This window comes from Adlercreutzia caecimuris B7 (genome assembly GCF_000403355.2).
Taxonomy (GTDB): Bacteria; Actinomycetota; Coriobacteriia; order Coriobacteriales; family Eggerthellaceae; genus Adlercreutzia; species Adlercreutzia caecimuris.
In genome coordinates, this window is the sequence record NZ_KE159646.1 from 2,024,472 (window position 1) to 2,255,157 (window position 230,686).

Annotated in this window: 184 protein-coding genes, 8 tRNA genes and 1 pseudogene (2 of these 193 only partly in view); 70 read left to right on the plus strand and 123 right to left on the minus strand. The window is 61.2% G+C overall.

What is annotated here, in order from left to right; translation table 11 throughout:
• A protein-coding gene (locus C811_RS12255; RefSeq protein ID WP_016309963.1) for a DUF364 domain-containing protein crosses the window boundary here: on the minus strand, nucleotides 1-755 show its 5' portion. 106 nt of this gene lie to the left of the window's left edge; 755 of the gene's 861 nt are visible here — the first part of the coding sequence; it begins with the start codon at nucleotides 753-755; its stop codon lies beyond the left edge, outside the window.
• Between the two features lie 140 nt (nucleotides 756-895).
• Between C811_RS12255 and C811_RS12260 the strand changes: the two genes are divergently transcribed.
• Genes C811_RS12260 through C811_RS12270 form a run of 3 tightly spaced genes read left to right on the plus strand, consistent with a single transcriptional unit; the run spans nucleotide 896 to nucleotide 3,909 of the window.
• Complete coding sequence (locus C811_RS12260; RefSeq protein ID WP_016309964.1) at nucleotides 896-1,936, plus strand: FecCD family ABC transporter permease; 1,041 nt, start codon at nucleotides 896-898, stop codon at nucleotides 1,934-1,936.
• Entirely contained in the window at nucleotides 1,933-2,718 is a 786-nt protein-coding gene (locus C811_RS12265; RefSeq protein ID WP_016309965.1) for an ABC transporter ATP-binding protein, read from the plus strand. The genes C811_RS12260 and C811_RS12265 overlap by 4 nt, the downstream gene beginning before the upstream one ends.
• A gap of 21 nt (nucleotides 2,719-2,739) precedes the next feature.
• On the plus strand, nucleotides 2,740-3,909 hold the full coding sequence (locus C811_RS12270) for an ABC transporter substrate-binding protein (RefSeq protein WP_016309966.1): 1,170 nt from the start codon (nucleotides 2,740-2,742) through the stop codon (nucleotides 3,907-3,909).
• Nucleotides 3,910-4,060: 151 nt separating this feature from the next.
• On the opposite strand, the gene C811_RS12275 is transcribed toward C811_RS12270, so the two are convergent.
• On the minus strand, nucleotides 4,061-5,635 hold the full coding sequence (locus C811_RS12275) for a helix-turn-helix transcriptional regulator (RefSeq protein ID WP_016309967.1): 1,575 nt from the start codon (nucleotides 5,633-5,635) through the stop codon (nucleotides 4,061-4,063).
• 361 nt (nucleotides 5,636-5,996) lie between these two features.
• Here C811_RS12275 and C811_RS12280 point away from each other — a divergent pair, with 361 nt between their 5' ends.
• A complete protein-coding gene (locus C811_RS12280) occupies nucleotides 5,997-7,859 on the plus strand; it encodes an FAD-binding protein (RefSeq protein ID WP_016309968.1) in 1,863 nt (620 codons plus the stop codon).
• Between the two features lie 247 nt (nucleotides 7,860-8,106).
• Here C811_RS12280 and C811_RS12285 read toward each other — a convergent pair whose 3' ends face one another.
• From C811_RS12285 to C811_RS16700, 6 genes are all read right to left on the minus strand, one after another.
• The gene (locus tag C811_RS12285; RefSeq protein WP_016309969.1) at nucleotides 8,107-9,318 is read right to left on the minus strand and encodes an ATP-binding protein; all 1,212 of its coding nucleotides are present in this window, start codon (nucleotides 9,316-9,318) and stop codon (nucleotides 8,107-8,109) included.
• Nucleotides 9,319-9,597: 279 nt separating this feature from the next.
• Nucleotides 9,598-10,041, minus strand: a complete 444-nt coding sequence (locus tag C811_RS12290; protein WP_016309970.1) for a type II toxin-antitoxin system VapC family toxin — start codon at nucleotides 10,039-10,041, stop codon at nucleotides 9,598-9,600.
• Complete coding sequence (locus tag C811_RS12295; RefSeq protein WP_016309971.1) at nucleotides 10,022-10,306, minus strand: type II toxin-antitoxin system RelB/DinJ family antitoxin; 285 nt, start codon at nucleotides 10,304-10,306, stop codon at nucleotides 10,022-10,024. Before C811_RS12295 ends, C811_RS12290 begins: the two co-directional genes overlap by 20 nt.
• A gap of 112 nt (nucleotides 10,307-10,418) precedes the next feature.
• On the minus strand, nucleotides 10,419-11,294 hold the full coding sequence (locus C811_RS12300; protein ID WP_016309972.1) for a bifunctional hydroxymethylpyrimidine kinase/phosphomethylpyrimidine kinase: 876 nt from the start codon (nucleotides 11,292-11,294) through the stop codon (nucleotides 10,419-10,421).
• Nucleotides 11,295-11,524: 230 nt separating this feature from the next.
• A complete protein-coding gene (locus C811_RS12305; RefSeq protein WP_016309973.1) occupies nucleotides 11,525-12,184 on the minus strand; it encodes a hypothetical protein in 660 nt (219 codons plus the stop codon).
• Entirely contained in the window at nucleotides 12,181-12,726 is a 546-nt protein-coding gene (locus C811_RS16700; RefSeq protein WP_016309974.1) for a hypothetical protein, read from the minus strand. The genes C811_RS12305 and C811_RS16700 overlap by 4 nt, the downstream gene beginning before the upstream one ends.
• A gap of 244 nt (nucleotides 12,727-12,970) precedes the next feature.
• On the opposite strand from C811_RS16700, the gene C811_RS12310 reads away from it, so the two are divergent.
• Nucleotides 12,971-14,140: a helix-turn-helix transcriptional regulator gene (locus C811_RS12310; RefSeq protein WP_016309975.1), complete on the plus strand. Its 1,170-nt coding sequence runs from the start codon at nucleotides 12,971-12,973 to the stop codon at nucleotides 14,138-14,140.
• Nucleotides 14,141-14,225: 85 nt separating this feature from the next.
• On the opposite strand, the gene C811_RS12315 is transcribed toward C811_RS12310, so the two are convergent.
• The 4 genes from C811_RS12315 to C811_RS0103810 all read right to left on the minus strand — a co-directional run bounded on the left by C811_RS12315 (nucleotide 14,226) and on the right by C811_RS0103810 (nucleotide 17,919).
• Complete coding sequence (locus tag C811_RS12315) at nucleotides 14,226-15,287, minus strand: nucleoid-associated protein (protein ID WP_016309976.1); 1,062 nt, start codon at nucleotides 15,285-15,287, stop codon at nucleotides 14,226-14,228.
• A gap of 24 nt (nucleotides 15,288-15,311) precedes the next feature.
• On the minus strand, nucleotides 15,312-16,202 hold the full coding sequence (locus C811_RS0103805) for a GH25 family lysozyme (RefSeq protein WP_016309977.1): 891 nt from the start codon (nucleotides 16,200-16,202) through the stop codon (nucleotides 15,312-15,314).
• A gap of 158 nt (nucleotides 16,203-16,360) precedes the next feature.
• A complete protein-coding gene (locus C811_RS12320; protein WP_016309978.1) occupies nucleotides 16,361-17,182 on the minus strand; it encodes an ABC transporter permease in 822 nt (273 codons plus the stop codon).
• Nucleotides 17,179-17,919, minus strand: a complete 741-nt coding sequence (locus C811_RS0103810; protein WP_016309979.1) for an ABC transporter ATP-binding protein — start codon at nucleotides 17,917-17,919, stop codon at nucleotides 17,179-17,181. The genes C811_RS12320 and C811_RS0103810 overlap by 4 nt, the downstream gene beginning before the upstream one ends.
• 334 nt (nucleotides 17,920-18,253) lie before the next feature.
• Between C811_RS0103810 and C811_RS12325 the strand changes: the two genes are divergently transcribed.
• From C811_RS12325 to C811_RS12340, 4 genes are all read left to right on the plus strand, one after another.
• Entirely contained in the window at nucleotides 18,254-19,906 is a 1,653-nt protein-coding gene (locus C811_RS12325; protein WP_016309980.1) for a hypothetical protein, read from the plus strand.
• Nucleotides 19,907-20,049: 143 nt separating this feature from the next.
• Nucleotides 20,050-20,574, plus strand: coding sequence for a ferredoxin domain-containing protein (locus tag C811_RS12330; RefSeq protein ID WP_016309981.1), 525 nt, complete (start codon nucleotides 20,050-20,052; stop codon nucleotides 20,572-20,574).
• A 144-nt stretch (nucleotides 20,575-20,718) separates the two neighbouring features.
• Nucleotides 20,719-22,179 (plus strand): RNA-binding domain-containing protein, encoded by a 1,461-nt coding sequence (locus C811_RS12335; RefSeq protein WP_016309982.1) that lies wholly within the window; start codon nucleotides 20,719-20,721, stop codon nucleotides 22,177-22,179.
• A 21-nt stretch (nucleotides 22,180-22,200) separates the two neighbouring features.
• Nucleotides 22,201-22,671: a hypothetical protein gene (locus tag C811_RS12340; RefSeq protein ID WP_016309983.1), complete on the plus strand. Its 471-nt coding sequence runs from the start codon at nucleotides 22,201-22,203 to the stop codon at nucleotides 22,669-22,671.
• 726 nt (nucleotides 22,672-23,397) lie between these two features.
• On the opposite strand, the gene C811_RS12345 is transcribed toward C811_RS12340, so the two are convergent.
• Genes C811_RS12345 through C811_RS12355 form a run of 5 tightly spaced genes read right to left on the minus strand, consistent with a single transcriptional unit; the run spans nucleotide 23,398 to nucleotide 28,064 of the window.
• Nucleotides 23,398-24,324 (minus strand): PP2C family serine/threonine-protein phosphatase, encoded by a 927-nt coding sequence (locus C811_RS12345; RefSeq protein ID WP_016309984.1) that lies wholly within the window; start codon nucleotides 24,322-24,324, stop codon nucleotides 23,398-23,400.
• On the minus strand, nucleotides 24,309-24,992 hold the full coding sequence (locus C811_RS12350; protein WP_016309985.1) for a vWA domain-containing protein: 684 nt from the start codon (nucleotides 24,990-24,992) through the stop codon (nucleotides 24,309-24,311). The genes C811_RS12345 and C811_RS12350 overlap by 16 nt, the downstream gene beginning before the upstream one ends.
• Nucleotides 24,993-25,007: 15 nt before the next feature.
• Complete coding sequence (locus tag C811_RS16305; protein WP_016309986.1) at nucleotides 25,008-26,768, minus strand: CFI-box-CTERM domain-containing protein; 1,761 nt, start codon at nucleotides 26,766-26,768, stop codon at nucleotides 25,008-25,010.
• Between the two features lie 2 nt (nucleotides 26,769-26,770).
• Nucleotides 26,771-27,370: a PIN domain-containing protein gene (locus C811_RS16705; RefSeq protein ID WP_156997098.1), complete on the minus strand. Its 600-nt coding sequence runs from the start codon at nucleotides 27,368-27,370 to the stop codon at nucleotides 26,771-26,773.
• 40 nt (nucleotides 27,371-27,410) lie between these two features.
• Nucleotides 27,411-28,064 carry a hypothetical protein gene (locus tag C811_RS12355; RefSeq protein WP_016309987.1) on the minus strand — a complete coding sequence of 218 codons (654 nt, stop codon included), beginning with the start codon at nucleotides 28,062-28,064 and terminating at the stop codon, nucleotides 27,411-27,413.
• Nucleotides 28,065-28,250: 186 nt separating this feature from the next.
• On the opposite strand from C811_RS12355, the gene C811_RS12360 reads away from it, so the two are divergent.
• The 4 genes from C811_RS12360 (at nucleotide 28,251) to C811_RS12375 (ending at nucleotide 33,171) form a co-directional block, all read left to right on the plus strand.
• Nucleotides 28,251-29,621 (plus strand): toll/interleukin-1 receptor domain-containing protein, encoded by a 1,371-nt coding sequence (locus C811_RS12360; protein WP_022926597.1) that lies wholly within the window; start codon nucleotides 28,251-28,253, stop codon nucleotides 29,619-29,621.
• A 92-nt stretch (nucleotides 29,622-29,713) separates the two neighbouring features.
• Nucleotides 29,714-30,685: an IS481 family transposase gene (locus C811_RS12365; protein WP_016308509.1), complete on the plus strand. Its 972-nt coding sequence runs from the start codon at nucleotides 29,714-29,716 to the stop codon at nucleotides 30,683-30,685.
• Between the two features lie 26 nt (nucleotides 30,686-30,711).
• Complete coding sequence (locus C811_RS16710; protein WP_156997099.1) at nucleotides 30,712-31,488, plus strand: hypothetical protein; 777 nt, start codon at nucleotides 30,712-30,714, stop codon at nucleotides 31,486-31,488.
• A 144-nt stretch (nucleotides 31,489-31,632) separates the two neighbouring features.
• A complete protein-coding gene (locus C811_RS12375; RefSeq protein WP_016309990.1) occupies nucleotides 31,633-33,171 on the plus strand; it encodes a RyR domain-containing protein in 1,539 nt (512 codons plus the stop codon).
• Between the two features lie 85 nt (nucleotides 33,172-33,256).
• Here the strand turns inward: C811_RS12375 and C811_RS12380 are convergent, their stop codons facing one another.
• From C811_RS12380 to C811_RS12400, 6 genes are all read right to left on the minus strand, one after another.
• The gene (locus tag C811_RS12380) at nucleotides 33,257-33,976 is read right to left on the minus strand and encodes a nucleotidyl transferase AbiEii/AbiGii toxin family protein (RefSeq protein ID WP_198010033.1); all 720 of its coding nucleotides are present in this window, start codon (nucleotides 33,974-33,976) and stop codon (nucleotides 33,257-33,259) included.
• Nucleotides 33,977-34,103: 127 nt separating this feature from the next.
• On the minus strand, nucleotides 34,104-34,787 hold the full coding sequence (locus C811_RS12385) for a type IV toxin-antitoxin system AbiEi family antitoxin domain-containing protein (RefSeq protein WP_244874339.1): 684 nt from the start codon (nucleotides 34,785-34,787) through the stop codon (nucleotides 34,104-34,106).
• 297 nt (nucleotides 34,788-35,084) lie between these two features.
• Nucleotides 35,085-36,008 carry a hypothetical protein gene (locus C811_RS12390; protein ID WP_016309993.1) on the minus strand — a complete coding sequence of 308 codons (924 nt, stop codon included), beginning with the start codon at nucleotides 36,006-36,008 and terminating at the stop codon, nucleotides 35,085-35,087.
• Nucleotides 35,998-37,185 carry a restriction endonuclease subunit S gene (locus tag C811_RS0103825; protein ID WP_016309994.1) on the minus strand — a complete coding sequence of 396 codons (1,188 nt, stop codon included), beginning with the start codon at nucleotides 37,183-37,185 and terminating at the stop codon, nucleotides 35,998-36,000. Before C811_RS0103825 ends, C811_RS12390 begins: the two co-directional genes overlap by 11 nt.
• A complete protein-coding gene (locus tag C811_RS12395) occupies nucleotides 37,178-38,836 on the minus strand; it encodes an HsdM family class I SAM-dependent methyltransferase (protein ID WP_016309995.1) in 1,659 nt (552 codons plus the stop codon). The genes C811_RS0103825 and C811_RS12395 overlap by 8 nt, the downstream gene beginning before the upstream one ends.
• Nucleotides 38,837-41,512, minus strand: a complete 2,676-nt coding sequence (locus C811_RS12400) for a DEAD/DEAH box helicase family protein (protein WP_016309996.1) — start codon at nucleotides 41,510-41,512, stop codon at nucleotides 38,837-38,839.
• Nucleotides 41,513-41,621: 109 nt separating this feature from the next.
• On the opposite strand from C811_RS12400, the gene C811_RS12405 reads away from it, so the two are divergent.
• The gene (locus tag C811_RS12405) at nucleotides 41,622-42,593 is read left to right on the plus strand and encodes an IS481 family transposase (RefSeq protein WP_016308429.1); all 972 of its coding nucleotides are present in this window, start codon (nucleotides 41,622-41,624) and stop codon (nucleotides 42,591-42,593) included.
• Here C811_RS12405 and C811_RS12410 read toward each other — a convergent pair.
• From C811_RS12410 to C811_RS12415, 3 genes are all read right to left on the minus strand, one after another.
• Nucleotides 42,573-42,998 carry a type I restriction endonuclease gene (locus C811_RS12410; RefSeq protein ID WP_016309997.1) on the minus strand — a complete coding sequence of 142 codons (426 nt, stop codon included), beginning with the start codon at nucleotides 42,996-42,998 and terminating at the stop codon, nucleotides 42,573-42,575. The genes C811_RS12405 and C811_RS12410 overlap by 21 nt on opposite strands.
• Nucleotides 42,999-43,159: 161 nt before the next feature.
• A complete protein-coding gene (locus tag C811_RS0103830; protein WP_031325327.1) occupies nucleotides 43,160-44,146 on the minus strand; it encodes a virulence RhuM family protein in 987 nt (328 codons plus the stop codon).
• An 80-nt stretch (nucleotides 44,147-44,226) separates the two neighbouring features.
• A tRNA-Met gene (locus tag C811_RS12415) sits at nucleotides 44,227-44,304 on the minus strand.
• 358 nt (nucleotides 44,305-44,662) lie between these two features.
• Here C811_RS12415 and C811_RS12420 point away from each other — a divergent pair.
• Entirely contained in the window at nucleotides 44,663-45,682 is a 1,020-nt protein-coding gene (locus tag C811_RS12420) for a DMT family transporter (RefSeq protein WP_244874326.1), read from the plus strand.
• A gap of 219 nt (nucleotides 45,683-45,901) precedes the next feature.
• On the opposite strand, the gene C811_RS12425 is transcribed toward C811_RS12420, so the two are convergent.
• From C811_RS12425 to C811_RS12485, 16 genes are all read right to left on the minus strand, one after another.
• Nucleotides 45,902-47,326, minus strand: a complete 1,425-nt coding sequence (locus C811_RS12425) for an amidophosphoribosyltransferase (RefSeq protein ID WP_016310000.1) — start codon at nucleotides 47,324-47,326, stop codon at nucleotides 45,902-45,904.
• A gap of 118 nt (nucleotides 47,327-47,444) precedes the next feature.
• Entirely contained in the window at nucleotides 47,445-50,168 is a 2,724-nt protein-coding gene (locus C811_RS12430; RefSeq protein ID WP_016310001.1) for an AMP-binding protein, read from the minus strand.
• 15 nt (nucleotides 50,169-50,183) lie between these two features.
• Nucleotides 50,184-51,023, minus strand: coding sequence for a 1,4-dihydroxy-2-naphthoyl-CoA synthase (menB, locus tag C811_RS12435; protein ID WP_016310002.1), 840 nt, complete (start codon nucleotides 51,021-51,023; stop codon nucleotides 50,184-50,186).
• A gap of 306 nt (nucleotides 51,024-51,329) precedes the next feature.
• Nucleotides 51,330-52,403, minus strand: coding sequence for a type IV pilus twitching motility protein PilT (locus C811_RS12440; protein ID WP_016310003.1), 1,074 nt, complete (start codon nucleotides 52,401-52,403; stop codon nucleotides 51,330-51,332).
• Nucleotides 52,404-52,423: 20 nt separating this feature from the next.
• On the minus strand, nucleotides 52,424-53,014 hold the full coding sequence (locus C811_RS15970) for a hypothetical protein (protein WP_016310004.1): 591 nt from the start codon (nucleotides 53,012-53,014) through the stop codon (nucleotides 52,424-52,426).
• The gene (locus C811_RS15975) at nucleotides 53,007-53,648 is read right to left on the minus strand and encodes a hypothetical protein (protein WP_016310005.1); all 642 of its coding nucleotides are present in this window, start codon (nucleotides 53,646-53,648) and stop codon (nucleotides 53,007-53,009) included. Before C811_RS15975 ends, C811_RS15970 begins: the two co-directional genes overlap by 8 nt.
• Nucleotides 53,648-54,283 (minus strand): DUF4860 domain-containing protein, encoded by a 636-nt coding sequence (locus C811_RS12450; protein ID WP_016310006.1) that lies wholly within the window; start codon nucleotides 54,281-54,283, stop codon nucleotides 53,648-53,650. The genes C811_RS15975 and C811_RS12450 overlap by 1 nt, the downstream gene beginning before the upstream one ends.
• Nucleotides 54,280-54,615: a hypothetical protein gene (locus tag C811_RS12455; protein WP_237563797.1), complete on the minus strand. Its 336-nt coding sequence runs from the start codon at nucleotides 54,613-54,615 to the stop codon at nucleotides 54,280-54,282. The genes C811_RS12450 and C811_RS12455 overlap by 4 nt, the downstream gene beginning before the upstream one ends.
• Nucleotides 54,608-55,660, minus strand: coding sequence for a type II secretion system F family protein (locus C811_RS12460; RefSeq protein ID WP_016310008.1), 1,053 nt, complete (start codon nucleotides 55,658-55,660; stop codon nucleotides 54,608-54,610). The genes C811_RS12455 and C811_RS12460 overlap by 8 nt, the downstream gene beginning before the upstream one ends.
• Before the next feature lie 16 nt (nucleotides 55,661-55,676).
• Nucleotides 55,677-56,681, minus strand: coding sequence for a transglutaminase-like domain-containing protein (locus C811_RS12465; protein ID WP_016310009.1), 1,005 nt, complete (start codon nucleotides 56,679-56,681; stop codon nucleotides 55,677-55,679).
• A 54-nt stretch (nucleotides 56,682-56,735) separates the two neighbouring features.
• Entirely contained in the window at nucleotides 56,736-59,729 is a 2,994-nt protein-coding gene (locus tag C811_RS0103840) for a hybrid sensor histidine kinase/response regulator (RefSeq protein WP_016310010.1), read from the minus strand.
• Between the two features lie 102 nt (nucleotides 59,730-59,831).
• Nucleotides 59,832-60,194: an Hpt domain-containing protein gene (locus C811_RS0103845; RefSeq protein ID WP_016310011.1), complete on the minus strand. Its 363-nt coding sequence runs from the start codon at nucleotides 60,192-60,194 to the stop codon at nucleotides 59,832-59,834.
• Between the two features lie 12 nt (nucleotides 60,195-60,206).
• Entirely contained in the window at nucleotides 60,207-62,390 is a 2,184-nt protein-coding gene (locus C811_RS12470; RefSeq protein ID WP_016310012.1) for a bifunctional diguanylate cyclase/phosphohydrolase, read from the minus strand.
• A 100-nt stretch (nucleotides 62,391-62,490) separates the two neighbouring features.
• On the minus strand, nucleotides 62,491-63,726 hold the full coding sequence (locus tag C811_RS12475) for a phenylacetate--CoA ligase family protein (RefSeq protein WP_016310013.1): 1,236 nt from the start codon (nucleotides 63,724-63,726) through the stop codon (nucleotides 62,491-62,493).
• Between the two features lie 311 nt (nucleotides 63,727-64,037).
• Nucleotides 64,038-64,571 (minus strand): hypothetical protein, encoded by a 534-nt coding sequence (locus C811_RS12480; protein ID WP_016310014.1) that lies wholly within the window; start codon nucleotides 64,569-64,571, stop codon nucleotides 64,038-64,040.
• Nucleotides 64,564-65,748, minus strand: a complete 1,185-nt coding sequence (locus C811_RS12485) for an AAA family ATPase (protein ID WP_016310015.1) — start codon at nucleotides 65,746-65,748, stop codon at nucleotides 64,564-64,566. The genes C811_RS12480 and C811_RS12485 overlap by 8 nt, the downstream gene beginning before the upstream one ends.
• Before the next feature lie 223 nt (nucleotides 65,749-65,971).
• On the opposite strand from C811_RS12485, the gene C811_RS0103850 reads away from it, so the two are divergent.
• Both C811_RS0103850 and C811_RS12490 read left to right on the plus strand, forming a co-directional pair.
• Nucleotides 65,972-66,466 carry an NYN domain-containing protein gene (locus C811_RS0103850; RefSeq protein WP_022926602.1) on the plus strand — a complete coding sequence of 165 codons (495 nt, stop codon included), beginning with the start codon at nucleotides 65,972-65,974 and terminating at the stop codon, nucleotides 66,464-66,466.
• 131 nt (nucleotides 66,467-66,597) lie between these two features.
• Complete coding sequence (locus C811_RS12490) at nucleotides 66,598-67,593, plus strand: type II toxin-antitoxin system RelB/DinJ family antitoxin (RefSeq protein WP_016310017.1); 996 nt, start codon at nucleotides 66,598-66,600, stop codon at nucleotides 67,591-67,593.
• 120 nt (nucleotides 67,594-67,713) lie between these two features.
• Here C811_RS12490 and C811_RS12495 read toward each other — a convergent pair whose 3' ends face one another.
• Nucleotides 67,714-67,968 (minus strand): winged helix-turn-helix domain-containing protein, encoded by a 255-nt coding sequence (locus C811_RS12495; RefSeq protein WP_016310018.1) that lies wholly within the window; start codon nucleotides 67,966-67,968, stop codon nucleotides 67,714-67,716.
• 354 nt (nucleotides 67,969-68,322) lie between these two features.
• Here C811_RS12495 and C811_RS0103860 point away from each other — a divergent pair, with 354 nt between their 5' ends.
• Complete coding sequence (locus C811_RS0103860) at nucleotides 68,323-68,811, plus strand: hypothetical protein (RefSeq protein ID WP_016310019.1); 489 nt, start codon at nucleotides 68,323-68,325, stop codon at nucleotides 68,809-68,811.
• Nucleotides 68,775-69,308, plus strand: a complete 534-nt coding sequence (locus tag C811_RS12500; RefSeq protein WP_016310020.1) for a type II toxin-antitoxin system VapC family toxin — start codon at nucleotides 68,775-68,777, stop codon at nucleotides 69,306-69,308. Before C811_RS0103860 ends, C811_RS12500 begins: the two co-directional genes overlap by 37 nt.
• Nucleotides 69,309-69,567: 259 nt before the next feature.
• Here C811_RS12500 and C811_RS12505 read toward each other — a convergent pair whose 3' ends face one another.
• Nucleotides 69,568-70,224, minus strand: a complete 657-nt coding sequence (locus tag C811_RS12505; protein WP_016310021.1) for an antibiotic biosynthesis monooxygenase family protein — start codon at nucleotides 70,222-70,224, stop codon at nucleotides 69,568-69,570.
• Nucleotides 70,217-70,756, minus strand: a complete 540-nt coding sequence (locus C811_RS16940; RefSeq protein ID WP_016310022.1) for a hypothetical protein — start codon at nucleotides 70,754-70,756, stop codon at nucleotides 70,217-70,219. Before C811_RS16940 ends, C811_RS12505 begins: the two co-directional genes overlap by 8 nt.
• Before the next feature lie 217 nt (nucleotides 70,757-70,973).
• Here C811_RS16940 and C811_RS12510 point away from each other — a divergent pair, with 217 nt between their 5' ends.
• Nucleotides 70,974-72,170 (plus strand): helix-turn-helix transcriptional regulator, encoded by a 1,197-nt coding sequence (locus C811_RS12510; protein ID WP_016310023.1) that lies wholly within the window; start codon nucleotides 70,974-70,976, stop codon nucleotides 72,168-72,170.
• A 308-nt stretch (nucleotides 72,171-72,478) separates the two neighbouring features.
• Here the strand turns inward: C811_RS12510 and C811_RS12515 are convergent, their stop codons facing one another.
• The 18 genes from C811_RS12515 to purE all read right to left on the minus strand — a co-directional run bounded on the left by C811_RS12515 (nucleotide 72,479) and on the right by purE (nucleotide 96,194).
• Nucleotides 72,479-74,203 (minus strand): FAD-dependent oxidoreductase, encoded by a 1,725-nt coding sequence (locus C811_RS12515; protein WP_016310024.1) that lies wholly within the window; start codon nucleotides 74,201-74,203, stop codon nucleotides 72,479-72,481.
• Nucleotides 74,204-74,466: 263 nt separating this feature from the next.
• Entirely contained in the window at nucleotides 74,467-75,534 is a 1,068-nt protein-coding gene (locus tag C811_RS12520; RefSeq protein WP_016310025.1) for a 4Fe-4S binding protein, read from the minus strand.
• Between the two features lie 73 nt (nucleotides 75,535-75,607).
• On the minus strand, nucleotides 75,608-76,369 hold the full coding sequence (locus C811_RS12525; RefSeq protein ID WP_016310026.1) for a 4Fe-4S dicluster domain-containing protein: 762 nt from the start codon (nucleotides 76,367-76,369) through the stop codon (nucleotides 75,608-75,610).
• On the minus strand, nucleotides 76,369-77,106 hold the full coding sequence (locus C811_RS12530; protein ID WP_016310027.1) for a TorD/DmsD family molecular chaperone: 738 nt from the start codon (nucleotides 77,104-77,106) through the stop codon (nucleotides 76,369-76,371). The genes C811_RS12525 and C811_RS12530 overlap by 1 nt, the downstream gene beginning before the upstream one ends.
• A 13-nt stretch (nucleotides 77,107-77,119) precedes the next feature.
• Entirely contained in the window at nucleotides 77,120-77,848 is a 729-nt protein-coding gene (locus C811_RS16945; protein WP_016310028.1) for a hypothetical protein, read from the minus strand.
• Nucleotides 77,849-77,958: 110 nt separating this feature from the next.
• Nucleotides 77,959-78,810, minus strand: coding sequence for a DmsC/YnfH family molybdoenzyme membrane anchor subunit (locus C811_RS12535; RefSeq protein ID WP_016310029.1), 852 nt, complete (start codon nucleotides 78,808-78,810; stop codon nucleotides 77,959-77,961).
• A gap of 3 nt (nucleotides 78,811-78,813) precedes the next feature.
• Nucleotides 78,814-79,449, minus strand: a complete 636-nt coding sequence (locus tag C811_RS12540; RefSeq protein ID WP_016310030.1) for a 4Fe-4S dicluster domain-containing protein — start codon at nucleotides 79,447-79,449, stop codon at nucleotides 78,814-78,816.
• A gap of 12 nt (nucleotides 79,450-79,461) precedes the next feature.
• Nucleotides 79,462-82,812: a molybdopterin-containing oxidoreductase family protein gene (locus C811_RS17100; RefSeq protein WP_016310031.1), complete on the minus strand. Its 3,351-nt coding sequence runs from the start codon at nucleotides 82,810-82,812 to the stop codon at nucleotides 79,462-79,464.
• Between the two features lie 201 nt (nucleotides 82,813-83,013).
• Entirely contained in the window at nucleotides 83,014-84,414 is a 1,401-nt protein-coding gene (locus tag C811_RS12545; protein WP_198010034.1) for a helix-turn-helix transcriptional regulator, read from the minus strand.
• A gap of 317 nt (nucleotides 84,415-84,731) precedes the next feature.
• Nucleotides 84,732-85,460, minus strand: coding sequence for a 2-oxoacid:acceptor oxidoreductase family protein (locus C811_RS12550; RefSeq protein WP_016310033.1), 729 nt, complete (start codon nucleotides 85,458-85,460; stop codon nucleotides 84,732-84,734).
• Nucleotides 85,457-87,910, minus strand: coding sequence for a thiamine pyrophosphate-dependent enzyme (locus C811_RS12555; protein WP_016310034.1), 2,454 nt, complete (start codon nucleotides 87,908-87,910; stop codon nucleotides 85,457-85,459). Before C811_RS12555 ends, C811_RS12550 begins: the two co-directional genes overlap by 4 nt.
• Nucleotides 87,911-88,086: 176 nt before the next feature.
• A complete protein-coding gene (locus C811_RS12560; protein WP_016310035.1) occupies nucleotides 88,087-89,601 on the minus strand; it encodes a molecular chaperone TorD family protein in 1,515 nt (504 codons plus the stop codon).
• Nucleotides 89,598-90,971, minus strand: a complete 1,374-nt coding sequence (locus C811_RS12565) for a 4Fe-4S binding protein (protein ID WP_016310036.1) — start codon at nucleotides 90,969-90,971, stop codon at nucleotides 89,598-89,600. Before C811_RS12565 ends, C811_RS12560 begins: the two co-directional genes overlap by 4 nt.
• On the minus strand, nucleotides 90,968-91,597 hold the full coding sequence (locus C811_RS12570) for a TorD/DmsD family molecular chaperone (protein WP_016310037.1): 630 nt from the start codon (nucleotides 91,595-91,597) through the stop codon (nucleotides 90,968-90,970). Before C811_RS12570 ends, C811_RS12565 begins: the two co-directional genes overlap by 4 nt.
• A gap of 82 nt (nucleotides 91,598-91,679) precedes the next feature.
• Nucleotides 91,680-92,318 carry a 4Fe-4S dicluster domain-containing protein gene (locus C811_RS12575; RefSeq protein ID WP_016310038.1) on the minus strand — a complete coding sequence of 213 codons (639 nt, stop codon included), beginning with the start codon at nucleotides 92,316-92,318 and terminating at the stop codon, nucleotides 91,680-91,682.
• A gap of 18 nt (nucleotides 92,319-92,336) precedes the next feature.
• Complete coding sequence (locus tag C811_RS12580) at nucleotides 92,337-94,856, minus strand: molybdopterin-containing oxidoreductase family protein (protein WP_016310039.1); 2,520 nt, start codon at nucleotides 94,854-94,856, stop codon at nucleotides 92,337-92,339.
• Nucleotides 94,857-95,106: 250 nt separating this feature from the next.
• On the minus strand, nucleotides 95,107-95,730 hold the full coding sequence (locus tag C811_RS12585) for a MarR family transcriptional regulator (protein WP_016310040.1): 624 nt from the start codon (nucleotides 95,728-95,730) through the stop codon (nucleotides 95,107-95,109).
• 2 nt (nucleotides 95,731-95,732) lie between these two features.
• The gene (gene purE, locus C811_RS12590) at nucleotides 95,733-96,194 is read right to left on the minus strand and encodes a 5-(carboxyamino)imidazole ribonucleotide mutase (protein WP_016310041.1); all 462 of its coding nucleotides are present in this window, start codon (nucleotides 96,192-96,194) and stop codon (nucleotides 95,733-95,735) included.
• A 681-nt stretch (nucleotides 96,195-96,875) separates the two neighbouring features.
• Between purE and C811_RS12595 the strand changes: the two genes are divergently transcribed.
• Together C811_RS12595 and C811_RS12605 are read left to right on the plus strand one after the other, a co-directional pair.
• A tRNA-Leu gene (locus tag C811_RS12595) sits at nucleotides 96,876-96,962 on the plus strand.
• 457 nt (nucleotides 96,963-97,419) lie between these two features.
• A complete protein-coding gene (locus tag C811_RS12605) occupies nucleotides 97,420-98,892 on the plus strand; it encodes an ICP22 family protein (protein WP_016310042.1) in 1,473 nt (490 codons plus the stop codon).
• 427 nt (nucleotides 98,893-99,319) lie between these two features.
• On the opposite strand, the gene C811_RS12610 is transcribed toward C811_RS12605, so the two are convergent.
• The 6 genes from C811_RS12610 to C811_RS12635 all read right to left on the minus strand — a co-directional run bounded on the left by C811_RS12610 (nucleotide 99,320) and on the right by C811_RS12635 (nucleotide 107,945).
• Nucleotides 99,320-99,895 carry a 4Fe-4S dicluster domain-containing protein gene (locus tag C811_RS12610; RefSeq protein WP_016310043.1) on the minus strand — a complete coding sequence of 192 codons (576 nt, stop codon included), beginning with the start codon at nucleotides 99,893-99,895 and terminating at the stop codon, nucleotides 99,320-99,322.
• Between the two features lie 12 nt (nucleotides 99,896-99,907).
• Nucleotides 99,908-102,331, minus strand: coding sequence for a molybdopterin-containing oxidoreductase family protein (locus C811_RS12615; RefSeq protein ID WP_016310044.1), 2,424 nt, complete (start codon nucleotides 102,329-102,331; stop codon nucleotides 99,908-99,910).
• Between the two features lie 342 nt (nucleotides 102,332-102,673).
• On the minus strand, nucleotides 102,674-103,381 hold the full coding sequence (locus tag C811_RS12620) for a response regulator transcription factor (RefSeq protein WP_016310045.1): 708 nt from the start codon (nucleotides 103,379-103,381) through the stop codon (nucleotides 102,674-102,676).
• Between the two features lie 28 nt (nucleotides 103,382-103,409).
• Nucleotides 103,410-105,080, minus strand: coding sequence for a sensor histidine kinase (locus C811_RS12625; RefSeq protein WP_016310046.1), 1,671 nt, complete (start codon nucleotides 105,078-105,080; stop codon nucleotides 103,410-103,412).
• Nucleotides 105,081-105,230: 150 nt separating this feature from the next.
• Nucleotides 105,231-106,664 (minus strand): UPF0236 family transposase-like protein, encoded by a 1,434-nt coding sequence (locus C811_RS12630; protein WP_016310047.1) that lies wholly within the window; start codon nucleotides 106,662-106,664, stop codon nucleotides 105,231-105,233.
• A 951-nt stretch (nucleotides 106,665-107,615) separates the two neighbouring features.
• The gene (locus tag C811_RS12635) at nucleotides 107,616-107,945 is read right to left on the minus strand and encodes a hypothetical protein (protein WP_016310048.1); all 330 of its coding nucleotides are present in this window, start codon (nucleotides 107,943-107,945) and stop codon (nucleotides 107,616-107,618) included.
• Nucleotides 107,946-108,440: 495 nt separating this feature from the next.
• Here C811_RS12635 and C811_RS12640 point away from each other — a divergent pair, with 495 nt between their 5' ends.
• Genes C811_RS12640 through C811_RS12650 form a run of 3 tightly spaced genes read left to right on the plus strand, consistent with a single transcriptional unit; the run spans nucleotide 108,441 to nucleotide 111,033 of the window.
• Entirely contained in the window at nucleotides 108,441-109,394 is a 954-nt protein-coding gene (locus C811_RS12640) for a transporter substrate-binding domain-containing protein (RefSeq protein WP_016310049.1), read from the plus strand.
• Between the two features lie 6 nt (nucleotides 109,395-109,400).
• Nucleotides 109,401-110,198 carry an amino acid ABC transporter permease gene (locus tag C811_RS12645; protein ID WP_016310050.1) on the plus strand — a complete coding sequence of 266 codons (798 nt, stop codon included), beginning with the start codon at nucleotides 109,401-109,403 and terminating at the stop codon, nucleotides 110,196-110,198.
• Nucleotides 110,188-111,033 carry an amino acid ABC transporter ATP-binding protein gene (locus C811_RS12650; protein WP_016310051.1) on the plus strand — a complete coding sequence of 282 codons (846 nt, stop codon included), beginning with the start codon at nucleotides 110,188-110,190 and terminating at the stop codon, nucleotides 111,031-111,033. Before C811_RS12645 ends, C811_RS12650 begins: the two co-directional genes overlap by 11 nt.
• Nucleotides 111,034-111,316: 283 nt before the next feature.
• Here C811_RS12650 and C811_RS12655 read toward each other — a convergent pair whose 3' ends face one another.
• On the minus strand, nucleotides 111,317-113,065 hold the full coding sequence (locus tag C811_RS12655) for an FAD-dependent oxidoreductase (protein WP_016310052.1): 1,749 nt from the start codon (nucleotides 113,063-113,065) through the stop codon (nucleotides 111,317-111,319).
• 294 nt (nucleotides 113,066-113,359) lie between these two features.
• Between C811_RS12655 and C811_RS12660 the strand changes: the two genes are divergently transcribed.
• Together C811_RS12660 and C811_RS12665 are read left to right on the plus strand one after the other, a co-directional pair.
• Nucleotides 113,360-114,244: a LysR family transcriptional regulator gene (locus C811_RS12660; RefSeq protein WP_016310053.1), complete on the plus strand. Its 885-nt coding sequence runs from the start codon at nucleotides 113,360-113,362 to the stop codon at nucleotides 114,242-114,244.
• A gap of 176 nt (nucleotides 114,245-114,420) precedes the next feature.
• Nucleotides 114,421-115,734 (plus strand): ATP-binding protein, encoded by a 1,314-nt coding sequence (locus tag C811_RS12665; RefSeq protein WP_016310054.1) that lies wholly within the window; start codon nucleotides 114,421-114,423, stop codon nucleotides 115,732-115,734.
• Between the two features lie 74 nt (nucleotides 115,735-115,808).
• On the opposite strand, the gene C811_RS12670 is transcribed toward C811_RS12665, so the two are convergent.
• Nucleotides 115,809-116,243 (minus strand): acetate and sugar kinases/Hsc70/actin family protein, encoded by a 435-nt coding sequence (locus C811_RS12670; RefSeq protein WP_016310055.1) that lies wholly within the window; start codon nucleotides 116,241-116,243, stop codon nucleotides 115,809-115,811.
• Between the two features lie 77 nt (nucleotides 116,244-116,320).
• Here C811_RS12670 and C811_RS12675 point away from each other — a divergent pair, with 77 nt between their 5' ends.
• Nucleotides 116,321-117,376 carry an ATP-binding protein gene (locus C811_RS12675; RefSeq protein WP_016310056.1) on the plus strand — a complete coding sequence of 352 codons (1,056 nt, stop codon included), beginning with the start codon at nucleotides 116,321-116,323 and terminating at the stop codon, nucleotides 117,374-117,376.
• A gap of 219 nt (nucleotides 117,377-117,595) precedes the next feature.
• Here the strand turns inward: C811_RS12675 and C811_RS12680 are convergent, their stop codons facing one another.
• From C811_RS12680 to C811_RS12725, 10 genes are all read right to left on the minus strand, one after another.
• Nucleotides 117,596-118,279: a PspA/IM30 family protein gene (locus C811_RS12680; protein ID WP_016310057.1), complete on the minus strand. Its 684-nt coding sequence runs from the start codon at nucleotides 118,277-118,279 to the stop codon at nucleotides 117,596-117,598.
• A 140-nt stretch (nucleotides 118,280-118,419) separates the two neighbouring features.
• Nucleotides 118,420-119,583 carry a hypothetical protein gene (locus C811_RS0103905; protein WP_016310058.1) on the minus strand — a complete coding sequence of 388 codons (1,164 nt, stop codon included), beginning with the start codon at nucleotides 119,581-119,583 and terminating at the stop codon, nucleotides 118,420-118,422.
• A 183-nt stretch (nucleotides 119,584-119,766) separates the two neighbouring features.
• Nucleotides 119,767-120,237: a universal stress protein gene (locus tag C811_RS12690; RefSeq protein WP_016310059.1), complete on the minus strand. Its 471-nt coding sequence runs from the start codon at nucleotides 120,235-120,237 to the stop codon at nucleotides 119,767-119,769.
• A 283-nt stretch (nucleotides 120,238-120,520) separates the two neighbouring features.
• Complete coding sequence (locus C811_RS12695; protein WP_016310060.1) at nucleotides 120,521-122,173, minus strand: ABC1 kinase family protein; 1,653 nt, start codon at nucleotides 122,171-122,173, stop codon at nucleotides 120,521-120,523.
• 357 nt (nucleotides 122,174-122,530) lie between these two features.
• On the minus strand, nucleotides 122,531-123,331 hold the full coding sequence (locus C811_RS12700) for a mechanosensitive ion channel family protein (protein ID WP_016310061.1): 801 nt from the start codon (nucleotides 123,329-123,331) through the stop codon (nucleotides 122,531-122,533).
• A gap of 118 nt (nucleotides 123,332-123,449) precedes the next feature.
• A complete protein-coding gene (gene pknB, locus C811_RS12705; protein WP_051127447.1) occupies nucleotides 123,450-125,519 on the minus strand; it encodes a Stk1 family PASTA domain-containing Ser/Thr kinase in 2,070 nt (689 codons plus the stop codon).
• Nucleotides 125,520-125,616: 97 nt separating this feature from the next.
• A complete protein-coding gene (locus C811_RS12710) occupies nucleotides 125,617-128,400 on the minus strand; it encodes an FtsW/RodA/SpoVE family cell cycle protein (RefSeq protein ID WP_016310063.1) in 2,784 nt (927 codons plus the stop codon).
• Between the two features lie 7 nt (nucleotides 128,401-128,407).
• On the minus strand, nucleotides 128,408-129,694 hold the full coding sequence (locus C811_RS12715) for a Stp1/IreP family PP2C-type Ser/Thr phosphatase (RefSeq protein WP_016310064.1): 1,287 nt from the start codon (nucleotides 129,692-129,694) through the stop codon (nucleotides 128,408-128,410).
• Nucleotides 129,694-130,107: an FHA domain-containing protein gene (locus C811_RS12720; RefSeq protein ID WP_016310065.1), complete on the minus strand. Its 414-nt coding sequence runs from the start codon at nucleotides 130,105-130,107 to the stop codon at nucleotides 129,694-129,696. The genes C811_RS12715 and C811_RS12720 overlap by 1 nt, the downstream gene beginning before the upstream one ends.
• A 39-nt stretch (nucleotides 130,108-130,146) precedes the next feature.
• Entirely contained in the window at nucleotides 130,147-131,004 is an 858-nt protein-coding gene (locus C811_RS12725; protein ID WP_016310066.1) for an FHA domain-containing protein, read from the minus strand.
• 313 nt (nucleotides 131,005-131,317) lie between these two features.
• Between C811_RS12725 and C811_RS12730 the strand changes: the two genes are divergently transcribed.
• Nucleotides 131,318-131,944, plus strand: coding sequence for a 4Fe-4S cluster-binding domain-containing protein (locus tag C811_RS12730; protein WP_022926611.1), 627 nt, complete (start codon nucleotides 131,318-131,320; stop codon nucleotides 131,942-131,944).
• Between the two features lie 125 nt (nucleotides 131,945-132,069).
• On the opposite strand, the gene C811_RS12735 is transcribed toward C811_RS12730, so the two are convergent.
• The 9 genes from C811_RS12735 to C811_RS16315 all read right to left on the minus strand — a co-directional run bounded on the left by C811_RS12735 (nucleotide 132,070) and on the right by C811_RS16315 (nucleotide 143,007).
• The gene (locus C811_RS12735) at nucleotides 132,070-133,179 is read right to left on the minus strand and encodes a sensor histidine kinase (RefSeq protein ID WP_016310068.1); all 1,110 of its coding nucleotides are present in this window, start codon (nucleotides 133,177-133,179) and stop codon (nucleotides 132,070-132,072) included.
• Nucleotides 133,176-133,907, minus strand: coding sequence for a response regulator transcription factor (locus tag C811_RS12740; RefSeq protein ID WP_016310069.1), 732 nt, complete (start codon nucleotides 133,905-133,907; stop codon nucleotides 133,176-133,178). The genes C811_RS12735 and C811_RS12740 overlap by 4 nt, the downstream gene beginning before the upstream one ends.
• Nucleotides 133,908-134,065: 158 nt before the next feature.
• A complete protein-coding gene (locus C811_RS12745; RefSeq protein WP_022926612.1) occupies nucleotides 134,066-135,106 on the minus strand; it encodes a Na/Pi cotransporter family protein in 1,041 nt (346 codons plus the stop codon).
• Between the two features lie 273 nt (nucleotides 135,107-135,379).
• A complete protein-coding gene (locus C811_RS12750; protein ID WP_016310071.1) occupies nucleotides 135,380-137,320 on the minus strand; it encodes an FAD-dependent oxidoreductase in 1,941 nt (646 codons plus the stop codon).
• Nucleotides 137,321-137,458: 138 nt separating this feature from the next.
• Nucleotides 137,459-138,862, minus strand: a complete 1,404-nt coding sequence (locus C811_RS12755; protein ID WP_016310072.1) for a helix-turn-helix transcriptional regulator — start codon at nucleotides 138,860-138,862, stop codon at nucleotides 137,459-137,461.
• A gap of 285 nt (nucleotides 138,863-139,147) precedes the next feature.
• The gene (nrdD, locus tag C811_RS17105; RefSeq protein ID WP_016310073.1) at nucleotides 139,148-139,840 is read right to left on the minus strand and encodes an anaerobic ribonucleoside-triphosphate reductase; all 693 of its coding nucleotides are present in this window, start codon (nucleotides 139,838-139,840) and stop codon (nucleotides 139,148-139,150) included.
• Between the two features lie 656 nt (nucleotides 139,841-140,496).
• Nucleotides 140,497-142,089: an alkaline phosphatase gene (locus C811_RS12765; protein ID WP_016310074.1), complete on the minus strand. Its 1,593-nt coding sequence runs from the start codon at nucleotides 142,087-142,089 to the stop codon at nucleotides 140,497-140,499.
• A 148-nt stretch (nucleotides 142,090-142,237) separates the two neighbouring features.
• Nucleotides 142,238-142,366 carry a hypothetical protein gene (locus C811_RS17185; RefSeq protein ID WP_016310075.1) on the minus strand — a complete coding sequence of 43 codons (129 nt, stop codon included), beginning with the start codon at nucleotides 142,364-142,366 and terminating at the stop codon, nucleotides 142,238-142,240.
• A gap of 287 nt (nucleotides 142,367-142,653) precedes the next feature.
• On the minus strand, nucleotides 142,654-143,007 hold the full coding sequence (locus tag C811_RS16315; protein WP_016310076.1) for a hypothetical protein: 354 nt from the start codon (nucleotides 143,005-143,007) through the stop codon (nucleotides 142,654-142,656).
• A gap of 114 nt (nucleotides 143,008-143,121) precedes the next feature.
• On the opposite strand from C811_RS16315, the pseudogene C811_RS17290 reads away from it, so the two are divergent.
• From C811_RS17290 to C811_RS12775, 4 genes and pseudogenes are all read left to right on the plus strand, one after another.
• A pseudogene (locus tag C811_RS17290) lies at nucleotides 143,122-143,253 on the plus strand (ATP-binding cassette domain-containing protein); the annotation flags it as partial.
• Between the two features lie 49 nt (nucleotides 143,254-143,302).
• A complete protein-coding gene (locus tag C811_RS17110) occupies nucleotides 143,303-143,479 on the plus strand; it encodes a hypothetical protein (RefSeq protein ID WP_016310077.1) in 177 nt (58 codons plus the stop codon).
• A complete protein-coding gene (locus C811_RS16740) occupies nucleotides 143,472-143,888 on the plus strand; it encodes an ABC transporter permease family protein (RefSeq protein WP_016310078.1) in 417 nt (138 codons plus the stop codon). Before C811_RS17110 ends, C811_RS16740 begins: the two co-directional genes overlap by 8 nt.
• Nucleotides 143,866-144,546, plus strand: coding sequence for an ABC transporter permease (locus tag C811_RS12775; RefSeq protein ID WP_016310079.1), 681 nt, complete (start codon nucleotides 143,866-143,868; stop codon nucleotides 144,544-144,546). Before C811_RS16740 ends, C811_RS12775 begins: the two co-directional genes overlap by 23 nt.
• 397 nt (nucleotides 144,547-144,943) lie before the next feature.
• On the opposite strand, the gene C811_RS12780 is transcribed toward C811_RS12775, so the two are convergent.
• The 3 genes from C811_RS12780 to C811_RS12790 form a co-directional block, all read right to left on the minus strand.
• On the minus strand, nucleotides 144,944-147,286 hold the full coding sequence (locus tag C811_RS12780; protein WP_016310080.1) for an anaerobic ribonucleoside triphosphate reductase: 2,343 nt from the start codon (nucleotides 147,284-147,286) through the stop codon (nucleotides 144,944-144,946).
• A gap of 414 nt (nucleotides 147,287-147,700) precedes the next feature.
• Nucleotides 147,701-148,627 (minus strand): homocysteine S-methyltransferase family protein, encoded by a 927-nt coding sequence (locus C811_RS12785; protein WP_016310081.1) that lies wholly within the window; start codon nucleotides 148,625-148,627, stop codon nucleotides 147,701-147,703.
• Between the two features lie 890 nt (nucleotides 148,628-149,517).
• Nucleotides 149,518-150,108, minus strand: a complete 591-nt coding sequence (locus C811_RS12790) for a hypothetical protein (protein ID WP_016310082.1) — start codon at nucleotides 150,106-150,108, stop codon at nucleotides 149,518-149,520.
• A gap of 203 nt (nucleotides 150,109-150,311) precedes the next feature.
• Here C811_RS12790 and C811_RS12795 point away from each other — a divergent pair, with 203 nt between their 5' ends.
• Both C811_RS12795 and C811_RS12800 read left to right on the plus strand, forming a co-directional pair.
• Nucleotides 150,312-153,062 carry a YhgE/Pip domain-containing protein gene (locus C811_RS12795; RefSeq protein WP_022926617.1) on the plus strand — a complete coding sequence of 917 codons (2,751 nt, stop codon included), beginning with the start codon at nucleotides 150,312-150,314 and terminating at the stop codon, nucleotides 153,060-153,062.
• A complete protein-coding gene (locus C811_RS12800) occupies nucleotides 153,059-155,233 on the plus strand; it encodes a YhgE/Pip domain-containing protein (RefSeq protein WP_016310084.1) in 2,175 nt (724 codons plus the stop codon). The genes C811_RS12795 and C811_RS12800 overlap by 4 nt, the downstream gene beginning before the upstream one ends.
• Before the next feature lie 11 nt (nucleotides 155,234-155,244).
• On the opposite strand, the gene C811_RS16745 is transcribed toward C811_RS12800, so the two are convergent.
• From C811_RS16745 to C811_RS12830, 7 genes are all read right to left on the minus strand, one after another.
• Nucleotides 155,245-155,565 carry a hypothetical protein gene (locus tag C811_RS16745; protein WP_156997102.1) on the minus strand — a complete coding sequence of 107 codons (321 nt, stop codon included), beginning with the start codon at nucleotides 155,563-155,565 and terminating at the stop codon, nucleotides 155,245-155,247.
• 176 nt (nucleotides 155,566-155,741) lie between these two features.
• Nucleotides 155,742-156,107 (minus strand): hypothetical protein, encoded by a 366-nt coding sequence (locus C811_RS15990; protein WP_016310086.1) that lies wholly within the window; start codon nucleotides 156,105-156,107, stop codon nucleotides 155,742-155,744.
• Nucleotides 156,108-156,319: 212 nt separating this feature from the next.
• Nucleotides 156,320-157,891, minus strand: a complete 1,572-nt coding sequence (locus tag C811_RS12810; protein WP_016310087.1) for an FAD-dependent oxidoreductase — start codon at nucleotides 157,889-157,891, stop codon at nucleotides 156,320-156,322.
• Between the two features lie 122 nt (nucleotides 157,892-158,013).
• Nucleotides 158,014-158,463, minus strand: a complete 450-nt coding sequence (locus C811_RS12815) for a hypothetical protein (RefSeq protein ID WP_016310088.1) — start codon at nucleotides 158,461-158,463, stop codon at nucleotides 158,014-158,016.
• Nucleotides 158,464-158,606: 143 nt separating this feature from the next.
• Nucleotides 158,607-160,121 (minus strand): response regulator transcription factor, encoded by a 1,515-nt coding sequence (locus C811_RS12820; RefSeq protein ID WP_016310089.1) that lies wholly within the window; start codon nucleotides 160,119-160,121, stop codon nucleotides 158,607-158,609.
• A gap of 38 nt (nucleotides 160,122-160,159) precedes the next feature.
• Nucleotides 160,160-161,101 (minus strand): serine O-acetyltransferase, encoded by a 942-nt coding sequence (locus C811_RS12825; protein WP_016310090.1) that lies wholly within the window; start codon nucleotides 161,099-161,101, stop codon nucleotides 160,160-160,162.
• 277 nt (nucleotides 161,102-161,378) lie between these two features.
• On the minus strand, nucleotides 161,379-163,358 hold the full coding sequence (locus tag C811_RS12830; protein ID WP_016310091.1) for an MDR family MFS transporter: 1,980 nt from the start codon (nucleotides 163,356-163,358) through the stop codon (nucleotides 161,379-161,381).
• Between the two features lie 366 nt (nucleotides 163,359-163,724).
• On the opposite strand from C811_RS12830, the gene C811_RS12835 reads away from it, so the two are divergent.
• The 3 genes from C811_RS12835 (at nucleotide 163,725) to C811_RS12845 (ending at nucleotide 168,357) form a co-directional block, all read left to right on the plus strand.
• On the plus strand, nucleotides 163,725-165,035 hold the full coding sequence (locus C811_RS12835) for a hemolysin family protein (protein ID WP_016310092.1): 1,311 nt from the start codon (nucleotides 163,725-163,727) through the stop codon (nucleotides 165,033-165,035).
• 393 nt (nucleotides 165,036-165,428) lie between these two features.
• Complete coding sequence (locus C811_RS12840) at nucleotides 165,429-166,511, plus strand: helix-turn-helix transcriptional regulator (RefSeq protein ID WP_198010037.1); 1,083 nt, start codon at nucleotides 165,429-165,431, stop codon at nucleotides 166,509-166,511.
• A gap of 142 nt (nucleotides 166,512-166,653) precedes the next feature.
• Complete coding sequence (locus C811_RS12845; protein ID WP_022926619.1) at nucleotides 166,654-168,357, plus strand: FAD-dependent oxidoreductase; 1,704 nt, start codon at nucleotides 166,654-166,656, stop codon at nucleotides 168,355-168,357.
• A gap of 182 nt (nucleotides 168,358-168,539) precedes the next feature.
• On the opposite strand, the gene C811_RS12850 is transcribed toward C811_RS12845, so the two are convergent.
• The 6 genes from C811_RS12850 to C811_RS12875 form a co-directional block, all read right to left on the minus strand.
• On the minus strand, nucleotides 168,540-169,331 hold the full coding sequence (locus C811_RS12850) for an amidohydrolase family protein (protein ID WP_016310095.1): 792 nt from the start codon (nucleotides 169,329-169,331) through the stop codon (nucleotides 168,540-168,542).
• 289 nt (nucleotides 169,332-169,620) lie between these two features.
• Nucleotides 169,621-169,713 (minus strand) — tRNA-Ser (locus C811_RS12855).
• A 67-nt stretch (nucleotides 169,714-169,780) separates the two neighbouring features.
• Nucleotides 169,781-169,872: transfer RNA gene (locus tag C811_RS12860), tRNA-Ser, on the minus strand.
• A 151-nt stretch (nucleotides 169,873-170,023) separates the two neighbouring features.
• Complete coding sequence (locus tag C811_RS12865) at nucleotides 170,024-171,394, minus strand: peptidylprolyl isomerase (RefSeq protein WP_016310096.1); 1,371 nt, start codon at nucleotides 171,392-171,394, stop codon at nucleotides 170,024-170,026.
• Nucleotides 171,395-171,647: 253 nt separating this feature from the next.
• Nucleotides 171,648-173,459, minus strand: coding sequence for a translational GTPase TypA (gene typA, locus C811_RS12870; protein WP_016310097.1), 1,812 nt, complete (start codon nucleotides 173,457-173,459; stop codon nucleotides 171,648-171,650).
• A 180-nt stretch (nucleotides 173,460-173,639) separates the two neighbouring features.
• Nucleotides 173,640-174,257, minus strand: a complete 618-nt coding sequence (locus C811_RS12875; protein WP_016310098.1) for a J domain-containing protein — start codon at nucleotides 174,255-174,257, stop codon at nucleotides 173,640-173,642.
• A gap of 217 nt (nucleotides 174,258-174,474) precedes the next feature.
• Here C811_RS12875 and C811_RS12880 point away from each other — a divergent pair, with 217 nt between their 5' ends.
• Nucleotides 174,475-175,179, plus strand: a complete 705-nt coding sequence (locus C811_RS12880; RefSeq protein ID WP_016310099.1) for a TraX family protein — start codon at nucleotides 174,475-174,477, stop codon at nucleotides 175,177-175,179.
• A gap of 8 nt (nucleotides 175,180-175,187) precedes the next feature.
• Here the strand turns inward: C811_RS12880 and C811_RS0103930 are convergent, their stop codons facing one another.
• The 8 genes from C811_RS0103930 to C811_RS12905 all read right to left on the minus strand — a co-directional run bounded on the left by C811_RS0103930 (nucleotide 175,188) and on the right by C811_RS12905 (nucleotide 185,889).
• Nucleotides 175,188-176,165 carry an Rpn family recombination-promoting nuclease/putative transposase gene (locus C811_RS0103930; protein WP_016310100.1) on the minus strand — a complete coding sequence of 326 codons (978 nt, stop codon included), beginning with the start codon at nucleotides 176,163-176,165 and terminating at the stop codon, nucleotides 175,188-175,190.
• A gap of 306 nt (nucleotides 176,166-176,471) precedes the next feature.
• Nucleotides 176,472-176,759 (minus strand): hypothetical protein, encoded by a 288-nt coding sequence (locus tag C811_RS12885; RefSeq protein ID WP_016310102.1) that lies wholly within the window; start codon nucleotides 176,757-176,759, stop codon nucleotides 176,472-176,474.
• On the minus strand, nucleotides 176,668-177,000 hold the full coding sequence (locus C811_RS17295; RefSeq protein ID WP_425304019.1) for an MBG domain-containing protein: 333 nt from the start codon (nucleotides 176,998-177,000) through the stop codon (nucleotides 176,668-176,670). The genes C811_RS12885 and C811_RS17295 overlap by 92 nt, the downstream gene beginning before the upstream one ends.
• Before the next feature lie 164 nt (nucleotides 177,001-177,164).
• On the minus strand, nucleotides 177,165-177,755 hold the full coding sequence (locus C811_RS12890) for a signal peptidase I (RefSeq protein ID WP_022926621.1): 591 nt from the start codon (nucleotides 177,753-177,755) through the stop codon (nucleotides 177,165-177,167).
• 139 nt (nucleotides 177,756-177,894) lie between these two features.
• Nucleotides 177,895-182,682: a SpaA isopeptide-forming pilin-related protein gene (locus C811_RS0103935; protein ID WP_016310104.1), complete on the minus strand. Its 4,788-nt coding sequence runs from the start codon at nucleotides 182,680-182,682 to the stop codon at nucleotides 177,895-177,897.
• 15 nt (nucleotides 182,683-182,697) lie between these two features.
• Nucleotides 182,698-185,073 carry a hypothetical protein gene (locus C811_RS12895; protein ID WP_016310105.1) on the minus strand — a complete coding sequence of 792 codons (2,376 nt, stop codon included), beginning with the start codon at nucleotides 185,071-185,073 and terminating at the stop codon, nucleotides 182,698-182,700.
• A gap of 551 nt (nucleotides 185,074-185,624) precedes the next feature.
• Nucleotides 185,625-185,700 (minus strand) — tRNA-Ala (locus tag C811_RS12900).
• A 112-nt stretch (nucleotides 185,701-185,812) separates the two neighbouring features.
• Nucleotides 185,813-185,889 (minus strand) — tRNA-Ile (locus tag C811_RS12905).
• Nucleotides 185,890-186,081: 192 nt separating this feature from the next.
• Between C811_RS12905 and C811_RS12910 the strand changes: the two genes are divergently transcribed.
• Complete coding sequence (locus tag C811_RS12910) at nucleotides 186,082-186,594, plus strand: bifunctional nuclease family protein (RefSeq protein WP_016310106.1); 513 nt, start codon at nucleotides 186,082-186,084, stop codon at nucleotides 186,592-186,594.
• Between the two features lie 115 nt (nucleotides 186,595-186,709).
• Here C811_RS12910 and gyrA read toward each other — a convergent pair whose 3' ends face one another.
• From gyrA to dnaN, 4 genes are all read right to left on the minus strand, one after another.
• Nucleotides 186,710-189,301, minus strand: a complete 2,592-nt coding sequence (gyrA, locus tag C811_RS12915; protein WP_202612093.1) for a DNA gyrase subunit A — start codon at nucleotides 189,299-189,301, stop codon at nucleotides 186,710-186,712.
• Nucleotides 189,302-189,516: 215 nt separating this feature from the next.
• Nucleotides 189,517-191,460 carry a DNA topoisomerase (ATP-hydrolyzing) subunit B gene (gyrB, locus tag C811_RS12920; protein ID WP_016310108.1) on the minus strand — a complete coding sequence of 648 codons (1,944 nt, stop codon included), beginning with the start codon at nucleotides 191,458-191,460 and terminating at the stop codon, nucleotides 189,517-189,519.
• A gap of 167 nt (nucleotides 191,461-191,627) precedes the next feature.
• The gene (gene recF / locus C811_RS12925; protein ID WP_051127449.1) at nucleotides 191,628-192,755 is read right to left on the minus strand and encodes a DNA replication/repair protein RecF; all 1,128 of its coding nucleotides are present in this window, start codon (nucleotides 192,753-192,755) and stop codon (nucleotides 191,628-191,630) included.
• Nucleotides 192,756-192,851: 96 nt separating this feature from the next.
• Nucleotides 192,852-193,952 (minus strand): DNA polymerase III subunit beta, encoded by a 1,101-nt coding sequence (gene dnaN / locus C811_RS12930; RefSeq protein ID WP_016310110.1) that lies wholly within the window; start codon nucleotides 193,950-193,952, stop codon nucleotides 192,852-192,854.
• 779 nt (nucleotides 193,953-194,731) lie between these two features.
• On the opposite strand from dnaN, the gene C811_RS12935 reads away from it, so the two are divergent.
• The 10 genes from C811_RS12935 to C811_RS12965 all read left to right on the plus strand — a co-directional run bounded on the left by C811_RS12935 (nucleotide 194,732) and on the right by C811_RS12965 (nucleotide 203,156).
• Nucleotides 194,732-195,823: an ATP-binding protein gene (locus C811_RS12935; RefSeq protein WP_016310111.1), complete on the plus strand. Its 1,092-nt coding sequence runs from the start codon at nucleotides 194,732-194,734 to the stop codon at nucleotides 195,821-195,823.
• An 84-nt stretch (nucleotides 195,824-195,907) separates the two neighbouring features.
• Nucleotides 195,908-197,572 (plus strand): chromosomal replication initiator protein DnaA, encoded by a 1,665-nt coding sequence (dnaA, locus tag C811_RS12940; protein WP_016310112.1) that lies wholly within the window; start codon nucleotides 195,908-195,910, stop codon nucleotides 197,570-197,572.
• Nucleotides 197,573-197,978: 406 nt separating this feature from the next.
• Entirely contained in the window at nucleotides 197,979-198,113 is a 135-nt protein-coding gene (gene rpmH / locus C811_RS16330) for a 50S ribosomal protein L34 (protein ID WP_016310113.1), read from the plus strand.
• Nucleotides 198,114-198,127: 14 nt separating this feature from the next.
• A complete protein-coding gene (gene rnpA / locus C811_RS16335) occupies nucleotides 198,128-198,511 on the plus strand; it encodes a ribonuclease P protein component (protein ID WP_084811523.1) in 384 nt (127 codons plus the stop codon).
• Nucleotides 198,495-198,737, plus strand: coding sequence for a membrane protein insertion efficiency factor YidD (gene yidD / locus C811_RS0103950; RefSeq protein ID WP_016310114.1), 243 nt, complete (start codon nucleotides 198,495-198,497; stop codon nucleotides 198,735-198,737). Before rnpA ends, yidD begins: the two co-directional genes overlap by 17 nt.
• A 29-nt stretch (nucleotides 198,738-198,766) precedes the next feature.
• On the plus strand, nucleotides 198,767-199,543 hold the full coding sequence (locus C811_RS12945; RefSeq protein ID WP_016310115.1) for a YidC/Oxa1 family membrane protein insertase: 777 nt from the start codon (nucleotides 198,767-198,769) through the stop codon (nucleotides 199,541-199,543).
• Nucleotides 199,544-199,676: 133 nt separating this feature from the next.
• The gene (locus C811_RS12950) at nucleotides 199,677-200,222 is read left to right on the plus strand and encodes a Jag family protein (protein ID WP_031325376.1); all 546 of its coding nucleotides are present in this window, start codon (nucleotides 199,677-199,679) and stop codon (nucleotides 200,220-200,222) included.
• 98 nt (nucleotides 200,223-200,320) lie between these two features.
• Nucleotides 200,321-200,995, plus strand: coding sequence for a 16S rRNA (guanine(527)-N(7))-methyltransferase RsmG (gene rsmG / locus C811_RS12955; protein WP_016310117.1), 675 nt, complete (start codon nucleotides 200,321-200,323; stop codon nucleotides 200,993-200,995).
• A 246-nt stretch (nucleotides 200,996-201,241) separates the two neighbouring features.
• Nucleotides 201,242-202,096 carry a ParA family protein gene (locus tag C811_RS12960; protein ID WP_337248305.1) on the plus strand — a complete coding sequence of 285 codons (855 nt, stop codon included), beginning with the start codon at nucleotides 201,242-201,244 and terminating at the stop codon, nucleotides 202,094-202,096.
• Nucleotides 202,089-203,156: a ParB/RepB/Spo0J family partition protein gene (locus tag C811_RS12965; protein WP_022926625.1), complete on the plus strand. Its 1,068-nt coding sequence runs from the start codon at nucleotides 202,089-202,091 to the stop codon at nucleotides 203,154-203,156. Before C811_RS12960 ends, C811_RS12965 begins: the two co-directional genes overlap by 8 nt.
• A 92-nt stretch (nucleotides 203,157-203,248) precedes the next feature.
• Here the strand turns inward: C811_RS12965 and rlmN are convergent, their stop codons facing one another.
• The gene (gene rlmN, locus C811_RS12970; protein ID WP_016310120.1) at nucleotides 203,249-204,322 is read right to left on the minus strand and encodes a dual-specificity RNA methyltransferase RlmN; all 1,074 of its coding nucleotides are present in this window, start codon (nucleotides 204,320-204,322) and stop codon (nucleotides 203,249-203,251) included.
• Nucleotides 204,323-204,393: 71 nt separating this feature from the next.
• Here rlmN and C811_RS12975 point away from each other — a divergent pair, with 71 nt between their 5' ends.
• On the plus strand, nucleotides 204,394-205,341 hold the full coding sequence (locus C811_RS12975) for a D-alanine--D-alanine ligase family protein (RefSeq protein ID WP_016310121.1): 948 nt from the start codon (nucleotides 204,394-204,396) through the stop codon (nucleotides 205,339-205,341).
• A gap of 62 nt (nucleotides 205,342-205,403) precedes the next feature.
• Here the strand turns inward: C811_RS12975 and C811_RS0103955 are convergent, their stop codons facing one another.
• Nucleotides 205,404-206,042 carry a hypothetical protein gene (locus C811_RS0103955; RefSeq protein ID WP_022926626.1) on the minus strand — a complete coding sequence of 213 codons (639 nt, stop codon included), beginning with the start codon at nucleotides 206,040-206,042 and terminating at the stop codon, nucleotides 205,404-205,406.
• Between the two features lie 141 nt (nucleotides 206,043-206,183).
• On the opposite strand from C811_RS0103955, the gene C811_RS12980 reads away from it, so the two are divergent.
• The 16 genes from C811_RS12980 to C811_RS13050 all read left to right on the plus strand — a co-directional run bounded on the left by C811_RS12980 (nucleotide 206,184) and on the right by C811_RS13050 (nucleotide 225,803).
• On the plus strand, nucleotides 206,184-209,141 hold the full coding sequence (locus C811_RS12980; protein ID WP_016310123.1) for a helicase C-terminal domain-containing protein: 2,958 nt from the start codon (nucleotides 206,184-206,186) through the stop codon (nucleotides 209,139-209,141).
• Nucleotides 209,142-209,234: 93 nt separating this feature from the next.
• Nucleotides 209,235-210,416 carry a hypothetical protein gene (locus C811_RS0103960; RefSeq protein WP_022926628.1) on the plus strand — a complete coding sequence of 394 codons (1,182 nt, stop codon included), beginning with the start codon at nucleotides 209,235-209,237 and terminating at the stop codon, nucleotides 210,414-210,416.
• A gap of 59 nt (nucleotides 210,417-210,475) precedes the next feature.
• On the plus strand, nucleotides 210,476-213,643 hold the full coding sequence (locus C811_RS12985; protein WP_016310125.1) for a hypothetical protein: 3,168 nt from the start codon (nucleotides 210,476-210,478) through the stop codon (nucleotides 213,641-213,643).
• 51 nt (nucleotides 213,644-213,694) lie between these two features.
• Nucleotides 213,695-213,770, plus strand: a tRNA-Arg gene (locus C811_RS12990).
• 343 nt (nucleotides 213,771-214,113) lie between these two features.
• Complete coding sequence (gene rpsF / locus C811_RS12995) at nucleotides 214,114-214,407, plus strand: 30S ribosomal protein S6 (RefSeq protein ID WP_016310126.1); 294 nt, start codon at nucleotides 214,114-214,116, stop codon at nucleotides 214,405-214,407.
• Nucleotides 214,408-214,455: 48 nt separating this feature from the next.
• Entirely contained in the window at nucleotides 214,456-214,941 is a 486-nt protein-coding gene (locus C811_RS13000) for a single-stranded DNA-binding protein (RefSeq protein WP_016310127.1), read from the plus strand.
• Between the two features lie 20 nt (nucleotides 214,942-214,961).
• Nucleotides 214,962-215,222 (plus strand): 30S ribosomal protein S18, encoded by a 261-nt coding sequence (gene rpsR, locus C811_RS13005; RefSeq protein WP_016310128.1) that lies wholly within the window; start codon nucleotides 214,962-214,964, stop codon nucleotides 215,220-215,222.
• 15 nt (nucleotides 215,223-215,237) lie between these two features.
• On the plus strand, nucleotides 215,238-215,831 hold the full coding sequence (rplI, locus tag C811_RS13010) for a 50S ribosomal protein L9 (RefSeq protein WP_016310129.1): 594 nt from the start codon (nucleotides 215,238-215,240) through the stop codon (nucleotides 215,829-215,831).
• 187 nt (nucleotides 215,832-216,018) lie between these two features.
• A complete protein-coding gene (dnaB, locus tag C811_RS13015; RefSeq protein WP_016310130.1) occupies nucleotides 216,019-217,431 on the plus strand; it encodes a replicative DNA helicase in 1,413 nt (470 codons plus the stop codon).
• Between the two features lie 3 nt (nucleotides 217,432-217,434).
• Complete coding sequence (locus C811_RS13020; RefSeq protein ID WP_016310131.1) at nucleotides 217,435-218,715, plus strand: metallophosphoesterase family protein; 1,281 nt, start codon at nucleotides 217,435-217,437, stop codon at nucleotides 218,713-218,715.
• Nucleotides 218,712-220,886: an AAA family ATPase gene (locus tag C811_RS13025; protein WP_016310132.1), complete on the plus strand. Its 2,175-nt coding sequence runs from the start codon at nucleotides 218,712-218,714 to the stop codon at nucleotides 220,884-220,886. Before C811_RS13020 ends, C811_RS13025 begins: the two co-directional genes overlap by 4 nt.
• A gap of 117 nt (nucleotides 220,887-221,003) precedes the next feature.
• Entirely contained in the window at nucleotides 221,004-222,329 is a 1,326-nt protein-coding gene (locus C811_RS13030; protein WP_016310133.1) for an adenylosuccinate synthase, read from the plus strand.
• Nucleotides 222,330-222,364: 35 nt separating this feature from the next.
• A complete protein-coding gene (gene purD, locus C811_RS13035; RefSeq protein WP_016310134.1) occupies nucleotides 222,365-223,654 on the plus strand; it encodes a phosphoribosylamine--glycine ligase in 1,290 nt (429 codons plus the stop codon).
• A gap of 3 nt (nucleotides 223,655-223,657) precedes the next feature.
• Entirely contained in the window at nucleotides 223,658-225,067 is a 1,410-nt protein-coding gene (locus C811_RS13040; protein WP_016310135.1) for a coproporphyrinogen III oxidase family protein, read from the plus strand.
• 9 nt (nucleotides 225,068-225,076) lie between these two features.
• Entirely contained in the window at nucleotides 225,077-225,652 is a 576-nt protein-coding gene (locus C811_RS16000; protein ID WP_016310136.1) for a prepilin peptidase, read from the plus strand.
• Between the two features lie 75 nt (nucleotides 225,653-225,727).
• Nucleotides 225,728-225,803: transfer RNA gene (locus C811_RS13050), tRNA-Phe, on the plus strand.
• A 111-nt stretch (nucleotides 225,804-225,914) separates the two neighbouring features.
• Here C811_RS13050 and C811_RS13055 read toward each other — a convergent pair.
• Entirely contained in the window at nucleotides 225,915-227,039 is a 1,125-nt protein-coding gene (locus C811_RS13055; RefSeq protein ID WP_016308716.1) for an IS1249 family transposase, read from the minus strand.
• 271 nt (nucleotides 227,040-227,310) lie between these two features.
• Nucleotides 227,311-227,853, minus strand: a complete 543-nt coding sequence (gene yfcE, locus C811_RS13060) for a phosphodiesterase (RefSeq protein WP_016310137.1) — start codon at nucleotides 227,851-227,853, stop codon at nucleotides 227,311-227,313.
• 177 nt (nucleotides 227,854-228,030) lie between these two features.
• On the opposite strand from yfcE, the gene C811_RS17190 reads away from it, so the two are divergent.
• From C811_RS17190 to C811_RS13070, 3 genes are all read left to right on the plus strand, one after another.
• Nucleotides 228,031-228,498 carry an aldehyde dehydrogenase family protein gene (locus C811_RS17190; protein WP_198010039.1) on the plus strand — a complete coding sequence of 156 codons (468 nt, stop codon included), beginning with the start codon at nucleotides 228,031-228,033 and terminating at the stop codon, nucleotides 228,496-228,498.
• Nucleotides 228,413-228,655 carry an aldehyde dehydrogenase family protein gene (locus tag C811_RS17195; protein ID WP_280500964.1) on the plus strand — a complete coding sequence of 81 codons (243 nt, stop codon included), beginning with the start codon at nucleotides 228,413-228,415 and terminating at the stop codon, nucleotides 228,653-228,655. The genes C811_RS17190 and C811_RS17195 overlap by 86 nt, the downstream gene beginning before the upstream one ends.
• Before the next feature lie 288 nt (nucleotides 228,656-228,943).
• Nucleotides 228,944-230,434: an ATP-binding protein gene (locus tag C811_RS13070; protein ID WP_016310139.1), complete on the plus strand. Its 1,491-nt coding sequence runs from the start codon at nucleotides 228,944-228,946 to the stop codon at nucleotides 230,432-230,434.
• 171 nt (nucleotides 230,435-230,605) lie between these two features.
• On the opposite strand, the gene C811_RS13075 is transcribed toward C811_RS13070, so the two are convergent.
• Nucleotides 230,606-230,686, minus strand: partial view of a helix-turn-helix transcriptional regulator gene (locus C811_RS13075; protein ID WP_198010040.1) — the 3' portion only. It continues 1,335 nt past the right edge of the window; only the last 81 of its 1,416 coding nucleotides appear in the window; its start codon lies off the right edge, out of view; the stop codon is at nucleotides 230,606-230,608.

Here is a 230,686-nt window from a genome sequence, read left to right on the forward strand (position 1 = left end):
CTGCCGGCCAGCATATCTACGCCCCAGCGGAACAAAAACGGCGCCATGACCACGCTCGGTCCCACGAGCACCGTCGTGGCCTGCGCCGACAAGTCCAGCAGGCGGGGAGCCGTCTTGTTAATGAGGGTGACCCCAGTCATGAACACGTAATCGGCCTCGGGCACCACGTACTCGCACGCCGGATCGGGCACGTCGTTTGCCTGGCTGCACTTCCGCTCCAGCACGGCGAGCTGCGCATACTCCTCGATGCGCTCCACGTGGGGAAAGTGCCCCACCACGACCACGCGCGCGTTGCCGCCAGCAGCAGCAATGCGCGGGCGATACATCTCGAAGGCGTCCATCTTGCGAATAGTTCCGTCGGGGACCTCCACCGCGGCGTCGTAGGTGCACCCGAGGGGATCCAACAGCGCGCGCTGAGCGTACCAGGCGTTCAGGGCGGCCACACCCAGGCTCGCCTCCTCGAAGCACCACGACTTCGCCAATTCCGCCATCTCGCGCAGCGGACGGCCACGGAAGTCATCGGCATACCGGCGCCGGGAGCCGCCGCTCGTCGTGAAGCTCACCCCCATGCCGCTGTCAGCGGTCACATAGGACCAATGGGTGCCCAGGCACCAATCGCGCACGAGCACCTCTTCGGGAATGCCGGCGATCAGATGGTTGTACAGCTTCCACGGCGTGTTCGCGCCGAAGGTGTCGGGGAATCGCGTCCCCGTCATCTCGCCGGCACTGCAGCAATCTCGGTCGGGACATCCCATGGCTCCGCCTTTCCACGTTTTCTCTTCCTCCTACTATAGTACCTTATTATTCTCACTTGTAAATTATACTCAACTAAGTATATAATCACCTCGCTCATCATCGAGACCGGATTCAATAAGAGAGAGGGGGGTACATCGCCGTGGGCCACACTGTCGCGCTGCCTCGGCACTCCCACGCCACCGCGCGGGCGCGCTGCGTTGTCGCCGGGCTCGCGGCGCTCCTCGTGGTGGCGGCCACCGTGTCGCTTCTGCTCGGGCGCTACCCCATCTCCCTCGCCGAGGCGGCGGCCATGCTCGCCAACCTCGTCGTACCCCAGGAGCCCATCTGGTCCGACCAGCAGGCCACGCTCTTCTTCAACGTACGCCTGCCCCGCGTGCTGCTCGCCCTCATGGTGGGCTGCTGCCTGGCCGTGGCCGGCGCCGCCTACCAGGGCACCTTCCAGAACCCGCTGGTGTCCCCCGACATCCTGGGCGCTAGCCAGGGAGCCGCCTTCGGCGCGGCCGTGGCCATTCTCTTGGGCCTCAGCTCCGTTATGACCTCGGTGTTCGCCTTCGGGTTCTCGCTTCTCACCGTGCTTTTAGTGCTGCTCATCAGCGCGCGGGCCCGCGGCAACCACATGATGGTGGTGGTGCTCGCCGGCGTCATGGTGTCGTCGCTGTTCCAGGCCGGCGTCTCCTATGCGAAACTCGTGGCAGACCCCACTGACGAGCTGGCCGATATCACCTACTGGCTCATGGGCAGTCTCACCGGCGCCAGCATGCGCGACATCACCATGGTCTTCCCTATCATGCTCTTAGGCTGCGCCACCCTGTTCGCCCTGCGCTGGCGCATCAACATCCTCACCATGGGCGACGACGAGGCCGCCACCATGGGCGTGAACGCCAAGCGCACCCGCATCGTCGTCATCATCGCCGCCACCCTCGTGACAGCTGCAAGCGTCTGCGTCACCGGCATGATCGGCTGGGTGGGACTCATCATCCCCCATCTGTGCCGCATGCTCGTGGGCGCCGATTACCGCCGGCTCATCCCGGCCTCCATGCTCATGGGCGCGACGTTCCTGCTCATCGTGGACGACATCGCCCGTCTGGCCACGACCGCCGAGATTCCCATCGGCATCCTCACGGCCTTCGTGGGCGCACCCTTCTTCCTGTACCTCATCACCCGGAAGAAGAAGCTATGAGCATTGAAGTGACGAACCTGAGCTTCTCCTACGGAAGCCGCGAGATCTTGCGCGACCTGACCTTCTCCATTCCCGACGGCACGCTCGTGAACGTGCTCGGCCCCAACGGCGTGGGCAAATCCACCCTATTCCGCTGCATCCTGGGGCTGGACCCCGGCTATACGGGGCATATCGCGGTGAACGGGAAGGACCTGAGGCGCCTTTCCATTCGCGAGCGCGCCCGCGAGATCTCCTATATTCCGCAGTCCCATGCGCCGGTGTACGACTACGAGGTGGTGGACGTGGTGCTCATGGCCACCGGCAACGACCTGAAGATGCTCGCCACCCCCGGCCCGGCCCAGCTGGAAAGGGCTCACGAGGCGCTCGCCCGCATCGGCATCGAACACTTGGCCCACCGCACCTACACGCAGATCTCCGGCGGCGAGCAGCAGCTCGTGCTCATCGCCCGGGCGCTCGCCCAGAACGCCCGCACCATCATCATGGACGAGCCCACGAGCGCCCTGGACTACGGCAACACCATGCGGGTGCTTTCCTGCGTGCGCCAACTCGCGCGCGAGGGGCTCTCCATCGTGCAATCGACCCACAACCCCGACCACGCCTTCCTGTACTCCGACGCCACCATGGTGCTCGCCGAGGGGCGGCTTGCGGCTTTCGGCAACCCCCACGAGGTCATCACCTCCAAGCTCATCAGCGAGCTGTACGACCTCGAGGTGGAGGTCAATTCCCTTTACGGCGACAAGGTGCGCGTCTGCGTGCCCGTTCGCGAGATAGAACGTTCCTGACTTGGGAGGAAAGGAAACCACATGTTGAGAACCTTGAGGAACAAGGGCCGCGCGCTGGCCAGCGCCACCGCAACGCTCGCCCTGGCCGGATGCCTGGCATTCGCGCTTGCCGGCTGCTCCAGCAGCGACGGCGCCGACGGCTCCGATGCGCCGGCAACCCCCGCCGTCGAGCAGAAGGTGGACGCCGATGCCGAGGCGGCCGCCGACGCTGCGGGCACCATCACCTTCACCGACGACCTCGGGCGCACCGTGGAGCTGCCGGCCCAGATCGACAAGATCTGCCCGTCGGGCTTCACCGCCCAGCAGGTGCTGCTCACCATGGCCCCCGACAAGATGGTGGGCCTGGCTCAGGAGCTGACCGACGACCAGCTGAAGATCTTCGGCGAGAAGTTCGCCGACTACCCGGTGTTCGGGGCCGTGCTCGGCGCCACCGACAGCCTGAACCGCGAGGCCGTGGCCGCCGCCGCACCGCAGGTCATCATCGACACCGGCGAGGCCAAAGAAGGGGCCGAGGAAGACCTGAACGCCCTGCAGGAGCAGCTGGGCATTCCCGTGGTGTTCATCGAGGCGAAGCTGTCCGACTACGGCGCGGCCTACGCGCGCCTGGGCGAGCTGCTCGGCATGGAAGACCGCGGCAACGAGCTTTCCGCCTACTGCGACGACGCTTACAAAACCGTGGAGACTGCCATGGCGGGCATTCCCGAGGACCAACGCGTGCGCATGGCCTACCTGCTCGGCGACAACGGCCTGAACGCCATCGCCAAGACCTCGTTCCAGGGCGCCGTGATGGACATGGTGGCCGACAACGTGGTCGTGGTGGACGACGTGTCCGGCAAGGGCAACGGCAACGAGGTGAGCCTCGAGCAGATCGCCCTGTGGAACCCCGACCTCATCATCTTCCAGACCGGCAGCATCTACGACACCGTGGGCGACGACCCGGCCTGGGCCGGCATTGCCGCCATCGACAACGACAACTACTACCAGGTGCCCAACGATCCGTGGTGCTGGATGAACAACCCGCCAGCGGTGAACCAGCTCATGGGCCTGCAGTGGCTGCCGCGCCTTTTGTACCCCGACGCCTTCGACGACTCCATCGAGGACGTGACCCGCGCATACTACAGCACCATATACCACTACGCCCTCACTGACGAGGAGCTGAACGACCTCATCAAGGACGCCGTGCGGAAGTAACGCCGCAACCTTGCGCTTCCCCAATCGAGGGGGCGCCTCACCACGTACGCAGGCACCCCCCCCCGACGCAACCCCGCGCTATCGCGCCGCCTTCACCCTGGGGGAGCGATGCTTGTACCGCACCCCTGGTCGGCGAACAGCTCCACGCCCGTCAAGGGCGCGGCTCGCGGGTAAGGCGCAGGATGTCCTCGCGTGAAGAGATGTTGAGCTTCCGGTAGATGTTGTGGATGTGGGTGCGCGCCGTGTTGGGCGATATGAACAGGGCGCTGGCGATGTAGGATCCGTTGTGGCCCTCGGCCAAGTACGTGAGGATCTCCCGTTCGCGGGCCGTCAGGCCGTGGGCGTCGGCGAGCTCGGCGCAACGGCCGGCAAACCCCCGAGGCTCGCATCCTCGTGCTGCATCGGGCAACGAGGCCTCCTCGGCCCCCGCAGCCGGGGCGCCGCTCCCAACCGCAGGAACCGGAGACGTCTCCCCAGAAGCCCCCGCATCGCCGAGGATCCCATCCGCCTCGGAGCGACGACGCACGTGGGATACCAGCACGAGCGCGAAGGCGTAGAGCGTGGTGGTGAGGGTGACCGTGACGGAGATCATCTCGTCGGGAAGCGCGCCGCCCACCTGCTGCCCCAGAAACGAGGCACCGCAGAACGCGCACAGCGCTACCGAGAACACGAGGTCGGCCGAGAACTCCCCCGCATGGGCCACGGCGCAGAGCGTGGCCAAGGTGAGCACGGCCGCCATCGAGTACAACCCGTAGGTGAGCCAGTCGGACGCCCCGCCGCCCCATCCAAGCGTGGCGGTAATGCTGACGCCGGCAAGCACGACCAGGGCGAAGATGGGGAGAAAAGTCTGCTGCAGGCCCCCGGAAAGCAGAAACGGCCCGCGCTTCAGCAACGCAAAGGCCACAACTCCCGCGCCCGACAGCGCCAGGGCCCCCAAGTAGGCGCCCTGCCCCTCGTTGAAGGCCGTGCGCATCACCGCCATGGCGAAGGCGAAGGCCACCAGCCCCAGGCTCGGCATGCCGGCCACATCGAACAGCGACGCCAGGGCGGGCCGGTCGGCAGCGGCGGGCTCTCCTTGCGAAGCAGGCGGCTCGTGCACCGCGAGGGGCACCACCGCCGCTACGGCCGAGCACACGAACAGCAGCCCCAGCATTCCCTCCAACGGGAGCCATCCGTACAGGAAGCACAGGACGGCCGAGAGCGCCGAAGCGGCGCCGACCACCACCAGGGCCAGACGGATGGACAACCGCCGTGCGCACACGCGGCCCCACACGAGCGCCATCCCGCAGTCGGCCACCGCGGCAGCCGCTCCGAGCAGCAGATAGACCGTCGGGATATCGACGGCGAAGTAGCAGGCAAAACCGAAGCCGAGGGCGCAGCAGAGGTACGCCACGGCCGCCACGGCCCCGAGGGCCATGAAGGGCAGCGGACGGGAACGGCGCAGGCTCATCGCCGCCAGCACGGCCGCGATCAGCGTAGCCACCAGAAGCGTCGTCTCGGCGAACATCCCCATGAAACCTGCAGGGCCCAAGGCCAGGCTGAAGACGGGGAAGCGCAGAAAGCTGATGACCGTGCCGGAGTAGATGAGCAGCGACGAGAACAGGCAGCCCAACCCGAGCACGAGAAGAGCCAGCATCCCGCGTGACGGATCGGCGCCATCCCCATCGCCGCGGAAGGGACGAGGGGCCCGCGGCACTGCGTCGGGCATATCGGCGGACTTCGCCATAGCTCGCTCTTTTCTCCTTGTGCGCAGCAGCGCCGGCAACCCTGTCGCCGAGAGCCGTCGCCTGCGCGCTCCCTCCCAAAGCACCGCCAGATCGCGTGGGGCGAGGCGGCGCGACCACTGGAGGGCATTATAGCAGCCCTGCGGCCAATCAACTCTCCCTCGCATTCTCCCACCTGGTGTTTTGCTGATCTCAACCACCAAAATACGTAAAAGCGTTGAGACGGCCATCACCGTCTGCGGGGGAAATATCGACGCTTTTGCGGATAGAGACGATCCGTTGCGCCTGCCATGATGGGGCACGAGGCCCGACCGATACGTCGAGCCGCCGATTCCGATAGTCGATTGATAAGGAGAGGGAATCATGGAACTGTCTCGTAGGAACTTCCTCGCCGGCGCCGGTGCCGCCGGCATGCTGGGCGTGATGGGCCTGGCCGGCTGCGCCCCCGAGACCAAGGAGACCGCCTCTGCCGGAGCCGCCGAGGGAGAGCTGAGCGCTACGGGCGCCGCCGCCACACGCCCCGACTACTACATGTGCGACGAGGACTGGCTGGGAGAGGCCCCCGAAGTGGCGGCCGACGCCATCACCCAGACAAGCGACTTCGATGTCGTGGTGGTCGGCGGCGGCCACGCCGGCACCCAAGCGGCGCTTGCGGCAGCCCAGGCCGGTGCGAAGGTGGCCGTCATCGAAAAGCACAACGACGGCGAGATCGTCTACCGCGGCGATGACATCTGCTCCTACAACTCCCAGCTGCTGCAGAGCTGGGGCTTCGGACCTTACGATCTGGACGAGATCGTGAACGAGTACGTACGCCGCGCAAACGGCCGTTGCAACACCGAGGTCATCCGTTCGTTCGTGTACAACTCCGGCGAGATGATGGACAATCTGGCCTCGCTCATCCCCGACACTTCCAACGTGTTCGATTATGCCGGCAACGAGTGCATCGTGCAGATTGCCTACGACAAGCCGAATGGCTCGGACTATCCCGTGGAAATCTCCGGCTACAAGATGTGGGCCTCCACCGTGCAAACCGTGGGCACCCAGAACGCGCAGCCAGTGGGCAAGGCGGGGCTGACTGAGGTGTCGCGTCTCACCGAGATCGAAACCTACTGCCGCGACGCCGCCGAGGATCTGGGCGCTGAGTGGCATTGCGGCATGACTGCCGTGCGCTGCCTGTCGGACGACTCTGGCGCCGTGACCGGGGTTATCGCCGAGGACGCCGACGGCAACTACGTGCAGTTCAACGCTGCCAAAGGTGTCATTCTGGCCACAGGCGACTTCGGTGCCAACACCGATATGGTATGGGAACTGTGCTCGGAATGCGCCGAGAACGCCATGCGCCACGGCGTGGATCGCGAGATGCTCACAGGCATGACCGACTGCGACGGCTCAGGCCACAAGATGGGCTGCTGGGCCGGCGGTGCCATCGAGAGCCATCCGCGTCCTGTAGCCGGCGATGCACCCTCCATTTCGTTCGGCCCCTGGGGATCCACGCCCTGCCTGTGGCTGAACTGCAAGGGCGAGCGCTTCATGAACGAATCCTTTGCCGGCCTGGTGCTGGCCCAGTCCGTGCGCCAGCCCATCAACCTGGAGGGAGCCATGCAGGGCAACTTTGCCATCATGGACAAGAAGCACATGGACTACATCAAGGCGGGCGGCCTGGATCACGGCGCTCCCAACTGGGGATTCCCCGAGGGTATCGAGGAATATCAGACCCAGATGGATGCCGCCGATCCCGCGGCCGGCACCGTGACGGTGCGCGGTTTGGAAATCGCCAACCGCGGCATGGCCATGACCAACGACGTGTTCGTGGGCTCCACGGTGGAGGAAGTGCTCGCGAACGCGGGCCTGGAAGGCGAGGCGCTGGAGAGCGCCAAGGCCGCCGTCGAGCGCTACAACGAGCTGTGCGCCGCCGGCAAGGACACCGACTTCGGCAAGCCGGCCGACAACCTCATCCCCATCGACGAGGCCCCCTTCTACATCGCCGCCCAGAACACGCCGAACCTGTACGGCCCGGGCCTGAACACGCTGGCCGGCCTGTGCGTGAACGGCAACATGCAGGTGCTGACCGCCTCGAAGAACGATGTGATTCCCGGCCTGTACGCCGTGGGCAACACCATGGGCGAGCGCTATGGCAACGCCTACAACTGCCCCTCGGCCGGCAACAACATGGGCAACGCCATGACCAGTGGCCGCGTAGCCGGCAAGCACGCCGCCGGGAACTAGGCGCCGATCGGACCGAGGCGGCCTGAAAGCCGTCCGTCTCGATCCAAGGTCGACATCCGCCCCCGAACTTCACCCTCCCCTTACGCGCCCCGCATTCCCTCCCGCGGGGCGCGTCCTTTTTTTGCCAGAACCAGGCAGCCTGACCCAAGGGGCGGCCTGAAGAACGTCCCATCATGATGACATGCGGGCGACGCCTTGCCAACGCCTCAGCCCCTCTCGACCAGCGCCCCAGACGGTCTCTAGAAAGCTATGGCAGCTTCTCGCCCAACAAGAAGTCGAAGAGATTCATGTGGCGGACGCCTTCCTGCCCATAGTCCGACCGGTCCTTCGTGATGAGAACCCGCGGATGGGCGTCCCTCAACTTCGCGAAAGGCGCAAGCTCCCGCTGAAGAACTGCAGGGTCGGCCACCGTCTCGCTCACCTGGATGTAGTGGAGCGCTCCTTCCCGCTGCGCCACGAAGTCGATCTCGCAGCCGGGAAGCGTTCCGACACTTACCTCGTAGCCCCGCCTGACGAGCTCAAGGTACACCATATTCTCGGTAACGTGACCATGATTGCTCTGTCGAAACCCGATGACGCGATTTCGCAGCCCCGGATCCACGACATAGTACTTCCCGTTGGTGCGCAAGCGCTCCTTCCCCCGTATGTCGAAGCGATCGCAGCGATAGAGCAGGTGAGCGCTCTGCATAAGGCGCAGGTAACTGTCGACGGTTTCGGCCCCCACCCGGTGGCCGCCCGATTTCAGCGCCCGTTCAATGGCCGAAGCCGATGTCAAGTTCCCGATGTTCTCCAGGACGAAGGACGCAACGCGCACGAATGCGGCCTCGTTGCGAATTCTACCTCGCAGGATAATGTCGCGCGTGAATACCGACTCGTAAATACCGTCGAGAAGGGCCTGCTTGAGCGCCTCGTTGGGAGCAAGGGCCACAGCGGGAAACGACCCCTCCCGCAGCCAAAGTTGATAGGCCCCCTCAACCGCCCGGGGGTCGGACGCCTCGACACTGGTAAATTGACAAAACTCTGCAAGCGACAACGGGAATACGGGCACGCTCACATACCTTCCCGCCAAATACGTCGACTCCTCTCCCGCGAACATGCGAGCGTTCGATCCCGTCACATAGATGTTCAACCCGAACTCAGCCCTAAGCCCGTTGATAGCCTTTTCCCATCCTTCAAGCTCCTGCACCTCGTCAACGAAAAGGTAGGACTGGCTCTGTTGTCGCGCTCGCTCGCCGACAAAGGAAAGAAACGCCGAGGTATCCGTAAGGGGAGCATTTGAGGGCAACTCGAAATCAATATAGATGATGGCCTCGGGAGAAACGCCCTGTTCCACCAAATCATTGCGCAACTGCTTGAGCAAAGTCGATTTGCCGCACCGGCGTACGCCCACGATGACTTTTACTACCTCGGACGAGTGCAGATCGCGAAATTTGTCCATGTAGAACGGTCGTCGAATCATGGTATCGCCCTCCTTGCCCGTTAAAGCGGTCCTTGTAGCCGACGGTGCTATTTTATCTTGCTAGTAATCGGATAAATCCCGAATTTCGAAAATTTTCCGACTAGTAATCGGAAAACCTTCGAAAACGGGGCATTCTACGAATAGAAACCGGAAGCCCATTCTCTGTCCAAAGCGCCCAAGCCATTTCCCCGAACCATACTCACAAGTGCGCGCTTCTGCTCGCCGAGGGCCCTAAGCCGTTCAATGCGCTCCCCAGACGCGATTTCGCTCTCCCCACTCCTACCAGTCAATCTCCTCGTAGATGAAGCCCTGCTGCTCGAGGCGAGCGAACAACTCCTCGGGCGTAACCGCCTCCACCTTCGAGGCGGCGAAATCCTTCACGTTGCGCGTGACGATGTAGTCGGCGCCTATCTTCTCGGCGCAGCGAGCCACCAGACAGTCCTCGAAATCGTTCCATCGTGCGCGAAGGGCCACCTGAGCATCCTCGGGCGTCACGCTCACAAGCTTCAAGAACGACAGGTTGTTCTCCAGCATAGCCTGGGCCCCGTTACTTCCGAAGTCCTTCCGCAGCAGATAGAACAAATCCGTCAGCATGCTCACGCTGATGTAGGTGTTCGCTTCTCCCACAATGCCGAGCAGGCACGCGCGCCGCGACAGCTCGTAGAAGGGCTCGCGTCGCTGGATGTGGTCGAGCACGATGTTGTTATCGAGCATCAGTTCCATAGCGCTCCCCCAATCGCTGGGCACGAACCTCGTCGTCGGAAAGCGCAGGACCTGTCGTATGGCAGGCGTCGAACGCGGCGACGCGACGGCGGATCTCCTCACGAGAGGGCTTTTCCTGAGCCTCGAAAGGCAGCGCGTCGTGGCGCACCGCGTAATCGAACAGACGCCGCACTGCCGCCGAGGGCGTGTAGCCGCACCTTTGCATGACTGCGGTCCCCTGCTCCTTCACCGCGCCGTCCAAACGCACCGTGAGTACCGATTCCATGGCGACCACCTTTCGTATGACATGTCATACATTCTAGATGGCAGAAGAACCGCTGTCAAGAAAGAGGGGCTGCATCGGATCACCGCACAGCCCCTCCTCACCTCCTTGTCGCTCAGCCCAAAAGCGCCGTTACCTTCCCCAGGAGGGGCTCGAAGGAGACGCCGCGGGCCTCGAAGTCGGGTTGTTTGGCGGACACCACCATGGCGTCGGCGGTGAAGTCGGCGGCGAAGGCCGTGGCGCAAGCCAAGTCGCGACCGGCCATGGCAGCGGCCAAAAGCGTGCTGGCGAACACGTCGCCGGTGCCGTGGAGCATATAGGGGAGTTTCGCGTTGGTGGTCTCGGTGAAATCAACCGAATCACCCCACACGTAGTTGTGGATGAGGCCGTCACCGTGCTCGATACCCTTCAGCACCACGTTCTTCGCGCCGCGCTCGCGCAGGGCCCCCATGATAGATCGCACGGTCTCCCCGTCCACGTCGGCGCCTTCCCATTCGCGACCCAGGATAATGGCAGCCTCGGTGAGGTTCGGCGTGAGAATGTCGGCCCCGTCGGCCAGGGTGCCCATGGCGGCCACGAGTTCGGTCGTGTAGGTGGGGTACACCTTGCCGTGGTCGGCCATCACCGGATCCACCACGCGCAGCGCGTCCGGGTAGGTGTCCCACACCTGCTTGATGATGTCCACCTGCTCGGGCGCGCCGAGAAAGCCCGAGTACACCGCATCCAACTCCACGCCGATACCCTGCCAAGCGGCCAGATAGTCGGAAAGAATGTCGGTGGTGTCATGCATGTACCAGCCGGGGAAGGCCGTGTGGCTGGAAAACAGGCCCGTGGGCACCGGGCACACATCGCAGCCGGCCGCTGACAACACGGGAATGGCTACGCCAAGCGAGCACTTGCCGTAGCCGCACAGGTCATGGATGGCCGCCACGCGGGGAATATAGGCCTCGTGTCGCTCGTAGAGGGCCGTTGCCTGGGGCGCATGGGTCATGGGAATGCTCCTTCCACTGGGTAATCGCAACCGATTCTACCCTTTGCGCCGCAGGCACGACCCTAGGTTTTTCCGAACGCCAGCGAACTGTTAGCGACCAGAGGCCAAGGCAGAGCCGCAGTCGCCGCCCCGTCGCGGCGACCGACGGGACCCCAACAGCACATCGGCAGAGCAGACAGCGGAACGGCGGAGCGAACCGCCGCTCCCCTTCCCGCCCCGTTCGCCCTACCTTAGTCGAGGGCCGTCAGAAACGCCCTTTCGGCAGGAATGTAGGGGGTCATCTGCTTATCGGCTACGCATTCCACGCAGTCAGACTGCACGAGCCGCAGATAACCCCAGTGGTAGGGAGAGGTCATGTACTTGCCCAGGAACGTAGCGGCCGTATCGAAATCGCAGTCGTAAACATAGTTCCACGGCACCGCGCCGCTGGAGTCGAAAACCTCGGAGATCTGCGTATTCACCAAGCCGGGGACATACTCCCCCACCTGCAGCACCCGTTGGGTCATGGCCTCGACCATCTTGGGAGCCACGCCTTCCACCAGGTGCATGAGCATGATGCGATGGCACGTGCTGTCGCCACCTTTGAGGTTGGCCTGTCCGGGGCCGTAGGCGAGGAACGTGACGTCGGCGGCCAGGGACGAGTCGGACACGGCTTCCCGCAAACTCTCCCACGACGGCGATCCAGCGGCCTCGTCATAGGCGGTGCGGTCGGCGAAAGCCAACTCGCAGAACAAATCCCCCGCATTGGTCGGAGAATCGTCGGGCACGATGTCGCACAGCCACGCCGGCGCCACAGCCTCACACGCCGCCCGAGCCTCGTCGCGCATCACCGTCTTCTCTTCAGGGGAGACGCCCTCGTTGAACGTCACCAGATACAGGGCATTAATCATCGGTTCAGCACCTCCACATCAGCCTCGCTGGAGAAATAGGAACGGTCGCGCGATTCAAGCTGCTCCTCAAGCTCGCGCCACCAGGCGGTCACGCTGGGATCGCCGTAGGCGATGGCCGCCGCCAAGGAGCCATAGCCCTCGAAGGACCAGATGAACTCGAGCGTGTTATTACTCGCCGGATCCGTGAGCCATAGCGGCGGAGCCACGATGGCGTGCTCAAGGGCCATGCCCTTCTCGGCAGCAATAGCCTGGAAGCGTTCCAGGTAACGATCGTACACCGCCCGGCCCTGACCCGGTTTCGCCACCAAACGGTCGATGAGGTAGATCATCGGCGCGGCGGCCTCTCCGCCAGCAGGGGCCTCGGCCTCCTTCTCGCTCCCCGTTTCCGCAAGCTCCGGCTCTGCTACCGGCTCGGGCCCCGGCTCCGGTGCCGTCGTTGTCCCGGCGCAACCGCCGAGCACGCCCAGAGTAGCCGCTGCGCAACCCGCCGCGGCACCGACCTTGAGAAATCCCCTGCGCGTTACTGTCTGCGTCTTTCCCATGCATCCTCCAATCTTTTCTCCAACCCGATTCGCCGGCGCCGGCCATGGCGGCCTGGCATCGCCTTCGAAAAAGCGCTAGAATCAACGGTCGATGAGGGCTGGGGAGCTTCCCATCACCGGGTCTTCCGCCGACGAATCGGACACCTCGGATGCTACGGCCTGGGCAGTCGCGCGTCGATCTCGCAAAACTGCTTATAGAGCCGCCAGGGGTCATCCGAAACGGACGATTTTGAACGGAGGGGCCATGCAAGTGCATTTGCAATCGAAGAGCGTCGGATTCTCGCACGCGCTCAATATCGCCGCCATCGACGCGGTAATCTGGGTCTGGTTCTACCAGATGTCCCACGCTGCCGGGGCATCCTTTCTCATGCCGGAAGGCAGCGGGCCGTCCCATCGAGAGCTCTTTGGGCTACTCGCCACAACTATTATCCTGTTCTTGAAATGGGATCGCTTTCCGCGCCGCTTCCATATCGCAGCGCCCCTCACCACGAGCGCCCTTTGCGGTCTGCTTGTGGCTATCGGCTTCCTCGATCTCCACAGCGATCCTCTGCGCAGCGCCCTCGTGGGCGCCCTTTCCATCGGATCGTTCTCCTGCCAGCTCCTCCGTTTCGAGAACCTCGAGCGCTCCGACAACATCCACGGGCTCGCCTTGGCGCTAACCGCGTCCCTCGTGCTGTTCTACGGACTCAACCTTCTGTTCACCCAGTCATCGCCGGCCCTCCAAGGCACCTTCATTATCGCGGCACCCTGCGTGCTTCTCGTGAACCTGAGGGACAGCGTTGCCCCCACCACCAACCTGCGCCCGCTCTCGCTGCGCTCCCTCGCCGTCGTGCCCAACATCCTCGTCGGCATCTTCGGCGTGGCCGGCGGCTTCGTGTTCGTAGTCGGCACCCTCAGCACGCCCACGGGACTCGGCGATCTGCTCCAGAACCCCATCCCCACCTACCCGGCTATGCTGCTGCTTTACATGGCCCTGGCCATCATTGCCGCCTCGGGCCTGCGCTTCCCCAAAGCTGCCTACTTTTCCCTGGTCAACCTCTCGTGGTCTCTGGGAACCTTCCTCGGAACCACGACGCTGCGCGCAGGATTCCAAGTGCCCGAGACCCTCTCGCTCGTCCTGGCTGCAGCCAGCATGATGAGCTTCTTTCTCTTCCAAAGTACCTGGATCGACCGGCCGGAGAACAGGTCGACCACGACGGCACAGCGCATCGAGGACGTGGCGGCCCAGCACGGCCTCACCAAGCGGGAGATCGAAGTGGCGGCGCTCCTCCTGGAGGGTCGCAGCCTGCGCCGCATCCAGGCCCAGCTCTTCATTTCCGAGGGCACGGCAAAGACCCACGTCAAGCACATTTACGCGAAGCTGGGGGTTCACACGAAGCAGGAGCTGATCGATCGGCTCGGCGCCCCCCGCTAGCGGCCAGCCGCAACCGCGGCTCGCGGATGCCCACCCCGTGGGATCTCTCGATGCCCCCCTAACGCTCGACCGTGCCCCGGATCCCCTAGCGGTTCTCGATGGCGCCGATGTTCTTCAGCGCGATCTCGATGCGGCCGTCCGGCGTGCTGAAGAATTCGATGAAGTCGGGGTTCTCGCCGTACTCGGCCGGAAAGGTCAGCTCGATGCCCGTGTCGGTGCGTATCTTGTGGTTCTTGGTGACCCGCTTCGCCACGGCCTTCTCCACCACCACGCGCTCGGGAATGGCCCCGGCGTCCACCGCGCGATCGAAGCGCTCCTGGAGCACCGGCTCGTCGGCGAACACCTCGCGTCCCAGCTCATGGGCGTCCACCTCGTCGGAGTCCTCGGCGTTCTCGGCCACGTAGGACTTCGCGCGGGCGAGCGCCCGGGCCGTGTTCGCCCCGTATTCCTCGGCCACTTCCTCCACCACGGTGGTCACGGCCTCGAGCACTTCCTTGCTCGAGGCCTCCATGGAGCACTGCAGCAGGCCGTCGGGAATGAGCCAACGCTTCTCGCCGGCAATCTCGCGCTCCTTGTCCACGAACCACACGGTCATGGCATCGCCGTCGATGAGCGCGAACGACGCCACCTTCTGGGACGGATTCGGCAGAATGGCATGGTGCCGCGCGATGGTAGTGGCCGCATCGCCGAAATCGTTGGAGCCCACCTCGTGCATGTAGGCCTGACGGGCCTCCAGCAATATGATGGCGAAGTACCGCGTGCCGCGGCCCTTGAAGGCGGCCTCGGCCTCCTCGTCGGTCATCTCGCGCACCGTTTGGTCCAGGTCGCCCTCGAAGTCGATGACGAGCAGGTCGCACGAGGGCGTCTTCTCCATACGCGACAACTCGCCCACGAAAAACTCGCCGATCTGCCGGGTAAGCCCCACGAAGTCGCGCTCGCCGCGGAAGTAGGCCCGCAGCTCCTCGGCGAACAGGCTGTTCTCGGCGAAGGTGCCGCGCTTGCTGTCCAGATTGCCCACGGCCCGCTTGGCCTGGCTCGTCACGTAGCGCTTCGCCGTCTTGTTGCCCAAGTCCATCTCCGTCTGGGCGAACACGTTCACACAGGACACGAAGTCAAACACATGGAGAATGGCCTTGTTGATGTTCATGGAGCTCCTTCTGTTGAGTTTCTTCTAGCGGGTCTCGAACCAGATGTTCAGATCGGCGTCGGTGTCGATGCCGGGCACGGTACCCTTGTTGGTGTACTGCCACAGGGCGAACGCGTAGGGTGCCGTCGGCGCCTCCACCCCGTATTCTGCCAGCCACAGGGGCCACGCGCGGCGCTCCTCTACGGTCAGACGGCCCAAATCGCTCTGATTGCCATAGACCATGGGCTCAAACCCCGCTTCGGCCACCGTGTCACAGAAGGCGCGCGCGTTGGCTGCGAACTGCTCCGCCGGCAAGTCGTTGGCCCGGGCCCCCTCGATATCCACGGGTTCGTGGTCGTAGGCAACGAATTGGAAGGAGGCCCCCTGCTCCATGGCGACGCGCAGCTGCTCGATGGCAAAGGCCGCCTCTTCACGAGCCTCGTCTTCATTAACCGACTGGGAGAAGAAATAGGCGCTCAGCGGCACACCGGCCCTCGTCGCTCCATCTACATTCTGGAAAAAGAACTCGTCCACGTCCAGCTTGCCCTCGGTAGCGCCGCGGTTGCCGATGCGCACGAAGGCGAACTGCGCGCCGGCCCCGGCCACCGCCTCCCAATCCATGGCGCGCTGGTGCTCAGACACATCCACACCCCACCGGGAACGCGCCTGATCTCCTTCGTAATAGACCGGCCGCCCCTCTTCCCACCGCAAATTCGCCCAATCATAGGGGCAGGGGATGTCGACCGGAGCCGCCGCGCCCGGCGCTCCGCCCGAGCCGCAGCCCACGAGCAGCGACGCTCCCGCGCACGCCGTCGCCACGGCAACCCCCAGAAACGCCCGGCGCGTGAGCAGGGCCGCGACCGGTGCGATCGCGGGTGCCGTCTCCCCTCGCTGCGCGGGGGCGCAGGAGCGCGGAGTCATGGTTCGTGCCGGCACGGTAGAGCCTTCTTTCCCAAAGAACTTAAAAACTGACGGCGCCTATTGTAAACCACCTCAGCGCTTCGCAGGCCTCTTCATGCGAATCGCGGAAGGAAACGGCCCGCTCATCGCCGCGGCCCGCACGCCCGCCGGGCCTCGGCCGCAGGCAGACCGGCTTAGCGTCCCGAGCCCCGGGAGCCGATATCGTCGCGCAGGGCAGGGTCGAGGAAGTAGCCCTCGGCCGCGAAGCGCTTCTTGTAGGCAAGGAAGCACATCACGACGATGGACAGCGTAGTGGCCGCCGACACCATGAGCAGCACGACGATCTGGTACTTCGCCGCGATGATGGGGTCGGCGCCGGCGAGGATCTGGCCCGACATCATACCGGGAATCTGCACGATGCCCGCAGCCGATAGCTGGGCGAGCGTCGGGGTCATACCCGCACCCACCGCCGCCTTGATGGAGGGAAACGCCGCCTCGCGCGGCGTGGCGCCCAGGGCCACCATGGTGTATATCTCGCTCGCCCGCGAATCCATGGAGGCCAGCAGCCGATCGGTGGCCACGGCCGAGGCGGACAGCGTGTTGCCCAGCATCATGCCCGTTATGGGCACGAGCTGCATGGCGTTGTACCACGGATCGGCGTGGATAACGCCTTCCACTACGATGAACGAGATGGCGAGCGAAGACACCGTGATGGAGGCGAAGGTGTCGGCCCACAGCCCGCCCATGACGTTCTTGGTGCGCCCTGTGGCAATCTGCGCGGCCGCGATGCACATACCCACGAGCACGAGCCCCACGAGCCACCAGGTCTGATAGCGAAAGAGGTACACGAGCAGAAGCCCCATGGCCAGAAGCTGCACGAAGGCTCGCACCGTGGAGACGGCGATGCGCCGAGTCTGACCAAGCCGCAGCCGCCACGACACGATACCGGCCACCAGCATGAGCAGGCTCGCCCCTACGAGCTCCCCGTAGCCGATGTTCACCACGCCGCCAGTCATCGACTCGCCCCCTCTAGGATCCCGACCGCGGCCCCCGTCCCCGCCACTGGGGTGTTGTCGGCAGTCACGGGATGGGCCTCGTAGCTGATCGCGCCATCGGCCAAGGTGAACGTTCCGCAGGCGTAGCCGTCGTCGGCCCGGTGGCGAATGCGCAGGCAGGTGGTGGCGCCGGTCAGCAGCGCCCGGGTCAGGCGGCTCACCGCCACGGCAGATTCCTCATCGAGGGCCGCCTCCACCTCGTCGAGCAGCATCACGGTCGGGCGCGTGGCGAAGGCCCGCAGCAGCGCCACCCGGGCCTGCTGGCCGCCCGAGAGCTGGGCCGCACTGTGGTCGAGGGTCACCCCGTTAAGCTGCGCGAGGGCCAGCAGCTCCTCGAGGAACTCATCGCTCGGCGGCTCCGTGCCGGCATTCACCTTCAGCGTCCAGGGAAACCGCAGATTGTCCCGCACGGTGCCCGGCACCAAAGCCGAAGCCTGGGGCACCAGGCACACACGCCGGCGCCATTCGGTGGGATGAAAGCGATCGAAGGGCACGCCGTTCAAGGCAAGGGATCCGCCCGAGCGCGGCAGCATGAGGGCGCAGGCCGCCAGCAGCGTAGACTTCCCCGACCCCGACGGGCCGGTGAGGTTGTACATCCGGCCGCCCTCCAAGGCAAGGCTCACGTCCGAGAAAGGGGCGAAGGGCTCTCCGTTGCGCTGGTATTGCACGCCGATATGTCGGGCTTCAAACACGGTCATGGCCCCATGCTACCCGACCCCGCCCGCCATGGGGGCCGCGCACCGCCAACCGTGACCTCCCCGGCAACTGGCGGCACCGCGCGAACCCCGCAGCTCAGCCGACCACCCGGCCCCTTCCGCCCTTCCTCCCCGGGCCCCGCGCCACTCCTCACGCGGGGCCCGCTCGCAGGCAGCCCATTCGCTTGATACCGCCGCCGGCCCCCTTCGGCTCTTTCGCAGCCATGCCTGCAAACACCTCTTCGCCCACAATCTCTTGAGGCCCCAGGCCCCGTCCTATTATTATGGAAACCATCATCGTAACTGCTCGACGGAATCGCACCGAGAAGAGGCTTCCATGCATGATCTGAACAAGACCATGTTCTACAAAACGGCGTTCGACATTCGCACGACGGATGAGGGCGACGATGCCCTGTGGAGCCTTCTGTGCAGCCTGCGGGCGTGGGCCACGCGCAAGTACCCGGCCCTTCCCCGGGAAGCAGCCTTCTGGAGCGCCCTCAAGCGAACAGGCCGCGTGCCCTTCCAGGAAGGCTGCCCCGTCCGTTTCCGTTCGGAGCTGTGCCTGGAAGACGGCGGGAACTACTGGGCCCTCACCATCGAGGAGATCGCCGAGGAGCCTGGTGCGGCCCCGCGTCACTGGACGACCGAGATCTCCTTCGCCTGGACGGCCGTAGATGCGGGCTCGGTGGCCGTCGCCCTGTCCTATGGCGACACGCCGGGCTTCCTCGGCCCCTGCCAGCCCGAGCCCTCGCTCACTTTCCCCGGCTTCATCCGGACCATTCTGGAAAACGACCGCCTCATCAGCACCGCCTCGGGCCGGCCTTTGTCCCTTGAGCCCACCTTGCTGCACGTGGGGCAGTTCAAAGATCTGTGGAACTTCATCGCCGATGGCGAGCGGGAGACGCCCCTCGTCTACATCAGCCCCCGTTTCGAGCCCGGCAGCGACGAACCTTTCTTCGCCGTAGACCCGAAACGGGTGGCCGCGGCCTTGGGCCCCTCGGCCTTCGTGTGCTATTCCCAGGACGGGGCATTCACCCAGGAGATGCGCGCGTGCATTCCCGACCTGGCCTTTCGCTGCTGTCATGGCACCGTGCGCGTATACGCCGGCCGTCCGCGCGTGGAAGAGCCCGGCGACGCGGGCCGCCACCGCTTCTTCCCGGCCCGAGACATCGAGGCCATGGGCGAGGAGGCCTTCATCGGCATCCTGCGGCGGGCGCTGGCCCAGGACGTGCACTTCTACGAGACCATGCTGCGGGCCGACGGAGTGAAGCGGCGCCGCGCCTGGCTCATCCACACGAAGCAGGTGAAGGACGAATCCGTCTCGGAAGCCCTGGACATGGTGGAGGCGGCCGAAGAGGAGAAGGCCGTCGCCGTCGATCTTCTGGAGGAGCTGCACCACGAGAACGACCAACTGAAGGCCCGTAACGACGAGCTCGAAAGCGAGCTGTACCTGGCCCAAGCGAAGGCGACGACCCTCGAGGGCCAGCTCAGCCGGGCGGGGCGGCAGACAGAAAGCGCCGACGACCTGCATTGCTGGCCGCTGCCCTATGAAGATATCCTTCGGCTCTTCTGCGCGCACCACGGCGATCGCGTCGATTTCACCGATCGCGCCTATCAGTCGCTGAGCGATTGCATCACGGAGCCGGCGTTGGTCTGGAACGCCCTGCACGACCTGTGCGCCATCGCGTACCCCCTCTTCGCCTCTCACGATGCCGGCGACTACGCCAAGAAGTTCAACAGCCAATCGACCTTCGAATTGAAGCGAAGCGCGGGCAAGATGACCCGCAAGGACAGCCGGCTCATGGCCCAGTACCAGGACACCTACCAGGGCCGCGCCATCAACGCGGAGGCCCACCTGGCGAAGGGAAACGATGACGCCAGCCCCAACAGCCTGCGCCTCTACTTCGCCTTCGACGAAGAGACCGGCCGCATCATCGTCTCGCACATCGGCAAGCACCTCGACAACTATTCCACCCGCTACCTGAAGTAGGCGCAGCCCCAGGCTAACGGCTACGTTGCCTTCGCCACGAGCAAGAAGGGCAAGCTGCGAGCGCGACTAGCCCCCTCCCCCTGCGGCCAACGCTGCGGTATCATGAGGTCCACCACCCCATCGAGAGCGAAGCGAGGCACCCCATGATCTACGACGAGCGCGCCATTCGAGAGGCACAGGCACTGGACATCGCCCAGAAGATGCTGGTGGCGGCGCGCACGGCGCCGAAAGGCAAGGGCGTCGACGTGGTGGAATGCGCCGTCGTGGACGGCGACGAGCGGGAGACGCTGGCCTGCGCCATGGAAGCCATCGGCAAGGAGCGCGGCCACCAGTTCTTCCTGCGCGATGCGGGCTGCGTGCGGCGCAGCCAATGCGTCGTGCTCGTGGGAACGCGCGCCAAGATGCAGGGTCTGAACTGCGGCTACTGCGGCTTTCCCACCTGCGGCCAGAAGCCCGCGGAAGCCCCTTGCGAGATTAACGCCGTGGATGTGGGCATCGCTCTCGGCTCCGCTGTGTCCCGCGCCCAGCTGTACGGGGTGGACACCCGCATCATGTTCTCCGCCGGCACCGCCGCCGCCCGCCTTGGCCTGCTCGGGGAGGAAGTAGGGCAGGTGTACGCTATCCCCGTGAGCATCAGCTCCAAAAGCCCTTTCTTCGACCGAGGCTAAAGCCGAGGCGCCGCTATCGCGCCAGCGCGCCCGCGAGAATCGCGCCAATCGCGCCATAATCGCGCCAATCGCGCCATAATCGCGCCAATCGCGCCATAATCGCGCCATAATCGCGCCATGGCGCAATTCCGAAAGGACGGATTCATGGACGCACAGGAGCTACAGAACATCATTGCGGCTGGCGAGAATGACCGCGTTGAATTCAAGCGATGCGGCAACCAGCCTGAGAAGGATCTTTTCGAATCTATCTGCGCCTTCGCCAACACCTTCGGAGGCAGCATTCTTCTCGGCGTAGAAGACAACGGCGGCCTGCGCGGCATAGCAGCCGACAGCGTGCTGCCCATATCTCGGAACATCCTCAACGTTCTCAACAACCCCAATGCCTTCGACATGCCCATTGCCGTAGAGTTCGAGCACATCGAAGTTGGCGGACGTCAGATTCTCAAAGTAGACGTTCCCAATAGTCCCCAAATGCACAGCTACAAGGGCAAGGTCTTCGAACGTCGCGGGGATGCCGACATCGTCGTACGCGGAAGCGCGCCCTTGGCCGAGCTCTGCATCCGCAAGCAGAGCATTTTCACCGAGCAGCGTATTTTCGAGCATGTCACCTTCGACGACCTCAGGGAAGATCTCATCGACAACGCCCGCCGCATGGCGCTCGCAAAGCGCAAGGACCACCCGTGGGCGCACCTATCGAACGAGCAGCTTGTGGAATCGGCCGGCCTCTACGGCAAAGACTTCATGACGGGAAAAATCGGATACAACCTGGCAGCCATCGTGCTCCTGGGGAAGGACGCGGTCATTCGCTCCCTCTGCCCGACCTACAAAACCGACGCCCTCGTCCGCCTCAGCGATACCGAGCGCTACGACGACCGTCTCACCGCGACAACCAACCTGGTGGATGCCTATCAGGACCTCGCCGCATTCGGCCGCAAGCATCTGCTCGACCGCTTCCTTATGGAGGGCGACTTCGCCGTAAGCGCTCGCGACGTGATTGTGCGAGAGCTGCTCGTCAACTGCCTCATCCACCGCGAGTTCACAAGCCCTTTCCCCGCCAAGATCATCATTGACGCGGAGGGCATCCGTACCGAAAACGCAAGTCGTGCCTCTTTCGAGGGGCCGCTTGAGCCCAACGCTTTCAGCCCACTGCCCAAAAATCCCCTTATCGCGTCGTTTTTCTCGCACATTGGCCTCGCCGAAGAGCTGGGCAGCGGCACCCGCGAGCTGTTCAAGAACTCCCGCCTCTACACCGGGCGCGACCCCGAACTGGAAGAGGGACTGGTGTTCCGGGCCTTCGTGCCGACAGCGCCTTTGAGCTCTTCTGCCGAAAAGCTTCCCGCTGCCCAGCCCCCCGAGACAGCGGAGAAAGCCCTGGACGACGCCGCACTTGCCTTAGAGTTGGCCGCAAGAAGCGAAGGCGTGCGAACCTCCGATTTGGTTGACGCGGGAATCTCCCGCCGTACCGCCCAGCGCATCATGCGAGACCTCGTCGAGCAAGGCGTGCTCTTTGCCCATGGCAACGGCCCGAGCCGCATCTATCGTCGAGAGTCGCAATCAAGCACCACTTCGAAAAACGGAAGCACCGCAAAAAACTCGCGGCGCTAGACACAAACGGACGGGGGCTCTATGACCGGCCAAGCACTCGCATGCTTTCAGGCGAAGGACGGAACAGGCACGTGGGAGGTTTTCACCTGGGGAATTGCGGTTAACGGCAAGTGCTATCACTTCACGAAGCGATCCCACATAGTGTGCGCCGGCCTGCCGGGACGCACCGAGAGACACGTTTATCAAACGGAGGAAAAGGATGACGGGTTCGGCGCCATTGCGGCGTTGGCCGTCTATCAGGAAACAGGCAGCCTTTCAGATGCCGGCCTCGCCGCCTGGGCCCTAGGCGGCTCGAGCACCAGAACCCATATCGACACCCGGGAAATCCCCGGCAACGTGACCCTCTCCATCGGGCACTTACGTGTTGGCCGCAACAGGAATCTTTCCCTGCGCTATCGGGAAGACGGCCGATGGGTTCAAGTGGGCGCCATCCAGCACTTCGCCGATGTGACCCTCGCCGCCATCCGGGCCTACCGCACAGGCGCGCTGTAAGTGTGCTCTCCTTTTCCTCCTGATTCCAAATATTTGTAAAAGTGCATATTTAAAACCTTAAATTTCCGAAGCACTGCGCCTGCCCGACGTCAGCGAACCCGACGCCTTCCGCATGGTGCTTCCTCCGCTGCGTTAACCGATCTCCAGGCTGGCAAGCACACTGGTCCTCCACGCTTTCAACTCGTCGATTTGAGTAGCAAACGTTTTGTGGATCACTTCCTTTGAAGCGGGAATCGTCTTCGAGGCAACATCGTCCTTGCCGCAAAACCCCGAGCAAGTGACGGCTAAGGCTACATATGGAAATTGGCTGCTCACTTGCTATCAATGGGGCAGCCTAGCTGCAACTACACTGTCGGCCGAGACGACGAGGAGCTCGAACCAACTTGAACTTACCTTGAGCGACGCAAAACATAGTACTGGAAAGGCAGGTTAAACTGAGGAGATTGACTCCGGAGGAATTCCAGGGTCAATCCCTATGTGCGGTCTAAGCAGCTAATTGCCCCGTCCAAGAATTGGGATACAACTCATCTTCTGGGGCTTTTATTTTGCTCGAAGCCCACCTCCGTCGTCATTACGGACGCTCCGCTGCAAGCAGCCATCAGCAGGCTTTCTGATCTACAATCAGAATACGGCAACCTGCAGAGGAACCATCTCGAGTGTCATCATTCTTTCCGCTCAAGCTAAGAATTCCACCGCGCAATTAGTCTCATTCGAGGATCAGGTCCCTCATCTAGCAAGAATTGCTATAGAGCAGTCGTCGTTCGTTTTGCGCTGAATGACCGACTCGATTGTGTGATGCAACTTTGCTTCCATAATCTCAGCATCCAGCTCTCTGCACGCCCCAAACAACTTCCCGCAAGCCACAGCCAAAGAATTATCCTTTTTGTCATACAGCGCGACCTCGGGCCCATCCGACATCGCAATGAACCCAGTCACATGGCTATTTTTTCCCATTTCTAATTTCCCCGACCTGATGCGAACCTTGTTAGGGGCCTCGCCAGAAGTCACAAAATGAGTTTCATTCGCAAACTCACCATTCTCGGGTCCGCTTATGACTGAGAGTCTTTTTCTCCCCATAAGCGTATACTCCATTCCGACAACGCCATCACCAAGGTGAATTGAAACAAACCTATCCTCCTTGACTGCGACCGCCAAAATAGTGCACGCAAGATCTCTGGCAGCGCATGGAACCAAAGGGAGCTGCTGCCTGCAGGGAACACCGCCAGCTTCACGTTCCTTCTCGGTCAAGTTGATCCCTATCCTAGACAGCTCAATTAGATCCTTTTGGATATACCTAATAAGCTTGCCCGCAAAACTCTCCTTCTGTTCTTGAGAGCCAAAGGCCTCGCCGAAATGCTCCGACAGTAATCGGAGAGCATCTTTGACAGCCACGAACGCCCCATAATGCGAGTACCGCGCGGAGCCCGCTCCATCGGCCAAGGCTATTACATGAACCCCATTCTGAAATCGCTCCATTCGAACCTGGTCTTGACAAGGAGCACCTGATCCAAGATGGCTTGATCCAACATTACAAGCGCACGCCATCCTCCATGGGCGCATGTGAGAGCGGGTGCGCGCGGCAAAACCGCACTGGCTACGAACCGAAGCAGGCCGCCGCCTTTTAAGCCTCCTGAACTTTAGAGCTCCGCCCATCCCTTTAAGCCTTCCACATCGAGAGGTACCTTGTCACCAGGCGTCGACTGAGAAACCTTCGAAACCGACTTGCTCAGCCAGGCAAAGAACTCTTTGAAGTTCAACCCCTTTAGTTTGAGAGGAGCTCGGCCCGGTGAAAACCGCGCTAGAACGTTCATATCAGCCTCGAATCCGATCCCGATAGGAAATACCGTGAGTTTCCTACATTCAACTAGATTTTGAACTCTACGTATCTGCTCATCAAGCATCGTCTGAGACCCGCCGTATGGAGTGCCGTCTGTCATCAGCACTAGCCACGGCTGATAGTAGTCAACCCCATTTCGCCGATACTCCTCTTTGCGATTTTCGAGTGAGTCTAGGGATATTTTCACAGCCTCGCCCATAGGAGTGGAACCTCCGGCAGTAAGGAAGGGAGGCCGACTGTTTTGATCAAGCGTCTGGAACTCGGTCTCCAGTTGCGCCGGCCCAAAAGTAACAATGCTAATTTCCGCTGAATAGCGGGCGATCTCGTCGGCGTTTAGGGCCTCATAAAACGTTTTAACGCCCTCGTTGAGTTCGGCGATCGGCGCCCCGGACATCGACCCAGAACAGTCTAGACACAGGCTAACTGGCACACGCGGAGTCGGATTGTCCACCAAGTCCTCAAGCTCAAGTAAGTTTTCGTTCATCCCTAGTCCTCTCTCTTATATATCTAGTCCATATTTTGCCCGGATACCCTCAACCATTGCATCCAAGCGTTTTCTCCAAAAATTATTAAACGTGTCATAACTCCCAAGCACTTTGACCAAACAGGGGCTAATGCAGTAATACAGCCTGATGAAGAGTCGACCTATGACTCTTTTGGCGAGAACTTCATCCCTATATCTCCGAAGCAAAATTGTTTGAGGGTGGTCATAAGAACCATAAACGGCAGTCGCTATGTAACAGCCTTCTGAACCTGGCTGTCCCGGTGCTTTCGATTGCTGAATTTTCGACGTACTTGGGGTTGCCCTTGAGACCGTCGTCGCATGCCTGCACGGATCCTCCGTGCAGCCAGCCTCTTTGCACACATCGCACTGCCTGCGTTTTGCTCCCCTGCTTTTCTCCCAAGCGTCCAAGCTCACCGTAACGGGAAAGCTCTTATGGCAGTTTACGCATTCACGCTGCGCGACAACCTTGTCCTTACAGTCATTGCAATAGCGCCAATGTGAAGGAATCCGAACGCTACCACAGTAAGGACAACGTTTACTGTCGGATGCCGAGTTCGCCCTGTGTCGGGATAGCTCCGGATTGTTTCTTCTTGGCCAGTTATGTTTTGAGTCGCACACAGGACAATAGGGGGTATAGTTATCCCTGTTCGGAACATACATCTTATGGCATTCCTTGCATTCTTTCATCTTCTCTCTGGAAGGGAACACTTCGAGTGCCATAGGGTCATTCTGCACCATCCTGTCAATAGCGTACCTATAATCCCTGAAAGCTCCTATCCACTGGTCAACGCTGTATCTCGCTTGCGGCGCAAAATGACTCTCTCCCTTTTTGAAGTTTTCGTAAAAGGCAAGCCTAATTTTGTAAGACATGTGACTCCAAATGTAACCCCACTTCCCGGGCGGGGTTCTATCAGTCTCTGTCTCTTTATGAGGATAGGGAAAAACACCTTCTGCAATATTTTGCTCAGGACTAGCGCCGCCTACCGCAGAATAAGGAGGCTTACCAGGCAGCATTATCATAAACAATAGAGTCGCTATGGCGAAATTCTCCATTTCTTGGCTTCTTAAGAAGGTCTTATAATCGCGCCCCTGAACCTCGGGCGCAGTATAGTTCGCCGTCCCCACTGGGCAAGGGTAGCCTGCAACTTGATAGCTATCGCAGTCGACGAAATAGACCTCTTCGGGAGAGACAACCAGAATATTTGCAGGGTTTATGTCGCCCATGATCACATTCCGATCATTGAGATATTTGATTTTCTCCAAAATCGTAAGAGAGAGGTCTATCAGGTCTCGCTTGTTCCATTTTGGGAACTTCTGCAAAAGGAGTTTTGGCTGGAAAACCGATTTGCCCAATTCATGTCCCTTTGCTTCGCGCATAAGATAGCCCACGAACTCACTCTGAGAATTGAGTATCAAAGCTTCCGGAAAGCACACACCCCGGCACGAAACCGGCTTACTGATCATAATCTCGAGCTTTTCCCTGCGGTCACTTGTCAACCGATCTTGAAAATAAATCTTTGCGACATAACCTTTAACGCTCGTCTTATATACTGCCCCCTCGCCGCCTTCGGCGAGTTTTTGAGTGAGCCATATACTTCGCTCTCGCTGACCGTCTGTCGCCGTCACGGGGATGGACAGCCTCACCCCTTTCCGGGCTCCCTCCCCAGGAAGCTCGCCGGATAGTTTTAAAACGGATCCAGCTGGCTGAATCCTCTTGGACGGCTTAAACGAATCGGCTGCTCTTGATTTTGTCATAGTTATGCATTCCACCAATTCAAACCAGCGACTTGATCAGCTCTATCGTTTGTGCTTTTTTTTCGGGATCCAACATGCCCGCGCATACCCCCAAACGCACGATGAGGCTCTACTGCGCCACTTCTCGCAACACGCCTAATTTTTATGTCATACCCTTTTCGAGGCGAAACCGATCTAAAGCGCCTAATTGATTCAAGATCCTCGGCTAAATTTCTATCTTGCGTAATAAATATCATGTTTCGCTGAGTGCGAAACTTTAACGCCACTGAGAGCAAAATGGCATCTGCAAAAGGATCATTGGGGTCTCCGACCACCTCGACTCTTCCTTCTGCGCTTAGCAACCTTATACGATTCAAAATCACTTTCGCTCGTTGCGACAGATCAAGCTTCTCCAGGTTATTGGCGTGCTTATTAAGCTCGTCGTAATTCCGCTTGGGAATAATTACTTTCCCCGCGGTCTCAAGCGACCGGAACTCTGTTCCCCAAAACCGATCTGCTTTCGCTTGCGAAAACTCAAACCTCTCTGCACCAGAAACCCCATCGGCTTTGTTCCAGCACGATTCGAGAAGACTACACGTATCGATAAAAGTGAAGATCTCCAAAGTCCTTCTTGCGCCCATCAGATCACATGCCCCGCATGAATCAAACAAGCCCTTGAGACTTTTCGTCTATAAAGGTAGTTAGCTCTTGCAAATGCGGTGCCGCACCTCTTTTTGTGCGAGGATACTCGTCATCGTGACTCCGGAAACGTTGCTCGCTGATTTCGAGCAAAGCAAGGGATATTTGAAAGTAGTCGAGATCTTCCACCTTAGCGGCCTGATTTATCAACGATTTGACACCGTCCATTTCGGCATGCGAGATGTCGTAATAGACGTCGCCAAACCTTTCCTTGATCCACGCAAATCGTAGTTTTTCTAGAGCCTGAATAATCTTTGCCTCATACGGCCTGTCGACAACGGCGCCCCCTGAGCGTAAATTGCTAGAAACTGATGCCATATCTTCGCGAGGACGACAGCGCAACTCCAGCATGCAGCCCGAGACAGGCGCCTCCTCCGCTTCGAAAAGACTCGTCTCCTTTAGGGAAGAGGGTGAATTAGAATACGATTGAGCGGGAAGGTCTTCAGATCCGGCCAAACCCCGCAATTCTCTGTCCTCAAAGCCGCTCATCTCCGCTAGAGGAACCTCATACAGCGAGTTGCACTCCTCGCTCGGAATGACCTTGACTGCTTCGTTTGCTTCGACTCTCTTGGGGTCAGAATCCATAACAGAAGCGCCCCACCCAACAATTTTCCTCATACTATCTGCCTTTTCGCTCTCAGCCGAATCTCCTAGCTGAACGAATGCTACGCCTAGACGCTTTTACCGATTGCCCAATGAGAAGCCGTAGCAGCTCAACTGCACTCCAACAGCCGCCACGCTATAATTGTTCGCATGAATCGTCCCCTCCACCATAGCCTCTCTCCCGATGGTGCCGTGCATTGTGTGCGGCGCGGAGAGTCGCTGCCTGAGTATGAGGAGCCGAGTAGTTTCACCTACGCCGCCTTTATCAGCTATCGGCATTTACCCCGAGACACCGAGGTTGCCCAGCAGGTGCAGAAAGCCATCGAGACTTATCGTCTGCCGCGCGGAGTCGTCGCTAAACAGCCCGGCGACGAGGGCAACAGTGCAGCGCGATCCATCCGCTCAAAGACCAGCAGCTCCCTCGGTAAATGCTTCCGTGACGAGGACGAGCTCGCGGCCTCCCCTTCGCTACCTGACAGCATCCAAGAGGCGTTAGCTCAATCACGTTCGCTCATCGTTGTCTGTTCGCCGGAAACGCAAGAAAGCGCCTGGATCCAGAGGGAAATCGAGACATTCATAGCCCTTCACGGCCGCGAGCGCATCATCTGCGTGCTGGCTGCGGGCAGTTCGGAGGAAAGCATCCCTCCCATCCTGAAAACTCGCATGATGCCCGATGCCGCAGGCATCATGCGCGAAATGCCCGCCGAGCCCCTCGCAGCCGACTTACGTCCCGAATCCAAAAACAAGCGCAAGGCCGAGCTTCTGCGTATCATAGCCGCCGTCGCCAACTGCAACTATGACGACCTGCGCCGACGTCACCGCAATCGAAAACGTAGGCTCATCACAGCTGCAGCATTTGCCATCCTAGCCCTCATTGCACTTATAAGTGTACTAGTCCACCAAACTGCACGCTCTTCCGAGGAGGCGCTCATCGCTGAATCGAAATACCTCGCAGCCCGATCGCAGGAACAACTCGCACGCGGCGAGCGCCTGCAAGCCATCCAGTCTGCCTTGGACGCTCTTCCAAGCTCGGAAGCGGATCGTAGCAGGCCCCTTGTTCCCGAAGCTCAAGAGGCGCTTGAAAACGCACTTCTTGTGTATCCAGATCCCGATCAGACTTGGCGCCCTCTCTATGCAATTGACTCCGATTCAGATATTGTCTCAGTCGCCCACGATGTCGATGGCGACTGGTTTGCCACGCTCAACGACTCTGGACTCATTGAATTCCGCAGCTTATCTAAGGGCGCGCTCACAGCTACAGCTCATCTCGGTGACTACGCTGAGCATCCAGAAGAATTAACACCTTCAGAATGGTCCTTAGAAGCAACGGGGGATCGGCATCTTTTGTTGATGAGCCAGCAGGCCAATGGAAGCATGGTCTGCTTCGACGCCTTAACGGGAACCCTGGTATGGGAACACGAACAGGTTTGCGCTGACTCTTTCGCCTCCGCTCAAGATGAAGATACCTTTGGCCTTACAACATTTATGGGAGACGGTAATCTGGATGTTGCCGTTATAGATGCCGCAACAAGTAACGTCAGGGAATGCCAGAGCCTAGACCTAGGTGTTTAGTGCCAAGACGTTGTTTACATCCGGGTGGCGACAAATAGGGAGGCCTCCGCCAAGCTGTGAGTTGTCTAGATTCGCAGCGAAGGGGGCCTCCCATGCCATCGCATCCTAACGCAAAGCTGACCCCGAGGGGGCGGGAAACCCTCGTTTCCCGCATAGAATCCGGCGTCGGCGTGGCCGACGCCGCCCGCCAGATGGGCGTCAGCCGCCAGACCGCGTGCAAGTGGCTGCGCCGCAGCCGGCGCGGCGAGGGGCTGGCGGACCGCAGCAGCCGGCCGCGCAGGCTCGCCAGGCTCACGCCGCCCGACGCCGAGGAGCGCGTCGCCGAGGCCCGCGCGTCCATGCTGCTCGCGCCGCTCGCGCTGGCGGCGGCCACCGGCGTCCCCGCCCGCACCTGCGCCAGGATAGTGGCCCGCCGCGGGATGCCGCGCCTCGCCGACGTCGACCGTGTGACCGGCGAGGTCCGGCGCCGCGGCCCCGCGACGCCGGTGCGCTACGAGCGCGAGGCCCCCGGCGAGCTGCTGCACGTCGACGTCAAGAAGGTGGCCCGCGTCCCCGACGGCGGGGGCTGGCGGGCGCGCGGCCGCGCCGGCCGGCCGAGGCCGGGGGCGGGCACGGCGTGCCTGCACGTCGCCGTCGACGACTTCAGCCGCGTGGCCTACGCCGAGCTGCTGCCCGACGAGCGCAAGGGCACCTGCGCGGCCTTCATGGGCCGCTGCCTGGGCTTCTTCGGGGAGATGGGCGTCTCGGTCGAGCGCGTGATGACCGACAACGGGCCGGGCTACCGCAGCGGCGAGTTCAACGCGCTGCTCGAGGGGCGCGGGGTCCGCCACGTCTACACGAGGCCCTTCAGCCCCTGGCAGAACGGCAAGGTCGAGCGCATGAACCGCACGCTCGCCCAGGAGTGGCAGTACGGCAGGGCGTGGGAGAGCGAGGCGGGGAGGGGCGCCGCCCTCCCCGCCTTCATCGAGCATTATAATTGGGACAGGCCGCACAGCGCCTGCGGGGGCCTGCCGCCCATGTCGCGCATCGTCGGCGTAAACAACCTATTGGCACACAACACCTAGGGTTCGATTCCGTCCCTGAAGTCTCGTTGCCGAGCTGGTTTGCCTCAAAAAGTAACCAGATCTTCCTTGGAATACCAGGCGGAGTTCTTGGCTTTGACCTAAACGCAGAAACCTGCACCGCCTACAAGCTCAATCCCTTGAAAAGCATCACATATTCCGTCCGCGAATTCGGCGGCATTCTATTCTGCGCTTCGGCCTCCCTCCCCGAGGAAGGAAGCGGGGGAACGGTCCCCTATGGATTCACCGCTTGGAATACCCATGAGCATAGCGAGCCACTCTGGCATGACGAGGGGAATTACACGTTTTCCGTTGCGGGCACTTCCTCGAACCTCATTGGCTTCAACGGAACACCAAATTTGCCTTGCTTTGTCTTTTCCGATGGCAATCTGGCCATCGTATGCACTGCGGGAGCAATACTTTCTGTACGTGACCCCCTTTCGGGGGATGAAATCTATCGGGAAGAGCTTCCAGCCTCCATCGTCGCAGCAAGTGAAGCTTACCTAACTGAAAATTCCGACTGTCTTCTCCTCGTCCTCAATGACGGAACACTCGCACTACGATTCCTGGAACTCTCTCCAACAATGAATGGTAACGCGAACGAGCTGCATATCCCCTACCAAATCGACAAAGCCGCCGTCGGCATGAGGAGCAATGGGGAAGCGATCGCTCTCATCCACGCCGCAAACCAACCCGAACGCATGCTTGCCTATCGCTTCGATATCGTATCCGACGATCAAAGAACTGAGTTCACTCTGGATGAATTATTGGAACAAGCATGCTCCACTCTCGCAGACAGCTATTAAGAGAGCTCTGATCATTATCTCTCCGCTTTCCATAGCGCCACCCCTCATTGCCCAACGGAGTGCTCGCCAGCGGGTATCATAGGCAGCATATCGTTTGGGAAACGGCAGATTTGCGCTTTCGAGGAAAGGAGGGATTGGCCAACGATGGCTTGCAAAAGACGCTCGGTGGCCAATCGCCCCGTAGACGCTGTGGCAGCAGCCCTCAAACGCGAGGCGGCGAAGCGCGGCGATGCCCTCAAGCCCATCGAGGTCGTCAAAGTGGCTCTGGCGACCTATCTGTCCCTTACCTTCCGTGAAGAGCGCGACGAGGAGCTAGCCGGCACCCCGCGCCTTGAGTCAGCCGACGCTGCGGGACTGCGTCGCGGCACACAGGCGGCCGTCGATCGGCTGCTGTTCAACGCCAACTACTGGCGCGCCGCTTACGAAACGCGCATCATCGCTGCTTGCACGCATCCGGAAAGCGCCCGGGCCTGCCTCGATGCCGTCTCGGTGTGGACCGCTCACACCCTGAAGCTGAACACGCTCTCGCCCGACGAGACGGTGGCTACTTTCGAGCGCTTCTGTCCGCCTTTCGCCCTCAACCGCCGCCGGGGCTCCCACGAGCGCACGCGCGCGGGCAAAGGGCCGCTGCCTGACTTCCGAACAACCATCGAGCAGCTAGAGCAACACGGGGAAGAACCCTCCGAGAGCATCGCCGACTTGCGCTTCCTCCTGCAAACCATGGAAACCGAAGCGGCTGCCTACGAAACGCTCAGTACGGCAAGCCCCGTCGCGCTTACCGTACTGTTCTCCATTCTGCCCGCCTGGTGCCTGCAGAATCGCATAGACCTCGTCAGCGGCCCTTGGTGGGACGATTGCGACGTCATGAGCGCCATCATCGATGCGCTTCATGATCGCTTCCTTGAGCTTGGTTTCAACGATGCCGTCTGCCAGTACTTTCACGACTCCTGCTACGAGGCGCTCGACGCCTACCACCGCGACCTCTCGAGCGACCCCAGCCCCTTCGCCGATTTCGCCATCCCCCAGCTTATTGCCCTGGTGCAGCAGGCCCGCGAGGATTGTCCCAACTTCGAGACCGACGGCTACGGCGGCACACTGCCACCATGGCTCATCAGCAAGGAGCAGCTCATCTGGAATATCCTCGTCTGCTCCCTCTACGGCCCGGCCAGCGCCCGGCCGCTGCTGGTAGATTCGCCCGATCTGCTGTCGCTGCAAGGCTATGCCGGGAAGACCGACGCCATCACGGAGCTGGCCCAGACCTCGTTCATGCGCTACACCGCCGACCGCATCGCCTCCCAGGCCGACCAGGAGTTCGCCACTTTTGCCAGCCTTCCTGCCGACCTGCGCGATTCATCCATCGCCTACATCAGCAGCATCCACCGCAAGCTGGACACCCTCGGCTACGAGGTGCTCCCCGCCGGCAGCTGCTATCCCGATCGCTGCGTGGCCGCCTTCACGGCCAGCGAAGTGGAATGCCTCGCTATTCTGGAGCATCGCCGTTGGCTGCGCGAGCGGCAGAAGGCCGGCTGGCGCTACGGTTCTTCCAAAGACGTGGAGCATAAGCGCAGCCCCTACCTGGTGCCCTGGGAGGAGCTACCCGACCGCGCCAAGGAATGGAACCGCTCCGCCGTGCGCAGCATCCCCGGCCTGCTCGCCAGCGTGAACCTCGCCGTGGTGAAGTAAGTTCCTTCCCATACCTTGGATCCGCGTTGCATCGCCTCCGTGCCGCGTCACTGCGGTGGGGGTGTCTGCAAATTCGCAAGCGCGCCTACCAGCTGATATCCTCCATGATCGCCACAACTGTCTCGCACGCCTCAGCGAGGGTCATGCTTCCCACATACGGATACCTATGGGCATACGCCGTCCATCGATCCTGCATGACAGCGTCAGAAGTTACCTCAGCCATCACCTCACGGTAGCGACCCATCCCGCCAAATGAGCCGCGCTTCTCAGACGTAGCCGCAAGGGCATCCCGGAGCACACCCAGTTCCACCTCCGCCTTCCTTGTGAGCCAGAGCGTGCGCAGGTCGTAGTAGTCGCGCGGCCGCGTGTTCGCGATACCGCGGCTCACAACCGTCTCCAGCTTTTCCGCCAGCGTAGTAGGGAGCGGGTAGGCCATGAGCGAGAGCGAGCGGTTGTCAAACATGAGTGGGTAGCTGTACTCAACAGCATCGGGCGTGATCTTGTCTCCTGTAGTCACATCGACGGTGACAGGCGAACGCATCTTGTCATAGCTGGCCAATAGGTGCACGCGTATACCTGGGTAGTCGTCGGCCTCGCGAATATCCTCAGTGCGGACGAACTCAAACGAAAAGTCGTCATCAGCCTCTACGGCTGCAATCTCGCGGAATGCCCTCTCTGCGCTCTCGTGGGCAAGCGGGAAGCCGCGAACTGTCGCGTCGAGGTCCTTGGTACTTCGCCTATCAACCCCCACCAGCGAGCTGATGAGCATGCCCCCCCTTTTGACGACGACCTTGTTCCGCCACAATGAGAGAGAGATATCCGCTCGAGCAACCTCTCGAGCAGATAGTTCTGCATCACCAACTGCGGCGGTACCCCGCTCTCCTTGGCGCGATTGCCAATAATAGCCTTGAGCTGCATTGCATTTTTGGTCCTCACAGCAGCACCTCCAAGTAGTTGCGTATCTTTTTCTCTACACCGAGTGCTTGCGCGTAATCCAGCAGCTTCTGAACGTCCTTCCCCCCGCTGCGGGCGTACTGCTTCATCGCCGGATTGACCACCTGCACGTCAACGACACGACGTCCCCGGACGATGTCGCAGAGCGTGCGCTCCAGATCGTAGGCGCTCACCTCGTTACCGTACGGGGTCCTGATCGCCGTGAGTCCCAGACCGAGCACCTCATCCGCACACGTGCGCACCTCGATGCCCGCCTCGCGCGCCTTGGTCGCCCCGTACGAGCGCGGGAAGGTCATCGTGAGTTGAAACGGCACGCGATCGGCGTAACCGTGGAGATAGAGCGCAGTTCCGTCCGAGAGGATGCCTTTGGGGAAGCGGAGTTGGGTGGCAAGGAATTCGTCCTCCCATGCGCCTGCCAAACAGTAGACACCGCGCTGCACACGCTCAAGATCGCCCGTCTTCACCATGTCCGAGATTCGCGCTCGGGGAATCCCAGCGCCCACAACCTGCGCCGTCGTCACCAGACCGCCGTTCGATTCCGCCAAGTCGACGATAGCTTGCACGCCCATCACCCCTTTTGTCCGTTTACGCTGAATATCTTCCCATATTAAGTCGATACGGACAATAGGAGAATCGGAAGAACGCACCTGCCTTCCATCCATCAAGATTCAGTTGAACTCTCCTCGTCAGCACCGTCCAGCCTCTCGCTCAAATTCCAACAGGCAGCTGCCGGCCGTAACGCACGAGAACGGGCAATCCTTGAGGTCGCTGCGAAGCTTGAAATCAGCGAGCTAACACCGCGACGCTTGATCCCTCAATTTGCTGATGACGGGCTGCTCATCGCTGAAGGCTCAGCCACTAATCGTATCCACTGCACACCAAGCAAGCCCTGAGAAGAACGGCTCCCCACGCTCGCAGCTTGGACGAGGCGGGGAAGGCGATCATAAGAATAAGACGAGTTAATCGCTATCCGTATCGTCCTCCACCAAGCACTTAACGATGTCAACACAAGTGAAATTCGAATCGCGGGTCTTAATCTCGCTATCAATAAATCTAAGCTTATCAATGCCATCGCGGTAAAGCGCAAGATTGAATGCATTGCTTGTTATCCCGGCGGTTTCCACCGGCACATAACACGAACTGTAACGAATGCCGCAAGGATTGCTTTTCTTCAGAACATCACACAGCTCATTGGTCAACTCATGCAATTGGTCTCGCTGGTTCATAACGGCAAATTTGAAAGGCAGTTCCAGCCCACCACGCTCGCGAGCGAGGTCGATCCCACACAAATCCTCAAGCCTAATGCGTCCGTAACGACCATCTAAATAGTCAAACAAATCACTGTTTCGTTCGCTGCGCGAGGGCGCTATAAGGAAGGCATTCAGAATCAGGCCAGCCACATCATGAAGAGCGTTGGATTGACTCCCTTTTACAAAACCGCCTACCGTTATGTCTCCGGCGCATTCATAACGCGCAAGCGCGTACTTTGCGCCAGGAGCCGTATGAGTCTCGAGCAAGCAAATAAATTCTTGGCTAGCGACGTAAAGAGACTCTTCACCCTGATGGTTGGCTCTACCGCGATTGCGCATAGGAGGAGCGCTCCACGCCGAGGGATGCGAATAATTCGCGCCTTCCTTATAATCGCGCACACGATAGAGAACGGTCCCCTTCTTTATCGTGCTTGAACCAAAGTCGAAATGGCAACCAGCGCGCTCCAAAGTAAGATAGTTAACAACGACGCCCAAAAGGCTAACACTATCGAGAAGCGCCTTGTACTGAGCCTCTTCGATGCGCTGTGCATCACCGCTCAGCACAGCCTCATTCAGTATATCAATGCTCTTGCGAGTGAAGCCATCAGTCTCACCTTGCATGTCAGTCAACATGAACCTGTCCGTTCACAAGCATAGGCAGTAGCCAATCACGCAAAGCAGATAGCCGATCAACTGCTTTTGCAACCAAAATCAACTGATTGAAAATTGGGGCAACTTTATCGTAATACCGCGCTAAAATCAATTCGGTTGGCATGCTGAAGCAAGTTTCAGAAACGGTCACTTTGTTGATGTGCGGTTGCTGAGCGCCAGTTCTTAGCGTGAGATACCGAGGAACTTGAGATTGTACGAACGGATACAAAAACTCTGTATGCAAAGTCCGGTTCTCAAGAATTGCAACGACCGATTGGTTAAAACACGCATCTATAGCAAGGATGGAAGGACGTATATAACGAGTTATCGAGAGCAAGACCGACCCAGCGGGAGCGAAGGACGTTGCCGAATTCTCTACACCGGCCTTCGTAATGTTTTTCTCGGCCCTGAGAATCGGAGATACCGCAACCTCGGCCGAGTTCAGCCAAGGCATACCCCCGCCCCAAAACTCTCGAACTGAAGTGTCAGGGGTTCCACCCAGTCTAAGCTCGCACTGCTTCCCTATTTTTGTCACTTCCCATCCCTCAGGGATTTCGCGGTTGAGGGTTTCGTCGTAGACCATCTTGCCGCCGCTGGAGCGGTAGGGCTTGCCGTTCTCGTCGGGGAAATCGAACTGTGTGAACCAGTAATCGTAGATGAGACGAGCGGTATCCTCCAACTCCGTCATTATCTTCTTGTTCAGCGCGATCTTGTCGTCGATGGAGCGAAGCACCTCTGCTATCTTTACCTGGGCCTCTCTGCCTGGAAGCTCAAGCTCAAAAGAAGCGAGATTCTCTTGGTTGAGTTTGGGCTGAGCGCTGCCAGTAATCAAGCCTCGTAGGTCAGAGGCCATCAGGTAATAATAAACGTAACGAATATCGGCAGTGCCATTACCCCCGATAATATGCGCATGGTTGTTAACCCAAAACCGGCCTGTAGCCCATGTAACTATGGGTTCACTTAAAGTCTTTAAGTTGTTGCCGTCTTCGGCAACAAGGACATACTCCCCGTCAAAGATATAATCATCAATATAGTCGACTACACCTTGCGCGCCGTAATAGGGGTAAACCTTTTCACGATTAGCTCGTTCAGCGGAAGAAACTGGTATGCGCTTGTAATCGAGGATATCGACCGCTTGACCCAGTTTCACCTTATTCATAGCGCAAGCCCTTAAGCTGCTCCATGATACTTGCTTGCAGCTTCTCACCTTGAGCAAACATATCCTGCAGGTTGGTCATGTGCTCGGAAAGCTTTGCATCAAACTCATCCGGCGTGAGATCGACGTAGTCAATCTTCACCTCGAAGTACTGGCCCGCACTGAAAGAGTAATTTTTCTCCTTGATTGTGTCGTAATCGACGAGAACACTGAAATCCTCCTGCGTCTCTGCGGCATTAAAGGTCTCCACGATGCGCTCGACCTCCGCGTCGGAAAGGAAGGTGCGCTGGTTCTTGCCGTCGACCTTCTTCTTCTCTCCCAGCTTGGAAGCGTCCATGAGGATTGCTTTCTCGTGCTTGCTGGAAGCGTCCAAAAACACGATGCTCACGTTGGTGCCCGTGTTGGCGAAGATGTTCGACGGCATGCTCACCACGCCGCGCAGCATCCCCTCGTCCACCATACGCTTGCGGATGGCCAACGGAATCTTGCCCTTGGCCGTGAGAAAGCCCGTGGGCACGACCATGGCAGCGCAGCCACTCTCCTCCATGCTCGCAACGATGTGTTGTAGGAACATGAGGTAGATTTCCATCTTCTCGGGCTTGCTCGTGATGTTGGGTACGCCCGCCCAGAAGCGCTTCTGGTAAGCGTCACCCGCCAGCTTGTTGCGAGTATCGGAGAAGTCAGCCTTGAAGGGTGGATTGCTCACGACGTAATCGAACTTGCGGATGCTGTTGCCACCAACGGCAAGATGGCGGGGGCTCTCCAACGTGTCGTCGTGCACCACATTGGGCAGGCTGTGCACCAAGTTGTTCAGGATGAGGTTTAGACGCATGAACTCGTTTGCCTTCTGGCTGCGGTCCTGCGTGTAGATGGTGCAGTTCTGCTCGCCAATGCGGTGCGCCGCCGCCAGCACCAGCGTACCCGTGCCTGCGGCAGGATCGTACACCGCCACATCGCGGGTGCCCTCGGGCACCAAGATCCTCGCGATGATGTTGGCGATGGAATGTGGCGTGAAGTACTCGCCGTAGGTGCCGCTGTCCTTGTTGTAGTCACTGATAAGGTATTCGAACACCGCCGCGAAAAAGTCATACTTTTGGGCGAAGGCGCGTTCGAACGAGAACGCCGCCAGCTTGGTCACCAGCTGCGCGCAGAAGCTGTCGCGCTTGCCCTCCTCCACGATAAAGCGCGAAACGCCTCCGAACAGGCGGATGGACTGCCCTTGCCCGGTCTTCACGCTGAACACGTCTACGTTGTCGTCAGCGATACCAGCCAAAGCACTGTCGAGTAGCTCAGCGAAGCCGCCCTTCTCACTACGCTCCATATCCTTGCGCTGGAACAGGCAGGAGATCAGATATTCGGGTTTAAGCAATGCCGTACCCTCAGGGAGCCCCATCAAAGCGAGTTCGCGATCATTCTCGTCCATGACGCTGTAGGCGCGCTCCACGTTCTCCACGCCCTTGAACTCGTCGAGCTGCCTCAGCTCGTGCAGGAACTTGTCGTTTAGAAACTTATACAGAAACGCTTCGGTGATGATCTTGTACTCCGAGCTGTCGTTGGCCAGGCCGGCATTGGCACATACGGTTTTCAGGCCATCGATCATGGCCTTGGTGTCAGCCAAGGTGTCGGTTCCGGGAAGGCGGTTCTCTTCTGCCATTTAAGCGGCACGTCCTCTCTCGTCTACGTATTCCTTTGAGACGCAATCGGCAACGCTCTTTACCTGAACGGCATTGTATTTCACGCCCGCGTCCTTGCAGGCGCCCACCACCAAGCGAAGCACCTGTCTGGCAAAAAAGGCAGCATTGCCCAACACGTTGCGGTTGTTCATAACGGCCTCGTCGGCCTCTCGCTTCACACTGCTCAAAATGCCGAACATCGTGGCAGGGCTCGTGGTTAAGGGCGGCGGTGTTCGCATGGCCTGTTTGTGGACGCGCGCGAACTTCTCGTCGCCGTCGTACTTTTTAGCAAGAGCGGCGTTGCGCCGGTTGAGGTCATTCATCTTCGCACGAAGAGAATCGAGCTCCTTCGTGCTCTCCACCATGTCAGCGCTCGCCATCTCCTCAATGTTCACCTTTTCAAAGCGGCTCCTCAGCTCTTCAAGCAGGTTCACATACTCGGGATCTTTGACATCAAAGTTGTGAGCGAACGACTCATAGGTGCGCTTAAGTTTATCCTGGAATTCGTCGGCCAACTCTAGCTCCTCGCTGCCGATGTTGCGGAAATGGAACTCCATCTTGCTCAGCAGTAGATTCACCGCGCCGGTCGACATATCCTCAAGCGCCAGGGCTTCTTTGTTGTTAATGGTCTGGATGCGCAGGCTCACCTCACCCAGCATCTCACGGGCGCGCTCCACGTCGAACTTGTCGTAAAACTCTTCGCGGCCCTGCTGTTTGACCATGTTTCGCAAGTCCTTGTAACGGGCCAGCGCCGCGCGCAGCTCGTAAAGTATGGCCTTGTCATCGATGGTGCTTATCTCAGTCTTGAACTCCACCATGTTGTCGGTAGTGTAGGAGAACAGCAGGTCTTTGATCTTCGCCAGGTCGGTCTTGATGGTCTCGGGGTCCTCGAACAGACTGCTGTAATCTTTGGCGGCGTCGCCCAACTCCTCGGTGAGCTCGGCCAGGTAGGCCCGGTTAGTCTTGTCGTACTCTTCGGTAATGTCGGCGAAGTCCACCACGTAGCCGAAAGCCATATCCTTGTAGGGACGGTTCACGCGCGTGAGCGCCTGCAAGAGATTGTGCGCCCTGATGGTTCGGCACAGGTAGAGCTTCTTCAGTCGGTGCGCGTCGAAGCCCGTGAGCAACATGTTGAACACCACGAGGATGTTGATAGGGCTGTCGTCTTTCTTGAAGTTGTCGCAGATGGCGCGCCGAGTCTCCTTAGTGCCCTCATCGTGCAGGATCAGCTCGGAGTCAAGCCGGTGGCGCGATTCGGTCTCTCCGTTGATCACCAGCTCGGTGGAAACATCGGGGTCGAGCTCGGCCAAACGTGCGTAGATGGCGCGAGCCTGTGCGGAACTGCGCGCCACCACCATGGCGCCGATGCTCTCGTCGCCCAGGGTGATTTGGCTTTTCAGGTAGTCATCAACTATATAGTCGCACAAGGGATCCACGTAGCTCTTGTGCGCGTACACCCTCTCCATGTCGACAAGCTTCTTCACCTCTTTAAGGTCTTTCAAAACCTCCTGCATCTTTAAACGGAACTCGGTCTTCACGGGCTCGCGCAGTAGCTTCAACGTATGGCCGTCGGCAATGGACTGGTTATAGAAGTACTTGTGTATGTAGGGTCCAAACACTTGCTTAGTGTCATTTCGGCCATCCTTGGTGTTTACCAACGGCGTGCCCGTAAGGGCGATGCGCACGGCCTCGCGGTCGGATGTGACCAGATTGGTCAAAAACGCGCCCCCATGCTTGTAGTCTCGGTGCGCCTCATCGATGAAGTAGACGCGCTGCACGTCCAGGTCGTAGTCGAAGTCGGCGACGACGGCTCCCTCATCGAACTTCTGAATGTTCACCACCGTGATTGCGGGCACGCGCCCAGCGCTCACCACACTCGTGTCTTCACCGATGCCCTTGAGCGAGCGGGCGAACTCCTCCTTGCTGTTTGCAAGGGTCACTACCGCGCCGCGCGCCTCGAACTCACCTTTAGCTTGGTCGGCCAGGTCGAGCCTATCGACGATGAAGAAAAAACGCGCAGCATGATTTTTCGCCTGGTAGTAATCGCGCAGGTAGCGCGTTAGGAAAAACGAGAGTGCCGTCTTGCCGCTGCCCTGCGTGTGCCAAACGACACCTTTAGTGCGCCCCTCTTCCAAGGCGCGGCGCACCGCCATGGTGGCGAAGAGCTGCGGGTAGCGCATGACGTGCTTCTCGGTATGCTTAATGCCCTCGTCGCTCACCTTCTCCACATAGGCGATGCCATAGTGCAGCAGGAACAGGAATCGCGCAGGCGAGAAGACAGATGTGATGATTCGGTTCGCGGGAGTCGTAGGGTTGATGGAGCTCTCAAGCTCCGCCGTACCGTAGATACTCGCCATATTGTTGTCGCGCAGGACGAACTTTTCTATCGCCGAATCGCGATCGGCCACAAGGCGCGCCATCCCCTCAGGATCCTCCTCGCGAAAACGGTTGAACTTCAGGCGCCCATAGGCGCTCGCCGCATAGAAGGAGCCTTGTATGGGCTTACGCTCCTCGTCGTCATATTCCTGGTTGTTGGAGAACACCATGATCTGCACGATGTTCGCGAAGTGATGGTAGGCCTCGTTCTTGAAGCGCACGTGCATCCGATCATGCTCGGCTAGAATGCCGTCCTTGTTGTTTTCGCGCTTCACTTCCATGAAGCCTAGATGTTTAGTGCCAAGACGTTGTTTACATCCGGGTGGCGACAAATAGGGAGGCCTCCGCCAAGCTGTGAGTTGTCTAGATTCGCAGCGAAGGGGGCCTCCCATGCCATCGCATCCTAACGCAAAGCTGACCCCGAGGGGGCGGGAAACCCTCGTTTCCCGCATAGAATCCGGCGTCGGCGTGGCCGACGCCGCCCGCCAGATGGGCGTCAGCCGCCAGACCGCGTGCAAGTGGCTGCGCCGCAGCCGGCGCGGCGAGGGGCTGGCGGACCGCAGCAGCCGGCCGCGCAGGCTCGCCAGGCTCACGCCGCCCGACGCCGAGGAGCGCGTCGCCGAGGCCCGCGCGTCCATGCTGCTCGCGCCGCTCGCGCTGGCGGCGGCCACCGGCGTCCCCGCCCGCACCTGCGCCAGGATAGTGGCCCGCCGCGGGATGCCGCGCCTCGCCGACGTCGACCGTGTGACCGGCGAGGTCCGGCGCCGCGGCCCCGCGACGCCGGTGCGCTACGAGCGCGAGGCCCCCGGCGAGCTGCTGCACGTCGACGTCAAGAAGGTGGCCCGCGTCCCCGACGGCGGGGGCTGGCGGGCGCGCGGCCGCGCCGGCCGGCCGAGGCCGGGGGCGGGCACGGCGTGCCTGCACGTCGCCGTCGACGACTTCAGCCGCGTGGCCTACGCCGAGCTGCTGCCCGACGAGCGCAAGGGCACCTGCGCGGCCTTCATGGGCCGCTGCCTGGGCTTCTTCGGGGAGATGGGCGTCTCGGTCGAGCGCGTGATGACCGACAACGGGCCGGGCTACCGCAGCGGCGAGTTCAACGCGCTGCTCGAGGGGCGCGGGGTCCGCCACGTCTACACGAGGCCCTTCAGCCCCTGGCAGAACGGCAAGGTCGAGCGCATGAACCGCACGCTCGCCCAGGAGTGGCAGTACGGCAGGGCGTGGGAGAGCGAGGCGGGGAGGGCCGCCGCCCTCCCCGCCTTCATCGAGCATTATAATTGGGACAGGCCGCACAGCGCCTGCGGGGGCCTGCCGCCCATGTCGCGCATCGTCGGCGTAAACAACCTATTGGCACACAACACCTAGAGGCATGCCATTCACCAAGAACGTGATGTCGGGCCTGAAGCTATCCTCGCCGTTGGCGTAGGGCAGCTCGGCAACCACGGTAAAATCGTTGTTAGCGGGGTTTTCGAAGTCGATAAGGCGGTAGCCCTCCACACTCGACTGAAGGGAGGCGAAGAACGTGCAGCCCAAGTCGTTGCCCAAGAGCTTGAGCTTCAACTGGCTTACCAGGTGATGGGCTTTGTCGACATCAACAGGCTTGCCGTTGATGCGCTCAAGCGCCGCGCGAAACGGCTCGAAGAAGATATTCGTGTCAGCATCGTAATCGATGCCTGAAACATCGCCCTTGATGGAGCGATAACGGTACCCAATGCGCGTGGCATGAATAATCGCAGGAAGCTTTACATATTTGTCTTCTGGCCTGCCCACAATTTCACCACCTTACCCGCAAATCCTTATTCATAAATTATATAGCTTGTGGTCAATCAGGCCTATATGCAGCAAAGCTCGGTGATCCTGCATCGGGGCAATGGCTAGCCTTCAAGCTCTGGCAGGCTGCCCCTCTCGCTCTGTTCGCTTCGGCTCGTCAACTACTTCTCCCAAAAGGAGAGCTGCTTGATGGCTCTATCAAAATCGCTTTCAAGCTGCTTCATCTCTCGGTCGCGGTATATCTCGAATTCGCGCTGTGCCTTCTCCAACGCCTGCTCGTGCGATATGCTCCCATTTCCTTCTAATAGCTTTCGCCTTAAGCGCACAATCAGATCATCGAGTGCTTGAATCCAGTCTTCCATCTTCATAGGAACTTGTTCAAGCGCTTGGAATTCTGCGTAGTCGAGAAACTGCGACACCAATAGATTAAGACGCTGTAATTCCGCTTCGCTAAGATAGTTCTTCGCTATCTTCACATCGTCCTCGGTAACATAAGAACCCTTGAAGTTAGTCATGCCCACACAGGGTTTCTCATTGTCCACCCTTCGGTATATCACCTCGGCAGCGGTGTTCTCATGAACGGCATAGTGCAGCTTATTTTGCACGGTCGCAAAAAAATTCCTCGTCGTAAGAGATCGCGGATCGTAATCAATGGAGGTGGCGTAAATGTCTGTCACCTGTTGATAGAAATTGCGCTCGCTCGATCGAATATCACGAATGCGCTGAAGAAGTTCTCGGAAGTACCGCGCTCCACCCTGTTTGAGGCGCTCGTCATCAAGCGCAAATCCTTTCTGGATGTACTCGTGCAACCTCGCGGTCGCCCATCGGCGAAAACGGGTGGCGACGGGAGATTGGACGCGATAGCCTACGGCAATGATCATGTCGAGATTATAGTGCTCGATCTCTCTGCGCACCTCGCGCATGCCTTCAGCTCGAACTCGAAAGAATTTCTTTCGAGTTGCCACGGGAAGTTCTTCATCCCGCAAAATACCTTTGATGTGCTGTCCGATATTTTGACGCGTCGTTTGATAAACTTCAGCCAACTGGTTCTGAGTCAGCCAGACATCTTCATCGCTGAACAGCACTGAAACGTTGGTTTCTCCATCTTCGTCACGATAGAGCAGTAACGTATTCTCCGGCTTCGCCACAATACCCCCCCCAACGCCCACAACTTCGCAGGATATAACAAAAAGGCCTCCGAGCTTTCACTCGGAGGCCTATAAGTTCTTGGTCGCGGGGGGCGGATTTGAACCACCGACCTTCGGGTTATGAGCCCGACGAGCTGACCAGACTGCTCCACCCCGCAATGGGTTGCCTCTCAAAGGCAAGGATATATATTACTCTGATCCCAGCCAATTGCAAGAAAAAAATTCCCTACGCCAATGACAGCACAATTCCTGCACACAAAAGCTTCCGCTTGATCTTTGGAGATGAGCAGAATCAGCTTTGCTGGACAAAAAGGCCTCGAGTGAGCTCGTTTTTGCGATATTTTCTCTTGAAATATCTGTTATTCGTTAATTTCAACCGATGCGGCAGCCCATATTCCTTCTTTTACGCCCGAAAATCAGCCCAAAAACAGCGCGCGCCGCTCACTCGAGGCCTTTTTGTCCCAAAATCTGGAAACTGCTCGCCCGTGCTATGATGCAACAGCTATGGTTTCCCTCATGCGACATACTAACGTGCCCCCGTGGGTCTACAAGGCCGCGCTGCTCCTGTCGGCAGCCATTTGGGGCATGGGCACCGTGGTCATCAAGTCCACCGTCGACGCCTTCCCGCCCTCGTGGCTCGTCGGCGTGCGCTTCCTGGGGGCCGGCCTCATCTTAGGAGCCGTCACCCTGCCGCGCATCCGCCAGGCCTACGCCCGCAACAAGCGCGGGCACCTGCGCGACGGCGCCGTGCTCGGCGCGCTCCTGTTCGCCTCCTACTGGTGCAACTCCACCGGGCTTACCGACACCACAGCCTCCAACAGCTCGTTTCTCACCACGCTCTATGTGGTCATCATCCCGTTCCTCGGCTGGATCATCATCGCGAAGCGGCCCACCCGGTTCAACATCGCCGCCGCCCTGCTCTGCGTTGCAGGCGTTGCCTGCGTGGCCTACGGCGGCGACGGCGCCTTCTCGCTGCGCTTCGGCGACCTCATCACCCTGGCCTCGGCGTTCTTCCTCAGCCTGCACGTGCTGTACACGGCGAAGTACGCCCCGGGCCGCTCCATGACGCTGCTCACGGTCATCCAGTTCGTCACCGCCGGCATCCTCGGCCTCATCGTCGGCGCTGTCACCGAGCCCACGCCGCGCTTCGCCGCCCTCGGCGCCGACACGTGGATCAGCCTTGTCTACATCACGGTATTCGCCAGCTGTGTGGCCCTGGGCCTCCAGAACATGGCCGTGGCCCGGGTCGATCCCGCCCAGGCGTCGCTGTTTCTGGCCACCGAATCGATCTTCGGCGTCACGTTCTCCATCCTGCTGCTCGGCGAAGTGCTCACCCTCTCGTCGTTCGCCGGCTTCGCCCTCATCTTCGCCGGCATCGTTATCAGCGAATACCTGCCCCTGCGAGCCGAGAAGAAAGCTGCGGAACGGGATGAAGGCCTCACCGCTCCAGCCAGCCAGGATTATACCCTCCAAGCAAAAGCGGCAGCCGAAGCCGCCGCCCTCGAACTTGACGAAGCCGACACTGCCCTAAGATAGGGCACGCAAGTCAACGAACAAGGGCCGATCACGGCACAGGCGGTGCGATATTCCGGCCGCTCTCGAAATTACTCTCTATTCACTCTCGAAGTCGCACCCTCTATCGAGAGCATTTTCGAGAGTGAATAGAGAGCGGATCGAGAGTGCTGCAAAAAAGGAGCCAACCTGGGTCGGCTCCTTTGAGAACAGCACTACGGTCGTGAATGCAGAAATGAACTTTTACTCCCGGCCGTCCCAGCAGTAGGTGCAGATCTTCTCCGGGTCGATGCCGATGGCCTCGATCATACCCTGGAGGCTCTGGTAGCTCAAAGAGTCGAAGCCCATGTCCTCGCAGATGGTCTTCAGCAGGCACGCTCCGCGCTCGGTGGTGGCGTCGGCGTACTCGTCCAGATGCGCCACGCCCTCTTCGCCTTCCAACTGGTCCACTACACGGCGGGCGATGAGGTCCATGTCCGATTTGCTCGACGAGAAGCTCAGGTATTTGCAGCTGTACATGATGGGCGGGCAGGCGCTGCGCATGTGCACCTCGGCCGCACCCGAATCGTACAGGAAGTTCACCGTCTCGCGCAGCTGGGTACCGCGCACAATGGAATCGTCCACGAACAGCAGCTTCTTGTCGCGGATGAGCTCGGGCACCGGCACCTGCTTCATGTTGGCAATCTTGTTGCGCAGGTCCTGGTTGGCCGGCATGAAGGAGCGCGGCCAGGTGGGCGTGTACTTGATGAAGGGGCGCCCGAAGGGCATGCCGCTTTCCGTGGAGTACCCGATGGCATGGGGCACGCCGGAGTCGGGCACGCCGGCCACGTAATCAACCTGGGGCTGAGTGCCGCGGGCGGCCTCGTCGCGGGCCATGATGGCGCCGTTGCGATAGCGCATAACTTCCACGTTCATGCCCTCGTAGTTGGAATTGGGGTAGCCGTAGTACACCCACATGAAGGCGCACATCTTCATCTCGTCACGGGCTGGGGCGAGCACCTCCACCGCATCGGGCGTCAGCCGCACGATCTCGGCCGGCCCCAGCTCGTACTCATCGTGGTAGCCCAGCTTGTGGTACGCGAAGCTCTCGAAGGCCACGCAATGGCCGTTCTCGTCGCGCCCCACCAGCACGGGCAGGCGCCCCATGAAGTCACGGGCCGCAATGAGATCGCCCGCATCGGTCATGATGAGCAGCGTGAGCGACCCGTCCACCTTCGACTGGGCGTACTGAATACCGCTGACCAGGTCGTCCTTCTGGTTGATGAGGGCCGCCACCAGCTCGGTGGAGTTCACCGCGCCGGAGCTCAAGGCCATAAACTGGGTCGTACGTCCCGAGAAGTACTCCTCTACCAGCTCCTCGGCATTGTTGATGGCGCCGATGGTGGTGATGGCGAAGGTGCCCAAGTGCGAGCGCACCAGCAGCGGCTGGGGGTCGGCATCGGAGATGCAGCCGATGGCGCTCGTGCCGTGGAAGCGCACGATATCGTCCTCGAACTTCGTGCGGAACGGCGTGTTCTCGATGGAATGAATCTGGCGCTGGAACCCATCGGCGTGATCGCGCACGATCATACCCGCCCGTCGCGTACCCAAATGGGAATGGTAGTCCACACCGAAAAACACATCCAGCACCACGTCGCGCTGGGAAACCGCACCGAAGAAGCCGCCCACGAAATCCTCCATCTCAGAAAGATTGCCTAACACAGCCAGTATAAATGGTGCGACTGCGCGAATGTTGCCCGCCTGTTAAACGGACGAAAGAATCTACGAGGACGATGTCGGGGCAATGCTACTCGACGGAGTACCGACGCTGCCGATGGGCCGCCAGCGCCTGCGGCTCCAAATCGCACCCGATGCCATGCTCGTGGCCCGGTGCGTTCAGCGTGATGATGCCCTGGGGCGCTTCGTAGGCCGGAACCGTGAGGTCGGCATCGAAATAGCGGGCCGTAGCGCCCAAATCGCCGGGAATGACCACGCCGGGCAGCGTCTGGAACGCCGCGTGGGCGAATCGCGAGATACCGGTGTCATACATGCCGCTCATGCACACCTCGCGGCCTTCCGACAGCGCGTGATGCACGAACTCAAGAGAGCGCTGAATGCCGCCGAACTTCCCGATCTTCACCATAGCGCAGCGCAGCTCGGGGTAGGCGAACATGCGCTCGGCCTCCTCGGCATTCAGGAAGGACTCGTCCACGCAGATGGGCATGGCCAGCGTATGCTGAAACGACGCGAGCCGCGCTAACCCATGCTCGTGGCGGCTCACCCCGGCCGATGCCAGGTCAAGCGGCTCCTCGATCCACCCGATGTCGAGCGAGTCGTAAGCGCGCAGCTCGGCCATATGATGCAGGCTGAAGCTTTGGTTCGCATCCAGGGTAATGAGCAGCTCAGGGAAGGCCCGGCGCACAGCGCGCACGGCCGGCAATCCCTTGCCAGGTGCCACCTTCAGCTTAATGCGCCGATAGCCTTGGCGCACGCAATCGCGTACCTCGGCCACGGTTCGGGCCGGTGTTCCCATGCCCACCACCGCGCCGCTGTACACCTGACGCGGTCGAGTACGCCGGGCAGGCAGCGCGGCCTGTCCCACTGCCGGCGGCTCTTCCTCGCAGAAGGCGGCCACGCGGGTGAGCCGATCGAATTCCTCGCCGAGCAGCGCCCACAGCGGCTGCTCAACCACCTTCCCGTATAAATCCCAGCAGGCCATCTCGATGGCGCTCATGGCCATAGGGAAGCGCTCCATGCCCTCAATAGAGACTAGGTCAGCTGCCACTTCCCGCGGGTGCAGGTAGGTGCCGGCGATAACCCGGGGCGCCAGCACCTCGCGCATCACCTGGATATCGTCGCCGAGGGTCTCGGGAAGGTACCAGTCGGTATCGAAGGCCGTGCACTCGCCGAGCCCCACACGGCCCTTCTTGTCCACTACCTCCACGATAACCGACTCGCGGTAGGTCAGCGTCTCCTTCGGCGTCTTGAAGGGCTTCGAGAACGGCAGCCGCACCCGGTGCAGCACCACTTTCTTCACATCGATGTGCTGGCGAAAGAGCCCCTCGCAGGCCGTGCGATCGATCTTGCCGATGCCCGTGCGCGGCATATCGTCCACAATGCAGATCTGCTCGGGAATATAGAGCCGCGACAGGCGCCGGGCCAGCGCGTCCTTGATGATGCCCGCCGAAAGCGGGGGTGCGCCGGGTGCCAGTTCCACAACCGCAGCCGGGCGACGGCCCCAGCGCACGTCGGGCACGCCGAACACGTAGGCATCGGCCACGCCCGGAATGCGCACAAGCGCGTCCACGATCTCGGCCGGGTACACGTTCTCGCCGCCCGACACGAACATGTCGGCCGTGCGCTCGCGAATGTAGAGGCACCCCTCGTGGAGGGCCGCCGTGTCGCCGGTGAGGAAGAACCCGTCCACCGTGAAGGCCGCCCGCGCGTTCACATAGCCCCCGAACACACCCGGCCCTCGCAGGGCCAAACGCCCGAACCCTTCCGCGTCGGGCTCTACAATGCGCGCCGAGTAACCGGGCAACAGCCGCAAACCGCCCGTGAACTGCGACGTGATGAGCGTATTGGCCACCTGACTGGACGTCTCGGTCATGCCATAGCTGGCAAACACGCGCGCCTTCGCGGCCAAGGCCTGGGCCACCGTATTCGCGTTCAGAGGGCCGCCTCCGAGCAGGATGCACTGGTAGGCCCCCAAAGCAGCGCCGCCGTGGCGCACCATATCCTGCAGCATCTTATCCACCACGGAAATGTGAGTCGCATGCAGCTCGGCGGCGTCGCGCAGCACCTGGGCCGCGTCGAAGCCCTCGTAGATGCGCAGCGGCCAGCGGCTGCACACGCTGCGCACGAGTACCTGGAAACCACCCACGTGGAAGAACGGAAGCACTGCCTGCCACAGGCCCCGGCTCAAGCTGCGGGGCGAGAGCACGCGGTTGGAAGCCTGAGCCGCTTCCACCAGGTTGGTCCAGGTCAGCTCAGCGCCCTTGGGCTTTCCCGTTGTTCCGGAGGTGAACATGATGAGCGCCCGATGATCGGGATCGAAGGTGTGGGCCGCCCGTTCCGCGAAATGGATGGCATCTTCCACCACCCCGCCAAGGGAATCATCCACGCGCCCCATCCGCGCATCGCCGCGCAGAAGCGAGTTGCACACCTGCTCGAACAGGCGCGGTTCGCTGTCGGCATCAACCCGGTGGGCAATGCGCACGCCGCAACGCTCCAGCTCCAGCAGCCGCGTCAGCTTCTCGGCGTCGGTGAGCCGATGGTTCAGCGCCACCAGCCCGAATCCGCCATAGGCCGCCGCCAGCGCCAGAATAACGTACAGCGGGCAGTTCGGCAGATCGACCGCCACCATGTCACCTGGGAAAACGCCCTTGTCGCGCAGCCGGCGCGCCAGCTGAGCCGCCAAGAGCCGCGTCTGGCGATAGGTAAACGACATCTCCTCCCCCGCGCGATTCACGTAGGAGAAGAACACCGACTCGGGGCGCGCCTGCGCGGTACTTTCGAAAATGTCGATCATCGGGCCGAGGAGATCCTACGGAAACTTCGGGAACTGGGTGAAGTCGGGAGCGCGCTTCTCCTTGAAGGCGTCGCGGCCCTCCTTGGCCTCATCGGTGGTGTAGTACAGAAGCGTGGCGTCGCCGGCCAGCTGCTGAATGCCCGCAAGCCCGTCGGTGGCGGCGTTGAACGAGGCCTTCATGAAGCGCAGGGCGGTCGGCGAGAACTGCATCATCTCGGCAGCCCAATCCATACACTCCCGCTCCAGGTCGTCGAAGGGCACTACCTTGTTCACCAGGCCCATCTCCAGCGCCTCGGCGGCCGTGTACTGGCGGCAGAGGTACCAGATCTCGCGGGCCTTCTTCTGACCCACGATGGCGGCCAGATACCCCGCGCCGTAGCCAGCGTCGAAGGAGCCCACCTTAGGGCCGGTCTGGCCGAACTTCGCCGTATCGGCGGCAATGGTGAGGTCGCACAGGATGGAGAGCACGTGCCCCCCGCCGATGGCGTAGCCATTCACCATGGCGATGACGGGCTTGGGCACCACGCGGATGAGCCGCTGCAAATCGAGCACGTTCAAGCGCGGGATGGAGTCCTCGCCCACATAGCCGCCGTTGCCGCGGATCTTCTGGTCGCCGCCGGAGCAGAACGCCTCGTCCTCGTGGGCACCGCCGTGGTTCACGCCGGTGAGCAGGATAACCCCCACGCTCGCATCGTCGCGCGCCTCGGAGAAGGCGTCGTACATCTCCATAACCGTCAGCGGCGTAAAGGCATTGCGCCGCTCGGGCCGGTTGATGGAGATTTTCGCCACGCCGTCGCACAGCTCGTAGCGAATCTCGCGATACTCCTTGCCGACCTTCCAATCGTAGGTGCTCAAATTCTCATCCTTCCCGCAAGCGCCCGAAAAGAGGCGCATTTATCTAACCAGTCATAATACCGCAGAAACCTGTTACGAGCGGGAGAAGCAACTGCGCTTTAGAGAAAGCGTCCCCATGAAAACCCCGACGGCAACGCCCCGACGAGCGGCCCTTCCCTCAACCAAGCGACCCACATCAAAGAGAATCCCGCTGATCCCGAGAACGAAGAGGGCGCTCAAAGGGGCGCCCTCTTCTCATTGGCTTAAGCGCTCGTCTCGATGGCCACCCCGGGCGAAGTCGGCGGCGCGAAGGGAATATCTTGTCGCCTACAGGCCCTCGGACTCGAAGCGCTTCTTCAGGGCCTCCTGGTGGATGGCGTGCTGCAGGGCCACGTCCTTGGACACCGTACCCTCCTTCACGAGGCGGTGCAGGCTCTGGTCCATGGTGCGCATGCCGGCGCGGGACGAGCTGGCGATAACCGAGTCGATCTGGTGCGTCTTCTCCTCGCGGATGAGGTTGCGGATGGCCGGCGTGGCCGTCATGATCTCGAACACGGGCACAATGCCGCCGGTCACCGTCGGCACGAGCTGCTGGCTCACAACCGCCTGCAGCACGAGGGACAGCTGCATGCGGATCTGGCGCTGCTGGTTGGCCGGGAACGCATCGATGATGCGGTCGATGGTGCTGGCCGCGCCGGTGGTATGCAGCGTGGAGAACAGAAGCTGCGCCATTTCGGCGGCAGTCATGGCCGTGCCGATGGTCTCCTGGTCGCGCATCTCGCCGAGCAGGATCACATCGGGGCTCTCGCGCATGGCGCTTCGCAGCGCCTCGGCGTAGGTGGCCACATCGGAGGGAATCTCACGCTGGGTGACGATGCATCCCTCGTGGCGATGCACGTACTCGATGGGGTCTTCCATGGTGATAATGTGCCCCGTACGGTTCTTGTTCAGCTTGTCGATAATGCAGGCGAGCGTGGTAGACTTGCCGGCGCCGGCCGGGCCCGTCACCAGCACGAGGCCCTTCTGGAAGTCGGCGCAAGCCATCACGTCTTCGGGGATGTGGTAGTCGGCGGGGTTGGGCAGCGTGAAGGGAATGACGCGAATAACAGCGCCCAGGCTGCCGCGCTGGCGGAACACGTTCACGCGGAAACGGCCCATGCCGGCCACGGCGAAGGAGAAGTCGTCGTCGTGGTTGTGGCCGTCCAGGAAGATGGCCACATCGCGACCAGATAAACGGTAGATAGCCTCCACGAGCTCCTTGGTGTTCGCAGGCATGAGCGGTGCCATGTCCAGGCGCACCTGGCGGCCGTCGGCAGTGTAGGTGAGCGGCAGACCGGCCACGATGAACACGTCGGAAGCCTTCTGGTTGATCATTTCCTGCAGCAGTGTCTTCAGTTCCATAGGTTCGCTTTCTCCTCGCTCTACCCGAGCCACAGGTTCTCGCCTGTGCCGTCGTCGGTCCATTGGGTCGTCATCTTCCATTGCTCGATGCGATAGGTGTCGTTGTCGTTGATGCGCAGGGCCACCGCCAAGGAACGGCCGCTTTCCAGCGAGAACGTGGCGGTGATGAGGCTCCCGTCGAAGGAGCCCGTCACGGTAACTGGGTCTCCGGCCGGGCACTCGATCACCATGAGGCTGCCGCCCTCATCGGCGGTCGCGCCCGAAACGCCCTCGTCCTCGATGGTCTCGCCGGCAGCCGGGGCAGCCTCGCTCGCATCGGCAGCCGCTTCCGCATCGGCGGCGGCCTCGGTCACGCCATAGGTGCTCAGCACCTCGTCCAGCGCGGATGACCCGCCCTCGGCCAGGGCCGCATCCACCGCTGCCACGAACTCCTGCCCCGCCGTTTCCAGCGCATAGGTCTCGGTGGTCGTTTGCGCTTGGCGCTCGGTAATGGACAGCTCGGCCCGGGCCGTGGTAAGCGAGAGCACCGCCAGCACCGCCAGACACAAGATAATGATCAGAGTGAACAGGCTGATGGGGCCGATGCGCACCGATCCATGGGGCTTAGCCACGGGACACCACCCCCTCACCGCCGGGCACATAGGCCGCCGTCTCCAAGGTGTACACCGGCGCCTCATCCCACCGCTGGAAGCACAGGCCGCCCGGCCCCTCCACCATGACGCCCTCTTCCATCATCTGGGCAGGATCGGACAGCACGCGCTCCTGCCATACTTCCAGCGTCAGGTAGTGCATCGCGCCGGCACCTGTCTCCTCTTCGATGAAATCGCAGCTGATCCTGAGAACGCTCTCACCATTGGGAACGGCATCGAGCGAAGCCGAGAACCAGCGGTCGGACTCAGGGTCGGAGGCATAGGCCTGCTCGAACGCCACGGGATCGGCGGAGTACTCCTCGGCCGCATTCGAGGCCAGCACGATGGCGTCCAGAAGGTCGGCACTCTGCCGCCCCGCCCGATCGGCGTCGGCGTTCAGCTCCATGAGCACGGCGAGCGAGCCGGTCAGAAACACCAGCAAGAGCAGGGCTTCCACGATGAATGCCGCACCGGGCCATACGCGCCGCTCCGCACGGCGACGGCCCACGTACTGGTGGTAGCGCTCCATGCGCCCATCGGCGGCCGATGTGCCCTGAGCATGGGCGGCCACCGAGTAATCGCTCATGGTGCGGCGCTTCCTGCTTCCCTCGGCCATTACTGCTCACCTCCCGCGCTGCGCAGGGCCACGGATGCCTCGCCGGCATCGGTGACAATGGTCAGAAGGCCGTCTCTATAGGAGAAATCGAACACCGAGGAGCGCACGATGGGCGTGGCCTTTCCCGGCTCGTAGGGCGCGTCGGCCAGCGTGTACTCTTCCATAATGACGCCGTCGTAGCGATACAGACGCGTCTCATACACGCCGGAAGGAAGCGTCTCCCGCAGCACGAGAGCGGGGCCGTCCAGCTTGTTGCCCTCCACCTCGCGCACCTCGGCTGCAAGGGACATCGCACCGCCAGCCCCGGCTACGGCCTCCTCAATCTCGATGGCCTCGTCGGTCACCCAGGCCCGGACCACCGCCCCGACCTGGTCGTTGGCGCGCACATCGTTGGCCAGAAGCGTCAGCGCGAGGCGCTGGTAGTCGGCCACTTCCCCTTCCTGGTGCAGGGCGCGGTACACCCCCGTGCCGACGAGGATGGCAATAAGCAGCGCGATGACGAACAACGCGAAGAGGATGCCCGTGAACACACGCCCGAAATCGCGCTCGGCGCGGCGCCGTGGGTTGCCGCCGTAGGCCTTGGCTCCCCCCTCGGAGACAGCCGCCAGCGCCACGGTCTTTTCCTGCGCGCTCATCGGGGCACCACCACCACGCTGGGCGGCACATTCGACGCGAAGGCCTCGTAGGTCACCGCGTAGTCGCTGTGGTTCACGATAAGCCCGTAATGCTCTTCCAGATATTTCAGCGATGCCGGGTAGGCCCCCTCAACAGCCGCGCACTGCATGGCAGCCTCCATCACCGCGTTGCGCACCGACAGTGCGCTCTGGGCCTCGGCCTGCACGTTCGCCGAATCCCAGGCGAACCACAGCGCGCCGGCCAGCACGCAGGCCACCAGCGCCAGCGCCACACGCCAGCGCCGGCGTCGCTTCATCTGGGCCGTCTTCCCGTGAATCATAATGCTAGCCAATCGATCCCATGATGCCGATGAGGGGCATCATGACCGAGATGAGCGTGGCGCCTACCGCCACGGTGAGGAAGGCCGCCAGAGCTGGCTCGATATTGTCGATAGCGCCATCGATCTGCAGAATAGCGTCGTCGAAGAAGTTGGCCGACAACCGATCGAGGGCCGCATCGAGAGAACCGGAGCGCGTGCCGATGGTGAGCATGCGCGCGTGAATCTGCTCGAACACCTCGGCCTCGCTGATAGCCTGAGCGAGAGAGCGCGGCTCGGAGGAGTCGATCATGAGCGCGTAGGCGCGCGTGGCCTTGGCCCGCAAGCCCGCGTGCTCCACCACCTCCAGCGCCTCCTTCATAGCCGTGTCGGTATTCACGCCCGAAGCCGTGTAGGCGGCCAGGGCCGAGGCAAAGCGCGAGACAGCCAGCTGCTCCATAGCGCCGCGCGTACCCGGGAACTTCTCGAACAGGCGCATTACCGCCATGCGGCCGGTCTCCGAGCGGCAGGCGATAACACCGCCGAGGGCCACCACCGTGCAGATGAGCGTGACGCCCAGAGCCACCCACCCGATGCCGACCGACAGCCCTACAGCCCCGAAGGAGCCCTCAGTGAGCGAGCCGGCGATGGAGGCGTACACGTCGTCGAACACCGGCAGGATAACCATGACCGTGAAGGCCAGGATGAGCGACATCACGCACAGAAGCGCTGCCGGATAGCCCACCGACGAGCGGATCTTCGCGAACAGACGGTCCTCCTCGTCGTAGTAGACGCCGAGAGACCGTAGCACCTCTTCGGTGCGACCGGCCGTTTCGCCCACACGCACCATATCCACCGCATAGCGGGGGAACGCACCGACCGCCTGCATGGCATCAGCCAGCGTAGAGCCGCCGTTAAGGTGCCCATACACCGCAGCGCAGGTGGCCTGCAGACCCGCATCGCCCATATCCTCCGAGAGCATGCCCACTGCCTCGTCGGTTTGAATGCCCGCCGCCAGCATCATGGCGACGCTCTCGCAGAAAAGGCTGATGCCCGCGCTGTCGAGTTTCGGTTTGGCCATGTCCTCTCGCCTCTCCCTAGTACGTGTATCGATCGGTGTAACTGGTTCCGTCGCCGATGGTGCCGGCCGCTCCGCTTGCGGCGAAGGTCAGGTCCACCCGCGTCCAGCTGTTCGGTTTTATGCTAATTTCCACGCTCACCCATTCCCCATCAATATATACCATGTTCCACGCGTGGTATACATCATCGGGGGAAACATAACCCGTCACGACCTTGCATGGTATGCCGAGCGAACGCAGCATGGCCGCGCCGAGCGAGGCGTAGTCGAAGCAGATGCCCGTGCCGGAGGCCAGGGTGGCATCGGGGTCGGGCACGTAGCCGGTAGTCGAGGCGAGCTCGGCGGCCTTGTCGTGATCGTAGGCGATATTGTCTACCACCCACTCGTAAATGTTTCGCACCACGTCGCCCTGGTTGGCCGCACCCTGGGCCAACTCGCGGGCCTTGGCCACCACCGCCGACGACTCGTCGTAATCCGTGAACATATTAGGCACCAAAAACGGCGCCATCTCGCTGGAGAGCTTCACGTTCTCCGTCACACTGAACAGCTCGACGTAGTTGCTGCCGGAGGTGTTCTGCATGACGCGGAAGCTGTAGGGGCCATCCCCCATGTTCACCGGCACCACGATGGGCGTGTTGTCGCCGGGCAGATCGTAGTTGTAGCTCATCTCGCCCTTGCTGACCTGGAACTTCAGGCGGCTGTCGCTCTGGGCCGCCGCACCCACGTAGCCCTCGGCCACCGCCGAGGTATCGATAGCGCAGCCGTTGCCCGTCTGGGCGGCATCGCTGTGGAAAGCCGAAAGAGTCACCGAGTCGGGCACGGTGAACGCCGGACCCGAGGTGGAGCCGCCGTCGTCACCGCCGGCCCCCTCGCCACCGGGTGCGCCGCCTCCGCCCGATCCCCCGGAGGCGCCGGCCGCACCCCCGCAGCTGGCAAGCAAAAGCATGCTGAGAAGCGCGCTTACGAGCACGATCCACCGTCGGGATGGGCGGCCTCGCCGCCGGCACTGCCGCATCACGCGCATCTCACCTCCTTCAGCCAAATGACCCTGCAGCCCGTCGCGCAATGCGCAAACGGCTTACAGCCACTCCTTCAGCGTCTTCACCAACAGCTCGATCTCCATGGGCTTGGACATATGGGCGTTCATGCCCACCGCGCGAGCCCGGGCCACATCGTCGGCGAAGGCATCGGCGGTGAGCGCCACCACCGGAATAGTGCCCAGGTCGGGACGCGGATCGATGGCTTCGCCGTCGGGGCCCTTCCCTTCGGCGGCGGCGCGGATGGCGGCGGCCGCCTCATATCCGTTCATCACCGGCATCTGAATGTCCATGAACACCAGCTCGTAGTAGCCCGGCTCCGCGTTCAGCAGCATGTCCACAGCCACGCGCCCGTTCTCGGCATGATCGACCTCGAGCCCGGTCATACCCATGATATCGAGCGCAATGGCCGCAGCGATGGAGTTGTCTTCGGTGAGCAAGATGCGATGGCCGCTGAAATCGCTTTGCTGAAGCACCTCGTACTCGCTGGCCGGCTCGGGCTCATCGCTGGCGATAAGCCCCTTCATCACGTGCACGAGACGGCTACGGAACAGCGGCTTGGCAATGAAGGCGTCGACGCCCACCGAGCGCGCCTCCTGCTCCACGGCGGTCCAGTCGTAGGCCGACAGAATGATGATGGGCATGTCCTCGGACACGATCTCGCGAATCTCACGGGCCGCCTCGATGCCGCTTTTGCCGGGCATCTTCCAGTCCAGGATGATAGCCACGTAGCTGCGGCCGTTCTTCTCGGAATCGCGCACGGCGGCCACGGCGTCGTCGCCCGACATCACGTAGTCAGGCTCCATGCCGATGGAACGCAGCACCTCGCAGGCGCTCTCGCAGGCCGCTTCCTCGTCGTCGGCCACCAGCACGCGCAAGCCCTCCAGCGGCGTCAGATCGTGCTCGTCGCCCTCGCGCAGCTTCATGTACACCGTTACCGTGAAGGTGGTGCCCTCGCCGAGCTTGCTCTTCACGTCGATGGTGCCGTTCATGAGGTTTACCACCGAGCGCACGATGGACATGCCAAGGCCGGTGCCCTCCACTTTCGTCACGCGCGAGTCGTTGGCGCGGGTGAACGGCTCGAACACCGTCTTCACGAAGTCCTCGGACATGCCGCAGCCCGTATCGGAGAAGGTGAACTCGTAGCAGCCCGAGCCCTTCACACGGCTCTGCAGTTCCTTGATGCGCAGGCTCACGGTACCGCCCTCGGGCGTGAACTTCACCGAGTTGCCCATGATGTTCACGAACACCTGCTGCAGGCGCATGGGGTCGCCCACCACGTGCTCGTGCTTGATGTCGGCAATTTCCACCTTGAGGTTCAGCTTCTTGTCGTTGATCTGCGGCGTCATGATGGACAGCAGGCTCTCCACCGTCTCGGGCAGATCGAAGTCCTCCTCCGACAGGCCCAAGTTGCCGCTCTCGATCTTCGCCATATCGAGCACCTCGTTGATGAGGCCGAGCAGATGCCGGCTCGACGTGGTGATCTTCGTGAGGCAGTCCTTCACCCGCTCCGGGTCGTTCACGTACATAGAGGCGATGGCCGTCAGCCCCATGATGGAGTTCATGGGCGTGCGGATGTCGTGACTCATGGAGTTCAAGAAGTCGGTTTTGGCACGACTGGCCCGCTCGGCTTCGTTGAAAGCGTCCTGCAGCGCGTTGTGCTGGGCAATCTCGCGCTCCTTCACGTCGGTCACATCCTGAACCGACAGAAGCACGCTCGTCACCACCCCGGCGGAATCGCGCTGCAGCGGGATCATGGAGGCCTGGTTCCACTTCACCTCGCCGGTTTCCTGATCGTGCAGGCGGTACTCCAGATGCAGGTAGGGCATCTCGGGCGTCAAGTGCTCGCGAATGTACTCGGGCGTCAGCTCCACCTTCATGCGGTCGCGCTCGCCGTCGTCGCAGAAGCGCGTTTCCCAGTAGTAGCGGAACATATGATACTCGCCGTTACGGGGCAGATCGTCCTTGATGCCCTCGTCCTTCAAGTACTCGTAGGTGTTCTTCTCCAGATCGATCACGGCGAAGCGCTGGAAGAGCGCCAGCGACGAGTTCACAATGCTCGTCACGTGCTCGCTCTCGCTGATGAGCTTCGAGCGCTGACGCATAGTCTGCACGAGCAGAAAGCCCGCCAGCAGGGCCAACGCCCCGCCCACCAGGGCTACCAGTACGAGACCGGCCAGATTGGCGCGGGCCTGCATGGCATCGGTAATGGAGGCGGGGAACGTGCGCATGAGCATCCAGTCGTAGTTGGCCACCTGCATCACATAGGCCGTGCCAGAGCCGGAGTCGCCCTGGTAGATGAAGGTGACCGAGGTGCCGTTGCGGAAGGCCTCCTCCAGCTCAGTGCGCGAAATGTTGCCCGAGCCGTCCTCTTCCAGGTACAGGTCGACGGCGTTGTGCACGTTGTTGCTGTAGGTGGTAGAGGAATGGGCCACCACCGCGCCGTCGCGCTCAACAAGGTAGGTGTTGGTCTGCTCGTCGAAGATATAGGTGCGCAGGAACTCCTCCATGGAGCCCTCGCGGTAGGCGCCGCTGATAACGCCGACCACCTCGCCCTGGAAGTACAGGGGCGTGTAGAAGATCACGGACAGATCGTCGTAGAACAGCGAGTGGTCGGTGGCGCACACTCCCGAGGCGCCCTCCATGCCCTGCAGATAGTACTCGCGGTCGGAGGCGTCCCCCTCCTTGCCTGTGTTGTCGAAGGTGCGACCGCCGGACAGGGAGATGGTCGTGTAGTCGAACTTCGTGTACTCGGCCAGCTGCTTGATGCTGTCGACATCGATATCCTCCACGCTCCCAAGCGTGCTCTCGTACATGGAGGCCAGCAGCTTCACCTCGGTCTGGGAGTCGGTCATCCACTCGTTGATGCGGCGGGCCGACTGCTCGGTGGAGCCTTGGAGATACTTGGCGTTCTGCTCGGAGATACGCTCGTTGTTCATGGTGATGAACAGGAAGAACGCGATGATCACCAAGGCCAGGGCGACCAGGGATATGAGAATGCGTCCGCGTCTCGTTTTGTTATCTGTTTCCATCATGCGTTCGTTCCTTTGTCGAAGTCATCGTGCGGGTGCGGGACATCGGGTCGGCGGTCTCGGGCGCCGTCGCGCAGCCGCGCTCGCTCGTCTCTCGCGCAGCTCCTAGATGATGGCGATGGAGTCGACCACCAGGGTGTAGGCGTCGCGCACCGCGGGCAGAAGCTCGGGCACCGCCGCCAGATTCGCCGGCGTGCCGGCATCGTCCAGACGCAGAGCGTCGGACAGGGCGCAGGCAGCCTCGAACAGCGGGGTGAAGCCCAAATCGCGGCTTACGCCCTTCAAGGTGTGGGCGCCACGGTAGGCTTCGGAGAAGTCGCCCGCCTCAAGGGCATTCTCCAGCGTCTGCATCGAAGTGTCCTGCAGGAATATCTTCGCGAACTTCTCGATGCGCTCGTCGGTCATCAGGCGGCCACGTACCGTTTCCAGATCGCCCCCCATGGCGGCGTAGGCAATTTCCAGTGACATAATCTCGCTCCTTTATCGGTCGGCGGGGGACGCATCCCCCTCTTCATCGGCGTCGATGCCCGAAAGGGCCGTGTGCTCGCATTCCAGCAGAGAGCCGCGCTCCTCGTCGGTCAGATCGCCGTAGAACACAAACCCGCTTCGACCGCCGCGCTTCTTGTGGTACAGCGCCACATCGGCCCGGCGGAACAGCTCGTCGTAATCGCGCACGCCGTCGTCGGTCGTGGCCACGCCCATAGAGACCGACAGCGGGAAACCCTCGAACTCGCCCTCAAGCGAGCCGTGGATACGCTCGATGAGGGGGCGCGGGTCTACGGGGCAATCCATGCATACGAGGAACTCATCGCCGCCCACGCGGGCCACCACGTCTTGGCCACGCACGCTTTCCTGCAGCTGCGAGGCGAAGTGCTGGAGCACCCTGTCTCCGAACTGATGGCCCCGGGTGTCGTTGGCCTGCTTGAAGAAGTCCAGGTCGCACAGCAGAAGTACATGTCGATCGGTATCCCGGTCGCACTCATCTCCTTCGCCTAAACGCTCGGTAATGACCTTGCGGGCGAACGCGCCGTTCACCACCTCGGTCAGCGGGTCGTGGTAAGCCTTGAACTGCAAGTCGCGCAGCTCGGCCTGACGATCGTCGATGTCGATGAACTTGCCGATAGAGCCCAGGTAGACCGGCTCGGCATCCTCCGACCACAGGGCGCGCACAAGCGCGTGCAGCCAACGCGTCTCGCCCTCAACGGTCACCTCCACCTCCATGTCGATGACCGGGTTCTCCGGAGTGGTGGCGCGCAGAAGCCGATTGAGCTTCTCCAGATTCTCCCGACCAAACACAGCGCAGAATCCCTCGTCATGGTAGGGATCCATCACGATCTCGGGTAACCCGAGCTTGCGATCCCCCCAGTCGGAAAGCACGATCATAGGCGGCTCTTCGGTGAACTCGAACTGCACCTCATTGCTCATGGAGGCGAAGAAGTGGTACTTCATGCGCTCGTAATCCAGCAGCTCCAAGGTACGGCTGGAAGCGGTGGCCGAGCCCTCGTCCACATCGGTTCCGCGCGGGCGCAGGGCGTCAACGGAGATCTCGCGCCCCGTGACCCCGCGGTTCAGGCGGCTCTCCAAGTCGCCGGCCACGGCAGTGAGGCACTCCAGAATGAGCGGGTTGAAGGAGCCGCACTCCCCCTCGCGGATCATGCGCAGGGCCTCTTCATGGCTGAAGGGGGGCTTGTACACGCGCGGGCTCGTAAGGGCATCGTACACGTCGGCCAAAGCCACCACCTGGGCGGATATGGGAATCTCCTCGCCGGCCAGACCGTCGGGGTAGCCCCTCCCATCCCAGCGCTCGTGGTGCCAGCGGCAGATGTCGCGAGCCACGCGTACCAGCTTCTCGTCCTTGTACAGTTCCAAGTCGTCCAACATGTCGCTACCCACCGCCGAGTGGGTTTTCATGATGGCGAATTCCTCGTCGGTAAAGCGGCCCGGCTTGTTCAGGATTTCCTCGGGAATGGCAATCTTGCCGATGTCGTGCAGGCTGGACGCCATGGTGATGAGCGATATGTCCTCGGCCGTCAGCGGGTACTGGTCGGTCATGGACACCAGCTGGGTGAGGATCATCTCGGTCATGGCCTGCACGTTCAGCACGTGCATGCCGCTCTCGCCGTTGCGGAACTCCACGATGTGGGACAGGATGTACACCATGAGGTTGTTCGACTTCTCACGCTCGTAGATCTGATCGGCCACCATGCCCATGAGGGTGCGCTGCTTCTGATACAGCATGAGGGTGTTCATAACGCGGCGGCGCACGATGTTCACATCGTAGGGGCGGTTGATGAAGTCGGTCACGCCCAACTCGTAGGCGCGCTCGATATAGGCGGCGTCGGACTCGGCGGACACCATGATGACCGGGATGTCCTTGATCCAGCCGTTCCGGTTCATCACTTCCAGCACGTCGAAGCCGTTCATCTGCGGCATGACGTAGTCCAGCAGCACGAGCGAGATGCCCGTGCCTTCCTTCTGAAGCGCGGCCACGGCCTGCTTGCCGTCCTCGGCTTCCACAATGCGATAGGCGTCGCCGATCATATCAGCCAGAAGCGCCCGATTCAGCATGGAGTCGTCCACGATGAGAATCGTCTGCTTCTCGTTCAAGCTCGTAATGATGGCTTTCTCCTTCCATCCCGGGCTCGCCGGCGGCTCCGTCCCCACGAACCCGCCGGCCTTTCCTTCTCAGGCGCCCCCGCGCCTGTCGTTCCTTCTCGTATGGGAGAGCTGAAGCCCTCCCTTCATCCTGCGACCCCCGACAGCCCTAGTAGCGGCTGTCGAAGATGCGCTTGGTCTTCTTCTCGGACCGGGGCAGCTCGCCCATGGCCACACCCTTGGCCTCGGGCGTGCAGCCGAGCTTCGCCTTGAAGATGAGCGCGAGCTCCTCCTCGCAGCGGGCGAGCGCCTCGCCTTCAAGCGGCGTCTCGAACAGCACGGTGAGCACGTCGTGGCCGTTCACAGCCTCGATCATCACCTGGTATTCGGAGCTGGTGCCGTCGGTGGCCTTGATGACCTCCTCCACCTGGGCCGGGAACATGTTGCAGCCCTTCACCTTGAACATGTCGTCGGTGCGGCCGGTGAGCGTATCGATGCGCGGATGGCGGCTGCCGCAGGGGCAGGTACCGGGGATGATACGCGTGAGGTCGTGGGTGCGGTAGCGGATAAGCGGGGCGCCCTGCTTGCGCAGCGTAGTGAGCACCAGCTCGCCTACCTCGCCGTCGGGCAGGTTCTCGCCGGTTTCCGGATCCACGATCTCGATGTAGACGAAGTCGTCCCAGATGTGCATGCCGGCGTGGGCATCGCAGGAGATGCCGATGCCGGGGCCGTACACCTCGGTGAGGCCGTAGATGTCGTAGATCTCGATGCCCAGCTCGTTTTGGATGCGGTTGCGCATCTTCTCGCCCCAGCGCTCCGACCCGATGACCCCCTTCTTCAGGTGAATCTTGTCGCGCAGGCCGCGCTTGGAGATTTCCTCGGCCAAAAGCAGGGCGTAGGAGCTGGTGGCGGTAATGACCGTGGATTTCAGATCCTGCATCATCTGGAGCTGCTTGTCGGTGTTGCCCGGACCCATAGGGATGGCCATGGCGCCCAAGCGCTCGGCGCCCAGTTGGAAGCCGATGCCGGCGGTCCACAGGCCGTAGCCCGGGGTGATCTGGATGCGGTCGAGGGGCGTGATGCCGGCCATCTCGTAGCAGCGGGCGAACTGGGTGGCCCAGTCGACGACGTCCTGCTGGGTGTAGGGGATGATGACGGGCGTGCCCGTGGTGCCAGAGGAGGAGTGGATGCGCACCACTTCCTCGTCGGGCACGGCCTGCAGGCCGAGCGGGTACACACCTCGCAGGTCGTCCTTCTCGGAGAAGGGCAGGCGTTCGAAGTCGGCCTGGGTGCGCACGGCGGCCACGTCGATACCTTCGAACTTCTTCGCGTAGAACGGCGAGCGTTCCTTGATGGTGGCCAGCTCGCTGGTGATAAGGTCGAGCTGTTCGGTCGTCATTTCCATAGGTGCGCGTCTCTCCTTGGGCACAGTTTTTCGAGTATGCTCCATTCTAACAAATCGGCAACAAAAGAAACGCGTGATTCACCACAATCTCGCAAGGGAAAAACGCAAGGTCGCAAGCGGAAAGCTGACCTTGACGGTTGGGATTAGGACGCGGCGACGGAAGCGTTAGAGCTCCCGAGAGAAACCGAGAGACGTCAATAGCCCAGACATCCTATTCTGCCGCGAGCTTGTAGCCGACGCGCCAGACGGTGAGCAGATAGCGGGACTCGCAAGGCCTCGACCTCCTAGCGAGCCGAGACCGAAGAGCGAGCTTACTTGAGCAAATCTGCGAGAGAGAATTCCCCTTTGGGAATGCGAGCAAGAGCGGCATAAGAGCGGATTGCCTGCACAAGCGATTCTGCTGTCCAATAGCTCTCGAGAAATGTCCTCGATTTCACATCCCCGAATTTCAATTTCTGCATACAGTATTCGCTCGGCTTCATCGAGGACTTGTGATGTTTGCTGTAATCAGCGAAGCAGTCCTCACGCACGATAATTAGCATCTCTATCTCGGGATGAGTGTAGAAGTTGAACACGGGGTAGCGCTCGCGATACAAGCGGCCCAACGCAAAATTCTCACGCCGAGAATCAAGCACTCGCAGAATTACCAGAGGCCAGTCGTAATCGTAGTTTAGATACTGCTCTTGAATTTGCGCCGCACTCCTCGTGCGAGTTACACCTATCACGGCGTCTGACGCAACGATAAGCCTGTTCTCGTTCAACAACGTCTCAACAAGATACTGTTTGAACGTTCCTTCGCAAACGAACAGAACATGCGCCCGATCAGGAAGGGCCAGATCACTCATGATGCAAGCCCCCAGTTATCGATTTCGCATAGCTTCTCAGGGCAGCAACGTCCGCGAAGCGCGGTGCCGTCCCTTTGATGTAGTTCGAAAGGAACACTTCGCTCTTTTTGTTTTCGATGCGATCGACGCGGTCGCTGTACTTAACGATGCATGTTCTTCCATCAGCTTCACGGGCAAGAAAGTATACACAGTCTTTACGGTGAATAGAATCGAGTATCTCAGGGTAATGGGTGGTAAAAATAAGAACAGCCCCATAGGGGTTTGACTCCTTGCACACGAAAAGGTCTACGATGACATGTACCAGCTGCTTGTTGAGGTGGTTCTCGATCTCATCAAGTAAAAAATAACCCCCGCAAGCAAGGGAGAAAACAGCCGACTGAACGAGGCTGAGTCCACGCAATGTGCCTGAAGACAAGACGTGCTCCAGTTCCTTGCGTGACAACAGCGCCGGCCGCTCATCGCGTTTGAACTTCAGTTCGAATAGATTCCCGTCCTCCTGCACCCGAAGAAATTCGATATCGGCGTCAAATGCTCGAAGAATATCGGTCACATCGAGGAGATTGTCACTGGTAGGTAGCGGCGCGTCTCCCGACGCGTGATATGCAGAAGCGATCGTTCCAGATTGTGAGGTCATGATGCTTACGCTATCAGCAAGAAACATCTTGCTGGCATGGTCAAGCGTACTTCTGCGCATGATTTCTTCCGAATGGTCAATGAGCGCATCAGCCCCCTGCCTAAAAAGCGCTTTCGTGGGAGCTCCCTTAAAACGATAAAGTACCTCCTCCTCAAAAATGAAGTTTCCCCGTGCCAATCTAGGCGCGGAGTCACGATAGGCCAAAACGGAGTCGAGAATAAAAACCTGTCCCTCCTCCCACAGTACCGCTTTCATGCGGGGCGGAGCGTCGAACAGGTCTTCGACGTGGCCGGCAAAAGGAGAGTGCAACGTAAGGCCTCCTTGGACCACCGAGAGGGCAAGGGCCATGAGCCGAAGCGCCGTCGTTTTGCCCGAGGCATTAATGCCAGCCAAAGCAACAACATTATTGATGGCAAGCGGCTTTTCCAAAAGCGTCACCGATTCATCACTAGCAGGCACTTTGTCGCTGGCGAACAGATCGAGTTCGAATATTCCATTTTCGAACAGTTTTACATGGTTAAAAGATACAGATAGCAGCTTCATGAGGGCTCCAGATTGTATTTTGAACATTTTTTCTGTTCAAAATACAATCTGGAGCCCTTGCTGTCAAGCCGGGTTAGCAAATCGAGCAGATGAGAATACCCATTCGTTCTTTTCTTTTTCTTTAAATTGACTTTAAAAAATCTTTCAGAATACTATTGACAGTAAAGTTGTTGTATAGATAATAGAGTCATCAGGTAAATACTGAATAAAGAAAGGTTCTACAATGAATAAGCGGTTTGAGCTCATGATGAAAAAGGAACAGCGAAAGCTCGTTGTCGTAGACATCGAAAACGTTGTCGGAACGGGCATGCTCACCAAAGAAACCGTTGCGCGCCATATGCGACACATCGCATCAAAGTGCCACTTGTCAGACAAAGATATCCTGGTGATCGGCGTCAGCCATTCGAAGAACGCTTTCGTAGTGGCCCTCCAAGTTCCGAACGCTCGCATCGTTCTGCGCAATGGAAAAGACGGCGCTGACCTTGCACTTAAAACTGTGCTCCGCAAAGAGCGCGTAGAGGAACGTTTCCAAGAAGTTGTCATTGTTTCCGGCGATCATGCTTTTGCCGAAGAGGCCCAGGCGCTCGAGAACAAGGGGACACACGTCACAATTGTCGCGCGGCGCGGAACGCTTTCCCGCAAGCTCGCCCATAGCGCCTCTCGTTTGCTGCGCCTACGCTATCGACACGACAACGTGTCTCAGGAAAAGGCGGCTTAGATGCAAGCCGGCAAGACAAACTTCCCCCTCTTCCCCGAGAGCATGATTCGGCCTCCTCCAGTCCTTAAAATTGTTGTTCTTTATATTGTATTGAAAAAGTATTTATTCATAACTATAATCAAGGAGCTTTAATGAGCACTTCATCTCCTATTCGCACTACCCAGAACACGATGAGTCCCGTCGGCGAAACAAAACATCTCAATGGAAGGCTTGCAATGGCAGAGCGCAACGAACAGAGCTTGGTGAATTTCAAAATCGACGTAGTAGTAAAAGAAGCCGCTGAGGCAACTCTATCCAGCATGGGCATCAGCACCTCAGCCTACCTTGGCATGTGCTTGCGCCAGCTCGCGCAAGAGAGGAAACTGCCCTTTTCCTTCGAGGCAGACCCAGAGTTCTGGATTGCGGAAGCCCAAGTGGGCAGAGCAGCAGAGCTTTTACGCTCAGGCCTTTTCGAAAAAACGATAGAACTAAGGAAGCGAGTGGGCGAACACATAATCGCCGAGACCAAGAAGATCCGCCCTCGACTCGTTGAAGATCTGCAGGCTTGCAGGCCCTCCATGAATCCCGACGACGACCTCGAGCGCACCTGTATGGAGGGTTTTACAGCCTTCTACGTAAGCTTCGACGCTGAAATTGGCAGCAAGAACTTTAATGAGCTGGTTCGATATTTCTCAAACCGCGAAATGACATCCTTTTTGGAAATCATCCCTTCTCCTTATCCCTGGGTCAAAGCTGTGCAAGAAACTCTCTCCACACTTTGCTCTGAGGAAAGTCGTTTCCTTGTTCAAAGCATTGTTGATTTCTGCACCGCAGAAGAAATCGACAGCAGCAGCACAGGAAAGATGCCGGCACAAGAAGCGGTCCTCGATCTCGCTAGCAAGTTGGACGAAATAATCGACACCGTTCTTGACGAATACGAAGAACATGGGAGCAGCTTTTCCCTCAGATTTGTTGGCGCCGAATCTTACATCACCATCGTGCAGAAGGCTCTTGCCGACAAAAAGGAAGCCCTCGAACGCTGGGAGGAGTGCGGTATGGCTGCAAAACTGGAAGAGCAGCTGGAAGAGCGAAAACAAAAAGCTGACGAAGACTTCAAGAAACTCCTAGCCCTTATGGACAGAAACTAACGTCCGAAAACCTCCTTAGCCCAGAAGTGCCGGTGAAGTTTAACCTCACCGGCACATTGCTTTTCCCAGCATTCCGTGGCTCTGAGCTACGGCGTAGGCTTCCACAGCAGAGGCCTCGGTTTACCCGCCTGCGGGCTTGTAGCCGACGCGCCAGACGGCGAGAAGATAGCGGAGCTCGCTGGGGCTGTCCTCGATTTTCTCGCGAATTTTTCGCATGAACACCGTGATGGAGTTCTCGTCCACCTCGGAGGCCTCTCCCCACAGATGCTCGTAAATGCGGCGACGCGTGAAAACCTCGCCAGGGCTCTCGGCCAAAAGGGAGAGGATTTCGAACTCCTTGGCAGTGAGCGGCACCAACTCGCCCCGCAGACGCACCTCAATTTCCCCTGGGACACGCGGGGTGCCGGGACGAGCCGAAGGGCATACAATCTATCAACCGTTTCGGCTGCCAGTTGGAGCCCTAAACGAAGAATCCCCGAGATCAGCCAAATTTCCCAGGTAGGCCCTCGCTTTGCGCTCGTTTCCCTAGCCGCCTGAAAGGCTGCCTTACCGGGGCCGTCATACGCGTGCGCCTTGCTCCGTAGAGTGCCACTGCGCGCCCGTTCCATCCTATTGAACTTAATAAGGTGGAACGTTAACCGCAAGAGAGGGAATCATCGGTCTTATCAACTCTATATACTATACGCTATACTTTCTTGTATCTTTACGCAAGCTGATAAGGTGATCGCCATGGCAACAGCAACATTGGAAAAACCGAAGAAGGCGAAGAGCGCGAAAAAGGCCCCGAGCAAGGCCGCACCCAAGCGAGCAGCGGCGAAAAAGAATGTTTCGAATGTAGGCGTGCTTTCCCCGGCGAAAACCGTGCAGATGAACGTGCGCATCGATGCCGCCCTGAAAAAGCAGGGCGATCGCGCCTTCGAGCGCATCGGGAGCTCCCCCTCGGAAATGGTACGCGCCTTGTGGCGCTATGCGAGCCGCCATGCCAATGAACCAGAGACGCTTCGACACTTGATGGAAGAACTCGAAGGAGAAAGCGAAGCGCAGGACGTCATCTTGGAGCCGACGCGCCGAGGATGGGAAATTATGGAGGAAGCATATCACGCCCTGGGTATAGCCCCGGCACCTTTGCCCGAGGATGATGAGGAGCGCCTTGCCTACTACGACGAGCTGAAGGAAGAAGCATGGCTAGATCGCCAGAGAGAACGGGGGCTCCGATGATACAAGCCCCATCCTCAATTCTCATCGATACCAATGTATGCCTTGACAATTTTCTCGCAGATCGCGATGGCTCGCAAACCTCACAAGTGCTCATAGACGCTTGCCGGGAAAAGGGCGTCGACGTTCTCTTCTCCATCTTCACCTTACGCGATGTTTACTACCACGTTGGAGCCCATCTCAAACGGCAAATTCGCGAAGCGGGCGAGGACGTTACTTCTGAGCGCTCGGCCATCGCAGAACAGTTCGCGTGGCAGGCAATGCTCAGCCTGAACGAACAGGGGACAGCAGTTCCCGCCGACACCTCCGACGTAACGGTCGCCCGATATTTCCACCAAGTCCATCGCGATTTTGAAGACGATCTCGTTTTGGCGGCCGTGGAACGATCGGGAGCCGACTACCTCATCACGAACGACAAAAAGCTCCGCGCCCATGCGCCCGTGGCGGCGATCACCCCCGCCGACATGCTCACCTTGTTGAAGGCCGCCGACGATGCATAAGAGTTTGCCCCTCCAATATGGAAGAGGCAAACTACGCGAGACCATCACCCTTCAATAGCGGCGTGGCCAATAGAGGGGTACCTGCACCGATCGACACACCGCGTCGTTCAGAAGAATCGGGCGAAATCGAAGCATCTGATAGAGAGATACGCAGGGGCAGTTCTGAGCATTCAGCACCGCCCCTAGCGCCTCATGGCTACTCGAAGCCTTCCCCAGGCCTCAGGCTCCGGCGGCCGCGGGGGAGAGCGGAATTGACCTCTTACTCGAAGCTCGCGAGGAAGGGCTTCTCCTGGGCGAGATAGGGGGTGCACAAGTTGGGGTTGGCCACCCACTCGCCGCAAGCCGGCTCGAAGAACTTGTCGATGTAGAGGAAGTGGAACGGCGTGGACATGTACTTGCCCAAGAAACTTGTGGGCTCGTCGAAGTCGCACTCGTAGGCGTAGGCCCACTCATCGGTGCCGGAGCTTTCCACCACCGGGGCGAACTTGCAGTTGCGCAGGCCGGGCACATGGGCGCACATATCGTTCATGTGAGCCTCCATCTTCTCCACCATGGCCGGATCGGCCCCCTCGCGAATGCTGAAGAACAACACGCGATGGCAGGTGGATTTCTCCTTCTCCTGAAGGGTGAGGGTACCCTCGCCGAAAGCGATGAACTCGCAGTTGGCCACCGATGCGCTGTCGTTCATGAGCGCCGTAAGCGCACCCCAGGCCTCGCCGTCCTTGGCCGCCTCGTAGGCGGCCTGATCGGCAAAGCCCACCTCGCAGAAGAAGTTGCCGCCGGGCATGGGAGGCTCGAGCACCATATCGGCCAGAAACACCGGGCTCACGGCCTCGGCGGCCGCCTTGGCATCGGCCACGTACTGCTCGGCGTTGGCCCCCTCGGCGAGGGTCACCGAAAATACCGCATTAAACATTGTTGAGCACCTCCATGTAGCCTTCGGGAGCCGAATAGACGCGATCGTTGGACACCAGGCGATCGCGGATGTCGGTCCACCACTGCACGTACTCGGGGTTGTAGCGCGTACCCGACGAGTAGGCCCATGCCTCCTGCACGATGTCGCCCATGGTCCACTCGATCTCGATGATGTTGCTGTCGGTGTCGAGCCACATGGCCGGTGCCACGGTAGCACGCTTGAACCGCCAGCCCGCGCCCTCGATGAGCGGCTTCATGTTGGCCATAAAGTCGTCCAGCACGGCCTTCCCCTCGCCAGGCTTGGCCACCAGGCGGTCCACGATGTAGATGACGCTCTCCTCCCCGGTATCGGCCAGATCGGCCGCGGGCTCAGACGCAGGTTCGGGCGCGGACTCGGGCGCCTCCTCCTTCGGCTCCGGTGCGGCAGCCGTCTCGGTGGCGCATCCGGCCAGAACGCCGAGGGAGGCCACCGTAGCGCAGGCTCCGGCGGCCACGAACGAGCGGCGCGAGAGCTGCGATGGGAGTTGTCTCATAGCATATCCCCTTTCTTGACAAACAAACCTCCAACAGATAGGCTCGGCCCCAGGTTTTCGCACTATCTTTCTTCCACAAACATACTGCTGAGACCCAGGACCGAACCTACTGGAAGCATATCCAGCGGGCCGGAAAATGTCTGTCTCACGAAAGCGGGTACTTCAGCGTTTTCCCTCGTCCAAAAGATATGATTTGCTGATTTCAAGGGAGGGAACGATGCAAATCAACCTACGGGCCCACGGGGTCAACCGCATGCAGGCGGCGAAAATCGCCCTGGCCGATGCCATTATCTGGCTATGGCTGCACCAAGCAAACTACGACAGCCTCTTCACCGCGTCCTTCATCGAGCCGGCCATGCTGGCGCTGCCGAGCTTCGTGCTCAGCGGCGCCCTCGTCATTGGCATCACCTGGGCCCGATGGGATCGCATCCCCCGGACACTGCGCGTGGGAACCGCCTTGGCAGCCGCGGCCGTGGGGCTTGGGCTCACCTTGCTGCCCCAGCTGCCCGCCGCCCCGGAGTTCGCCCACGCGGCCCTGGTTCTGGGCTTGGCCGTGCTGTGCGGTTTTGCAGCCCTGCTGCGCTTGGAAACTCTCGCGAAATGCGATGATTTCTCCACCCTGTCTGTGGCGCTTTCGGGCTCATTGCTGCTGTTCTATCTGTTGAACCTGGTGCTCTTACTCGTCCCCCGGCCTGTCTACGACTTCCTCGTCGTTATGGCGCCCCTGGCCATGCTCTTCGGCACGAATACGCCTGCGCCGTCCTGCAAGCGCCTCGGACCTCTGCCCAAGAAAGTGCGCCTGTCGCCCCCGAGCATCGCGCCCTGCCTGACCGGCGCCGCGACGGGCCTGGTGGTGGCCCTCGGCACGGTGTCCATGGCCACATCCCCCGGCCAGCTGTTTGCGCATCCCGCGCCCTTGTTTCTCATCTCCCAGCTGCTGTTCATCATGCTCGGCGTCATAACAGCCTTCGGGATCGACCTGCGCAAGGCCAGCTACTTTGCCCTGCTGAACTTTAGCTGGGGCTTCGGCATCGTGGCGGGAACCCTTGTCCGCGACCAGTTCCCCCTGATCCCCGAAGCTTTTCTCGTAGACCTGTCGTCCTTCGTCTGCCTGCTGACCCTGGTAGGGTTCTTCGCCTTCTCCGGTGTGTGGATCAATACCTTGGGGCGCACGGCCAGCATGGGGCAGGAGATGGCCCTGGAAGAGGTGGCGCAGGAAGCCGGGCTCACCAAGCGGGAGACCGAGGTGACGGCCCTGCTGCTAGAGGGCCGCTCCCTGCGCATCGTGCAGCAGGAGCTGTTCATCTCCGAGGGCACGGCCCGCACCCACGCCAAGCGCATCTACGCGAAGCTGGGCGTCCATTCCAAGCAGGAACTTATCGACTATTTCAAGCGTCACCTGGCGGAAAGGTAGAAAGCGGTTCTGCGAGCGTGAGGGCCTTCGGGCGAGAGGTCTTTCGGGAAAACACCTCTCGGGGAGGGGCCTTGTGCCCAAAGAGTCCCTCGGACCAGGGCCCGAACCCGAAGCGCACCCGCGGACCGGGGGCCCGCGGCTGAAGCACCCTGGGGACTAGGCCCTGCACCTGAAGCGCCCATTGGGCAAAGGGCGCTTCAGGTGCAGGGCCCGTTACGCAGATCGGCCCCGCAAAAGCGGGGCCGATCTATGAAAGAGGGGTCGGCGACGGTGGGAGGGGGGCCGGCGCCGACCCGCGACAGAAGCACTTAGGCAGTGGCGCCCATCGCGTGGTTCACGGCCACCCAGCTCATAACGCCGCCGGAACCCAGGCTGATGCCGCCGTGCACGTAGGTGCCGCCGGACACGCCTGAAGAGCAGTTGCCCACGGCGTACAGGTGCTCGATGGGCTCGCCAGCCGTGTTTACGACCTGGGCATTCTCGTTAATGGTAAGGCCGCCGGCCGTGCCGCAGGTGCCCGGCACGTAGATGGCGCCGTAGAACGGGCCGGTGGCCAGAGGCGCGAGCACCGGGTTGGCCAGGTCGGTACGGCTGCCGGCCATAACGCCCGTGGTGTTGATGTCCAGGTGTTTCTCGCCGCGGTGGTACACCGGGTCTGCGCCCTTGACGGCGTTCTCGTTGAAGGCAGCAATCTCGGCGGTCAGGCCGGCCGGGTCGATGCCCAGCTTTCCGGCCAGCTCTTCCAAGGTGTCGGCCTGCACGAAGTGGGCGGGCACCTCGGCGGGATCGGTGGCCTCGCCGCCGTAGGTCTCGTCGAAGTAGCTGCCGTCGCCTTCGCCCACGGCGCCCACGGTGTGCCCCGGCAGAGAATAGGTGGCCCAGCAGGCGGCATCGCAGATGAAGTAGGCGGGGATGTTCACATGGCCCGGCTCGCCGGTGTCATAGTAGGCGAAAGCCTGGTTGAACAGGTCGTAGGGACCGGCCTCGTTACCGATGCGGCGGCCCTTCTTGTTCACTACCACAGCACCGGGCAGGCCGCGGTACATGGCCCAGTCGGTGCCGGCGATCTCCTGGGCAATGGTGCCCTCGGCGATGAGCGTGGCCGGATCGTCGCCCGTGGTGAGGATGGCCGGGGCGCCCCAGCAGCGGTCCATGTAGGACACATTGGCGCCGATGGCCATGCCCATGAGCTGGCCGTCGCCGGTGTTGGTGGGCACGGCATTGGTGGCCATGATCTTGAAGGGGTGGTACTTCGCGCGCATCTCGTCGTTGTGGTCGAAGCCGCCCGTGGCCACGATGACCGAGCCGGCCTTGATGTTCTGGCCGCCGCAAACCGCGCCGAGCACCGCGCCCGCGCCATCGGTAATGAGCTCGGTAGCCTCGGTACCCATAAGAATCTCGACGCCGTAGCCCTCCATCTTCGCCTTCATTTCCTCCCACATTTGGGAGGCGATCATGGGGCCGTCGGCGTTGGCCGCGCCCAGGCTGCCGCGACCCATGGGAATCCAGCCCTCCATGGGCTCGTAGTAGTCGCCGAACAGCGGGGAGGCCACGAACTTCCAGCCCATCTCCTCGGAGATCCAGTCGATGAAGTCGCTGCCGTTGTCGATGAAGGAGTTCAGCACGGCCTCGTCAACGCGGCCATCGGAGGCGTTCTTGAAGTACTTGACGATCTCCTCCTTGCTGTCGGAGACGCCCGCATCTGCGGCAGCGTAGGTCAGGGGTACGGCCAAGCCGCCGCCCGAGGTGGCCGCCGTGCCGCCCCACATGGTGCCCTTCTCCACCAGGCACACCGAGCCTGCGCCCTTGGCCGCGGCCACCAGCGCGGCGAACGCGCCCGTGCCGGAGCCCAGAACGAGCACGTCCACTTCCTTATCCCAGGCAATGTCGCCGGTGCTGCTCAGCGCGGCGCCGCCATCGGTGCTCGCCGCCGGGGCGCAGCCGGCCAGGGCCGCAGCCCCGCCCAGCGCCAGACTTGAAAATGCAGCGGTCTTCAGAAAGCCGCGGCGATCCATTCCCTTGTTGTCTCCCATGAAATTCCTCCTTATTTCAGCGGGGCGACCCCATGCCGCCACGCACGAGGAACATGCTAGGGAACAGGCGCCGCCCCGTCTGTCCCACAAAGGCGACGATCTGGTGAAATAGGCTCATCCGAAAGGTATTATTTTGGGAACGGAGCGCCGCGAAGCCTCGTCAAAAAGCGCGAGGGGCAGCGAGAGGGACGCCAAGGGAGGGAGCAGCCGCGAAGGCCGACATGCTCACGCCGCTGGAAAGCGCTTATGCGGTCCGGGAACGCCTACCTCATCGGCAAGGTGATGGCTCCGGCGGGGCAGTTTACCGCGCAGTCGCGGCATTTGGAGCACTCGTGCATGGCCGCATCGCCGTGGGGGTCAAGGCCCTCGGAGCAGACGCCGGAACACACCTGGCAGTCAATGCCCTTGGAGCGAAGGCACTTCGACTCATCCACCTTGGGCCGGAACGCGCGGTTCGGCTTTGCGAACAGGGACATGAGGGCGCCCATCGGACAAAAGCGAGAACACCACGTGCGCAATACCGTCAGCTCGAGAATCAGGAAGAGTGGGAATAGGACCAGGCCCCATGAAAGAGTCTGCGTGCCGAACAGCTGCACCAGGGCAATAATGGACGCGAAGGTAAGCCCGATGGGGCACACGAGGCAGAACACGGGGAATCCGAAAATGGCCGCGGAGAGCAGCGAGCCGCCCAGCACCACGTGGCGGGAATCCAGGACAGGCCGGCTCGCGCTCGCGCAACCCGACACGCAGCTGGCGCATGCAGAGGGGGTGCCCGCACCAGCCGCGGAGTCAGCAGAAGAGGAGGAGCAGGCGGCCTTGAGGGCACGCTGCTCGCGACGGGAAAGGGGCTTGGCCACGGAAAGGGACGTCGTCACCTCGCCGTCGGCCTTTCTGCTCCGCCCCGCGCGTATGGTCGGAGTCTTGCGGGCCACCACGTCGAAAATACGGCGCAGCGGGGGCGCCGGGCAGACCCACGAGCAGAACACCTTGCCAAGCAGTATGCCCACCGCGACAACGACGAGAAGGAATGCAAGTGCCTGGGGAATGAGCAGCTTTGCCGCCAGCATCGATTCGAGGGCCCCCAAAGGACAGATGGTCGCAATGGATTCCCAACCGAACGAGGAGAGCGTTCCCAAGCCGCTGCCGAGAACGATGCCAACGGCTACAACGAGGAACAGGGCGCCAAGCACAACGCGGCGTATCAGCGGCCTGCGTACCGGGCGCCCATCGGACAGCGCCGCGGCCGAACTTGCGGATGGCGCCTGCTCGGCGATAGCTGTAGCGGACGCGGGGGCGCTCACTTCGTCGTCCAGCATTGCTTCAGTATTCATAGTCGGTTCCAATCCCCTCGTGAATGATCCGTTTGCTCGACACACGATCGGCGTCGCCCGCCTCGGCTACAGCTCAGGCCTCGGAGGCGAGCACGTTGATGCCGCGAGGAATGACGCCATAGGTCCTCAGGTACGCCAGGCTCGCCTGGTAGTCGGTCACACCCGCTGCGGCCTGTTCTGCCAGGGCGCTCTCGCCGATGTGCGCGCGATAGGTGCCGCTCGGGCAGACCATCTCGCACTTGCCGCAACCGTTGCACATATCGGCAATAACTTCGGGACGCTGCAGGTCGTTCATGACGATGGCCTCGTAGGAGCAGGCATCGATGCAGAGCCGGCAGCCCGTAGGCGACTGGCCCATCTGCGGATAGTTGATACAGAAGACCGGGTCGATGACGGCCTTGCCGATGCTCTCGCACGTCTCGTCGAAAGCGGCGAGCGCTCCGGTCGGGCAGGCGGCAATGCACTTCTTCGTAGCGCATCCCGTGCCATCCGGATCGCAGAAATTGCAATAGCCCGTCGTGGCTTCGTGGTACTCGTTCGTGCCGAGCGTGCGCTGCACCGCGCTTTGCCGGAAGTTCACCTTCGGCGTGCGCACGTTCAGAAGGCCGTCCTCGATGCTGCAGCTTTCAATGGCCCCCATGGGGCAAGCCTGGCGGCAACGGTCGCAGTGTATGCACAAACTCGTAAGGCGCTCGGCATCTTGGCCGCCGGGCGGGCGTAGAAGCTCGTGCTCGGAGACGGCCCACGCGTACCTCGCGCCACCGCCCAAACCCAGGAGCATCGCCGCCCCGGCCGCGCCGGCCAGAAGAGAGCGCCGGGAAACGACCGGACCCATTACGCCGCCGCCTCGGTCGTTTCCGCAGGGCAAATCGGCGCCCCGCCGAGCTCGGCCAGCACATCTTCCAGCGTTTCCAAGTCCAAATCGAGATAGCCCTCGGTGATCCTCAGGACACCCCGGTAGAAGCGGGTTTTCAACATGCGGAGAGCCAAGTCCCGCAGGGCCGGAAACCACGAGAGGACGGACTCGCGAATGAACGTCTGGGAATCGACGAGCAGGGCCGCCGCCTCTGCAGTATCTCCCGAGCGCAGGCAGGCCGCCGCCTCGCGGGAGAGCGTTGCGAGAAATTCCAGCTCGAAGGACAGATGGCTCTCGGGCATGCCGCTGTTGCCCTGAAGACGCAGACTATGCTCGCGGTAGATGCGGCTCGCCGCGTTGCGCGGCCACCCGTAGGTGGAGCCGCTTTTGTCGAGAAACACCGAGGCGTTCGGCACGCAATAGCGTCCCTTGTAGGCCTCGGCACCGCCGAACGTGCTCGTCCACTCCGTAGCCAGAATGCGGCGCGTGCCCGTATGGCGCTTGCGCAGCACCCGGCGAATGTCGTCGAATCCCTCGTCGATAAGGGAGTCCCCCTCGATGTAGGCCGTGTAATCCTGCTCGGCCAGGGCATCGATCTGGTCTTGGGTCAGGGGCTTGAAGTAGAAGCCCGCGAGCATGAGATAGAAATCGGCGCGGTCTTCCAGAATATCGCAGAGCGTGCGCATCGTTTCAGCGCTCACCTTCGTGATGGTCATGATCGTCTCCTTCCTAAGCCGCAGCGCGGACGCCGTCAAGCACTTCGATTCCCGCCTCGGTAGCCTGCCAGCCGCCGTCGTAGAACAGCACGCCGGCACGTTCGAGCTTGTCGACGAACACCGACGGCTGCATGCCGCCCACGCCGGCCTGAGCAAGCACCATCGCGCCCTCGGAGCCGCGCACATAGCTGTCCACCTCCGCAAAGGTGCGCTTCACGCGCAGCAAATTCAGCAGCGCCCGATAGAGCGGCTCCCGCTCCGGGGCCGCCTCCACAAGCTCGGCAAAACGCCGATGGGGATCCAGGCGCTCGGCGACAGCGCGGCCGACCTCGGTGGTCTCGTAGGCGAAGCCTACCACCAGGTCGTCTACTTCGTTTTCCGTCAAGCCGTCCTTGTCCGCCTCGGTGACGACGCGACCTTCGGCATCGAGTTCGAAGAAGGCCAGGCCGTAGTGGTCGACCAGCTCGGTGACGAGCGCGAACTGATCGCGCGTCGCCCCCTTGAACTCGGGGAAGGAGGCCATGGCTTCCTCGATGTCTGACAGGTTGCGCCGCGTCTCGCAAAACAGCAGCGTCTTATAGTCAACTTCGCGAATAAGGGGCTCGAAGTGAATGAAGCGATCGAGCGCCTCCACCTTCTCATCGAAGCTGAGCTCCTTTTTATCGGAGGGTTTCGCGAGGTCGCGGTTGGCCGGCTCATCCGGAATCTGATCCGGATTGCCGTTCTTCATCAGGTCAGTCATGAGGTTCCCGCCTTTCATGCCGATAGATCAAAGAGACTGAGGGTGCCCGGCTTTCGCCAGGGGAAGGAGCGGGCTGCGGCGGGAGAGAGATCGCCGCAGCCCGCGCGTCGTTAGAACAGGAGCAGCCCGCGGTTGGCCGTGGCCATCCAGAGGAAGTCGAAGCCGTAGGCGGCCACCATCCACATGAGGACGCGCACCGCGACCGATCCTCCCACGCCGGCCAGCACACCACCAGCGGCCACGGTGGCCGAGGGAGCCTTGAAGGCCATCCAGGCGCCGGCGCCCAGGGCGATCAGCTCGCAGGCGATCGCCACCGCAGCCATGGCCAGGGCCGTGCCGCCGAGCAGCCCCTCGCCGCTCAGCGTCGCCGCGTAGGCCGCGGCGGCCACGGCGGCGCAAGCCGCCAGGCCCATGGCCACCTTGCCCACCAGAGAGATCGTGGCTGCATCGTCCTGCTTGACGATGGCGATGCCGGCATAGACCAAAGACCCCGCCGTCAGCGACGTGAACAGGTAGCCTAGAGCCAAGGCCAGGGAGTGCCAGCCGGGCTGGGCCGCCACCTCGAAGTACGCGTAGCCCTGCAGAAAGGCCGCCCCGAGGCCCACGACGATGGCGATGCCGGCGCAAACCCGCTCGCCGGCGGCGTTGCCGGCACGACCCAGCAGGAGGAAGGCTCCCGCCACGACCACGCCGATGCCGAGGCTGATCAGCTCGAGGGCGATGCCCGAGAACGAGAACAGGTTCGTGATGGCCCCCATGAAACGCTCGGGGTGCACCAGATGGAACACGCTCATGAGGCCGCCGACCACAAGAAGCACCAGCGTCGCGGCAAGGGCCCAGGTACGCGTCTCATCGCCCTGCTTGCCCGCCAGCCGGGCGAGGCCTGTCGTGGCCAGAAGGCCGTAACCCGCGCCGGCAATGAGCGTGAACAGCACGAGCGGCCACTGAATTCCTACCTCCATGATTTACAGCTCCTTCCAAGTGGCGATGGACGGGGACAAGATGTAGCGGCACGTGGGCTTGGCTCCCGACTTGTCCGTAATGGTGTGGACGTTCTCGGAGTCCTCGCCGCCGGCCGCTGCGATGGCCCGGGACGCCGCCGAGTTCGGGTCGTCCAGATCTCCGTAGAATCGCGCACCGCAACAGCAGTTGTGCACGCAGGGAGGCACCGCATGATCGGGGTCGAAGCTGTCGTTGGGGTTCTCAACGCCATCCGAATGGGCCGTCAAGTGGTTGCACAGCGTGCACTTCTCCACAACGCCCTCGTCCTCGTTGAACTGGCGCACGCCATAGGGGCAGGCGTACATGCAATACTGGCAGCCGATGCACTTCTCCTTGTTCACCATGACCACATTGTTTTCCGGGTCGCGATAGGAGGCTCCCGTGGGGCAGACCTTCACGCAGGGCGAGTTCTCGCACTGCTGGCACTGCATGGGCATCCAGTACATCTCGATATTGGGATACTCGCCCGTGGGACCCACCGCCAGAACGCGGTTCCAGTATGAGCCCAGTTTCACGTTGTTCTCGTACTTGCAGGCTACGGTGCACGAGTCGCATCCGGAGCACTTGTTCAGATCGATAACGAGCGTTCTTCTCGCCATGATGCTTCCCTCCTATTTCTTGAACGTTTCGTCGGCGAAGGTATGGGCCTCGTCGAAGGTGACTACCGGCGTCCAGCTCGCGGACGGGTCGGATAGCGTTTCCTGATACGGGTTGGAGTCGGAGAACTGGTTGCCGTGGGTGTACATCATCGGCTCGAACTCCTCGGGCTCAACCCACACTCGCGGAGGACGCTCGGCCTTCTCTACCTTTACGCAGAAGCCGCGGTTGGTGTAGGAGCCGTACACCTCGTTGAAGGGCGCGGTGTTCTTCGTGAGGATGTTCACGTTGCACTCGCGCCAGCCGCCGGTCCTCGTCTCCTGGGAGCTGTCGAAGCACTCGGGATTCCAGAAGCGCTCCATCCACACCACGCTCTCATGCATGCCGTCGGTGAGGTAAACCCGGGCGTGGGTAGAACCGCGGCGGGAGGTGACCTTCACCCAGTCCATGTGCTGAAGCCCGTACTTCTTGGCTGTCTTGGAGTTCATGCGCAGGTCGGGAGCCGGCCAAATCTCACGCATGAAGGGAGCCTGGCGCTGGGTGCCGTGGTGGGTGTAGCACACGCGGCCGCTTGTGAGCACCAGCGGGTACTCGGCATCGTAGCCCTCCTCGCCTTCCATGGGCGTCTCGGCCGGCTCGATGTGCTGGCAGATGGGAGCGTAGGTGCCCTGGTACTCACCGTGGCCGATGGAGGGATCGACCGGCTGCTGCTCGCGGGGGTAGCAGCAGGGGAAGCCGGTGTTGGCCAGCTGGACGAGCATTTGGGCGTACACCTCGAACTTGCGGCTCTCGGTGCCGAAACCCGCCTTCAGGCCGTCGACGGCGGTCATCTCGTGCTGGTCGTATACCCAGAAGTCGTTGGGGTCGTTCCACCAGCTGTGGGTACCGTCATCCTTCAGGCGGCCGCCGCCCTCGCCGGCCACGGGCGTCTGGTACTGCTCGGGATGCTCGTGCAGCGCCGCGATGTCCGGGGCGCCAAAGCGCTCGGCAAAGGACTGCTGGATGCGCTCCTCCGACTCTTCGCCGAACATGATGCCCGGCGGCAGGGGGAAGCGCAGGTTGAACTTGCTGCGGTCGATGTCGTGCAGGTAGCTCGCACCCTTCGAGGTGGAGAGGAAGCCGTCGTTGGCCGTGGTGGGATTCTCCATATAGGTACGGCCAGTCGCCTGGCCCACCGCGCCCAGCACGATGTCCTGGCCGGCCTCGAGCTTCGCATTCAGGATCTCTGCCACCTTGCCCATAACCTTCTTCGGCGGCACGAAGGTGCCCACTGTCTCGCCCAAGTGCACGATGGGCATCATGCCGAAGTTGAAGTTGAGCTGATTGGCGTTGGTGGTATCGGGCGAGGGATCCTTCAGCTCGCCGGAGTAGGTGATGTCGCGACCATCGTGGCTCGTGACCTCGAGCCACTCCTCCAAGGGGAAGATGAGGTCGGCGACCTCGGCCTGGAAGGAAGTGATCATCGGATACTGGCAGATGCAGAAGTCGATCTCGGGAAACACGTCGTACCAAGACGAGGCGTTGCCGAGCATGGCCAGCTTGTTGCCGGACATGTCGAACCACACGCGCGGCTTGTAGGGCTCGCCGGTGCGGATGGCCTCCAGCACGCTGGGGATGTGGCTGTGCTCCCAGTGGTAGAGGCCCTTGTGGTTCTTCATGCCGAGGCGGTCGAGGCGCAACTGGTTAGTGATGTAGAGCAGCTGGGAGGAGTGGGGCGTCGGGAAGCCGTCGGGATCGTCCTTGAAGTCGGCCAAACGCGCGGCGTTCTCCTCGGGCGAGTTGCCCACGATGTAGCCGACGCCGCAGTCGTGCACGATATCGACATTGCGGTACTGGAAGATGGTCGTGGGGCGTGGCACCAGCCCGTTCTCGTCGGTCTTGGGGCGGGAGTTCTGCGTCAGGGTGCAGCCGGGCTTGTTCACATAGCCCATGATGGCGTCCAGGCCGCACAGGCCCACGGGCAGCTGGTGGGCGATCTGCTCCATGTCCGAGGACACGCCGTGGCAGATGCCGCCGCACTTGCCCTCCTTCAGGGGCGCGGCGTACAGCTCGATGGCCTCCTTGTTCACCTCGGCCGGCACCCAGGTAACTTCCTCGGTCTTCTCGAGCGTCCACTCAGAGGCGGCCTCCTTGTAGATTTGGCCGGCGCTGCGGGCGGCGGCGCCTCCCAGTTCGTCGATGGTGCCGCTCCAGAAGATCTCCGGATCCACCGTGGCGTCCTGGTACTCGAACGGCACGAGCTTGCCAGTCTTGTTGTCGAAGCAGACGTAGGCCGGAGTGTCGGCAGGCGTGCTTTGCCGGTAGTCGGGCCAGATGTCCGTGGCGCGATAGGGCAGCTTCGTATCCTCGTTGATGATGAAGGGCAAGTTCGTCCATTCCTTCACGAAGGCCTCGTTGTAGAGCTTGTTCTCGATGATGTAGTTCCACCAGGACAGGGCGAGGGCGCCATCGGCGCCGGGCCGCACGCGCAGCCACACGTCAGCCTTCACGGCGTCGGGGCTCATGTTGGGGTCCACCACCACGGTTTTGCAGCCGGCTTCGCGCAGCTCGGCCATGCCGCGGCCGGACTGGGCCGTCTGGGAAACGGACGGCTGGGCGCCCCACAGCACGATCATCTGGGTGTCGATGGTGTCGGCGTAGCCCTTCTTGTTCTCATCGTCGATCTGATCCCAAGTGCCCATCTTCTCGTACCAGCGACGGGCAATGCCCTTGAAGGGCTCCTGCACGGCCGCATCGGCAATGGACTGGTCCATGCCGCCGTACATGAACAGGGCGATAGAGTAGCGCGGCAGGTAGCACTGGGCGCAACCGGGCTCGAACACCGTGGGCGAGCCGAGCGAATGGCACATGGTAATGGCCTGGCGCATGGAATAGCTTCCGCCGCCGCCCGAGGACGTGAAGAAGGAGTAGGTCCCGTACTTCTCGATGGCGTCAGCGATCTTAGTCGCGGCCAGGTCGATAGCCTCGTCCCACGAAATGCGCTCCCAGGCCATCTCCTCCGCGCCTCGTGCGCCCGAGCGCTTCAGCGGATAGAGCACACGGTAGGGGCTGTAGCAGTTGTTCAGCTGATTGAGGCCCTTCATGCACAGCGAGCCGAGGGACGTCGGTCCGTAGGGATGGCCCTCGATCTTGGTGACGATGCCGTTTTCCACATACACGCGGGCAGGGCACGCCTGAATGCATCCGCGGCAGGTCGTCACATAGGTCTTGCGGCCGCTGTCGGTCGAGGCGCTCTCGGCATCATCGGCCCAGGCCTGCTCCACCTTGGCGAGCTTGCCCGTGTACCCGACGCTGAGCGCCGCCGCAGCGCCGGCGAGCGAAGCCGTCTTTACGAACGAGCGTCTTGTCAAGCCTTCACGCGTCATTGATCTCCTCCTCTTCGAAATGAAATAGCGATGCGCTAGCGACTGCTATTATTTCGATGAGGAAAAGGGTGAGAAATCCCCCACAGGCATGATTTTCCCAGGTAAGGGCCTATCACCCATTGGGTGATAGGCGAGGTTAGGCCGCTGACGTGGTTCTTTGCGAACGCACCTCGGCGATGGCGGGCGGCGGGAGAGGCGGGCTTACGGTTGCCCCGGCGCCCTTCCCTGCATCACGTCGATGAACTCCTGGCGCGTATGAACTCCGAACTTGCCGTATATGTTGCGAATGTGGGTCTTGGCCGTATTGCGGGAGACGCAGAGGCTGTCGGCGATATAGGCTGCATCGCGGCCGTCGCGCATAAGCGCGTAAACCTCCATCTCGCGCGGAGACAGGTGAACATCGCCGGGGGTGGCCGGGCTTTCCGTATCGCCGTGCGCCGAAGAAGACGACGCGGGTTCTTCGATGCGGACGCGGGCCCGCCCCTCTTCCCGAACGCGGTCCTCCCCGTCGTCCTGAACGAGAATCGACGCGAGGTCCTTAGGGCGAATGGCAACGGCGCACAGCAGAAGAATGCCCACCATGGCCACGGCAATGGCCGGAATGCCCTGGGTCGCTTCCAGCGAGGGCAGCAGATAGACTCCGACAAGGCCGCCGATAAGCGATCCCCCGGCATAGACCGCGCGACCGTACCCAAAGACCTGTATCGGAGAGAAGTAGCGCCCGTGGCCGAGGTAGGCCATGAGCACCCAGATATAGGACGAGAAGAGGCAGTAGACGAGGAGCGTTCCTCCCATGGCCACCGGGCTGCCGAAATGGATAAGGTAGGCGAAGAGCACGCAGGCGCTCAGCATAAGAATGGTCGGACGGTACAAGGCCTCGAGGCGTATCTTCTGCACGCAGGCGAAGGCGACAGTGAGCACGAAGCAGGCCATAATGAGCAGGCTTACCCCCAGGGTAGAGCCGCTGTCGATGCTCGCCTGATCGAGCCACGACCCGCCGAGGCTGTTCTGCAGGAAGGCAACGGCGCCGATGAGAAAGGCCGCCACGAGAAAGTAGGAGAACGGCTTGACCGGTGCCCTCGTGAAGTCCACGGGCTCTTCAGGCGCGGCACTGTCATCGTCGCCCACACTCGAAATGGCAAGGGTCAAGGCGGAGAGCAGCGGCAGACCTGCCGCGAGCAAAAGCCCGATGGCGGGCCATGTTCCCACAGCGAAGAAGAAGATGAGCCCGGCGGCCACATCGCTGAGCAGCGTAGCCGTAACGGCTGCGCCCACGCGCACCGAGGCGTAGATTTGCCCCGCGCGAACCGCGATAGGCGCCGTAGCGAGGCCGGTGAGAGCGGCGCCAACCCAGAACAAGCCGTTGTCGGCGCTGCCCCACAGAGCAAGCACGCCGAACTCCAATACGACTCCGGTGCCCGCGACCACCCCCATGAGCACCATGAACACCCGCGAGGAGAGCAGCCCCACCGCGCGAATGTGGAAGAAGGCCAGGAGCACCGAGATCACGATGAAACACGTTGTCGAGACGTAGTGCATCTGCAGGCCGGGATTCGCCGCGTCGGGAAGCGCGAAGTACATCCAAATCGGCGAAGAGTACATAACGAGAAACCATGCGCGCCAAAATGCGTAGGGGAGGTACTTCGCCGCCGGCCACCCCAAGGCGATTCCTCCCTCTTCGATATCTGGAAATGCAAAGCGACCCATACCAGCCTGCCCCTCTATCGATTCGAGGCACCCCCTCAGGTGCAAGAACGGCGACGATTATAGCATGGCGCGCCGAGACTGGAGGACCAAGGTCGCGACGTCTCTTTTCGCTTGAGACAATCGCTCACTTGAGAAAATCTCCAATTTGGGAGATTTTTTCACGAATTTTTCTCTAGAATCGGAGATTTTTCAAGCTAACAGAAGCAGGGCGCCTACCCGTAGGCGTCGGCGGCGTGGTCGATGGCTTCGAGGTTCATGGCGACGAACTGGGGTTTCACGCAGGCTTGCACGGCTGCCTTCAGCTCGGCCACGGTAAGGGGGATGCGGCCCTGGGCCACGGCCACGGCGAGCAGCATCATGTTGAGCGACTTGCGGGAGCCAGCGCCGAGGTGCGCCACGAGCGCCTCGTCGTCCACGGGGATGAAGAGAAGCACGGGATAACCGTCCACGCCGGGAGCTTGGGTGTCCTTTATGGCGATCGCCCCATCGGCGGCGTCGAGGCTCGCAGCCGCCTCATCGGCCGCATCGGCGGCGGCTGCCTGTTCACGCGGGGCCTCGGCCTGAAGCGAGTTCGCCAGGGCCGCCACCACATCGCCAGCGCGGTAGGGCTCACCGGCCAGGGCCGTGGTCACGGGTTGGATGGCCGTGGTAGCCGTCACGAGCACGCCGCCCGGAGCCAGGAACGGCAGCGCCCGGGCCGCTTCGCCGGGCTCCAAGGCAATGACCATGTCGGCCGTGCCTGGCGTGATGAGCGGCGAGAGCACCTCTTCACCACCTGAGCCCATGCGCACATGGCTCGTCACGTTGCCGCCGCGCTGGGCCATGCCGATGGTCTCGGCCGTGCGCACCTGCCAGCCCTTGGACTGCGCCGCCTGGGCCAGCACCTTCGCCGCCAGCACCGTGCCCTGGCCGCCCACACCCGCCAACAGAATGTCGATCATCGGGCACCCCCTTCCTCCAGTGAGCCTTCCGCCGCGCCCAGGGCCTCGCCGGGCGTCTGGTCAGGCTCGCCGCGCAATTCCGTCTCTTGGAAATCGTTCCGCTCGTCGGCAAGCACCACGGGGATTTCCCCCGTTTGGAACGGCTCGGGATTTGGGGTGTATCTGGCCGGCTCCACGGCCACCGCACCGCCGAAGCCCACGGCCCCCTCGATGGCGCCGAAGGGACACACCTGCACGCACAGGGCGCAGCCGTCGCACAGGCTGCCATCCACGAAGGCCTGGCCGCGCTCGCCCGACTTCGGACCGCGCAGCCCCTCGTCGAAGCCGATGCCGGGACAACCAATGGAGGTGATGCACTTCTTGCAACCGGCGCAAAGCTCGGTGCTAATGCGCACCGGCTCCGCCGGCTTCTTCAGCTGAATGCACGGGGCGCGGAAGATGATGGCCGCAGGCCCGTCGTAATCGATGGCCGCGCGGGCCGCCGCCACGGACATCTCCACGCTGTGCGGATTCGCGAACCCGATGTGCTGGACGCCCAAGCCGTGCAGCACCTCCTCGATCACAATGGGCCGCCGCTTCTCGCCCATGAGCGTAACGCCGGTGCCGGGATGCGGCTGGCTGCCCGTCATGGCCGTGGTGGCGTTGTCCAGAATGGCGAAGGTGACGTCGTGGCCGTTGTATACGGCATTCGCAATGCCCGTGAGCGCGCTGGCGAAGAACGTGGAATCGCCCACGAAGGCCACCGACTTCTTATGGGGCTCCACCACCGAGAAGCCCTGGGCCATGGTGATGCCAGCGCCCATGCACAGGCAGGTGTCCACGGCATCGAGGGGCTTGGCATTGCCGAGGGTGTAACAGCCAATGTCGCCGCAGAGCACCGCCTCGCGCCCCTTGAGCGCCTGCTTCACGGCGTAGAAGCTGCCCCGATGGGGGCATCCCGCGCACAGCACGGGATGCCGTACGGGCAGCACGCCGTCATAGCTGAGGCGGTTCGCGCCGATAGTGCGGGCCGCAAGGGCGGCGAGGGAATCAGTCCTTTCGACCTCAGACGAGTAGCGCGAGGACGGAGGCACCTCCTCGCGCGCAGATTCCGCAGACTCGGAAAAAATGGGATACACTTCTGATCCCATTTTTTCCGAAAGCGAGGACTTGCTTGAGCACGTGGAGGTGCCTCCGTCCTCGTGCGGCGGAATTGGAAGGGCAGCCCGCGTTCGATCGAAGAACCGTCCCAGGCGGCCGGCGATGTTCTCGGCGGTGTTCTCGCCGCGGTCGTTGGCGGCACCGGTCAGCTTGCCGTGCACGCGCAGGGACAGGTGGCGCACGCCGGCCAACTTCTGCATCTCCTCTTCCAGCACCGAATCCAATTCCTCGAAGACGATGACATCGGAAAGCCCCTCCGCAAAGGCCGCCGCCGTTTCCACGGGGAAGGGGTAGGGCGTGCCCACGGCGAAGAAGCGGTAACGGGGCACAGAAACGCCCGCCCGAGCAGCCTCCCGCTCCAAAAGTGCCAGAGCCTCGCGGGCATAGGCCACCGACACGCCCCCGGCCACAATGCCCACGCGGGGCTCTTCAACCCCCGAGGTGCCCGCTTCCGGGGCCGCCGCCGCAGGCGCCGCATTTCTTGCGGCCTGGCCGGCAGCGGAAGTGCGGCCGGCTCCTTCCCCGCCTGTGGGCTGCACGGCACCGGTCGTGCCGGTCGTCGCAGCGGAGGCGGCTGCGGCGGCTCCCTCTCCGCCCCCCTCGAACACCTCGTTGAACTGCGCCAGCGCCGGATCATAGGCGTAGTCCCAGGCAATTTGGGCCAGGCGGCGGTTGATCTCGCCGTGGCCCTCAAAGGCCCGCTTGGGGAAGATGACCCACTTCGGATCTTTCTGGAAGCCCTCGGCGGGCAGCGGGCGGCCGTGGGTCTCATCGGCCACCTCGAAAAACGTGGACGCATGGTTGATGCGCGTGGTGGGACGCACGATGACCGGCGTGTGGTAGCGCTCCGACAAGTCGAAGGCCGCGCCCATCATGGCAAAGCCCTGCTCAGGGGTGGCCGGGTCGAGCACGGGCACCTTCGCGAAGGCTCCGAAGCGGCGCGTGTCCTGCTCGGTCTGGGAGGAAATGGGACCCGGATCGTCGGCCACGAACAGCACACAGCCGCCGCCCACCCCCACGTAGTTCAGGGACATGAGAGCATCTGAGGCCACGTTCAGCCCCACCTGCTTGCAGGTGAACAGCACCCGGGCCCCGCAGTAGGACGCGCCCGCGAGCATTTCCAGGGCCGCCTTCTCGTTGGTAGACCATTCCACATGCACGTCCCGGGCCGTGCCGGCCCCATGCAGCTTCGCCACGGTTTCCACCAGCTCGGACGACGGCGTGCCGGGATAACCCGCCACCACGTTCACCCCGGCCTCTAGGGCCGCGTGGGCAAATGCCTCGTTGCCCATCAGAAGTTTCTTCGCCATAACCGCTCTCATTCCCTCGGGTCTTATCCCCAGTATATCAGGGGCCACAGGGGAGCGGCCGATGAAGACCCTCGGGAGATGCGAGAGCGGCCCCGAGGGTCCGTGCAAACCGAATGCGCAGGCAGCACCTCGCACGGGGAGAGGACCGTTTGAACCTCAGGCAGCCCCGCATGGCCTCAGGCGGCTCCGTCGGCCACGAGATCGAGCAGCCAGGCATACAGGGCGAGAAAGGCGTTGTCGCTGTGCTGCGTGATAGCCCGGGCAGAGCCCCGGGCGAGCTCGCCGAAGTGGTGGGTGCAGAAATCGAGGCGCAAGCGCTCCCATTCCCGGGCGCTGCCGGCATCTCCCCCCTCGAAGGCGCGAGCCTCAAGAGAGGTCACATAGGAGAGAAAATCCAGTTCGCTCACGAGGGCGTCGAAGGGGTCGTGATTGCCGGGACGGTTCTTCAGGCCCAGCTTGCGGTACTCCAAGCCGACCGCCGCCCGCTCGCCATGGGCCCGGGAGAACTCCGTGCGCCCCTGGACCACCCAGCGGGAGCCGACAAGGGATACCAGACGGGGATAGCCGTAGAACAGGCGCGTGAACTCGGCCCGCAGATCGCGGGCGCGGGTCGTCGGGCTGGCGGCGGCCCAGGTCTCAAAGCGCGTGGCCAGGTCGACGGGCAGCCCCTCGCCCAGCCCCAGCCCCGCAAGCAGCCCGCGCACCCGATCGAGCAGCTCCAGGGAGGTATGCTCTTCGGCCTGGCGATGCTCGGGATAGGAGAACAGGCGCGCGAGCAGCGCATAAAGAGCCGCCAGAGCCGAGGGACGGCTCGCCGCGCCAAGGCGAACGGGAGCCAAGGCCGGGCCCTCTTCGCCGCCGTCGAACACGTAGTCCAGCAAGCTCATCAGCTCGTCGAAGGCCTCGGCTCGGTGCGCATCGCAGGCCCAGGGGGAGACCACGGCATCCCGCACGCGCTCCACCGCCTCGTGGGAGAGCACCCCGGACAGGCGCTGGGCCCCCGCCGGCTCCAAGCGCACCCCGTCGCAGGAGGAGTCGAACGCTACCAGGCCCTTCTCCACCATCCTCTCAACTTGCAGCCGCATGGCCGGCAGCGATGCGTCCAGGGCCGCCGCCAGGGAGGCGACGCTTACCGCAGCACCGAGGCCGTGAACGTGTCCCAACACCATGATCTGGCCCGAGGGCACGCCGCGCTGGGCCCCGGCCTGGGCCACCGCCGCGCCCCAGGACGCCAGGGCACCCAGAGCGGGCGCCGGCAGCAGGAAGGCAGCCCCCTCCGCTCCCGGCTCCCCGAAGCACCGGTGGAGCAGGGTCACCAACCGATCGAAGCCCGCCTCGGTGAGAAGGCGGCTCCGACCGATGAGCGCAATGGCCAGACCCTCGTCGAGAAGCGCCGCGGCATCGGCCCCTTTGGCCGTAACGCGGAACGCGAAGGTGCGCCGATCCCGAGGGCTGCGCTCCCAGAAAATCTGCTCGCGATCCGCAAGCACCGCCGTGGCCTTATCGAGCTGCTCCCGACTCACCCGCAGAAGGGCCGCGGCCTCAGCGGCCACCACACCTTCGGGGCGCTGGGCGGCCAGGGCCAGACACGCCCCTTCCAGCAGCGTCACATCGCCCAAGGTCAGACTGGTTCGCGCCAGAAATCGATAGAGACGCTGAACGAGGAGGAAACGCTCCGCGGACGGCATCATGGGCAAGCCGTCCCCTCATCGGACGAGGAAGGGGGCTCACCCGCCGGGGCCCATGATGCCGCCCCCGTTTCCAAGGCGCACGGGCGGCACAAGCCATCAACCTGGGAGCGGGCCGGGGCCAGATCGCCGCAACGGCGGCAGGGAGCTATGGGCTGGCGATAGGCCTCCCGCGCCTCGAAGGGGTTGGCCGCTGCCCGAGCGCCGCGCCGAATGGCCCGCTGGGCGCAGGAGCGCAGACACAGCTCGCATTCGGAGCACAGCCCCGCGTTGAAGCGGTACACGAGCGCGCCGTCTTCCGCGGTCAGCTGAATGGCCCCGGTGGGGCACATCTGGGCGCAGGTGCCGCATCCGGCGCAGCGCCGATCATCTACCTGCTGCACGGGCCACTGGTAAGTGCCCCCATCGGTGCGAGCTGCCTCGTCCCGCCAGTACCGCTCAAGGTGCAGCCGCCATCCGATGGCGTGGCGCTTCACCGAACGGGAGGGAGAACCGACGCCCTCGGACCCGTCGACCGTCTCGTCCTTCGCAGCCATTACCCGGCGAAACAGCGCCCGAGCCGAAGAGCGGAAGCCGGAAGTGCCGCGTTCCCCATCCCTTGACACGCCAGCCTCGGCCCCCGCATCGCGCTCGGCACCTGTCGCCGGAACCGCAAATCGCGGCGCAGGGCCGGCCGAAGCCGGAGCCGATGCCCCAGCCGTCGTCGCAGCGGCAACCTCAGCCGCGAGCGGCTCGGCCGGCGCGGGCGGCTGGGCAGCGGCCCCTTCGGCCGGCGCGGGCGGTTCGGCAGCGACCTCGCCCCCGGAAAAGGCGATCCCGCCGCTGTCGATGAGGTTTTCCGCCCGATACCAGTCGCCCAGAAGCGCCCGGGCCCGCTCCATGTTCCCGCGCAGCACCGGACCCACGGTTCGATACAGCGCACAAGCCTCGCAGCGATCGGTGACCAGCGTGCATTCCCGTTCACAGGCCATGGAGAACAGCGCCGCAGGCGTGAGGGCCGCCAAGCACACGGCCATCTGGTAGGTGTCGGTGGGCGAAGCCAGGGCGGAAAGCTCGCCGTGAGGCAACCAGCAGCGCACGCGCACCGGCCCCTGGCCGCCCATGCGCTTGAGCGCTCGCCGCTCGGAAAAGTTCGTCGCCCGGAAGGCCTCGAAGGGGCAAGCCGACAGACACGTGCCGCAATGGAGGCACAGCGCCGCATCGAACCGAGGGACGGCCGCCTCCCCTTCCCGATGGATGGCATGGCTCGGGCAGGCGCTCACGCAGGAATCGCACCGGGCGAACACGCTCTTGCGATGCATGCAGCGATCCTCAGCGAACAGGATGTCCACCTTGATGGGCCGGTCGCTGCCGTAGCGCTCGCTCGCATTCACGAGAGAGCCCGCACGAATGCCCCGGTCAGCACCGCCAGCCCTCGATAGTACGGCTCGACGGATGCGCCTTCGACCTCGGCGCAGAACCCGGGCACCCACTGGGACAAATGCTCGGCGGCGAAGGCCTCCAAACGCTCGGCGCCATCGATGCCCCGCTGTTCCAGGGCTTCGCCCCCGTCGGCCAGATAACCGCAGAAGTCGAGCTCGTTGAACAGGTAGTCGATGCAGTCGTTGTAGTGGGCCTTGCGCACCACGCCGCAGCCTGCCATGAAATCGGCCACGGCCTTGGTGTGGTTGTTGATCATGCGGATCGGGTGCCTCACCCCGTGCTCCCGCTGCAACCAGGTGCCCTCGGCGTTTTCCACTACGGGATCGGGGCCGATGAACAACCGCGTCTCCTCGCGGCGCAGGGCGTGCATCGTCTCGTCGCCGTTGGCGCCCTCGTAGGTGGCAAGGGCGTCGGCGCAGGCCTCGATGGCCGCGGGCGGAAGTTCCAGCGCAGTCGCCGTCGCCGCCAAATCGCGAGCCATCATGCCCGAGACGACCGCCTCGATCCACGGGCCGGCCGTCGGAGGCCGCCAGGCCACGGCCAGCAGTTTCGCCATCGTTCCCAGTACGGTTGCCATGGAATATCCCCTCTCCCGTTGGCTGCGCATCCCTATGGTAACGCAGAGAGGGGCCCCGCTCCCCGGCGAGGCCCCGCACCTTCTACTTCAGGTAGTACATACACGGACCGGTGCCGGCGTCAACCAGCAGCTGCTCGCTCTCGCGCTCGGCGATGAGCTTCGAGATGTCGCTTTCCGGATCGTTCAGGTCGCCGAAAGTCATCGCATAGGTGGGGCAGCCCTCCACGCAAGCCGGCAGGTCGCCCTCGGAGATGCGCTGATAGCACAGGTTGCACTTCTCCACGGTGTTCTTCACGTGGGCCGGCGCCTCGCTGTTGCCCACGGGGAAGCCCACCAGGAACTCCGGCTCGGCCTCCAGGTAGGTGCGCACACCCGCGCCAATGGCCTGGTAGGGGCAGGCCTCCACACAGCTCTGACAGCCGATGCAGGTCTCGGTGTCCTGGGTGACGATGCCCGTTTCCTCGTCCTTGGCCGTGGCGCCGGTGGGGCACACCGCCACGCAGGCCGGGTTCTCGCAGTGCTGGCAGCGCAGGGGCTGGTAGGCGATGGTGTTGGCCCCATAGGAGCCGCCGGGGCAATCCTTCCCCGCTCCGCCCACGGTATTCACCGTGCAGTACCACACGTCGTTGGGCAGGTTGTTCTCCAGCTTGCAGGAAACCGAGCAGCTTCCGCAGCCGATGCAGCGACGGTAATCGATCGCAATGCCGTATTTGTTAGCCATGAATATTCCCGTCCCTTCTTATTCCGCACCCTGGATGGTGGGGGTGAATGCCGCTTCATCGTTGGCGCCGGAGCCGTCCCAGGGCTCGATCTTCACGCGGTTGTCGAAGAACGAGCAGTTCACGGCATAGGGGTCGGCGTAGTCGGTAGTGATAGAGCCCATGGAACCGCGCTTGGTCTCGTTCTCGGCGTAGCCCTTGTAGTACACCGTGCAGCCCTCGCGGATACCGCTGTTGAAGCTGGCCACCATGACGCACTCGCCGAGCCAGTTGGACACCAAGATCTCCGAGCCGTCCTCCACGCCGTACTTCGCGCCGTCGGCGGGGTTGATGAACAGGCGGGGCTGGTCGTTGAACTGACGGGCCCAGGTGTCCATGAACATAGTCATGTGCACACGGGAGGGGTTGCGCCACGACATGCAGGTCAGCGGGTAATCGGCGGCGTACTCGGAGTGCGCCCCGGAGATCTTGTTCTCGAACCACGTGGGCATCTGCTCGCGCTCCACGTTGGAAATGTCGTAGTTGGACGGGGTGCGCGGCGCCGGGGTGTCCACGTAGAACATGAGGCGGCCGGTCTCGGTGATGAAGTTCGTGAGGCCCACGTTGCCGATATAGGGCTCTTCCTTGGTATAGCGCATCTCCTTGTTCTGACGCAGGGTCTCCATGGTGATGCCGCATTCCACCGCCGCGGGCACATCCTCGAAGGTGCCCTTCCACCACATATCGTCGTCCACTTCGTTCACGATGTCGCCCACGCCCAGGTACGGGGCCATGAAGCGGGTGATCTCAGCGTCGGGCTTGGCCTCGTACATAGGCTCGATGCACTTCTCGGACAGGCGCACGGTGCGCATATGGCCGAGGGGCACCACGTCCTCGTACTCGTACATATCGCAGGCCGGCAGCAGGATATCGGCATAGCGGGCCGTATCGGTCATGAAGTTGTCCTCGACGATGATCATCTCCATGGGATCGAGGATCTCCTTCTTCACGCGGTTGGAGTTCACCGAGCCGCCGATCATGCCGCCATGGGACACCCACAGCGTCTTCACCGGGTAGTCCTCGCCCATGAGCTTGCCGGAGCTCATGATGTCGGCCGCGGCCAGGAAGGTCACCGCCTTGCACATATTGCCGTTGGAGGGCACGGCGGAGGCATGGCCGAAGAAGTTGCCGTACATCATGTCGAAGCCGCCGACGGAGCGACCCGGCTCGCCGAAGTTGCCGGTCATGGCGATAAGCGCCGTCATGGCATAGGCCGCCTGCAGGCCGTTCTCGTAGGCGCCGGTGCCGAAGTTGATGTAGTGGGCCACCTTGTTAGCGGGCTGCAGCACGTCGTAGAGGAAGTCGAAGTCCTCGTGGGAAATCTCGCACACCTCGGCCACGCGCTCGAAGGTCCACTCGGCCACATGGTCCTTGAACTTGTCCCAGGCGGTGATGTACTTGTCGTCGGGGCAGGTCCATGCCGGGTCGGCGCAGGTATCGAAGGGCACCGGCTTCTTCTCGCTTTCCGACCACACCATGATGGGGTCGATCTCGGTGGGCTCGCCGGTCACCCAGAACACGGGGCCCTCGTGCAGGCCCTCGCCGAACTGGGAGCCGCGCACGTACATGCCGGTCTCCTTGTCGATGAGGTAGGGGGCGCAGGTGTGGTTCAGCACGAAGTCCTTCGCGTAGGTCTCCTCGTCCATGAAGCGCTTGATGAGGCCGAGGAACAGCGCCGTGTCGTTGCCCATGTTCACGGGAATCCACTTGTCGGCCTTGGCCACGGTGGCGGAATAGTGCGGGTCGATGACGACCACCTTCGCGCCGGCGTCCTGGGCATCGAAGAGGAACTTCGCCATCTGGATCTGGGCGAAGATGGGGTTGGCACCGAACATGACGATGTAGTCGGAGTTCACGAAGTCGGTGGGCTCGTTCTGATCGAACCACTGGATGCCGCCGCGGGTCAGGCCCGTGTTGGTGGCGTTATCGAAGGAGTAGTCCCACTTCGTGCAGCCGGTGGCGTTGAACATGCGCATGATAAGGCCCGAGGAACCATGGAGCGAGCCCTGGGCGCCGCCACCGCCCATGTAGACGGAGTTCGCAAGCGGGCCGTAGGTTTCCGCGGTCTTCTTCCACTGCTCGCCGATGAGCTCGCCGGCCTCTTCCCAGGTGATGCGCTCCCACTGGCCGCCGCCGCGGGGCGTGCCCTCGACGCGCTTCATGGGATACTGGATGCGCGCTTCGGAATAGGTGCGCGTGATGCGCGACTTGCCCTTGAGGCAGGTGCGGAAGGGATAGTCCTTCTTCGGGCGCATGTTCACGACGTTGCCATCGCGCACATAGATGTTGTACTGGCAGAACGAGCAGCTCCAGCTGCAGGTGCAGAAGTACTCGTCGCCGGTGACGGACAGCTTGGTTTCCTTCTTCTCGTTCTGATCGGTCTCCAGATTCTGCATGTCGCCGCCAGGGCTGCAGGCGGCCAGAGTGCCGGCCAGGGCCGTGCCCGCGGCGGCGAGGCCCGTTCCCTTCAGAAAGGTGCGGCGGGTCAATGAGGTTGCCATAGAATCTCCCCTATCCTCTCGAGGGCGGCTGTGCCACGACAGCCATCCCGTCCGTGCCGCGCATGGGAGAACCGGGGCGGGAACCTTCCGCCCGGCCCAATTGCGCGGGTTCAACCGCCGATGGCAAAGGAGATCATTCCGGGCGCCGCGCTCTCCTCCAACGCGACGGGGAACAGGGTGCCATCGAACACTGCGCATTATAGCCACGGGAAAATGGGCCGTAAACGGCGGCGCCCAGCAGATGGGAATATTAGTTTTCCTTTTGATATATCGCAGATAGAAGCCGCTGTCCTTCAGCAGTTATACCAATAAGGTGCTGACGGCGATCCTGAGGCGACGGCCGAAGCGCCACGAGGCCGCGGCGCTGCAAGGCACGGGCCGCCATGGACACGCTTGACTGGCCCATCCCCAAACACGTGGCCGCCGTGCCCACGGAAAGCAGTTCCTGCTCCCGCGCGAGCGCCAGCAGCGCCACCTGCCCCACGGTCAGCGCAGCGCCGCGCTCTCGCGCACGGCGCGCTGCCTGGCGCAGATGCTGGGCGATGGCGAAGCAGCAATCCAGCCCGTCGGCCCCCAATGCCTGGGTCAGCTCGAACAGCACGTTCTCGCCGCGGGCCGTTACGCGTAGCAGGCTGCGGCGACGGTCTTTCGGGCTGACGCGCTCGGCCACCACATCCAACTCGATCAGCGAACGCACCAGCGCCGCCACACGCGATGGCGGCAGCGAAAGCCCCACGGCTAACTCCCCCGCCAACAGGGGCTGCTGTCGGGCCACAACCCGCAGCGCCTCTACTTCCCCAACGCCCAGCGGCCCTGAGCCCAGGCAGTCTTTCAGGGCCGCGAGCGCGTCTCCCCACTCCTCCAGAGAGGCCATGGCTACGAGGCCATCTCCGCCTTCAGGTCGGCCACCTTCTGCAACATGGCCGGATCGTTCGTGCCCATCATCTGCACGGCCAGGATGGCGGCGTTCTTCGCGCCGTTGATGGCCACGCAAGCCACGGGCACGCCCGAGGGCATCTGCACCATGGACAGCAGCGAGTCCAGGCCGCCCAGATCGCTCGTCTTCATGGGCACGGCGATAACCGGCAACGGCGTGAACGCGGCCACCACGCCGCCCAGGTGCGCGGCCTTGCCCGCAGCGGCCACGATCACCTTGATGCCGCGATCAGCCGCGGTCTCGGCCCACTCGTGCACCACGGCCGGCTTGCGGTGGGCGCTTGCCACCTTCACCTCGTAGGGTACGCCCATGGCGTCCAGCTGGGCCATGCACGGCTCCATGGCCGGCATATCCGATTCCGATCCCATAATGATGCCCACTACCGGGGTTGCCTCTGCCATGGTCGCGTCCTTTCCTCGTGCGCCTGCGTCTGCACTCCATCGATTTGTGCTTCGATCCTCGCTATTATAGCCGCCGAAGCCGGAAGACGCAGGGGGCCGGAGATTTCGTTTCAGCCAACGGCCCTCCCCGCTTTTGGACGAATTTAACGGGAATAGCGGGAAACGCACTGCACCCTTCCGCCGTGAGCCCGAGGAAGCCTGTTTCCGTAATGGGCCTTTTTGCGCAGCAAACTCCGCGAGATAGACTCCATCACCTCGGTCTCACCCAGAAAGACCGCATTTCCGTTGCTTTTTGCCCTCACTACACCCCGAAACTGCGCGCCCGAATCTACTTCGCGGAGTTTACCGCACAAAATCAGGCACTTCAGAAACTCGCGACCCGAATCAGCGGGCGTTTCCCACATCGCAGATCTGCAGGGCCGACTTGGCGCCTCCCGAGGATATGGGCAATCCTATCGGCGGCGCCTCCTGAATGCGGGCGCTCTCTGTTCTCCCGCGCGAGGGGGGGGAGGCCTGTCGCCGTCAACAGGACGAGACCGATGCCGCCCTTGCCGAGACCGCTGACGCCATTCTGCGCGGGGAATAGGCGCATTCAGACATTTCCCGAAAAAAATTCTTGCACGGGTCCCCTAAGTCGGGTATTATCTACTATGCTCTTTTGGCAAAGCCGAAACAGCACCTGCGGGCGTGGCGGAATTGGCAGACGCGTACGGTTCAGGTCCGTATGGGGGCAACCCCATGGAGGTTCAAGTCCTCTCGCCCGCACCACTTTAAAGCAAACGCCCTCTTCGGAGGGCGTTTTTGTTTTTTCCCAAGACCGCCAGATGCCGCAGCGATCGCTTGGGGAAACCCAGATTGAGCTCGTAGAACTCCTTTTGCGCCTGGTCAGTGTGGGCCGAAATGGCCTGTCGGCCCCGGCGAACCATCGCACCGACACGAGGGCCTTGCCCACCATGGCCATCTGAGCAGCGCCGTTGGCCCCAATCAGCTCGGGGTCGGGCCGCATTATGTCGTAGGCGCCGAAACAGGCCAGAGAAGCCACGCGCTGGCCACCGGGCCTCAAAGTGCGCAAGTTCTCTTATGAAGTGTCCGCGGAACAACAGGTTGCGGAAGGGTTGGTGACAGGTTGGGTGAGGACGCGGGGCGCACGAGCCCGCCTTCCTATACTTGCGATGACCTTTTTAGTGAGGAAGAACCTTCGCTACGTCGAGAATGGGAGCGCGCCATGGCTGCTTCAACGAGAAAACCCATCCCCGTCCTTCTCTCGTGCTTGTTTGCGGGATGCCTGGCCGCCTCCCTGAGCGCCTGCGCAAGCCAGCCGGCAGACGACATCGGCCGCAACCTCGCATCCACTTCCCCGACGGAACAGGCCGCGGAAAACGCTGACGGCGAAGAAGCGCCAGCTACCTCGAACGAAGCCGATGCTTCCGCCGAAACGTCGCCGACGCAAAAGAAGGACGCCCCAAGCCCCGAACCAGCCGACAGCAGCGCCGCCCCCGACGCCGGCCCGAGCGCTGAACTAGCCGACAAGACCGCCAGCGCCGAACAAGCCGACAGCGACGCTGAAGCCAGCACCGACGCCGCAGCCACCACGGCCACCATCATGTACTACGAGAACGTCAGTTACGATGACGGCGACGTGGAACCCGATGACGAGGGTCGCGTGCTTCTGGGAACCTACGAGCTCAAAGACGTGCACGTCGGACAAACCCTGAACGCCTGGGACTACGTAGTCGACATTCCCGGTTATTTCTTCTGGGACGGCTGGCCGCAGAACCTCACCCTCAGCGAGAACCCCGATGACAATGTGATCAAGCTGTTCTATTTCAAGTTGTGGAACAACGAGTACACGGTGAACTACTACCTCATGGAAAACGCCGATCTATCGGCCGACAACTGGAAAGATGCCCTGAAGCCCGATGACGTGAAGTTCATCAAGATGGGCTCCGAAACCTTCACTGACCAGCGCTTCGACAAGCTCGTGAAGGGCGATGCCTACGAGTACAAGATCGACGGCACCTACGTGGTGGACACCTACCCGACCGAGATCCGCGTGGGCGTGAACCCCGACGACAACGTCATCAACGTGCTCTACGTTCCCAATTCCCCGAACATCCCCGATGGCGTAAAGCCCCCCGATGACGAAACGAAACCCGACGATGGTGAAGCCACACCCGATGGTGGCACGACTCAGCCCGATGACGGAACCACACCCGACAACGGCGCCGCTCCAGCTCCCGACGACACCACGTCGCCTGATGGCGGCGAGGCGCCGGACCAGAGCGGCGAAGACAACCCCTCCAACGAGCCCGCCGATAGCTCAAACGACGGTTCCGCCTCAACCCCCGATGGCGGCACGTCGGCCCCGTCGGATCGGCCGAATGACACCACGTTCAACAAAGACGAAATCGAAGCAGCCGTTCCCAGCAAAGACGAGGTGGTCAACGACTTCATAGCCTCCGGCGATGCCCACGAAAAGGTGGAGATCACTGATGAGATGATCGAGAACCCCGTGAGCAAAACCGATACCGACTATGTGAAGAACGTTTACGAGACGGGCCTGCGCGAGGGAGAGAAGCTCGCCCAAACGGGCGACCGCACAGCCTTCGCCGTGGTGGCAGCCGTCGCCGTGACCGCCGGCATCGTAGCCGCCATCGCCTTCGCCCTGCGCCACCGCAACCGGCGTAAGAACGACTAGAGCCGCACCCTCACCACCATGCTCATTGGCCCTCGGGGCCCCGGCAAAACCGCGTTGCTCGGCAGCATCGGACAGGAAGCGGCGGCCCACGGATGGGTAGTGGCGCAAGTCACCGCAGAGGAGGGAATGCCGCTCGACACTGAAGGGGCCTTCCAAAACCAAGAACTGGAGCGCCTGTCTCCCCGCCAGGCGCTCCAGGGCGACCATCTCCCGCCCCATCGACGAGTGGCAAGAGGTGCCCAGTACTCGATAGGTGCCGGCTCGCCAACACCAGCCGTCCTTCGCTCCTTGGAGTATCTTCGCCATGGGCAACGCCCGCGGATCCTCGCATCCATCCAGCTGATCAACAGGCGTCTCCACGAACGCAAAAGCGCGGACGCCGGGAGAGTGGCGTCCGCGCAAGGCGACAAGGCTCTGTGCCCTTCGGTCAGGCGGGAAGGATGTAGTACACCGAAGGGCCCGTCCCGTTCTCCGGCTGGTATACCTGCGCACCGCTCTCGGCGATAAGCTTGGACACCTCGCTCTCGGGATCCGAGATCAGCCCCACTTTGCGAATGCGCGTCGGGCAGGCCTGGACGCAGAAGGGGTCTTTGCCCTGATCGATGCGGCCCGCGCAGAGATTGCACTTCCCCATGACGCCGCGCTCAGCTTGAAGAACGGGAACACCGTAGGGGCACGACTTGCCGCACGTGTTGCAGCCGATGCAAATGCCCTGATCCACCGCGACAATGCCCGTTTCATCGTTCTTGTGCATAGCACCCGTGGGGCAATTCGAGACACAGGCCGGGTTCTCGCAGTGGTTGCAGAGGGTCGGTCGGAACCTCATGGACACCTTCCCGCCGTCGGTCGAGGCCACATACACCTCGCCGCCATAGTAGTCCGTCACATGGCTCCACCAGCCATCTTCCGGCACCTCATTCGAGGTCTTGCAGCTAACGACGCACGTTTGGCATCCAGTGCAGCTGCGCAAATCGATAACCATTCCATACTGAGCCGTGCTCATCGCTATCCCTCCTTAGGCCTTCTCTATTTCGACACGCACATCGTAGAATGCGGCGTTGGTCATACTGATGGCCTCTTCGACGGGGTTTTTCGCGTAATGGGTCAAATACTGGTAATGACCCTCGATGAAGTCCCGCGGCTCCCAACCCTGGCCCATGGCGACCGCGCCCTTCACGATGCCGGGGGTCACAAGCGCCTTGCACTTGAACGACCCCCGGTCGTTGAAGACGCGCACCACATCTCCGTGGGCAACGCCGCGAGCTGCCGCATCGTCGGGGTTGATATGCAGGTGAGGCTCGGTTTCCAGTACTTCGAGGAGCTTCACTTTGGCATGCTGGGTATGAACCCGGGCGCGATCGTGGTACTGGATGAACATCAGCGGGTACTTGTCTGCAAATTGGTTCTCGGGATTGTCTTCTCCGCGCAGATATGTGGGAACATGGGCGCCGAAGGGGTAGAGGAGCTCGGTATAGAACTCTAAGCGGCCCGTGGGAGTTGCGAACACCTTATCACCCAAAGGATAGGTGGCGCGATCATAAATGCCATCCGCGCGAGCGAGAATGCCCTCGTTGATGACGTCATCGATATTGCAACCCTCGAAAGCGGGATGGTCGCTATCGAGGAAGGTGCGCACCCACTCCTCGTCCGTCTTGTTCCAAGCCGCCTCCTGCCCGATTTTCTTCGCGAGCAGGGTCATGATCTCCGTGTCCGACTTGCTCTCTCCCACGCGCTCGATGACGGGCTTGTTCACGCGAATATAAGGGCCGGTGCCACTGGTGGAGATGTCCCAGTTTTCAAGCCAAGTCGAGGCGGGAAGCACAAGATCGGAGTACTGGGCAGTCCAGGTGTTGAACGGGTCGGCAGTTACGATGAAGTCGATGGCGGGAAAGACCTCGTCTATGACTTTGTGGGCGTCAGGGCTCTGGTTGATGAAATTCGCCGTGGCGATGTACAGGAAGTCGATGGGAACCGGATCCCCCGTGATCGCTGCATCGTAGATCTCGGAGCTCTTGAAAACCCGGGCGCTACGATAGGCCTCGGGGTCGGTGCTGTACAGGGCCAATGTCGCGCCCATGAACGTACCGAACGACTCGCCGTCGCCCACTACGTCCCATTCAGCCGAGTTCATAAGAGGAACATCAGACCCCGACGAGCCGGTAAAGCTCAAGGACGCACCATCAATGGGGGCGCCGCCATTGTTGCGCGAGGCGCCGCCGCCAGCGCGGCCGGTGTAGCCGCACAAGCCGGAAAGCGTCGCCGCTACACGGGATATCTCGTAGCCGTGGTAATAACGCGACGATCCGGTACAGGTCTGAATGGCTGCCGGTTGAGCCTTGGCATAGTCCAGGGCCAGCGACTCTATGGTAGCAGCGTCGACGCCGGTGATTTCGGCAGCTCGCTCGGGAGTCCATTTCGCAACCTCGGCCACGAGGTCGTCCATGGTCGGATGACAGGGCACTCCGTCCACCTCGAAGTGGCCGGTGAGGGCCCAGGTGCTTTCCGGCCCCGAGGTGCCGTCGTCCTCGCCTTGCGACGGTGCGGCCTCAGCCGCAGCGTTAGCCGAGGTGTCCCAAGCGCAATAGGCACCGCTTTTGGTGCGAATATAGCTCCCATCAACATCGGAGACAAGCAGCGGTGCACACGAATAATTGGCGAGCCAAGTCTTATCGTGCAGGTCATTCTTGATGATGACGTTCATCATAGCGAGAACGAGGGCCGTATCAGTTCCCGGATTGATGGGAATCCACTGATCGGCCATGGCAGCCGTCGAGCTGAGCCGCGGATCCAAGACAACGAGCTTCGTGCCCTTCTCCTTCGCCCGAGCGAGAAAGCGCGCCGAGGGGACAATGGTATCGACCATATTGGTGCCAAAAAAGAGGATCATGTTTGAGTTCATGAAATCGAGCGCATCGTGGCCCGGATCGGGATTGCCGGTAACCATAGTGAACCCCACCGACGTGGCGTGATCGCCCATGATGCCCTCCATGGCCCAGGTAGTCGCGCCGATACAATGGGCCATGCGCGCCGGAGCGAACCAATCGAAGGTGCACATGTTGCCGGTAAAGATGTAGAAGCTGGCCGATCGGGGGTCTTTCGCGATGGCGGCGCTGAGCTTCTCGGCCACAAGATCGATAGCCTCGTCCCAGGAGATGCGCTCGAACTGCCCGCTTCCGCGCTCGCCGGTGCGCTTCATGGGATACATGACGCGCTCTTTCTCATCGACAGCCCGCTGCCACCAGGCCATGCAACGCTGGCAAGCATGATTGCGCTCGGGCATACGGGGCAGCTCTCCCGGCTCTATGTACACGATAGAGCCATCTCGCTTATAGCCCTGAATGGTGCAGTAGCAGCAGTTGTAGCCGCTGGTGACCGTGAATTTCTCAAGGGCCTCCCCCTGAGTGGCCGCCACGGTGTCCTTTGCGCTCGTATCGGCCATAGCGTGAGGCTCCTGCTTCGGAGCGCATCCCCCAAGGGCCAAAGCGACAGCAGAGGCACCCGCCGCCGCAGCGAACTCCCTTCGATTAATCGTCGGACCGCCGTCGGCTCGGGTTGCCGTCGGCACAGAACCCGCACCCAGCTTCTCCCTTTTTCCCATGAGTTCCTCCTGTTCTCCTCATGCGGGCGCGTCGCGCGATAGGACGCAAGGGCAGACCTGCTTCTTCAACCGAGCGCTTCTCGACGCCGCACCCATGACACCTCGTATAGTACGGGGCATTTCTTAGATTTCAATTAAAGGAGGTATTAATAATTATTACCATTTATTACCGCGAATGCGCGATCACACAATGCGATAGCCGACGCCCCACTCGGTGATGATGTGAACGGGCTTCGAAGGGTTAGCCTCTATCTTCTCGCGCAACTTGCGAATGAATACCGCGACAACCCCGGCGCTCCCGTAATACTCATACCCCCAGACTGCATCGAGGATCTGCTGGCGCGTGAAAACGGCGTTGGGATGCTGAGCGAGAAGAAGCAGGATGCCGTATTCCTTCGCCGTCAGATCAAGGTGCTTCCCCTGTGCAGTTACCTGGCGCGTGCGAGTATCTATCACGAGATCCCCCAAGACGATAGTCGCGCCCGTGTCCCCATTGCCCGACGATCCCTCCGAGACGAACGCCTGGCTCCGCCGAAGGCACGAGTTGACGCGCATGACCAGCTCAGCTGGCTCGAAGGGCTTGGTGATGTAGTCGTCGGCTCCTAACTTGAACCCAAGGCTCTTGTCCACCAAATCACTCTTCGCCGATAGCATGATAATGGGCAAGGTGCTGTTCTTGTCCCGAATGGCGGAGCATACCTCGAACCCGCCGTAACCCTGCATCATGATATCGAGAATAACAAGGTCGACATGGCTTCTTTCGAAGATTTCCAAAGCCTCGGCGCCGTCTTTTGCCGGGATAACCCCGAACCCCTCTCGTTTCATGTAGAACGTCACGGCATCGCGAATGCTCTTCTCGTCATCGACAATAAGAATCGTCTTCTCGGCCATAGGCCCCCCTTAGACTCGAGGTATAGGCTTATTCGAGATCGAAATCGGGCTCTTCAAATGGTATGAAAACCGTGAAGGTGCTACCAAGACCCAGCTCGCTTCTTACCAGAATACCACCCCCGAGAAATTCTGCATACTCCTTTGCCAGAGCAAGGCCTAAGCCGCTGCCACTGACCGGACGCGCCACCAGGCCCTTGCCCTGCGTGAACTTGTCGAAGATAATCCGCTGGTCGTCCTCCGAGATGCCCGCCCCATCATCGGCCACCTCGAATCTCACCATGCCATCGTCGGAAAGAAGAACGCCTACCCTTACATGCCCTCCCCGCTCGGTATACTTGATGGCATTCGAACCGAGGTTTTCGAGAATATGGAGAAGCTTCTCCTCATCAGTGAGAAGAAGGGGCACGTCATCGTCGGAGACAATTTCCAGGGCGATTCCCTTGTCCATCGCCAAAGGCTCAAGCGATCGGGCCAGTTCGTTCATGATGTCGGCGGTATCGACAACGCTTTTCTCGAGCTGGGCCGCGCCCGCCTCGATCCGGGCCGAATCGAGAATGTTGTCCACAAGCCTCGAGAGCGTATGGACGTTGGTGCGGATCGCATCCACGGCGTTGCCCCGGGCGCCCTCGTCAAGAACCTTCGGATCGTCGAGCATGTCGATATAGGCACGAATGGCGGTAATGGGAGTGCGCAGCTCATGGCTCATCATTGTGAAGAAATGTGATTTGTACAGGTCGTTGGCGCGCAACCGCTCGTTCATGGACGCCAATTCGCGGGCTTGGGTTGTCAGCTTCTCGTTGGCTTCGCCCAACTGCTCAGTGCGAACCTCTACGAGGTTCTCGAGGTCTTTGTGGAGGGAATCAAGATCGTCGGCCATGTCGTTGACATAAATCGAGAGCATGCGAATCTCCCCCTTCGTCGTAGAGGGGTCGATTTCGATGCGCGCGTCCAAATCTCCCGAACCGATTTTATGCACGGCCGAGGCGACGCTGCCAAGAGGCTTGATCACATATCGCCTGGTCACGAATATCACCGTGAGCAGACAGGCAGCCAATACCACAAAAGAGAGAAAACCCTGTTGGATAATTTGATCTGCAAGATTTTCCTGATAGGCCTTCACGGGTATGGAGATGCTTGCGATACCCACCAAATCCCCTGTAGCGAGCCCTTCCTTGGGAAAGCCCGTCACATCGATTTCTCCTGCCGGCGCACCATGGCAATCAACGCATGTCGCCTGCATACGGAGAGGCACGGCATAGCGGTAGTAGTCTTCGCCGTCTTTCATGGTATCGAACGAAGCGTATTCCCCCAGGTTCTCATTGCCCTTGAATACGTCTATGGCTCCCGATTCGAACGCGTCAGGCGAGTTTTTTGCATTACGCGGGCGATCTGAAACGTAGCGAATGACGTAATCGGTGCGATTGGTAAAAAGCGCGCCGACCGATGTGCCGACGATGGAGCAGTGAAGACCCTTGAACGTGTAGGTGCCGTCGCCATTGGTGTTGATGGTGTCTTGGTTCACCGAGACGAAGTCCCATACGGACTGCATCTCTTGGGAGAGTATATACGCCTGCTCGAACAGGGTTTCTTCCGCCTGTCGCTTTTGCAGCCAGACATCGAACACGACGCTCACAACGAGAAGCAGAGAAATGACGATGGTGGTGGGCAGGGCAAGCCTCAGCTCAAGATTGGCTTTCATGAGACGCCTCCCTACCTCTTACAGGGGACCTCCCCTGTCCCTGGCCTTTCGCCCCTTTAGAGCGCAGTATACTCCATGGGCGACGTTGCGAAAAAGGCACACAATTCCCCTGGACGGCGTAAAGTTGATGGGGGCGGAGGCTCCCGCATCCTAGAAGGCCATGCCCGAGTCCAGGCCGGCCGCGAGCGGCACGACGGGCGCCATCTGCGCCACGCTGGCGCGATGGGGCGGCTCGTACCCGCTCCCGACGGATTGTACCACCTCCGAGGCCCTCGCCCCGCCGCGCTCCAGCGACCGCAGCTCGCGGGCCTCCCGCCGGCCCCTGCGGCGGGGCGTCGCCGAGCGCCCGCGGGTCATGCGCGGGACGGCCCGGCCGCTCTCGCGGCGGCTCACGAGGCGCCCCATGTCGCAGGCGCCCGCCTCCGACCACCCGCACGGCACCGAGTCCATCCTCGCGCCGTACAGGTGCTGGTTGTCGGACTCCATCGTGCCGAGCGAGGGCCCCGCCGCGGCGACCGAGGCCAGGTTCCCCTCCAGGTACCCGATCGCCGCGCCGCCCGTCCGCCCCCGGGCCAGCCCCAGGTCGCGCGCGCCCTTGAGCAGCGCCACGGCCGCCTCCGCGCCGCCGTCGCGGACCAGCCCGATCAGCATCGCCGCCAGGCGCCTGTCCGGCAGCGCGGCGAGGATCGCGCGGTTCACGTGGAAGGGATCGAGGCGGAAGACGACCTCGGCCCGCGGGAGCCACGCGCCCAGCGCCGAGCACCACGGCTCGCCGTCGCCGCCCAGGTGCACCCGCTCCAGCCTGGACAGGTCCCAGCGCGAGCCCATGGCCGCCACGCCCTGCGACCACAGCTCGCCGGCGGTGCCGACGACGGCGTGGTGGAAGGGGGCGACCCGGCGCACCTTGCGCCCCTCGGCCACCTTGCCCTCGTAGGCCACCATCGCCTTGAGCTCGACGCGGCGGGGCGCCCCCTCGGCGGGGCGCTGCACGCTGAAGAAGGTGCCGTCGGCCTCCACGAGCAGGCAGGCCCGCTCGCGCTCGGCGTCGGGGACGACGCCGTCGGAGTAGAGCGACTCGGCCGCGGCCTCGTCCTCCTCGGCGCACAGCGCGCCGGCCGACCGCAGGCAGCCCATCACCGCCGTCGCGCTCACGTGCGAGCCGCGGCGGGCCAGCAGCGAGGCGGTGCGGGCGTAGGAGGCCATGGTGCCGGCCGCGACCAGGAAGGCCGCCGCGCCCGGGGAGACGCGGGCGCCCCAGGGCAGGTCGAGGGCGTCGTCGAGGAGGTAGACGGCCCCTCCGGACCCGTCGCGGTAGCGGCGGCGCGAGAAGGCGACGTCGCCGACCTCGGTGGCCAGCGTGCGCTCCCTGAGGTCGCGCAGGCGCAGCCCCGCCGGCCTGCCGGCCGACAGCTCCGCGTCCCTGGCCTCGAGAGCCCGCCCCATGGCCTCGGCCATCATCGAGTGGCCGGCGGCCATGGCCGCGTCCTCGAAGGCCGCGAAGTCGGCAGCGCCCCTGGCGCTGGACAGGAACATCTCCGCCATCGAGGCCACTGCCGCCTCCCTCAAGCTGCTATCATTGTCCACGAGGTTCTCCTTTTCTCCGTTCTTGGTCGAACAAAAGGATAGGGGAACCTCTTTCTCATTGACAGGCCGGTCCTCGGAAGGGCCGCGCCCTCCCTCGTCCCCGGCGCGGCTCACGCCGCGCTGCGCCCCCCAAAAACTTTACGCCGAGATTCCCCTGCTCGGGCTTCACTCCAGCTTGGCCATATTTGGATTAAGGCCGGCGACCTAATTGTTTAGCGCTGAGACGCTGTTTACATCCAGACAGTGACAAATGGGAGGCATCCACCAAGCTGTGAGCTATCGAGGCTCATAGCAGAGGGCTCCCATGAAACAGCATCCTAATACAAGGCCGACGCCGAGGAGGGGCGGGCATCACCGGGGCAGCGCGCAAGCCGTCAGGCAGCTTCAAAACGACCGACCCGCGCGACTGGGGCGAACCCGTGTCCGACCACGGAGACCATCCGCGCAGGCTCTTGGCCTTCTTCGAGTGGGTGGGCGTATACGCTGAGCACATGATGGCCGACAACAGACCGGACTACAGGAACACCGAACCCCTCCGCGAGGCAAGCCGCTTTTTAGATCCTACCTATACCCTCCCCTTACTAGAGGCCGCTGCTACCCAACGCAGCGGCCTCTGGTTCCGATTCCCTTCGTAGCTGTATCTTTTGTCGAACCTTTCCCTGCCCCCGCCCTGGCCTCGCCGCATGTTTCCGCATAACGCACTCCGGCGGGTCTTCCCCCCGAGAAACTGTGCAAATCGGGACCTATCATGCATCGATGCGTTTTTCGGGCCGATTTGTACAGGTTTGTGGGTCTCCACCACGCAAAACCTGTGCATATCGCCCGTTTTCATGCATTCACCTGTGCAAATCGAGCCTTTTGATGCATTGATGCAAGCTGGGGGTCGATTTGTACAGGCAAGCTGCGAGCCAGAGACCGAACTGCACTGGCAGGATCCGCCGCGTGGGGCCGCTACCGCTCGGGCTTGGAGGTGAGATGCCAGCCGTTGCAGTAGGGGCACTGGTACACGTGCAGCGGCGGAGCGCCGTGCTCGGCGCACTCTGCGGCGGTGAGCTCGGCCTCGTAGCGGCTAGCATAGCGGTTCTTGCGCTCGCAGGCCTTGCGGCGCAGAACCGCTTCATGGGCCTCATCGCGCGCAGCACGGGCAGCCGATTCCCGGGCAAAGGGATCGTGGTCGGAATCGCCTCCGAGGCCGAGTTCTGCGAGCAAATCACCCTCGCCGAGCGATGCGGCGAACTGCGCCTTCTGCTTCTGCCATGCCGAGCGCTTCTTGCTGCCCATGACGTTTCCCTTCCGAACCAAAACAGGGGCTGTGCCGCCACAGCCTCCATGCTATAATGCAGACAGACGGTGCCCCGTTCTGCCGGGCGGCGTCGGTTGTTTGATTAAGCCGGGACTACTTTAGCGGGTGGCCCGGCTTCTTCTTTGGCCAAACACCGTCCGTCACTCCTTCCTCATCAGAACAAGCCCGATGATTCCGATCACCACAAGCATCAGATCGCACACGGCAATCACGGTTTGCGGATCCATAGGCAACTCCTTTCTCGAAGCCGCCCAGGCGTGACGAGGCACCTCTCCTCATTATAGGGGCCCCCGAACGCCCGCACCATATGGCAAGGAAACGGTTCTGTCTTCTTCCCCGATCTCGCGAACGTATCGCAACGTTGACGATTGGCATCAGCGATGCTTCGTCATCGCGAGGCTGACGTACCATGGAATCCATGCGAACGAATGCGGGCCGAGCCACTGCCCGCGGCAATTCCAAAGGAGCGTCCCATGAACCCTTCCATCTTCGAAGCTCACGCGGCGGCCACATCGATCTCTTCGGCGAGCACCGCACCCAACCTGCACCCGAGCGACCGCAAACGCGGCTTGCGCCATGCCGTCGCACTGGCTTTGTCCGCTCTCGCCGTCTGCGCCTGCATGCTGGTCGGCTGCGCGTCGGGCGGGGCGGGCGCCGATAGCACGGCCGATCCAGCGGCCGATGGAAATGCCACCGACCAGGGCTCCACCTTGCGCGTGGCCATGGAGCTGGCCTACCCGCCCTTCGAGACGAAAGATGACGCGGGCAACCCCGAGGGCCTTGCCGTCGACTTCATCCGCGACTTCGGCGCGGCCTACGGCTACGACGTGCAGATCGAGAACACCGCGTGGGACGGCCTCATCCCCGCGCTGCAGACAGGCAAGGCCGACCTGGTCATCAGCTCCATGACCATCACCGACGAGCGCAAGCAGTCGGTGGACTTCTCGGATGCCTACGCCATGGCCCAGCTGGCTATTCTGGCGAACGCGAATTCCGGCGTGGCCTCCATCGACGATTTGAACCAGCCGGGCAAGAAGGTGGCCGTGAAAACCGGATCGACCGGCGATGTGTACGCCACGAAGAACCTCACAAACGCCGAGATCGTGCGCCTGGCCGACGAGAGCGCGTGCGTGACCGAGGTGGTGCAGGGCAAGGCCGACGGCTTCCTGTACGACCAGCTGACCATCTACCGCAACCACCAGGCGAACCCCGACACCACCGAGGCGGTGTTCATTCCCTTCCAAGATGCCGAGGAGTGGGGCATCGCCGTGAAGAAGGGCAACACCGCGCTGCTCGACCAGCTGAACGCCTTCATCGCCCAGTCGAAGACCGATGGCGAGTTCGACCGCCTGACCGAGAAGTACCTCGCCGAGGAGAAGAAGGCCTTCGACGAGTACGGCTTCAAGTGGTTCTTCGATTTCGAGTAGGCTGCCATGATTCGCACGCCCGCCCTCTTCCGTCCCTTCACCGCCCGTGCCGGCATGCCGGCGCCGGCGGCGAAGGCCGTGCTCAACTACCTGGCCGTGTGCGTGGCCGTGGTGGCCGTGGTGTGGGCCTCGCTCGCGGCGGCGGGCATCGCGCTGAACTTCGACTTCATCGCCCAGTACCGCGTGCGCATTTGGGACGGCTTCTGCATGACCGTGGGCATCTCGGCGGCATCGCTGGTCATAAGCCTCATCATCGGGGTTGCGGTGGCCGCCGGCCAGGGGACGCGCGTGCTGCCCGTGCGCTACCTGTGCGACCTGTACGTGAAGATCATCCGGGGCACGCCGCTCATCGTGCAGGTGTACTTCTTCTACTACATCATCGGAACGGCCTGGGGCGTGGATAACCGCGTGCTGGCGGGCATCATCATCCTGTCGCTGTTCTCAGGCGCCTATATCGCGGAGATCCTGCGCGGCAGCCTGCTGTCGCTCGATGCCGGCCAGCTGGAAGCGGCCCGGGCCGTGGGATTCACCCGCGCCCAGACCCTGCGCTACGTGGTGGCGCCCCAGCTGGTGGCCCGTACCCTGCCGGCGCTCACGGGCCAGGTGGCGTCCATCATCAAGGATTCGTCGCTTCTGTCGGTCATCGCCGTCATCGAGCTGACCCAGACCATCCGCGAGATCACGGCCACGAACTACAACTTCTTCGGCGGCTTCCTGCTACTGGGGGCGCTGTACCTGGCGCTTACCCTGCCGCTGATGGCCGTGAGCCGTCATTTCGAGAAGAGGCTCGACTATGAGCACTAGGCATGAAGCGGGGCAGCCGACCGCCGCAGGCGGGCCGGACGCGGGCAGCCAGAACGCGGGCGGGCGAGACGCTAGGACGGCTGCCAGCGCAGGCATGCCCCTGCGGCTGACGTTGGCGAACCTGAGCAAGTCCTTCGACGGCACCGAGGTGCTGCACGGCATCAGCTTCGACGAGGATGTGCGGGCGCTGGCCATCATAGGGCCGTCGGGCGGCGGCAAGTCCACCCTGCTGCGCATCATCGGGGGCCTGGAGGCGCCTACGTGCGGCACCGTCTCCGTGGACGGGCAGCCCATCGGCACCGACGAGAAGAGCCTGCGCGCCTATCGAGCCACCCTGGGATTCGTCTTCCAGGACAGCGGGCTGTTCCACCACATGAGCGCGCTGGAGAACGTGGCGCTACCCCTGCGCGTGGTGCACCAGATGGTTCCGGCCGCCGCCGAAAAGCGCGCCCGCGAGCTGCTCGAACGCCTGGGGCTCGCCAATGCCGCCGCCAAGCGGCCCGCGCAGCTGTCGGGCGGCCAGAAGCAGCGTGTCGCCATCGCCCGGGCCCTCGCCGCACGACCGCGGCTGCTTTTGCTGGACGAGCCCACAAGCGCGCTGGATCCCGAGTTCACCACCGAGGTGCTCGATGTGGTGCGCGATCTGGCCGAGGAGGGCACTCGCTTCATTATCGTCACCCACGAGATGGGCTTCGCCCGCCGCGCCTGCGACGCCGTCGCGTTCCTCTGCGGCGGCCGCCTGGCGGAATACGGCCCGAGTGAGCGCGTCTTCGAGCACCCCGAAACCCCCGAGCTGCAACGCTTCCTCAGCCGCCTTCTGGAATGGAGCTGGTAGGGAAAAACCTCCTTGCGAAAGTTGCAAAAGTTTGCGAAAGACGCGACCGGCTCACTCTGCGTCTTCCAACTTCCAAAGTCTATGAGAAATCATGAACTTCTGAAGCAACGCGTCCCTCACCAACTATTGCTGGCACCAAAAAAACGCAGGCGCCCCGAGGGACGCCCGCGTTAAGGGAGGGTATGGTTTCGTGCTCGTGCGGGGTCGGCGGCTCGGCGACCGGCAATTGCTTGTACCGGCCGACGCGCTCGCACCCGGCCACCCCGTCAGCGCTTGGCTACCGCTACTCGAAGTCGCCGGCGGCCAGGCGATGGCCGAGCGTGTAGCCGAAGGTGAGGCAGTTGATGCCGTAGCTGTTGCCGGGGATGGCGAAGTTGTACTCGTTGGCGTACATGTCGCCCACCATGCAGCCCACGTTGAACAGACCCGGGATGGGCTCGTCGTCCTCGTCGCACACCTCCATGTCCGCGCTCGTGCGCAAACCGCCCATGATGGTCATGAACGTGCAGGTGTTCTTCGCGGCGTAGTAGGGGCCCGTCTCCTCGATTTCCACCAGGTAGGTGGGATCCTTGTAGAAGTCCTCGTCGACCCCCTTCTTGCACAGCTCGTTGTAGCGGGCCACGACCTCCTTCAGCTTCGCAGCGTCAAGATCAAGCTGCCCGGCCAGCTCGTCCAGCGTGTCGGCCTTGTAGTAGGAGCCCTCTTCCACACCGGCGTCCCAGATGGCGATCATTTCCTCGGCGGTCTTCGGCGGCAGGGTGTAGTCGCTGCCGAACAGGAACCACTCCTGGCCGCGATCGATGATCGTCTGCGGGTAGTTCTTCGTCCAAATGCCGTAGGCGATGTTGTCGGGCTGGGACAGCAGATAGTGGGCCGTGTAGGGAGCCGACACGTCCTCGCGCTGGTAGCGCTCGGTGCGGGTGTTCACGTTCAGACCCCAGTGGAAGCCGCAGGGCTCATGGCCGCCGCCCCAGCCGCCCTGGTACATGGGAGCCGCCGGCGCGTGCTGCCAGGCCGCGCCGATCCACAGGCCCATCTTCTGACCGTCGCCGCCGTAGATGCCGCCCATCTGGAAGCTCGTGTTGTAGTCGGTCTCGCCCTGCTCGAAGCCAACGTACTGCAGCGCCTCGGGGCAGTAGCAGGCAAGCATCTCCTTATCGGTGGAGTAGTCGCCCGTGGCCAGCACGATGTACTTGCCGTTGAACTGCACGTAGCCCTCGCCCGATCCGTTGATCTTGCTGGCCACGACGCCGGTCACACGACCACCGTCCTCGCGGATAAGCTGCTCGGCCTTCATGTCGTAGATAATCTCCACGCCGTTTTCCAAGGCCTTCTTCTCAAGGGCCTCCACGGCGCCTTGCTGGCCCGTGGACACCATGGCCGAGTCGCCCAGCGTCGAGAAGGCATGGGCGTAGTGGGGGCCCAGATCGAAATTGTTGTCGCGCTCGAGGATGACCTGCAGCCCCGCCTCATTGGCGATGTCGATCATCCAGTTCATGGCCTCTTCGGACTCATTGTAGCCGCGCATCCACTTGCGCTGGTCAACGGCGAAGGAGGCGGCGCGCATCTCATGGTAGTAGAACGGCGTCGGGTTGAAGGGCTCCACCTTCAGCTCCTCCATCACCTTGGAGTTGCGGGCGTAGTTGGAGCCGCCGCGGCTGATGGGACCGCTAGAAGCGGAAAACAGCGTCACCTTCCCGCCCTTCTCGGCGGCGGCAACGGCTGTGGTCAGGCCCGACATACCGGCGCCCACGACGATGATATCGTTCTCCTTCACCTCGGTAATCTGATCCTCGGGAATGGGATCGGGCGCCACCATGAACGACCACTTCGGCAGCTCGTCACCAAGCTTCAGCACCACATCGTTGGTGCTGACGGCACCTTCGCTGCCAGCAGCGGCACCGGTGTCGGCGGTACCGGCGGCCTTGTCGCCCGCGGGCGCACAGCCGGCAAGGCCCGCTGCGGCGGCACCAGCGGCGCCCACGGCGCCGATCTTAAAGAAGTCGCGACGGGAGAAATTGCTCTGGGTCATAGTTCCCTCCAATGACTCTGGCCTCGCACGGCGGCTCCGACAGTCGCAGCCCCGCATCCGAGAACCGTGGATTCAGCCGCCCCCTCGGCGGCCCTTTCCGCTCGCCCGGCTTCTCGCAAAGCTGCGCCGGAACGAACAATGCCGATCTTAGCCGCGAGCCGCTTCCTGACAAAGCACCTTCCGATTGCCTTCCCGCAACCGTTTTTTGCTTGCCTTGAGCCGCGCGGTTGCGGTAATAAGAAAGGAGGCCGGAACATCGCCGGCCCGATGCCACAGCCACAGGGGAGGGAAGCCGTGGACATTCGCCAGTTGGACTATTTCATTGCCGTTGCGCGCCTGCGCAGTTACACCAAGGCCGCCGACGAGCTGTTCATTACGCGCCAGGCGCTCAGCAAGGCCGTTCATAATTTGGAGCAGGAGCTAGGCGAGGCGCTCATCGCCAACCGCGATGGAGCCCTGGAGGCCACCGAAGCCGGCCGCGCCCTCATGGCCGACGCTCGGCCAGTGGTAGAGGCCTATCGCGCCCTGGAGCGTCGCTACCTCGGCGAGGGCGGCCGGAGCGAGCGAGTGCCTCAGCTATCGGTGTCGCTCGTGCCCGGCGCAGCGCTCACGCTTCCGAAGGACCTCATCGACCGCTTCGCCGAGAGCCATCCCAACATGCTGCTTTCCGTGGAGAGCTCCCCCACCGATGTGGCCCTTTCCATGGTGAAATCCGGCGAATCCGACATCGGCATCGTGGGATCGGCCCCTGCGTACCTGGGCGACTTCGATTACGCCCTCATCGTGGAAACCGGCACCTACGTGCACGTGCCCCTCGCCAACCCCCTCGTCCGGCGCGACCATCTTGAGGCCCGCGATCTGGACGGCCAGCCCTTCGTCACCTTCGGTAAGCGCGACCATCTGCACCGCTATTTCATGGAAACCTGCGCCGAGCTCGGCGTTGCGCCAAATGTGCTCATGACCACGTCAAACATCGATCTGCTTACTGGCGTTGCCCTACAAAACGACGCGCTCATGTTCGGCCTGCCACCCAGCGAGAACGTCGAGCCCATTCCCGATTACCCCCTTGTACCCGTCACCCTGCGCCCCGATGTCCCCTTCGGCACCTATGCCGTCAAACGCAAGGGCGACCCGCTCTCGCCAGCCGCCCTTGCATTCTGGGAATATCTAGAAGGATAGAGCCCGCGTTCGGAACACTTCCGAGAGCACAGAGTCCTTGCCCCGGCTTCGCCACCCTGGCAAGCCCTTGAAAAAAGAAGAGTAGACTGGTTGAAAAAAGAAGAGTAGACTGGTTGAAAAAAGAAGAGTAGAAATCTCTTCGTCTTTATCATTTCCTTAGATAACCGGGAGGTTCAATGATCGCAGTGCCGACAGAACCCCAGCGTGGAAACCTCATCAACGCAGGCTACGAACCTCGGGTTCTCGATAGATTCATTTACGAAAATATGGAAGACTTCGGCGCTGTATGCATCGAGGGTCCGAAATACTGCGGAAAGACATGGACGGCGCGTAGTCTCAGCAACAGCGAAATATGCCTGCTCGATACCGAGGGGGCCTTCCAAAACCAGGAACTGGCCCGCTTGTCTCCCCACCAGGCACTCCAAGGCGCCCACCCCCGCCTCATCGACGAGTGGCAAGAGGTTCCCTCCCTCTGGGACGCCGTCCGCAACGCCGTCGATAGAAGCGGCAAGCGGGATACGTTCATACTCACGGGATCCGCCGTTCCTCGCAAGGCCAAACCTCACCATAGCGGCGTTGGCCGCATCGAAAAGGTTCGTATGAGGCCCATGACCCTCTTCGAAGCAGGCCGATCCTCGGGGACCATATCGCTGCGAGGACTTTTCAACGGAGAAAGGCCCGACGGCAACGCCCTTCCCATGTCCTTGGAAGATCTATGCGACATCGTCATCTGTGGCGGCTGGCCCGCTGTCCAGAATATGGAGTTGCGTCGAGCATCGCGACTTGCCCGCAGCTACGTGCGGCAGGTGTCCGAAGACGACCTCTCACGGGTCGACAATGTGGCCCGCGATCCGCAGAAAATCAGTCGGCTCCTGCATTCGCTCGCCCGCAATGCGGAGCAGGCGGCAACTACCAAAACCATGATTCGGGACATGACCGCTGACGCAACGAACGAGGCACTTTCCAAAGAGACAGTCGACGACTACCTTCAGGCCCTTCGACGAATCTTCGTTATTGAAGAAATCCCTGGATGGTCTCCGAACCTGCGATCTTCGATCCGCATCAACAAGCGGCCCAAATACCACTACGTCGATCCTTCCCTGCCGGCAGCCATCCTTGGCGCCACGCCGCAGAAGCTCCTTGGCGACCTCAACGCCTTCGGGTTCCTTTTCGAGTGCCTTTGCCTGCGCGACCTGCTGGTATACGCCGAAGCCTCCGAGGCTCAGGTTCGCTATTATCGGGACAACACCGATCTCGAGGTAGATGCGATCATTGAGTCCTATGACGGAAAGTGGGCAGCGCTCGAAATAAAGCTCGGGCACAACCAGGCAGACCAAGCCGCTAAAAATCTCCTGCGCCTCAAGGCCAAGATGGAAGCCGTCGGAACGGAGCCCCCCGCGTTTCTGGCGGTGGTGGAGGGGCTCGGCCAGCACGCCTATGTTCGCGACGACGGCGTCTGCGTCATCCCGATCGCCAGCTTGGCCCCCTAGGCACTAAGCCGCAAAGCGCAAGGGCAGCCCTCCCGAAAAGACCGCCCTACCCTGCTTTTCCCGTCGGCTTCGACCTAGTCGATCCAGCACGTCGGCGGATTCCAGACCGGGTCGCCCGTATAGCGCTTGGGCTCTTCAGCCCCCGACAGCACTCGGCGGGCGCCGGCGGCCATCGCCTCCATCTCGAACTCGCCGGGATAAGCAGTTACCGGGGCGATCCACGCGCAGGTATCGCGCAAGCGCTGCACCAAGTCCTCGGAGTGGGCCATGCCTCCGCCGAGCAAGATCCCGTCCACCCGTCCTTCGAGCACGACGGCCATGGAACCGATGGCTTTTCCGATTTGATAGATCATAGCATCCCAAGCGAGGCGGCAGGCCTCGTCACCACCCGCCACTCGCTCGGTAAGCTCGATGGCATCCGAGGTGCCCGTCAGGCTGACGAACCCTCCCGTCTTGTGGCAGAGAGACAGCACCTCGCCCAAATCGTGCGCTTCGGCATGTCTCCCCAAACAGAAAACGCGCCTACCAGTCCTATAGCCTTCTTGCGAATGTTGCGAAACTTTGCGAAAGATGCGAAAGGGAATCCATGGAAGCCCCCAACCCCTTCACTCCCTCTTTCGGTCGAATACCGGCCCACTTCGCTGGAAGAGGATCCCTTCTGACTGCCATGGCCAAGGCGCTTGCCGACGAGGGAAGAACGAGCCCCGATCTCGTCACCATGCTCGTAGGGCCCCGAGGAACGGGGAAGACCGCGCTTTTGGGAAGCATCGGCCAAGAGGCGACAGCCCACGGATGGATCGTAGCCCAGGTTACCGCCAACGACGGGATGCTCGTCGATGTCATCGAGCGCCTGCAAGAAGCGGCAGCCGACCTGATAGACCCCTCCACTCCTACGCGTATTAAGTCGCTATCCATCGGATCGAACTTCGCCGTTGAATTCGATCAGGGCACGCCCTACGCGGGAAATTGGCGCACTCAGATGAACAGACTGTTCGCCCAGCTCGAACCTTACGGATCGGGAATCCTGATAACCGTCGACGAAGTTCAGCGGAATTGCGCGGAGTTGGAAACGCTCACACAAGCATTTCAGCATTTTCTGACCGAGGGGGAACCTGCGGCCCTCGTCATGGCAGGCCTTCCCTCGGAGGTGTCGGCTATGGTTTCAAGCAAGATCGTGTCGTTTCTCCGCCGCGCCCGACACCGCCATATCGGACGTATCGGCAACGCGGACGTCGAGGTTGCCCTGCGCAAAACCCTTGCAGACGAGGGCGCGACCATCAATGAAGACGCCATGGCGGCGGCGGTTGCGGCGATCGACGGGTTCCCCTACATGTTGCAGCTTGTCGGCTATTGGATGTGGGAAGAATCGCTCGCGAGCCCCATTGCCCTTGAAGATGCGCAGAGGGGCATTCGCCTCGCTACCAACGAATTGCGCGACGGCGTTCTGGCGGCAACCTATCGCGAGCTCTCCAACGGTGACCTGCGCTTTTTGGAGGCCATGCTGCCCGACGAGGGTCCCAGTACCCTTGCCGACATTGCCAAGCGCATGGGGGGTGCAGAGCAACTACGCCTCGAAGTACAAGAAGCGCCTCATCGAAGCTGGCGTGGTAGGAGATGTGGGCCAAAGCCGCTACACCGTTGAATTGCCGGGATTCAAGGAATACGTGCGGGAGAGCCCGGGGTAAGGCGAATCTGCTCTGGCGGGCGGCTGCGCCCCGCCGCATCCATAGCACCTGGCTCTCACCTGAGTGCTTCGTCTTTCCCCAGGTTTCACTTTAGCTTTTGGAACAGCAGAGCCCCCGACCGCGCGGCAAGGCGATCGGGGGCCCTCAGGTGCATTTCGCGGAAGCGAGGTGCGGCGCTATTCCAGACCCATCTCCTTCTTGAGGCGGGCCAGGTCGTCGTCCACAGCGGCGGTGGCACCGGCCTCGGCATACTTCTTGGCCAAGTCCTCGGTGGGGTCGGCCGGCTTCTCGGACAGCTCGGCCACGGCGTTGGCGCGATCGAGCATCTCGTCGGCCTTGGCCTCCATGCGGTCGAAGGCGCTGCGGGCACCTTCGGCGCGATCGCTCGCGGAGGTCATCTCGTTCACCTTGGACTGGGTCTTGGCCACGGCGGCCTTGGCCTTGATGGCAGCCTTGCGCGCGTTCAGCTCATCGATATCGGCCACCAGCTTGTCGTGCATCTGGCGCATTTTATCGGCATTGGCCTTGGCGCCCTCAAAGGCCACGACAAGCCCCTCGCTGCGCCCGGCCAGCTCCTGCTTCTTCGCCAGGAACACCCGGGCATCGGCCTCGTTGCCGGCAGCCAGGGCCTTGCGGGCCAGCTCCTCGTACTTCTCCATCTCGGCGCGGTTCTCGTCCACGAGCTTCTTGCAGCGACGCTCCTCGGCCATGACGCCGGCCGTGGCCTCGCGCACCTCGGCGAGGGACTCGGTCATCTCGCGCAGGTACTGGTCGACCATCTTCTCGGGGTCTTCCGCCTTGTCCAGCAGCTCGTTGATGTTCGCCTTCACGATGGAGGTGAAGCGATCGAGGATACCCATGGTGCATCTCCTATCTGGCCGAATCGGCCCGGTTCGGTTGCCCCGCGCGGAAGCGGGACGTTGTCGGCAAGCGCCAGCGGGCGCGGAGGTCTCTTCCTCACGGCTTTCGCGCCGGACCACCGACGCTGCCGCGGCAATTCCTAGGGTTGCGACGGCCTCGTGGGCTGCACGGGCGGCGCGTCGGACCCCCCATTCGAAGAGGCGTATTTCTTTTCCAAATCCGCCAGCTCGGCATCGGCGAGGGATTCCAGCGGCGTATTCAGAATCTCCTGCATGCGCTCGGCCTCCCGCTGCTTCGCCAGGCGCCGGTTCCGCGCGATGACGAACACGACGACGGCGACAATTATCACCGCAGCGCACACCGCGATAATCGGCACCGGCGAGGGTGTCACCGTCATGATACGGTCAGCCGTATCACTGAAAGCCTCCGAGAAGACCTCTTCCTCAGTGGGTGCCTCTTGGTAGTACTTCCACAGATAATCGGCCAGCACCTCGGCCGCTTCGTCATCCATCACCGTGCGAGCGCGACTGCCGGCCCAGTAACCGCAGTTGAATCCACCCGCGTTGTTATCGCAGAAGACCAGCAGGAAATGGCCGTCGTCGTTGAACAGCTGGCCGTAAAGCTCCTGAGCCATGGTGGTGAGCTGGGACGTGGACGTCACGCTGCCGTTGGGCAGCACATATACATAGGGCCACACTCCCGTTTCCTCGTAGAAATGGCGCAGACCTTTCTGAAGCACGGCCGTGTTGTGAATCCAGTCGCCGTCTTCATCGGTGAAGTATCCCGTTTCCTGGGCAACGCCTGGCTCAAGGGCCACGCGCTCCACCGTAGATGCGGCCACCGACGAGCTTGAGCACCCGCCGCCGCCCAAGCCCACGACCAGTAACGCCACCAGCAAAAGAACCGCGATGACGATGAAAACAGAGCCGCATCCGCCATTCGGCGAGGCTCCCTGAGGCGATCCTGGCTGCGGCGCATTCGGGCCGCCGCCCGAACCCGGTTGCTGGGGGCCGCTCGGCTGCGGGGGCATCTGCGGCGGCACGGAACTGCCGCCCCCGCCACGACTAGAGCCCATCAGGCCGCCAAGAAAACCGCCCCAGAAGCTGCTGCCCCCGAAGCCTCCACCGTAATAGCCGCCTGGATACCCGCCGAAGCCGCCATTGGAACGACCGCCGCCCAAGCCCGGCCCACCCGAGCGGCCACCGCCGCGCGGGCCGCGCGAAAAGCCTCCTCCGCCGCCGAAGCCACCGCCCCCGCCGGAGAAGCCTCCGCCGGAAAACCCGCCACCACCTGATCTACCCATAGGTCTTCCTCGCCTTGCTCAGTTCGCATGCCTCAAATGGCCAAAAAGGAACGGTTTTCGTAGTCGCATCCCTTAATTTCCGGCCTTTTCGGTCAAAACATGACGGTTCTCGTAGCTTTTTGCATCTCAAACTACGAGAACCGTCGCTTTTTGTCCAATTCGTCGACCTTAATCAGCGCTTCGTTATTTCACGATGAGCACCGGCACGTTCGTCTTGTGCAGCACCGAGTAGCACACGCTGCCGAGCATGCCCCGCACCGCGCCCAGACCGCGGTGGCCCATGACGATGCAATCGTAGGCGCCCTCGTCGGCATAGGCGGTGATGGAGTCGTGGGGCGAGCCGTTCACCACGGCGATACCCACGCCGGCTGCATCACCCACCAGCGAAGCGATGCTCTCGGCAATGGCGTCGGTGTCGGCCTTGATGGCCTCGCTTTCCACTTCGGCCATCACATTCATGTCCATGGCATCTCCCATGACGCCGGACATGCGCGAGGCAATTTTGAACGTCTCGGCGTTGAAGTCGTGCCAATCCACCACCGAGAGCACGGTGATCTGGGCGTCGGGCACCCCGGCAGCCAGATCGAGGGCCGCCGACAGCGCGTGCTGGGCCGGCTCGGACTTGTCGTAGGGGACGAGAATCTTCTTGTACATAACGGCCTCCTATTCCCCGGGTCTCGCGAATGCTAACCCGCCAACTCACAATAAATAAGTTGCAGGGTCATTTTATCACGCGCCGCCACCCCGCCCGCGGCTCCGGAAAGCTGTAGACGCGGCGTTACGCAGTACGCTCCTCGTCAAAGAAGGCAGGCTGCGCTGCACAGTACACCCCATCAAACGAGCAGCACCGGTGTAACGCAGAAACACCATCGGCCCCACAACCTCGCCCGCGCCGGCGGCCTGTGCCCTCGTGCCCGACAGCATGGCCGCCGACCCTCTATCGCGGTTCCTCGTCGTTGAGCAGGCGGTGGCGCGACACCATGATGCGGAACACGGTATAGCCTCCCAGCACGAAGGCGCCCAGGTAGCCGAGCACGCCGAGCAGGGGCACGTCCAAAAACCGCGGCTGCATGGCGGTGGTGCACACAATGGAAGACCCGATGAACAGCCCCGCCGACAGCAGCGCCAGGGACAGGCGCCCCACCGAGGCGTAGGCCGTGGCCAGAATACGGGAAGACACATCGACGGAGCCGTTCACCTTGATCTGGCCGCGATCCACCATTTCCAACGTGTTCGACAGCTGGGTGGGCAGCTTTGCCAGAGCCTCCACCGAGGCGGCGCTCGACACCACCAGATCGAGCACCCGCGTGCCGAGCATCTTCGGATCGCCCTGCTGGGCAATGACGTGCTTGGACACGATCTCAATAACCGAGGTGGACGGCGAAATCTGCGCGATAACCCCCTCGAGAGTCACAAAGCCGCGGGCGAGCATGGTTACCGACGAGGTCATCACCATATTCTGGTCGCGCAGCACTTCGATGACCTCGGTGAGCACCGTGCCCACGTTGATCTCCTCCAGCTCGGCGGTGCTGTACTTGGCCAGAAGACGCGACAGCGACGCGAGCAGGGCCCCGTGATCCACCGGCCCCGTCGCCCGCACGAGCCCCATGACCGCTTCCTTCAGCAGATAGGCATTGCCGGTGGCCACGGCCGTGAACGCCTTGCCCACGAGCATACGCTCCGAAACCGTGAGCGTGCCCACCATGCCCAGGTCGATCCACACCACCTCACCATCACGCACGAGAATGTTGCCCGGGTGCGGGTCGGCGTGGAAGAACCCGTTGTCGAGCACCTGGGTCACGTAGCTCTGGCACACCCGTCCGGCCAGGGCGTCCACATCGATGCCCCGGCTGCGCAGGGCGGCCGTGTCGGAGATTTCCACGCCCTGCACGAATTCCATGACGAGCACCGATTCGGTGGAATAGGCCGGATAGGCCACCGGCGAGGTCACCCCCTCCTCATTGGCCAGCTCGCCGTGAAAGCGCACAAGATTGCCCAGCTCCTGGGTGAAATCAACCTCGTTGGCCGTGGTGCGCTCGATCTCCTCCACGAAGCCCTCCAGCGACAGCAGCATATCGCGGTGGGCGTTGGAGGCGAACTCCCCCAAGGCCAGCAGGTGCTTCATGAGCATGATGTCCTCGGCCATGGACTCGGCCACACCGGGTCGGCGCACCTTCACGGCCACCGTAGTGCCGTCGAGGAGGGCGGCCCTGTGCACCTGGGCGATGGAGGCGGCCCCTAAGGGCTTCGGGTCAATGGAGGCGAACACTTCGTGCCACGACTTCCCGTAGGCACGGTCGATCTGCTCGATCACCTGGTCGAAGGCCATGGGGTTCGCGTCGTCGCGCAGCCGCTCGAAGGCATCGCAGTAGGCCTTGGGCAAAAGATCGGAGCGGTTCGACGCCAGCTGGCCGATCTTCACATAGGTGGGCCCGAGGGCCTGAAGCACCTCGACGGCCCGCTCGGGAGTAAGCCCGCGCAGCACGTGGTACTCGCGCATGATGTGGATAATCTCGTCCATGCGCTTGTGGGAGGTCTTGTCCTTCAGGGAAATCTCGGCGACCTTTAGAAATTCCTCGAACGTGGCCATAGGCCCTCCTTTCCGCCCGCTCATACTATCGTGCGGAAAGTGGACCTTGCTGGTGAACTATTGACTTGGTGCCGAGTCGTTGCCGCGAAGGGGAAAACCTAGGTAACAGTTTTTGTCAAGACTTTCCCTCGGCACAACTTCGCGTATACTTAACTCAAGTCCTGTTCCCGCCATACACTGCGATGGACCGACGTATTGAACTGAGGGAGCTTTAGAAGCTGGTGGAATGGAGATTCGTGTCCGTTGATACGAAAGCCAGGATCCCAGATGCGAGCACCCACCTTGTGAGGTGGGTTCATCCTCTGGCGGGGGCGGGGCATTTTATCTTTCCGTCTCTGAGCTTGCCGGCTTTACTTCCTACAGAGCGTCTGTCGCCTCTTCCGCCAGATGATTGTGCACGTAGGGCGCAATGGCGCGAATGGCCGCGTCCTTCGCCGGCCCCACCTTGCTCGCATCGGCTATAGTGAAACTGAGACTCCCCTGGAACCCGTAATCAGTAATGGCGCTGAAGCTGACCTGCGGCTTTTTCTTGATCTTGCTCACCCGCGCCACGGCCTTCTCGGCCGCATCCTCGATATGGTGGGCTGCCGCCGTGAGTCGTTCGCTGTTGGTGGTGACCACCAAATTGATGGAGACATCGGTAATGGGGGACAGCTTCGCCACCGCTGTTGAGGTCATGAGCGAGTTGGGAATGTTAATGCGGTTGCCGGAGCTGTCGACGATAGAGGTGTAGCGCCAGGTGACATCCTGCACCACGCCGCTCACCCCCGAAGGCCCCATGCGAATGTTATCGCCCGGTTCCACGGAACGCGACAGGCTGACCTGCAAACCGCCGAGCAGATTCGAGAGCGTGTCCTGAAAACCCAGGGAGATGGCAATACCGACGACGCCCAGGCCGGTGATCATGGCGTTCACGTTCACGTTGAAGCAAATGGAGAGCACGCATCCCACGCCGATGACCCACACAATGACGCGCACCAAATTGATGAAGATGGAACTGGAGGGCAGCAGCGTCGTGCGGTTCAGCAGACGGCGCATAAACGATACCGTGATGCGGGACACCACAAACGTGATAGCGAGAATGATCGCGGCACCGAGCGCAGCGGTGAACCAGTCCTCATGGATGAACGAATCGAATATGCCGAACAACTGCTCCATGGCTCCTTATTATAGGAGCGACCTCCCACCTGCAGGAAGGAGGTCGCCGGCCTTCATCGTATTGTTGCAGAAACAGCGCGCCGTTGCCGTGGAGGCTGCTGTTTTGCCGAGCGCGCGGCTAGTTAGCGGGGGCTTGGGCGTCGTCGGGGTCGTCGGGCGTATCGGCACCCGGGTCGGTGTCGTCGGGGCTGGGCGTGGGCGTCGGCTCCGGCTCGTCAGGGGTGGTGGGCGTTGTGGGCTCCTGGGTAGGTTCGGGACCATCGCTGATGACGATGGTCACCGTGGAGCCAGGCACCGCAGTGCCGCCGGAGGGGCTCTGGCTGATCACGTTCCCCTTGGGAACGCTGCTGCTGTAGGCAGAATCGGTGCTCACCTTGAAGCCGGCGTTCTTCAGCGTGCTCGTGGCCTTGGATTCGGACATATTCCCACTCGACACATCGGGCACTTCATTCTCCTCGGGGCCGTCGCTCACGGTGATTTTCACCGTGGAACCAGGCTTCACCTTGTCGTTCAGCGGATCCTGCTTGAACACGGTGCCCTTGTCCTTGTCGCTGTAGTCGTGGCGCACATCCACACCGAAGCCCTCGGCCTGCAGCTTGCTCTTGGCCTCTTCTTCGGTCGAGCCGATCACGTTGGGCGCCTGCACCAGCTCGGTGCCGCGCGACACCACGTACTCAATCTCCGTACCCTTCGCCACCGAGGAGCCCGCCGAGGGGCTCTGATCCATAATGTGGCCGTCTTCCACGGAGTCGGAGTAGCCGCTCTCCCGCTCCACGGCCTTCAAGCCCACCTCCTCGGCAGCCGCCTTGGCCTGATCGGGCGTCATCTTATAGAAGTCGGGCACCGAGACGGTCTCATCCCCCTGGGACAGCACGAGGTTCACCTTGGACCCCTTGGCCGCCTTGCCCGTCGGGTCCTGGCTGATAACCAGCCCCGGCTCCACATTCTCATCGAAGGTGCTGCTCACCACGCCGAGCTCGAAGCCGGCACGTTCCAGCTCGCTCTTGGCCTCAGGCTGGGTCTTGCCCGTCACGTTGGGCACGTCCACCATCTCGCCGGTTGCGCCGCCGCCCGCCAGAGCAAAGGCAATGCCCGCGATAAGCGCGACAGCGAGCACGGCTGCAATGGCAATGATCAGCGGCTTTTTGCTCTTCGGGGCTGTATGGGAGTCACGATAGCTCGTGGCCTGGAAGCTGCCCGTGGCGCTGGGACTCGTCGCGCCCCCGTGCATGACGGGCATGGCCTGGGTGCCATCCACCGGCGCCACGCCGCCCATAACGGCCGTGGCCGCAGCGGTGTTCACACCCACAGGAGCGCCTATCATCTGGGTGCGGGCGCTCGTGAAACCGGCGCCCCCCGGCAGCGTCACGGGACGACCCGCCAGATAGTCGTTCAGGGCCATGCGCATATCGTTGGCCGTGGCAAAGCGGGCCTGGGGGTTCTTCGCCAGGGCCACCATGATGATGTCCTCGAGATCGGGGTCGATATCGGGGTTGATGGCCGACGGCGGGGTGGGCTCGTCCTTCACCTGCTGCATGGCCACCGACACGGCATCGGGGCCGTCAAAGGGCAGCTTGCCCGTAGCCGCTTCGTACAGCACGATACCCAGCGAGTAGATGTCGCTGGCCGCAGTGAGGTCTTTGCCCTGGGCCTGTTCCGGCGAAATATAGTGCGCGGTGCCCAACACCGCCGAGGTCTTGTCGTTCACGGAGTTCTTGGCCCGGGCAATGCCGAAGTCCATCACCTTCACGTTGCCGTCGGGCTGCACCATAATGTTCTGGGGCTTGATGTCGCGATGGATGATATCCTGATTGTGGGCCACAGTCAGCGCCTGGCACACCTGGCTGCCGATCTCGGCGGCTTTGCGCTGGTTGATGGCACCGCGCTGCTGGATAGCAGTCTTCAAGTCGGATCCGCGCACGAACTCCATGACGATGAAGTAGGTGTCGTCATCATGGCCCCAATCGTACACGTTCACGATATAAGGGCTCTGCAAGTTCGCCGCCGAAGCCGCTTCCTGGCGGAAACGCTGGGTAAACGAGGGATCGGCCGCAAACTGCGGCAGCATCACCTTCACAGCCACCACACGGCCAAGCGTGCTGTCTTGGGCTCGGTACACCTCGGCCATACCGCCGATGCCGATGCGGTCTTTTATCTCGTAACGGCCGTTGAAGACCTTGCCTGTCATGGTTCCCTGTCCGGTCACTTTCGTTGCTCCTTAACGTTCCATCTGCTGCGTTTGCGTTGCTGTGTGTCTATGGACTCGCGTAAGTTCCTTCATTCTACTATAGCGCCCCCGTCACTTCGAGAGCTGTCTTCATAACGTCATGGGCCGCGCTGGCGCCCGCGCCCGACTCGCCGCGCTCGATGGCCACCGCCACCACGACCTTCGGGTCGTCGGCCGGGGCCAGGCCCACAAACCAGCTGTCGTCGTCGCCGTCTCCACGCTCGTGGGTGCCCGTCTTGCCAGCCACGGACACGCCATCAATAGCCGCCCGCGAACCGGTACCCTCGGTCACCACGCCCTTCATCACTTCGATTTCCTCTTCGGCCGTCTTCTTGTCGATGGCCTGCTTCAGCTTCATCGGAATAGGCGTGAAGCCCCGTTCGCCGTTGGCGTTGTAAATGCCGTCCACCAGGTAGGGCTTCATGAGGGCCCCCTCGTTGGCGATAGCCGATCCCGCCATGCACATCTGCATGACAGTGGCCTGGGGACCAGCTGGGCTCTCGTGCTCGCCCACCGGCTCGCCGCAGGCGGCCCACGCCGTCTCCCATTCGGTCATTTCATCGGGATTAGGCATGAGCGACATGGCCAGGGGCAAATCGAAGTCAATCTGCTCGTTGAAGCCGAAACTGCACGCCATGTTCACGAGCAGGTCGGATCCCAACTGCACGCCCACCTGGCCGAACACGGTGTTCGAGGAATACCACATGGCCTGGGCCAGAGTGATCTTGCCGTAGGAGCGCTTCTTCACGTTGGTGACCGGCGCGTTGCCGATGTCCATCTCGCCGGGCGAGTCGTAGACGGAGTCGGCCTTGGCGATACCGTCTTGCAGGGCGGCGGCCAAGGTGACCGTCTTGAACGTGGAGCCCGGAGCGTACAGGGCCTGGGTGGCGCGATTGTACAGCTCCGACGAATCAGTGCTGTTGTCGGCCGCCGCGGTCAGCAACGCCTCGTAGTCGGAGGCGTCGTAGGTAGGCGAGGAAGCCAGGGCGTACACGGCGCCGGTTTCCGGGTTCATGGCCACAATGGCACCCACTTTGCCGGCCAGAGCCTCCTGAGCCGCCCGCTGAATCTTGGAGTCGATGGTCAGGGTAACGTCGTTGCCCTTCGTCTGAATACCCGCCAGAGAGTTCACCACATCGGTGAAACTCGCGAAGTTCTGCTCGCCGCGCAGCGTGTCGTTGTAGGCCGCCTCGATGCCGGCGGTGCCGAACTTCTGGGACGAGTAGCCCACCACATGGGCCGCCAAATCGCCCGCAGGATACTCGCGACGGTAGCCGCCGTCATCCTGAAGCACCGATTGGGCCAGCACCACCCCGTCAACGGTGGAAATAGTGCCGCGTTCCATCTTCGCCTGGCGAGCGATAGTGTGGTTGTTGCTGGGCATAGCTTGATACTCCGGCGCCTTGAACACCATCAGGTAAGTGAGGTTGGCGACGAGCACGGCGAACAGCGCCGAGAAGATGATCATCGTACCGGTAAGGCGTTTGCCGAGCGCCACACGCCCGAGCACGGCATCTCCGCCGTGGGCGCCGATGGCCCCGGTCTGGCGCATTTCCTCGCCCACACCCGTGCCCTCGTCGCCGCAACGCAGAAGGCAGGCCAAAATGATGAAACTGGCGATGAGCGACGAGCCGCCCTGGCTGACGAAGGGCAGCGTGATGCCCGTCAGGGGGATAAGGCGGGTGACGCCGCCGACAATGATGAAGGCCTGGAGCACGATGATGGAGGTAAGGCCCACGGCCGTGAAGGAGCTGACATCGGACTTGGCTCGGGCCGCCGTCACGATGCCGCGAATGGCGAAGCACAGGTACAGCAGCAGCATGCCCGCTGCGCCCATAAGGCCCGCTTCCTCGGCAATGACAGGAAAGATGAAGTCGCTCTCGGCCACGGGAATACCGCCGGCGGACACCGGGCCGCCGCCCATGCCGCGACCGATGCCGGTGCCGAACAGGTCGCCATCGGCGATGGAGAACAGCGACTGCACCAACTGGAAGCCGCCCTCCTGGGCGTAGGCGAAGGGGTCGAGCCAAATTTCCACGCGGGTGCGCACATGGCCCATGATGCCATAAAGCGCCACGGCCGCAATTGCAGCAAGGCCGATGGACACCACCAGATACATCTTCTTGCCCGTGGCCACGTACAGCATGATGACGAACACGCTGAACAGCACAAGAGCCAAGCCCAGGTCCTTCTCCAGCACAACCACCACGAAGGCGAGCGCCCACATGATAATGAGGGGCAGCAGCGTCGGCAGGCTGGGCAGGTGCACCGGACCCACCTTCTGGGTGAACACCGACAGCATCTCGCGGTTGGCCGCCAGATAGGCCGCAATGAAGAACACGATGAGGATTTTGGCAATCTCACCGGGCTGGAAGGTGAAGCTGCCAAAGCGCAGCCACAGGCGAGCGCCGCTAATTTCGGTGCCGATGACGGGAATCATGGGCGAGAGCAGCAGCAAAATGCCGACGATCACCAGGGTGTATTTGAACCCGGCCAGCTTGTCGAGATTGCGCACAAGCGCCAGAGTGACCACGAGCAGGGCCACGCCAATAAACAGCCAGACAACCTGACCAACAGCGTGATCAGGAGAAATGCGCGTGACGAAGGCGATGCCGATACCCGAGAGCGCGAATGTGATGGGCAAAAGCGCCGGATCGGCCGCAGGCGCGAGCCAACGCACGGCCAGATGGGCCACGATGAAGGCCGCGAAAATGCCGAGGGGAACCCCCAGCGTGTTCACGGAAAGCTCCTGACCGCCCGTGACCACCATCATCGCGAACAGCACGATGACGATGGGCGAGGCAATGACGAGAAGCAGCAGCTCTATGTTGCGGCGCGTCACGAGCGCATCACCTCGCAGGTTGCGCCGGGTCGGCTGCGGGCGTCGCCGCAGGCTGCGCACTCTCGTCAGCTGGAGCGGCGTCGCCGGAGGTCGGAGCGCCGCCATCAGGCTGGGCTCCCCCGGGTACCGCCCCGTCAGAGGACGGCGGCGCATCGGCGCTGCCACTCTGCTGCCCAGCCGCAGCGGCCTCGGCAGCAGCAGCTTCGTCGGCGGTGCGACGTTCGGCGATTTCGGTCTCGTATTCCTTCACCAGCGACTCGGCGGCGTCCAGATTGTCCACTTTGATGCCCTCTTCACGCAGGCGATTGGCCGTTCCCGGCTGCAGATCGTCGGTGGAAACCTCGGTGGCGCGCACGAGCTTGTGGGCCGAAAAGCCAAACAACTCTCCGGGAACTCCCTGATAAATAGCTACTTTTCCATTCTGATCGACCAGATAGGCGGAATTGGTCGCCAGGTAGTTGAATCCGTACACGCACCCGGCCAGCACCGCCACCAACAGCACGCCGAGCATGATAGCCGTCGCGCGAGCGCGGCGGGTCATCTTACGCTGACGCTGCTCGGCCAGGCCGGTCACATCCACCACGATGACAGTCACATTGTCGTAACCGCCCAAACCGTTGGCCTCGTTCACGAGCTGCGCGGCGCAGCGCTGCGGATCGCTCGCGTTCTTGAGAATTTTCTCGATCTCGGGGTCTTCCAGCATGGTGGACAAGCCGTCGGAACACAAAAGCAGACGGTCGCCTGCCTCCACGTTGATCTCGAACAGGTCGGGCTGGGTGCGCGGATCGCTGCCCAGCGCGCGAGTGATGACCGAGCGCTGGGGGTGCACCCGGGCCTCGGCCTCGGTAATCTGCCCCGCCTCGATAAGATCGGCCACAAGAGAATGGTCGCGGGTGAGCTGCTGGAGCTTCCCTTGGTGCAGCAGATAGGCACGCGAGTCGCCCACCTGGGCGATGACCAGGCGCTCCTTCTCCAGGATAGCGGCAGTGCAGGTGCAGCCCATACCCGCACGGCCCACACCCTCCCGTGCCGCCTTGATAACAGCCAGGTTCGCCTCTTCCACCGCCTGGCCGAGCGCGGCCGCATCGGCGTGGTCGGGCGAGCGTTGCGAGATAACATCTACGGCGATCTCAGAGGCCACCTCGCCGGCGGCGTGGCCGCCCATGCCGTCGCACACCACATACAGCGGGGGCGCCACCGCCAGAGAGTCTTCATTGTGGTCGCGCACGCAGCCCACATCGGTACGGCTGCCGAAGGTGGAATTGGCCTTCTTTCGGCCCTTTGAGCGCGCCATTACTGGTTCCTCACACGAATATCGACATCACCGATGGTGACGAGATCCTTGTCGCGCAGGGCCACGGGGTCGTGAACGGGCCGCCCGTTCACCGCTGTGCCGTTTTTCGAACCCAGGTCTTCCACGAAGAGGTTCTGGCCCATGAGCTGGAAGCGCGCGTGGCGCCCCGACACGTAGCCGGCGCCGATGACGATATCGGCTCCCGGCGAGCGGCCCACAATGACGGGGCCGTGTACCGCGATGGACACGCCGCGCAGCTCCTTGGGGCCGCGCTCCACCGATACGGTCCAGGTGCGCTCCTTCTTACGGGAGCCTTTCACCATGCCAATGCCCGTGCGCATGATGGCGAACAGGAACAGATAGAGCAGCGCCACGAACAGCAGGCGCGCGATAAGCAGTACGAGATCAATCACCGAAGATCCTCCTTAGCTCGAATGGCCGCGGACGCACGGCTAGATGAGCTGGAATTCGAGGTTGGTGGTGCCCACGATAATGCGGTCGGCATCGGAAAGGGCCGCGGACTTGATCTGGCGGCCGTTCACGAAGGTGCCGTTGGTGGAGCCCAGGTCGGTGAGAATCCACGCGCCTGATTCGTCCTGCCGGATTTCCGCATGCACGCGCGACACGTTGATATCGGGAATGACGATGTCGTTCTTCGATTCGCGCCCGATGGTCTCCGCGTCGCCGGGAAGGGTGAAGGCGCGGTCGTTGGTGATGTCGTAGATGTAGGCCTGGCGCGGCTCTTCGTCGGCCACGTAGTCGTCGTAATCGTAGCCAACCTCGGCAGGGGCGCTGAAGTCCATGGTTTGGGGCGCCGGAGCCGGGGCAGGCGCGGGAGCCTGGTAACCGTAGCCGACAGGAGCCGCAGGACGCGCCGGGCCGCCCTGATTCAGAATGCCGTAGCGGGCGTATTCCTCCTGGCGCAGCTGCTCGACCAAGGGAGAGGCCACCATCTCGGCAATAACGTCGAACTTGCCGTGGCGCAGATCGTCATCCACGATGAAGCGCACAAGCGGCTGGCCGTCCATAACGAGGCCCGACTCAGCGGCCTTCGCGGACAGGTACGTCTCAGTCTCGCCGGCAAGCGTGGGGTAATAGCCGAGAAGGCGCCGATCGTCGTCGGCGTTCACGAGCACGGTGTACAGGGTGGGAGCATACTGCTTACCTGCGCCGACCATCTTCTCGCGGCGCATCTGCTTCTCGGCCTTCTTGGCAATCTGCACGGGAGACAGCGGGGCCGCGCCCATGCGGTCGGCGGCACCTTCCACGGTGTCTTCCATTTTGCCTTCGAACCTTGAGAGGAGTCCCATGTGCTTCTCCTTGTATCTACCATGTTTAAGCTGCGACTAATTTGCACATCCGCATATTCTGCCACAAACCCTTCGTCGCTTGGTCAACAAGCGCCCAACCTTACGCAATCGTCACAGGGAACGGGGCGGACAGCCGATGCAGGCATCCTCTGCAGCAGGGCGGCGCCGTGCGGCAAGGTAAGCAAGGCGGAGGCGACGGTTTCGTGCCGTCTTTGTGTTGCGGAACACGAGGTGCCCGCGCAGCCTATAATGATGGCCCGTAACCGATACAAGCGCCTCGGGCTGCGAGGCCCGCACGATGAACGAGGACCCCATGAGCGACGTGAACGACCTGACCATATCCCTGTTCGGCACCGTGCCCGACTCCATTGTGGACGGGCCGGGGCTGCGCTATGCCGTGTTCGTGCAGGGCTGCTCCCACGGCTGCCCGGGATGCCACAACCCCGAAAGCCAGCCGGCCGAAGGCGGCACCGTCACGGCCATCAGCGACCTGCTGGCCGACATCGAGGCCAATGGCCTCGTGCACGACGTGACCCTCTCGGGCGGCGAGCCCTTCGAGCAACCGGAGGCCTGTGCCGTGCTGGCCCGCGCGTTGAAGGAACGCGGCTACGGCGTGTGGTCGTTCACGGGATACTTGTACGAAGACCTGGCGAAGCGAGCCGCCGCGGCCCGGGCCGAACGCACGCGGCGCGAGGAAGCCGGCCTGGCCGGGGAAGCGCTCGCCGCGGGCATTGCCGCCGACCTGGCCGTAGGAGATTTGCTGGATGCCATCGACGTGCTGGTGGACGGCCCCTTTGTGGAATCCCGCAAGTCGCTGGAGCTGAAGTGGTGCGGCTCTTCCAACCAGCGCCTCATCGACGTACCTGCCACCCGCCGCACGGGCAGTGTTACCCTCTGGCAGCCCACCGACTTCAACCTGGAGAAGCCCTCGAACTGGTAGAGAGCCTCGGCTATTGCCGCACTCTCAAAATAGTAGTTGTAATAGTGAAATAGAAATTTCACTATCGAAGCAACATGAGGACGCCCAGCAGGAAGAGAGGCTGCGGAGAGGCCCCGACCATCCCGCTATTCGGCCGTTGCGGGGAAAAAGAGGGTGAAGGTAGCGCCCTCGCCTTCCTTGCCGCCGACCTCGATGGTGCCTCCGTGACGCTGGGCACCGTGCTTCACGATGGCCAGGCCCAAGCCCGTGCCACCGGTTTCCTTCGATCGGCTCTTCTCCAGGCGGTAGAAACGCTCGAAGATCTTCTCGCGCTTGGCCTCGGGAATGCCGGGGCCGTCGTCGGCCACCCGCACGGTAACGCCCTCCGAAGAGCCGTCCACCTCCACCCACACATGGCCACCCTCGTCGTTATAGCGAATGGCGTTCTCGATGAGATTGTGGAGCATCTGCTCCATGAGCCCCTCGTTGCCCATCACCGTGACCGGAGCGCCCTGCACCTGCACGCTTATCGCACGCTCGTCGGCGAGTTTCGTCAGGCGCCCGGCGGCGCGCTGGGCCACGCCGAGCACCTCTACGGGCGCAACGACGGCTGCATCGGGCGGCAGCTCATCGAGGCGCGAGAGCGTGAGCACGTCGTCGATGAGCGCGCGCATGGCCTGGGACTCCTGATGGATGAGCCCGGCGAACCGCGGCACGTCCTCAGGTGGCACGAGGCCGTTCTCCATAAGCTCGGCATAGCCGGAGATCACCTGGAGGGGCGTCTTCATCTCGTGGGACACGTTGGCCGAGAAGTCGCGCCGCAGGCTCTCGGCGCGGGCCAACTCCTCGTTCTGGGCCCGCAGGGTGCGCTGCTGAGAGTCGATACGGGCGAGCAGCGGGCGCATCTCGGCGTACACCGGCACCTTCCACGGGTCGGCGGGATCCACCTCGTCGAGCGGGCGCACAATGCTGACGGTCAGCGCACGGGACACAGCAAAGGCGAGCGCTACGCCCACGATGAGCGTCGCCACCACGCACACGGTCAAATCGCCGCCGAAGAAGTCGGCCATAACGGCCGCGGAGTTGGGCACCTGCATCATCGTGGCGTAGAAAATGCCCGCGAACATAAGCGTGAGCAGCACAATGCCCCCGATGGTGAAGGTAAGGACGCTCCGCAAAATGCGCCCGGACAGGCTGGGAGCGGCACCTGCGGCATCGACGGCTTCCGGCCGCCCGGCGCCTTCGACCTCGCTCATAGTGCGATCTCCCGCATCCGATATCCCACGCCGCGAACGGTGCCGATAGCCTCCTCGGCACCGGGCGCTGCCGCGGCAAGCTTCTTGCGCAGCGTCTTCACGTGCATATCCACCGTACGCGTCTCGCCGACGAAACTTACGCCCCACACCCGCTCGAGCAGCTGTTCGCGGGTGAGGACGCGGCCCTTATGCTCCAAAAGAATGCGCAGCAGGTCGAACTCCTTGCGGGTCAGGGGCAGCTCCACCCCGGCTGCCGTGGCCGTGCGCGCCTCGGGCGACAGGGAGATGGCCCCGCAGGACAGCCAGCCAAGTTCCTCAGCCGGAGAGCCCGACGCTCCCTGGGCGGGCCGGGCGGCGCGGCGCAGAAGCGCGTTCACCCGCGAGACGAGCTCCATCATGCCGAAGGGCTTCGCCAGGTAATCGTCGGCCCCGGCGTCGAGCCCGCACACCTTGTCGAACTCGGTGCCCTTGGCGGTGAGCATCATAACGGGGATGTTCTCGGTGGCTGCGTTCGCGCGCAGCTGCTGCACGAGGCTCAGGCCGCTTTCTCCGGGCAGCATGATGTCCAGCAACGCCGCGGCGGGAGCCTTCTCGCGGCAAGCCTCGATGAAGCCCGATCCATCGGGGAAGGCCCGCACCTCGAAGCCGGCGTGGCGCAGGGCATAGCTCGTCAGATCGCGAATGTGCTCATCGTCTTCTACGTAATATATGAGTGCCGGCGCAGCCATGGGAGTCCTTTCTCGTCTGCGTGCCGCATTGTATCTCATGCCGCCAGCGCGGAAGAGGCGAGGCCCCAAGTCGTCAATAAGCTGACGGGGCCTCGCCTCCAGGAAGCAGATTCTAAGCGCAGGGTGGAAGATTCCGAGGCCATTGGCCGCTGCAGAGCCTATGCTGCGGCGGTGTCGGGAGCGAAGGGGGTCTCGGCCACGGGGTTGCGCGGGCGGCGGGGGCGGCGCGGATGGTCGGGCAGCACCGCCATGACGATGCGCACCATGAGCGACACCAGGGGCAGCCACAGCAGGGTCATGGTCACGTTGAACAGGGTGTGCGCGTTGGCAATCTGACGGGCGATGACCTCGATCTCGGGACCCGGAGTGAGGGCTGCCACCACCGAAGCTGCCGGGCCGATGAGCCACACGAACAGCAGGCAACCGGACAGGTTGAAGATGCAGTGGGACAGGGCCACGCGCTTGGCATCGCGGCTCTGGCCGACAGCGGCTAGGAGAGCCGTGATGGTAGTGCCCAGGTTGTCGCCGAGCAAAATGGGAAGGGCCCCCTCCAAGCCGATGACGCTGGCACCGTCGGGGCCGGCCTGGGCGGCGAAGTTCTGCAGCACGGCGATGGTGGCGCTGGAGCTCTGCACGACCAGGGTCATGATGGTACCCACCGCCACCCCCAGAATCGGCACGCCGGTGACCTGGGCGATCATGTCGGTGAACACGGGGTTCTCGGCCAGGGGCTTCATAACGGCCCCCATGGTGTCGATGCCGAGGAACAAGAGGCCGAAGCCGAAGATGGCCGTACCGGTGAGCTTCACCTTCGACTGCTTCGCCAGGGACATGACGATGAAGCCCACGAGCACGATGCCGAGCACGTAGTCGGACAGCTTGAAGGCGATGATCTGGGCCGTAATGGTAGTGCCGATGTTGGCGCCCATGATGATGGGGATGGCCTGGCGCAGGTTCATGAGACCGGCCGCCACGAAGCCGATGGTCATGACCGTGGTGGCCGACGAACTTTGCAACACCGCCGTGGCCACAGCGCCAGCGAGCACCGCCACCAGCGGATTCTTCGTCACCGCAGCCAGAATGGAGCGCATACGCTCGCCCGCGGCCTCTTGCAGGCTGCTGCTCATGAGGTTCATGCCATACAGGAACAAGGCCAAGCCGCCGAACAAGCCCAACCCGATCTGCAACAACTCTTCCACCCACGTCTCCTTCACACGGCCCGCCCCCATCGGATGCGAGCGATTGCGACGGCGCGCTCCATCGCGCCAGTTTTCCAGTGCAACGCAGTATGGAACCCCCATGAGCGCCCTGGGTAAGCCGTAGGTAAAGGGAAGGTAAAGTTTTTCTGCGCAAGCGTCGCCACGCTGCGCCCCAAAGCAAAAAGGCGGCTCCGAAGAGCCGCCCAGGGGGAGGGCTTATGCGCCAAATACCTGCCTCGATGCCATCTGTCTTAGTTGATTTCGGCGACGTTTCTAGCCCAACACGCCGGCCACGACAGCATCACCGTATCCCAGGATTTGCAAACATGGCTGACCGCACACCTCACCCACGGCAAAAAGACCGGGAATGGGCCGGCCGCCGTCGTCGAGCACCTTGAACCCCTCGTCGACCGTGAGGCCATCCACCGTGATGAGAACCGCCCACGTACCCGGTGAGGCATAGAAGGGCCCATCGACGATGGGCGCGGTTTCCTCGAAGTAGGTTCGCCCAAACTCGTCAGGCTTCCCAGCGACGCAGGCAGCGTTGTATTCCTCGACGGTCTTTTTCAGAGCATCTGCAGGAACACCGATCTGCGCCGCAAGCTCGTCGAGCGTATCTGCCCGATAGGCAAGACCGTTTTCGAAGAGCGCCTCAGCAGGCTCGCCATCGAAGTTCCTGCCATTCGGCATAATGTTGGAGTTCTGATCGCAGGCAATGATGTAGCACAACTGATCGGTCTGCTCCATGACGGCAAGAGCCAAGTCGGTTCTCTTTGCCGTCTCGTTCATGAAGCGTTTGCCCTCTTTGTTGACCACCAGAGGGTTGCCCGTGTCGCCGATAATATGGCCCACAATGTGATAGTCGGGATGCGCGTAGGGGTTGAGCATGACCTCGCCGCAGCTCGAAACCGACGCTCCCACTTGCTCGGCCATATCAAGGCCATCTCCAGTGTGCCCAGCGGGGGCCACCGAGTGAACGCTCTCCTCGGCATCGAAACCGTATTGAGGCTGAAGCCGCGCCAGCCACTTCGGGCTATCGGTATAGCCGCCTGTCGCCAAGATAACGCCCTTGCTGGCGCGCACCTCGTAGGCAGTTCCGTCGTCGCACAGTCCCTTCACGCCGACTATCTTTCCGTTTTCCACAACGAGCTCCTGGGCCGAGGTGCTGAAGAGAATCTCCAGCTCAGGGAAGGCCGACTTTTCAATGTAATCTTCCAGGGCGTCGACATAGCCTTCGCCTGCGGGCTTTCCTACCGGATGGGTCGAGCGCGGCCACGAGAAGCCCATGATGCCCAACAACGGCTTTTCCAGCTCAACCCCGTGGGCCGTCACCCACTCGCAGGTATGACGAGCGGCCACCGCATCAACCGTCGTCTCGGCAGCAAGAGGGTTGCCGAAACCGACGGCACCCAGCACTGCGTAGTACTCATCGCTGTCAAAAGTTTTAGTGTTGCCCTCGGCGTACCATTTCTCGTATTGATCTTCGACAAAGGCCACGCGCTCTTCCTTGACCCCCAAGGCACGCGCCCGCTCCATAACCTCGGCGAAGAGCCTTCTCATGGGCTCGGTCGTTTCCTGCCGGAACTCCAGGGGCGCTTCGGGATACTGAAGGCGGCCACCGGAAACAAGCATGCTGCCGCCAATGAAACCGCACTTCTCCATCACGACCACATCTGTTCCCTGCTCGGAAAGGGCGATGGCCGAGGTGAGCCCCGCAGCGCCCGCACCGACGATCGCCACCTCCGTCTCAATGATCTCCGTGGCATCCTTTTTCTCCCGCCCTGCAGCTTTTTCAAGGGCGGCCACATCGCCGCCGGCTTGGCCAATACAGTCCTTGACGGCGGACAGAATGGCCATGCTCGTCAGCGTCGCCCCGCTCACCGTATCGACGGCGAGGGACTGCAGCTCCACGATATCGGTCGCAATAGCAGCGATGGCCGCGTTGGCGATGCGCTCGGACTCGCAGTGGTTGGTCACGTCGACAGCCTCGATAGCGTCATCGCCAACTGTCACCTCGACGGTCACGAGACTCTGCTTTCCTTGAGCCTGGGCTGTATAGGTTCCCGGCGTGAAGGAGGCGCTCTTCTCTGGCGCGGTGTTGGCCATGGGGCTGCAGCCCGTCGACCCCAAAACGAAAGCCGTCATACCTGCTGCTGCGCCCAATCGAAGGAACGTGCGGCGGCCGATAAGCCTCTCCCCGGTAGTCTCTTGCATTTCAATCCTCCGTCCTCATCAAGGGGCCGTCTCGTTTGGCCCCGCCCAACCATGGAAACACGGCTCTTGACGGGGAAAATCGGGCGATGTACGGGAAATTTTTACATCGGGTATTTCACCCGATGCCTTGACCTGGGATTACTCGTTGATACAGTCGAGCAATTCCTGCCGTGAGTGGACATCGCATTTTTGATAGATGTGCCCGACATGCGTTGAGACCGTGCTCTTCGAGAGAGTCAGGTACTCACAAATGTACGGCTGCGAACGACCCATGGCCAGCAGGATAAGCACGTCGAGCTCTCGAGCAGTCAGCCCCTGCCGCTCGGAAATCGCCTTGCATCGCGAGGAGACATCAGATGGCACGGCGTTCGCGTTCTCGTGCCACTCATCCGCAATTCGAGACGTAGGCCGGCCGACAATGCCCATAGTCGCAGAAACCACTGAGCAGATCAAAACAAGGGAAATAACCTGCACAATTGAGTGGTCTACATACCCAAGAGGGGTCAAGACTCCCGCAGCAAGCATGTTGCCAGCGATGGCTCCAAGGTGTGACACCGCCAGAAGAGCAGCGACCCGCGCAATACTTATATCGTAGTCGGATCGCGCCTTGCGCAGGCAATAGAGGTAGGTGACAATCCAGATCGTAATGTCGAGAACGCTTGATATCGAGCAAATTACCAGGGAGGAGACCTCGCTATCCCAAAAGTTTAGAACGAGAGCAACCGTCGCCAAGGGGCACAGCCAGCGAAATAGAGCGGCGAAGTCGGTTTTGAACGAGAAGAATACGAACCCGATGGCGCAGAGCACACCTGTCAGAGAGCCGACTATATCGGGAACCGATCGGCTGCCAACCAATTCATGTTGGGACACAACTCCGTTCCAACTCAGCGTCACGTAGAAGAGAAACAGCGGAATGGAAATGCACACCAGCTCTCGTGCCAAGGATGAAGGAGCATTCGACGGAGCAGCCGAGGCCGCGTCTTGCTGGAATGTCTTCGGGGACTCTTTGAAAGCCAGATAGAGCATCGAGCCCGAGGCAAGGGGGGCCACTAACATCAAAATGCCGTCAAAACCTCCTGGCAGCAGAGGGGCGGCAACCGCGTAGATAAGAACAATGACCGAGGAAAGGGGCAGCGCGATTTCCGCGTCCTCGATTTTCATGCCGTTGAAAACGTCCGCCCAGAGCAGGAACATGATCGAAGACCCGATCCCAAGACCCATCGCTCCGAGAAAAGAAGCGAGTGCCGCGGGCACGCCCTCGCTTACGGGCCAGATAGAAAGAAGCAATCCCACGATATTTAAGATGATCGACGGCGCAAGGAGCTTTCTAAAGCACCGCAAGCGCGAGCCGCGAAAGACCGCCCCGCACACCACAAGAGTCACAATTCCCGCGATCATCCCCGCAAACCACGTGTTCCCGGTATTTATGGGGAGTCCGGGCATCTTGTGAAACAGCCCCGACCCCGCATATTGCGAGAGAATCTGCGCATGAGTAAAGCCAATACCGAGAAACCGCAGATGCGGAATCCTGGATCCTTTCACGCCGCTGCCCCCTGCCCCCGTTACGCCGCGCCATCGAGAGGCCGCGGCGCAACTGCCCGTCGCTTTCCAAAAATGAGCGCTCCCAGTCTATCGCAAAACTGAATCGACCACGGCCTCGGGGCGCAAAAGGGCGGAAGGGGCACACCCGCCCCCCGCTCCCGTCATCCACCCCAAGAGAGGGGCGGTCCGCTTTCCCAAGCCCAGACTGCCAGACGCAAAAAGGGCAGCCCGAAGGCCGCCCTTGGAGGGATGCTTGGTTGAGTGATGCTCGCGAGCGCTACGGCGTCATTCCCGGTGTGACCGACCCTCGGCAGGGGTGGCGATGAGCGAGTAGTTCATGCCGCGCTCCTGGGAGACGCGGTCGCAGTAGGAGCGCATGTGGCCCACGATCTCCAGGCCCAGGCGCTGGGCCTCAGGCGACTGGCCGTGGTGCTGGCCGGTCAGGGCCACCAGGCACTCGGCCAGGCCGATGAAGCCGGTGGTCAGGGTGCCGTGCTTCAGCACGTCGCGCTGCACGTCGGTGGGAGAGAGCTTCTCGGAATCGATCCACACGCCCTGGCCCATGAGGAACGGCGCGTTGTACACGTGCTTGCGGGCCTGAATCTCGAAGCGCTCGTCCAGCTGGCCGGTCACCAGTTGCAGCTTGGAATCGAGCAGGTCGAAGAACAGGTCGATGTCCATCTTGTCTCCATTGGCGTCCTTCTGCTCGATGCCGAACAGCTCCACGAAGGCGCCACGGGTGCCGGAGCCGTCTTCGCGAGAATACACCGAGATGGGAGCGCTGGCAGACGAGCCGCCGTCGCCGGATGCGCTGGCCGCGCCGCCTGCATCACCCGCTGCAGCCGCATCGCCGGCCGAGCCGGCCGCGCAACCCGCAAGCGCCAGTGCCAGCGCACCGCATAGGGCCACCGCTCCAACGAACGCCACCAGACGCCGCAACCGCTGCGACAAACGAGAAGTGCCAGAGGATACTTTCATGCCATTGTTCCTTTCACGTGCGCGGGGCAGTATCCCAGAACCGCCGCCCCGCAAGGCCATTCAACTTTCGAAAGCGGCCCGCAAGGGAAGGGTCGCCTCCGTGCATCCATGATGGGCCCCGCTTCGTAAAAGAACCGAGCAACACCCGTAAAGAGTCCCCGTCAGTTTTGAAAAGCTTCGGTAAAACCCCAGCGCCAAACGCCTGAAGCGCTTACTTGACTGTCATTTGGCTCGCGCGTCAATGGCAACTCCGAGCAGCTGCCCGGGCGTATTTCCAGGCGCCGCGCTTTCGCCGAGTAGATGCCAGTTGAGGGCCGAAATGGTCGGCGGCCGACGAATGCCTCTGCCATTACGAGCCTGAAGTGGCAGAAAAATGCCAGTTGAGGGCAGATATGGCAGACCACCCTCGTTCGGCCTTACCATTTCGGGGTCGAAGCGGCATTTCCGTGCCCTTCAGGCACCTTTGACATCTCTTCGGCCGCTCCGGCGTTTTTCAGATGCCGGAAAGTTACTTAATGGTGCGACTCACCGCAAGAAGGCCGGAGCGCTTGGGAGGGGACGCGCTCCGGCCAGACAGAGAGGAGAAAACAGATGAAGGGTCACGAAGAGGAGGAGAGAAATCTCGACAAGCAAGACGGCGAGGGCGACAAAACAATCTAGGCGACGCCAGTCAGCGCAGCTAACTTCGCGTAGACCTCGGTGTTGTCGTAGAAGCCGTCGAAAACTTCGGCGCCAGCGCCCATGGCGAACACGGGCACGGTAAGTCCCGAATGGGCGTAGGTGGAGAAATCGACACCCGACTTACGGTTGAGCAAATGAGTGAGAGTCACCGTGAAGGGCTCGTAGGTGCCGTAGTGGACGTACTCTTCCTGGGTCATGTCCTCCTGGTCGCCGACGCCGACGGCCACAGTTCGCTCGTAGGCCTCGCGCAGCTGCTCGTCCTCGTAGGCAGTGAGCATCAGGCTGCCCGGCTCGGCCTCGGCCGCTTGCGCGTCGGCGCCCGACGACAGCGCCGAGGCCGGCCTTTCCAACCCGAACAGTTGGGTCACATCTTCCATCGCCTGCTCGTAGGTTGCTCCGGCATCAATATAGCCGGCCACGTAATCGCTGTTGAATTTGGCATAGGAGATCTTCTGCCGCGCGATGTTGGCCAGGAAAGTGTCGTAGTTGGTTTCCGCATAGCCGATGGTCAAGCCACCCGTCTCGTGGTCGCCCGTCACAACGATCAGGGTCTCGTCGGGATGGTCCTCGCAGAACGCCACTGCCTCAGCCACGCAGTCTTCCAAGGCCATCACGTCGTGGATGACGGCGGCGCAGTCATTCGCATGGCACGCCCAGTCGATCTTGCCGCCCTCGCACATCATGAAGAAGCCAGCGTCGCCGTCACCCAGCACCTCGATGCCCTTGGCCACGTAATCGCGCAGCGACCACTCGTCGGCCGACGCATCCATCGCGTAGGAAAGCGCGTCCTCGTCGGCCAGCTTCTCCGCCACAAGCAGCGCCTTGCTACCAGCCGTGACATGGGCGGCCTCGTCGTAGGTGCGCGCCACCACGTAGCCGGCATCACGCGCCGCCTCGTACAGATCGATGCGGTTATCACTGGCGCCCGTAGGGTTGAGCAGGCCGCCGCCGGCAAAGTAGTCGAACCCGCTCGCAATAAGCTCCTGACCGATCTCGTAATAGTTCTTGCGCGACTGCTGATGAGCGTAGAAGGCCGCCGGCGTCGCATGGTTCAAATTCACGCTGGTGAGCACGCCCACCTTGTAGCCGAGCTGGCGCTTCAGTTTCTCGGCGATGGTCTCGAAGTGCTCGGAGGCGTCCGGCGACACGTTGATGACCCCGCTAGCCGTCTTGCGCCCAGAGGCAATGGAGGTGGCCGTGGAGGCGGAATCGGGGCAGAACGAGGTGCTGTCGTAGGTGTACTGGGAGCCGATGACCGGGAAGTCCATGAAGCTCACGCGCCCGATGGTCGGTTCTTCCCCGCCCTGCTGGGTGCCGTTGAAGTAGGCTGTTGCCTGAATTTGGGGGTAGCTCATGCCGTCGCCGATGAAGAGGAACACGTACTTCGGCGTTGCGGCCGCAGAGTCCCCTTGCGCCCCGCCTTCGCCGGTGGCAGCTATGGCCACCGAACTTGGCTCGTCCGAGGAGCAGCCGAGCAGCGCGCCCATGGACGCCGCTCCCGCCAGGCCCACGGCCCCGCGCAGGAAGTTGCGGCGGGATACAAGATCCGGAATCGCATCATCTATCATGAGAAGTCCTTTCTCGGGTTTCATCGTTCAGCGAACAACTCAACGATAGATCGGCACAGTAAAGCTTCGGTAAGCCGTGAGGAAAACCTTTGAGTGCTTTTCGTAAGTTCTCGCGAGGCCCGGCTCCGGCCTCATCAAGCAGTATCTTTCAGTGGCCCTTGGCCATCCGCACACCCCTCTGAGGCACGGGCTTGTTCGGCTTCTCTGCCGCCGTATCGCCCGAGATGGTGGCCAGCGAGCGCTCATAGGCGTTGAAAGCCTCCGCGACATCCCCCACCACGTAACCTTTCTTTCCCGTCGTAAAAAAGAAGGGTTAGTTCATTAACCTTTCTTTTCAAGAAGAAAGAGGCGTCGAATCTGCTTTACAGCCACGCCAAAACAAAGCGAAGGCAATTCCTGCAATAAAAACAACGATTGAGCGAGTTGAGAGAGCCCAAAAGAGCACCTCAAGCAACATTTTAGTCGATTGAGCGAGTTTTGATACCTACGGAACTCGCTCAATCGTCTTTTTGCTGCAGGAAGGCCGGAAAACTTGGAAGGGGAAGGCGTACGTAGACATGAGCATCACTTCTCTGAAAGGACAGCGAGCAACGCGATGGGGACTTCGGGGGTGAGGCATTGCAGGAATGCCTCCACGGGGCAGGCGAAACCCGTTTCGGCGCGATAGGCCATAAGGGCCAGGATACCGCCGCTTGCGTATTCGAAGACGATGCGGAATATTAGGTCTTCGGCACTCAATGGCAAGCTCTCACTTAGCTCGGGCAACACTTCTTCTAAAAGACGGCGCTTCGCGCGCTTCTGCGCGAGCGCCGCGTTGGGGCCGTTCAAAGCCGCGCAAAGCTTGTCGATACCTGGGGAATTACGCTGGACGAGACCAGGGAAGTCCAAATCGGCGAAGCGGCGAGGATCCAGAGTCACGCCTTCCGTGCCAGCTATCGCGCTCCCGCTGATGCCGATGTGCCGGCCGTCGCCATCGACCGCGTCCAATTCCGCTACGGGAGCCCCGGCCCCCGACAGCGCAAAGCCCCCCTGGTGCTGAACAATATCTCGTTTCCCGTGGCGGCGGGCGACATCCTCTGCCTTTTGGGGCCCTCGGGCTGCGGCAAGACGACGCTCGTGAACCTCATCATGGGCGTGGACGTGCCCATCTCCGGCACCGTGCGCGTGCTGGGAAGAGGCGGCCCCTTTCCCCACGGCGCGGGAGCGCATCGCCATGATTCGCGAGGGGCGGCTGATCGCCGACGCCTCGCCGGCGGATATCCTGGCCCGCACGGGCACCAATACCCTGGAAGATGCCTTCCTGGCGCTGGAGGCATTAGGAATTCCGGAACCGACGGAGGAACCGAAAACCCCGCAACTCCGCAATCGCAAGGAGGTGCGCCATGCCTAGCACCCTGGCCATCGTTCGCCGTATTCTCACGCAGTTCGCGCTCGATAAGCGCACGCTGGCGCTGCTGTTCGTGGCGCCTCTTGTGGTGCTGTGGCTGCTGTCAGTCATTCTCGGCGCCGACACCGTGGGGCCCAAAATCGCTACCGTGAACCTGCCCACCGAGTTCCAAACGCAGCTCGAGCAGATCGATGCGCGCATAACCGAGACCGATGCCGACGAGGCAAGCGCGCTGCTGGCCGACAACGACGTGGCAGCCGTTCTGTCCATGGAAGGCGACCGCACGCTGAAGGTGGAACTGGAAGGCGCCGATTCCCACGAAGTCGGCAGCCGTACTCGCCATATGCGCCGAAGCCTTGGGCGAGGGGCGCGGAGAGGCAGCCGACGAGATGGAAGCCACTATCGCCGATAAGCGAGCAGAAGTGGAAGAGGCCATCGACGGGGCGAACCAACAGCGCGAAGAGGCCCGAACAGCACTGGAGGGCGTAACGATCTCGATGCCCGCTGAGGCGCGCGCCGGTCTCGCCGAGGCACTGGGAGGCCTCTTCGACGACGATGCGGCGTTGAGCTTTTCAACCGAAGATCTTTCGATGAATGCGAGCAACTACCTGCCTATAGAAGACATGGAGACCGCTTACCTGCACGGCAACGAGGACTGGCGCATGTTCGATTGCTACGGGCCCGTGTTCATCGGCATCTTCCTGTGCGTGTTCACATTCATCACCAGCGGCATGTCGCTTGTCACCGAGCGCATGGGCGGCACCATGACGCGCTTTCTCGCCACGCCGGTGAAAGCCGGGCAGATCCTCGGCGGCTACACGCTGGCCTTCGGGCTTCTGGCCTGCCTGCAATCGACCATCATTCTGTGGGTGGCGCTCACGTTCATCGGCTTTCCCAATGAAGGCAACGTGGGACTGGTGGTGTTCACCTGCATAACCATGGCCATGGTGTCGGTGGCGCTCAGCCTTCTGGTGTCGGGCTTGGCACTACGCCGTTCCAAGTCATCCAGCTCATTTTGTTGTTTGTCGTTCCGCAAATTCTGCTGTGTGGCGCGAACCTCGCCACCGTAGGGTTCGATCTCGCCATACTGTGGGGATCTCTCGCCCTATTCTTCACCCTGGCCGCCGCCAGTTTCCGCAAGAAGCGCGCGTGAGCACCTTTCGCCTGCAAGATTCTCGATATTTCGAATGTGTCCAGCATTTCGAAGGCGCCCGCTTTTCGAATATCGCTCAAAATGCCAGTTAAGGGTCGAAATGGTCGCCGCACACAGAGACTCTCTGCCATTACGGGCCTGAAGTGGCAGAAAAATGCCAGTTGGAGGCAGGCATGGCAGAAGGGAGAATCCGCCGCTTGCCAAAGCAGGGTCGAACTGGCATTTTCTGAGGAAAAGCAAGAAGAGGGCCGTCGCTGGGACGGCCCTAGGTGCTTGGGGTGCTCGCGAAGCTTGGGAGCTTGAGCGTGGCGCCGCTACTCGGCAGACTCCGGCATCGGTACTGCGTGCTTCACGCGCTGGCTCTCCTCGGCGCGCTTGGCGTCGTTGAAGCGGTCCAGGGTGCCCACCAGGTAGCCGGTGATGCGGCGGATGCGCTCGAAGGGCTGGTTGTGGGCGTCCTCCGAGCGGCCGCACTTCGGGCACACGTCCTCGATGATGCCGTTGTAGCCGCACACCGGGTCGCGGTCCACGGGGTGGTTCACGCTGCCATAGCCCATGCCGCAGTCCTTCATGTAGCGGATGACGCTCTCGAAGGCCTCCAGGTTGTCCGACGGATCGCCGTCCAGCTCGATGTAGCTGATGTGGCCGCCGTTGGTGAGCGCGTGGTAGGGCGCCTCCAGGGCGATCTTGTCGTAGGCGGAGATGTCGTAGTACACCGGCACGTGGAAGCCGTTGGTGTAGTAGTCGCGGTCGGTCACGCCGGGAATGACGCCGTAGCGCTCGCGGTCGATGCGCACGAAGCGGCCCGACAGACCCTCGGCAGGGGTGGCGATGAGCGAGTAGTTCATGCCGCGCTCCTGGGAGACGCGGTCGCAGTAGGAGCGCATATGGCCCACGATCTCCAGGCCCAGGCGCTGGGCCTCAGGCGACTGGCCGTGGTGCTGGCCGGTCAGCGCCACCAGGCACTCGGCCAGGCCGATGAAGCCGGTGGTCAGGGTGCCGTGCTTCAGCACGTCGCGCTGCACGTCGGTGGGAGAGAGCTTCTCGGAATCGATCCACACGCCCTGGCCCATGAGGAACGGCGCGTTGTACACGTGCTTGCGGGCCTGAATCTCGAAGCGCTCGTCCAGCTGGCCGGTCACCAGTTGCAGCTTGGAATCGAGCAGGTCGAAGAACAGGTCGATGTCGCCCTTGGCGCGAATGGCCAGGCGGGGCAGGTTGATGGAGGTGAAGGACAGGTTGCCGCGGCCGGGCGTGACCTCGCGGTCGGGATCGTACACGTTGCCCATGACGCGGGTGCGGCAGCCCATGTAGGCGATCTCCGTCTCCGGGGTGCCCTTGTAGTACTGCGCGTTGAACGGCGCGTCCAGGAAGCTGAAGTTCGGGAACAGGCGCTTGGCCGAGCAGTGCATAGCCAGCTTGAACAGGTCGTAGTTCGGATCCTCGGGGTTGTAGTTCACGCCTTCCTTCACGCGGAAAATCTGCACGGGGAAGATAGGGGTCTCGCCGGAGCCCAGGCCCTCCTCGGTGGCCAGCAGCATGTTCTTGATGACCATGCGGCCCTCAGGGCTTGTGTCCATGCCGTAGTTCACCGAGCTGAAGGGCGTCTGGGCGCCGGCGCGGGAGTGCATGGTGTTCAAGTTATGCACCAGGGCCTCCATGGCCTGGAAGGTCTGGCGGTCGGTGTCGCGCGAGGCGTTCTTCTCGGCGTAGGCCACGATGCGGTCGGCCGTGGCCTCATCGGCGCCAGCCTCAACGAGGGCGGCCACCACGGCGGCGCGGAAATCGGCATCCATCTCCAGCGAGGCGATGGTGCCCGTCTCCTCCTCGATGCGAGCGAGGGTCTTCTCGGCAAAGTCGCGGTCGTCGGCGATGTCGGTCAGAAGGTCGATACCCTCGGCGATGTGCTTCTTGAACAGACGGCGGTAGGTCTTGCGCACACCCACGGCCAGGCCGTAGTCGAAGTCGCAGACGGACTGGCCGCCGTGCTGGTCGTTCTGGTTCGACTGGATGGCAATGCAGGCCAGGGCCGCGTAGCTGGAAATGTCGTTGGGCTCGCGCAGCACGCCGTGGCCGGTGGAGAAGCCGCCCTTGAACAGCTTGCGAAGCTCGATCTGGCAGCAGGTGGTGGTCAGGGTGTAGAAGTCCATGTCGTGGATGTGGATATCGCCCTCGCGGTGGGCCTTGGCGTAGCGCGGGTCGATGACGCACATCTCGTAGAACTGCTTAGCAGATTCCGAGCCGTACTTCAGCATGGTGCCCATGGCGGTGTCGGCGTCGATGTTGGCGTTCTCGCGCTTCATGTCGGAATCGGCGGCCTTGGAGAAGGTGATGTCCTTCAAAGTCTGGATGAGGCGAGAGTTCACGTCGCGCACGCGGCTGCGCTCGGCGCGATACAGGATGTAGGCCTTGGCGGTCTGCACGAAGCCGGATTCGATGAGGGTCTCCTCCACCAGGTCCTGCACGCCTTCCACCGTGGGGGTGCCCTCGATGGCGCCGCTCTCAAGCTTCTCGACGACCGTCGCGGCGATCTGCTCGGCGGTGGCGCGATCCTGCATGGCCGCACAGGCCTGGAACGACTTCTCCACTGCATCGGCGATCTTCTGGGGGTGGAACTCCGCCGTGCGCCCGTCGCGCTTGATGATGGTCTTGAGCATAACCGCTGTACTTCCTTTCGTCTGTCACGTTTCCGCGCTGTGCCAACCACAACATGCAGAAGCCCGGCAATGTTTTCCCCACTGCCAGACTTCCGAAACTCCTGAGGGGTAAACCTGCGTTTCGCAATGTTTTGCGCACATGCTTTCCACAGGTTATTCACCAGCAGAACCACTATATATTGTGTTAATAGGTTCATTTGGCGGATACATATAGTACTCGCCAATGTGTTCGAGTTCAACCGAACAAGTTGTGTTTTTAGTTATTTGAAAACTACAGAAGTTTTTTCGATGAGAGGTGACGAAGCGTCAGCAGCGCAGGTTACCTTCGCGGCGGCTACTCAGATTTTCGGAATCGAAAGGACACAGCGAGCGCGGGGCCCTCAGGCGCGCCCCGCGCATGGGCCGCAGGGGCGGCTACTCCACCGCTACGTCCTGGCCCGCCACCGCAGCCGCGAGGACGCCGGTGTAGGCCGGCGTAGCATTCCCCGCAGCGCGGAGGAACTGCACGCCCGCGGCGCGCAGGTCGGCCGCAGCGGCCACCATGGTGTCGGGGACATAATAAGGATTCTCCGGCGTGGGGCCCTGCCGACGGTCGTTGCGGTCGCGCACCGCGAGAGTCGCCATGATGCAGAGGTCGGCGCCCTGGGTTCCGAGCGTCTCGCGTACGGTGGCGGCCAGGGCGGCAGCATCGGCAGGGGCGGAAAGCGTGGCGAATCCGGCCACCGAGGCCCCGAACTCGGCCATGACGGCCACCGCTTCGGCCAGCGTTCCCCGGCCCGAGGCCAGCGTTCCCCGGCCCGAGGCCAGCATGCCGCCGGCGGTCACGTCCACCGAGGCGAAAACCGGAGCATCGCTTACCTTGCGCAGCCCCATAAGCGCGCATTTCAGGTCATCGACTGTCGTGAAGCCATTCAGGAAGAAAGCGTCGAAATCGGCCGGGCCGAACAGACTCGCGGCGCGGGCGTACTGATCGCGGTTCTCCACAAGCGACCCCTTCGACGAGGGATCGAGCGGCAACCCGCACGGCGCGATCTCCACGAGAAGGTGCTGGGGCTTGAAACTGCGCGGGATAGCCACCGCCGCGCGAGCCAGCTTCTCGGCGGCGTCTTCCATCCCCAAAGCCGTCAGACGGGCCGGAGCGAAATCGGCCACGGGGGCAACAAGGCACTGGGGCCCCGCCGCGGTTTCCAGGCGATAGGCATCCTCGATGGTCTCGGGCTCCAACAAAACGGCGAGGGCCTGATCGCGTGCGTCCTCGATACCTTGGCGACGCAAAGCCGCCTGCACGGGAGAAGCGACAACGAGCATATCTTTGAAGAAGCGCAGGGCGATATCGGCCATGGGAATTCCTTTCCGCAAAAGTTTTCCCATCTATGATACAGGAAGCGGTCGAAGATTTTCTGGAAGCTCTACCGAGGGCGAGCGGCACGCTGAACGGCGCAAACGGCGACTTGTTCGCCCAAGATGACAGTTCGCCGCCAAATTTGCGCCGTTCTCTTGGAGAGGCGATACACATTCTGGACGCGAAAACAAGTCTTGCTTTATTATTCGTATCAGCGATTTGGAAGTTCCCCTGCTTCCATCGCTCTGCTTCAATCCCCTTGAAAGCAGATGCGGCACTCGATGCCGCTACCCCCTCCTCCGGCGCGGTGAGGCACCCCTCCTCACCGCGCCACTTCTTTTCTCTGCGATCTTCGCTGGGGTTCGCGAGGGCTTCCTTAACGGTCTTCGCAATGACGGGCTTCGCCGCCACGACGGCGCGAACCCGGTGGCGCACCGCTGTAGCGGGGCGCACCCCTTCGAGCGATGTCGAATGCTCGCGACGATGAGCACGCCGGCAGGACAGTGATCGGTCCTGCCGGCATTTTTGCTACATAGAAACTTCGCCGACGCTCGCAAGGGCCCTCAGCTCGTGCCCATCGGTCGCGCATGGTAGTTGCACAAATCGCCGCGAAATTTGCGTTGATGCATCTAATGAGTCGATATGTACAGGTTGATCGCGAAAAACCTGTACATATCGACTGTTTTCGAGCATTTGGAACCCTGAGACCTGTGCAAATCACCCAAAAAAGTGCATCGGTGCACGTTTTGGGCCGATTTGCACAGGTCAAACCTTTGCCGTATGCGAAAGAACATTCCAGTGAGCTCGGCGAATCTCACAGACCCGCCGCAACTGGGAGTGTAGGCCCCGCCGTAGCTGGCGGGCCAACTGCGACCGCAACCTCTGCGGCTTACTCCTCGGCGGCACACCCGCAGCCGCAGGATTCGCCGGCCGCATGATCGTGGGCACCGCAGCACTCGTCGCCGGCATCTTCCCCATCGTCCCCAGCGGCGGCGTACTTCTCGTCGATCTCGTCGGCGGCGTAGGCCACCGGCTCCTTCAGGGCCTCCATGAAATTCGGAGCCTCGCCGATGTAGGCCGGCTCGGACTCGAAGGTGAAGTTGCCATCGTCGTCGACCGTATACAGATAGGCCACGGCGTACCCCGTGTCGGCACCGGGTTGGCCGCCTTCGGCGATGATGGCGTCCTTCACACCGTCGTCAGTCTCGATGTAGCCGTCGTAGCAGAAGGCGTAGCCGCCGGCGCCGCGAGCGCCGCGGACGTTGGCCTCGGCGGCGGTGAAGCACTCCTCGGCGTTCTCGCCGGGATGGGTTTCCAAGAACAAGTTGTCCTTCACGATAAGCGCGGTGAAAGGAACGAGGTCTTCGCCGCCTTGCAGCTTCTCCTTGCCCTCGTCCAGGGCGAACACGAGCACCCGCTCGAGCTCCTCGGGAATCTCGGGAACATCGGTGCTGTCGTTCTCGATAGTACGGTCGGCCACGGCGGGCCTCCTTTCTCAGTTGGGAATGCGGCGCGGCGTCGTTGCCAGCACCGGCGCTCCTTGATGCATGCCCGCAGTGTACCGCAGCTTCCTTGACTGGTCGGCCACAAGGCGTTGACAAACGGGCGGTGCGCCCCAACCAATCGATGAGGGCGAAGATAATTTTCGACAATATACTAGTAGGTCGGGAAGTCTTGGCACTCATGTTCAAACGCGCGATCGCATATCTCTCCGTGATCTTCGCCATCTTCGCGCGAGACGTGAAGCGCGTTGTGCGCAACCCCGTGGCGCTCGTCATCGTGCTGGGCATGATCGCGATGCCGTCGGCCTACGCCTGGTACGTGGTGGTGGCGAATTGGGATCCCTACAGCAACACCGCCGCCATGAAGGTGGCCGTGGCCAACGAGGACGCTGGCTGCGACAGCCCCGAGGCGGGGCGGCTGGACGTGGGGCGCAGCGTGGTGGATCAGCTGCACGACAACCATGACATGGGCTGGGAATTCACCGATCGCGAAAGTGCCATCAACGGCGTCTACGAGGGAAAATACTGGGCGGCGCTTGTGATTCCCGAAGATTTCAGCGAAGACTTCGCCAGCGTGCTCACCGGAGATTTCACCCAGCCCACGCTGGAGTACTACGTGAACGAGAAGCCGTCGTCCATCGCGCCAAAGGTGACCGATGCGGCGGCTGCGGCTGTAGAGCGATCTATCAACGAGAGCTTCGTGAAAACCGTGGCGGAGAAGGTGGTGGGAACCACCCAAAAGACCGGTGCGGCTGCCGAGGGCAAGGGCGATGCCGCTGAGAGCAGCTTGACCAGCGGCATCAGGAGCGCGCACGACACCATAGCCGAGACGCGCTCCACCTTAGGCGAGCTCGTCGGCACCGTAAACGGCACCCGCGAGGCGGCCCGTCGCGCCGACGGCACGCTCGCCGGCCTGCAGGGCGACGTGCCCCATCTGCTGGAGGCCGCCGGTCAATCGAAGAAGCTGCTGGCCAGCGTGCGGAGCACCGCGAACACCTACGGAACCGCGCTTTCCCAGGAAGCCACCGACGGCGCGCTGCAGCTTTCAGCCGCCGCCACCCGAACACAGCGCGCGCTCGGCACCGTAAGAGGAGACGTGGCAGCCGCCGAGGCGGCCACGCGAGCGGCACTCGCCGCAGCCGAGACGCTGCTTGCCGACAACCAGACGCTCGTGGACGATCTGGCAGCGCAAGCCGGTGCGGCCGGCGCCGACCCCGCCGTGGCCCAGGCGCTCGCCGAGGCACGCTCCGCCAACGAGCGCCTGACCGCCACCGCAGGCGCCCTGCGCACCGCCAACGACAACCTGGCCGCCACGGCCTCCGCGCTGGAAGACGAAGCCGATGCGCTCGACAAGGCCGCTGGCGAGGGGGCCGATGCCGCCCGCGCCACCGCGGGCACGTTCCAGAGCAGCGTGCTGCCCGACCTGACGAACAGCCTCGATGCGCTGGTAGAGGCCTGCGGAACCCTGGAAGGGGCCCTGCGCGGCCTGTCCCCGTCCCTTGACCAGGCTCGCTCACTGCTCGCGGAACTGGAGAGCACGCTGAAATCTTCGCAGGCCTCGCTAGCGACCACCTCCGATTCCCTGGCCACCATGGAGGACAACCTCGCCCGCTCGCTCACCGACCTTACCTCCCTGCAGAACTCCGCGGCCGTGAAGAGCCTGGCAGAATATCTGAAAGCCGATCCCGCCGAGATCGGCAGCTTCATGGCGGCGCCCGTGGCCCTGGACACGCAGCTTGTGTACCCCGTGAAAAACTATGGCAGCGGCGTGGCGCCCTTCTTCACGAACCTGGCATTGTGGGTGGCCGGCTTCATTCTCATGGCCGTGGTGAAGCTGCGGGTAGATCCGGAGGGGCTGCCGAAGTTCACCGCTGTGCAGGCCTACTTCGGGCGCTGGCTGTTCTATGTGGTGTGCGGCCTGGCCATGGGGTTCGTGTGCTGCGCGGGCGACCTCGTGCTGGGCATCCAATGCGAGAGCCCGGCGGCCTTCATCGGGGCGGGCCTGCTCACCGTGTTCGTGGACGTGAACCTCATGTTCGCCCTGTCCTACGCCTTCCGCCACATCGGCAAGGCCGTGGCCGTCATCCTGCTTATCGTGCAGATTCCCGGCTCATCGGGCATGTTCCCCATCGAGATGATGCCCGACTTCTTCCGTTTCATCCACCCGATGCTGCCCTTCACCTACTCTATCGATGCCATGCGCGAGGCCATCGGCGGCTTCTACGGGCTGGACTACTTATACGACATGCTCTGGCTGGGGCTCCTGTTCGTGCCGCTCGGCTTCTTCATCGGTTTGGTGGTGGGCCGCTCCGATTTCAACCTGAACCTCATGTTCGACGAGAAGCTCGGCGCCACCGACCTGCTGCTGGCCGAGCCGGTCACTCCCGCGGCAAAGGCCGCCGCCAAGGGCCGCGGGCGCTTCCGCACGCGCACCCTCATCCGCGCGCTGCTGAACGCCGACGATCTCCGACGGACGCTCACCTTACGCGCCGAGCGGTTCCGTCGCCGCTACCCCGTGCTGCGCCGCATCGGATGGGCCGCCCTCATAGCGCAGCCAGTTGTCACCTTCACCATTATGGTGCTGGTGCATGCCGACGTGAACACGCGGGTGATGATGCTCATGGCCATGGTGGCGGGCATCATCGCCGTGGATGCCTACCTCATTGTCATCAGCTATCTGGACGCCAGCATCGCCCGCCAGCTGGCCCTGGCGAACCTGAGCGCGGCCGACCTGCAGGAAAGGGCCTCGCAGGCGGTAGGCATTTCGCCAGCCACCCTGCGAGAAGGAGACGGCGAATGCTCTGACGGAGCGAGCTCCGAGAGCGTCGAAACAGCCCCGTGGGCCGCTTCGACGAGCGAGAGCTGTCTGAGCGAATCGGAATGCCCGGCGGCTCGTTCCCGAAAAAGCCGCAAAGGTGGCGATTCCGCATGAGAATGATCTGGGAAATCTTCTCCGGTGACGTGCGGAACCTGTTCAAGAACGTCATCGCCGCCATTGTGGTAATGGGTCTGGCCCTCGTGCCGCCCATGTACGCCTGGTTCACGACCCTGGGCTTCTGGAACCCCTACGACAACACGGGCAATATCGAGGTGGCAGTGGCCTCTCAGGACGAGGGCTACGCCTCCGACCTGCTGCCGTCACGCATTAACGCCGGCGACCAGGTCATCGCGAAGCTGCGGGCCAACGACAAGTTCGACTGGCAGTTCGTCAGCGCCGATGAGGCCGTGGCGGGGGTGCGCTCGGGCGAGTACTACGCGGCCCTTGTCATCCCGAAGGAGTTCTCGGCCGACCTGATGACGGTGTTCTCCGACGACATCGCCGAGCCGAAGATCGTCTACTACGACAACGAGAAGGAGAACGCCATCGCCCAGCGCGTGACCTCCACCGGCGCAAATACCCTTCAGGAGACGATCGACGAGACCTTCACGGAAACGGTAGCGTCGGTGGCGCTGGATACCACGAGCAGCCTCACGTCGTTTATGAGCGGCGAGGGTATCCTCGCCTATGCGCAGAACCTCACGGATCGGCTGGATGAGGCCATCGGCGAAGTGGAGGCGGCTGCCGATCAGGCCGGGGCCTATGCCGATCTGGTAGGCTCCACCGACTCGCTCGTGGCGGCCACCGGCTCCATCTTGAAGGAGGCCGCCGACGCGCCGGACGAGACGGCGCCTTTGGTGAGCGAGGCGCGCGACGGCCTGGCAGACGCCCAGATGGGCCTGGCCAGTGCTGCAGATGCGGCGCAGAAGGCGCTCGACGGTGCCGATGCGAGCTACAACGCCGTGTCCCAAGCGGCCGATACCGCCTTCGACACTATGAAAAGCGACCCTGCGGCCGCCCGCGAGGTGCTCGCTGCCACCGCAAGCGATGTGCAGTCGCTGCAGCAGGCCTACCAGTCGATGCGCGATACGCTGGCCGCAGCCGATCCAAGCAGCCCGGCCCTGGCCGTCCTCGACCGGGTCATCGCGCAGCTAGAAACCTTGGAGGGAGGCCTGCAAGCCGCCGAGGCGGCGATCGGCAAGGACGCCGCTACGCTCGATGAGGAGCACCAAAAGGTGACCGATGTCATCGGGAAGGGGAAAGAAGCGCTCGATGCCTCGAAGGCCACCTACAACGATCAGCTGAAAGGCGAGCTCGAGAGCCTTTCAGCCAGTCTGCAGAAGGTGGGTGACGACACCTCGACCCTGGCAGCTTCCCTGCAAAGCACCGCCGCGGGTCTCGGCGACTCTACCGACTCCCTCGGAGCGAGCTTGCATGCGGCCGAGGACTCCCTGCGCAAAACGGCCGACACGCTGCGCGCCGCCGCCGGCCAGCTGACCCAGGCCCGCGACGATCTGCACCAGGCGCTGAGCGCCGGCGACATCGACGAGGTACGGCGCATCATCGGCAACAACCCGGCCGCTATCGCCCAATTCATCGCCGCCCCGACGAAGCTGGAGCAGCACACCGTGTACCCCATGGCCGACAACGGCAGCGCCATGAGCCCCTTCTATACGTCGCTGTGCCTGTGGATCGGCGCCATCTTCATGGTGGCGCTCATGAGCGCGACCGTCTCGCCGGCACGCCAGCAAGCGCTCTCGAAGAAGTTCGACCGTGCGCCCCGGCCCGCCGAGCTGTACCTCGGCCGCTACGGCGTATTCGGACTGATCGGCCTAGCCCAGGCGCTTATCGTGGGGCTCGGCAACGTGTTCTTCCTCGGCGTGGAATGCGAGCATCTGGTGCTGTACCTGGCCGCCTGCTGCCTGGCTTCCGTGGTATTCACGAACCTCGTGTATACCCTTACCGTCAGCTTCGGCAACATCGGCAAGGCCATCGCCATCATCGGGCTGGTGCTGCAGCTGGCCGGCTCCGGCGGCCTCATGCCCGTGCAGATGCTGTCGGCGCCGCTGTTCGATGCCATCTACCCCTGGCTGCCCTTCGCCCATTCTATGCCCGCGCTGGAAGGAGCCATGGCCGGCATCTACGGCAACCAGTACCTCGTACAGATGGGCCTGCTGGCCGCCTTCCTCGGACCGAGCCTCATCCTGGGCCTCGTCCTGCGCCGCCCCGTCATGCACCTGAACGACTGGGTGCTCGCCAAACTGGACGAGACGAAGTTCCTGTAGATCGTGCAGTCCTAGCCGCAGTGAGCGTGGGCTATCAGATCGGCCATCTCGACAGCGGTCTTCGTGGCGATATTGGCCTGGGCAGCGAGCTTCTTATCGTGGGTGACCAGGTAACGCGCCTTGCAGAGCTCGCAGGCGGCGAGCACCGAGCCGTCCTCGTAGTCGGAGGTGATTTCGCGATAGTGCCGGGTCAACCACGCTGTCCGATCGTCCATGGGAATCGAGACCGCCAAGTCGGTCATGTGCTCGACGCACTGCCAGGCGAAGTCGTTGATGGAACGCGCCGTGCTCTCGTCGACAACGCCGCCGTTTTCACGCGTAAGCTGCTTCACGTGCTTCCCTAAAATGTAGAACACATCTTTCACCGCGTCAGCGGGAATAGACAAATTGGCACTGTACTTCTCGGCTGTATTAATGAATTGAACAGCCGGCTCATGAAGCGGTCGATCAGGGAGATAAAAGTCAGCCCAGATATTCTTGTCAACGACAATGGAATTCTCGCCAATCATCACCAAATCCCCCTTTCGACCATCTTCTCCATCTGTGCCTCGTACACCAATTCCCTCAGTTCCTCGTTCGTTTCCGCATAATGTGAAAGCCCGTGGGAAATACCGAGAGAATTGTAAAAGTCCCTGGTCTGTGCTTGGAAGTCTAAGATCGCTTGGACTCGCTTCTCGCCTTCGCTCACGGAGGCATCCTGCTCCGAACCGACGAGCGACTGCAGCAGGCTCTCCGACTCGTCGTCGTAGCGAGCGGCGCACTCGTAAAGCCGCCGCATGGCGTCTGACGGCGTGATGCCAAGACGGGCAAACCGCTCGTCGCCCCGCCGTTTTAGCTCCGCATCGATACGAAAGTTCATCTGCGCATTCGGCATAGGCCCTCCCTTGCTCGATATTGATAGCAGTATAGCATAGAATCTTCCCGATGTCGCTACGCCAAGGGAACCGCCGAAAAAACGGTGCGCGAGCCCGGGGGGGGACTCGCGCACCGCTAAGGGAAGGCTTTGGAAACCGCCGGGCTTGCGCCCCGGGCCATCACCAAGCCGCAGGGCCGGGGCGTCTCGGAGCCGCGGGGGTCGGATCGTCGCTAGGCGCCGGTCACGTAGGCGTGGGCGGTCTGGGCCGCGGTACGGGCGCTGTTCACACCGTGGCAGGTCATAGAGCCGTTGATGTCGATGCCGTACATATTGTTGTACAGCATGCCGCCGTCGGCACCCACAGCGAACAGATTCGGGAAGGCCTGGTCGCGGCCGGGTTTCTTCACGCGGAACTGACGGTCGGTCTTCACGCCGCCGGAATACAGGCCCTCTAAGGCGCCGCGGATGAGGGCGCAGTAGAACGGCGGGTTCTCAATGGCCATGAGGTATTGGGCGTCCTTACCGTAGTCCTCATCCACGCCCTTGGCCACCATCTCGTTGTACTGCTTCACTTGAGCCAGGAACAGCTCCCTATCAACTCCCATGACATCAACGAGCTCCTCCAGAGTGTCGGCCTGGTAGGCATCATCTCCCGACGCCACCATATCGGCCCACAGCTGAGCGCATTCCTCGTCGCCGTCCATCATGGCCTCCAGAATCTTCGCATCGTAGATGGCCCAGCAGGTGCCGCCGGCTAGGCGCACTGGCACGTTCTGCAGCTCGAAGTTGTGGGTGTAGGTGGAGCAGGCCTCGTCGGAGAAGCGCTCGCCGTGAATATCGACCCACAGGCTCGGGCCGCCCCAGCACAGCTTGTCCCAGATGGGGCCCCAGGGGCCGGCCGAACCGATGATGTTGGTACAGCCGAACGCCGGAGCGCCGTGCTCGATGCCGCCAGCCTTGATCATCATGGTCACGCCGTCGCCATAGTGACCGGGGGTGCCAATGATGCGGATGTCGGACAGGTCGATGCCGAGCTTGGCCATGCGGTCCTCGTCCTCGCCGAAGCCGCCGGTGCCCACGATGACGGCCTTCGCGTTGATCTTGATGGTGTCGCCGTAGGTATCGGTGGCATACACGCCGGCCACGGTACCGCCCTCGCCGAGGATAATCTCGCGAGCGCGGGTATTCAGACGCAAGTTCACGCCGTATTCCGCCAGCTTCTTCTTCATGAAGGGGAAGTACCCGATGCCGGCCGCACCGCCCTTGTAGACGTAGTCGAAGCTGAACTCGGCGCGGTAGCGGCCTTCCTTGTACATGGCCAGGTACGCCGGATCCAGATCCTCCACGGCCTCGTACTGCACGCCGCAGTCGATGAGCCATTGCACGTTCTCGGCTGCGTGGCTGATCATATCGCGGATGAACTGCTGGTTCACCGTGTAAGACTGGGCGTCGGCCTCGTAGCGCACCATCTCGCCGAGCGTGGCCTCTCCCGAATTGGGATGCAGCCCGTAGGCGTTGGTGCACTCCACACCAGTGCCGTTACCGCCGAGAGCCGACTGCCCCTCGATGAGCAGCACCTTATCGCCCAACTCGCCAGCCTGCACCGCTGCCGCAACACCGGAGAAGCCGCCGCCCACAACCAGGATGTCGCAGGAAATCTCCTCGGTGACCCGACTCGCCCAGTCTTCCTCTTCCTCCTCGGCGGCCAAGGCGCGCTCAGGGGCGGCCACGCCCGCCAGGGCCATCGCTGCGCCAGCCACACCAGCTCCGAACAGGAAGTTCCTTCTCGTCAACTCTGCCATGGTATATACCTCTTTTCGATTGAAGCGTTTGGTTTACATGAACGGGGCAGATCCGGCAGTGCCGGCACGCCTCGTCGTCGGCGATTCCGGGCAAACGGCGCCCGATATTCCGACCTGAGCGGCTACTTGAAGTCGCCGTCGGCGTAGGTGATGGTCTGCCCGTCGACTACCGCCTCCAGGGCATCGATGCGGTACATGTTGTCGGTTACGTTCTCGTGGGTTGCCGCAATCTCAGCGCCAGCAAATTCGGTGACGGTCACCTTCATGGTGATGCTCTCGATATCGAAGCCGGTCAGCTCCTCGAGCGAGGCCAGATAATCAGCGAACCGGGCGTCGTCGCTCGAGATGGTCAGGGGGCTCTCGTCGGCCGTCACATCCCAATCGACGAGGGTCATCTCGTTGGTGGCCGTCTTCACCAGGGTCTTGGTGGTCATGGTAACCGGATCGGTGCTCGCCATGGACGTGCCGCCCTCCGAAGGCTCGGCGCATCCCGCCAGCATCCCAGCGGATAAGGCCGCAACCAGCGCCAGCGTGCTCAGCAGAGCCGTTTTCCTACCTGTCAGTCCTCTCATGATGATCCTTCCTCCTTGGTCTGCCGCCCCCTCCATTCGGCTCATGCGAGCATGGGCGACACCGCTATTGAACGCCAAGGAGGCTGGAAGGATTTCGCCCCCAACGGGTGTTTTTCGCCATAATCACCCGATTGTAATGAGGCTTACCGTCCGCTCTGGGCGGGGACGGCGGAGCTATCGGCAGTATGCACCAGATCGAGCAGCTCTTGACGGTCGTGCACGTCGAGCTTCGTATAGATATGCCGGATGTGGGTCTTCACCGTATTGGCCGAGATGCACAGATGGTCGGCAATATAGGGACCGCTACGGCCGGCCACAAGCAGGGAGAGCACATCCACCTCGCGCGTTGAGAGGAAATAGCGGTCCGCAATCGCATCGAGCGCCGTCGGCAGGGTCATGCCGGAGGCATCGGGCTCCCCGGATAAGGGGAGCGGCGCGCACCGCTCGTCGGGGCCGGAGCCTCCGGCAGCCTCATCATCCGCAGCGAATCCGTAGTCGTTGCCGCCAAGATTCTCCACCACGCCGCGATCGCGCAGCAGCAAATACATGACCAGGAGCATGACGACAACGCCCAAGCCGGCATTTGCCACCGCGACAACTTGGGGAGTGCCGCCCCAGGGGATGAACGTTCCCAGCAGAATTCCCAGCTGATCCACCGCCTGCACCACACACACGGTACGCAGCACGGGAACGCCGCTGCCGTGGTTCATTCCCACGATAAGCGCCCAGATGAGCAGATCGAAACAGACGTAGCCCGCCAGGAACAGCAGCTGCATCGCAGGTACAGCCGCCGCCGCGCTCACGATAAGGCTCGCGGCCATAATGAGCAAGGCGGCGCTGAAGATAGACTGCGGCCGCCACGAATAGCGCACATACCCCACGAGAACCGCGGCGCTTACTACCGCACGTACCACCAACCCGCTGTAGGCGTCGAAGGGCCCGTTGCCCGTTACCTCGATAGTCTGGGCGTTCACCATGCCAAAGGCTGCCGTAACCGCCAATACGACGAGCAGAAAGGTGCGATTTACTCCCCAAGGGCGCGCAGAAGGCCGTCGCGGAAGGGGCCCGACGGGACGCAGCACGCCGGCAAGCGAGGTGCGGTTGGCCGCCCGCGCCAGATACACGCTGAAACTGAGAGACGAGAGCAGGGGCAGCGCGGCAATGAGCACGATAGACGCCCCCGGCACCAGAAACACCGCCAGCAAAATGATCACGATGTTCATGGGCAGCGCGGCGGCAATGTGAATGAGGGCGTTCGTCGTTCCCTGGCAGGTGGCCACCGCGCCCACCACAGCGATGCCGACGCCCTCGAACACGCCCACGACAACACCGGCGGCGATCAGCGCCAGCGGGGAAGACGCAGCAGCGCCCGCGAACAACAGCAACGTGCCGCCCGTTCCCGTCGCGAATGCGAGAGCCGCGAAACCGCGCACACTCACCAGCGTCTGGCGTAGCCGCGCGCTCACCGCCGCGATGCCCAGCACCACGACGCTCGTCGCGAACGACACGGCCATGGGCTCCATGGGCATTTCGGCGCCAGCAGCCCAGAAGACCGCAGGACCGAACACAACCACGTCGAGCCACGACCAGAAAAACGACGACACCAGCAACGCCGCCGGGGAAATGTTCCCGACGAACCGATTCAGTAGCTGTTCCACAAGCCCTCCCCTTGCAGCAGTCCCCTTGAGCTCGCGTCCTAGTCGCGCTCCCCCGGCTGGCGGACGGAAATCTCCTGGGACTTCACCGACACGCGGGAATTGGGGGGCACCGAGAAGGTGACGAAGGTGGAGCCGGCGATGACCGAGCCCTCGCCGATGACGGTCTCGCCGCCGAGCACGCTGGCGTTGGAGTAGATGGTCACGTTGTCCTCGATGGTGGGGTGGCGCTTCACGCCGGCCAGGCGCTGGCCGCCGCGGGTGGAAAGGGCTCCCAGGGTAACACCCTGGTACAGCTTCACATGCTCGCCGATGACGCAGGTCTCGCCGATAACCACGCCCGTGCCGTGGTCGATGAAGAAGTAGTCGCCGATGGTCGCGCCGGCACCGATGTCGATGCCGGTGGACGAATGGGCGATCTCGGTCATCACGCGGGGGATGATGGGCACGCCCAGCTCATAGAGCACGTGCGCGATGCGGTACACGTAGATGGCGTACAGGCCCGGGTAGGTGAAGATGACCTCCTCCTTGGAGCCCGCGGCCGGGTCGCCGTCGTAGAGCGCCTGCACGTCAGTGAGCAGCGTGCGCTGAATCTCGGGCAGGGCGTCGAAGAACTTCGTGCAGATGTCGGCCGTCTGCTGGCAGATGGTGTCGGAGGTGCAGCCGCCGCACAGGTGGTTGCCGCTGCCGATGAGGTCGTCGCGCTCGTCGGAGGTGTAGGTGAGCGCCAGAATCAGCTGTTGGCGCAGCACGCTCTCGATATCGATGAGGGTCTGGCCGATGAAGTAGCTGGGGCTCGTGGAGGGCGAAAGCATCTCGGGGCCGAAGTAGCCGGGAAACAGCACGCGGCGCAGCTCGGTGATGAGCCCCTTGATAGCCGTGCGGCTGGGGAAGCGCCGTCCCGGCTTCGTGAAGAAGATCTCGTCCGCCTCGTAGTTCTTCTCGATAGCGGCGACGATGCGCTCCAGGTTGTCTCCGAACATAGGGCCTCCTCGCAGATCGGCGGCACGGGCCGCCTTCCCAGGCGGCCGTCCGCGGTTTTCGATAGGATAGCAGAAAGGCGACGGTTCGCCGCTGAACACAGCGGCCGGGGGCGAAAGGGCTACTATCGAAGGCAAAGATACTAGATGCTCGTTCGACGCCGAATCGCAGCCCGCGCACCTGGCGTCTTTGCCTCGCACGGAAGCCGGCCATGCGGCTTCCCAAGCCAAGCAGCCCCGTTGCCTTCGCTCGCCGGGGCTGCTTGCATTTTCACGAGACCTACTTCCCCTCCTCGCAACCGCAATCGCACTGCTTCTCTTCCACGCACTCGTGCTGGCCGCTCGGCCCATCGCCGCAGTACACGGCGCGGTCGGGGTTGCCGGCCAGATAGGCGGCCATGGAGTACTGGGTGATGTCGCTGCGGTTGATGATGCCCACGATGTGGCCCTCTTCCAGAACCGGCACCTTCTTCAGGTGATTCTCGGCCAGCACGCGGCACACGTCGGTCAGGTTCGCGTGCACGCTCACACATATGGGGCTCGCAGCACCGATCCCGCTGGCGCGCATCTGCATCACCTTCGCCAGCTTCTCGTCGTAGCCCTCTTCGTCGGGAACCGTGCGGTTGATGAGCACGATAGGATCGGTAAACGAGCTACGGCGCGGGCTCAGGCGCTTTAGAATGTCGCCGTCGGAGATGAAGCCCACCGGCTCTCCCGAAGCGTCTACGATGGGGGCCGCCGAGATGTTCTTCTCCACGAACAGGCGCATGGCCTCTTCCACGGTAGCCTCCTGGGAGAGCGAGTACACGTCGGTCTTCATGATGGAGGTGAGCAGCGACTTGCGCGTGCCGCCCTCATCCACGGCCGCCTCCTCGCCGGGCTTGTCCTTCACGAACATAATGGTCATGACCAGGCCCACCAAGCACAGCAGCGTGCACACGAGGAACGCCGCGTTGATGCCGAGCATGGTGCCCTGGGCCGCGCCGAGGCCCGGCGTGGCGAAATTCTGCACCTGGGTGGATACGGCGATGATGATGGCCGTGCCGAGGGAGCCCGCCACTTGGCGCAGGGTGTTGTTCACCGAGGTGCCGTGGTTCATCACCTTGTTGTCCAGGGCATTCATGCCCCAGGTGGTAATGGGCATATTCACGAGAGCCATGGAGAACATGCGCACGGTGTACACGATCGTGAGGTAGATAATGCTCGACGTGAGGTTCAGAATGGCGAAGGCGAAGGTGGTGAGCGTCAACAAACTCATGCCCACGATGGCCATGCGACGCGGGCCGTGGCGGTCGAACCACTTGCCGGCGATGGGGTTCATAACGCCCATGAGGATGGCGCCGGGCATGAGCACGAGGCCCGACACCGTAGCCGACAGCCCGTGGAGCGACTGCACGTAGATGGGCATGAGGATGCCGGCCGCCAGCAGGGCCCCCTGCACGAGCATGCCGATGATGGTGCCGATAAGGAAGCGGCGGTTCTTCAGTACATCAACCCGCAGCATGGGGTGGGGCAGCCGCGTCTGGCGGATGAAGAACCACACCACCCCGACGATGCCGACCGCGGTGGTGGCCACGGGCACCAGGGTCAGTCCCGCCGAGCCCAAGGCCGAGAAACCGTAGAGCATGAGCCCGAAGCCCAGGGTAGATAGAACCAGCGACAGCGGGTCGAGCACCGAATCGCCCTTGTTCGCCGGGGCCTTGTTGTCCACGAGGAACAGCGATGCCGCAATGATGACGAGCGACAGCGCGAAGATGATGTAGAACAGGATGTGCCAGTCGGCCTGATCGATGACGAAGCCCGCCACCGTGGGGCCGATAGCCGGCGCGAAAGCGATCACAAGGCCGAAGATGCCCATGGCCGATCCGCGGCGATCCACGGGAAACACCAGCATGAGCACGGTCATAGTCACGGGCATGAGGATGCCGGCGCCCATGGCCTGCACGAGACGACCGCCCAAAAGCACCGGGAAGTTCGGGCCGACGCCCGCCATAAGCGTGCCGACAGCAAAGGTGGCCATGGAGAACACGAACAGCTTGCGCGTGGAGAAACGATCCTGCAAAAATGCCGTGATGGGAATCATGATGGCGTTCACCAGGGTGAATCCCGTGGTGAGCCATTGGGCCGTGGACTGGTCGACGGCCATTTCCACCATGATGGACGGCAGCGCCGGCGTAACCAGCGTCTGGTTCAACACGGTAACGAAGGCGCCGAACACCAGCACCGCCAACATCAGCCATTCCTTGCGGGACAGTTTCATCTTCTACCTCGTCTGCTACTCGTCTCTTGCGCGCGCTTCGCCATATGCGTTCTGTGGGGCCGGCCTACTGTACCACTGCAAGGCCCCGCGTCGCCGCGAACCGCGCCGAACGGTTGCGGGGCTGGCAACTTGCCCGCAGTCCTTTGGGAGCTCTGACTTAAAAGCCGAACCGAAGCGCCAGAGGACGGAAGGGCCGCGACCAGGCGGGAGAAAAGCAACAACACTATGAAAGTTCACGGTAAAGCGGTGTCAGTTCAGCGGATGCGGCGGGAAATCGCCTAGGATATGTCCCGTAATTTAGTCGACGGATAGGGGCTCTTCCAAAAGGGAAGCGGCCTGAAATCCACCGAAAGGGTGCATGACGGTATGTATACCGCACTTTGCTTGTTGCTCGTTGTCCTGTTCCTGCTGATGAACGCGTTTTTCGTTGTGGCCGAGTTCGCGCTGGTGCGCGTGCGCCGCAGCCAGATCGATATGGCCGTGGCCGAAAAGCGCCGCGGGGCCGAGGCGGCCCGCGATGTGACGACCCACATCAACGCCTACCTGTCCGCCTGCCAGCTGGGCATTACCCTGGCCTCCCTGGCCATCGGCTGGCTCGGCGAGCCGGCCGTGTCCGCCGTGCTGGAAGGCCCGCTGCTGGCCCTGGGCCTGCCCGAAGCCGCCATCCATCCCATCTGCGTGGCCGTGGGCTTCTTCATCGTGACAGCCCTGCACGTGGTGGTGGGCGAACTCATCCCCAAATCCTTCGCCATCTTCTCCACCGAGAAGTACGCCCTGCATACCGCCGGGCCCCTGCGCGTGTTCTACCGCATCACCTACCCCATCATGGTCATCTTCAACGGCGTGACCAACGCTGTGATGAAACTCTTCGGCCATGATCCGGCCGACGAGCACGAGGTGTACACCGGCGACGAGATCAAGCTACTCATCGACGAGTCCACGGAGAACGGCCTTATCGACCCCGAGCAGAACGAGTTCGTAGACAACATCTTCGATTTGGGTGACAAGGACGCCGAGGGCATCATGACCCCCCGCACCGACGTCATCTGCCTGGACACCGAGGACACGCTGGAGGAGAACCTTGATCTCATTCGCCAGTACAAGTACTCCCGCTACCCCGTGTGCCACGGCTCGAAGGACCACATCGTGGGCTTCGTGCACACCAAGGACCTCGTGGACACAGCGCTGGACACGCCCATGAGCGAGTGGAACGTTCGCGAGCTGCCCGCCGTGCCCGAGAGCATTCCCATCGCGAAGCTGCTGGAAACCATGCAGGAGCGCTGCACGAAGATCTGCGTGGTGGTAGACGAGCACGGCGGCACGGCCGGCATCGTCACCATGAGCGACATCATGGAGCAGATCGTGGGCCGCATCGACGACGAGTACGTCCACGACACCGACGACGACGTGGAGGAGCTGCCCGACGGCACCTACCAGATCAACGGCACCCTGGCCATCAACGACCTGGTGGAGCTGCTCGGCTTCGAGCCCGAGGAAGCCGACGAGGTGGAAACGGCCGGCGGTCTGCTGCTGAAGCTGTTCGACCGCATTCCCGCCGAGGGCGACGTGGCAGTGCTGGAGCATCGCGGCACCAAGGTGACCTTCACCGTGCTGTCCATGGACCGTCTGCGCATCGACCGCATCTGCATGGCCATCGACCGCCCCGACGAAGAGTAGCGGGCGGCCCCGAGAGCTTCGTATCCGGGCGGTCTTCGGGCCGCCCTTCGACCGAGCGACGGCCCCATGTATAATGTCCCCGTATGATCGAGGGCCACAACAAGGAGGGACATACCGTTGCAGCGCAATCACGGGCGGTGGCTCGGCAGAAATCTCCTGATAGCTGTGGCGGGTATCTCCGCCCTTCTGGCGGCCCAGTCATTTGAGGCGCCCTGCGAGATTTCCTGGTATCTTCCCCTGGGACAAGGCAGCGTACCGGCGACCATTGTAGACGTAGCCGTCGCCTCCCTCGTTTCTTGCGCTTTGATCATCGCGGGCAACCGAGGGGGACGCGCACTCGCGAGTGTTCCCCTCGCCATAGCAAGTGCCTCATGCTGCCTAATGGGCCTGGCCATGCAAGGCACGGGAGAGCCCCTCTCCATCTTTGGACTCATCCTCATGTCTGCCGGGGGAACCGTTCTTCTCTTCTGCTGGCTGGCGGCAGTCTGTGCCCAGCGCGATATCGGCATTGCCGAGCTGATGATAGAGGTCGAGGTGCTCGCATCGGCGGCGGCGATTCTCCCCTCGCTTCTGCCTGCGTCATGGTGCCAAGTCCTCGCCGGCATGAGCGTGGCAGCCTCTGCGGTGGCACTTTGCCTCATCCAGCGACCCGCGCCTTCCGCATCGGAGGCCGAGCGGTCTTTTACCCTCGAGCCGTCTTCGCTGGCGAAAATCCTCTGCAGCTTCTTTGTTATCGGACTGGTGGTGGGATCCTTGCAGTACTCGGTCTTCCTGCAGCAGGCAGAAGGCGAGATGTTCCCCGTCATCATTACCGCTATATCGCTCGCACTCGTGCTCTGGCTCTTTAACCGCGGGCGAGACTTCAATCTGTCGGTATGGACGAAAGTGGTTGCGACCCTTTCGCTGGTCGCTCTTATCTTAGTGCTGTTCTCATCGACTCTCACCTACCTTGCCTACGTGTTGGCCGGCATCGCATACTCTCTTTTGGAATGCGGCGCCCTCTACATGGGATTGCTCCTGGGGCGGCTGTATCCTGGTACTCGTGTGAGAATCTTAGCCACTGCCTGGTGTGTGGGGACTTTAGGGTCCCTCCCCCTGCTGGCTTCCGCTTTTTTCGGACCCCACATCGCAAGCAGGGTCGCCATGCTCTTCATGGCCCTTCTGCTCGTCGTGGCATCCATTTGGATTCTGGAGGATCGAACCATGTCGCTGCTGTTGTCCGCAAGCGGCGGCGCGAAGCTCACCTCGCTCTCGGGTCGTCCCCTTGAATCATTCAGCGACAGCATGGGCCTGACTACTCGCGAACGCGATGTATTCAATCTCTATATCGTCGGACGAAGCGCCCCCTACATTGCAGAGAAGCTCGTAATCAGCGAGAGCACGGTGAAATCTCACCTGCAGCACATCTACACCAAATGCGGCGTCCATTCGCGCCAAGAGCTTATCTCGCTCGTTGAAACGACCTCGAAGGAATAAACCGCCTGGTCAGATGGTTGTCGTACTTTTCGTATAGGGTGCTTTTTCTTGTATTTCATACGTTTCTCCTGTTTTCCACGGCTTCTCAATGCGGTGACATAGGTGCTGTCCTGATACACGACAAAAGGAGGGTACCGTGACGATGAAGGATTTTGGGAAGAAGGGAACGCTCAGCCGCCGAAGCTTTTTGGCAGCGCTCGGGCTGGCGGGCGCTTCAGCTGCCGGCGCAGGCCTCGCCGGCTGCGCCCCGAAGCAGCCAACCGAGGCAGCTGGCGACGACCAGACCGCCCTCGCTGACACTGGCACCCTGGTGGAAACCGACATCCCCGAGGACAAGATTATCGAGACGGTTGATTGCGACGTGTGCGTGGTCGGCCTGGGCGTGGCGGGGGTAGGAGCCCTGCGTTCTGCCGCTGAAGGAGGACTCAAGGTAGTCGGCGTCGAGAAGGGCAGCAAGCCCAGTGCTCGCTCGAACATGTTCGCCGCCTTCGGCACCGAGAAGACGCGCTCCATCGGAATCGAGGACATCAGTCCCACCGAGGTGGCCAACGAGCTCATGACGCAAATGTCGCATCGCGCAGACTATCGCATAACCACGAAGTGGCTGAAGAACTGCGGAGAGGCTTTCGAGTGGTACACCTCCGCATACGACGGACTCCTGTGGCTCGGCATGGAAGACGAGCTTCCCGAAGATCCTAGCCAGTTGTTCGTCTGCGCCGATACGCTCACGAGCGGCATCTACCGCTTCGGCATCGACCATGAGCGCCTCTTTGCCGGATGCTGCTGCATCAGCGGAGGAGACGAGACCCATACGCCCATTCTGCAGGCCAATGTCGATGCAGCCGTGGCCACCGGCAACGCGCAGGTGCAATTCTATTCGCCAGCCGTGAAGCTCGAGACTGCTGACGGCCAGATAACCGCCGTGATCTGCCGCAATGATGAGGGCGAGGGCTACACGCGCTATCGTGTCTCCAAGGGCGTGGTGCTCGCCACGGGCGGCTATTCCCACAACGAGAAAATGCTGGGGCAGTATGCTCCGTGGATTCTGAAGAACCAGGACAAATTCCTGTTCTCATACGAGGTGACGGATCACGACGGCAACCCCGCCGATACCGGCGACGGCCAGCAGATGGGCATGAACGTCGGCGGCCACCTGGACGTGGGACCCCATGCGGTAATGGCTCATATCCTCCAGTTCGGCCAGGAGTTCTTCCTGCAGGTCAACGAGCACGGCGAGCGCTTCACCAACGAGGACCTCAGCATGACCAATATCGCTAAGGTCATGCAGAACCAACCAGGCAGCAAGGTTTTCCAAATCATAGACAGCCATTGGCCCGAGCAGTACCCGATGCTTGACGTGATCATGGCAAATATTCGCAGCTACGGCGACGGAGAGGGCTTTTCGGCCCAAGCCGACACGCTCGAAGAGCTCGCCTCTCAGCTGGAACTCAGCGCCGATGCCACCCAGAATTTAACCGCAGCGGTCGCGCGCTACAACGAGCTGTGCGAAAAAGGGGTCGATGAGGATTTCGGCAAGGCAGCAGAGAAGATGTTCCCCGTGGTCGATCCTCCCTTCTACGCGATCACCTACGATATGCTCAAGCACACGTCGGTGGAAGATGTGAGCTGCATGCGACTGCTCGTTACCATGGGCGGCCTCGTAACCGACGACAATGCTCGCGTGCTCAACGACGACATGGAGCCCATTCCCGGCCTGTTTGCCGTTGGCAACGTGCAAGGCGGACGCTTCGTGGAGGACTACCCCTTCACGTTGTCGGGAGCCAGCCACGCCGCGGCCCTCACCTACGGGTATCTGACGGGCAAATATCTCGCCGAGCAGGCTTAAACGGCGCCATTTTGGCGCGCGGGACCCTCAGAATTTTCCGCGCGCCAATCGATCCCTCTGGCCCAAACAGTAAAGAACCCCGGCCTGGGCAAAGTGCCGGGGTTCTCCCTTTTCCGCTGACTGGTTCCACTATCGAAAAGCGTAAGCCGCCGGAGTAGCTCCCCTTGAGGGCCATCAGAATTCTAGGACTCCTCCCCGATAAAACGCATGGCGCTCTTCCAGGTGATGGCCTCAAACTCCTCGGGGGTGAAGGGCATGGCCGCCAGCATGCGATACTCAGAGGCGGGGCTCCACATAGGGAAATCGCTGCCGAACATGACACGGTCGGGCCCATAGGCACGCACCAGTTCCACCGTGCGACGGGGCCCGAGGAACTCCAGGGCGCTGGAGGTATCCACGAAGCAGTTCTCGTTTTCCAGGTACTCCAAGGCATAATCGAAGATGGACCAGCCGCCGAAGTGGGCCGCATCCACCTTCAGGCGCGGGAACGTGCGCAGAATACGCTGCAGCCGGCGCGGGTGCGAGTAGTCGTAACGGTAATCTCCCGTGTGGATGACGATGGGCAGCCGGCCCTCGATCACCTCGTACAGCCGCATGAGCCGCGGGTCGTCCATATTCACCATCTGAGTATCGGGATGAATCTTCACGCCTTTCAAGCCCAATTGAATAGCGCGGTCGATCTCCCCTTCTACGTCCGCATAGTCCTGGTGCATAGTGGCAAAGCCGATGAACTCGGGATGCATGAAGCACTGATCGGCAATGAACGTGTTGATGGTCTCCACCTGACCGGGAGACGTGGCCACCGAGTGCACAATATGATGGGTGATAGGCGTACCCTCGCAGGCTGCGAGCAAAGCCTCGGACGAGGCCACAGGCGCAGCCATATCCACATGATAGAAATCGCCGACGGCATCCGACGCCTTTGAGGCGATCTTCGCGGGGTAGATATGGGAATGGGCATCAACAACCGGCATGGGAGACATCCTTCGACGCGAGCCTTATTTTCCCTATTGTAAGGAAGGGAGAGCTGCGGAAAAATGACCAACCTGCTCATTCTGTTGCCAAAATCAGCGAACGGCACTAGGAAAACCAAATGGCGGAGGAGGAGGGATTCGACGCGCCTTCGCCTTCGGCGAACTCGCGGGGGCCTCGCTCCGCTCGACCCGAAACTGCCCACTGGGCAATTTCGCCTTCGCAGGGTTCGAATCCCCGACCACTTAGCGACCACTCGGGCCAATTGCGTACCATTTGACCAGGTAAAACTGGCGGAGGAGGAGGGATTCGAACCCTCGTCACCGGGGTTACCGGTGAAACGGTTTTCGAGACCGCCGCATTCAACCACTCTGCCACCCCTCCGCATGGGGTGATGCGCCATGATGGGGCGCTATAGCGAAGCGAGCCTTAACGGCTCGCGAATTAACTCTGGCGGAGAGGCGGGGATTTGAACCCCGGATACGCTTTTGGCGCATACACGATTTCCAATCGTGCTCCTTCGGCCAGCTCGGACACCTCTCCACATAGCCTTGCTTCGCACAGGCGAAGTGTTTAAGAAGTATAGCGCAGCAGCGCCGCCCACTCAAGAAGTTTTTTCATCACCATCGATGAAACAAAAAGAGCGCCCGCCACAACTCGGCGGACGCTCCGTTCGGAACAATAGAAGGGAGGGTTACTCGGTCGCGCCTTCCGCAGGCTGCTGGGAGGCACCGCTGCCAGCTGCATCGCCATCAGCGGCATCTCCCTCGGCGGCCTGCTGGCCGTCTCCCTGAGCGCCGTTCTCCATCTGCTGGGCAGCCTCGTCAGCTTCTCCCTCGGCGCCCTCGGCGCCCTCTTCAACACCCTCGGCCACGGGGGCTTCGGCAGTACCATCGCTTTCGCCCTGAGCCGCATCGTCGCCGCTATCGCTTGCAACCGGATCGATGTCAACCGGGTTGCCATCCTCGTCAACCGCCGTAATGCCCGTGCCGTCGTCCTTCGACTCGTCCTTCGGGAAGTTCGCCATATCGACGTAGTAGGGAAGCCCCTCGGGCATATCGTTCACCTTGATATCGGCGGCCTCGCGCTGGCCCTCGAGCCATGTGTAGTAGGCCTGGCTGTCGTTCTGGGCCTCGCTCATAGAGCGCACTGCCTCCTGGAACTCCTCGGGAAGGTCAGAGAGTTTCTCCAAGGTTTCCGGGGCCTCGTACACGTCCGTGCACTTGATGATGTGGATGCCGTAGCTGCTGGTCACCAGATCGGACACCTCGTCCTTACCCAGCTCCTTCAAAGCGGTAGTGTATTCGGTCACCAGGTTGTTCAGGCTGTCCCAGCCCACGTTGCCGCCATCGCCCGAAGTGCCGGTGTCCTTCGAGTACTCTGCTGCAGCGGCGGCAAAATCGAGCTCGCCGGACTTGATCTTGGCGAGCACCTCTTTGGCAGTGGCCTCGTCGCTGGCGTCGAATAGGATGTGCGAGCTCTTTCGAGAGCCGTCGTAGCTAGTCTTGTAGGTCTGGGCCAGGGTAAGCAGATCTTCGTCGGTCGGCTCGGCGGCATCTTCAGCCACCTTCTCCTTCAGCAGCTGGGTTTCCAGCGTGAGGGCGATGTTCTCGCGGTACTGCTCTTCGGTCATGCCCACCGAGTTGAGGGCATTCGCCCAAGCCTCGTCGGAGTCGTAATTGGCACGCATGGAGTCAACGTACTGGCTCACTTCGGCCTCATCGGCGTGAATGTCCAGACTCTCGCTCCCCTGCTTCACCAGCTCCTGATCAACGTATCCGTCGATCATCTCCTTGCGAACGCTCTCGGGGGTGTAGTCGTTCTCGGCCAGCCACTCGCCCCAGGCTTGCTCCTCGGTCAGACCCATCTGGGCACGAATGTTCTCCACTGCTGTGGTAATCGTGTCTTCCTGAATCTCGGTGCCGTTAACGGTAGCGGCCACGCCGCCCGTATAGGTAGAACCGGTGCCGTCGGTGCTCGCCTCAGAACAACCGGCAACGCCAACGGTGCACACAGCGGCCAGTCCGAACACGGCAATCGACTTGGCAAAGGACAGCTTCTTCATACATACCTTCCCTCTAGGCGACTGGAACTGCCAGCTTCGTTTCGCGCCTGCGTTTTGACACAGTTCCAGATGATTTCGAACCGCATTTTCCCATGCAAGGGCGCAAGGTAACAACCGCCGCACAATTTGCCCACTTTTGATTCACGGTTCGTCAATTACAAAAATGACAAACCCCACGTCAATGCTGAGTAAATGACATGGGGATTGTCAGGTAATTCCAGATTTGTGCGACCCGCGGGCCGAACCAAAACGACTACTTCTTCGAGGCCTTCTTGCGGTCGGTGGCAGAAAGCAGGCGCTTGCGCAGGCGAATGGACTGCGGGGTCACCTCCACCAGCTCGTCGTCCTCGATGTACTCCAGGGCCTCTTCCAAGGTGAAGGTGATGGGAGGCGTCAGCTGAATGGCCTTGTCGGCAGAACTGGAGCGCTGGTTGCCGAGAGACTTCGTCTTCTCGACGTTCACCACCATATCGCCTTCTTTGGCGGACTCGCCCACGATCATGCCCTCGTAGCACTCATCGCCCGGGCCCACGAACAAACGCCCGCGCTCCTGCAGGGTGTCCAGAGCGTAGGCCACGGCCTTGCCCGTGGACATGGCGATCATGCCGCCGTTCTTGCGACCGGCCATCTCGCCGGAATAGGGGCCATACTCCTTGAAGTGGTGGAACAGCATGGCCTCGCCGCGGGTGGCATTCAGAATACGAGTCTTCAGACCCATGGTGCCGCGGGAGGGAATGCGGAAGGTGAGGTGCGTCATGGTCTCATCGGAAGACATGTCCTCCATGATGCCGCCGGCGGTGCCCATGACCTCGATGGCCTTGCCCGCGTACTCGTTGGGCACGTCCACCGTGGCTTCCTCGATGGGCTCCAGCTTGCTGCCATCGGCAGCAGTCTTGTACACCACGCGGGGGCGCCCCACCTGGAACTCGAAGCCCTCGCGGCGCATGGTTTCCATGAGCACCGACAGGTGCAGCACGCCGCGGCCGGCCACCTCGATGCCGGTCTTGTCCTCCAGCTCGTTGATGCGCATGGAGATGTTGCTCTCCTTCTCGCGCATGAGACGTTCCTTCAGCTGGCGGCCGCCCACGATCTCGCCTTCGCGACCCACAAGCGGGCTGGAGGAAGCCTCGAAGACAACGGCCATGGTGGGCTCTTCCACGGCGATGGGGGCCATTTCCACCGGGTTGTCGGGACAGGTGATGACGTCGCCGATATCGGCATCCTCGATACCGATGACAGCCACGATGTCGCCGGCGTCGGCAGCAGTCACTTCAGCCTTGCCGAGATTCTCGAACGTGTACACCTTGCGGATCTGGGCGCGGCGCTCGGTGCCGTCGGCCTTCACCACGAGCACCTGTTCCTTCTCGTGCAGCGTGCCGCTGACCAGGCGGCCGACACCGATGCGGCCCTCGTAGCTGGAATGATCCACCGTGCACACCTGCAGGGCCACCGGGCCATCGACGTCCACCTCGGGAGCGGGAATCTCGGAGAGGATGGTGTCCAGCAGCGGCACCATGTCCATGTTGCCGTCATCGGGGGCCAAGCGCGCGTAGCCGTTCACAGCCGAGGCGTATACCACGGGGAAGTCCAGCTGCTCGTCGGTGGCACCCAATTCCACCATGAGGTCGAACACCTTGTCCACCGCGCCTTCCGGATCGGCGTTGGGGCGGTCGATCTTGTTCACCACCACCACGATGCGCAGGCCGCGCTCTAGAGCATGGGACAGCACGAAGCGGGTCTGGGGTTTGGGGCCCTCGTAGGCATCAACGATGAGCAGGGCGCCGTCGGCCATGTTGAGCACGCGCTCCACCTCGCCGCCGAAGTCGGCATGGCCCGGCGTGTCGATAACGTTGATCTTCACACCCTTGTAGTTGATGGAAATGTTCTTGGAGAGGATGGTAATGCCGCGCTCGCGCTCCTGATCGTTGGAGTCCAGCACGCGCTCTTCCACCTGCTGATTGTCGCGGAACACGTGCGACGCCCACAGCAGGCGGTCCACCAGGGTGGTCTTGCCGTGGTCAACATGGGCGATGATGGCAACGTTGCGGATGTTCTCTTGCTTCATAAATCTTCTTTCCTATTCGTTTTAAGGCGGAGAAATTATAGCGCTTTGCGGGGACTATCGGGGATGACTGCCGCAGACGGCACGGGGACGACAACCGCGGGCGACCGACGTCAGACAACCGGGCGCGGCGGCTAGGCCCGCGAGAAAGCGTTCGGGCCAACGGGCAGGAAGGGGAAACGGCTATTCGTCGAGCAACGCTTCGTACTCCTTGCGCTCCTCGGTCAGCTTTTCCAAGTGGGCGTTTAGGGTGTTCAAGCTCTTCTGGGCCCCCACTGCCTGCACGATGCCCCAGATGGTAGCCGGTATGGCAATAGCCGCAATGAACCCGAAGATGCCGAAGGGACGGCGGATGGTGAAGAATGCGGCCACGGCGCCGATTCCGGCCATCATAAGACCGTTGCGCCGCTCGTCGGTAACCGTGTCGCGCTGGGCCACCAGCTGGGCGCGGGCAGCGGCGATGCCGGAGAGACGGGCCTTTATCTCGGCTTCGGTAACGTACTCCACCTCCACATCGCCTTCGGTTTCCGTCCACGAGCGAGCAGCTGCACCGGACGACGAGGACGAGGGCGACGAGCCGGAGCGCCGGGAACCCCGCGGGCCGCCGGAGCCCGAGCTGAGCAGGTCATAAGCCTCCTGCAGGCGCTTGAACTGCTCGGTAGCACGACTTTGCAGCTTTTCGTTGCCCGCGAACTTATCGGGGTGCAGAATCTGCACCGTTTCGCGATAGGCGATTTTGATATCGTCGGCAGTGGCATCATCTTCCAGGCCGAGTATGTGGAGCGCTTCGTTTCTGTTCATGCGGGCATCCTAGCACGGGTGAGGGAAGTCGGAAGAGGGCGCGGGGCATCCCGCAAGAAATGAGCGGATACAGCAACGCGCTGCAACGGGGAGCGCAGCGAGGCAGGGCGGCAGAAGCCGGAAACGCGGCACCGCCTCCTTCCACGAGCCTTCCAGCAACTGCACGAAGGGGCGGTATAATGGGCCGACCAACCACCCTTCCCTCGAAAGGACTGCCTTGAGCCGCCCCCTCGGCGTTACCGCGTTCAGCTTGAAGATAGCCGCTATCGTTGGCATGACCGCAAACCATATTGCCAACGTATTCGGCACACTACTGCCGGCGGGATCCATGGTGGCGCTCTACTCCCTCGGCGGCCTGACGTTCCCCATCATGGCTTACTTGCTGTGCGAAGGATACCGCCACACCTCCAACGTACGCCGCTACGCCATGCGGCTCGCTACGTTCGCTGCGATCTCGCAGGTTCCCTTTTCGCTTTTGTTCGGGGCGATGGGCAACGTGCTCGTCACGCTACTCATCGGGCTCGGTCTGCTTTGGGCAACCGATCACATACCCAACGTGGCCCTACGCGTTCTGACCATTGCCGCCGGCATCACCCTCAGTAGCCTATGCGATTGGGGCATCATCGGCCCGATTGTGATCCTGCTGTTCTGGCATTTAAACGATCGGCCGCGCGGATCGGCGCTCACTATGCTCGTGGCCGGCCTTGCCCTCGGGCTGCCAGCGCTCTCATGGGCCGTCACCGACCCCTCCGCCCTTTCTTTGGGAGTTCTCGGCTACTATACTGCCGGCTTCGGCCTGGCTACTATCCTCATCGCGAACTACAACGGGCAACGGGGCCGACCCATGAAGTGGTTCTTTTACGCCTATTATCCAGCTCACCTGCTGGCACTCTGGATCGCGAAGTTTCTCCTCGGCCTTTGAAGGCCTCGCTATGCAGAAATGGATCCTATTTCCCTCTGCAATTGCTCCCGAGCATCCGCGTCAGTAGCCGCACGATGCGCGTCTTCGGTACGACCGGCCTCCATGAGCGCAGCTATAAGGGCAGCCAAACGGCTCTCTCCCTCCTCAATACCAGCAGAAAATCCTTCGGCACGGCCCTCAGCGAGACCCTCGGCGAGACCCTCGGCACGGCCCTCAGCGAGACCCTCGGCGAGACCCTCGGCACGGCCCTCAGCGATACCCCGAGCGCGGCCTTCGGCGAGACCTCGGGCCCGACCCTCAGCCCGGCCTTCGGCGATGCCTTCCTCAATAGCAATACGCTTCTGGATCTCCATATCCCTTTCCCAAGTAAGCAATTCCACCTTCTCCCTTCTCCACACCTCATCGTTATTGGCCGCAATCACCGCTTCGTTGATTTTCCTCACCAACTTATCGGTGCCAGCATCGCCTGTCATAACGTAGTGTAGCAGGTTCCGCAGGCTCCCTTGCGGAAGCGAGCGCCAAGCAGGAGCCGAAAGAACAATCCACGTGAATCCGTGATCCAGCACGACACCACCACTTTCTGCGCAGGTCATGTCAAACGTATACACAGGCAAGGAACAGCCGAATGGATCGCATGTGCAAATGAAGATTATGAAGCACGGCGGGAGCTTCTCGTACTCCTCGCCACGATGAAGCGAAAGGGTGTCTATCGAGCCTTGGTAGTACCTGAGCCGACGGCCGAGTTTCCCCTTTCTCGATGTCTGCATTTCGATGTCATAAACCTCGTTATCGGTTTGGACAAACGCGTCAAGCCGCACTCCGTGACTCGCGAACGACGGCCTAATGTCTCGTTCGGCAATCACATGCTCGACTTGGCTTACGGGACGATCCAAGATCACTTCTAGAACCTCCCGGCAGAGAGAGGCGTCCATCATAATCCTGTCGAACATCGGCCAATCGCAAAACTCGAGCATTCTGTCTTTCATTTTCGTTCCCTCCTCTAGTCGCTACGAGGGGAGCATACCTCCGCAAAACCGTTAAACGATGCCCAGAATGTCGCGATTTGAGCCGTCCCGGAACCGCCGTCTCATCCCGCAGTCCTTTTCAGCATGAAACAGAAAGGAGAGCGCCTCTGGGGCAACTCTCCTTTCGATGCAGAAACAACGGTCGCTCGCACACGATCTTTCAAACAGGAAGTCCCGCTTTTAAGCGGCGTGCGCTGCAACAGCGCCAGCTCATTTTCGCCGCGGTCGGGTACCACCAGGCCGCTTTCGGGGTTGTAGATGATGCCATCACCCACAAACGCCAGACGCATCTTGGCGCGGCGCTTGCTCTCGGCCCACACGAGTCAGGCTCAAGCGGCGGCGCACCACGATCACAGCATAGAGCGCCGTGACGACGATGCCCAGCAGCATTACCCAGTGAATCCAGCAATGAGGCTCATCGAAGGCTCCCAAGGGGTTGTCCTCATCGGCAATCTCCTCGGTCTCAGCCAACGGCGTGCGCTCGCCGGGCGCGGCGGCCTGCGGGGTGGCGTCGTCCTCGATAACCTCGGGCGCGTTCACGGGCGTCGTTGCCACGGGGGTAGCCGCCGGAGCCGGCGTGACCACCGTAGGCGTGACAGCTGCCGACGTTGGCGCGGACGCAGCTTACGCCGAGCGAGTCGCCTGCCACAAGACCCTCGACAGAGCCCGTCAGCGCCGGATCAGCGGCGCCTGCGAACTTGGAGGCATCGTCTACCGTCATAGACACCCTTGTAGGGAGCAATGGAGAACTCGCTCGTATCGCGCTTATAGCGAATATTGACAAACGTCGAGTCATCCGCTGCAATCTTCTCTTGGCTGAAGGATTCAGCAAAGAATCCCTCGTACTTCTTCGGGGCAGCCTCGGTATCGGCGCATTGTCAAAGTTCTTTTTTGAACGAAATAGAGGCAAGCGGCTCTTTTCGCAACATCTGCGTCGTCGGAACGAGACTGATAGCCAACCTAGTGTCGCGCTAGATTGGAAATAACCGTACCGATGATGGTAAGGGCGGCGCCCATGAGCACGATCCAGCCGAGGACGAACTTCCCCGGCAGAGATCCCAGCGCCAGAATGAAGTAGCCAATCGCCGGCACACACCCCATCGCACGACCAATAACGTTGTCGTATAGAGCCGGATGCGCGTCAACGCCGTCGTTGGCATCGCCCCGCGTAATAAGCTCGCGTGCCTCAGGATCATTTTCCTCAACACGGTGGATAACAACGTCCCCGTTGCGCCAGAACACAGCGATATCGCCCGGCACCAATTCCTCTGCAGAAAACGGCTCGGCATATACCAGACCGCCCACCGGCAACGTGGGTTCCATGGAACCGGACACAATGGCGTAGGACTGAAGCCCCATGAGACGCGGCACCAGCGTCGCACACAACGCAAGAGCCAAAACGACGCCGAGCAGAGCCGCACCGAGAAACGAGCAGAGGTGCGCCACCACCCGCAACCGCCGCAGACGGCGTTCGACGCCGCGCGAAAAATCATCCGGCGCCTGCGCGGATGCCCGAGACGAACTCGATATGTTGGCGGCTGATTCGCTCATAAGCGATATTTTACGATGGTTCCTGTCTGTTTTCTCATTCTGATATGGTCTTTTACGCGACAAAACATAAACGCGCGAAGCCCTTGCGGACCTCGCGCGTTTTCAGCTCCTCTTGCCGTTTTCGAACGACAGGAACCTGCTACTCGTTCGAAGCGGAATCCTCACCGGCACGGCGGCGACGCACCGCCACGATCACAACGATCAGAGCCGCCAGAGCCACCAGCGCAATGCCCAGAATCGGCAGCATGTCGCCGGTCTTGGCAAGCAGGGTGTCCTTGTTGGGCTTCTCAGTCGTCGACTTCTCGCGCTCGATGGTCTCGGTCTCCTCGGCATCCAGCATGGTGTCGTACAGCGCGATCGTGTTGTCGCTCAACTCGGCGTTGCCGTTCTCGGTGCCCTTGGTGATGGACACGTTGCCGTAGTCGTCGATAACGAACTCCACGTCATTGGCCAGGCGATACTGATTCGGCGCCTCAACCTCACGCAGCAAATAGGTGGTACCGACATTCAGGGTCTTCTCCAGCTTCTGCGGAGCCTTGCCCGATGTCCAGCTTGCAATCTCCTTGCCGGACTCCTTCTCAAGGATAATCAGCTTGGCACCTTCAACCCACTCGTGGGTGCGCGTGTCCAGCTTGTTCACCTCGAGAGTCGTCACCTCGTCGTACACACCGCCGTCCTTGTCATAGGTCAGCAGCACGTTGCCATCGGCGCTGTAGCCAGGCTGCGTTTCGGTATCGGCCGCAGCCTCGTTGGCAGCCTCGGTGTCAGCCTGGGCCGCCGGCGCGTTCTTGGCCTGCATGGTGCCGGAAACCTCAGCCTGAACCGCAGCATCGTCGGCGGCGACCTCGGGCAGATACTTCGAGTCGGTGTACTGCAGGGTGTAGCCGTTAGCCGAGGAGGCATCCTCAACCAGGTAGAAGTAGGAGCTGCGGAACTCGCTCACGGTATGGCCCGCCGGAGCTGCCGTCTCCTTGAAGTAGTACAGGTTGTTAGTGGACAGGCTCACGTTCTTGTAGGTGATCCAGCCGCCGTCCTCGGAGGTCGCCTCAGCCAACCAGATGTCGCCCTGGGCGTTCTCGTTCACCATATACAGACCGTAGGTGGCGCCCACCAGGCCCTCGTTACGATCGGATACGCTGGTCTTGCGCACCTGCAAGTCCATCGAGCGCGTCTTGTTGGTAATCGTCGGATGCCAATCGGGGTTCAGCTTCGACATATCGCCGATGTTGCCCGGCTGTGTGTCGAAATCGGTGTACTGCTCGTCGTAGCGCACGTTCTTGCTGGCAGCCTTGTCCCAGTAGCCGTAGTACATGTCGGTACACACCAAACGGCCCGTGGCTTCATCCTGTTCGATAACCGTGGTGAAGGTGATCACCTGATCGCTGTACAGAACGGACTGGTCGTTCATACCGCCCTTGCTGGTGTCCTCGATAACCCGGTAGTAGTAGGTGCCGGGCTTCGTGTAGGCCAGGCAGCTGGGGTTCTCCAGGTCGCCGGACACGTTGTTCGCCTTATCGAAGTCCACCATGCCGAACTCGTCGTTGGTGGTGGCGGAAATGACCGTGCCCTCGGTGTCGTTGTAGTTGGCTACCTCGATCAGCTTGAAGGCGAACTCACCGGACTTGATGGCGCGGCCCTCAAGGTTTTTGATGATCTTCGGGTCCACATAGCACACCTGATCCACCGGCTCACCGCTGGCTGCATACACGCTGTAGCTGGCAGCGCTGATCATGCCGTAGGTATCGGTGTTGTAGAACGCCGGGCTCTCGCCCTCCGGCATCGGGTTCAACGCGGAGTGGATGTCATCCGCATAGTACAGCACTGTCCCGTCGGCCTTTAGGTTGCGGGAGTTCTTCTCATCGAGTGTAACGCTCACCTTGACGACATAGGCCGTGGTGTCCTTGGCAGCATCATCACCATCTTCGGTTACCAGGTAGTAGTGATCGCCCACATCATTCTGGAAGCCCTCTCCATCACCCTGCTGCTCATAGGCAATCTCCGGGAATTCGATGGAGGCATGGTTATCCTTAAATTTTGCACCCGAAAGCGAAGCCGGCCACTTCTGAAGATTGTCGTTCGTGACGAGCACGTTCTCCAGAGGCTCGCCCACTTCGGGGACACGCTCGATCTCCTGCATAGTGAAGCTGCAGTCACCCGGTGCGCCCAGACCGTAGAAGAACTTGTCGGCCTGGAACTGCCAAGAACCCTTGGGGGTGGCAACGTTATTAAAGACAACGCCCATCTCATCGGAAACTTCCTGCAGCTTCCGGGAATCGGGGACGGTTTTGTACACAACTTTGCTCGTGCTCAAGCTGCGACCATCCTCAGCCAGAGTGGTAGTGATTTTCACGAGATAGGCCGTGGGGTCATACACGACTCCGGGCGTAGTGCCAGCCTGTTCGGCAATAGCGTACCAGTGAGTCTCCTCAGCGGCTTTGGGCTTGTAATTGAGCGTGAACGTCCCAGTGTTTTGCTCCGATTTGGAGGTGGAATCATCCACGTCGACAGTTACGCTTTCCTTGCCCTCATTCGCGAGTGCACCCAAGTCGACACCCTCGACAAGAGCCGGCTTATCGAGGTCGGCCACAACATTGGAGATGCCTTCAGTAATCTCATTGAGCTTAAAGGTGAATTCACCCGCACCAATACCATCGGCGATCTTCGTCACCGGAATCTCCGCAGAAGCCGTCAGATTCAGGGTGTTGGTTACCGTATCGGTATTTGCGCCATTAATCTTAATGCTGCCCGGAGCAACCGTGGTTGCATAGGTGGTGGTTGTCAGAGAGCCATAGGTCACACTGCTTTTCTCTACATTCAGCTGAACCTTGACTTCGGCCCCTTCGCCAATAGATGACGTATAGCCGTCTTTCTTCTCCTCTGTCAGAGTAAAGGTCTTCTCTCCCGAATCCTTAAGACCAGGAAGATTAGTGAATTTAATCTTCCCCTTTTCGTTGCTGCTTGCCTTGTAGCTATCTCCCGTTGCCTTGTCAGTCAGGACAAACGAGAACGTCTCCCCTTCCTGAAGGCTCAGCTTTTTGCCAGTGATCCCGCTGACAACTTCCTTGTTGAAAGACAGCGTATAGCCGTTGATAATTTCTTCCTTCTGGGGGAAATCACCGAAGTGCAGCGTGCCGTTGCAAGCGATGCCGCCTCCGTGAGTTGAGCTCTCGTTGTCCTCAATGATAACGGTGCGCGCTATCCCAGACTTATCCTCTTTAGCGGTGCTTGTCAGGCAAAGGGTGGCGTCATGGATCTCGTAGTCTTCATTTACAGGGATGGCAATAGGAGCGGCTGTCCAACTCTGGGTCCCATCAGCTGCATTTTCGGAGACCGTCTTACCGTTTACTTTGTTTGCCGCAATACCGGCAATGAAGCCGTTCCAGGCAATTTCCTTGCCGTTTTCATCCTTGGGATGGCTCTTGAGGTTCGTCGCTGCGATAAAGCTTGCGTAAGTGCAGTAGAAGTCTTTTGCAAGACTGCTGTCAAACTCGCCCTTCGCGTAGTTGCCTGGAAGGAGATTGTAGCCGTCGTTTCCGTAAGGCAGACTATCAGTACTTTTGTCAGTCAATACCGGAATTTCATCCTTGGCCAGGCCCTGGACAAGGAAGTCTCCCGAGGGAACTTTCATACCCGTATGCGTTAGCGAATCGGGCATGTTGAACTTCAACCCACTGTTTTTGGGACCGACTCCACCCAAGGCTTTATTGTCATATACCGCGGCACCGTTTTGCATCTTGCCGATGCCAATTTCCGCATGAGGGCACCCGGCAACGCCGCCGCCGAGGCCTTCCGCTTTATTAAGAGTAATACGAGCAGACTCTATCCTCAGAATACCGTCGTTGTTGATATAGATACCGCCGCCGCCCCAGTCGGTCGTAGTGGCAGTCTTGTTCCCTTTAATGGTCGCAGCGGTAATCTCCCCATAGCCGCGACTCCCGTTGCCCGTTTTGCCGTTCCAGTTACCCCAGGTAAAAATACCGCCACCCTCGTGCTTGGTAGCAGTGTTTTCCAGAATGGAACCACCAGACATGGTGAAACCACACCGGTAATCAATGAAAATGCCACCGCCTGCCTCAGCGGTGTTGCCGGAAACGGTTCCACCCCTAAATTCGAGTGACGCATTTTTTTCCTCACTGTTACCCTGCGCGCGACAGACATGAATGCCGCCGCCAACTTCATTCCATATAACCCATTTGTTTTTATTAGGGATGCTTCGGCCAGTGCCACCTGTAACAGTCGGCCCCGAAGAAACACCATCCTTTATTTCACCAAAGACGAGTTTCGATCCTTTGCCCTCGACAACAATAACCGAGCCCTGGCCCTCCTCGCCGTAGCCGATGATCGTTCCGCTCCCCTTGATGGTGAGCGTAGCGCCGCCGGTCACCTTGATATCGCTTTTGAGAGTACCGTTAACGGTAAGAGTGTAGCTCTTACCGTTTCCGCTGAAGGTCAGCGGACCGTTAGTATTGGTAACCTCTTCACCAGCTTTAATCTCATGGTCAGAATTTCCGACGAGGTCTTCACTTCGCGTGGCGTTCTTCTCATCTGGCTCCTCGGCAACAACGGCAATGCCCTCGTCGCTCTGGGGCGCGGCCTCATCGTCTTCGGGTTCTTCGCCAGGGACTTCTACTTTATGGGACACCATCTCGACGCCGTCGATGGTGACGACCTCGTCTTCGGCGGCCTCATCACCCTCGGCAGACTCGGCGCCTTCTTCGGAAGGCGCGGCATTTTCTCCATCTGCGGCGACTTCCTCGCCTTCAGTGGCAGCGTTCTCGCCCGTTTCGGCAAGGGCGGTCTCGTCGGCAATGTCGTCCTTCGACCCGTAGGCGATGCTGATCTGCGGGACGAGAGCGACAACGAGTAGGATCGACAGCGCGATTCCCAAGAATTTGATGAGCGGTTTGTTCTGCAGCAGCTTGGTCATGTCGTCCTCCTCCCTTTAGGCGTTCATCGAATCGGTTGCGGTCTGGTCTTCTTTCCTGCGACGACGCATCCATCCATAGAGGAAGATTCCGACGCCCACCAGAACGATGACCCCGGCTGCCACAGCCATGGCCATAGACGAGCCAAGGGCAGTCGCGTCCTGGGCGAGACCCGAGTAAAGCGGGTTCTCATCATCTACGATGGTGCGCTCGGTCGCGGTGTCCTGCCCGGCCATGTTAGCAAGCGGATTGTCGTCGTCGTTGATGATTGTTTCGCCATCGCCGGTGCCAACACCCACGTCAATGCCCGTAGGCGCTGCGGCGTCGGCACCACCAGCATCATCGCCGCCTTCGGCAGCTTCCCCAGCTGGGGCATTCACAATAGTGGTAGCCACCGGGGCCGCATTCAGGGTTTGGGCCGGGGTGGCCGAGGGGCGATCCGTTTCCACAATCTGCGTGTGGCGGATGGTAATGTTGGCGCTCAGCTCGTCATTCACATCGCGATAGTAAATAGTGTAGGTGCGCGCGGGTGAGAACGGGGCGTGGCGGATAGCCGTCTCTTGACCGGCCAGACGCACGTAGGTGTCAGAGCCCACGGCAAAGGTTCCCTCGCCGAGAATATTCACGTAATCGTTGGAAGCAGGATCCACCGTAATCGTCTCGCTACGGAGAATCTGGCTGTTCGCGATGTTCATATACTGCACGGTAATGTCGTAGGCCGCCTCCGGCATGTAGTCCTCGGGCACATAGTAGACATACTGCAGGACATCGGTGCCCTTTTCCAGATCCTCCCAAGCGTAGGTGATAGGCTCCATGTTGCCCGACCACGGAACCATGTTGCCTTTGCGCGCAGGCGTGTAGGTAGCCGACTGCTCGGGGGTGACCGTGTAGTTCACCTTATCAATAGTGGCACCGGTCTCACCGTTGATCTCAACAATCGTAAGGTTCACTTCCTTAGTGGTGGCCTGGGACTGATACACCGCCGTCACTGTGCGGCCGGCGGGGTACTCGCCCGCATCGAAACTGACCACGGGATCGTCTTCTGTGGATTCACTGCTCTGAGCCTGAATGGCCTCGTTGTCGTTAGAGGGATTCGTCGCAATCGACCATGACGCGAGCGTATAGTAGCTCACACCCCAGCTGCCTTTCTCGCGGTCGGTGGTAACCTCGTTGTTGGCGGCAGCCACCGCACTCATCGAGAAGGAATTCGGCAGCGTATACTGGTAGCCCTTGCCCTTCACATCCACAGCATCGGACCACAGCAGATTGCCGTTCTCGTCCACATATTTAATAGTGACCTGATAAGCGCCAGCCTTGGCGTTTTCCACCTCCATAACGCGCACCTGCTTGGTGGCCTGCTCGGGAGTAAGAGTCACCGTGGTGCCGTTCAACCGCTGGATGACACGGTAGTAGCGTGTCTCGGCCGTACCCGTCTCGCTGTTCTCGGTGGTCTTGAAGAAGGATTTCTTGATAGCCACCTCTTTACCGGTGCCGATGTTCTCGACCAATTCAGTGTCAACAATGTTGCCATCGGCATCCACATATTTAAGAGCACCGGAGATAGCGCCTGCCTCTGCCTGCTGGTACGAGACCACGTACTCGTTGTCATTCTCGGCCCTCGCTACCGTAGGTTCGCCGGCAGCGTTGGTGGTATCGCACCGGAAGGCCAGGGGGTTAGCATCGGTGACATTCTTGTAGTACACCGACCCTGCGCCGATCGTGTCGGCATACTGATCCTGATCGCCGACGGTACGAATGCCCATAACCTTCCACTCTTCGGAACCATCAATCCCGACGAGCTTCGCGTATACCGGGCAAATCGTGCCCTCATACAAAACCGACCCACCACGCTTGGCGTCGTACACCTTCACTGTGTAGCTGGGGAAGTTGTTCGGGTCAGCGAACACCTGCTGAACCGTTCGGGAAGCAGCCTCTTTGCTGGCGGACATATCGCCGATCCTCAGCGAAACGATCTGAGCGATGCGGCTAGAGTCGGCATTGCCGGCGTAATCAGCTGCTTCTTCGCCATCGGCATCCTGACCCTTGACGATCTGGTACGAGAAACGCGGAGCAATAAGAGAGCCGTCCTTCTCAACCTCGAGATAGATGTTCTTACCAACCCCGTTCTCAACGCGGAACAAGTCCCATAGGCCATCGGCAGCATTCACCGTCATGAAATCGACACCGTGAACCACAATTTTGTCCTGGGAATCAGCGTGAACAGCAGGGGTTTCTGCCGGAGCATCTGCCACAACATCATCGGCGAAAGCATGGCCGACAAGCTGACCGGTGCCCATGGGCACGGCAAGCGTTGCTGCCAGGGCGCAGGCGAGCATAGTGCGGCCAAGGCTCCCCTTCTTCATGGCTGCAACCGCAGTCTGACTCTTCTTCACTTCCGTCTCCTCTGCTTCTCTCACGTTCTCCGTTTAAGCTGCATACGCGCGTACGCGCGCGAGGCCACAGCCCCAACGCGCGAACGAAACTCTCCTCTTTGATGTTTGGGGTATTTCTCCTGATGACTCCCAAACATCGTGCTGTCTTGATCGCTATTGTAGTCGGGTCAACAACCTATTGTCCAGTTGTCGATTCTTCTAAAAGCGAACAACCGCAGCGCAGGGTTTTCCCTACGATTATAAGAATAGTGAGATTTGCCTGTTTGTCAGGCGTTTTGGCAATTTGACTATCTAATGAGAGCCTAAAGATTAGGTAAGCGGTTGCCTTTTTGTTACTTTTTCGAGGGTAAACGGTAGTGGATGTAAAGAGACGGATATCGGGTAGCGGCGAATCAACGTTGCGGAAGCCCTGCCACGAAGGTCTACTTTATCTCGACCCCGTGGGCGCGGGCGCAGACATCCTGCTAGGCTACTCCCGTCACGGGGGACTCGATTTCCAGAAGCCTCTTCACACAAGAAGCCGGGCCTTACGACCCGGCTTCTGAAATACTTGGTGGAGCATAGGGGGATCGAACCCCTGACCTCAGGCTTGCAAAGCCCGCGCTCTCCCAGCTGAGCTAATGCCCCGTGACAACACATTTTCTTCCACTACAGATGAAACAAGCCCAATTCGGGCCAGAATATAATAAACGCTCCACCGGCTAACTCGGCTCACGGTGGAGCGTTTATCGCAAAGTAATGGTGGGCCCGAATGGATTTGAACCAGCGACCTCACGCTTATCAGGCGTGCGCTCTAACCAACTGAGCTACGGGCCCTTGAAAAAGTGCTTGATTATCTTACGATGAATAATGCGGTAGGTCAAGAAAAAACTTTACCGAATTGCAAAATTCATTTTCGAAGCCGCGAGCGGTAAACATGGGAAAATAAGAGGCAAGAAGCGCTGAAATCAGCCTTGAGCGTCAGCTCTTTTCCTCGGTAACGGCTTAAGGAGAAGCAAGGAGGTCGGGATGGTTCCCCTGAAAGTACTCACCTTGGTTGTAGCGGGGCCAACACAGCCTTCAGTGCTTGTCTTGCAGCCTGTGGAGGACTCGCCGGCGGGAAAATCGCGTATTATTCCCATTTGGGTGGGGCCAACCGAAGCGGCGCAAATCGGGATGGCCCTTGAACATGTAAAGTTGGAGCGCCCGATGACCCACGATTTGTTTCTAGATGCGCTGACCAACCTGGACGCCCGCATAGACTCTGTCGTCATATACCAAGCGCGCGGGCAGGTGTTCTTTTCCCATCTGATTCTCAGCCAGGCAGGGCGGCTCATCTCACTCGACGCACGACCGAGCGACGCCGTATCCCTCGCACTGCGCCAGGACGCGCCCCTCTACATTGAGGAAGCAGTGCTCGATTCTGCCTCGTTCCCCTTCCTGTTTCGGGGAGAGCAGCAGACCGAGGCGGAGCTGGCCGAGTTCAAAACCTTCCTCGACCATATATCACCTGAGGATTTCGGAGGTATTGAAGGATTATAAAAAGGGGACTAGCAGCAACTAGTCCCCTCAGTTAGTAACCCGCTCCGCCCGCTCCACGTTTACCAACGACGGGCTTTGCTAGTTTTCGCATTATAGCACACAAAGTGCGCAGCAGCTATTCCTCAGCCGCTTCGACATCTCCCTCGTCGCCGTCGATGTCGTCGATGGCCAAGGATCCGTCGGTGCTCTCCTCGTCCAGCAGGTCAAGCTGGTTCTCGTCGGCGGGGCCTTCCTTCTTGGCCTTCTTCTTGCCCGTGGAGGAAATGGCCACGGCGCAAACCTTGTCCTTGTCGGCCACGTTCATCACCTTCACGCCCTGGGTGGAACGGCCAAGCTCGGAGATGCCCTTCACCGGAGTGCGCACGATGACACCCTCCTCGGATACGATCATGATCTCGTCGTCGGCGCCGACGATCTTCATAACCGCAAGCAAGCCCTTCTTGTGAGTCATGGTAATGGTGTACACGCCCTGGCCGCCGCGATGGTGCTCGGGGTATTCCTCGATCTTCGTGCGCTTGCCATAGCCCTTCTCGGTGATCACGAACAGGTCGGTGCCGGGGCGGGCAATTTCCATGCCGAGTACGTGGGCATCGGCGGGCACGTTCATGCCGCGCACGCCCATGGTTCCGCGGCCCATGGCGCGGGCCTCGGACTCGTCCCACAGAATGGCCTTGCCGGCAGAGGACACCATGATGACCTTCTCGCCCTTGGCCACGCGCTTCACCGAGATGAGCTCGTCATCGTCCTTCAAGTTGATGGCGATGAGCCCATCGCGGCGAGTGCGGTCGTACTGGTCCATGGAGGTCTTCTTCACGTTGCCCTGAGCCGTGGCGAACATGAGGAACTCCTCGGCGGGAAAGTCCTTCGTGGCGATGACGGCCGAGATGGACTCGCCCTTCTCCAAAGGAAGCAGGTTCACGATGGCCGTGCCGCGGGCATGGCGGCTGGCCTCGGGAATCTCGTACACCTTCAGGCGATACACCTTTCCCTTGGTGGAGAAGAACAGCATGTAGGAGTGGGTGGAGGCCACGAACAGGTGCTCCACAAAGTCGGCGTCCTTCAGGTTCACGCCCTGCATGCCCTTGCCGCCGCGCTTCTGCTGGCGGTAGGTGCTCACGGGCAGGCGCTTGATGTAGCCGGCCTTGGTCATGGTGACGACCATGTTCTCCTCGGCGATGAGATCTTCCACCTCGATATCCTTCGCCTCACCGGTGATGCGGGTGCGGCGGGGATTGCCGTACTTCTTCTTGATCTCCAGCAGCTCGTCCTTGATGACCTGCTTCAGCAGGCTCTCGTCGGACAGGATGCGCTTGTAGTAGGCGATCTTCTCGCGCAGCTCGGCCAGCTCTTCCTCGATCTTCTCACGCTCCAGTCCGGTCAGGCGGCGCAGGCGCATCTCCAAGATGGCGTTGGTTTGCTTCTCGGAGAGCCCAAAGCGCTCGGTCAGGCGCGCGGCGGCTTCCTTATCCGTTTGGGACGAGCGGATGATCTGGATGACCTCGTCGATGTTATCCAGCGCGATGATGTAGCCCTCGAGGATGTGCTCGCGCTCCTCGGCCTTGGCCAGCTCGTAGCGGGTACGACGGGTGACGACGTCCTTCTGGTGCTCGATGTAGTAGTGGAGGATCTCCTTGAGCGACAGCACGCGCGGGGTGCCGTTCACCAGGGCCAGCATGTTGGCGCCGAAGCCCACCTGCAACTGGGTGTGCTTGTACAGCTTGTTCAGCACCACCTGCGGAATGGCGTTGGACTTCAAGTCGATGATGATATCGATGCCCTTGCGGTCGGCAGCGTCGTGGATGTTGCTGATCTCGGGCAGCTTCTTGTCGCGCACGAGCTCGCCGAGCTTCTCCAGCAGGCGCTTGCGGTTCACCTGGTAGGGAATTTCCTTCACCACGATAGAGGAGCGGCCGTTCTTCTTCTCCTCGATCTCGCACTTAGCGCGGATGGTCATGTTGCCATGGCCGGTCTCGTAGGCATCTAAAATGCCCTTCTTGCCCATGATAAGGCCGCCCGTGGGAAAGTCGGGGCCGGGCATGACGGCCATGAGCTCCTCGGTGGTGCACTCAGGGTTGTCGATCATGAGGCAGGTGGCATCGATGGTCTCGCCCAAGTTGTGGGGCGGGATGTTCGTGGCCATGCCGACAGCGATGCCGTTGGAGCCGTTGACCAGCAGGTTCGGGAAACGGGCCGGCAGCACCGTGGGCTCTTGCAAGCTCTCGTCGTAGTTGGGCTGGAAATCAACGGTTTCCTTGTCCAGGTCGCGCAGCAGCTCCATGGCCGGCTTGTCCAGGCGGGCCTCGGTGTAACGCATGGCGGCGGCGCTATCGCCGTCGATGGAACCGAAGTTGCCGTGGCCGTCGATCAGCGGCAGGCGCAGGCTAAAGGGCTGGGCCAGGCGCACCATGGTGTCGTACACAGCGCTGTCGCCATGGGGATGGTACTTGCCGATCACGTCGCCGACGGTACGGGCCGACTTCATGTGCGGCTTGCTCGGCGTGTAGCCCGATTCGTTCATGGCGTACAGGATGCGGCGGTGCACCGGCTTCAGGCCGTCGCGCACGTCGGGCAGGGCGCGGGACACGATAACGGACATGGAATATTCCAGGAAGGAGGTCTGCATCTCCTTGCCGAGAAACGCCGCGCGCACCGTGGTTCCCTCGCCGCCGTTGGCCCCCTCGATGATAGAGCCGTGGGGGTTCGGCATGTCCACCATCATAGAGCGAGCGCGCTCCTCCTCGGAAACGGCGTGCTCCTCATCCAGGGTGGAAGAGGCCGAGGCAATCTCGGCATCCTCGTCGCCCTCGTCGTCGGTGTCGACCTCTTCGGCCAGGTACAGCGCGTCCTCTTCGGCGGCCTCTACCCCGGACTGCTCGTCGGCGTCGAAGTTCTCGTCTTCAAAATCTGCCATTTAGGTTCTCCTTAAATGTCCAGGAAGCGGACGTCGCGGGCGTGCTTCTGGATGAACTCCTTGCGGGGCTCCACCTGGTCGCCCATGAGCTCGCTTACCACGCGCTCGGCTTCCACGGCGTCGTCGATGTTCACCTGCAGAAGCGTGCGGGTGGCCGGCTCCATAGTGGTCTCCCACAGCTGCTCCGGGTCCATCTCGCCGAGGCCCTTGTAGCGCTGCACGTCGAACTTGCCCGGGTCATCGTACTCGGCGAGCGTGGCGGACAGGGCCTTCTCGTCGTAGATATAGCGCTCCACCTTGGTGCTGCGGGAGTTCTTCTTCTTCAGACCAAAGATGGGCGGCTGGGCGATGTAAATGTAGCCGAGATTGATGAGCTCGGGCATGTAGCGGTAGAAGAACGTGAGCAGCAGGCAGCGGATGTGCGCGCCGTCCACGTCGGCATCGGTCATGATGATGATGCGGTGGTAGCGGGCCTTCTCGGCGTCGAAGTCCTCGCCGATGTTGGTGCCGATAGCCGTGATGAGGGAGCTGATGGTCTCGGAAGACAGCGAGCGATGCAGACCGGCGCGCTCCACGTTCAGGATCTTGCCGCGCAGGGGCAAGATGGCCTGGAACTTACGGTCGCGGGCCTGCTTCGCGGAGCCACCTGCCGAGTCGCCCTCTACAATGAAGATTTCGGACTGGGAGGCATCCTTGCTGGCGCAGTCGGCCAGCTTGCCGGGCATGCTGAACGAGTCGAGCACGTTCTTGCGGCGGGTCATCTCGCGGGCCTTGCGGGCGGCCTCGCGGGCCTTCAGGGCCTGGGTGGCCTTGCCGATGATGCGCTTGGCCGGGGTGGGATTCTCCTCCAAATACTCGGCGAGGCCCTGGGTCACGGCGTTCTGCACCAGGGGGCGAATCTCGGTGTTGCCGAGCTTGGTCTTGGTCTGGCCCTCGAACTGCGGATCATGGAGCTTCACCGAGATGATGGCGGCCAGACCCTCGCGGGCATCTTCACCGGAGAGGTTGTTGTCCTTCTCCTTCAGCAGTCCCTTAGCGCGGGCGTAGTCGTTGATGGTACGGGTGATGGCCTGCTTGAAGCCATCCATATGCGTACCGCCCTCGTGAGTGTTGATGTTGTTGGCGAAGGCCATGACCGAATTGGTGGAATAAGAGCTGGACCACTGCAGGGCCACCTCCACGGTACCGTCAGCGTTCTCGGCCTCGAAGTAGATGGGCTTGTTCAGGGTCTCCTTGCCATCGTTGATGAACTTCACGAAGTCCACGATGCCGCCGAGAGCCTGGAAGACCTCGGTGCGGGGGTTGCCGTCGGCATCGGTCACGCGCTCGTCGTGAAGGATGATCTTCAAGCCCTTGTTGAGGAACGACATCTCGCGGAAGCGGGCCGCCAGGGTGTCGTAGTCATAGGTCGTGGTCTCGGTGAAGATGGCCGGGTCGGGCCAGAAGGTCACCATGGTGCCGGTATTCTTCGCCGGGCCCACCTCGTGCAGCTTGTTATTGGTCTTGCCGTGGTCGAAATCGATCTCGTAGGTCTTGCCGTCGCGGCGCACCTGCACCTCCACCTTGGTGGACAGGGCGTTCACGACCGACACACCCACACCGTGCAGGCCGCCGGACACCTTGTAGCCCTCGCCGCCGAACTTGCCGCCGGCGTGCAGGATGGTGAGCACCACCTCAACGGTGGGGATTTTCTCCTTGGGATGCTTGTCCACGGGAATACCGCGGCCATTGTCGTTGACCGAAATGGAATTATCGGGATGGATCCACACCTCGATAGTATCGCAGTAACCGGCCAGGGCCTCGTCCACGGCATTGTCGACCACCTCGTAAACCAGGTGATGCAGGCCGCGGGGGCCGGTGGAGCCGATGTACATGCCGGGGCGTTTGCGAACGGCTTCAAGCCCTTCAAGGACTTGAATGTCAGAACCGTCGTAATGATCTGGTTTTTGTGCCACTGACACTCCTTCGCTCTACATAGAAAATGCGCCCGATGCGAGCGCTGACTGAACGTCGATTATATCATGGCTAACCAATCAAACATACCGTTGTTTCAAAAAGAGGTCTGAGAATGGCTTGTATGGCGCTGTTTAAGGGGTAGTTTTAATCTCTTATGGGGAAAATATCATATTTCCACTGCCTGCGGTTTGTAGGGCAGCTCAACCACGTTTGCGCGGGAAAGCATATTTTCGTCGAAATAATCAAGGTTCGCAGTAGTGATAAACGTTTGGCTTCCCCGCTCCATCGCCTCCACCAGTGCCTCTCGGCGCCGGCCGTCCAGCTCACTCATCACATCATCAAGAAGAAGCACGGGCTTCTGATCGAGGATTTCCTCGATCACTGCCGCCTCGGCGAGCTTGTAGGCGAGCACAATGGAACGTTGCTGGCCCTGACTCGCATACAGTGAGGCGTTCTTTCCGTCAAGGAGAAAGGTGATTCCGTCGGCGTGGGGGCCAACAAGAGCGCGAGCACGACGACGCTCCTCGGCCGCGCGCGCCTCGAGCGCCGCAGATAAAGAAGCGCGGGCCTCGTCACGCGTGAAGGTTCTTGCTCGAACCCCATCACACAATGAGTCAATGTCAGCTGAGGCCCACGAGGGAGCGTATACCGTCTCAAGCAGCTCGCGGCCACCCGATATCTGCCGATACTTCTCGCTCATTGGGCCCTGCAGGCGAGCAAACAGCGCGGCACGGTAGCACGTGAGCTGCGCGCCCACTGTAACGAGCATCTCATCAATAGCGGCGACCAGCGCCGAATCGGCATCGTCCTTCAAGAGTCGATTCTTATGCCGAACCACCTTCTCGTAGTCGCGGCGAACCGTGTGAAAATTCTTGTTCACCTGCGATCCCAGTGTATCTACCGCCGTCCGGCGCGCCGTCATCGGCCCTTTCACCAACTCTAGGTCGTCAGGGGTGAAGATGACTGAGGGAACGAGCCCTTTCAGATCCGCCGAGCGCTTTGCCTTGCCGTTGAGACGGTACTTTCGCGCCTTTTCATCTAAAAGCAACTCGACGGTCAGGTCGCGATTGCCGTCAGATACCCGCGCCTCCAAGCGCGCTGAGTCGCAGCTATGGCGAATCAGGTGCTCGGCGGTGCTATGGCGAAACGATGTCAGCGCAGTAAGCAGCTGAACCCCTTCGACAATATTGGTCTTTCCGATTCCGTTCTCCCCGACGAACACCGTGATGTCTCCCAGGTTCGATAGATGCAGCTGGTCGTAATTGCGAAAATTCCGAAATGTCAGCTGCTCCACTCTCAGCGACATTTCTCAGCCGATCTTCCGTTGGAATGACTGAGGCAAAGGGCAACTCCACAGATGACAAGGAAGCGTTCCACGTGAAACATATTCTTAGGAAATGCGCACCGGCATGACGAGATAGAGGAAATTCTCGGGCGCGAGGGCGCGGAAGATGCCGGGCTTGAGGGAAGATTGCACCTCAAGGTAAACCTCGTCAGTGGCGATGGATCCGAGGCCGTCCAGCACATAGGCATAGTTGAAGGCAATTTCCACATCCTCACCCTCCACTGTACAAGCGAGAATCTCCTGGGCACTACCCACATCCTGAGAGGCGGCGGTCAGCTGCGTGGTCTGGGAGGCAGCATTCAAATCGAATCGCACCGGCGAAGCGTTCGAGCCGAGCAAGGAAGCGCGGCGCACACTAGCCACGAGCTTATCCACTTCAATAGTAGCGCGCGTCGTATAGGAGTCGGGCAGAAGCTGCTTGTAGTTGGGGAAATTACCCTCAATGCGACGATTGATGAACACGGTATCCTCGCATGTCACCACAATCTGATTGTCAGCCAGAGCGAGGGAGACGGGAGATTCGGTCTTGGGCAGCGATGCAATCTCCGAAAGGAACGAACCCGAGATGACCGCCTGGAACTCGTCGGCTGTCGCGTCGGGCAGGGCAGCATCGGTGATGGCAAGCCGATACGAGTCGGTCGCCACCATGCGCAGCACCCCGCCTTCCAGGGTGATGAGCACACCGGTGAGGATGGCGCGACTCTCGTCTTTCGACACAACACGCGATACGCGCTTCACCATCAAGGAGAACTGCTGGAACGGGATCTCAATACGCTGATGAGTCTCCACGCGGGGGAAGCCGGGGAAATCCTCGGCATTCAGCGCACGGATGGAGAACGACGAGGTGTCGCAGGTAATAAACGCCTGATCTTCGGTGGCCTCAACATGAACGGCGGCGTCAGGCAAGTTCTTCACAATCTCGGAGAACAGCTTGCCCGGGACTACCGTCCGCCCCTCCTCCTCGACAAGCGCTGCCACAGAGTACTGGATAGAGAGCTCCAGGTCGGTCGCCTGCAAAACGATCTTGTCACCTGTCGCCTCGATGAGGATGCCCGACAAGACCGGCAAAGTTGAACGGGTCGACACACCCTTCAACACGATCGAGAGGGCATTGGCAAGCTCGGTGCGGTTGATACTCAGCTTCACGACAGAACCTTTCCTTGGAGACGGGAAAATGCACACCACCGTAGTGATCTCACGAGAGTAAAGTGGCGATATTATACCGCTGCGCTTGCCGACTGCAGCATTCAAAGAAGAGGTTCCTCGGCAGAAGCATGGGCGCACACCAACGTGTCGATCACCCTCGTGGAGGGACGAAGCAAAGTTTCCACTTACCCAATGGTGGAAACTGTGGAAAACTCCACCTTTTCCCAGAACGAGGCGGGGGATGCGCGGTTTTCAACCTCAGTGGAAAACATCCTTCCTTGCCCACAGCAGCTAAAGAGCCGTTTAGAACCTTCTAAACCCACTTATAAAACCACCTGTGATCAGGTAAAATATATTCTCTTCATATTCAGGGATCGAAGTCTCATACCAATGTTCGCTCTTTACCCACACACTCTCTAAACGAGAGGAACTTCCTGTCAGATTCAACCAGAAAAGACAAGTTATCCCCTTTTGTCAAGAATTTTCTTCAAAGTTTTTCACCATGATGTCCTTTGCTCTCCCTCTGAGAATCCCCTTTTATTCAATGTTTTCCACTTTCGTTGAATTTTTTGTTCATAACTATGAATCTTGGTGAAAAACGCAGGTGAGTTATTGAAGAGTTTTCAACAAATACTGAACTAATGGTGGATTATTCACCACTGGCCATGAAAACAGCTGATAAGTTGCGTGCATTGCCTTGAAACACGGTACAATGGCGGTGAATTTCTTCCGAAAAACATTGAATACGAAACGGACACCACGGAACGAGATTGAACACCATGGAAACAAAGCCCCCTTCGCAGAGCCCCAACGCCCCCTTCGACTATTCGTTCGTCGATACGGTGGGAAACATCGCTATCTACGACGACCTGCTCAGCGGCCCGCGGGTCGTCAAAGTGCAACCGGCGGACACGGCAACTTACATCGAGTCTCTCGCCAGCGGAATTTACGAGTACGCCCGCGAGGCTGGGGGGTCTATCCCTTATACGGTCATCCGCGAGGTGTCGGAGAACTTCATTCACGCTCAATTTAAGGAAGTGCTCGTCACAATCCGAGATCATGGTAACACCATCAGTTTCGCCGACCATGGGCCTGGCATCCCCTCGAAGGAGAAAGCCCAGATGCCCGGATTCTCCTCCGCAGTTGAGCCGATGCGAAACTACATTCGCGGAGTAGGATCGGGGCTCCCCATCGTGCGGGAGTATCTCGAATCCTCTCACGGAACCATTACTATTGAGGACAATCTGGGGACGGGGGCCGTCGTCACGATCAGCCTCGCCCGAGGAGCCGACGAGGAGCTCGAGGAGCCCTTCGACAAGAGCGGCCTCGGCCGGCAAGATCCGTTCCAAGCTCCAATCCAGGCTCCGATGACCCCCTACGGTGCGCCGCAGGCCGGTGTGCCCATTCCGGAAGCCAGCGGCAGCGTGTTCCCCGCGCAAACAGTGGCGCCGGCCTATCCCTATAGCGCGCCGGTCACTTGCCCGCCGACATCTCCCTACCCCGCAGCGGGCAATCCCTATGGCACGGCAGCGGCGCAGCCTTACCCCCAGGCCACCTACCCCCCGACCGCTGGACAACCCTACGGTGCGGCACCCTACCCCGCACCCTACCCCCCTTACGGCAGCGCGCCGGCTTACGGCCAGGCGCCCCCAATGCCCGCACCGGCGCTGAACGAGAAGGAGCGACTGTATTTGAAGATGCTCGCCTCTGAAGGGCCGCTCGGACCCACCGAGATGGCGAAGCTCACTGACGGCAAGCCAAATACCGTATTCTACGCCTTCGAACGGCTCGAGCAAGCGGGGCTGATTCAAAAGATGGGCAAGCAGCGATCGCTGACGCCCTACGGCCAGCAGGTAGCCCAGAACCTGTAGCAACGGCCCGAGCGTTTGTTTTTGCTAGAATAAACTGCACGCGTCTTGCCAAGCAGGCAGACAGCAACGGTAAAGGGAACAAGTATGGACAGCGAGAAACTCAATGAACAGTGGAGGGCCATCAGCGCCCAAGTGAGCTCTTATGCCGACATGGACGCCTCCCAGGTGAGCGCCTTTTTCTCGCGTCTCGAACCCCAGGCTATGAGTGACTCCTTCCTCATGTTGACCGCCGACAACGATTTCATCAAGTCGTGGGTCGAACAGCATTACGTCGAGCCCATCCAACGAGCGCTGCGCGACTTGACGGGCGTTCAGTTCGTCGTGGCCGTAGCAGTGGACCCGACCCAAGAAGCCCGAAAAGCCGCATCGGCAACCGTAACCGCGCCCGCCGCCGGCAACGCGGCTACGGCACCGGCGGCAGGTGCGGTTACGACACCGGTAGTGCCCCCCGCCCCGCCCGCAACGGGCGCGGCCGCAACACCGGCAGTGCCCCCCGCGCCGGCGCCGGGCCAGGCAGGGGCGCTTGGGCGGGCAACACCCCTCCCACCCTCTTCCCCTATGGGCACCGCTCCGCTGTCGACAGCCCCCCAACCTTATATGCCCCCCTACGATGAAGCGGCCGTGATCGACCATTACTCTCCTCAACCAGCGCCAGAAGCCGCAACAGGGGGCGCCTCAAGACCCAGCTGCTCCACTTCCTCGTTGACCTTCGGCAACTTCGTCATTGGGGATTCAAACCGCATGGCCTACTCCATGGCCGTCGAGGTAGCCGAATCCCCTGGCCGCAGCCCGCTGAACCCCCTGTTCATCTATGGAAAGAGCGGATTGGGCAAAACTCATCTCATGCGGGCGATTCAAAACTACATTGAGGAAACACGGCCGGGCATGCGCACGGTGTACGCCGACTCGGCCGACTTTCTCTCCAAGCATGTCGAGGCGGCGCGGGCTCACGACCGAGAGAAATCGAGTTACAAGGATTTCAAGACCTACTACGAGGAAGCGGACGTACTGCTGATCGACGACGTACAGTACCTGCAGGGGAAAACCCAGACCCTCGATATCGTCTTCCAGCTGTTCAACACCCTCACCGCCCAGGGGAAGCAGGTTGTCCTCTCGGCGGATCGCATGCCGAAGAACATCGGCATCGACGAGCGCTACTATTCGCGTTTCTCCGCTGGCGGAGTGATTGACATCCAGCCACCCGAGATCGAAACGAAGCTCGGAATTGTCAAATCGTTCGCCGACGAGTACAGCCGGAGCGAGGGGTTGGGCAACTTCACCCTGGCCAGCGATATCCAGATGTACATCGCCGAGAATTCGAGCTCCAACATCCGCGAGTTGAAAAGCGCCGTCACCAAGGTCATCTACCAGATGATGCTGTTCAACCGTGCAGACATGACCGTCGAGGAAGTGCGCACGCTCCTGGAGAATCACTTTTCGGGGGGACCGTCGCGGAACCTCTCCATTGAGGACATCCAGCGTGCTGTTGAATCGTTCTTCAAGGTGAGCCGAAGTGACCTCGTGGGCCCGAAGCGTTCCCGATCGGTCGTGTACCCACGTCAGATCGCTATCTACCTATGCCGGCAGCTCCTCGATCTGCCCTATAACGATATCGGAAAGAAGTTCAACCGAGACCACTCCACCGCCATGCACTCGGTAGCCAGCGTCGAGGAGATGCTGAAGGACAACCGAGGCGTGCAGGAGGAGATTGAGGCACTCCAGAAGATCATTAGCGAATACAGTGAGTAAGCGGTGCGTAGAAGGCGAATTCACACTGGAAAGGGTGGGCATAACTCCGGTTTTATCCACGACGGGAAAGAGGGCGACGGGCCGGATTTCCCAAAATAGTGGATTGCAGGTACAGGAAACGAACGGGTTTGGCACATACTGTTTCCTTGATCGACCTGCGAGAACAACAAGTTCTCAGCCAATCCACCATGCTTATTACCACCACTATCCTTTTAAGAAAGAAAAGGAGCAAAAGCTATCCCTCTCGATGTGAGTGTTCGGGTAAGGTGGAAGACGTTACATCGACACGTTCGCCGACGGGGTTTAATAGCCTTTACGATTTCACCGAGAGTTCCCCGTTGACAGGGTTTGTCTGTGGTATATAATTTGAAAGCTATTCTTTGAACCATGAAAGGGAAAGAAAACAATGAAACGCACCTATCAACCGAACAAACGCAAGCGCGCCAAGTGCCACGGCTTCCGTGCCCGCATGTCCACCAAGGGCGGCCGCGCTGTTCTCGCTTCCCGTCGTGCTAAGGGGCGTAAGCGTCTCACCGTCTAAGGAAGAAATCAGGCGTGGAAACTATCACCTCCAGCACTGAAATCTCCCAGCTCTTTTCCTCTGGTAAGCGGATCAAGACACCGTATGTGACGTTTATCGTAGGAGAGCGGGCCTCGGACACACAACGAGGTGCAGACGAGCAACACGACCAGTGCGGTCGTGTTGCTTTTATTGCAGGAAAGAAGTTGGGCAATGCAGTGTGGCGCAATAGTGCTAAACGGCGTATGCGTGCCCTCTGCGGCGAGATGGGGGGTCCCTGGCCGGGAAAAGACGTTATTTTTCTCGCGCGGGGAGCAGTGTGCAGGGCGTCTTATCAGGATGTTTCACGAAGCTGCGAGCAGGTGCAGCGCCGATTGGAATCCTGTAGGGAGGACCGTGCCCATGAAGAAGGTCGTTGAGGTTGCAAAGAAGGTTCCGACCTTATTCGCCGTAGGCCTCATCATGTTCTACCGTATGGCTATATCCCCCCTGCTTCCGCCTGCCTGCCGGTTTGTTCCTACCTGCTCGGAATACGGCCTGATCGCTTTTAAGCGCTATGGTTTCCGCAAAGGGTTTGTGCTGACGGTGAAACGGATACTAAAATGCCGCCCCGGCGGCCCCTGCGGATACGATCCCGTGCCGTAGGTCGTCGGATTAAGAAGGGTTGAAACACTATGTGGGATATCTTCAAGGACTGGATCTTCGATGTCATTCAGTTCTTCTACAATTTCTGCCATGACTGGGGCCTCGCGATTATCATCGTGACGATCATCTTCCGCATCATTGTGGCCCCCCTGATGCATAAGCAGGCGAAGTCCAATTACGCTATGCAGAAGGTTCAGCCGAAAATCCAGGCTCTAAAGGATCGCTTTCCCGATGACCCCACGCGCCAGTCTCAGGAGATGCAGAAGATCTACGCCGAGATGAAGTTCAACCCTCTTGCTGGTTGCTTGCCCATGTTGCTGCAGATGCCGATCTTCATCGCTTTGTTTCAGGTGCTTCGCGAGATGGGCGATCGTGTGGGGGAAACGAGCTATTCGTTCTACAACCTTGTCCCCAACTTGGTTCAGACGCCATCTGGAGCCTTTGCGGAAGGGTTCGGGACCTTCATCCCCTATCTGATCCTCATGGTGATTTTCGCTGGTGCAACGTTTTTGCCCATGGTTCTCCAGCAGCTTAAGACAGAGAACACCCAGCAGAAGAATCAGACGCTCATGATGGGCGGCATTATGTCCATCATGATGCTCTGGATCTCCTGGGGTTCCCCCGCTGGCGTGCTCTTGTTCTGGGGCGCCTCCTCGGTTATCGGCATTGGCCAGAACCAGTTGACGCTTGCTCGTTGTCGTGCACAGGACAAGAAGCGCGAGGAGGAGGAAGCGCTGGTGGTAAAACCCATTGAGGTCAACGTGGAGCGCAAGGAGAAGAAAAAGCGCCCTAAGAAGAAGCGCTAAACCCTATTGTTTGAGAGCATGTTTCACGTGAAACATGCTCTTTTGTTTGCCCGCAGATCCAAGGCTTCGCTGCGGAGTCGTTCGAAGAGGAAAGGAGCTCCTTATGGTCGAAGAATTCAATGAGGATACGGAGATTACCGAGGAGGCTGTAGTCGAGGAGTCTTCCGAACAGGAGGAAGCAGCTGGTTCCGATGGAGACGAATTGGTTGTCACCGATGAGATGCTCGACAACATTGCCGATACGGCTATCGCAGCGCTTCAGGATATCCTCCGTTACTTCAATGTCGGCGAAGTGACTATCGACGAGTACGAGGGCGACGAGGGAGAGCTTATCCTCGATATTAGCGGCGATGACATGGCTGTTCTTATTGGCCGTCACGGGAAGACACTCGATGCGCTGCAGTTTATCGTGTCTATGATCACTGTGCGAACCATCGGGTTCCGTTATCCGGTTGTTGTTGACGTTGAAGGTTACAAGAACCGGCAGCGTCAGAAATTGGAGTCGATCGCTCACTCCTCAGCCAACCGCGCAGCAAGTCAGCATCGCAAGGTTGGGCTTCGTCCGATGACTCCCTATGAGCGCCGCATTATCCACATAGCTCTGCGTGACGACGACCGTGTTGAGACGGTCTCTGAAGGTGAGGGGTCTGCTCGGCACGTGGTTGTGGTTCCCTGCTAACCTCGTCTTCTTTCAGCGAGTTTTCAAGGGAGCGCCCCGTTGGACGCTCCCTTTCTTTTAGAATTGATGTTCTTGATACTCGAGAGGAGGAGCTTGCTATGGATTTTGCTCGCGCCGAGAATACTTCTCGCCGTTACCTTGATCTTATTCTAGAGGCAAACAAGAGGACGAATCTCACGCGTATAACCTCTCGTGAGGAAGCTGAAATCCTTCACCTGGAAGACTCCTGGGTGGGTCTACCTGAGATCAACCGAGCCCCTGCCGGCCGTTATGGCGACTTAGGGTCCGGTGGAGGTTTTCCCGGGGTGCCTATAGCCTTGGCAACAGGACGCGAGACTGTTCTTGTGGACTCCGTTAAAAAGAAGATGGCTATTGTGGACTCAGCTTTGGATGAACTTGGAATTGGCGAGCAAGTATCTACGTACCGTGGGCGCATTGAGGAGTTGGCGCTATCTCAGCCACAGTCGTTCTCCGTTCTGACTGCCCGCGCTCTCGCCCGACTTGGTGCTCTTCTCGAATTGGCTTCCCCATTGCTCGTGAAAGGGGGAGTTCTCGTCTGCTATAAAGCACAATTATCCGAGGAGGAACTCAAAGAGGCCCGATGTGTCGAGAGTATGCTCGGCATGCGCTTGATATCGATACGAGAGGTGATGTTGAGTGACGGGGAGACCAAGCGCACTATTGTTGCTTTTGAAAAAGTGGGTAAGTCGCTCGTCAAGCTACCACGTCGGATTGGAGCGGCGCAGAGAAATCCCCTCAAGCCGCAGAAGTAGTGTTTCACATGAAACATTACTTCTCCCTATAGACGATAAGAGGGCTTCTCCCGTCAATGGCGATGCTATACTGTCAGGCATTAAAGGAAGGAGGTTCCTGTGGGATTCTTTGATGGTCTAAAACGAGAATCGAAACAAAATCAGGCTATCGACGCCGCGCGCGCTTCCCAGGAGCAAGATGCTGTCCCTCCTCTAGAAGAGGAGACTTCTTATCTCGAGAGGGATATTGAAGAGGTTGAGGTTCAGATCCGCGAACGGGAAGGCTCCTCTTATGAGGCGATACCGATGCAGCCTCTTAAGTCGTACAAGGACAAGGCTCCTGTTCGCCATGTGATTGGCAATACGAAGATTGTTGCCATTATCAATCAAAAGGGCGGAGTTGGTAAATCAACGACGGCTATTAACTTGGCGGCAGCCCTCGGTGAGATGGGAAAGCAGGTTCTCCTTGTCGACCTTGACCCGCAGGGCAACTGCTCAAGCGGTCTGGGTATCGAGAAGAGCTTGATTCAACAGTGCATATATGATGTGTTGCTGAATGACGTCCCCATTGAGGACGTCATCATTCCCGATATTACCGAGGGAGTGGATATCGCTCCTGCCACCATCAATCTTGCCGGTGCGGAAGTAGAGCTTGTAGCCGAGATGGCCCGAGAGAATCGATTGAAGGATGCTGTCGGGAGTATGCGCGGCCGTTATGATTTTGTCTTGGTTGATTGCCCTCCTTCATTGGGTTTGCTTACGGTAAATGCATTGGTCGCAGCGGATAAGCTGCTCATTCCTATCCAGTGCGAGTTCTACGCTCTTGAAGGTGTGACAAAACTTCTTGAATCAATGAAACGTGTCAAATCTCGGCTTAATCCGACGCTCGATATCTATGGTATCTTGCTGACTATGTATGACAGCCGGACAACGTTGTCTAAGCAGGTTGTCGATGAAGTGCGTGAATACTTCGGGCGCTTGGTGTTTTCAACCCCCATCCCGCGCACGGTTAAACTGTCTGAGGCTCCGAGTTTTGGTCAGCCGATCACTCAATACGATCCGAAGGGGCGTGGCGCCCTCTCTTATATCGAGCTTGCGAAGGAAGTGATTTCACGTGGCTAAGCCTGAGCGTCGTGGCGGTCTCGGCCGTGGATTGGGGTCGTTGCTTCCCGGTACCTATGATTCACCTGCGCCGGCGGCTCCGGCTCCGGAGCGTCAGCGAGTAACGATTGAGGTCGAGGAGGAGGCTGCTCGTGAGGCTCCTGTGTCGACTCGTCCAGCTGCAATTGCCATCGAGGAGGAGTTGAGCGGGGTTGTTCTCTCGGAGCCAATTCCCCGTGAGGTAGTGTCTTTGACTGATGTATCGGACGCGGTCGATGACTCTGATAGGAGTACTGACGAGGTTCCGATTGAAAAGATCGCTCCCAACCCCGATCAGCCGCGCACGCAGTTCAAGAAAGAGGAGATCGAAGAGCTCTCGAACTCTATCGAGAAAGATGGTCTTTTGCAGCCGATACTCGTTCGCAGAATGGACGACGGGACGTATCAGATCATCGCTGGTGAACGCCGCTGGCAGGCTTCTAAAGCTGCCGGTCTCGAGAAGGTTCCTGTTCGCATCAAAGATGTCGATGACAATCAGGCTCTTGAGCTTGCCCTGATCGAGAATATTCAGCGAAGCGATCTCAATCCCATTGAGGAGGCTTACGGTTATCGTCGACTGATGGAACGGCGCTCCATGACGCAGGCTGAGGTGGCTCAAGCAGTCTCTAAGGGTCGATCCACTGTGGCAAATGCGCTACGTTTGCTTGATCTTCCCGAAGAAGCACAGCAGCTTTTGTATGAGGAAAAGATCACAGCGGGTCACGCTCGCGCTATTCTTTCGGTACCCACTGCAGAGGGTAAGGCGAAGCTTACGGAGAAAATTATCGAAGGGTCGCTCACGGTACGCGAAGCAGAAAATCTCGCTCGGCTCCTTTCCGGTAAGAGAGATGCTTCGTCATCAACTGCGCGCCCCTCTCTTCCTCCGGTGTACAAGACGGTGGCGAGAACGCTCCGAGAAACACTTAAGACCAATGTTCGCGTGAAGTCTGCTAAAGGGAAAAACAAGATCGAGATTGAGTTTAAGGATGAAGAGGATCTCCAGCGGCTCATCCATGAGATTCTTGGAAGCGAAAACGATTAAAGAGAAGTTTTCGCCATGTAAAGAAGGAGGCTGTTTCACGTGAAACAGCCTCCTTCTTGTTTTCCCATGGGTTAATGGTCAAGAAATTTGTTTTACATAACCTGGATATTGTGAGATGTTTCACGTGAAACAAGCTTGTTCTTCAACTGCCCGCAAGCCCCTGCGATATCGCTTCCCCGAGACTTCCTCATGCTTACCTCGATGGAATGGCGTTCCAGCTCATTGGTCCAGTGCCCGATAGTTTGCATGCTAGAGGGTTGATAGGGAGCCCCCTCAACGGCGTTCATGGGAAGAAGGTTTACATGGCAGAGAAGGCCCGAGCAGAAGCGGATAAGAGCCTGAAGATCCGCTTCGGAGTCATTTACCTTCTGTATGAGAAGGTATTCGAGGCTCACGCGCCGACGGGTTTTCTCAATATAAGATTCCAGGGCTTTCTTCAGAAGCGGGAGCGGTTGTTGGGAAACGCGCGGCATAAGCTGATCCCTTGTTTCCTGGACGGCTGAGTGCAGAGAGACAGCAAGGGTGAACTGCTCGTGCTCGAGGGAGAGCCGATGGATTCCATCAATAAGGCCGCAGGTGGAAATGGTGATATGTCGCGCTCCAATATTGAGGTTGTCAGAGGCATTCATGAGCTTGAGGGCGTCAATCACTTCCTCGTAATTGAGAAAAGGCTCTCCTTGGCCCATGACCACGACGTTACTCACTCTCGCGTCGAAGTCTTTCTGAACCAGCGACACCTGTTGGATGATCTCGGAGGCAGATAGGTTGCGGCCAAGTCCCTCTTTTCCGGTTGCGCAGAAAGAGCAAGCCATAGGGCAGCCCACCTGTGATGACACACAGACGGTGAGACGGCTCAAGAGGCCGCTCTCCTTGAAAACGGGCATCCCCACTGTTTCGACGAGAAGACCGTCCTCTAAGCGCAAAACATATTTTCGCGTCCCGTCAGCTGAAATCTGCCGGTCGAAAACAGATAGGCCCTGCGAGGGAAAGGCTTGAGCGAGCTTGTCTCGCACAGCCCGCGGAACGTTCGTCATGGCATCAACGGAGGGACAGTGATGCTTGTGGATCCATTCGTAGACCTGCTTCGCTCGAAACCGGGGGAATCCCCAGGTTTCCATAAGCGTGGTTAGCTCATCGACGGAGAGTTTTATAAGTTGGTTGTTCATGGGCCCATTATAGACAATCGACCCTCTGATATACTCTATCTCAGATATTCTTCGTCTTGAAAGGTGCACGCATGGCTCAAACTGTAGATCCTTCGTCGATCCGTGTGGCGCTGCTGGCTGGCGGAACAAGCGGCGAGCGCGAGATTTCCCTCGCTTCGGGTGAGGGTGCCGGTGAGGCACTCCGGGCGGCCGGCTTTATTGTTGAGGCTTTCGACCCCGCTTCGAGGGAAGACTTGAAGAAACTTATCGATGGAAACTTCGACGTTGCGTTTCTCTGTCTTCACGGCAAGGGGGGAGAGGACGGGTGCCTCCAAGGTTTCCTAGAGACGATCGGGCTTCCCTACACAGGGCCGGGGGTGTGGGCGAGCGCGACGGCGATGAACAAAGCCAAGTCTAAGCTGTTTTATCTTCAGGCAGGTATTCCCACAGCTCCTTTCACATACCTTGAGCGCGGAGCGGCGTACGATGCGGCGAGCATTGCTGAGAAAATGAATGGGCAATGTGTGGTGAAGCCGGCAACTGAGGGAAGCGCTCTTGGCATCTATATCGTCGAGGGCGCGGCGGAGATTGCCAGCGCCATAGAAGCCGTGCACGAGATTGATGACCTCGTTGTCGTCGAGAGATTTATTGAGGGCACGGAGATTACCGTTGCTGTGCTCGGAAACGAGGATCCGCATGCCCTCCCCATCATCGAAATCGTGCCTCGTGGTGAATTCTATGACTTCGATTCAAAGTATGCTCCCGGGGGATCACAGCATATTTGCCCTGCTCGTCTTGATGAGAAGACAACGGCCTATGTGCAGGATCTGGCCGAGAGGGCACACAAAGCCCTTGAGTGCACTGGCGTTTCGCGTTCGGACTTTATCTTGGACGCTGAAGGGACGCCGTGGATTCTCGAGACCAATACGATTCCCGGCATGACCGCCACCTCTCTGCTTCCCGATGCCGGCCGCGCGGCGGGTATCGAGTTCCCTGAGTTGTGTACCAGGCTGATTGAAAGCGCCCTTGCTGGTCGCTAATCCTTGGGGAAAGAGAAGGCCCGAGGTTCTCCTCGGGCCTTCTTGCCTGTGTCGCTCGCCTGTTAGAAGACGCCGCATGCCTTCAGGCCGAATACGATAAGAGCGACAAGGCCGAGCATGAGGGCCCAGCTGAGAAAATAACAGCCCTTGTTCCCTTTGCGGCCCTGCTCCACAAGTCCATCCGTGAAGGAACGCTTCCGCTTGAGAATGGCCATGCCCTTCCTCTTCTCAGGCATCGGCTCGCGATTGCTGGGAAGCCACTGCCCCCGGCTTTCGATGATCTGATCGACTGCACGCCCCTCGAAGTCTACTTGGGGGCGGATTCCCTTTCCCATAAGGTTCGCAATACCTTGCACGAAGGGCTCGAACACTGCCTTTTCCCGGGGGGTGTAGCCGAGCACCGCAGCCTGACCCCAGTATTCGCCCGGTTCAGGCTGTTCGGAAAATGCCACAAATGAGAGAATTGCCACCAATGTCATATCCTGGGCCTTTTTCAGGCTCAGCTCGCGGGAAAAGCCGGGGTCGAAGTGTCCGACGCGCGCTCCAAAGCGGTTGACCATCCAGGCCTTGTGCTCGCCTTCCTCGAGTACGCAGTCGATGGTGTATTCGTCGCCTACCAGGTTGTCAGAGCCGAGAAGTGCCGCCGCTTCTTGGCGAGATGCCGTTCGAAATGTTTGATATGTACCAAAATAGCGTTCCATAGCGTTCTTTCTGATCGGGCTGATACAATACCGTGAGTTGTTGAGCACACCATAACCGACGCCCGCGTCTCTTGGAACACTCGTATGGACGAGGTTCCTTTTTTTCGGCACCAAGGGCGAGCCGCGAAGATAGGCACCATCATGATTCGAGATACCACCCCGCTCGAAAGCCAGCTGAAAGACTTCATTACCGACGGAACCCCCGAGGACGTTGTTGCCTTGTACGAAAGTCTCCCGCGTCTTGCCCGCGAAGGAGAATTCGGCGTATTCGACGAAAACGTCGTGGTGCTCGATACCGAAACGACCGGGTTTTCACTCAATCACGACGAGCTAACCCAGATTGCCGCTGCTCGTGTGGAAAGAGGGGAAATCGTCGAGTGGTTCACGACGTTTGTTAACCCCGGTAAGCCTATCCCGGAAGAAGTGGCCCATCTTACAAACATCCACGACAGTGACGTGGCACACGCCCCCAGCCCCTCCGAGGCTCTCGCGCAACTGGCGGCCTTCGTGGGTGATGCTATTGTTGTGGCTCACAACGCCGAGTTCGACCGCAATTTCACGACTAAGCATCCGGCGGGGTACCCTCTGTTGGAGAACACTTGGGTCGATTCCCTCGATTTGTCTCGCATCGCGTTGCCGCGTATGAAATCCCATCGACTCATCGACTTGGTGAAGGCGTTCGGGCAGGTGCGCTCCACCCATCGTGCCGACGAGGATGTGGCTGCTACCTGCGCGTTGCTGCGTATTCTGCTGGCTGCGGTAGACGTTATGCCCCCTCAGCTGCTTCGCGAAATTGCCGCGATGGCTACGCCCGAGCAGTGGCCCACGGTTGTCGTTTTCCAGTATTTCGCCCAGATCCACACCCCTGAGGGTGAAAAGCCCCTCCCCTTTTCCCTGCGCTCTCTTCGACGCGAGCGGGTTGCCCGGCTCGATTTGCGTCCTCTGAGCGATGCCTCAGAGGTCCCTCAACCGCTCGTCTTCCCCACAAGCGATACGGTTTCCCAAGCATTCGCTCCCGACGGGGCGGTGGGGTCTATGTATCCCGACTACGAGCAGCGAGAAGAGCAGGTCGCCATGGCCGAAGCCGTTCGCAGCGCCTTCGCCCGCTCGCAGAACCTCATGGTGGAGGCCGGTACGGGGGTGGGGAAGTCGATGGCCTATCTGCTTCCCTCAGTTATTACCGCACGGGACAACAAGATCAACATCGGTGTGGCTACCAAGACCAACGCTCTGCTCGATCAGCTGATGTATCACGAGTTGCCGGCCTTGGAGCAAGCTCTCGGCTCGTCGTTTACCTATGCAGCGCTCAAAGGTTTCTCCCATTATCCGTGCTTGCACAAGATTGAGCGTGCGGTTGTGGAAGGTCCTCGGATGCGCACGATCGGCAAGGACGAGAAGCATCAGGCCCCCGCTCTTGCCGGCCTTTTGTCCTTTATCAACCAGACGGCTTACGATGATATGGACAACTTGAAGATTGACTTCCGGCTGCTCCCTCGTTGGGCTATTACGACGACCAGCCATGACTGCCTGCGTCGAAAATGTCCCTTCTTCGGCACGTCCTGTTTCGTGCACGGTGCCCGCCGTCGGGCTGAGGCGTCGAATATCGTAGTGACCAACCATAGCCTGTTGTTTTGCGATCTTGCGGCCGACGGAGGGCTGTTGCCCCCTATTCGCTATTGGATCGTGGATGAGGCCCATGGGGCCGAGCAGGAGGCGCGTCGTGCGTTCTCGTTGGAGCTCTCGGAGGAGAATATACTCTCCCTGGCTCGACGGGTTTCATCTGAGGAGTCGCGGAGGAACGTTTTTATTCGAGCTGAACGGAGCGTCGTTGTGACGGGGAGCGAATCCTCGACAACGCTCTTCTACGGTTTGACGGCTAAAGCGCGTAACGCCGGCGCGAGGTTCGCCGATTCCGCGCGGACATTCTGCGCGAGTCTTCCCAATCTGCTTTACTTTGAGGGCAATCGGCGCTCGAAGGGGTATGAGAACATCGATTTGTGGCTTAACGACGACGTGCGTGCCTCCTCGGTGTTCCAAGGGGTTGCCAGCGCTGCCCGCGAAATGGCCGCCGATGCAGAAAAGCTCGTTACCGCATGTCAGGAGCTTGTCGGCTATCTGGACGATATCGAAGGGGTTGCCGTTGTTCAGCGCGAGATCGCCGCTATCGCCATGGAGCTCAAGGAGATTCTCCAGGCGGTGGAGATTATCTGCGTGCAATGCCCCGAGCAGTATGTTTACGCGGCGAACCTGAACCGCAAGAATGACAAGTCCCAAAACAAGCTGGAAGCGCTTCTGCTCAACGTCGGCCAGGAGCTTGATTGGAGCTGGTTCGCGAACACTAATTCGGTGGTGTTTGCTTCCGCCACGCTGACCGTTGACGGGAAGTTCACGAGCTTCGCCCAGGCCATGGGCTTGAACACCAGCGAGCATTCCCAGGCCGACGAGCTTCTGCTTGCATCGAGCTACGATTTCGACAATCAGATGACCATCTACGTTGTCAGCGATATGCCCGAACCGAACGACCCGGCATATCTGCCCGCCCTGCAGCAGCTTCTCATAGGAGCCCATCGCGCCCAGCAGGGTTCTATGCTCACGTTGTTCACCAACCGTCGCGAAATGGAAAAGTGCTTCGAGGAGGTGCAGCCAGCCCTTAAAGAGGACGATCTGCGCCTGGTATGTCAGAAGTGGGGCGTTTCGGTAAAGGGGTTGCGCGATGATTTCATCGCCGATGAGCATCTGTCGCTTTTCGCCCTCAAGAGTTTCTGGGAGGGCTTTGATGCGCCGGGGGCCACGCTGAAGGGGGTAGTCATCCCGAAGCTGCCCTTCGCAAAACCGACTGACCCCCTGTCCTGCGAGCGCGCTGCCCGTGACGATGCGGCCTGGCGCCGTTACGTACTGCCCGCAGCGGTATTGGAGACCAAGCAGGCTGCAGGCCGCTTGATACGCAAAGCAAACGATAGGGGCATTCTCATTTTGGCTGACAAACGCCTGGTGACCAAGGGGTACGGAAAGACGTTTCTGCGCTCGATGCCGAGCCAGAACATTCGCTTCTGCTCGGCTGCCGAGATCATTGCGGATATCGAGCGGGCGAATCGGTAGGGCGTGCGGTTACTTATGGCGCGGAAGAAAACCCAACACGCCCTTCATATCAAGAGTCACACTCACGGCTCTTCGAATGAGATATCGTTCAGCGTGCTGGATGCCGCTCGGGAGGCGCGCGATGCGGAGAGTCGCGACCGTCGTCGGAGCACGGCGGGGACGGGTGGAATCTCCCTTTTTACGCTCGGATCTTCTCGGAAGCCTCGTTCGACTCCGACCAAGGGGCAGCACATCGTTCTTCCAGAAGGTGGCGCGTCCGCACAGCGGCGGGAAAAATCTTCGACCGCGGCGTTCTCCCCGCAGATAGAGCGCAAGATTCCTGGGGCTATTACCGCAGTGGTCATCGTTTGTGTGGTAATCGCCCTCGCTCTTACGGTGAGCCAGACCTTGCTGCAGGTAAATGTTCGGCAGACATCGTTTCGCGATCAGCTGATGTCCCAGATCAACGTGGTGAACACATGCGATCAGACCTTGATCCCCTTCGATAAACTCGTCATGGCGCAATACGATAAGGACCGCTTTTCCTCGACTGCCGCCGCTCCTCCCCCCTCGTTCGAAGAGCTTACGGAGTCCTATCGGGCGGTTGTGGGGGATATTGCTCCCTCTCGCACGCAGTTGGAGGATGCCATCGCGGCTTTGGAGGCGCTCGTGCCGTCGCTGTCGGACAACAAGGACAAGGAAGCCGCCCATCAGGCCATCACGGCGGCGCGGGCTCGTTTGAACATGCTCGAATCCGGTGTAGGCATCATCGATGAGTCGTTGATGGCGACCGAGGCCTTTGCTCAGACCCAAAAGGGGTGGAAGAAGCTGATCGACGCTGACGCCGCCGCTCGTGAGGCAACGAGCTTGCTGAGGGATATGAGCAAGGAGAACGTAAAAGCCTCGCTGGCCCGATCCTCTGAGGCGGTAACCCTCCTCTCCGAAGCTCATTCGCTGTTTTCCCAGGCTCATGAGGGGTATCCTTCCCTCGATCTGCAGGATCTCATCGACTACGCTGCCAAACGCGAGGAGGCGCAGAATACTGCGATTATGGCCGACCAGGCATACCTCGATCGTGACAAGGAGATGCTTGAGCAGCGCAACGCTGAGTACAACCGACTCGAGGAAGAAGCGGCAGCTTTGGCGGAGAAAATGGGCGACGATCCGGCTCAGAAGGTCGTCGACCTCTATAACGCCTCAATCGCCGAAAATGTGCAAAGCTACGATGCCGAGCGGGTGAAAGCTGGAAATGCTGATACGTTTCTCCGTGATTACTTGGGAAGCGTAAATGAATAGCGTATACTAGTAATAATTGTGTCAACTACAACCTCTGAGAACGAGGAAAGGCATCGGACATGGCCGACCTAAACGAACATGTTGCATATCTCTCCCAGGAGATCGGTCCGCGCCCGGCGGGTACCGAAGAGGAGCAGCGTGCAGCTCTGTATATTAGCGAGCAGTTCTCCAACGAAATGGGTCTGCTTACTACTATGGAAGATTTCCAATGCAACCCCGACAGCGGCCTGCCCCGTGCGCTGCTCTCGGGGGTTTCTGTTGCCGTAACTGTCCTGGCTGTGTTCCTCTCAGTGGCGGTTGTGCCAGCTATCGTCCTCGATATCCTCTGCATCCTGCTTATCGCTGCCGAAATTTTCGAGAAACCGATCCTCTCGCGCTTTCTCAATAGGGGAGTGAGCCAGAATGTTGTGGCGAAGTACGTCCCCCTCCGCTCCACGAATCGCTCTTCCCGCCGCCGCAAGGTAGTTATTGTGGCGAATTACGATAGCGGCAAAGTGCGTCGCGACCTATCCGACGGGGTGGTGTCTGCGTTGCCGGCGATCTATTGGATGGAATTCGCCGCTATGGCGATTATGCCCGTTGTGCTTCTCATTCGCTTCTTCATGGCTCCCGAGGGAACCGCGTTGGTGGCATTCGACGTGCTCCTCGGCGTTCTCTCCCTCCTCGCCGTTCTCCCGGTGGTGTCGTTCGTGCTTGAGAAGCTCGCCGACTACAACGAGGGTGCCAACTGCAACGCTTCGGGTGTAGCCGTCATGATTGAGGTAGCCGCTCGGGTGATGGCTTCCCGCGATCTGCCTGATATGGAGGAGCCTTCTATCCACGGTGAGGAAGCCGCCGTTTCGGCGGGGTTGGCACCGGAAGGGGCCGATCTGGTGTATAACGCCCCCTCGAACACTGATGAACTAGGCTCCTCGATGGAATCGGCAGCTCAGCGCCTCGCTGCTGCGAAGGCCGCTGTGGCCGCTCTCTCGGGCAAGCCGGTTGAGGAAACGCAGGTTGATGCTGCGGCGGCGTCTCCGGTGGAGGCTCCCGCGACGATCCAGGAGGATGCGTCTTTCGAGGAGACGGCGGAGCCTGTGGTCGACATCGCTGCGACTGTTGCCGAGCCGGTTGTTGCCCCCTCCATGGTTCCGACGTCCGCGCCGGAGCCCTCGGTGCCCGATTGGTTCAAGAAAGGCCAGGAGCAGGCAAAGAAGCCGAAAGTTGAAAAGCCTGCCCAGCGCTCGCGCTACGCTGCGGCCTTGGAACACGCCGAAGAGGAAATACACGCCCGCGCGACGGCGAGAAAAAGCGCTCCCGACGAGCTGAGCGAGCGTATGCGCGGGATGAGGGCCTCGGTCCAGGCTGCTTCAGCCGCTGCCGGCGCTACGCCGACAGGCGTCATTCCCGTAACCGTTGCCGAGCAGGTTCTCACCGAGGCGCCGGAGCCCGTTCCCTCCATCGGCGAGGCTGCTCCTCCCGTACCCACCTCGGAGTCCGTGGCCGCTCCTGCGGATGAGTCCGCGTCTGCCCTTATAGTCGATTCCGCGGCCACGCCCGTTGCTCCGCCCTCCGCGCCGGCCCCTGCGCCCGCCCACGCGGCACCTCGTGCAATTGCGGGCGATCCCGAAATTGCTTCGATTGGAGGAGTGCCCGACCCCGCCGCACCCGCGACTTCCGCTCCTTCCTCCGCGCCGCTTCAGTCTGCTCCGCCGGCTTCGCTGCCTCACGACGATGATCCCAACATCAGCGTTCGCGAGAGCCGCCGCCCCTTGACCGGCTCAATGTCCGCCGTGCCCGAGGTCCTTCCCGATCTTTCTGGAGTGCCCACTCCCGCTAATGCTGCATCCGAGGCTCCCGCCTCGCGCCGTCTGGTCATTCCCGCTGTTCAGGGGAGCCCTGCGGGCGAAGAGTCGGTCCCCGCTCCTTCGGGCCGCAAGCGCCGCGCCATTTCTCTTCCTCAGATCGGGGTATCCCAAGAGTTGCCGCGCATTTCGATGGACGAGCGACAGCAGGCGGCCCCCCTTGCCGAGGAGCGTCCCGCTAGCGACGGCCGCGTTCATGATTTGAGCGCCATTGTCCCGTCGGTGGCCCAGCAGGCCGCCGATCCCGCTGCGACCATCGCGACGCCTCAGATGGAGTCCGCCTTGCGCGGGTCAATGCCCTCGCTCGCCCAGACTCCCGCTGACCCCTCTCTGTCGGGGAGCATCAGCCTTGCGGGGTCTTTCTCCTCCATGGGAGCGACGGGCGCCGCAGCTCCTATTGGGGACGAGCTGCTGGAGAACGCCGCAGCCGATGACTTGTACGTGGAAGATATCGATGACACCGCTTATCGCGAGCAGGTAACGGAGACGGGGGCTATGGCCGGCCCAGGTTATGTGGAAATGCCCAAGAGCCGATTCGGTCGCCTGTTCGGACGCAAGCGCCGCAAGGAGCAGGTGCAGGAATCCACGCCCCAAGAGTGGCTCAACGTGGAAGATGATTTTGAGGCTCAGCAGGTCGGCGCCTCCCGTGGCGGCTGGGAAAGCTTCCGCCAGGAAGATGCCCCGAATGACCAAACGGTCGCCTTCACGCCTGATTACTTCGAGGAAGCCTTCTCCGAGGAGCAGGAGTTCGGCTACGAGCAGCCCCGCGGCCGCCGCCGCTACGAGGGCGGTGCCTTCTCCCTGGGGGAAGAGCCTGGCGATGATGTATTCGAGGAGGAGGCTCCTTCCGAACCCGTGAGCCCCTTCGCCGAGGGTCTTCCCGCTGATTTCGTCTTCGAGACCGAGGGCGCCCAGGATCAGATTGAGCAGTTCCACAGCCAGCGCGTCGATATCGAGGTGTGGTTTGTGGCGCTTGGAGCCGAGTTGGCCGGCAATGGGGGCATGCGCGCTTTCATGTACGCCCATGCCGCCGAGCTCAAGGGCTCCATTATCGTCGATTTGGAGGCCCTGGGCGATGGCGCCCTCTCCCTTATCGAGAAGGAAGGCACGTATTTGCCGAAAAAGGCATCGAGTCGTATGAAGCGCCTGGCTAAAAAAGCCGGACAGGCCGTGGGGCTGGCTGTGCCGTCGGAGACGATGGAATGGCGCAACAGTACCGCAGCCTATGCCCTGAAACACGGGCAGCAGGCGATGCATCTCGCTGGTATGAACGGCAAGAAGCCAGCCTTCTTTGCTCAAGCCGATGATGTGATTGAGAATCTCGATCCCGACAAGCTTGCCCTTAACAGCGATTTCGTGATGGAACTGCTCAAGCACATCTAGGATGCATTCCCGCGGAGCAGAGGCGTTTCATGGTAGAATCACTTCTCATCCGCCCCCGTAGCTCAGCGGATAGAGCGTCGGTTTCCTAAACCGTGCGTCGGAGGTTCGAGTCCTCTCGGGGGCGCCAGGTATACCAGAGGCAAGGGAGCCCCCTTGCCTCTTTTGCTGATAGGAAACGAGGGGCATCTTCTCTCGAATGTGGTTCGGGGGAGGTTTTCTGACGGTTCGCGGACGGCTCTACAGCGACAAGACGGTGGTTCGGGGGCGGCTTCAAGGGGGACTACCTGGGTACTGTTTGACGGTTTTGCGATGCTAGAGTCTTCCTGCGACCGAAGCAATGTGTGATTACCGTGGTGGACTGAGACAGCAGAAGGCTTCGCAGGAGGCGCTCTGATACACTATTCAGGCTATTCCTGCTCCGGTGTTGCCTTCACCAGCCCGGAGTCGTAGAGTCCAAAGGAGGTGAGCTGATGAAGGCTTATGAACTGCTGTTTATTGTTGCCCCCACGATCGATGACGAGACGCGCGCTGGCGTGATGAAGCGCATCGAGACCACGCTGGCCGAGGCCAACGGTGTTGTGGACAATGTCGACAACTGGGGCAAGCGCAAACTCGCTTATGAGATCAACGGTCTGTCTGATGGCGACTACACTCTCATCGATTTCCATGCTGATCCGCAGAGCATCGCCGAGCTCGACCGCGTGCTGCGCATCAATGATGCCGTGGTGCGTCATATGGTCGTCGCCCGCACCGATCGCGACTAGTTTGGAAATGGGCTCTCAAGGAGAGGCCCCCTGTGAGAAGAGGTAGAAATGAGCATCAACCGTGTGATCATCAGCGGCAATCTGACCCGCGACCCCGAGCTGCGCAACACTCAGTCCGGCATGGCTGTGCTGAGCTTCGGCGTGGCGGTGAACGACCGCCGCAAGAATCCGACCACCGGCGAGTGGGAGGATTATCCGAACTTTGTGGACTGCACTATGTTCGGTGCCCGAGCCAACAGCTTGTCCCAGTACTTGTCCAAGGGCACGAAGGTGTCCATTGAGGGCAAACTGCGGTGGAGCCAGTGGGAGCGCGATGGCCAGAAGCGAAGCAAGCTGGAGGTCATCGTTGATGAGATTGAATTCATGTCGAGCCGCAACAGCAACGGCGGGGGTTCGTCCTACGGCGGCGACACCTATGGGAATCAGGGCTACAGCACCCCGGCTCCGGCTTACAGTGCGCCCGCAGCTGCTGCTCCCGCGGCCCCGGTGATTGATGCCTCTTCTTCTGTGTACGATGATGACATTCCGTTTTAAGCGAAACGAAAGAGGTTAACATGGCCGATTACGCTAAGCAGCCTCGTCGTAAGTATTGCCAATTCTGCAAGGACGACGTGGAGTATGTCGACTACAAAGACACTCAAATGCTGCGCAAGTATGTTACCGATCGTGGCAAGATCAAGCCCCGTCGCGTGACTGGTGCCTGCACCCAGCACCAGCGCGACATCGCGGAGGCCGTCAAGCGCGCCCGCGTTATGGCTCTCATGCCCTATGCTGTGCCCGCCGTGAGCGGTCGTGGCGATCGCCGCAATCGCTAGGCGAAGGAGGAAACTATGAAGGTAATTCTCCTGAAGGAGCTCCATGGCAAGGGCGGCGAGGGCGACGTCATCGATGTCACCCGTGGATTCGCCAATAACTTCCTGCTCACCCAGGGTTATGCCGTGAAGGCCACCCCTGGCAACCTGAAGCAGCTGGAGGAGCGCAAGAAGAACATCGCCAAGCGCGAAGAGACCCGCATTGCCGATGCCAACGCCATGGCGGCCAAGCTCAACGACGCCACTGTGCGCGTTATTGCCCAGGTGGGCGAGGAGGGCGTGCTCTTCGGTTCTGTCACCGCCCCCATGGTGGCCGACGCTATCGCCGAGCAGCTCGATATCGAGATCGACAAGCGCCGCGTCGAGCTGGGCAAGCCGATCAAGATGGTGGGCACCTACGAGGTTCCCGTGGGCCTCTACCGCGACATCAAGGGCAATGTGACCGTGATCGTGGGCGGCGACGGTATGGACGAGGAGTCTGCTGAGGCCGTCGAGGCCTTCGACGAGGCCCTCGAGGTTGCCGAGACCCCCGCTGACGAGACCGTCGAGGTCGATGGCCAGATCGCTGCGGACGGTACGGTCGAGGCCGAGGTGACTGAGATCGAGGAATAGATCTCGCCCCGAGACCTTTCAATGGCCCTCGCTTGCGAGGGCCATTTTTTTATGAAAGTAAGGGGAGGAGAAGATGCGGGGAGGGGTGCCGCACCATCCGATTTTGTTTCTCGTGAAACACTTCACCCCTCGCGGACGTGCTGAGTAACGTTACAATGTACGAAACATCAAGAGAAGGAACCACCCCATGCCATTTCCCTCCCCCGACCAATCTCACCCCGAGCCCGCACCTCTCGCTCCTCAGGCGCAGCTTCCCCAGAACATCGAGGCAGAGCAGTCGGTGCTGGCGGCGTGCCTGCTGAACCACGAGGTGACTGAGGAAGCGGTCATGCGCATCAAGCCGGAGAACTTCTTCCGCCCGGCACACCGTATTATCTTCGAGGCAATCCAAGGGCTGGTGAACCGTCGCATTCCCGTCGATCCCATCTCCCTTGCCGATACGCTGAAGGCTCAAGGTCAGTTGGACGCTGTGGGGGGTCGTGCGTATCTTGCCGAACTGGCTGATAACACGTTCTCGCTGACAAGCTGGGAGCGCCATGTCGATATCGTCAAGCGCCAAGCTATCCTCCGCGAGTTGGTCTATGCCTCGGCGCAAATTAATGCGCTGGCCTACGACGCTCCCGACGATGTGAACGAGGTGGTCGAGGAAGCGGAGAAGATGTTGCTCAACGTGACCGAGAAGCGCGTGAGCTCCACCTTCCGCAAAATGGACGAGCTTGTGAATGAGGCCTACGAGCAAATCACCATCCTCGCCAATCAGAAGAATCACATGGTTGGCGTGCCGACGGGCTTCAAGGACGTCGATGATCTGATCCATGGTTTCCGCGGCGGCGACCTGGTCATCTTGGCAGCTCGTCCCGGTGTGGGAAAGACCTCCTTCGCACTGAATCTGGCCACCAACGCCGCAAAAGCGGGGGTTGCAGTCACCTTCTTCTCGTTGGAGATGGGCGCCGAGCAGCTGGTGCAGCGTATCCTGTGTTCTGAGGCCCGCGTATCGCTCTCGAAGCTGCGCAGCGGACTCATCGCCGAGGGAGACTGGGGTGCGTTGGCCGAGCATTCGGGAAAGCTCTCGCAGCTTGACTTCTATATCGACGACGCGCCGGGTCTGACGATCTTGGAGGCCCGGGCGAAGGCCCGCCGCGAGCTCCACGGCATCAAGGAGGGGCAGAAGGGCCTGATCGTCGTGGACTATCTCCAGCTCATGCAACCGAGTCCGGGTACGAAGAACAAGAGCACGAACGACCAGGTGGGCGAGATCTCCCGTGGATTGAAGATCCTTGCGAAGGAGATGAACATGCCGGTTATTGCGCTCTCGCAGCTCTCTCGCGCGGTGGAGCAGCGCGGCAAGGACAAGCGACCTATGCTCTCGGACCTGCGTGACTCCGGCTCCATCGAGCAGGACGCCGACATCGTCATGTTCATCGACCGTTCGATGAACGAGATCGAGGCGGAAAGCGAGAGTCGTCCCGATCTGGGTATGGCGAAGCTCATCGTGGCCAAACACCGCAACGGTGCCACTCGCGATATCGACTTGGCTTTCAATCCTGAATTCACGAAGTTCATGGACTTCATCGATGACTCGCGGGTCGGGTCTTTCTAGCCAGTGGGCGAGAAGCTGACATTCATCCACGCCGCTGATTTGCATATCGGTGCGCCTATTCGTGGGCTGCGGGGGCTCTCGGATGAGTGGGAGCGGCGGCTCATCGATGCGATACCCGCCGCCTGGGAGCGTGTCGTCGAGACGGCGATATCCCGACGCGTCGATTTCGTTATCGTGGCTGGGGATATCTTCGACTCGGTGCGCGCATCCTATGGCGACTATGTGCGTTTCTTCGCCGGTTTGCAACGCCTGGATGCTGAGGGCATTTGCACGTATCTTTGCACGGGGAACCACGATCCTCAGAGTGTTTGGCAAAAGGATTTCTTCGCCTTGCCCCCTTCGGCGACGATGTTAGCTGCCGATCGACCTGATTTCGCGCTTTTTGAGCGCGAGGGAAAGCCTGTCGCCATCATTGCGGGCCGCGGGTATCCGAACAAGGTGTGGTCTTCCCGCGAGAACATTGCAGCGGGATTAACGCGCCAGGCGGCCTTGTCCGCCCTGGGTTCGCGGGCTGAGGAGGCCTCTTTTGCCGTGGGGGTGCTCCACACGGGGCTCAATCTAGATCCGGTGAAGGCCCCCACCGACCCGGCTGCCCTGGCCGTCGCCGGCTTCGATTACTGGGCTCTCGGGCATATCCACCGACGGTATCAGGACAGCGAGGACGATCCGCGGGTCGTGTTCTCCGGTTGCGTGCAGGGCCGCGATATTCGCGAAACAGGTTCGCGTGGTGTGTACGTTGTAGAGCTTTGGCCTGGCGAGAGCCCTCGGCTTACATTCGTTCCGACCGCCTCCATCGTATGGGAGCAGCCTGAGGTAGATGTTTCCGACTGCCCCAACATCCCATCGCTCGTGAAAAAGGTGATGCGCGAACTCTTCGCCGTCAATGGCACCGTGTCCTGCGAGATGATGGTCACGCACATCACTCTAGTTGGGGAGACCCCTCTTTCAGAGGTGCTGTCGCGGCCGGGGGTTCTGGAGGATGTGAGGGCGTCTCTTAACGACTCCTACAGCGAGTTTTACTGCGACGAGCTCATCGACCGCACGCAGAGGCCGCGCGATGAAGAGGCCCTTCGCGCCGAGGGTATGTTTCCGGCGGTATTCCTTCGGACGGCCGAGACGTTCGCCTCTGACGTGGCGGGTCAGATTGATTTTCTACAGGAAGAATTTCTCGCGCGGGGAATTCCCCTGACCGCGAGTCTTTCCGAAAAGAAAGCCCGCCGTTTAACAGGGGAGGCATCCTCGCTTGTGCTCGAGCTGCTCGCTCAGGGAGGCGACGAGCGATGAGCGGCCCCCGTGTTTTCCTAGAATATCTGCGCCTCGGCCACTTCGGGGCCTTTCATAATTACACAGTCGGCCCCTTCGGATCGCAGCTCAACGTGGTGCTCGGTGCAAACGAGTCGGGGAAGACGACGCTTGCCTCACTGGTGGGGGGCATCCTCTTCGGGTGGGACAAAGGATCTCTTGCACGCAACGATTACCGACCGGAATATGGCGACCGCTCGGGCGCGCTGTTGTTCTCCGACGGCCGGACATTGGCCCGCGAGGGAGAAGATGCGCCCGTCACCGGCGCGGTCGAGCTGATGGAGGATATCGACAAAGACACCTTCCACACCATGTTCTCCCTCGACAGCGACGAGTTGAGGAGCCTGCGGAACAGCACCGATACGACTGCGAAGCTGCTGACTGCGAGCACGGGAACCGCCTCGTCTCCGGCCGCGGCCCTGGCACGCTTGAACACCCAGCTGGAATCCTTCACCGCCCCAGAAGGGGAGTGCTCGATTCCGCATCTGATTAAGCGGCGCAACGCTCTGCGCGAGCAGCAGCAGATTGCCTCCGATCAGGCCGACCGCTGGCGCGCCCACGATCGGGAGCTGCATGGGCTGACTGAAGAGCGGGAGGCCATGGCGGAGCGGGTTGAGGAAAGCCGGCGGCTTGTCGAATCGCTGGCCGCCGCCAAAGCGGCCGTCTGCTCTCTTGATGCCGAGCGCACGAAACTCACGGCGGAAATCGAGCGGTTGAACGTATCGCGCGACGAAGCCACCGCGGCCCTGGAGGAGCACGAGCGCGGCCTTGACGAGCGTCTTGTGCGGATGACGGGGAACGAGGACCGCTCTTTGCGCGATCGGCTGGATGTGTTGGCGGCCCAGCAGCAGCGGCTTGCCCATGCAACCGATGTGGCGCGCACCAACTACACGTCATCGGCGGCGGTGTACGAGGCGCTTCTCGAGACGGTGAACGAGGAAGAGGATCGCCGCAACCAACAGGCCGAGCGTCGCATCCAGGTGGCCTTTTGCGTGGTGGTGCCCGCAGTGCTGTTTCTGCTGGGCGTTCCCCTGTTCATCGAGGGTCGTGCCACGGCGTCGTTGAGCTATATGGCCATCGGGTTTCTGCTGTCGGTGTTCGCCTTCATCATGGTTGTGGCGGGTTTTGCGCTGCTGTTTCGGCCCGACAAGGCCGGCTCCGCCCGCAAACAGCGGTTTGAGGATGCCCAATGGGTCATGGTTCAAGACGCGAAGAAAATGGAGGCCTGCCAAGCCGAGGAGTCCCAGTTCGCGACACGCGTTGCCCATGAGCTGGCCGATGAGGGCCTCTCGCGGGCAGAAGGCTCGCTTCGCCAGGCACGAGTGCTGCTCGACGAGGCCCGCGATGCGCGCTCGGCTATGGCCCTGTGCCGTCAGCGTCAGCAAGCTGCGATTGTGCGCGCGGCCCAGGTGTCCGATCGCCTCGGCGAGATTGCCGCCGAGCGCGCCGCAGCTCTTGAGCAGGCGGGGTTGCCCCCGGACGCATCGCAGGTTGATGTGGATGGCGAGTACGATCGTCGGCTTCGCCAGCGGGCGGGGCTGCTCGAAGCGTTCGAGGAGATGAACCGTCGTGCTGGCGAATTGGAGGCCGTGCTTTCTCAGGCCGCTCGCTCGACCGAGTTCGATCGCTGCAAAATAGAGGTGCAGCAAGTGTGCACCCGACTCGACGAGGCGAAGACCGACTTCGGGCGGCTCCTGCTGGCGAAACGCATGCTCGAGGCGGCTCTGGCAACCTGGGAGGCCACCCAACAGCCCGAAGTGTACGCCCAGGCGAGTCGCTTGCTCGCGTTGATGACCGAGGGCCGCTGGGTCGAGGTGTCTCTGACATCCGAGGGCGCGCTGCAAGTGACCGACGCCGCCGGCATTGTCCGCCCGCCCGCGCATCTATCCCTCGGCACGTGCCAGCAGCTGTACCTCTCTCTGCGTATCGCCCTGCTCTCAAGCGCTGCCACTGTCGGCCGCTCCATTCCCGTGCTCGCAGACGATATCCTCGTGAACTTCGACGACCGTCGTCGATTGGGGGCCGCGCGGGCTCTCGTTGAGCTATCCCAGCATCGTCAGGTCATCCTCTTCACGGGCCACGAGAGCGTGGCTCGGGCATTGAAAAAGGCGGCCAAGCAGGCCTCATCTCCCGCGGTGCTCATCGAGTTGTGAGCGCCTGCTCCGTCGGGGGAGCGCCCGGCGCAGTTGCCCGTCTTCGCCTCTTGTACGGCTCGGAGCTGTACTATACTTACATCTTCGAGCAAAAGGCTCTCGACGAAAGGACGCAGCATGCCCAGCACAGTGCTCGTCGGCGCCCAGTGGGGCGACGAAGGCAAGGGTAAGATCACCGACCTCATCGCCAGCGACTACGATTACGTCGTGCGCTTCCAGGGGGGCAACAACGCCGGTCACACCGTCATCCACGGTGACAAGAAGCTGGCGCTGCATCTCATGCCTTCCGGTGTGATGTACGAGAATGCCGTGCCCGTTATCGGCAACGGCGTGGTGGTGGATCCGGGCGTGTTGGTGAAGGAGATGGCCATGCTGGAGGCCGAGGGCATCTCTTGCAAGAACCTGCGCATCTCCAACGACGCGCATCTCATCATGCCCTATCACAAGGACCTCGACGGCGCCGATGAGAAGAGCCTCGGCGACAAGAAGATCGGCACTACCAAGCGCGGCATCGGCCCGTGCTACCAGGATAAAATGGGTCGCAAGGGCATCCGCATGCAGGACTTGTTGGACGAGAAGATCTTTCGCCTGAAGCTCGAGGCGGTGCTGGCCCAGAAGAACCCCATCCTGGAGAAGATCTACGGTCTGCACACCTACACCGTCGAGGAAATCTGCGACGAGTACCTGCCCTACGCGCGCATCCTCGCTCCCTATGTGTGCGAGAGCGCCCATATGCTGAACACGGCCCTGACCGAGGGCAAGTCCATTCTCTTCGAGGGGGCCCAGGGCACCCTGCTCGATATCGACCACGGCACCTATCCCTTTGTCACCTCGTCTTCCTGCTGCGCCGGCGGTGCGGCCACGGGCACCGGTGTGGGCCCTGCGGCCATCGATCGTGTGCTCGGCATCCAGAAGGCCTACGTTACCCGTGTGGGCGAAGGGCCTTTCCCCACGGAGCTGAAGTTCCCCGAAAACGGCGGCGAGGGGCAGGACGCCGAGGACGGCGAGCTGCTCTGCGCGGAGGGTCACGAATTCGGCGTCACCACGGGCCGCAAGCGCCGCTGCGGTTGGTTCGATGCCGTCATCGGGCGCTATGCCGCTGAGGTGAACGGGCTTACGGATGTGGCCCTCACCAAGCTGGATGTGCTGTCGGCCTTCGACACCATCAAGGTGTGCGTGGCCTACGAGTGCAACGGCGAGCGCTACGACTACTTCCCCATGCAGCAGTCGGTGCTGCACCACGCGAAACCCGTCTATGTGGAGCTTCCGGGCTGGAAAGACGAGGACATTACCGGTTGCCGCTCCTACGCGGAGCTTCCTGAGAACACGCGCGCCTACATCGAGTACCTGGAAGAGGTCTGCGGCGTGCCTATGAGCATCATCTCGGTGGGTCCCGACCGTGATCAGACCATCCTGCGCGACGTGTGGATGAGGGAAGATTAGCCCCGGGTTTCCTGGAAAGAGCGAAAGGAACGAGCGTGAACATTCTGGTTTTAGGTTCGGGGGGCCGCGAACACGCCATCGCGTGGGCTCTGCGCAAGTCGCCGCAAACCGACGTGCTCTACGTGGCCCCGGGCAACGGCGGCACGGCTGAAATTGCCGAGAACGTAGACCTCGACATCGCCGACACCGAGGCGCTGCTCAGCTTTGTGCACGAGCGGAAGATCGGTCTCGTAGTCATTGGCCCCGAGGCGCCGCTTGTAGAGGGCGTGGCCGATGTCCTGCGCGCCGACGGTGTGCCAGTGTTCGGGCCCAACGCCGACGGTGCCCAACTCGAGGGCTCGAAGGCCTACTCCAAGGAGTTTATGGAGGCTAACTCCATCCCCACCGCCGCCTACGGCCGTTTCAGCGATGAAGCCGCCGCGCTCGCCTACGTGCGCGAGCAGGGCGCACCCATCGTCATCAAGGCCGACGGCTTGGCCGCGGGCAAGGGCGTGGTGGTGGCCGAGACGTTGGAAGACGCCGAGGCCGCCGTGCGCGCCTGCTTCGACGGCGCCTTCGGCGAGGCGGGCTCTACGGTGGTCATCGAAGAGTGCATGACCGGGCCGGAGTGCTCTCTGCTGTGCTTCGTTACCGCCGGCCAGTCGTTTCCTATGGCGCCGGCTCAAGACCATAAACGCGCCTATGATGGCGATCTCGGTCCGAATACGGGCGGCATGGGCGTGTACTCGCCAGTGCCCATCGTCACCGACGACGAGATGGCCGCCATGGTGGCCATTATGGAAGATGCCGCCGCGGCCACGGCCCGGGCGCCTTTTGCAACCGACTATCGCGGTACGCTGTACGGCGGCTTTATGCTGACACCGGAGGGCCCGAAGATTGTCGAGTTCAATGTGCGCTTCGGTGACCCGGAGACTCAGGTGGTACTGCCGCGCCTCGAGAGCGACCTGGTGGACGTGATGCTAGCTGTGGCCGAGGGCCGCGCCGACGACATTCAGCTGGAATGGTCGGACGACTGGGCCGTCTCGGTGGTGCTCGCGAGCGAGGGGTATCCCGGCTCCTACGAGAAGGGCAAGGTCATCCTCGGCATCGAGGAGGCCGAGGAGCTGCCCGGCATAACGGTGTTCCACGCTGGCACGAAGCGCAATTTCGACGGAGAGCTTCTCACCAACGGCGGCCGTGTGCTGAATGTGGTGGCCACTGGCGACACCTTCGAGGAGGCCCGCGAGCGCGCCTATGAGGCCTGCGACCTCATCAACTTCGAGGGCAAGCAGCTTCGATACGACATCGGCAAGAAGGCCCTTCAGGGTCGTTCGGCCTGGGAGTAGCCTATGATTTCAGAACGACTGTTGTCGAAGGTGGTAGCCGGCTGCACGGCAAACTACCTGAAATTGAAGCCGTGTGCCGAGACGCGCATGCCGGCGCCTGTTCCCGGGCAGCCCTACATGCTGTACATGCATGTGCCGTTTTGCGAGCGTCTGTGCCCGTACTGCTCGTTCAACCGCTTCCCTTTCCGGGAAGACCGCGCCGTGCCCTACTTCGAGAACATGCGTAAGGAAATGCGCATGCTGAAGGATCTCGGCTACGATTTCGACTCGGTCTACATCGGCGGTGGCACGCCCACCATCATGATCGACGAGCTGTGCGAGACTATCGACCAGGCCCGTGACTTGTTCTCCATACGGGAGGTGTCGAGCGAGACGAACCCGAACCACCTCATCCCCTCCTATTTGGAAAAGTTGAAGGGCCGTGTGCAGCGTCTGTCGGTTGGTGTGCAGTCTTTCGACGATGATCTTCTGCGCCAGATGGATCGCTATGAAAAATACGGCTGTGGCCAGGAGATTCTTGAACGTATCGGTGAGGCGTCGCCGTATTTCGTGTCTATGAACGCCGATATGATATTCAATTTCCCGGCTCAGACAGAGGACTCGCTCATTCGCGATATCGAGATGGTGGTGGCCTCCGGGGCAAGCCAAACCACGTTCTATCCGCTGATGGCGTCGCCCTCGGTGCAGCGTTCCATGGCAGCCACCGTCGGGGCCGTGGACTACAATCGCGAACAGCGCTTCTATGAGATCATCTGCGACCTTCTCCTCGGCGATTTGCCCCATGGCTCCCCTGGCTTGTTCGAACTGGGAAGCGCCTGGACGTTCAACCGCCGCGGCACCGGCGCCGCCGGCGAGGATGCCATGATCGACGAGTATGTGGTCGACTACGAGGAGTATCCGGCCATCGGATCGGGTGGTATCACCTATTTGGGCGAGAACTTGTACGTGAACACTTTCTCGGTGCGTGAGTACAACGAGGCTGTCGAGAGCGGCCTTATGTCCATGATGGGCAAGACCACCTTCAGCTTACGCGATCGCATGCGTTACCGCTTTATGATGCAGTTGTTCGGCCTGCGTCTGGATAAGCGTCAGTTCAAGCGCGATTTCGGTATGTCGATCGAGCGTGGTTTGCCAGTGGAGATGGCCTTCATGCGCACCTGCGGAGCTTTTGCCATCGACAACGACGACGAGCTGACGCTTACGCCGAAGGGCCGCTATCTGGTGGTGGTCATGATGCGCCAGTTCTTCATCGGTGTGAACAACCTGCGCGATCAGGCCCGGGCGGCGCTGACCGGAGAGGAGCGTGAGCTCATCTTCGGCGACGGATGCAAGAAGGAGGCCGCGGACGAACGCGCCGTGGCCGCAGCCGATGCGTTGGCCGACGGGGCCGCGGCCGAGGCGGCGGAAAGGTAACCCGCGGCCATGACCTACGTTTCGGTCGTCACTCTTGTCGCCTATGGCTTGGTGCTGGTCATCCTGGCTGCCATCACTGTGGTTGATGTGCGCCAGCGCCGCATCCCCAACGTACTATCAGGCGGTTTGGCAGCGCTTTGGGTTGTGTGGCGCGTAGTGCTTGCCTTTGCCGGGGAGCATATGGGGCTGGGGTTCGGTGCCGAATTCATCGCCCCGGCTCCCACGGTGCTCGTGCCCCCGGGTTTGGAAATCGTCGGCGCCTCGTTTGCCGGCGGCATCATCGGCGCCGTCATTCTCGGCGGCGGCCTTCTCATTCTGACGGTCCTTTACGAGGCGATAACCCACAAAGAGTCGTTCGGCGGGGGCGATATCAAGTTGATGGCGGCCCTCGGCCTGTTTCTCGGTGCCGAGCGTGGGCTTATCTGTCTGCTGGCCGCTTGCGCATTGAGCTTGATATACGCCGGCGTTCGCCACGGGGCCGCATCCCGCTCCGCGCGAGATGGAGAGGTGGAGTCGGGGTTGCAAGCGACCATGCCGTTCGGCCCTTTTATCGCGCTGGGGACGCTGGTGGCCTTCGTCTCGTAAAAAAGTTCTTGCAATAGGTCATCGCTCCCGCTAGAATATATGCTCGCGTCGAAAGCGATTGCTTTCCGCGATCATGGTCGGGTAGCTCAGTTGGTAGAGCAACGGACTGAAAATCCGTGTGTCGAGGGTTCAAGTCCCCCTCCGACCACCATAATCAAGAAGGGCCCCGGCAACGGGGCCCTTTTCATGCCCGGAGGCTTCCACGGGGCATATGGCGGGTTAGGTCTCAAAAAGTGTGTCTAGGCGTATTATTCACTACTGTCTAGAACCAACCCGTCTCCTTTGATCCACTCATTCTCATCTCACTCCATTCCGGCAGAGATGTTCCATGTTCATCAGGCGCCCCATCTTCGTGCTCTGATCTATTGGTGGCGAGCATGAACAGCCCTGCGACCTCTTCGTCCGTCTTCATCGTCTTGAGCATTTCCGCTTCACCGACTTTGTACTCGGAGTGCAGATAGCACCACCAAAACGCAGCCTTGGCACGGCGTATGGTTGTAAGTCCCCGATGATGTTGAAGCATGAGTCGAATCTGGGCGTTGACGCCACCTTCGATCACGTTGTTGGTCGAGTCCCATACTCCTCCCAGACTCTCCTGCATCTCGGCGAACGTGAACAGCGTCCTGTCCCGGACGAGACCGTTGAGGGAATGCCGCGCGCTCCTGAGACGCTCGTGGACGTATTGTTTGCGGCCGTCCTTCAAGGTGAATTCACGCAGGAACCTCTCCCATTTGGAGCACCATTCCGCATAATCCGCCAGCCACTTCGCTGCGCCATCCGCTCCTTTGATCTTCGGAAGGGCGCGGGCAAGATCGAGCAGTTCCCGGCCGCAGTCGAGCTTCGGGCGCATGGTCGTCCTGCGTATTACCTGCCTCCTCACATGGACGAGACAGCGCTGTACCGAGGTGTCGGGCCATATCGCCTTCGCCGCTTTCTTGAAGCCCGATCCGCCATCGGTGACCACCATGGTCGGAGGCGCCACCTTGGCCATGAGGGCCGCCCAGGATGCCGAGCACTCGCTCTCGGCCAGATGCCATGCCACAACATGCCTTTTGGTGCAGGCGATAAGCACCACGAGCCGTTTGGAGATATAGATCCCGTCAACGAACAGGACATCATGGACCTCACCGGCAAAGTCCGGCAGCGGCCAAAGGGACCAAAATCTCTGCGCCCGACGCTCGAAGGTCGCCTTCGAACACCTCTGTTCCTTGAGCGAGCCCTTACCCATGAGCCACCCGAGGAATGCCTTAAGCTGCTTGGCGGAATTGTCTATCCGATGGGTTTTGGATGCCCCGCAGGACTTGCAGCGCCACCTCTGAGCACCCGCTTCGGTCTTGCCGTTTCTCTTCATCGATGCCCCGCATGCGCCGCACTTTGGATTGTCCACACCAAGCTCCCGTCCAGATTCAACTTTTCTTTGGGAAAAGAATGTCTGAACAGGGACGTCAAGAGCAAGCCGGACACACTTTTTGAGACTCCCAAAAGTTGGGCCGTACCAACTTTTTGACCTAAAAAGAGCTATATGATCTGGGAGAATGTATGATTCTTAGACACACCTTTTGAGAATTAACCCCATATGGCCCAACTCGAGCCTCGCACAGTCAGGGCTGTCCGTTGGAGGTTGCGTGCCGAATGCGGCAACCCCCCGCGCGTTCTCTCTACAGGTTTCTCAGCTCCACGATGCCGTGTTCGTAGAGGGCATAGCTGGCCGAGCCGTCTTTGGGATGTCCTATGCTGCCGGGGTTCGCGAAGGTGATGTGGGTGGGCGCGTCGTCTCTCAGGGAAGCCGACGCGAACGGGTTCCCGATGCCCTTCACATGGGTGTGCCCGCTGAAAACGAATGAGCCGGCGGGAAGGCCCACGACGGCTCGGCGCACATCGAGGTGTCCGTGGGTGAGGAAGAGGGTAACTCCCTCGTCCACCACGACCGCGTAGTCGCCAAGACAGGGAAAGTCCAGCACCATCTGATCCACTTCCGCATCGCAGTTTCCGCGCACGGCGATAATGCGGTCGGCGTACTCGTTCAGCAACTTCGCCACATCGGCGGGCGCGTAGCCCTCGGGTAGGGGGTTGCGCGGACCGTGGTAGAGCAAGTCGCCGAGCAGCAGGATGCGATCGGCGTCCTCCTTGTGGAAACGGGCAATGAGCGCTTCGGCCGCCGGTAGCGAGCCGTGGATGTCTGAAGCGATGAGATAGCGCATGGGTTCCTCCTTCGCGTGGGGGTCGTGCCAGTATAGCAGGGGCGCTGGCAACGCGATGGCGCGCACCTTCCGGAGGGCGCGGGAGGCTCGCCGCTATGCGCTGGACTCGGCGGGGCTGCTTCTCGCTGCTAGCAGGTGCATCTCGCCTGCCTGCAACGCGGTAAAAAGGGCTCCAGCTTGTTGACGCAGCGTCTGTACAACACCGGCCAGGTGTGCTGCGCCTCCAAGCGCTTCCTCGTGCACGAGGACGTGGCCGAGGAGTTCACGAAGAAGGTCGTGGAGAAGATCGACACCCTGAAGCAGGGCATGCCGCTGGAGGAGGACACCCAGATCGGCTGCCTCATCTCCGAGAAGGCCGCCAAGACCGTGGAGGAGCAGATCCAGCTCACCGTGCAGCAGGGCGGCAAGATCGTTCTCGGCGGCGGCCGCGACGGCGCCTTCATCGAGCCGACGGTTATCGTGGACGTGCCGAAGACGGCTGACGTGGCCATCGACATGGAGATCTTCGGCCCGGGTGGTGCCCATCATCACCTTCAAGACCGCCGAGGAGGCCATCGAGATAGCCAACGCCTCGAAGTTCGGTCTGTCCAGCTGCATCTTCTCGGCCGACCAGAAGACCTGCGCGAAGTTCGCCTGCGAGCTTGAGGCCAGCGGCATGGTCATCAACGGCGCGAGCTTCTACCGCTCCTTCGAGCAGCCCTTCGGCGGCTACAAGTACTCCGGCATCGGCACCGAGGGCGTCATGAGCACCTTCGACGAGATGACCCACACCAAGTCCATCGTGCTGAAGAACATCCTGTAGTTTCAGGACACTGCCAGCTTTCAGCAAAGCTTGCACAAAACTGGACCGGGCATGTCCCGGCCCAGTTTTGCATAATCAGGGGGATATTGCGAAACTATGGCTCTTGCGATCTCGGACAGGCTCATTTTAAAGCGCGTATAAGATTCTCCAGAGAACTTTGTTTTCGAAAATTCTCTTAAAATTTCTCTAAACGAAATTGATTTAGTTAAAATATTTCAAATTTGACAAATCTATCTAATTTTAAGAAAATTTACTTCAGTTTTGATATTTTACAGAAATGAGCCGTCTATGCTAGAAGAGGAACTGAGGGATTTAGTAGAGAAAACCCAGCGGCTTCAGGCTGAACAGCAGACAGTGGAAGTGAAAAGCTCTCACGAGGGTTGCCCCGAGCGACTTTACGATACCCTGTCCTCGTTTTCGAATCAGGACGAAGGGGGCGTGCTTCTCTTCGGGCTCGACGAGAAGCAGTCGTTTAGGGCCGTCGGAGTGTACGATGTGCAAGATTTGCAGAAACGCGTCGTCGATCAATGCGAGCAGATGGAGCCTGTCGTGCGTCCTTTGTTCACGGCGGGAGAGATCGATGGCGTTGCGGTAGTTTCCGCGGAGATACCCTCTATCGATCTTGCCGAACGCCCCTGCTTTTATCGAGGTAAGGGACGAGTGAAGGGAGCTTATCGACGCGTGGGTGAGCGAGATCAGCCCATGACGGAGTACGAGATCTATAGTTACGAGGCCTTCCGCAAAAAGTACCAGGACGATATTCGCATCGTGCCTGACGCTGATGCCGACAGCTTGGATCAGTCGCTTCTCGCGGATTACCTTCAGAAGCTCAAAGCGAATAAGCCGAATTTGGCCATGCTTTCCGACGATAAAATCTGTCGGCTTATGAGCGTTGAAAAAGATGACGGTGTGACCCTCGCCGCCCAAATACTCCTCGGCCTTTATCCGCAGGCCTTTATGCCACAGCTGTGTATTATAGCGATTGCTGTGCCCGGCGTCGAAATCGGGGAAACCGATGAGGAAGGAGCGCGGTTTACCGACAACAAGCGTATCGAGGGAACCATACCGTCGATGTTGAACGAAGCGCTTTCCTTTGTGCGGTCGAACATGAAGGTAACAACTATTGTCGATGCGGAGACGGGACAGAGACGAGACGTCACTGAGTATCCGCTAGTCGCCCTTCGCGAGGTCCTGCTCAATGCTTTGGTTCACCGGGATTACAGTATCCATACCGAGGGGAAACCCATCCAGCTCACGATGTATTCCGATCGCGTGGAAGTGGCTAGTCCTGGAGGGCTTTATGGAAGGTTGCGCGTCGATCAACTGGGGCATACGCAGCCAGATACCCGGAATCCGGTACTAGCGACGGCAATGGAAGTGCTCGGTCTCACGGAGAACCGGTACTCGGGCATCCCCACGGTTCGCAAGCAAATGGAGGCCGCGGGGCTCCCCGAGCCGGAGTTTATCGATACGCAGTCTTCGTTCAAGGTAACTTTGAGGAAGGCGGCCGACGGCGCAAAGGCGGCACGTGAGATCAAGCGAGAAGCGAAAAATCAGCGGGCACTCTGTGAAACTGTTGCTGAAGAGGATCTGCTTGCGTTTTGCTCAGTGCCCCGCACGCGCGAGGAGCTAGCCGACACTTTGGGGCTCGGTTCCAAATCCTATGCCATAAGTCGCTATGTGATGCCCCTCGTGAAAAAGGGCAAGCTTCAGATGACAGATCCCGATCATCCGAAGAGTAAAAATCAACGGTTCGTGAGAATCTCTTCTAGAGAGTAGGCTCGGCGTTTTCGAGGGGCATACTCAGATGTGCTCCTCTGATGAGTGTCGCCGACGGGAGAGCGGATAGCTGATGTGCTTTGCGCTCGAAACAGTTGAAAGTGGAAGGAAGGAGAGCGTCTTCCTCCCCTTGTACATGGCCGGCTGTCTGCAGAAAGCCAAACTTCCTGCTTAATCGAAAACCGCGTCGATAAGCTGCTGCTGGGAATGAACGCCCATCTTCCGATAGATGTTCTTGATGTGGGACTTGGC

Bases quoted from the DNA above. Each gene is read 5' to 3' on its own strand.
- C811_RS12265 (WP_016309965.1), top strand. From the start codon at position 1,933: ATGAGCATTGAAGTGACGAACCTGAGCTTCTCCTACGGAAGCCGCGAG.
- C811_RS12270 (WP_016309966.1), top strand. From the start codon at position 2,740: ATGTTGAGAACCTTGAGGAACAAGGGCCGCGCGCTGGCCAGCGCCACC.
- C811_RS12275 (WP_016309967.1), bottom strand. From the start codon at position 5,635: ATGGCGAAGTCCGCCGATATGCCCGACGCAGTGCCGCGGGCCCCTCGT.
- C811_RS12280 (WP_016309968.1), top strand. From the start codon at position 5,997: ATGGAACTGTCTCGTAGGAACTTCCTCGCCGGCGCCGGTGCCGCCGGC.
- C811_RS12285 (WP_016309969.1), bottom strand. From the start codon at position 9,318: ATGATTCGACGACCGTTCTACATGGACAAATTTCGCGATCTGCACTCG.
- C811_RS12290 (WP_016309970.1), bottom strand. From the start codon at position 10,041: ATGGAACTGATGCTCGATAACAACATCGTGCTCGACCACATCCAGCGA.
- C811_RS12295 (WP_016309971.1), bottom strand. From the start codon at position 10,306: ATGGAATCGGTACTCACGGTGCGTTTGGACGGCGCGGTGAAGGAGCAG.
- C811_RS12300 (WP_016309972.1), bottom strand. From the start codon at position 11,294: ATGACCCATGCGCCCCAGGCAACGGCCCTCTACGAGCGACACGAGGCC.
- C811_RS12305 (WP_016309973.1), bottom strand. From the start codon at position 12,184: ATGATTAATGCCCTGTATCTGGTGACGTTCAACGAGGGCGTCTCCCCT.
- C811_RS16700 (WP_016309974.1), bottom strand. From the start codon at position 12,726: ATGGGAAAGACGCAGACAGTAACGCGCAGGGGATTTCTCAAGGTCGGT.
- C811_RS12310 (WP_016309975.1), top strand. From the start codon at position 12,971: ATGCAAGTGCATTTGCAATCGAAGAGCGTCGGATTCTCGCACGCGCTC.
- C811_RS12315 (WP_016309976.1), bottom strand. From the start codon at position 15,287: ATGAACATCAACAAGGCCATTCTCCATGTGTTTGACTTCGTGTCCTGT.
- C811_RS12320 (WP_016309978.1), bottom strand. From the start codon at position 17,182: ATGACTGGCGGCGTGGTGAACATCGGCTACGGGGAGCTCGTAGGGGCG.
- C811_RS0103810 (WP_016309979.1), bottom strand. From the start codon at position 17,919: ATGACCGTGTTTGAAGCCCGACATATCGGCGTGCAATACCAGCGCAAC.
- C811_RS12325 (WP_016309980.1), top strand. From the start codon at position 18,254: ATGCATGATCTGAACAAGACCATGTTCTACAAAACGGCGTTCGACATT.
- C811_RS12330 (WP_016309981.1), top strand. From the start codon at position 20,050: ATGATCTACGACGAGCGCGCCATTCGAGAGGCACAGGCACTGGACATC.
- C811_RS12335 (WP_016309982.1), top strand. From the start codon at position 20,719: ATGGACGCACAGGAGCTACAGAACATCATTGCGGCTGGCGAGAATGAC.
- C811_RS12340 (WP_016309983.1), top strand. From the start codon at position 22,201: ATGACCGGCCAAGCACTCGCATGCTTTCAGGCGAAGGACGGAACAGGC.
- C811_RS12345 (WP_016309984.1), bottom strand. From the start codon at position 24,324: ATGGGCGGAGCTCTAAAGTTCAGGAGGCTTAAAAGGCGGCGGCCTGCT.
- C811_RS12350 (WP_016309985.1), bottom strand. From the start codon at position 24,992: ATGAACGAAAACTTACTTGAGCTTGAGGACTTGGTGGACAATCCGACT.
- C811_RS16305 (WP_016309986.1), bottom strand. From the start codon at position 26,768: ATGACAAAATCAAGAGCAGCCGATTCGTTTAAGCCGTCCAAGAGGATT.
- C811_RS12355 (WP_016309987.1), bottom strand. From the start codon at position 28,064: ATGAGGAAAATTGTTGGGTGGGGCGCTTCTGTTATGGATTCTGACCCC.
- C811_RS12365 (WP_016308509.1), top strand. From the start codon at position 29,714: ATGCCATCGCATCCTAACGCAAAGCTGACCCCGAGGGGGCGGGAAACC.
- C811_RS12375 (WP_016309990.1), top strand. From the start codon at position 31,633: ATGGCTTGCAAAAGACGCTCGGTGGCCAATCGCCCCGTAGACGCTGTG.
- C811_RS12385 (WP_244874339.1), bottom strand. From the start codon at position 34,787: ATGGATGGAAGGCAGGTGCGTTCTTCCGATTCTCCTATTGTCCGTATC.
- C811_RS12390 (WP_016309993.1), bottom strand. From the start codon at position 36,008: ATGTTGACTGACATGCAAGGTGAGACTGATGGCTTCACTCGCAAGAGC.
- C811_RS0103825 (WP_016309994.1), bottom strand. From the start codon at position 37,185: ATGAATAAGGTGAAACTGGGTCAAGCGGTCGATATCCTCGATTACAAG.
- C811_RS12395 (WP_016309995.1), bottom strand. From the start codon at position 38,836: ATGGCAGAAGAGAACCGCCTTCCCGGAACCGACACCTTGGCTGACACC.
- C811_RS12400 (WP_016309996.1), bottom strand. From the start codon at position 41,512: ATGGAAGTGAAGCGCGAAAACAACAAGGACGGCATTCTAGCCGAGCAT.
- C811_RS12405 (WP_016308429.1), top strand. From the start codon at position 41,622: ATGCCATCGCATCCTAACGCAAAGCTGACCCCGAGGGGGCGGGAAACC.
- C811_RS12420 (WP_244874326.1), top strand. From the start codon at position 44,663: ATGCGACATACTAACGTGCCCCCGTGGGTCTACAAGGCCGCGCTGCTC.
- C811_RS12430 (WP_016310001.1), bottom strand. From the start codon at position 50,168: ATGATCGACATTTTCGAAAGTACCGCGCAGGCGCGCCCCGAGTCGGTG.
- C811_RS12440 (WP_016310003.1), bottom strand. From the start codon at position 52,403: ATGGAACTGAAGACACTGCTGCAGGAAATGATCAACCAGAAGGCTTCC.
- C811_RS15975 (WP_016310005.1), bottom strand. From the start codon at position 53,648: ATGGCCGAGGGAAGCAGGAAGCGCCGCACCATGAGCGATTACTCGGTG.
- C811_RS12450 (WP_016310006.1), bottom strand. From the start codon at position 54,283: ATGAGCGCGCAGGAAAAGACCGTGGCGCTGGCGGCTGTCTCCGAGGGG.
- C811_RS12460 (WP_016310008.1), bottom strand. From the start codon at position 55,660: ATGGCCAAACCGAAACTCGACAGCGCGGGCATCAGCCTTTTCTGCGAG.
- C811_RS12465 (WP_016310009.1), bottom strand. From the start codon at position 56,681: ATGCGCGTGATGCGGCAGTGCCGGCGGCGAGGCCGCCCATCCCGACGG.
- C811_RS0103840 (WP_016310010.1), bottom strand. From the start codon at position 59,729: ATGATGGAAACAGATAACAAAACGAGACGCGGACGCATTCTCATATCC.
- C811_RS0103845 (WP_016310011.1), bottom strand. From the start codon at position 60,194: ATGTCACTGGAAATTGCCTACGCCGCCATGGGGGGCGATCTGGAAACG.
- C811_RS12475 (WP_016310013.1), bottom strand. From the start codon at position 63,726: ATGGAAATGACGACCGAACAGCTCGACCTTATCACCAGCGAGCTGGCC.
- C811_RS12480 (WP_016310014.1), bottom strand. From the start codon at position 64,571: ATGAGTGATCTGGCCCTTCCTGATCGGGCGCATGTTCTGTTCGTTTGC.
- C811_RS12485 (WP_016310015.1), bottom strand. From the start codon at position 65,748: ATGAAGCTGCTATCTGTATCTTTTAACCATGTAAAACTGTTCGAAAAT.
- C811_RS0103850 (WP_022926602.1), top strand. From the start codon at position 65,972: ATGAATAAGCGGTTTGAGCTCATGATGAAAAAGGAACAGCGAAAGCTC.
- C811_RS12490 (WP_016310017.1), top strand. From the start codon at position 66,598: ATGAGCACTTCATCTCCTATTCGCACTACCCAGAACACGATGAGTCCC.
- C811_RS0103860 (WP_016310019.1), top strand. From the start codon at position 68,323: ATGGCAACAGCAACATTGGAAAAACCGAAGAAGGCGAAGAGCGCGAAA.
- C811_RS12500 (WP_016310020.1), top strand. From the start codon at position 68,775: ATGGCTAGATCGCCAGAGAGAACGGGGGCTCCGATGATACAAGCCCCA.
- C811_RS12505 (WP_016310021.1), bottom strand. From the start codon at position 70,224: ATGTTTAATGCGGTATTTTCGGTGACCCTCGCCGAGGGGGCCAACGCC.
- C811_RS16940 (WP_016310022.1), bottom strand. From the start codon at position 70,756: ATGAGACAACTCCCATCGCAGCTCTCGCGCCGCTCGTTCGTGGCCGCC.
- C811_RS12510 (WP_016310023.1), top strand. From the start codon at position 70,974: ATGCAAATCAACCTACGGGCCCACGGGGTCAACCGCATGCAGGCGGCG.
- C811_RS12515 (WP_016310024.1), bottom strand. From the start codon at position 74,203: ATGGGAGACAACAAGGGAATGGATCGCCGCGGCTTTCTGAAGACCGCT.
- C811_RS12520 (WP_016310025.1), bottom strand. From the start codon at position 75,534: ATGAATACTGAAGCAATGCTGGACGACGAAGTGAGCGCCCCCGCGTCC.
- C811_RS12525 (WP_016310026.1), bottom strand. From the start codon at position 76,369: ATGGGTCCGGTCGTTTCCCGGCGCTCTCTTCTGGCCGGCGCGGCCGGG.
- C811_RS12530 (WP_016310027.1), bottom strand. From the start codon at position 77,106: ATGACCATCACGAAGGTGAGCGCTGAAACGATGCGCACGCTCTGCGAT.
- C811_RS16945 (WP_016310028.1), bottom strand. From the start codon at position 77,848: ATGACTGACCTGATGAAGAACGGCAATCCGGATCAGATTCCGGATGAG.
- C811_RS12535 (WP_016310029.1), bottom strand. From the start codon at position 78,810: ATGGAGGTAGGAATTCAGTGGCCGCTCGTGCTGTTCACGCTCATTGCC.
- C811_RS12540 (WP_016310030.1), bottom strand. From the start codon at position 79,449: ATGGCGAGAAGAACGCTCGTTATCGATCTGAACAAGTGCTCCGGATGC.
- C811_RS17100 (WP_016310031.1), bottom strand. From the start codon at position 82,812: ATGACGCGTGAAGGCTTGACAAGACGCTCGTTCGTAAAGACGGCTTCG.
- C811_RS12545 (WP_198010034.1), bottom strand. From the start codon at position 84,414: ATGTACTCTTCGCCGATTTGGATGTACTTCGCGCTTCCCGACGCGGCG.
- C811_RS12550 (WP_016310033.1), bottom strand. From the start codon at position 85,460: ATGATCGACATTCTGTTGGCGGGTGTGGGCGGCCAGGGCACGGTGCTG.
- C811_RS12555 (WP_016310034.1), bottom strand. From the start codon at position 87,910: ATGGCGAAGAAACTTCTGATGGGCAACGAGGCATTTGCCCACGCGGCC.
- C811_RS12560 (WP_016310035.1), bottom strand. From the start codon at position 89,601: ATGATGCCGTCCGCGGAGCGTTTCCTCCTCGTTCAGCGTCTCTATCGA.
- C811_RS12570 (WP_016310037.1), bottom strand. From the start codon at position 91,597: ATGGCAACCGTACTGGGAACGATGGCGAAACTGCTGGCCGTGGCCTGG.
- C811_RS12575 (WP_016310038.1), bottom strand. From the start codon at position 92,318: ATGGCTAACAAATACGGCATTGCGATCGATTACCGTCGCTGCATCGGC.
- C811_RS12580 (WP_016310039.1), bottom strand. From the start codon at position 94,856: ATGGCAACCTCATTGACCCGCCGCACCTTTCTGAAGGGAACGGGCCTC.
- C811_RS12585 (WP_016310040.1), bottom strand. From the start codon at position 95,730: ATGGCCTCTCTGGAGGAGTGGGGAGACGCGCTCGCGGCCCTGAAAGAC.
- purE (WP_016310041.1), bottom strand. From the start codon at position 96,194: ATGGCAGAGGCAACCCCGGTAGTGGGCATCATTATGGGATCGGAATCG.
- C811_RS12605 (WP_016310042.1), top strand. From the start codon at position 97,420: ATGGCTGCTTCAACGAGAAAACCCATCCCCGTCCTTCTCTCGTGCTTG.
- C811_RS12610 (WP_016310043.1), bottom strand. From the start codon at position 99,895: ATGAGCACGGCTCAGTATGGAATGGTTATCGATTTGCGCAGCTGCACT.
- C811_RS12615 (WP_016310044.1), bottom strand. From the start codon at position 102,331: ATGGCCGATACGAGCGCAAAGGACACCGTGGCGGCCACTCAGGGGGAG.
- C811_RS12620 (WP_016310045.1), bottom strand. From the start codon at position 103,381: ATGGCCGAGAAGACGATTCTTATTGTCGATGACGAGAAGAGCATTCGC.
- C811_RS12625 (WP_016310046.1), bottom strand. From the start codon at position 105,080: ATGAAAGCCAATCTTGAGCTGAGGCTTGCCCTGCCCACCACCATCGTC.
- C811_RS12635 (WP_016310048.1), bottom strand. From the start codon at position 107,945: ATGGGCAGCAAGAAGCGCTCGGCATGGCAGAAGCAGAAGGCGCAGTTC.
- C811_RS12640 (WP_016310049.1), top strand. From the start codon at position 108,441: ATGAACCCTTCCATCTTCGAAGCTCACGCGGCGGCCACATCGATCTCT.
- C811_RS12645 (WP_016310050.1), top strand. From the start codon at position 109,401: ATGATTCGCACGCCCGCCCTCTTCCGTCCCTTCACCGCCCGTGCCGGC.
- C811_RS12650 (WP_016310051.1), top strand. From the start codon at position 110,188: ATGAGCACTAGGCATGAAGCGGGGCAGCCGACCGCCGCAGGCGGGCCG.
- C811_RS12655 (WP_016310052.1), bottom strand. From the start codon at position 113,065: ATGACCCAGAGCAATTTCTCCCGTCGCGACTTCTTTAAGATCGGCGCC.
- C811_RS12665 (WP_016310054.1), top strand. From the start codon at position 114,421: ATGATCGCAGTGCCGACAGAACCCCAGCGTGGAAACCTCATCAACGCA.
- C811_RS12675 (WP_016310056.1), top strand. From the start codon at position 116,321: ATGGAAGCCCCCAACCCCTTCACTCCCTCTTTCGGTCGAATACCGGCC.
- C811_RS12680 (WP_016310057.1), bottom strand. From the start codon at position 118,279: ATGGGTATCCTCGATCGCTTCACCTCCATCGTGAAGGCGAACATCAAC.
- C811_RS0103905 (WP_016310058.1), bottom strand. From the start codon at position 119,583: ATGGGTAGATCAGGTGGTGGCGGGTTTTCCGGCGGAGGCTTCTCCGGC.
- C811_RS12690 (WP_016310059.1), bottom strand. From the start codon at position 120,237: ATGTACAAGAAGATTCTCGTCCCCTACGACAAGTCCGAGCCGGCCCAG.
- C811_RS12695 (WP_016310060.1), bottom strand. From the start codon at position 122,173: ATGGCCACGTTCGAGGAATTTCTAAAGGTCGCCGAGATTTCCCTGAAG.
- C811_RS12700 (WP_016310061.1), bottom strand. From the start codon at position 123,331: ATGGAGCAGTTGTTCGGCATATTCGATTCGTTCATCCATGAGGACTGG.
- pknB (WP_051127447.1), bottom strand. From the start codon at position 125,519: ATGACAGGCAAGGTCTTCAACGGCCGTTACGAGATAAAAGACCGCATC.
- C811_RS12715 (WP_016310064.1), bottom strand. From the start codon at position 129,694: ATGGCGCGCTCAAAGGGCCGAAAGAAGGCCAATTCCACCTTCGGCAGC.
- C811_RS12725 (WP_016310066.1), bottom strand. From the start codon at position 131,004: ATGGGACTCCTCTCAAGGTTCGAAGGCAAAATGGAAGACACCGTGGAA.
- C811_RS12730 (WP_022926611.1), top strand. From the start codon at position 131,318: ATGAGCGACGTGAACGACCTGACCATATCCCTGTTCGGCACCGTGCCC.
- C811_RS12735 (WP_016310068.1), bottom strand. From the start codon at position 133,179: ATGAGCGAGGTCGAAGGCGCCGGGCGGCCGGAAGCCGTCGATGCCGCA.
- C811_RS12740 (WP_016310069.1), bottom strand. From the start codon at position 133,907: ATGGCTGCGCCGGCACTCATATATTACGTAGAAGACGATGAGCACATT.
- C811_RS12750 (WP_016310071.1), bottom strand. From the start codon at position 137,320: ATGCAAGAGACTACCGGGGAGAGGCTTATCGGCCGCCGCACGTTCCTT.
- nrdD (WP_016310073.1), bottom strand. From the start codon at position 139,840: ATGAAAGTATCCTCTGGCACTTCTCGTTTGTCGCAGCGGTTGCGGCGT.
- C811_RS12765 (WP_016310074.1), bottom strand. From the start codon at position 142,089: ATGATAGATGATGCGATTCCGGATCTTGTATCCCGCCGCAACTTCCTG.
- C811_RS17110 (WP_016310077.1), top strand. From the start codon at position 143,303: ATGATTCGCGAGGGGCGGCTGATCGCCGACGCCTCGCCGGCGGATATC.
- C811_RS16740 (WP_016310078.1), top strand. From the start codon at position 143,472: ATGCCTAGCACCCTGGCCATCGTTCGCCGTATTCTCACGCAGTTCGCG.
- C811_RS12775 (WP_016310079.1), top strand. From the start codon at position 143,866: ATGGAAGCCACTATCGCCGATAAGCGAGCAGAAGTGGAAGAGGCCATC.
- C811_RS12780 (WP_016310080.1), bottom strand. From the start codon at position 147,286: ATGCTCAAGACCATCATCAAGCGCGACGGGCGCACGGCGGAGTTCCAC.
- C811_RS12785 (WP_016310081.1), bottom strand. From the start codon at position 148,627: ATGGCCGATATCGCCCTGCGCTTCTTCAAAGATATGCTCGTTGTCGCT.
- C811_RS12795 (WP_022926617.1), top strand. From the start codon at position 150,312: ATGTTCAAACGCGCGATCGCATATCTCTCCGTGATCTTCGCCATCTTC.
- C811_RS12800 (WP_016310084.1), top strand. From the start codon at position 153,059: ATGAGAATGATCTGGGAAATCTTCTCCGGTGACGTGCGGAACCTGTTC.
- C811_RS15990 (WP_016310086.1), bottom strand. From the start codon at position 156,107: ATGCCGAATGCGCAGATGAACTTTCGTATCGATGCGGAGCTAAAACGG.
- C811_RS12810 (WP_016310087.1), bottom strand. From the start codon at position 157,891: ATGGCAGAGTTGACGAGAAGGAACTTCCTGTTCGGAGCTGGTGTGGCT.
- C811_RS12815 (WP_016310088.1), bottom strand. From the start codon at position 158,463: ATGAGAGGACTGACAGGTAGGAAAACGGCTCTGCTGAGCACGCTGGCG.
- C811_RS12825 (WP_016310090.1), bottom strand. From the start codon at position 161,101: ATGTTCGGAGACAACCTGGAGCGCATCGTCGCCGCTATCGAGAAGAAC.
- C811_RS12830 (WP_016310091.1), bottom strand. From the start codon at position 163,358: ATGAAACTGTCCCGCAAGGAATGGCTGATGTTGGCGGTGCTGGTGTTC.
- C811_RS12835 (WP_016310092.1), top strand. From the start codon at position 163,725: ATGTATACCGCACTTTGCTTGTTGCTCGTTGTCCTGTTCCTGCTGATG.
- C811_RS12840 (WP_198010037.1), top strand. From the start codon at position 165,429: ATGCAAGGCACGGGAGAGCCCCTCTCCATCTTTGGACTCATCCTCATG.
- C811_RS12845 (WP_022926619.1), top strand. From the start codon at position 166,654: ATGAAGGATTTTGGGAAGAAGGGAACGCTCAGCCGCCGAAGCTTTTTG.
- C811_RS12850 (WP_016310095.1), bottom strand. From the start codon at position 169,331: ATGCCGGTTGTTGATGCCCATTCCCATATCTACCCCGCGAAGATCGCC.
- C811_RS12865 (WP_016310096.1), bottom strand. From the start codon at position 171,394: ATGAAGAAGCTGTCCTTTGCCAAGTCGATTGCCGTGTTCGGACTGGCC.
- typA (WP_016310097.1), bottom strand. From the start codon at position 173,459: ATGAAGCAAGAGAACATCCGCAACGTTGCCATCATCGCCCATGTTGAC.
- C811_RS12875 (WP_016310098.1), bottom strand. From the start codon at position 174,257: ATGAACAGAAACGAAGCGCTCCACATACTCGGCCTGGAAGATGATGCC.
- C811_RS0103930 (WP_016310100.1), bottom strand. From the start codon at position 176,165: ATGAAAGACAGAATGCTCGAGTTTTGCGATTGGCCGATGTTCGACAGG.
- C811_RS17295 (WP_425304019.1), bottom strand. From the start codon at position 177,000: ATGACTCGACGTTTGTCAATATTCGCTATAAGCGCGATACGAGCGAGT.
- C811_RS12890 (WP_022926621.1), bottom strand. From the start codon at position 177,755: ATGAGCGAATCAGCCGCCAACATATCGAGTTCGTCTCGGGCATCCGCG.
- C811_RS0103935 (WP_016310104.1), bottom strand. From the start codon at position 182,682: ATGACCAAGCTGCTGCAGAACAAACCGCTCATCAAATTCTTGGGAATC.
- C811_RS12910 (WP_016310106.1), top strand. From the start codon at position 186,082: ATGGTTCCCCTGAAAGTACTCACCTTGGTTGTAGCGGGGCCAACACAG.
- gyrA (WP_202612093.1), bottom strand. From the start codon at position 189,301: ATGCCGAACCCCCACGGCTCTATCATCGAGGGGGCCAACGGCGGCGAG.
- C811_RS12935 (WP_016310111.1), top strand. From the start codon at position 194,732: ATGGAAACAAAGCCCCCTTCGCAGAGCCCCAACGCCCCCTTCGACTAT.
- dnaA (WP_016310112.1), top strand. From the start codon at position 195,908: ATGGACAGCGAGAAACTCAATGAACAGTGGAGGGCCATCAGCGCCCAA.
- rpmH (WP_016310113.1), top strand. From the start codon at position 197,979: ATGAAACGCACCTATCAACCGAACAAACGCAAGCGCGCCAAGTGCCAC.
- yidD (WP_016310114.1), top strand. From the start codon at position 198,495: ATGAAGAAGGTCGTTGAGGTTGCAAAGAAGGTTCCGACCTTATTCGCC.
- C811_RS12945 (WP_016310115.1), top strand. From the start codon at position 198,767: ATGTGGGATATCTTCAAGGACTGGATCTTCGATGTCATTCAGTTCTTC.
- rsmG (WP_016310117.1), top strand. From the start codon at position 200,321: ATGGATTTTGCTCGCGCCGAGAATACTTCTCGCCGTTACCTTGATCTT.
- rlmN (WP_016310120.1), bottom strand. From the start codon at position 204,322: ATGAACAACCAACTTATAAAACTCTCCGTCGATGAGCTAACCACGCTT.
- C811_RS12975 (WP_016310121.1), top strand. From the start codon at position 204,394: ATGGCTCAAACTGTAGATCCTTCGTCGATCCGTGTGGCGCTGCTGGCT.
- C811_RS0103955 (WP_022926626.1), bottom strand. From the start codon at position 206,042: ATGGAACGCTATTTTGGTACATATCAAACATTTCGAACGGCATCTCGC.
- C811_RS12980 (WP_016310123.1), top strand. From the start codon at position 206,184: ATGATTCGAGATACCACCCCGCTCGAAAGCCAGCTGAAAGACTTCATT.
- C811_RS12985 (WP_016310125.1), top strand. From the start codon at position 210,476: ATGGCCGACCTAAACGAACATGTTGCATATCTCTCCCAGGAGATCGGT.
- rpsF (WP_016310126.1), top strand. From the start codon at position 214,114: ATGAAGGCTTATGAACTGCTGTTTATTGTTGCCCCCACGATCGATGAC.
- C811_RS13000 (WP_016310127.1), top strand. From the start codon at position 214,456: ATGAGCATCAACCGTGTGATCATCAGCGGCAATCTGACCCGCGACCCC.
- rpsR (WP_016310128.1), top strand. From the start codon at position 214,962: ATGGCCGATTACGCTAAGCAGCCTCGTCGTAAGTATTGCCAATTCTGC.
- rplI (WP_016310129.1), top strand. From the start codon at position 215,238: ATGAAGGTAATTCTCCTGAAGGAGCTCCATGGCAAGGGCGGCGAGGGC.
- dnaB (WP_016310130.1), top strand. From the start codon at position 216,019: ATGCCATTTCCCTCCCCCGACCAATCTCACCCCGAGCCCGCACCTCTC.
- C811_RS13025 (WP_016310132.1), top strand. From the start codon at position 218,712: ATGAGCGGCCCCCGTGTTTTCCTAGAATATCTGCGCCTCGGCCACTTC.
- C811_RS13030 (WP_016310133.1), top strand. From the start codon at position 221,004: ATGCCCAGCACAGTGCTCGTCGGCGCCCAGTGGGGCGACGAAGGCAAG.
- C811_RS13040 (WP_016310135.1), top strand. From the start codon at position 223,658: ATGATTTCAGAACGACTGTTGTCGAAGGTGGTAGCCGGCTGCACGGCA.
- C811_RS16000 (WP_016310136.1), top strand. From the start codon at position 225,077: ATGACCTACGTTTCGGTCGTCACTCTTGTCGCCTATGGCTTGGTGCTG.
- yfcE (WP_016310137.1), bottom strand. From the start codon at position 227,853: ATGCGCTATCTCATCGCTTCAGACATCCACGGCTCGCTACCGGCGGCC.
- C811_RS13070 (WP_016310139.1), top strand. From the start codon at position 228,944: ATGCTAGAAGAGGAACTGAGGGATTTAGTAGAGAAAACCCAGCGGCTT.